Raw genomic sequence first — 230,686 nt, 5'->3', positions numbered from 1 at the left:
AACAGGACATCGTCGAGAAAGCTTTGGTGGTGGTTTTGAACGGATTTGCCAAGCTTTAGCTGAAATTGCATTAGCACACCCTGATGTTGAAGTTGTTTATCCTGTTCACTTAAATCCAAATGTGAGTGAGCCTGTTCAACGTATTCTTCACGGTATTGACAACATTAAACTAATACAGCCACAAGATTATCTCCCATTTGTTTATCTAATGAACCATGCTTACCTTATTCTGACCGACTCTGGTGGAATTCAAGAAGAAGCTCCTTCATTAGGTAAGCCAGTTCTGGTAATGAGAGACACGACAGAGCGCCCAGAAGCTGTTGAAGCAGGCTCTGTTCGTTTAGTGGGAACAGATACTAAACGTATTGTTAGCGAAGTAACCTCTTTATTGACAGACGAAAACGCGTATCACCAAATGAGTAAGGCGACAAACCCTTATGGTGATGGACATGCCTGCCAACGTATTCTTGAAGCATTGAAAAAAAATCAGGTGACATTATGAGTTTTGAAACTATTTCTGTTATCGGCCTCGGCTACATTGGTTTACCTACAGCGGCAGCTTTTGCCTCTCGTAAAAAAAGCGTCATTGGTGTTGATGTTAATCAGCATGCTGTTGATACAATTAATAAAGGTCAAATTCACATTGTTGAGCCTGATCTCGATAAAGTCGTTAAACAAGCGGTTGAAGAAGGCCATTTAAAAGCCTATACCACGCCACAGCCAGCAGATGCTTTCCTTATTGCAGTACCAACACCGTTTAAAGGTGAACATGAGCCTGATTTGGCTTATGTTGAATCGGCGGCTCGTTCTATCGCACCTGTACTGAAAAAAGGTGATCTTATTATTCTAGAATCGACGTCACCTGTTGGTTCTACTGAACAAATGGCACAGTGGTTAGCTGAAGCTCGTCCAGATTTAACGTTTCCTCATCAAGACGGTGAAGAAGCAGATATTGATATTGCTTATTGTCCTGAGCGTGTATTACCAGGCCAAGTTATGATTGAGCTTATTCGCAATGACCGAGTTGTTGGTGGAATGAACCGTAAATCCTCCGAGCGTGCGAGTGAGTTATACAAAATTTTCCTTGAGGGTGAATGTGTTATCACCAATGCGCGTACCGCAGAAATGTGTAAGCTAACGGAAAACAGCTTCCGTGATGTGAATATTGCATTCGCTAACGAATTATCGCTGATCTGCGCTGAGCAAGATATTAATGTGTGGGAACTAATTAGCTTGGCGAACCGCCATCCTCGCGTCAATATTTTACAACCAGGCCCAGGCGTTGGTGGACACTGTATCGCAGTTGACCCTTGGTTTATCGTGTCACAAAATCCAAAACAATCCCGTTTAATTCACACTGCGCGTTTAGTCAATGATGGCAAACCTGTGTGGGTTATCGATCAAGTTAAAGCTGCAGTTGCAGATTGCCTGACTGAAACTGGTAAACGTGCAAACGAAATTAAGATTGCCTGCTTTGGTTTAGCTTTTAAACCTAACATTGATGATTTACGTGAAAGCCCAGCGATGAATATCACTAAACAAATCGCAGATTGGCACAGTGGTACGACATTAGCCGTTGAGCCAAATATTCATGAGCTACCAACAAAACTGAAAGGGATCACAGAGTTAGTATCAACAGAACAAGCATTAAAAGATGCTGATATTGTCTTAATGCTTGTTGATCACCAACAATTTAAAGCGATCCCGGGTAGTAAAGTGACTCAAAAATGGATTGTGGATACTAAAGGAGTATGGCGTTGAAACGCATTCTAGTGACAGGTGGAGCCGGTTTTATCGGCTCTGCTGTTGTTCGACATATTATTGAAAATACCAATGACAGCGTTGTTGTGGTGGATAAGCTGACTTATGCTGGTAATTTAGAGTCATTAGCAACTGTTGCTGACAGTGAACGCTATGCCTTTGAGCAAGTCGATATCTGTGATAGCGCTGAGCTTGATCGCTTATTTGCTCAATATCAGCCAGATGTTGTGATGCACTTAGCGGCCGAAAGCCATGTTGACCGCTCTATCGATGGTCCGGCTGCGTTTATTGAAACCAATATTGTGGGGACTTACACCTTATTGGAAGCGGCTCGCCGCTTTTGGCAAGCACTGCCTGAAGGGAAGAAAACAGCGTTCCGATTCCACCATATCTCAACAGATGAAGTGTATGGCGATTTAGAAGGTACAGATGACTTCTTTACTGAAACTACACCTTATGCACCAAGTAGCCCATATTCAGCGTCGAAAGCTTCAAGTGACCATTTAGTTCGAGCTTGGCTACGCACCTACGGTTTACCCACCGTGATCACGAACTGCTCAAATAACTATGGCCCTTATCATTTCCCTGAAAAATTAATCCCATTAATTATTCTAAATGCGATTTCAGGAAAACCATTACCTGTTTATGGTAAAGGTGAGCAGATCCGTGATTGGCTCTATGTTGAAGATCATGCTCGCGCCCTCTATTTAGTCGCAACAACAGCAACACCGGGTAAAACCTACAATATTGGTGGTCATAATGAGCGCCGTAATATTGATGTTGTTAAAACGATTTGTGCACTATTAGAAGAGTTATATCCAGCAAAACCAGAAGGTGTTGCTCAATATGTCGATCTCATCACTTATGTGAAAGACAGACCCGGTCATGACCTGCGCTATGCGATTGATGCGGCAAAAATTGAAGCTGAATTAGGCTGGAAACCCGCAGAGACATTTGAATCAGGCATTCGTAAAACAGTTTTGTGGTACTTAAATAACGAAACATGGTGGAAACGTGTGTTAGATGGCTCTTATGCAGGCGAACGTCTAGGGCTTGGAAACTGATTAAGTAAAAGGATAAATGATGAAAGGTATTATTCTAGCGGGTGGCTCTGGTACACGACTGCATCCGATAACCAAAGGGGTATCGAAGCAGTTATTGCCTATCTATGATAAGCCCATGATCTATTATCCGCTTTCAGTTCTAATGCTTGCCGGTATTCGGGATATTTTGATCATCACAACACCCGATGATATGACTTCATTTCAGCGCTTATTGGGGGATGGCTCTGCATTTGGTGTTCATCTTCAATATAAAATACAGCCATCGCCAGATGGCTTAGCTCAAGCGTTTATTTTAGGTGAAGAATTTATTGGCGATGATCATTGCTGTTTAGTGTTAGGCGATAATATCTATTTTGGTCAAGGGTTTAGTCCAAAACTAAAACAAGTTGCTCAACGTGAACGGGGAGCAACAGTTTTTGGTTATCAAGTCATGGATCCTGAACGATTTGGTGTTGTTGAATTTGATGATGATTTCAAAGTACTGTCGATTGAAGAAAAACCAGAACAACCTAAATCTAATTGGGCTGTAACAGGGCTTTATTTCTACGATAACCGTGTGGTGGATTTTGCTAAAAAAGTAAAACCCTCTATTCGTGGCGAACTAGAAATTACGTCGATTAATCAGATGTATCTTGAGTGTGGTGAGCTTAATGTTGAACTGTTAGGGCGTGGTTTTGCATGGTTAGATACCGGCACTCACGACAGTTTAATTGAGGCCAGTACTTTCGTTCAAACCGTTGAAAAGCGCCAAGGATTTAAAGTGGCGTGTCTTGAAGAGATTGCTTGGCGCAATGGATGGCTCAATGATGACCAAGTAAGAGAAAGTGCAAAATCGCTGTCTAAAACGGGTTATGGTCGTTATCTATTGGATTTATTACATGTCCGTCCTCGCCAATATTAATTATCTTGAGTGGGAAAGTGAATTTTTCTCCCTCAAAACAGGGCGCCTTGAGTTTGATATACAAGCGCCCGTGTTAACAGGCGAACAGCTTGATGCTTTTGCTGTGGTTCAAGCTAAAATCGCATCTCATGAGCTTTCTCTCATCGATAAACTCAGCCAATTAGGTTTTCAATTTGCGGAAGGTGAAATTGATTTTAAACTTTCAATTGGCATAGAAAATGCTTGTAAGAATGCGCCTGAATGCTGTTTTAGAAAAGCCAATGAAGATGATATCGATTTATTGATGGCAACAGCCTCAGAAGCTTTTGTACAAAGCCGTTTTAGAACACCTTGGTATCAAGAAGGTGATAGCAGTCGTTTTTATGCATTATGGGTTAAAAAAGCCGTACTAGGCACGTTCGATGATATCTGCTTACTGACTTATGATATTGACAATAACATGAGTGGTTTTGTCACTTTACGTCGTCTATCTGAAAGTGAAGCAAGAGTGGGATTACTTGCGGTAATGCCCAATAGAACAGGACAAGGCATTGGTAAACAACTGATGTCGGCCGCGAAGTTTTGGTGTCAACAGCAAGGTATTTCAACCCTATATGTTGCAACACAAATCAGCAATATTGCAGCTTCGCGTTTATACACACACAGTGGGGGCTTAATAGAGAGCACCACTTATTGGTTATACAGGGGATAATATGATTCCGTTTAATAAACCACCCGTTGTCGGCACCGAATTAGAATATATGAAACAGGCCATGGAAAGTGGCAAGCTCTGTGGCGATGGCAATTTCACAAAAAAATGTGAAAAGTGGTTAGAAGAACAATTTCATTGTCATAAAACGCTGTTAACGCCATCTTGTACTGCATCGCTTGAAATGGCTGCTATCTTATTAGATATCAAGCCAGGCGATGAAGTCATTATGCCGAGTTTTACCTTTGTTTCGACCTCTAATGCGTTTGTATTACGTGGAGCAACGATTGTTTTTGTTGATATCCGTCCAGATACCATGAATATCGATGAAACAAAAATTGAAGCGGCGATTACAGAAAAAACTCGTGCTATCGTGCCTGTTCATTATGCAGGTGTTGCCTGTGAAATGGATACCATTATGGCGATTGCGAAAAGACATAACCTGTTCGTGATTGAAGATGCGGCACAAGGTGTTATGTCAACTTACAAGGGTAAGGCTCTTGGTACGATTGGTCATATTGGTTGTTATAGTTTCCATGAAACTAAAAATTACTCATCAGGCGGTGAGGGTGGGGCAACGTTAATTAACGATCCTGATTTAATCAATCGCGCAGAAGTTATTCGTGAAAAAGGCACTAACCGTAGTCAATTTTTCCGTGGCCAGGTAGATAAATATACTTGGCGTGATATTGGTTCTAGCTACTTAATGTCAGATTTACAAGCAGCCTACCTGTGGGCTCAACTTGAAGAAGCCGAAAAAATTAATGAGCGTCGTTTAGCATTTTGGCAGATTTACTATGATGCATTAACGCCATTAGCGGAAAAAGGCTTATTGGCGCTTCCAATCGTTCCTGAAGGGTTAGAACACAATGCGCATATGTTCTATATCAAACTGAAAGATATTGAGCAACGTAGTGCGTTTAATGACTATATGAAAGCGCATGGTGTTTTAACGGTATTCCACTATGTGTCACTACATACCAGTCCAGCAGGTATGAAATTTGGTCGTTTTGATGGTGAAGATATTTTCACTACACAAGAAAGTGAGCGTTTAGTGCGTTTACCTATGTTCTACAATATGACAGAAGAAGAGCAGCAGACTGTTATTGGCCATATTCGCGATTTCTTTGCTTAATTATGTCATTAGCCAAAGCATCAATTTGGACAGCGGGATCAACCCTGATAAAAATCGGGGCTGGTCTGCTTGTCGTTAAGTTACTTGCAGTCTCTTTTGGTCCAACAGGAGTCGGGTTAGCGGGTAACTTTCGTCAATTAATTACCGTACTCGGCGTCTTGTCTGGTGCGGGCATTTTTAATGGTGTGACGAAATTAATCGCACAATATCAAGATGATGATATTCAACGTAAAAAAGTGTTGGGTACTTCATCATCCATGATTTTGCTATTTTCCACACTATTGGCTATTTTATTTCTTCTTTTTTCTGCCCCCATTAGCCAAGTGTTATTTGGTGATAATTATCATCAATATCAGGATATTGTAAGAGCCGTTGCTTTTATTCAAATGGGGATAGCATATAGCAACTATTTTCTTGCCATATTAAAAGGTTATCGTGACGCAGCAGGTAATGCCTTATCTGTGATTGCAGGTAGCATTATTGGTGTTGTTGCTTATTATTTGTGCTATTTGTTTGCGGGTTATCACGGTGCATTGATTGGATTAGCATTAGTTCCAGCACTTATTTTATTTCCTGCTACATTTTTAGTAGTCAAGCGTAAACGCTTCGCTTTCAGTGAACTTAAACCTCATTGGGATAAAGCGATAGCAAGTCATCTTGGTAAGTTTACCATTATGGCAATACTGACCTCGATTACATTACCCGTCGCTTATATCATGATGCGTAATTTACTTGCTGAGCACTATAGTTGGGAAGACGTAGGGATTTGGCAAGGGGTGACCAGTATTTCAGATGCTTATTTGCAGTTTATTACCGCATCGTTCTCAGTTTATTTACTGCCAACACTCTCCCGATTAACGCAAAAGAGTGATATTACCAAAGAGATTGTTAAGTCACTGAAGTTTGTATTACCCGTGGTAGCGGTTGCGAGTTTTATGGTGTGGTTATTACGTGATTTCGCGATTTGGTTACTGTTTTCAGATAAATTTGTCGCTATGCGTGATTTATTCGCATGGCAACTTGTCGGTGATGTTTTAAAGGTAGGCGCTTATGTCTTTGGTTATCTCATCATTGCAAAAGCGGCACTGCGTTTTTATATCCTTACAGAAGTCAGTCAATTTGCCTTATTAACGCTATTTTCGCGTTGGCTTATTCCTGAACATGGCGCACTAGGTGCCGCTCAAGCCTATATGGCAACGTACATTATTTACTTCCTTCTCTGTAGTTCCGTTTTCGTGATTTATTGCAGGCGCAAATGACAACTTTGATTTACGTACTAGGTTCAGACATTGTGCATCATAACAACACAATGTTACGTTTTTTTAACGACCACCTCGTGACTGAGGCGGGGTTAATGTATAAACCTCGTTTTATCGTTGCCAGTAAAAATACTTCACTGCAAGAAAGCTACCCAGCTTTAGATATTGAGTGTTTAGTCGATAAAAAGCAGGTTGCACAGAGAGTGGTCACATTGGCAAAAGCCGATACTCACCAACGATTCCTTTTTTTAGGCCAGTTTAATGCACCTATTTGGTTGGCATTATTAACAGGTAAAATTAAACGTCATCAATTTTGGTGGCATATTTGGGGTGCTGATTTGTATCAGGATTCTAAACAGCTAAAATTTAGACTTTTCTATCTTCTTCGTAAACTTGCTCAAAAACGCGTGGGGCGAGTATTTGGTACACGAGGTGATCTTAACTACTTCGCGCAATTTAACGTTAATATTCCTGCCAATTTACTCTATTTCCCAACAAGAATGGATCCTGCGCTTACGGTGACAGAAAAAGCGCCTATTGATGAAAAACAACTTACCATTATTGTGGGTAATTCAGGGGATAGCTCGAATCGCCACATTGAAGCGTTACAGGCAATTGCAGAGCAATATGGAACACGTGCAAAAGTGATTATTCCAATGGGATATCCTGAAAATAATCACGTTTATATTGATGAAGTCGCTCAAGCCGCTAGCCAGTTGCTTCCCTATAATCAGGTTGAAATATTACGTGATAAATTGGTATTTGATGATTATCTAGCGTTATTGAAAACATGTGATTTAGGTTATTTTATTTTTCATCGACAACAAGGTATTGGCACCCTTTGTCTGCTTATTCAATTTGCGATCCCTTTTGTTATTAGCCGTCAAAACCCGTTTTGGCAAGATTTAACAGAACAGAATGTTCCCGTCTTTTTCTCAGGTGATAAATTAGATGTTGCGCTAATTGAAGAGGCTAAACGTCAATTGTTGATACTTGATCGCCAAAATATTGCCTTCTTTGCGCCTAATTTTACGGACGGTTGGAAAGCGTTAATTGAGATGAGTACAGGAGAGCCGCAATGACATTGGCGGAACTGGGTGGCTTAACACTTGTTTATTTTATCTCTTTAAGTTTTATTTTATTACTGACTTATCAAGAGTTTCGTCGAGTTCGTTTTAATTTTAATGTTTTTTTCTCAATGCTCTATCTGCTGACTTTCTATTTTGGCTTTCCACTAACTTGTATGTTGGTATTCCAATTTGATGTCGCAGTTGTACCCGTTGACTCATTATTATACGCGCTATTAGCCTCTACCAGCTTCTATGCCATTTATTATGTAACTTATAAGGTAAGACTGAGAAAATCGGTTGACGGCCCTTCTAGGCCGTTATTTACGATGAATAGAGTAGAAACCAACCTCACTTGGATTTTATTAGCATTAATTGCCTTTGTAACTGTGGGTATTTTCTTCCTACAAAATGGTTTTTTACTTTTTAAGCTCAAAACATATAGCCAAATTTTTTCAAGCCAAGTATCGGGTGTGGCGCTTAAGCGCTTTTTCTATTTCTTTATTCCCGCCATGCTGGTGGTCTATTTCTTAAAACCGACTCAACAGCGCTGGATTTTCTTCCTTTGTGCAACGGTGGGTTTTGGGATCTTAACTTACATTATCGTGGGAGGAACCCGCGCTAATATCATCATCGCTTTCGCGCTGTTTTTGTTTATCGGTATTGTTCGCGGCTGGATAACCTTGTGGATGCTGGTTGCAGCAGGAGTGATGAGTATTGTTGGCATGTTTTGGCTGGCATTAAAACGTTATGGGCTTGATGTCAGTGGTGCCGAGGCATTCTATACGTTCTTGTATCTCACTCGCGATACGTTCTCTCCTTGGGAAAATCTAGCTTTGTTACTGAATAATTATGACAAGATTGAGTTTCAAGGGCTTGCACCAATCATTCGTGATTTCTATGTCTTTATTCCTTCTTGGGTATGGCCAGAACGCCCTGACGTTGTGCTGAACTCGGCAAATTACTTTACATGGGAAGTACTTAATTACCATGCAGGGCTCGCCATTTCACCGACCTTAATTGGCTCATTAGTTGTAATGGGAGGCATTGCCTTTATCCCATTAGGTGCAATTGTTGTAGGACTGATTATTAAGTGGTTTGATTGGCTATATCAGCAAGGGCTCAATGAAAGCAATCGTTATAAATCGGCTATTTTGCAAGCGTTCTGCTTTGGGGCTATTTTTAATATGATTGTTTTGGCGCGGGAAGGTGTTGATTCTTTCGTTTCTCGCGTTGTGTTTTTCTGTTTAATTTTTGGTTTATGTTTGGTGGCCGCCAAACTGCTTTATTGGCTATTTGAAAGTGCGGGATTAGTGCGTAATTACGTAACCCGCCAAATACAAAGTGAACTTCGTTGTTTAGAGAAAAAGGAAAAGTAATGGGATCCAATTCAATTCCGAAGTATTCAATCCGCGGACATAATATCTGGGGATTTCGCGATATGGCTCATTTTCTGGATTATCTCTATGAAGGAGCACAAATAAAAAGCGGCTCTTTGATTGCCATTAATGCAGAAAAAATTCTCACAGCAGAAACAGACTTTGCACTCAATGAGCTACTCAATGAAGCGGATTATCTTTATGCCGACGGTATCAGTGTCGTGCGAGGTATTCGTCGCAAGTATCCTGATGCAAATGTTTCTCGTATTGCAGGTGCAGATTTATGGGAAGCATTAATGGAAAGGGCGGGTAAAGAGGGAACGCCAGTCTTTCTTGTTGGTGGTAAACCTGAAATTCTTTCTCAAACCGAAAATAAGCTTAAAGCACAGTGGAACGTAAATATTGTGGGGAGTCAGAACGGTTACTTCACACCACAAGATAGAGAGGCGTTATTTGAGCGTATAAAGGCCTCTGGTGCGAAGATAGTGACTATTGCCATGGGATCACCGAAGCAAGAGCTATTTATTCGTGCGTGTCGTGAAATTTATCCTGATGCTTTATATATGGGCGTTGGCGGAACTTATGACGTCTTTACAGGCCATGTTAAAAGAGCACCGAAAGCATGGCAGAACCTTGGCTTAGAATGGTTATATCGTTTGTTATCACAACCAAGCCGAATTAAGCGCCAATTTAAGCTGCTAAAATTCGTCGGGTATTATTATTCCAATAAATTGTAGTCGTAATAGCGTCTTTTTTTGTTAGACGGAGCTGATTAAATAATTTATTCATGCTTTTATCTAGCATCTTGGTTGTTTAATTATTATACTGACGGAGCGTTTAGTGTGTAAAAGCGCTCCATTTATCGACGAAATGCACAAACTATCGTCAAACAAACTTTTTTTTTCAAAAAGCACTAGACAGACAGAGCGTAAATCCGTACTATCCTCTCCCGCAACGGCGTGAAGCGCCCGTAGCTCAGCTGGATAGAGCGCTGCCCTCCGGAGGCAGAGGTCTCAGGTTCGAATCCTGTCGGGCGCGCCATTAAAGCGTGCTAAGAGTTACGGTGAAGAACGTTGTTGTAAGAAGTAATAAGATAGCTGTTATGGTGGCTATAGCTCAGTTGGTAGAGCCCTGGATTGTGATTCCAGTTGTCGTGGGTTCGAGTCCCATTAGCCACCCCATCTTATCTTAGTTATTGTTTATGCGAGGGTGGCGGAATTGGTAGACGCGCTAGCTTCAGGTGTTAGTGTCCTAACGGACGTGGGGGTTCAAGTCCCCCCCCTTCGCACCAATAAACAAGATAAGAGCAGTGATGCAGACGGCGAGTAGCGCAGCCTGGTAGCGCAACTGGTTTGGGACCAGTGGGTCGGAGGTTCGAATCCTCTCTCGCCGACCAATAAGAAAAAGCCTCGATTATATCGAGGCTTTTTCGTATCTACGATTTAGCTTTTTAAAACCCGCCATACTTTTTCTACATCTACATCTACAATTTATGTTTTTTATTTCGTGTTATGTGTTTCAGATAAGAAAACTAAAATGATGCTTTTAACAGAAATATCGTTCTTATCACTTAAGAGTTATTAATAATTTAATTTATTGCTGAATTTTAATCTTCAAAAAAAGATGAATTAAATACATAAAATAATAGATAGTAATTATATGAAATATAAGTCTTTTATTTTATTTGTCGGCAAATGCCAACACTCGCTACTTTGGGTGTCTCCAATAGGAGACATGTAATACATTTATTTTATAGGGTTAAATATTGGTTGTGTTTTTCTTGTCGTGAAAAAGAGACGTATATCAGACACTATATTTTCTTTTTCTATTTAGCAATAGCGTGTTGGAAGTACAGGTCGTTGTTTATTTATCATTGAAAATGAGTAGAGTCAGAAAGGAAAACTAGAATTCAATAAGTTACCTTACTTTTTTAGGGATAGGGGATATTTTTAATAAAAAATGAAAAATTGGCACGCTAAATGCTTTATGTATATTGTAGATGCTCATTCCACTCCTTATGACAGCATATGACTTCATAAACCTAGGAATGATGCAGAGCCGATTATTCGGTGCCTACGTCCACGTTAACGATGAACATCATTCATCATCAACAGGACGAAACGTTGAGTGAGGCACCATCCGTCTGTAGACCTGATTGTATATTTATGCGCCTGTATAGTTTTATACAGGCGTTTTTTTATATACCAACCACACATCCATTTTGTATTCACTGCATTAACACGCTATTATCCAGTGCAAGGGGAGATTGGGGATAGCATCAATATGATAAATAAGCAAAAAGCATATCTTGCACAAGAAAAACTCTTTCTTATAGAGAAGTTTGGCCCATTATTGTTTTTTTTGATCCCTCTTATCATGCTCATTATAGGTGGCAAATCATGGGCTAAATATGTGGTTTTTCTTTGTCAGGGGATCGCACTGATTTATATCGTCGTGTTTTATCAAGCGAAAAAACATTATTTGGCATTTAAGCAAGAAAATGAGAAGGGAATACCCACTCGCTTTTATCGTATCGCTTGGGTGTATGTGTTTTTGACTCTATGTGTAGAAGTGGTGTTGTTATTTCAACGAGGCTTTTAAATCACATAAAAAAACCCTCAATAAAGAGGGTTTTTAGATCAGTTAATTAAACGATTTATGATCACGTTCTCATCGAATGTGTTTATTTACTTTTTTTAGGCTCTTCAAAAATGACAGAGTCTTTTTTCAGTGTCATTAATAAAGCATCTTTACGCACTTTCGCCGACTCTTCAGATTTTTTCTGTTTATCTAATGCATCAGCAAGCCACGCAAAATCATGAACATCAGGGCGTTGTTTTAATGCATTACGAAAAGCCTCTTCAGCTTGACCCCATTGCCCTTGTTGCATTGCTATCTGACCTAATGTGCTATTGAGTAATGGTGTTGGCCCATGCTGTTTAATTAATGAATTGAGTACTTTCAAAATCACACTGGCATCTGTATTTTTTAAACGAGGTAATAGTAGGATCAAACGCTCGTCATATTGGCGTTTAATGCCGTCTAAGATGATCGTTTGAGCGCTATCAGGATCGTTGCATTCAATAAGGTGTTCAGCTAAAACAACACGTAATGCATTATCGTGATGCACTTTACGAGGCTGCGCTTTCCACCAATTTTTCAGTCCATCACAGCCATTTTCGGACATCTTCTGCCCCATAATGCCAATGTAGGCTTTTTGGCGTAATTGAGCGAGTTCATCATCCGTGTGTAATGCAATTTTTTGCATGGAAGGAATGATATCAAGCAATGCTTGCCAAGCAGCGGTTCGGGTATAAGCCGTTTCAGCTAAACGTAAAACCTCAGGATGGCGAGGTGCTTGATTTAATAATTCATCAACGCCAGTACGCGCTGCATGATTTTCATTTTGCGCCAATAAAATACGCACCCGTGTAATATCAACTGGAAGTTGATTGGTATCGGCAAGCTCAGCTGCGCGTTCAAGGTGTTGCTGAACTCGGAATTCATCACCGCGCTGTTGTGCTGCTTCTGCTGCTAATAGGTAGTTTACAACTGGCTGTTCAGCATAGTCTGCGTTGCGACTCATCAGTTTTTCAACTTCTTTAAAATCACCTTCCGCTAATTTCATTAATGCCATACTGGTTTGTTTGCGCGCACGATTACGTTTACGGAAAGAAAACCAACTATAGGCTTTTGAGCCTGTACCAATAAAGCGACGATAACTCCAACCAATTAGTAGTAGTGCTAATTGTAGCAAAACAAACATAATGACCAAGCTGGTTACACTGGTTTCAATATCCCAATCATCAGTTTGTATAAGCACATAACCTTGATGGCCTGCCAATAGTGGGCCAAAAATGATACCCGCAATAAGCACCACAAAAAGGAGCAGTATTTTTAACATAAGCCTATTCTCCTCGAGGTGTTACTGGTGCATCAACTGCTGTGCTATCAGCTGCGGCATCTTGTGCGCTTTCTGATGCGTTATGTTCAGCTTCTACAGCTTGGGCATCTTGGGCTTCAACAGCTTGTGTTTCAGCAATTTGTGGCTCTGCATACTCATTTTGTGCCAGTAAATTGCGGATTTGCTTTTCTACTCGTTTTTCTAGCAAGGTCGGGCTCTTCAATTCTGATGGTATTGCAAGCGTAATAGGTTGTTTCTCTAAATCAGATACCGTATCTAAAAATGCGGTTGTACTTGGATCAGAGGTATCAAAATAAGCACGAACCCATGTGGATACTGCCTCAAGCGATTGCTGGTAGATCTCAGTTTGATGGCGAGGAACAGCTTGGGAAGCAATTAATAAACGTGAACGAATATTCTCACGTAAATAGATATCTTGGTTTGGCGCTAATAAAGGAACGGCTGCGGTATCACGGCGACGAATAGTAATAAAATCATCCATAAAGCTTTTCCAGCTTTTGCTGAGATTCTGTTTCCAATCAGAAAGTGAACCTGAAATGGTTTCGTCGTTTTTATCCATTGGTGAGCCATTACGCTCCAAACCCGCTAAGCGGAGATTATCAATCTGATTCGCTAACTGGTTTAATTGTAAGATGGTGCCATCATTATCGATTTTAGTGAGAGCAGCTAAACTGCTGATGTCTTCATTAATAGCACGGCGGATCTCAAGTAAGCTCGGATCATTCATTTCCGCTAAGCTACTATCAGCACCTTTTAGTAGACTTACTGCGGTCACGACATCTTGATCATTCCACAACTTCCGACCTGCCATTTTCACCATAAAATCAGCTTGTGCTAATAGCCAACTTTTGACATCTGCATTAGAAATAGCGGCAAAGCGTGTTTGTAGATCTTGGATTTGGCGCTCTGTTGTTTGGCGCTCATTTTGTAACTTATCAATAGTCTGTTTTTGTGAGTTAAACATGCTATCAATATTGTCAAAGCGTTGTTGATAAGTGTTTTGGAGCTGTTGTAATTGGGTAAGCTCAGATTTGAGTGATTGATTTTCTACACTCAGCTTTGATGCTTGTTGATTGGTGTAATAGTAAAGGCCACCACCGATTGCCAAAATAACAAGAATAGCAACAGCACTTCCAATTAGGCCTGAGCGCTTGTTATTAACAGGTTTGACTTCCTGATAGCGGACATTCTCATCAGCTTTAACTGCATCTTTTGGCAAGTCATTATCATTTGTATTTTTCTGTTCCGTCATATCGGCGTCTCATTTAGGTTCTATATTAATGCATGAAATAAAGCATCATTATTGGCACTTTCAGCAACGGTGATAGTTTCCCACCCTAATGTTTTTGCTATTGTTGCTAATCGTTCACTGACCACAATTAAATGGCAGTTTAACAGCCATGCTTTTTTAGATTCAGCGACTAGATCAAACAGTTGTTGTAACATTTCACCGCTAGTGACAACAAGCGTATCAACCTGTGCTTTTTCCCATTGAAGCGCAAATTCTTCAGGGGAATAATTAATAAATAGGCGTTGGTAACATTCGCATTCATCAACAATTGCGCCTCGTTGACTCAATGTTTTTGCGAGTAAGTCACGACCACCGTTACCTCTAAGCAGTAATATTCGCCTGTTTTTCACCTGATTAAGCGCAGAAAGGTTAAGAAGATCCTCACTGGTTTCTCCTTGCTCAGGGTAGCAAATTGGAAGACTACTTAAATGTTGGAAATCTTTCGCTGTGCTTTTACCTATTCCATAATAGGATAGCGTATCTGGCCATGATTGTTGTAATTGATTTAGCTGCCAGTTTGCGTATGACACCGCATTTTTGGAAAGTAAAAATACACAATCACCCGCCTTTAATCCTTTTAGTTTAGCATCTAATAAAGGGAGTTCACGACCTGCGGTGATCTCGATTAAAGGTGCTTGAAAAGCTGTTTTACCCGCATCAATTAAACGCTGGGTTAATGCTTTTCCTGCTGGGTTGGGGCGAGTAACTAAAATACTCATGCAGGTGTGCTACCTTGATACACTGCCGTTAAAATAGCTCTTGCACCTTTATCTAAAAGCTCTTCAGCTAATGAGATGCCCGCGGTTTCAGCGTTTTCAGGCGTCACTAAACGTTCACCTCGTAAAATAGTTTCACCATCAGGTGAACCGACTAAAGCCCGCAACCAAATTTTGTCATCTTGCCAAATAGCGTAGCTTCCAATTGGAACCTGGCAACCGCCTTCAAGGCGCGTATTCATTGCACGCTCTGCTTTAACACAAATTGCTGTTCGGGAATGATTGAGCGCATCTAATAGCTGGCGAGTTTCATTGTCATCTAAGCGACATTCAATTCCCACAGCGCCTTGTCCAACCGCGGGTAAAGATTGCTCAGCTGATAATGGCGTACGAATACGTTCATTAAGGCCTAGGCGTTTTAAGCCTGCAACAGCAAGAATAATAGCATCGTAATCGCCGTTATCTAATTTACTTAAGCGAGTGCCTACATTACCTCGTAAATCACGAATAATCAGATCAGGGCGTTGTGCTTTTAATTGACATTGGCGACGTAAACTTGATGTGCCTACAATACTACCCGCAGGAAGTTCTTCTAACGCATTATAATGATTAGAAACAAAGGCATCACGAGGATCTTCACGTTCACAAATAGTAACTAACCCTAAGCCTTCAGGGAAATCAATAGGAACATCTTTCATGGAGTGCACAGCAATATCTGCACGTGATTCAAGTAGAGCAAGTTCTAATTCTTTTACGAATAACCCTTTGCCACCCACTTTAGCTAAAGGTGTATCTAGGATGATGTCACCTTTAGTGACCATCGGTACTAATTCGACGACTAAACCTGGATGAGTAAGTTGCAGTTGTTCTTTCACATAAAGCGCCTGCCACATAGCGAGAGGACTTTGGCGGGTAGCAATACGGATGGTACTTTTTGACATAATAGTATTATCTCTTCCGAGCGATTAGCGATATTTTTGTTTAGAAATAAGCCATTGTTTTAACACTTTAAGGCCCAATTTTCCAGTTAAGGCGCTTTGTATCGTAATAACAATGAAAGAAATGAGGTCATCATCGAAAAAGAAAAAAAGAAAAAGGAAATAAAAAATAAGTAATTTATTAATGGATACTATTGGGTTTAGTTATTTTTAGAATTTTATTCTTTTTATATCTATATTAAAAGTGTGGTTATTAACAAAATTAAAACATTAGATTATGTTTGTTAACAAGCTATAAGCAAGAAGAGATATAAATATTATGTTTTATCTGAACATATTGATAAAACGGCTATTATTGTAAATATGCTTATCTTTCTTATTATTTTTTTAATATATAAAAACACGATAAATTTTAACAAAATTATTATTAAATAAAAGAAAGAGAAATAATAAAAATAGAGAAAATAATTTAGTCTTAATTTAAATAAATAATTAATAAAAATTAAATATTATTTTAAATATTATTATCGCAATATTAAAAATAGAATTATTATTTTAAGTATAAAAATGAAAAACAATCAAAAAATATAAATAATTCATTATTATCAATCAGTTGTTTCTATTTCCGATTTTTTATCACTTTTTGATGTTTTGTCAAAATTTATTTTCAGTTTCATCATTAAGTAAACAGGGATTTTTATAGGCTAAAGAGAGGATTGAGCGATTTTTTTTATCATTTTTTATGTAAGTAAAGTGATTTATCTTCATGATTTTAAGGGCGTTTATTCGATAGCTTTACACGATTAAGCGTTTAAATATCACTTTTAGATCTTGGTGCTATATTTTGAGATCCTCTTTACGCCTTGCGTTCAAGGTGTTAAATTGATCACGTTTCCGAGATTTTGTTAGTAAAGTTTTATCTATTAATATTACTTAACTCAACCTTGGTGACTTATAAACTCAGATTCTACTATCTTCTTAGTATTGTTCAGGCGAAACTCTTGTATCTTTATATTGAAACACTGAAGCAACGGCTGGATGCGATTAATCAACTCAGACTGGAACGAGCATTTGCATCGATGTGTGATGTTTTTAAACAGGTCTATGGTTTAATTCCTGTTTTATTGCATTACCACCATCCTGAGTTGCCCGGCTACATACAAGGAAATGTTCCTCACGGCACATGTTTCTTTGAACCTGATGACATGCAACGTCAATGGGCCAATAAGCTGATTAACGCATTATGTGATGAGCCAATGGAAGGGTACGCCAGCGGAGAGTTGCCAATTACAGGCATCTACTCGATGGGTAGCACTTCTTCTATTGGGCAAAGTCACTGCTCTGATATTGATATTTGGGTCTGCCATCAATCATGGCTGGATCAGGATGAGCGTGCGCTTTTACAACGTAAGTGCCAACTGATTGAACAGTGGGCTGGTGAGCTAGGCATTGACGTTACATTTTTCTTAATCGATGAAAATAGATTTCGCCATCATGCAAGCGGTAGCTTAGGTGGGGAAGATTGTGGTTCTACTCAACATATTCTTTTACTTGACGAATTTTACCGTACAGCGGTACGTCTTGCAGGTAAACGCTTGCTATGGACGATGGTGCCAGTAGAAGAAGAACACCATTATGATGAATATGTTAACTCCCTTTATGCTCAGGGCGTATTAACACCTAATGAGTGGTTAGATTTGGGGGGGTTAGGTGAACTTTCAGCCGAAGAGTATTTCGGCGCAAGTTTATGGCAGCTTTATAAAAGCGTTGATTCACCATATAAAGCGGTATTAAAAAGTATTTTATTAGAAGCTTATTCAGCGGATTATCCTAATGGAAAACTGCTGGCATTAGAGATGAAGCAACATCTACACCGTGGCGAAATCGTTAATTATGGTTTAGATGCTTATTGTATGATGCTTGAGCGTGTTACTCGCTATTTGGTTTCTATCAATGATTTAACCCGCCTTGATCTTATCCGTCGCTGTTTCTACCTTAAAGTGTGTGAAAAATTATCTAACGAAAAAACACAAAATGAATCCGAAGGTTGGAGACGACAAGTTTTATCGCAATTGGTCACTCAGTGGCAATGGGATAACGAACGGTTAACGATACTCGATACCCGTGATAGCTGGAAAATCGAGCGAGTACGTGATGCGCACAACGAACTATTAGATACGATGATGCAAAGCTATCGTAATCTTATCCGTTTCGCGCGTCGCAATAATTTAAGTGTCAGTGCAAGCCCACAAGATATTGGTGTATTAACACGTAAACTTTATGCGGCATTTGAAGCATTGCCTGGTAAAGTGACACTGGTTAATCCGCAAATATCTCCTGATTTATCAGAGTCGCATTTAACCTTTATTTATGTACCACAAGGCCGAGCAAATCGTAGCGGTTGGTATTTATATAATCGTGCCCCTGATTTTGAAAATATCGTTGGACATCAACCATTAGAATATAACCGCTATTTAAATAAATTAGTGGCATGGTCTTACTTTAATGGGCTGTTAACGAAAGAGTCTCGAGTTTATATTCATCAAGGAGAATCTTCTTGTGATGAAATTAAACTACATGAATTAGTTAGGGATATGTCGAGCCATTTCCCGATTCGTTTACCTGCACCGACACCGAAAGCACTGTATAGCCCTTGTGAAATTAGACACCTTGCGATTATTGTCAATTTAGAAACTGACCCAACCGAAAGTTTTTCTGATCAAGTGGTTCATTTTGATTTTAGAAAATTAGATGTCTTTAGTTTTGGGGAAAAAGAGCAGTGTCTTATTGGTAGCATTGATTTGTTGTATCGTAACTCTTGGAATGAAGTAAGAACCCTTCATTTCAGTGGTACACAATCTATGTTGGAATCGTTAAAGACGATTTTAGGTAAAATGCACCAAGATGCGGCTCCACCTGCTTCTGTTGAAGTATTCTGTTATAGCCAACATTTGCGTGGTTTAATCCGTACTCGTGTTCAGCAGTTAGTTTCAGAATGTATTGAATTGCGGTTATCAACGAATCGTTTAGAGCCGGGGCGTTTTAAAGCTTTGCGTATTGCTGGGCAAACGTGGGGATTGTTCTTTGAACGCCTCAATGTGTCAGTACAAAAATTAGAAAATGCTATCGAGTTTTATGGTGCAATTTCATATAACAAGCTTCATGGGTTGCCGGTTAAATTAGATAAAGATGCTCGCTATTTACCTGCGGTGATTGATGGTTTTGCGTGTGAAGGGATTATCCAATTCTTCTTTGAAACCACAGAAGATAATAATGTCTTTAATATCTATATCTTAGATGAAGCAAATCGCGTCGAAATTTATTCCCATTGTGAAGGAAGTAAAGAAGAGTTAGTGAAAGATGTTAGCCGTTTCTACTCTTCCTCTCATGACCGATTTACATATGGCTCAAGCTTTATTAATTTTAACTTGCCACAATTTTATCAAATTGTGAAAGTGGAAGGCTTAACACAAGTGCTACCTTTTGCTGGCGGATCATTTGGTAAATTATCCGATCTAAGTAGTAAAGAAGCGCAACCTGAGATGAATGTTGTTGCCCACGGATTTACAGATTATAAAGCTGTGCAACACACTTAATTGAGTACGAGCCAATAAAAACAATAATGGGAGCTTTGATAGCTCCCATTATTGTAATTAACCGCGCTTCTTAGAAAGAAAACGCTTCCCCACTTTGTTCTGTTATTGCTTGTGCTAGCATGGTTAAAAATTCACCGCCACTTCTATCACAAATCCATTGCTTATCTTTCCAATCAAAGTGATAACCACCAGAACGTGTTGCTAACCAAATTTGATGAAACGCTTCCTGACGATTAATAATAATTTTGCTATTATTTTCAAAGGTTAATGTCATTACACCGCCATTGATTTCACAATCAATATCTGCGTCACCTTCATAATTATCAATAGTTTGTTCTATTTCTGACAAGAGTTCGTCAGCTAATTGGTGAAATTCACTGTCGTTCATCTTCATTTCCTATTTGCTTTTCGAGATCTAACTGCGATTATAGAGGATATTAACCAAATAAATGACAGGCAGATTTCGAATGAAAACGTATTTACGTTGCACTCTTGCTATAATAACACTGATTTCTCTTTCTGGTTGTGGCTTGAAAGGCCCTCTTTATTTCCCACCTGAAGATACTCAGGCAAAAATGACACAGTCACCCCAGCCAACCCAGCAAGTTGAGAGCGCCTCAACTCAGACCAATTAGTCAATTTTAGAAACGGTAATTTCGTTTCAGGCAGGGGCAAGATGCAATTTTCAAAAATGCATGGTCTTGGTAACGACTTTATGGTGGTCGATGCTGTGACTCAAAATGTTTATTTTTCACCAGAATTAATATGTCGATTAGCGAATCGCCATACTGGTGTTGGGTTTGATCAATTATTGGTGGTTGAAGCACCTTATGATCCTGAACTCGATTTCCATTATCGCATTTTTAATGCGGATGGAAGTGAGGTTGCGCAGTGTGGTAATGGCGCTCGTTGCTTTGCTCGATTTGTGAGATTAAAAGGTCTTACAAACAAAAGAGAGATAAAAGTCAGTACACAGTCTGGCAGAATGACCTTGCAAGTTATGGATAATGACGATGTGTGCGTCAATATGGGGGAGCCCGAATTTGAACCTCAAAAAATCCCTTTCCGTGCACAAAAGGCAGAAAAGACCTATATTATCAGGGCAATGGAACGCACTGTATTATGTGGTGTAGTTTCAATGGGAAATCCCCATTGCGTCATTCAGGTCGAAGACATTAAAACAGCCGAAGTTGAGTTGTTAGGACCTGTGTTAGAGCAACATGAACGTTTTCCTGAACGTGCTAATATTGGTTTTATGCAGATTGTAGACAGAAACAACCTTCATTTACGGGTATTTGAACGAGGTGCGGGCGAAACGAATGCCTGTGGTAGCGGGGCTTGTGCTGCTGTTGCCATCGGTATTTCACAAGGTTTATTAGATAAACGAGTGAAAGTGACTTTACCCGGTGGTGTACTGCTAATTGAATGGAAAGGAGAGGGTAACTCTCTTTATATGACTGGGCCAGCGACACATATTTATGATGGGATCATCCAGCTATAATATTATTTTTTGAGAGGCTATCTGTATGACGGATAAAAATGAGCAGTTTTGTTGCCCTGAAACAAATGAACTTAATGATCAACAAGTGATCCGTTACCTTAGGGAGCATCCTGGTTTTTTTATCCGTAATGCAAGCTATATCGAGCAAATGAAAGTTCCTCATCCCGTCAGAGGAACTGTTTCTTTAGTTGAATGGATAATGTCGCGTCAACGAAACCGTATCCATTATCTTGAAGAAGATATGCGTTTGTTGATAGAACAAGCCTCGGAAAATGAAGCACTGTTTAGCCAACTCTTATTATTAATTTCTGAACTATCCAACAGTGCTTCTCTTCACGAAATGCTAGAGCGCTTAAACCTTTGGGCAAAAGGATTAGGGCTTTATTCAGTTCAATTACGCCTATTTACTGATCGCTGGCAATTGCAGCCACCTTTAGATGCACAAGATCTCCCATTATCTCGTCAAGCATTTGAACATTTTCGCATTCAACGTATGGGTGATGATAATCACTATTTAGGCCCATTAAATGGGCAAGAGATAATGTTATTGATGCCGAATGTACGACGTTCTGGTTCCGTTGCGCTTTCATTGTTAGGGCATTATGGTGATTTGGGGGTGATTATTTTTAATAGCCGAGATAACCAACATTTTCAGGAAGGGATGGGAACAGTAATGCTGGATAAGCTAGCCCATATTTTACCCGAATTATTACTTCGTTGGATTGCAAGGCAATGAATCAACCAATAGATATTCCAGAAACACTCTCCACCGCTATCGAGCAATTCCTGCGTTATATTCAAGTTGAACGTCGATTAAGCCCTGTCACAGTAGAAAATTATCATCGCCAACTGATGGCATTAGCACAAATGATGGTGGCGATGAAAATCACACAATGGATATCACTCGAAAGCCAACATGTACGCATGTTATTAGCAAAAAGCAATCGTAGCGGGTTACAACCGACTAGTCTTGCTTTGCGCTTTTCGGCGTTACGTAGTTTTCTTGATTGGCAAGTGGCACAAGGAATGTTAGAGGTTAATCCAGCAAAAGGTATTCGAACGCCTAAATCGGGTCGTCACCTTCCTAAAAATATGGATGTTGATGAAGTTAGCCAATTGATGAATATCGACCTAAAAGATCCGCTTTCTGTTAGAGATAGAACCATGTTGGAAGTGATGTATGGTGCAGGATTACGTCTATCAGAGTTGACTAACTTAAATATTAGCGATATCGACATGAATGAAGGCGAAGTTCGTGTTTTAGGTAAAGGGAGTAAAGAACGAAAAGTGCCGTTGGGAAGAAAAGCGCTAGAGTGGTTACAAAATTGGTTTCCGATACGAGAGCTCTATGCACCTGAAGATAAAGCTGTCTTTATCTCAACCCAAAGTGGTAAGCGTTTATCTGTGCGCAGTGTACAAAAACGGTTTGAACTTTGGGGGATTAAGCAAGGACTAAGTAGCCATGTGAACCCTCATAAATTGCGCCACTCATTTGCCACACATTTATTGGAATCCAGTGGTGATTTGCGTGCTGTACAAGAGTTATTAGGGCACGCTAATTTATCGACTACACAAGTTTATACCCACTTAGATTTTCAGCATTTAGCGAAAGTCTATGATGCTGCTCATCCGAGAGCTAAGAGAGAAAAATCATAATGCGCTTTTACAGAACTCTGACGCCAATCGCAGCGATGACTTTTGATTTAGATGATACGCTGTATGACAATGTGCCAGTGATGGATAAAACAGAAAAAGAGACGCTGGATTTTATTCGTCAATATGATTTGCGTTTTAATCATTTTACAGAACACGATGTGGATGCCTACAAAAAGCCACTTTTAGAAAATGATCCTGATATTTTTCATGATATTACGCAATGGCGTTGGCTTGCGGCTAGAAATATGTTGTTAGATTACGGTTACAGTGAAGCCAAAGCACAACAAGGTGCGGATGAAATTATGGCGCACTTTGCTTATTGGCGTAGCCGCATTAATGTACCTAATAATACTCATCATGTTCTCACCGAATTGGCACAGAAAATCCCATTAATTGCGATTACAAATGGTAATGCAAACCCATTAAGTTGTGGTTTAGGACAGTATTTTTCACATATTTTAAAAGCTGGCCCTGATGGTCGCTCTAAACCTTATCCTGATATGTTTGATAAAGCTGCCGCACTGTTAGATCTTCCACATGAGAAAATCCTACATGTGGGAGACCACCTTGTAACCGATGTCGAGGGAGCCGTTAGTAGTGGATTACAAGCGTGTTGGATTAACCTTGATAGCCGTAGTTTGTTTGAAGAAGGTGAAACCAGAGTAATGCCGCATATTGAAATTACAGATTTAAGCAAACTAATAGAATTAGTTTAATGTGATATGCGGTAAGAATGGCACAGATAAACGCGGTTAAGAAAGGCTTTATTTTGCATAGCACGTGAATTCCTGTTAGTTTGTTGCTTACTCTCTATTTCTGTATATATCCACAGTATTTTCTTCACTAAATGATTGGTAATTATGGACGTCTCATATCTGCTAGAAGGCCTTAACGATAAACAGCGCGAAGCGGTAGCCGCACCTCGCATTAATATGCTGGTGTTAGCTGGCGCAGGCAGTGGTAAAACACGGGTACTGGTACATCGTATCGCATGGTTATTATCTGTTGAACAAGCTTCTCCCTTTTCGATTATGGCTGTGACGTTTACCAATAAAGCTGCCGCAGAGATGCGACATCGTATTGAAGACTTAATTGGTACAAGTCAAGGCGGTATGTGGATCGGCACGTTCCATAGCCTTGCTCATCGTTTATTACGCGCACACTATCTTGATGCAAATTTGCCACAAGACTTTCAAATTATTGACAGTGACGATCAATATCGTCTTATTCGTCGCATTGTTAAATCGATGAACCTTGATGATAAACAATGGCCTGCACGACAAGGAATGTGGTACATCAACGGTAAAAAAGATGAAGGATTACGCCCTCAGCATATTCAAACCTATGGTAATCCTGTTGAAACAACATGGTTGAAAGTGTATCAAGCATATCAAGAAGCTTGCGATCGTGCGGGGCTGGTGGACTTTGCAGAGCTTTTATTACGTGCTCATGAGCTTTGGTTGAATAAGCCGCAAATTTTAGAACATTACCAAAATCGCTTTACTAATATCTTGGTTGATGAGTTTCAAGATACTAACCGTATTCAATATGCATGGATTAGAATGCTGGCGGGTCAAACGGGTAAAGTGATGATTGTCGGCGACGACGACCAATCCATTTATGGTTGGCGTGGTGCACAAGTTGAGAATATTCAAAACTTCTTAAATGAATTCCCCGGCGCAGAGACTATCCGATTAGAGCAAAATTATCGTTCTACCAGCAATATTCTAAAAGCCGCGAATGCACTCATTGCTAATAACAGTGACAGATTAGGTAAAAATCTGTGGACTGAAGGTGCAGAAGGTGAGCCTATTTCGCTGTATTGTGCTTTTAATGATTTAGATGAAGCGCGTTATGTAGTTGGTCGAATTAAACGCTGGCAAGAAGAAGGCGGTGCATTGACAGATTGTGCCATTCTTTATCGCAGTAATGCCCAATCTCGTATAATGGAAGAAGCATTATTACAAGCAGCGATGCCATATCGTATCTATGGCGGTCAGCGTTTCTTCGAGCGCCAAGAAATCAAAGATGCACTCTCTTATATGCGATTAACGGCGAATCGCCATGATGATGCTTCTTTCGAGCGTGTTGTGAATACACCAACACGGGGGATTGGTGATAGAACATTAGATATTGTTCGCCAAGTTGCAAGAGATAACCAAATTACCTTATGGGAAAGCGCATTACAGGTTATCGAACATAAAATGCTAGCAGGGCGAGCAACCGCTGCAATCCAACGATTTTTAGAACTGATCGAAACACTCGCTTCTGAAACGGCAGATATGCCATTACATGTGCAAACAGACCGAATTATTCGTGATTCAGGTTTAAAAGCGATGTATGAGCAAGAAAAAGGTGAAAAAGCACAAGCTCGTATTGAAAACTTAGAAGAGCTGGTTACTGCGACTCGCCAATTTAGTTATCAAGATGAAGACGAAGATTTGATGCCACTGCAAGCGTTTCTTTCTCATGCTGCATTAGAATCAGGCGAAAGCCAAGCTGATGCATATCAAGATGCTGTGCAGTTAATGACACTTCATTCGGCTAAAGGGCTCGAATTTTCACAAGTCTTTATTGTGGGTGTAGAAGAAGGTATGTTCCCAAGTCAGATGTCGCTAGATGAAGGTGGGCGTTTAGAAGAAGAGCGTCGTTTGGCTTATGTGGGTGTCACGCGAGCAATGAAAAAGTTAACGCTTACTTACGCTGAAAACCGCCGTCTATATGGAAAAGAAGTCAGTCATCGGCCATCTCGCTTTATTGGTGAGTTACCTAAAGAGTGTGTTGAAGAAGTTCGTTTACGTGCGACGGTTTCACGTCCTGTCAATCATAGCCGTTTAGGCACTCCGATTAGCAATGATACCGGTTATTCGCTTGGGCAACGTGTGAAGCACCCTAAATTTGGTGATGGCACCATTATCAATATTGAAGGTAGCGGTGAACATTGCCGATTACAAATCGCCTTTAATGGTGAAGGTATTAAATGGCTGGTAGCTGCATTTGCTCGACTAGAGTAAGTTGTCATTTAAAGTGAGCAGTTACTATCTTAATATAAAAAACACCCTTACTTATCTATCAAATAAGTAAGGGTGTTTTTTTAAGGGATGTTCGATTTGATTACTTAATAATCTCGTTATCTATTCTTACTCAACGGGATTAATTGATGAAATTCTCTAGCGTATTCTTTTATACCTACTCTTTTGTTTCACCTTGCACGCGAACTTCTTCCGCCTCTTTTTCTAGTAATGAATTATTGATTGAAAATACTGAGGAAGTCCTGTGTGATACTTATCATCCCAGTGAACCTATCAATGAATTTGAAGAAGATTTGTATTGTAAGTTATTGAGACATCAACGTGATTTTGTTCCTCGTATCAATCTCTATTACAGCGTTGTGATTAACCATATTCAATGGGTTAATAATGCAATATCAACGTTATTTAGGTACTCAAATCGCTATGTAGAAGCGAAATCAAAGAGTGCGCATTCATTAAAGAAGAGTAAGCAGAAAAAACTCTCTTCCGCTTTTACACAAATTAGTAATTTAGCGGAAGAGTGAGTTTTAGGAGGTTAGCTACGTCTTAAACGGCGTTGTGTATAAAGTGCATCAAGTGTAAAGAGGATCAGGGCAACCCAAATAAAACCAAAGGTCACTAATCTTTCTGCATCAATTTGCTCGCCATATACCATTGTGGCAAGAATAAACATCAAGGTGGGGCCAATATATTGGAAAAAGCCCAAAGTTGATAAACGCAGATGATGTGCAGCTTCTGTAAAGAGTAGTAGCGGTACAGTTGTAATAATACCGGCTGCAATTAACAAGGTATTTAATGACCAACTATTTTCAAGCATATTGCTAGTCGGCGAATGTGTGAAAAATAAGATATAAACTAATGCAACAGGGAATAGCCATAATGTTTCTACCAGCATACCTGTTTGTGCATCGACACCCAATTTTTTACGCAGTAAGCCATAAAGGCCAAAAGTCACGGCAAGGCTTAATCCAATCACGGGCACTGAACCAAAGTGCCAGAGTTGAATAAATACACCAGTAAATGCCAAACCTACTGCTATCCATTGCATACGGCGGAACCGCTCGCTCAAGAAAAGCATGCCAAATAGTACGTTAACGAGTGGGTTAATAAAGTAGCCAAGGCTGGCTTCTAGCATATAACCGTGGTTAACCGCCCATATATAGGTAAGCCAGTTCGTTGCGATAATAATGGCAGTCAGTGCTAAAAGAAGAATTTTTTTAGGTTGACGTATTAATTGGCGCAAATAAGGCCAATGACGACTGATAGTCATTAAAATCAACATGAAAAAGAACGACCATAAAATGCGGTGCGTTAAGATCTCTTCTGCGGGCACTTCTTGAATGCTTTTAAAATAGACAGGGGCAATACCCCAGATCAAATAGGCGCCTAAGGCACATAAAACGCCTTTCATCGTGTTTTTCTGGCTCATGCTATCTCTGGAATTGATGGAAAGGAAAAGTGTGACGGGGTTATCATACCCAATGACATTATTTAATGTGTCATTAGGCATGTATTTTTACAAGTAATTAATACTAATCTAAGCATTATCGCGCACAATGAATTTTAACAAAGGCTTAACCTACAATATAAGTTGCTGTCCCACTCGCAATATGAATTTGTTTTTCATTATGTAATTCAACACGAGCAACAGACACTTTATTACCACTGCGTAAAATATGGCTACTTGCAGTAAAACATTCTCCACGTCCCGGTCTTAAATAATCAACACGTAAATCAATCGTGCCCATATTAGCGAGTTTTTGTTCGAGTTGCTCTTGGGATATTGGTGCTAAACGTGTTAATGCGTTACCGACACAAACTAATCCCGCGCTGACATCAAGTACAGAAGCAATAAGCCCACCATGTAAGATACGTTGAGCAATATTACCAACAAGTTTATCTTGATACCGAAATTGAATTTCAGCGTAGTCTTGCTCAAAACGAACTAGCTCTAAGCCAATTAATTGATTAAAGGGCATCTTATAAACAAAAACATGACCAATTAGTGTTTGAGCCTCTTCTAATGTTAACTGTTTTTCCATTTTTAGAACCTCTGATATCACATCATCAAGTTAATATTATGTTAATAATACATGACAAATTCGTAATTGCACATTCGTGCTATAAATATAATGATGTGAAAATATACGAGATTTAATGGCAATTACGTGTAAAATATGGACGCTAAAGTGCAATAAAGCACATATATAAGAACTAATTCTAAAGTAAGTACTAACTTCTATATTATTCAATAATGAAACAGGATAATTAACTATGCGTTACATCCGTTCTTTACTTGCGGTGGTTTTATTCTATCCAGCATGGGGATTTGCATCGGAAATTCAAGCATCATCATCTCCTGCACCGCTTGTTCAGGGCAGTATCATTTCTGGTTTATTACAAGAATACGATTCACCTTTTGTTCTTTATCCTTATGAATCCAATTATATTATTTACACTGACACCTCTGATATGAATAAAGAGGCTATTCAAAGTTATGATTGGGGTAATAAGGCTAAAAAAGATGAGGTGAAATTTCAGCTCAGTTTGGCCTTCCCTTTGTGGCGCGGTATTGCGGGTGAAAACTCTGTTTTAGCGGCATCTTATACTCAACGCTCTTGGTGGCAATTAAGTAATAAGAAAGAATCAGCCCCTTTCCGTGAAACAAACTATGAACCGCAACTTTTTCTAGGTTGGGCAACAGACTATAAATTTGCAGGTTGGACACTTCGTGAAATAGAAACAGGTTTTAATCACGAATCGAATGGTCGTTCTGATCCCACCTCTCGTAGCTGGAACCGCGCTTATGCGCGTTTTATGGCCCAAAAAGGCAATTTACAGCTTGATCTAAAACCGTGGTATCGCTTTAGTGAAAGTGCTCAACGTGATGATAATCCAGATATTAATCGCTATATGGGGTATTACCGTTTAAAAGTGGGCTATCGACTAGGCGAAAGTGTGATCACTGCGACTGGACGTTATAACTGGAACAGTGGTTATGGGGCAGCTGAATTAGGCTGGAGTTACCCAATCACTAAACATGTACGTTTTTATACCCAAGTATTTAGTGGTTATGGTGAATCGATGATTGACTATAATTTTCGCCAGACACGGGTCGGTGTGGGTGTGATGCTGAATGATATGCTGTAATTTTCCCCGTTCTGGGTTAGCATAGCGCTATAAATGATGATGGCACCTTCACATTGGTGCCTTTTCTTTTACTCCTCATCATAGTTTTTATCAGCAGCTTTTCAGAGGAACGGTGTGTCCACAGCAGAAGTTCTTAACTCAATGCCATCAGCACAGGCTATTTTGCGAGAAACCTTTGGGTATCAGCAATTTCGTCCTGGTCAGCAAGAAGTCATCCATACCATTACAACTGGGAGAGATTGTCTAGTTGTGATGCCGACAGGGGGTGGTAAATCTCTTTGTTATCAAATTCCCGCCTTATTGCTTGATGGGCTGACAGTGGTTGTTTCGCCACTCATCTCACTGATGAAAGATCAGGTTGATCAACTTTGCCTTCATGGTATTGAAGCGGCTTATTTAAATTCAACCCAAACGCGTGAAGAGCAGCTTGATGTTCAAATACGTTGTCAAAAGGGTGAAATAAAACTGCTGTATATTGCCCCTGAACGTTTAATGATGGAGAGTTTTCTTCATCAATTAGTGCAGTGGAAACCGGTATTACTGGCCGTTGATGAAGCGCACTGCATTTCACAATGGGGACATGATTTTCGTCCTGAATATCGCGGTATAGGATTATTAAGACAATATATTGCTGACGTTCCTATTATTGCACTGACGGCAACGGCCGATAATACAACACGTTACGATATTATTAATCAGCTAGTGTTGCGTGATCCCTTAATTCATATCAGCAGTTTCGATAGACCGAATATCCGCTACACTTTAGTAGAGAAATACAAACCACTTGATCAACTTTGGCTATTTATTCGTGGTCAAAAAGGAAAATCAGGCATTATTTATTGTAATAGTCGCAGTAAAGTCGAAGAAACCGCAGAACGCCTGAGTAAACGAGGATTAAGTATTGCGGGTTATCATGCTGGAATGGAAATTGCACAACGTGCTAAAGTGCAAGAAGCTTTCCAACGTGATGATTTGCAAATTGTGGTTGCCACTGTTGCATTTGGTATGGGCATTAATAAACCCAATGTCCGATTTGTCGTTCACTTTGATATTCCGCGAAATATTGAATCTTATTACCAAGAAACAGGACGAGCAGGGCGAGATGGGTTGCCCGCGGAAGCGGTATTATTTTATGATCCTGCCGATATGGCGTGGTTGCGTCGTTGTTTAGATGAAAAGCCAGAAAGCGACCAAAAAGCGATTGAAATGCATAAGCTCAACGCAATGGGAGCATTTGCTGAAGCGCAAACATGCCGACGTTTAGTGTTACTAAATTACTTCGATGAGCATCGACAAAATGCTTGTGGTAACTGCGATATTTGTCTTGATCCCCCTAAGCAATATGATGGTTTAGTGGATGCACAAAAGGCATTGTCCTGTATTTATCGTACTGGTCAGCACTTTGGTATTGGTTATATTGTTGAAATTTTAAGAGGCGCGAATAATCAGCGTATTCGGGATTTGGGACACGATACATTACCTGTTTATGGTATTGGTAAAGCGCAAAGCCATGAACATTGGGTGAGTGTGATCCGCCAGCTTATTCATTTAGGTATGGTGACACAAAATATTGTCCATCGCTCTGCATTACAACTGACAGAAATGGCAAGACCCATCTTACGTGGTGAAGTGCCATTACAATTAGCCGTGCCTAGATTATTAAGCCCGACAAAAAGCCGTAATCAACAAACAAAAAATACCCATAGACAGTACGATAGAAAATTATTTGCGAAACTACGTAAATTGCGTAAGTCTATTGCTGATGAAGAAAACATTCCACCATTTGTCGTTTTTAATGATGTCACATTGATTGAAATGGCAGAACAATGCCCTGTTTATCCTGATGAGTTATTATTAATAAACGGTGTCGGACAACGAAAATTAGAACGATTTGGACCTGCTTTTATGACACTCATTCGTGACCATATTGAGGGCTTTGAATAACGCTAATAAGGAGAGTCAATGACAACCACTTTGTTTAAATATTCGTGGTTATCGCGTGAAAAGCAGTTTTCTGCATTTACGAACGGCGTCTTATTGGATTTTTGGGGGCAACGCGAAGAAGGTGAGTTTGTTGGTGTTGATGGCGCCAAAATTCGCTATGTTTATTGGCGTTCACCATCGCACAATAAAGCTCTAGTTATTGCTTCGGGCCGTAGTGAAAGCTATGTAAAGTACCCTGAAGTTGCATTCGATTTTTTTCACTCAGGCTATGATGTTTTTCTTCTCGATCATCGAGGACAAGGGCTTTCTGACAGACTGTTAGAAGATACGCAAAAAGGACATGTAGAGAAATTTAGTGATTATATCGATGATTTCTCGACGTTCGTCGATACGATAGTGCTGCCTTTTCAATACCCGCATTATTTTGCATTAGCTCACTCAATGGGAGGGGCAATCTTAGCGGGATATCTTCTAAAGCAAACTCATGTTTTTAAAGCTGCGGCATTAAGTGCGCCGATGTTTGGTATTAAATTACCCATACCTCGCTGGGTGGCTAATTTTTTAGTTAACCGAGCAGAACAGAATCAATCTGAAAGAAATAATTACGCGGTATCAACAGGTAAATGGTTTCCACTGCCATTTATCCTTAATGTGTTAACACATAGCCATGAGCGATATCGCCGATATTTACGTTATTATGCTGATTTTCCAGAACTGCGATTAGGTGGACCTACTTATCATTGGATGGGAGAGAGTCTAAAAATGGGAGATTGGTTAATTGAACATGCGGGAGAGATTAATACCCCTCTATTAGTGCTCGAAGCAGAGCTTGATAAGGTGGTAGATAATCAAGAGCTAAGGGCTTTCTGTGAACGTTATAGTCAGTCCAGAACAAGAGAAGAAAAACAAAAATTGCCACTGGTGATTGAGGGTGCGCATCATGAAATCTTGTTCGAAATAGATAAGCTACGCTCACAAGCATTAAATGAAATCTGTGAGTTTTATGATAAGCATTTATTTTAATCAGGAATGTGTATGTATTCGATAGTCGCTTCAGATCTTGATGGCACGTTGTTATCACCTAATCATGTCTTAACTCCCTATACGCAAGAAACCCTGCACCTACTTATTAATAAAGGGGTGCATTTTGTATTCGCAACAGGTCGTCATCATGTTGATGTTGCTCAAATTCGTGATGGATTAGGCATTAACGCTTATATGATAACCTCTAATGGTGCACGAGTGCATAACACGCATGGTGACCTTATTTTTAGCCAAGATCTTGAGCCTGAAATTGCTTATGACTTGGCTCTTATGGTTTTTGATCACCCTGAAATTGAAACTAATATTTATGCTAGTGACTATTGGTATGTTAATAAAGAGATGCCGGGGGCTTGTGAGTTTTTTCGAGAATCAGACTTTAGCTATGAGTTATATTGTAAAACAGGATTCCCGACCACCAATGTCTGTAAGGTCTTTTTCACCTCTGAGGATCATGAGCTATTACTGAAGCTAGAGAATGAAATTAATCAGCGCTGGGGTGATAAGGTCAATGTGAGTTTCTCACTGCGTAATTGTTTAGAAGTGATGGCTGGTGGTGTATCTAAAGGTGAGGCGCTAGAGAAAGTAGCTGAACTGATGCAACACTCTGCGAAAGATGCTATCGCGTTTGGCGACGGTATGAATGACAAAGAGATGCTCAAGATAGCGGGTAAAGGCTGCATTATGGAAAATGCCCATCAGGCATTAAAAGATCTGCTACCCAATATGGAAGTGATCGGTACTAACGCGGATGAAGCCGTTCCTCATTATTTACGTAAGTTATACCAAGTGTGATCCCTTCTAAAGAAAAAGGCGAAGAAGATGTGTTGTTCGCCTTTTTCTTTTTAAATCTGTCTACATTTCGTCAGTGATATTGCATCGTAAACTGTAATGTCCCATTGGCTTTGCCTGCGCTCGTTGTATCAGAGGTTTGGATATAGCCTGCCTCCAAAGGGATAGAATAACTCCCTGCACCGCTATTTTCTTCACTCACAGTAATGAGTTGTCCTAGCTTAATAGGCTGATTTTTATATTTAACTTGGATACCGTAACCCTTGGCAGTATTGCTGTCTGTTGGATTACTTAAACCAATGGTTCCAGCAGTTTGTTGATCATCAGCGACGCCCTCAAACCGAATTTTGATTGGTGAAACAGGATCACAACTCAAGTCGATATTAAAATTTTTAATACTTTCGGGGCTTACAGAGCCAACACCGTTAAAACTTGATTTAGGAACTGCACCGAGTGGGACATTAATGTTGTTATTCACCACATCACAACCACTTGAGATAATATTTAATGATGAGAGGTTAATTTTGGGTTCTACTTTCCCCACATAGTCACTAGTGATAAAGCCATTGTTGTAGATAATTAACATTGCCACCCATGAAGCAGGGATGGTTTGTGATTTTACATTATCTCGTAATTTATAAAGCTTCATTTCTAATGAAACAGAATAATTACCACTGGTAGCATAGGTTGAGCAAATAAGGCGATTACTGTAGTTACCATCAATATTTTGCTGACCATCGACATAAGCAGAGCCACTACAACTCCCGTTAATGGTGCCATGTAAGGTATAACCTACACCACTGCTGTTAAGTTCTTTGACATAAGCGCCATTCACTTTTGGGCTTGATGCATTTAAAGAGCCCGGTAAATAAATCCCAGGTCTTACTGCACTACCGGAGAGGTTCCACCATGTCCATGCGTTCATCGTTCCTAACGGAATAGTAGCGATTTCGGTTAAAATCGGCGCTGAACGTGAGACATAAATAGGAGCAGAATAGGTGACCGTTTTAGTGGTAAATTCAGCCCTAAATTCTGCAAATGTGGTTGATGTATACAAAATAGCAAACAGACAACCAAGAGTTATAGATTTATTCATTGTGATCACCTATCTGCATTCAAGTTGTAAAAATTGGATTTTTTCTAAGGCAAGATCCACATTTAACGTCGTTTGGCACTGTTCAACAGCACTGTTGCCCCATTTAGCTCGTAGCTGGCTGTGTTCGGGTACGCCATTTAAGAAAACCTCACCATCATTGGCCACAATTCCACTTGAAAGTACCTGATCGTCTTTATAAATTTCAACTTGAGTACCAAATGGCAGTGGTGTTCCGTTGTAGTGCAAGTTTGCAAGTACACGAGCGCCTTTTCTTGCTTTGAAATCGGCTAAGACAATTGCTCCTTTAGTTGGAATAACGGTTGTCGATGTTAATTCAACGTCGTTATTCCCCGTTAAAGAAGCCGGATCAACCGTCACTTTATTCCGTTCATAACGTGAAACATTAGGAATAACAGCATAACCTTGAGCATTGGTATAAAGGCTTTGTGCGCTACTGACTTTTAAGTTATCAACGTCTTCTGCTTTAATTAAAATGGCAGAATCGTAAATGGTTCGCGAGGGCGTGATCCCACCTTGATGAACCAAAAGTGCACCTGTTGCCCCCCAATTCATTGATTGATAACGTTTGTCGTAACTGTAACCCGCACTGATTTCACCCCCTGAAGCACTGTAGTTGCCATTAACAGAGCCACTGTATTCTTGACGAGAATGATTGTAGTTTTGTGAAATATCATATTGCAGGTTGTTATCTTCCAACTGAGTGCCACTTAAACTCACTGAGCTAATAGAATCACCTTGTTTACTGGTGTTATAGCGATAACTTAACCAGTTGTTATTCTGACCAACATTAAACGGAAGACTAAAATTAATAGATAAAATCTGATCGGTTAACCCACTTTCTTGACGCTTGTTATAAGCATAAGAGACGCTATAACTTAAAGCTCGATAATTTGAGTTAAAACTCACATTCATATTGCGATCGACTCTGTCTTGATACCAATAATATTGTTGATAACCATTTAATGAGAGATAACCCATATCTCCTAAAGATTGTGATACGGATAACTGGAACTGTTTTTTCTTACGATAAAGATGAGAAAAACGTTCATTAGCTGCCGAGAAATCGTAATAATCTTTTGTTGAATAGCGATAAGAAGCCAGTGAAAAACCCGTTTTAGTATCAGGTAAATATTTAGAATATTGAACACGATAAGATTGCCCTTGGGCTTCATCGTTATTTATTAAGGTTGTTCTCGCGTGAGTTATATCCGCAGAAACGGCACCTAAATAGCCAAGATTAACTCCTGTACCTAACGCATAAGCTTGATAATCAGCAGAGATTAATGTGCCACCATAAATGGAAAGATTGTAAGGAAGTCCATAAATAGCTGAGGTTTGAAAGAAATTAGGTTTCCTCGCAGCCGTATCTGCATAATATTTACCAATATCTACACTGTATTTTAAGCTACCCGCGCGTTGCATCATGGGAACAGCAGAAAAAGGTTGTGAAAAAGTACGGGTTGTTCCGTCGGCTTCTTCAATCGTAACTTGTAAATCACCGCTGTAAGAAGTGGGATATAAATCTGAAATAGCAAACTCACCCGGTGGAACGGAGGTCTGATAAATGATGCTGTTATTTTGTCGAATGGTGACAACAGCATTACTTTGCGCGATACCTCTGACGATAGGAGCAAATCCACGTTGGCTTTGTGGCAACATGCTTTCATCTGAAGCTAATTTAATACCACGATAAGGAATGCTCTCCAATACATCGTTATCAGAAGCCGTTTCACCGAGAGTTAAACGACTTTTTAAACGACGAATATCTCGCTCAACATAAGTCTGCAAGCTATTCCATTGAGATGAGTTATCACTATTTTTATTGTAGTTACTGTGGTTACGTAAACGCCAAGCGCCAACATTAACACCACTTCGTAATCCTAAGAAAATAGAGTTACTGTTGTTTTGGTCACGATACCAATATTGATTTTGACGATAAGTGTAATTTACAAAGGCGGCATTTATGCCATCGTTCCACTGTGCTGGTGGAATATAGCCTTGCCCATAATTGTATAAAGCAATTTGTGGTATAGAAAACGACAAACGTGCTCGTGAAAAATCATACTCATATTTTGCATTCGGAATAACGCTAGCAATATCGGTAACTGTTGATGTACTCGCTTGCTGGTTAAATTGCGAAGTCACAGACTCTTTTACTCCCCAATTTAATAAATCTTGTTTGGTGAGTTCAGGTGTCAGTACCTTTTTTTCTTCATCGAAAATAAAACGGACTTGGCGATTATCGATTAATTTATTATTGAGATAAATATCAACAGAGTAGACACCAGGAAGCTGTCCTCCCGCATAAGAAAAATAATCAAGGCTATTAATATCTGCGACTTGATTTTCTATTCCTAAGTTGAGTGCATCAGGGTTAAATTGCTCTTCAGCAATCACCTGATAAGGAAATAAAATAGAGGCTATTGCCATAGCTAGTACACAGTGGCGATAGAGATTATCAGTAGGAAATACCGATAATCGTTTTGTAGATAACGCGATGATGGATAAAGTCATAACTCTGTACTCTTAATTTAATACTTTATCTACAGTTGCACCGTAGTCATTAATAAACTGCACAGTGACTTTCTGGGAAATAGGACTCTCTTTAAGTAACACTACTTCTTGATGAGGGTTGATTAAAGGGTCGTAAGGGTAGCGTTTATCATCAATAAAAATATGTTTAATCGTGAGGTGATAAGGTGTTTTGTTATTAAGCACCAACCCTTGGCTTTGTTTGGATAACTCAACGTTATTAAAATTAAGTGGCTCAATATCATGAGAGCGTAAAAAGAGTTTAAATTGAGAGTTAATCACTAGTTGTAATTGATTTTCAGGACTTTTTTCAACAGGTGGAATTGATTTTATATTCAGCCAATAGACGACTTCAGTATTTGAATTTAACGGTTCACCAGTATAGGAAATACGTGCAGTTCCTGTACCATCAGGTTCGATACGAAAAAGCGGGGGTGTTGCAATAAAAGGCGTTTTTTCTGTGCCTTGAAAAGCAGAGACCCAACTCTGGATAAGATAAGGTTTTTCTTTATCGGTATTTAGAATAGGAATGCTTATTTCACGAGCATTATCGTTATAAACAAACCGAGTTCCCCCCCACACTTATTCCAGCAGCATGGCTTACCGTTATGAGAGAAAATAATAAAAATAGAGTTAGAAAAATATTCTTTTTCATAAATGGCGCCACAAGATTAAGGGAAATAAGAGGGTAATAAGTATTACCCTCGTTTTTATTATTTATATTGGATGCTATAAACGGCTGATCCGTTAGCTGGCCCTGGTGTTGCTTGTGCTGTTGCTTTGTAGCGTGCAACATAATCTAAGTTAATTTCAGTTCCATTGATTTCGACTTCTTTCGAATCGTCATATAGGTTTATTTGAGATACGGCATCTTTTTCAAAGAGAGCGATACCCACATTTGTCGCACCACCTGAAACTTGATCAATGGCTAAAATATCGCTATCAATGGCATCACGAGTCCCGCCAAAACGGACAGAGACAGTGGTATTGACAGGGCAATCAATCAGTTTGATTGTGAAATCTTTAAGGCCAGCAACTTCCCCTTTTGTTGCTAAACTTTTTGATGATACTTTTCCTAAATCTACAGTTAGATTTTTAGAAGAACTATCCACAGTACAGGCTTGATCTGTTATTTCTCCGATAAAGTTAATTGTGCCCGATGCAAAAGCAGCAGGTGCAGAAAGTAGAGAGAGACTCATCCCTAATAAATAGAGAGATTTATTTAATTTGCTCATGATCGGTCCTATATAAAAAGTAGTTATTGTTACTTTTTAATTTATTTATAAGTATAGATTTAAGTATTAGTTTATTCGCATAGGGAATATGCCAATAAAATATAACATCACAAAAAATTTAAGTTAATAAAGATTTACATGAGTTTTTTTGTCTTTATATCAAATTGTTTAATGTTCGTTTTTAAAATTAAAAATAACGTTTAATTAATCAATAATTAAATTTTGATGTGGATTGTTTATTAAGGATAATAAGTTTTTTATATCTTCTGTTGAAAATGAATTTTTATTCAAATAAAGGTAGAATTTATATTCTTTATCTTCACTATGTATATTTAATTGTTTTATCGTATTTTTATTCAACTCTTCCTGGACAACGGTCAGGGGAAGCCGAGAATAACCCAGACCTTGCTTGACAAAGTTTATTGCTGTTTCCACAGAGCCCACTTGAATAACTTGGTTATTATGATCGGCATTTGAGCCATCAGCGAGTAGAGAAATATAGGTATGTCTTTGTAACTCCTTAGATAACTCATCATGTTGAAGATGTTGTAAAACACTCTTCGGATGTGTGACTAATACTGTTTTAATACTTTCTAAATCAATGGGTTGTAGTGATTTCACATTATAATGTGTTATTACCAAATCTTGATCTTTTTGCGCTAAAATATCTGATTTACTGAGTGCTGTTTTATGAATATTAATATCATAGTGTTTATTTTCTTTAATAAATTGGGAAATTTTATTCCAGAAAAGAGCTGAAATATATAAAGGATCGATGACTATGTTTATCTTTAACTTGTTGTTAAACATTAAATTTTTGGCTTTTTTTCTAATGAGATTGCTTTTTCAGTTATTTCTCTAGAGAGTTCAAGTAACAATTTACCTTCGTGAGTGAGTACTGCACGTCTTTTTTCTAAAGAGAGGATTTCAACTCCTAAAGTTTGCTCTAATTTATTGATAGTATAGCTAATTGATGATTGTGTTCTATGTAATGCATCTGCGGCCTGAGCAAAGCCACCGTAGTCAACGACGGCTTGTAAGGTAATCCACTGATCGAGAGTCGTTCGGGATTTTTCCATAATGGAACCTTCTTATTATTGTTTATTTAATACTCATTAAAAATGAAGCTAGCAATATATCTTAGCATTGTCAATAGGTAAGAATACTCATTTTTAAATCAAGTTAAAAAAATATTAACATTATAAGCTGTAATGTTATTTTTCAATCAATAGAAAAAATTTTAGAAGAGATATTTATTATTTTTTATTTTTTATTTTTTATTAATATGATTTTATAAATAAGATGTAGAACATTTTTATTCTTTTTTTAATATAATTAAAAGTATTATTTATAATAGTTAATGAGATTTTATATCTATATTTTTATTTGTTCTGTTTTTTATTTGTTTATAATTTCAATTATATTAATTCACGATTTTAAATTAATTGGTATTTTTTGTTTCTTTGTTTTTTAATTTTCTTAAATTTATTATTTTTAATTGTTTTACTTTTTGTTTTTAATTTATTCTTATTCTTTTTTAGTATTAAAACTTAAAAGATTAAATATTTCTATATTTAGCTTAAAATGATTAAAGAAAGAAAAAGAAGATCACTTCTGATAACAAATACTATGTGATAATCCAAATTAGACTGTGCTCAGTGTTAAATATGGGGATGCAGAGATATTTTAATATGTAAAGCTGCTGGTGTTTTAAATGCAGACGCTAAGTTTTGTTAGCTATAAATGGCTTAATTTATTTAACTTAGGTAGGCAAACTGATCAGCTAAAGATAATAATTTAAAAGTTAAAAGCTAACAAAAAGCAATTTCTACTCATTGAGGGAGTTAAATTAAGTGTAAAAACGTAAAAATATGATTTAGGTCAATAGCTGGAGGTTGGTTTTAGTTAAGCGCTCAGTGTCGTCAATGAGGCAGTAAAATAATAAAGGTGAGATAAAATACATTTCACCTTGAGATAAATTAAATGCCGTATCCAAAATGGCGCTTTATCACCTGGCTGAATTGGTGTTTGGTTAGAAAAATATACTGTATTAATAATATTCACCAGAGAAAGTAACACTCTCTTTATGATACTCACTTTATTATCTTCATATTACCATCGAGTGATAGATAGTTTCTTTGAGTTATTACTTATCAATTTTATTAAACAAAAAATCAAAAAATAATTTTCCTTTTTTTTAGAAAGAAGAGACTAAAAAGAAAATGCGGATTAATTTTATACAATCAATGAGCTATAAGAGAAATAGATACACAGTATAGGGTGAAGAAAGCGTCATAAAAGAGGTTGAAAAAATGAGAAAGAAAGGAGTAAAGCCATTATCTTTCGTAATTTTTCTATAAGATAATGGCTTTTTATCAAATTAATTGAAGCCGAACTTATAATCCACCGACTTCTCTTGGTGTTGCGCGCATTGAGCTGCGAATTGTATTACCCATCATATCCACTCTTGCTTGGAATGGTGGGAACGGTAATGGAATACCGTGTTCTGCAAAGGCTAAGAGAATATTTTGATGGATCTCGTGTCTTGCTGGCATTCTGTGTCCCATCTCTGCTGCATAAACACGTAGTTCGAAAATTTGAATACCTTGCTGTAAATCGACCAGATAAACCTCAGGCGCAGGGTTTTCTAAAATCATCGTAGAACGTTTTGAGGCTTCTAATAACACATTGGTCACTTGCTCACTGTTGCAGTCTGCAGGTGCTGGGATTGTCATTACGATACGCGTAATTGAATCTGATAGTGACCAGTTAATAAATTGCTCTGTAATAAAGGCCTTGTTCGGTACGATAATTTCTTTTCTATCCCAGTCGGTTAACGTAGTTGCTCGCGTGTTGATCTTAGAGATATTTCCGGTCAAATTACGAATGGTAACGGTATCGCCAATACGAATTGGTTTTTCAAATAAGATCATCAAACCTGAAATGATGTTGGCAAAAATTTCTTGTAAACCAAAACCTAATCCGACCCCCATTGCTGCCACTAGCCACTGTAATTTTGACCATTCAATCCCTAATAAAGAGAAACCCACGATACTACCAATTAAGGTGATGGTGTATTTGGTCATGGTGGTAATGGCGTAACCTGTACCGGGCGTTAAATCAAGATGCTGTAAAATAGCCAACTCAAGTAAAGCAGGGAGATTTCGAACTAATTGGGTTGTAATAATAATGACAAGGATCGCCACTAAAATAGAGCCCATGGTGATAGGTTGCACTGTGTTAACACCATTCACCGATGAGGTGACATCCCAAAGTCGGATATTGTCGACGAAAGAGAACGCTGTGTTTAATTCAGACCACAATAAGATCATTGAGACTAATGCAATCATAGTCAGAATAGAACGAACTAAACCAATAGATTGCGCACTGATCGCATCAAGATCTATTTCTTGAGCTTCAATTTCAAGTCCTACTGTGCTTTCACCACTGCTTCCGACAATCGTATTTTCATCTTCACCTTTTGCGCGCTGTGCCAGAATTTCTGCACGCTTTTGTTTAGCACGTTCAAAGGCTAATTTTCTGCGCTGAATAAGCATCCATCGCTGAATAATATGGTAGATAATCAGTAGAGCAAACCAAATGGCGACAGACATTTCTAAACGACCGAGCAAGACAATCGAGGTAGAAAGGTAACCTAAGACGGCGGCTAAACCTGCAATAACAGGCGCAACCAGTAAGAACCACCATAAAATGGTGTTGATCAGGTTATCGCCAGATCCATGTTTATCAAGATAAAGCGGAACGTGAGCTTTTTTAAGGCTAGACGTAATAAAGCTTAGGGCGATACAGAGTAGTAAGAAACAGAAGCGACCGACCGTCGGTGCAAATTCTCTATCGCTATAATATTCAAAGGTAATTAATGACATCATCAGCGGAACGATGACAAAAATAGAGAGTTGGTAAAAGCGCATTGCTTTTTTAACACGGCTCTCTTTCCATTTAAATTGAGCAATAAACAGGCCGTTATGCCGTGCGAAGGTTGCACTGATCATAAATAGCCACAACACGGGAGCGGCTGCTGTTACACCATAGCCAATCGCGCCGGCCATTGGATAACGCCATTCAACACTTTGTAAGCCATAACCGACCGCAGACCATAACAGCGGTAGCGGAAGTGCAATTAAAATAGACCAAAAAACGGTGCGTATCGTCAGTGAAAAATGATCTTGAGTGACTTTACCTATACGGTTGCTGACTCTTTCAAGGAATGCGTTGTAATGTTTTCGAGTGCGCAGGCTAAAGCCCACAATGGATAAAGTGACAAATAAGAATAGGAACGTATCCTGATTTTTAAGCATGCTGATAGCAGCATGACCTAATTGTGAAAAGGTATCTAATGAAAGCAGTCGAGTGATATCTTTAACTAATAGAACTGGATAATTAAATTTGATTGGGCTCATATCAGCAACCCAGAACATATAACGGTTTGTCGCGTCTTTTGTTTCTTTTAAAGCATCGGCTAATTGTGTTGTCGCAACTTTTAGTTTTGTTAATTCAAGAATTTGAGAGTCATAACCAGATAGCAACGAATTCAATAATTCATGACGTGCCTGGATAAGAGAATCAAAAATATATTGCTGAGCTTCAGGTAATTTAGAACCATCAGCCGTTTCTGGCGGCTGGATTTTACTTAAGTTTTCCAGCATATCCTCATAACGTAAACGTTCAACACGTAATTGAATGATATCTCTATCAAGCTCTTGTGAACGAGGCATTTCGGGTAAGCGGGAAAGCTGTGTTCTTAATGCTTCACCTAATGCTGTCGAGCCACTTAACCACTGTGCTTGTTCTCGGATCGTGGTGAGTGTTTGACGAACTTGTTGTGTCTGTTGTGTAGTAATGCGCTGTTTTTCTGACAGTTCGCTCATTTCCTGTGTTTGTTTATTCAAGATTTGAGAGAGTTCACGGTTAGTTTGGATCTGTTTTGTCAGAAACTCAGGAAGCTCACCACCTTTCTCCGCTAACATCTCTGTTTTCTCTAATGCGAGATCAGCGACTTCTTGGCGCTTTATATTTAATAAGCTGCGTAATTGTTGTAGTTGTACATCAAGGCGCTGATAGCGTTTCTTAAACAATTCTAAGCGAAGGCGAGCGATTTCTTGGCGGTTATTAGCTGAAAGTTGTGCCATTTCAAGCTCATTAACCATGGCTTTACGTGCGGTAACTTCCGCTTGTGTGAGCTTATTTTGTGCTTCTGTTAACGGTGTTGTTGACGCACTAACAGCCGCGAGTCTTGCTGTCGCGTCACTGAGTAAACGGCGTGCTTCAGAAAGCTGTTGGGGTAATAAGTTTAACGATTCACTAATTTCTCGGCTTTTGTCTTGCTCTTGTTGTTGAAGCCTTGCTTGCTCCATTAATTGGCTACTGACTTGAATAATTTTCTGTTCTAAATCAGGAATGCTAATTTTTTCTGGGATAGTTGGAACTGAGTGGCTTTCTTCAAGAAGCTTGGTTCTGAGTTCTTTCGTGATCTCTGGATAATCATCAATAGCTTTTTGATAATTATCTGCATTTGCTTGCGCTTTTTCACCATCATTAATCCAATTGATAGTGCCTTGTAGCGCCTGAACTGTCTCAATATCTTGAGGATTGGTACTTCCTTCAAGTTGTTTTATATCTTGACGCAATTTTTCTACATCTGCTGATATTGCGGATGTACTGAATGAAAATGTCAAAAAAAGCGAGAAGAAAAGACTGATTATCAGGCGCACAAAGGTTACTCCGAATTACGTGTTATTCACTGATGGCATTGTTGTCATTACCAGCGACATTAATGATGGAACCCAATTGTTCTCCCATTAATGTAACGGAGCCATTCATAAGATCTTTATTCAATTGAACGGTATTTTCTGGGAAAAGATTGATGACTGTTGAGCCTAACTTGAATCGACCCATCTCTTCACCTTTTTTCAAGAATATCGCTCCTGCTTTATCTGCTTGAGGATATGTCCAACGTTTAATAATACCTTCGCGAGGTGGCGTGACCATGCCACACCAAACCGTTTCAATACTACCGACAATTGTTGCACCAACCAAAATTTGTATCATTGGGCCAAATTGTGTTTCAAAGAGACAAATAATACGTTCATTACGTGCAAATAAGTTAGGGACATTAGTCGCCGTTAATGGATTAACAGAGAAGAGATCACCTGGAACATAAATCATCTCTTTTAATAAACCATCGCAAGGCATATGAACTCGGTGGTAATCACGAGGTGAAAGATATGTCGTAATAAACTGACCATTACGGAACTTATCTGCCAACATAAAATTACCAGCAAGTAATGCTTCAAGGGTGTAGTGATGTCCTTTGGCTTGCAAGATTTGATCATCTTGAATTGGACCAAGTTGGCTTACTGCACCATCAGCCGGTAATGCAAGTTTGTCATTACCTTCAATAATAGGGCGAGCACCGTCTTTTAAGGCGCGAATAAAAAAGTCATTGAAAGTGGAATAAGCTTGAAACTGGCTATCTTTCGCTTCATTCATATCAACTTTATAAGCTTTTGCAAAAGCCTTGATAACAAACTGGGTGATAGCACCCGCTTTTTTATTTGCGAACCAGCCAGCTAACTGTGTTAGCCATAATTTAGGCAATAAATACTGTAGTTTAATTTTTAGCTTGTCCAAAATGGCAACCTCTGGGATTAAACGATAAAAATAGACAAAAGGGGTCTATTGTACTCACCCTTAATAGGGTTGTCAGTGAATCAATTGTTAAGAGTCTAAATTAATGTTCTTACGAACTTTCACCTGACTCATACTTTCTAAAATTCGATGGTAATTTTCAAATCGCGTTTCTGCAATTTCGTTGTTTCTCACCGCTTCACTTATTAAGCAACCCGGATCGTCTAAGTGCTTACAATCGCGGAATTTACAACCACCAAGATACGGTCTGAATTCAACAAACCCTTTTGTTACTTGTTCTGGCGTTAAGTGCCATAAACCAAATTCACGCACACCCGGAGAGTCAATTACATCGCCACCTTGTGGGAAATGGTAAAGGCGTGATGCTGTTGTGGTATGTTGACCTAAACCAGAGTTATCAGAAACTTGATTAACAACAATACTTTCTTCCATTGGTGGTAACAGCGTGTTAAGTAAACTCGATTTACCAACACCAGATTGCCCTGCAAAAATAGAGATGCGTCCAATAAGCTCTTGAGTCAGTGCTTCTAATCCTTCTTTGGTATAGCTAGAGACTTCAAGGACACGATAACCAATATTTTTATAAGTTTGCATCCATTCACTAACGGTCTTACGGCTTTCTTCATCTAGCATATCGATTTTATTGAGAACAATTAGAGGCTCAACATTTAACGTTTCACATGCTACAAGGTAACGGTCGATAATATTTAACGAAAGTTCAGGCAAAATAGCCGAAACGATAATAATTTGATCAATATTAGCGGCAATAGGCTTAATACCATCATAATAGTCAGGACGAGTAAGCACTGAAGTTCGTTCGTGTACGGCTTCTACAATGCCATTTACGCGGACATTTTCTTGTGTTTGTAGCGCAGGGCGCCAAACAACTTTATCACCCGTTACCAGTGATGAAATTGTGCGTCGAATATTGCATCGTGTAATTGTGCCGTCAGCTGCTTCGATATCTGCATGTTGACCAAAACGGCTGATCACTAGCCCTTCGGTTGCTTCGCCTAATTGCGTATCGTCTAATTCAACGTGGTTTTTTTTCTCTTTGCTCTGCAAACGCTTTTTATGATTTTCTTGTACTCGGCGTTGCTGGCCTTTAGATAATTTACGTTTTGTCACCGATCCTCACTTGTATTATTCGGTTAGATGTTCTTCTATCGTGCTTATTGAGTAAACGCGCTATGATAAACGCTAAAATATCATGTCTCACACTTAGAAACAGCTAGGATATATTATGTCAAAAAGCGAGAACAATCTGATCTGGATAGATCTGGAAATGACAGGTCTTGATCCTGAATGTGACCGTATCATAGAAATTGCCACTATCGTGACAGATCCTCAACTTAATATTTTAGCCGAAGGCCCAGTAATTGCAGTACATCAATCTGATGAACAATTAAGCTTAATGGATGAATGGAATACACGTACCCACACAGGTAGCGGCTTAGTTGAGCGCGTAAAAGCCAGTTCATATGATGATAATTCAGCACAAAAAGCGACTATTGAATTCCTAGAAAAATGGGTACCGAAAGGCGTATCACCTATCTGCGGTAATAGTGTGGGGCAAGATAGACGTTTTCTATATCGTTATATGCCAGAACTAGAGCAATATTTTCACTACCGTTATCTTGATGTGAGCACATTAAAAGAATTAGCACGTCGTTGGAAACCTGAAATTTTAGAAGGTTTTGAGAAAAAGAATACTCATCAGGCATTGGATGATATTCGTGAATCCATTGCAGAGCTTGCTTATTATCGTAAAACCTTTATTAAAGAGTAAAAAGCGTGCATTCATGATTGATATTACATCACTATGATGATTTTATCGGCATGTAATCAAAAAAACGTATTTTTTTGTTGATAAGGGCTTGCGGTTAAGCATTTTTCTCGTATAATGCGCTTCCCGTACCGATGAAGAATTTTATTTGTACGGGTGTAAGAAAGACGCGGGAATAGCTCAGTTGGTAGAGCACAACCTTGCCAAGGTTGGGGTCGCGAGTTCGAGTCTCGTTTCCCGCTCCAAATATTTTACTAGTGATTGTCAAAACTTACCAAATGCGGGAATAGCTCAGTTGGTAGAGCACAACCTTGCCAAGGTTGGGGTCGCGAGTTCGAGTCTCGTTTCCCGCTCCAAGTTTTTCTCTTCTGTCTTACCAAATCTCATTTTTAATCCCCGTAAAGAAATTTTAAGTTTTTTCTCTCACATTTTTTAATATCGACTACACTGTTTTAGGGTGCAGATTGAGGGATGTAACTTAATACGCGTAAAAAGAGCGTGCGGAATAGTTGTTCAAAAAAGAAAATGTCATTACTACATGTAAGATCAAGCTATTTTTTTGTGATCTATCTTTGATCTTTGCTTGCATTTCTAATTTGACAGCACTAGAATGTGCGCCTTTCCTCATTTAGAGGGGAAATCAGAGGCAAGATCATTTTTTAGGTTTTAGGCCTTTATTCTGTTAAACATGCATTGAATAGTATTTTAGAAAAAGAAAAGGGTTTCTCAGGCTTTTCTTTAAAAAAATGTGATATATATTCTACTATTCTTAAAATCTTTCCAAATCGATTTATCCACAGTGAGATGCTAATAATAACCGCATCTAAGCACTATTTATTTTTTTACTGCACAGAGTTATCCACAAGTACGTATCCTTAAGTGATAAGGATATTATTCTCTTCAATAAATTGATTGGATTTTATATCTAATTGATAACTAAGTTTATTTTATTTTTTTAAATTTTGGGTCTTAGTTCGCTTGAATTTTTTGTTCATGTTGATAGACAAGGGATTTTTATTTTATTCACAGAGGAAATTAATGGTTACTCGTAATGTGTTTAATCTGTTAAAAATTAAGCATCACGAGGTAAGCCTTTAGTTATCGCCCTTACTAAGCGTTTTTGTTGTGAAGTCTGTATTTTTACTTCTTTTTCATTTCTCTTCGCTGTCTGTTGTGCAATCGCCCAGTTTAAATGTTCATCTAACACATCACTCAATCCAAAGCGTTCTTGCAGGGCAAGTATAATTTTATCTTGATAAGGTGCATTTCCTAACGCCACGCTAATATTTCTAAGCCAACGTAAATAGCCAATACGACGGATCGGGGAACCTTCGGTGATACGCAGAAATTTATCCTCACTCCATTGAAACAGATCGAGTAATTCTGGGGTATGAAGCGCTCTTCTTGGGGAGAAATCGTCTTCGTCAGTCAGTGATGAAAAACGATTCCAAGGACAGATAAGCTGGCAATCGTCACAACCATAAATACGATTACCCATTAGAGGGCGAAATTCTTCAGGAATAGCACCATCGAGCTCGATGGTGAGATAAGAAATACAACGGCGAGCATCAATGGTATAAGGTTCAACAATGGCACCTGTCGGACAGGTTGTCATACAGGCGACACATTTACCACATTGTTCTTCAACAGGACTATCAGTAGGTAATGGCAAATCAATCAGTAGTTCACCAAGGAAAAACCAAGAGCCTGCTTGATTGTTAATCACAAGTGAGTGTTTACCAACCCAACCAAGCCCAGCCTTAACGGCTAATGGGCGCTCCATAATCGGTGCTGAATCAACGAAAGGACGAAAGTTGACTATCCCTTGATATTCAAATTGCTGACAATATTGTGAAATTCTTTCGCCGAGTTTTTTAAGACGCTGTCTTAATACTTTGTGATAATCCCTACCAAGCGCATAACGGCTGATATAGCCTTGTTCTGGATTATTTAAGGTGCGTGCAAAAGCCGCATCCGTGGGGAGGTAATTCATTCTGACACTGATAACACGTAATGTACCCGGAACCAATTCGTGAGGTCTGGCTCGTGTCATTCCATATTTTTCCATCCATGCCATTTCACCATGATATTGCTTATCTAACCACGCTTGCAGGCGAGGTTCTTCAAGTGATAAGTCAGTATCACATATTCCTGTTTGTTGAAAACCTAGCTCAGAGCCCCATAATTTTATGTTTTGAGCGAGAAGATTAAGATCAAGTGATGACATGAATAAACCAAATCAATAAATAGGTAAGAGGTGAGTCCTAAGAGCGCGCAGTGTATCATAGTGAGGCAGTAGGAAAAATCCTCGCAATAAATAGATTTATGGTATGGTTATTTGATAGTGATTTCGATAACTATTTGCCTTAAGAAAACATATAAAGCTTAGTATTTGATATTCTCCAACGATCTCACTTTATTAAGCTGTTATAACTTAACAATAGATTATATAAATATGAAAGAATGGGTTGTTACATTAGAAGATGAAGCGGCAACAGTTGAACTCGGGCGTACTGTTGCAATGGCAACGGAGCATCACGGATTGATCATTTATTTATATGGCGATCTTGGTGCTGGAAAAACAACCTTTAGCCGCGGCTTTTTACAAGCGCTGGGTCATCAAGGACATGTAAAAAGCCCAACGTATACATTAGTTGAGCCTTATATGCTGTCGCCAAATCCGGCTTATCATTTTGATCTTTATCGTTTAGCTTCTGCTGAAGAGTTGGAGTTTATGGGGATACGTGACTATTTTGAGCAAGACGCGTTATGCCTTATTGAATGGCCATCGCAAGGCGAAGGCTTTTTACCTAACGCGGATTTAGAACTTCATCTAAGTTATGAAGATGAAGGTCGAAAAGCGCGTTTTGTTGCCCTTTCACAAAGAGGGAATACTGTTTTATCCCGTATTCAGTCTGCATAAAGGAATATTGATTATGTCGAGTCTCATTACTATTGTGAGTCAAAGTCAGCGCTATGTTGTTGCCTTTCTGTTGGTTGTTTTGTCTTTATTTTTTGTGCAAACAGCACAAGCCGCTACTGTGACAGAAGTGAAAGCAGAAAACAGCATTTCAGCAACAATCCTCACATTTACGTTTAGTGATGGGAAGCCGAGTTATCGATATTATTCATTAAAAAGTCCTGACCGTTTGGTGATGGATTTTAAACAGAGCACAAAAATCACGGGATTACCGGCAATACTAGGTAATGGGCAGTTAGCTCATAAAATCCGCTCAACGCAATCAAAAGATAGCCAATACCAAAGTATGGTTGTAGAACTTGCTCAGCCCGTTGTGGTGACGGAGAGTTTAGTGAATGTAGGTGGTGGATATAAGTTAGTGCTTACTATCAAGGCTATGAATAGTCGACAAAATAGCAATGCACAATCAACAGTCACTGTTGTTGCGTTATCACCGACAACAATGACGGCATCAGCCTCAAATACAAATAGAGAAATGGCGCCTTTAACCATGACACCTAAAGCAGAGGTTGCTCCAGTTGCTCCTATTGTGAAACCTCGCACCACTCCATCAAAACCACAAGCGGGCTCTCGCCAAATTATTATTGCGATAGATGCAGGACATGGTGGGCAAGATCCGGGGGCGATTGGTCAGAAAGGTAATCGTGAAAAAGACGTGACATTAAGTGTAGCAAGAAAGTTGGAAGCTCGATTACGTAATGATCCTATGTTTAAACCTGTTCTAACACGCAGTGGTGATTATTTTATCTCAGTTGCGGGGCGCTCTGAAGTTGCCCGTAAACAAAGTGCGAATATGTTAGTGTCTATTCATGCTGACTCAGCACCAAATCGTAGTGCAAGAGGCGCTTCTGTGTGGGTGCTTTCTAATCGTCGAGCAAACAGCGAATTAGGTAAGTGGCTTGAACAAAGTGAAAAACAATCAGAATTGTTAGGCGGTGCTGGTGATGCTTTATCAGAAGGTGCTGATCCTTATTTAAGTCAAACGGTGCTCGATTTGCAGTTTGGTAATTCACAGCGAGTGGGTTATGACGTCGCCGTTGCTGTATTGTCTGAGCTAAGAAAAGTGGGTTCATTACATAAGAAAACACCAGAACATGCCAGCTTAGGGGTTTTACGCTCACCAGATATCCCTTCAATTTTAGTTGAAACAGGTTTTATCAGCCACGCGTCAGAAGAGCAGTTACTGATTTCTAATGCTTATCAAGAAAAACTCGCGGCATCTATTCACGCAGGTTTAAGAAATTATTTTCTGGCTCACCCTTTACAAAACGCGCCTAATTGATTGAGTAGAATGGAATAAAGGTAATGGCGATAAATTTATTACCTCCTCAGCTTGCAAACCAAATTGCCGCAGGGGAAGTTGTTGAAAGACCAGCCTCTGTTGTTAAAGAGCTGCTGGAAAATAGTTTAGACGCAGGCGCGACCTCGATTGATATTGATATCGATAAAGGTGGCGCTAAGCTAATTCGTATTCGTGATAATGGATGCGGTATCAATCGTGATGATTTGAAGTTAGCACTTGCTCGCCATGCAACTAGCAAAATATCAACTCTTGACGATCTTGAAGCCATAATGAGTATGGGGTTTCGTGGAGAAGCATTAGCGAGCATTAGTTCTGTTTCCCGTTTGATCCTGACATCGCGTACTCAAGATCAAGAAGAAGCATGGCAAGCTTACGCAGAAGGCAGAGATATGGCAGTCACCATTAAACCTGCCGCTCATCCTGTGGGAAGTACGGTTGAAGTTCTTGATCTGTTTTATAACACGCCAGCAAGACGTAAATTTTTACGGACTGAAAAAACAGAATTTGCACATATTGATGAAGTGATTCGTAGAATTGCGTTATCGCGTTTTGATGTCACTATCAATCTTACTCATAACGGCAAACGTGTTCGGCAATACCGTGCAGTAAAAGATGAAAGTCAGCAAAATCGCCGTTTGAGTGCGATTTGTGGTAATAATTTTGTCAATCAATCAATGCAGTTATCGTGGGAACATGGTGATTTAGCAATAAAAGGTTGGGTAGAACATCCTTTATCACCAGTGCAAAGTAGTGAAATTCAGTATTGCTATGTGAATGGACGAATGATGCGTGATAGATTAATTAATCATGCTATTCGCCAAGCTTACGAAGGTTATTTGCAAGGAGAACAGCAACCTTCTTACATTTTGTATTTAAGTGTTGATCCTCACCAAGTCGATGTTAATGTCCATCCCGCTAAACATGAAGTTCGCTTTCATGAATCTCGCTTGGTTCATGATTTTATCTATCAAGGTGTGTTGAGTGTTTTACGACAAGCAACCCAAGAACCTTTATCATTAGCTTCAGATGATGAAGAAGAACACGAAACAGCGTTAAACTTCCCTGAAAATCGTCAAGTTGCAGGTGAAAACGTATTTTCTCAGCCTTATCAAGCACCAATAGCTCAAACTCCGTCAAATCGATCATCATCACACCAATACAGTGAACGAGAGCACAACAGTAACTCACATCAAAAGCAAGCCTCTCAATTTGGAGGTCGCCATCAGTTTGGTGAAAGTTATCAGCGGACACAAGGTGCGCTTTATCAAAAAATGATGCAAGAAAGTGTATCAACATCAAAAGATAAAGAAAAAATACCCCTATTTCCTGAGCGTGCCCCATTGAATTTAGGTGAAATCGTTCATACAACTAATAATATCGAAGAAGATACTATTTCGGTGATGCCTCGTTCCGTCAATGCGAAAGATGGACAAACTGATTATACTTTTGGGCGAGTATTGGCAATTTATCAGCACAAATATGCGTTAATAGAATCTTCACAAGGTCTTGGGCTATTATCATTGGAAGAAGCGGATTTTCTGTTAAAATGTGCGCAATTACTGCCTAAAGATGAAACATTGAAGCCACAACCTTTGCTAGTGCCTTTAAAGTTGGCGTTGAGTAAAGAGGAGATTAGTGTATTCAATCAGTTTCAGTCGCTAATCAGTCATTTCGGGATCGTTATCGAAATTTCTCACGGTAAAGCAACAATACATGCAGTGTCGTTACCTTTGCGTCAGCAAAATTTACCCGTGTTACTGACAGCATTATTCGCTTATTTGTCAGCAGAGCAATCTTGTACCGAGCAACAACTTGGACAGTGGTTTGCAAAACAATTAGGGGCAGAGCAGACGCAATGGTCGCAAGCTCAAGCAGTAGGACTATTGGCTGATATTGAAAGACTCTGTCCTCAATATGTCAGACAGCCAGCCAAAAACTTATTACAATTAATTGATTTACAACCGGTGGTAGTGGCATTAAATAATGAGCGAAGTGAACACGCAAATAAAACCTAAAGCAATTTTTCTAATGGGACCTACAGCGTCAGGTAAAACAGCATTAGCAATTGCACTGAGACAGAAACTGCCTGTAGATATTATTAGCGTGGATTCAGCTCTTATCTATCGTGGTATGGATATTGGTACAGCAAAGCCAGATGCGAATGAGCAATCGCTTGCTCCACATCGATTAATTGATATTCTAGACCCCGCATTTCCCTATTCTGCTGCAGATTTTCGACGAGATGCATTAAATGCAATGGAAGAAATTACTGCAGTTGGACGAATTCCACTATTAGTGGGTGGGACTATGCTATATTTTAAAGCGTTACTTGAAGGTCTATCGCCTTTACCTAGTGCCAATTCGGATGTTCGTGCTGAAATAGAAAAAAAAGCAGCAGAGCAAGGGTGGGAGGCAATACATAAAGAGTTAGCGTTAGTTGATCCTGTTGCAGCGCAACGGATCCATCCTAATGATCCTCAACGGCTTTCTCGTGCGTTAGAAGTTTACCTGATTTCAGGTAAGACAATGACGGAATTGACAAAAATATCAGGCGAGTCTTTGCCCTATGATGTTTATCAATTTGCGATTGCTCCGAAAGACAGAAATGTTCTTCACCAACGCATTGAAGCTCGTTTTAAACAGATGTTAACGTGTGGATTTGAAGATGAAGTAAAATCATTGTATGAACGGGGCGATTTGCATGAAGATCTACCTTCTGTACGTTGTGTCGGTTATCGCCAGATGTGGTCATATTTATCAGGCGAAATAGATTATGATGAGATGGTTTATCGAGGGATCTGCGCGACCCGGCAATTAGCGAAGCGACAAATCACCTGGTTAAGGGGTTGGAATAACATTCACTGGCTTGACAGTGAAGATCCAAAACAATCTCTTGACACTGTTTTGCAGGTAGTTAGTGCATAGATGGTAGGTTTGTGTAAAATTGATAGTTGCCAAAGCGCAATTTTTGAGTAGTTCATTTTTCGAACCAATTGGGTTCTAATATAAAACAACAAAATAAGGAAAACATAGAATGGCTAAGGGGCAATCTTTGCAAGATCCTTTCTTGAACGCATTACGTCGTGAAAGGGTTCCCGTTTCTATCTATTTGGTAAACGGCATTAAATTGCAGGGTCAGATCGAATCTTTTGACCAATTTGTTATTTTGCTGAAAAACACAGTCAGTCAGATGGTATATAAACATGCTATCTCTACCGTGGTACCTTCGCGTCCTGTTTCTCATCATAGCAATACAGGCACGAACCAAACTGGTACAGGCTACAATAGTGGTGCTGCTCAGCAGGATGATGTTGCAGAATAATAATCCAATATTATTCTTGATATAAGAAAAACATAGGTAGGGAGACTTTACCTATGTTTTTTCCTGTTTTTATAAAGTCCAAGAGGTTTCGCCTTTGTTTGATCGTTATGAAGGTGGCGAATTAGCCGTTTTAGTGCACGTCTTCTTTTCTCAAGAAAAGAACGTTGATGATTTGCAAGAATTTGAATCTTTGGTGACATCTGCGGGTGTTAAGCCAGTTCAGATTATTACAGGAAATCGTAAAGCACCTCATCCCAAATATTATGTGGGTGAAGGTAAGGCAGAAGAAATTGCCGAGGCTGTAAAAGCAAGTGGTGCAGATGTTGTTTTATTTAATCATGCACTGACACCTGCACAAGAGCGAAATCTGGAAAGACTTTGTGAATGCCGAGTGGTTGATCGCACGGGAGTTATCCTTGATATTTTTGCTCAAAGAGCAAGAACCCATGAAGGAAAACTACAGGTAGAACTCGCCCAGTTACGTCACTTGTCAACCCGTTTAGTCAGAGGGTGGACTCACCTTGAAAGACAAAAAGGGGGGATTGGGTTACGAGGACCAGGCGAAACTCAGCTAGAAACAGACCGCCGCTTACTCCGAGGTAAAATTAGTCAAATTCTAATGCGATTGGGTAGAGTTGAGCGTCAGCGTGAACAAGGACGACAAGCGCGGAGTAAAGCTGATATTCCAACATTATCCCTTGTTGGTTACACGAATGCGGGGAAATCGAGTTTATTTAATCATATCACCTGCTCTGATGTATATGCAGCAGATCAGTTGTTTGCAACATTAGATCCTACATTAAGACGTATTCAAGTTGAGGATGTGGGAACGGTTGTATTAGCCGATACTGTTGGATTTATTCGACACTTACCTCATGATCTTGTTGCTGCTTTTAAAGCCACTTTACAAGAAACACGAGAAGCAACCTTACTTCTTCATGTTATTGATGCAGCAGATAGTCGTTTTGAGGAAAATATTCATGCCGTTGAAAGTGTATTAGAAGAGATTGATGCTCAAGAGATACCAACACTGCATGTTATGAACAAAATTGATCTTCTTGAAGACTTCACTCCAAGAATTGATCGAAATGAAGAAAACTTACCCGTTAGGGTTTGGGTTTCGGCACAAACAGGCGAAGGTATTCCTCTGTTGTATCAGGCGTTGACAGAACGTCTTTCAGGTGAGATCGCACACTTTGAATTACGTTTACCGCCAGAAGATACAGGGCGCTTGCGTAGCCGCTTTTATCAATTACAGTCAATAGAACGTGAATGGATTGAAAAAGACGGTAAAGTTGGACTAATCATACGTATGCCTATGATAGACTGGCGCCGCCTTTGCAAGCAGGAACCCAATTTATTGGATTACGTGGTCTGATATTCGGCCATAAAAATGAACATTAACTGAGAGCTGGCGACGAAATCGGCTCTTAAGCCTGATAAATCTAATCATAATAATGGAGCTAGAACATGGCGTGGAATCAGCCCGGTAACAACGGACAAGACCGCGACCCGTGGGGTAACCGAAACAGCGGCAATAATAATGGCGATGGTAACGGTAACTCCAACGGCAATCAAGGAGGTCGGAATCGTGGAGCATCAGATCTCGATGATATGTTCCGTAAACTGAGTGAAAAACTTGGTGGTTTCGGTGGTAAAAAAGGTGGGAACTCCTCTTCTGGGCAAAATGGCGGGCCTCGTGGTAATGCTGGAAATCTTTTGATTTCTCTTGCATTAGGTGCGGTTGTCGTAGTTTGGGCTGCAAGTGGTTTTTATACCATCAAAGAGGCAGAGCAAGGCGTAGTGACTCGTTTTGGTAAATTTTACCAAATCGTTGAACCCGGTCTGAACTGGAAACCGACTTTTATTGATGAAGTTCAGCCTGTTAACGTAAAAACTATCCGTGATTTAACTACGGGTGGCATGATGTTAACGTCAGATGAAAACATGGTTCAAGTTGAGATAAACGTGCAGTATGTTGTCTCTGATCCAGAAACATTCCTGTTTAACCTGACAACACCAATTAACAGCTTAGGTCAGGCAACTGACAGTGCTGTACGTGGTGTTATTGGTCGTTCAGAAATGGAAAAAATTCTGACTTCAAACCGTTCAGAAATTCGTGACCAAACACGTCAAGAATTAGAAGAGACTATCCGCCCTTATAACATGGGTATCTCGATTGTGGACGTCAACTTCCAAGTTGCGCGCCCACCAGAAGCGGTAAAAGCAGCATTTGATGACGTAATTGCGGCTCGTGAAGAAGAACAAAAAACAATTCGTCAAGCTGAAGCTTATAAAAACGAAGTGTTACCGTTAGCAAAAGGTAACGCACAACGTATGATTGAAGAAGCGACGGCTTATAAAACCAGTGTGGTGATGAAAGCAGAAGGTGAGGTAGCAAGTTTTGCTAAAATCTTACCTGAATATCGTGCTGCTCCTGAAATTACTCGCGAGCGTCTTTACATTGAAACGATGGAAAAAGTGCTATCCAAAACACGTAAAGTCATCGCTAATGATAAAGGCAACAGCATGTTAGTGCTACCTTTAGAGCAAATGCTACGTCAGCCATCTCATACGGGTGTATCAAAAACCCCTGAGGCGCCGGCTCGTATCAACACACCCGCTCCAACTGTAAATCCAACACCGACACAAAAACCAGCAACAACGACTTATGGTAATGGTGGATATGGTAGTAGTAATAATGGCGGTTATGGTCAGCCTTACGGCAATAATCAAGGAGGACAATAATCATGCGTAAAGTTATCGCTGTTGTTGCAGTTATTATTTTAGCGTTGTTGTACTCTTCTGTATTTGTCGTTCAACAGTATGAGCGTGGCATTATTTTACGCTTTGCGAAAGTGGTACGTGATGCTGAAAATAAACCGGTTGTTTATGAGCCAGGTCTTCATTTTAAAATTCCATTTATTGAGAATGTGAAAAAACTGGATGCGCGTATTCAAACTATGAATATCCAGCAAGACCGCTTCTTATCCGGTGAGAATAAAGACTTATTAGTTGACTCTTATCTGAAATGGCGTATCAGTGACTTCAGTACTTACTATCTGGCAACAGGTGGTGGTAATACAACGCAAGCTGAAACTTTGCTGCGTCGCAAATTTAGTGACCGTTTACGTTCAGAAATTGGTCGTATGAGCGTAAACCAAATTATTACAGATTCTCGTGGTCGTTTAACCATTGATGTTCGTAATGCACTGAATGAAGGTACACCTTCTCGTGATACAAGTGCTGCTGATGATGCTATTGCTATTGCAGCGAAGAAGGTAGCTGAAGAAACTAAAGGTCAAGCTCCCGCTATCAATATGAACAGTATGGCGGCATTAGGTATTGAAGTGATTGACGTTCGTATCAAGCAAATCAACTTACCTATGGAAGTTTCTGAGGCGATTTATCAGCGTATGCGTGCAGAACGTGAAGCTGTTGCTCGTCGTCACCGTTCACAAGGTCAAGAGCAAGCTGTGAAAATTCGTGCTGCTGCGGATAAAACCGTAACAGAGACACTTGCTGAGTCTGAGCGTGAATCTTTACGTCTTCGCGGTGAAGGTGATGCCCAAGCAACTAAACTGTTTGCTGATGCATTCAGCCAAGATCCAGACTTCTATGCCTTTATTCGTAGCTTACGTGCTTATGAGAAAAGCTTTAACCAAGATGGCAATGACGTCATGGTATTAAGCCCAGATAGCGATTTCTTACGCTATATGAAAGCACCAACAAAAGCGCGAGCGATTGAAGAGTAATTTCCAAACGTATTAAACCGTTTGAGTAAATTATAAAATCCTCCATCTTTAAAAAGTGGGGGATTTTTTTTGGATATTAATAAGTTAATGCTAATAATCAAGCTAAGAAATAAATAATTGTGCATAAAAAGATGAAAATTTATGCTTAATGGTTTCCAAAATGGTTTTAGCTGGGATAGTATAAAGTGAAAATTGCATTTCAAGATAAACCTTCGGCAATTCCGAAGCGTCTTCTTCGCCATTTTCACTTTTATGTCACTCTGCTTCCTATTTTTGCGATCAAAACTGTTGATGAAAGTCACAATATGTTTGTGGTGCGGATTTTTCGGGCAAAAATATTGACAATGGCAAGATAATCTATTGCTTAAAAGCGGGGATGACATAATTAGATAAAATCTACTGTAACTCTTGATTTGAGATGGTAGAATCCTTTTTTAAGCAACCGAGTGTATTTTGAAATGAGTAATAACGTTGTCGTATTGGGCACCCAGTGGGGTGACGAAGGCAAAGGCAAGATAGTCGATTTGCTGACAGAACGCGCTAAGTATGTTGTTCGCTACCAAGGTGGCCATAACGCAGGCCACACTCTAGTCATCGACGGTGAAAAAACCGTTCTTCATTTGATCCCATCAGGCATTCTCCGTGAAAATGTTGTTAGCATCATAGCAAACGGTGTCGTGTTATCACCGGAAGCGCTGATGAAGGAAATGACCCAACTTGAAGATCGTGGCATTCCTGTTCGCTCTCGTTTACTTCTGTCTGAAGCTTGCCCATTAATCCTTCCTTATCATATCGCATTAGATAATGCGCGTGAGAAAGCGCGTGGCGAGAAAGCTATCGGTACAACAGGCCGTGGTATCGGTCCAGCTTACGAAGATAAAGTTGCTCGTCGCGGTTTACGTGTTGGCGATCTGTTTGATAAAAAAGCGTTTGCACAAAAACTCAAAGAAATCATCGAATACCATAACTTCCAACTGGTTAACTACTACAAAGTTGAACCTGTTGATTACCAAAAAACCTTAGACGATATCATGGCAATCGCTGATATTCTGACAGGTATGGTTGTTGATGTTTCTGACTTACTGTACAAAGCAACACAAAACGGTGAGTTAGTGATGTTTGAAGGTGCACAAGGTACTTTATTAGACATCGACCACGGTACTTATCCGTATGTAACCTCTTCAAACACAACCGCAGGTGGTGTAGCAACAGGTTCAGGTTTAGGCCCTCGTTATGTTGGTTACGTATTAGGGATCATCAAAGCTTACTCTACTCGTGTAGGTGCAGGTCCATTCCCAACTGAATTGTTTGATGAAGTGGGTGACTTCTTACGTGAGAAAGGCCAAGAGTTTGGTGCAACCACGGGTCGTAGCCGTCGTACTGGTTGGTTAGATATCGTCGCTATTCGTCGCGCTGTTCAAATCAACTCACTGTCTGGTTTTTGCATGACGAAACTGGATGTGTTAGATGGTTTGAAAGAAGTGAAACTGTGTGTGGGTTATCGCTTACCAAACGGTGAAGTCATTGATACAACACCTTTAGCTGCTGATGAATGGGAAGGTATCGAGCCTATCTATGAATCAATGCCAGGTTGGAATGAAAGTACTTTTGGTGTGAAAGATCACGCTCAACTGCCACAAGCGGCGCTGAACTACATCAAACGTGTAGAAGAGTTAACAGGTGTTCCTGTTGATATCGTTTCTACTGGTCCAGACCGTTCAGAAACCATCATTCTCCGTCATCCATTTGATGCATAATCTGCATTAAATTCGTTTGATGTGAAAATCGTCCCTGAAAATGACAGGGGCGATTTTTTCGTATCTGTTTGTTGGTTAAATTGAGATAAAAATACGCGTTACACATATAAGATAAGACAGCTTTACACTCGGTTTTGCTTCTGTTTTATCCGTAATGCGTAAAAACAATAAGACAATGTTATTGTTGTAATGCCAGAAATAGAAAAGCGATCTGTTGAAAATCGACAGTATCGCTTTTTCTTTGCCTATGATGTCGCTATTATTTTGTTAGTAGTCAAGTGAGAGATGGAAATAACTCACTTTTGAGCATATCTTTGCTAAATGTCCAAAAATTAAACATAATATTGCTTAATAAAATGATATTCTCATTACTAATTACTTATCCCTTAACGACTTTAATAGGGAAAACCACTTTTCAGAGGTCATTGTGCAATTAACCAGTTTTACAGATTATGGATTGCGGGCATTGATATATATGGCTTCATTGCCAGAAGGCAAAATGACGAGTATCACGGAAGTGACACAAGTCTATGGTGTCTCGCGTAACCATATGGTGAAAATTATTAATCAACTTAGCCACTTAGGTTTTGTTGAGGCTATTCGTGGTAAAAATGGTGGGATCCGTTTAGGTAAGCCTGCAACAGACATCATTGTGGGTGAGGTTGTTCGTGCTTTAGAGCCACTTTCATTAGTAAACTGTAGTGCTGAGTTTTGCCACATTACCCCTGCGTGTCGACTAAAACTGGTCTTGAATCAGGCAATTGAGCAGTTTTTGAAAGAGTTAGACCGTCACACACTCGCTGAGCTAGTTGAAAATAATAGCTCCTTATATAAATTGTTATTAGAAGATGTTTGAGTCTACTATTTCATCAAATCTGATAGCTTGGAGGTCATAATGTCAAAAGATCCTTTTCAGGATAGAGAAGCAGAAAAATACGCCTCTCCAATTGCTAGTCGCGAATATATTTTAGAAGAAATGAAAAAACGCACGGCACCCATGAGCCGTGAAGATTTAGCACAGGCGTTAAAAATTTCAGGTGAAGAAGACTTAGAAGCATTACGTCGTCGTTTAAGAGCGATGGAGCGTGATGGTCAATTAGTTTTTACCCGTCGCCAGTGCTACGCGTTACCTGAACGCCTTGATTTATGGAAAGGAAAGGTAATTGGTCACCGTGATGGTTATGGTTTTTTACGTGCAGAAGGTCAAAAAGATGATCTTTACCTTTCACAAGATGAAATGAAAAAAACCATGCATGGCGATGTTATCCTTGCTCAACCTTTAGGTATGGATAGAAAAGGGCGCCGTGAAGGTCGTGTTGTTCGAGTGATTGAACCACGAAATAATCAAATTGTAGGTCGCTATTTTATTGAGTCAGGTATGGGATTTGTTGTACCTGATGATAGCCGTTTAAGCTTTGATATTCTTATTCCTAAAGAAGATATCATGGGTGCACGTATGGGTAATGTGGTGGTGGTTGAAGTCACTACAAGACCAACGCGACGAACTCAAGCCATAGGTCGTATTGTCGAAATTTTAGGTGAGACGATGGGAACGGGTATTGCCGTCGAGATCGCATTACGTACCCATGAAATTCCTTACACTTGGCCTGCAAAAGTCACAAAAGAAGTCGCTGATTTAAAAGAGGAAGTGCCTGAATCTGCCAAAGAAGGCCGTGTTGATTTACGTGGTTTGCCTTTAATCACAATTGATGGTGAAGATGCACGAGATTTCGATGACGCTGTTTATTGTCAACGTAAAAAGGGTGGCGGCTGGCGTTTATGGGTTGCAATTGCTGATGTTAGCTACTATGTGCGTCCACAGACGGCATTAGATGCAGAAGCGCGTAGTCGAGGAAACTCTGTTTATTTCCCTTCTCAAGTCGTACCGATGTTGCCAGAAGTTCTGTCTAATGGATTATGTTCATTAAACCCACAAGTTGACCGTTTGTGTATGGTCTGCGAGATGACGGTTTCTGAGCAAGGGCGCCTTTCTTCTTATAGATTTTATGAAGCAGTGATGAGTTCTCATGCTCGAATGACCTACACCAAAGTGTGGAAAATTATTCAAGGTGATGAAGAACTACGTGCGCACTATAAGCCTATCGTTAAAGATATTGAACATCTATATGAGTTATACCAAGCGCTTGATAAAGCGCGTGAGCAACGTGGTGCGATAGGGTTTGAATCTGAAGAAGCGAAATTTATCTTCAATGCAGAGCGTCGTATTGAACGTATCGAGCCTGTTGTTCGTAACGATGCACACAAATTAATTGAAGAGTGCATGATCTTAGCGAATATCGCTGCAGCTCGCTTTGTTGAGAAAAATGAAGAACCTGCACTTTATCGTATTCATGATAAACCGAAAGAAGAAAGCGTACTGAATTTACGTTCAGTCTTTAATGAATTAGGTTTAACGTTGCCAGGGGGCTTAACGCCAGAGCCAGCAGATTATGCGCGAGTCATGAAAGAGGTTGAAGACAGACCTGATCGTGAAATGCTACAAACCATGATTTTGCGCTCAATGAAGCAGGCGATTTACGATCCTGAAAACCGTGGGCACTTTGGTTTAGCATTAAAATCTTATGCGCACTTTACCTCACCAATTCGTCGTTATCCTGACCTAGCTTTGCACCGTGCAATTAAATATCAAATTGCCAAACAAGAAGGCCATGGCTCACAGCGTTGGACCCCAACAGGTGGCTACCATAGTGATATGGACACCATGTTGCAATTAGGCGAGCACTGTTCTTTAACTGAACGCCGTGCTGATGAAGCAACAAGAGATGTGGCTGATTGGCTGAAATGTGACTTTATGCTGGATCAAATTGGTCAACAATTTACCGGTATAATCACCAGCGTAACGGGCTTTGGTTTCTTTGTTCGTTTAAATGATCTGTTTATTGATGGTTTGGTACATGTTTCTACATTAAATAATGATTACTATCAATATGATAATGTGGGGCAGCGTTTAATTGGTGAGTCCTCAGGACAAGTCTATCGCCTTGGTGATGAAGTTGAAGTTAAAGTTGAAGCAGTCAGTATGGATGAACGTACTATCGATTTCTCCTTAATTTCAACAACACGTACCGCGCGTAACCCGGGTAAAACAGCACGCGTTCGCGGGTTAAAGGGTGAAAAAGACAAGAGAAACGCAAGTTCTAGTAAGTCTCGACGTCGTGATGCAAGTAAAGATAAAAACTTTGAGCCAGATAGCGCCTTTAAAAAAGGAAAATCAGCTAAAAGTAATGCAAACAAAGACAGCGCTGTAAAAGACCAAGTTGCTAAAGATAAAGCAAGCAGTAAACGCAAGAAAGCATCATCACAAACCAAAAAGATAGAAGCAAAGCTTAAAGCTAAGCGCGCTGCCAAACGCGATAAAGCATAAGATTTGTTCTTCTAGTTCTTTTTTAAAAGGCGGAGACTCCGCCTTTTATCTGTTTTGTGCCTTTTATTTTTTAATGAGTAAGTACCGCTATGAGCGAAGAAATTATTTATGGTATTCACGCAGTAAAAGCATTGCTTGAGCGTGATCCTGCACGTTTTAAAGAAGTTTATGTATTAAAAGGGCGTGAAGACCGCCGTTTAACTCCCGTTATTCATGAATTAGAAGCCCAGGGGATTTTAGTTCAAGTGGCTAATCGTCAGTGGTTAGATAGCCAAACAGAGGGTGCTGTTCACCAAGGTATTATTGCAAAAGTGAAACCAGGTCGTCAGTATCAAGAACAAGATTTACCTGACTTATTAGCTAAAGTCGGTACACCTTTCTTATTAGTGCTAGACGGTGTTACTGATCCCCATAATTTAGGGGCTTGTTTGCGTAGCGCAGATGCTGCGGGTGTACACGCTGTTATCGTACCTAAAGATCGTTCTGCACAATTAAATGCAACAGCGAAAAAAGTGGCTTGTGGTGCAGCAGAAAGCGTTCCTTTAATTAAAGTGACTAACCTTGCTCGTACATTACGTTTCCTGCAAGAAGAGAATGTTTGGATTGTCGGCACAGCAGGCGAAGCAGATCATACTTTATATCAAAGCAAACTTACTGGCCCAATGGCATTAGTGATGGGTGCTGAAGGTGAAGGTATGCGTCGTTTAACACGTGAGCATTGTGATGAACTGATCAGTATTCCAATGGCGGGTACGGTGTCTTCGCTCAACGTTTCTGTCGCAACTGGTGTTTGTTTATTTGAAGCGATGCGCCAGCGTATTATTGTGAAATAATCGTTTAGTTTATTTTATTCTCTATACTCCCTTGAGTTTTATTGACCGCGGGGGTATAGTTACGCGTCAATTTTTTCAGTCACAACTAAACAAGTTCCTTGCCTCCATGGGTGGTGACTGACCCTGACAGGAGGCTGATAAATCCGTAAGGAGCAATATCAAATGCGTCATTACGAAATCGTTTTTATGGTTCATCCTGACCAGAGCGAACAAGTTCCGGGCATGATCGAGCGTTATAAAACCGCTATCACTAATGCAAATGGTCAGATCCACCGTCTAGAAGACTGGGGTCGTCGTCAATTAGCTTATCCAATCAACAAACTGCACAAAGCACACTACGTTCTGATGAACGTTGAAGCTCCGCAGGAAGTGATTGATGAACTGGAAACTACTTTCCGTTTCAACGATGCCGTTCTCCGCAACATGATTATGCGTACTAAACACGCAGTAACTGAAGCTTCTCCAATGGTTAAAGCAAAAGACGAACGCCGTCGTGATATCGCTGATGACCTAGATGGTGAAGAAGAAGTTGATGATGTAGCAGAGGATTCTGAAGAGTAATTAGTGCTGTGACGGCTAATAATCATTTGGTGCTAACTGGCACAGTGTGCAAAGCATTAATACGAAAAGTTAGCCCCGCTGGGATCCCGCACTGTCAATTTGTTATTGAACATCGTTCAATACAAGAAGAGGCGGGATTAAAAAGACAATCATGGTGCCGAATGCCCATTATTGCTAGCGGGAAAGCGTTACAAGCAGTTACTCACAGTATAACGGTCGGCAGCCAAATCACCGTTTCAGGATTCATTAGTAGCCATCAGGCGCGAAATGGATTATTTAAATTGGTGCTTCATGCCGAGCAGATTGAATTGATAGATTCTGGAGACTAGCCATATGGCACGTTATTTCCGTCGTCGTAAGTTCTGCCGTTTCACAGCAGAAGGCGTACAAGAGATCGATTATAAAGATATCGCTACGCTGAAAAACTATATCACTGAAAGTGGTAAAATTGTACCAAGTCGTATCACCGGTACTCGTGCAAAATACCAGCGTCAGCTGGCTCGTGCTATCAAGCGCGCACGCTACCTGTCTTTATTACCTTATACTGATCGTCATCAGTAATAGGTATATAGTCCATTAATGACTTGTAGAGGATAAGGTAATGCAAATTATTCTGCTTGATAAAGTAGCGAATCTAGGTAGCCTGGGTGATCAGGTTAACGTAAAATCGGGCTATGCTCGTAACTATTTAATCCCACAGGGTAAAGCTGTTTCTGCGACTAAGAAAAACATCGAGTTTTTCGAAGCGCGTCGTGCTGAGTTAGAAGCTAAATTAGCTGAAACTTTAGCAGCAGCTGAAGCTCGTGCAGCGAAGATCAATGCACTGGGTTCTGTCACTATCAGCTCTAAAGCGGGTGACGAAGGTAAACTGTTTGGTTCAATCGGTACTCGTGACATCGCTGATGCAGTAACTGCAGCTGGCGTTGAAATGTGTAAGAGCGAAGTTCGCCTGCCAAATGGCGTTCTGCGTACTACTGGTGACCACGAAGTTCACTTCCAAGTTCACAGTGACGTATTCGCTGAACTGAATGTTATCATCGTTGCTGAATAATCTCTGATTAAACAGTTAATGTTGATAAAGAAAAACGCCAGCTTAGCTGGCGTTTTTTTTGGGGAGAATAAATGCTCTTCTACTATGGTGTACGGTAATAACTTCCATCACTTAAACGAGTGTAAGTGATAACAGTACCGGCGCTATTTGTCACTTCTAGCATGCTAACATCACCTTGCGGATTGCGCTGTAAACGAATAGTTTGCCCTGAGCGCAATTGGCTTAATGATTTTTGTTGGTCTTCTGATTTCGCCATAGAAAATGCATCATTGACAGGAAGTTGATTGTCTCTAAAAAGTTGCGCTAAGGTTTGTCCTTCTTTGATAGTGTAGGTTTGCCATGTTTTTTGCGCTGGTGTTGATTGAGTGTCTTGTGGTGGCGTCGTTTGAGCAACCGTTCCCTCGGGATCATTTTCCGTTGGGTTATCTATTGATGGAGAAACCTCTGGATCGGCATTTAAGCTATCTTGTGCTTGAGGGATCGGTGCTTGATACACCGGATCATTGGTAGGCGCTATTGGTACAGGAAGATCATGCGTCGATGATGACGGTTGAGGCGGCTCACCATTATTCTCACTTGTTGGCCAAAAAAACACGACCAATAAAGCAATAGCAATAACGAGTATTGCTCGACGATGTAAGCCAGGGAATTTGCCCATATTCACCTCATTATTGATCTGTGAATCAGTATTATGAATTGCTGTAACATCTTTTTTATTCCTTGTAGCCATACTAGCACGAACCATGATCCTAACCTGCTCCCTGAATTCTTTTCAGAATTATCTATTCGCTCTAACCATTAATATTCTTCATTTCCTTGATGGTTAACTAAAAATAGCTTCATACGTTGATAAGCATTTTTATCGGTTTCTATGGTTAAGGCTTGTGTTAATTCACCATAAAGATCATGAGGTAATAATGTGTCAGACCATGTTGAAAGAACATTCAGTGCCATATTTCTATCACGCAATATTGGGCTATGTAACTGCCGTTTGATGAGTGACCAGCCGATACCGGGAAAACCACCAAGATCTTGCATAATATATTCAACGGCATGATGAGACTGATATTCAGAGTAGATAGTTATTAATGGATCATCTGTGCTATCTAATGCTGTTAATGCAATTTGTTGTTCTGCAAGTTTGACTACTCTTTCTATTTTATGAGAAGCATCTGTTTGCATTAACTGATGCCACCAATCAGCATTGGGATTATCTTTTTGCAGTGAAAAAAGCAATTCCCAAATATCAAGACGAAGAGATTTTGCTACCAAACTTGCTTGGTAATTTTTTGAGCGGGAGGGATGTTGTAATGCTTCAATAATGAGTGTTGACCACTCTGGTTTTTGAATAATATTTTGTGAAACAGACATAATTTGCTGTTGGACGTGGTCATCCCATCCTAATGTTTCGAGTAATAACCAATCTTCACCACTATTCTGTACAAAATCAGCGATTTCACAAACACAATGAAGCAATTTTAGCTCTTTCGGTGGCAGTGCATCGACTTGTGAAATAAACGCTTTGCAAACGTGGACACCCTCAATGTAATCATAAATATCTTTTGCTGGGCCACCATTAATTAATGCACGCAATAAATCACTACAACCTAGTAGCAGTGTGTTATCCAAAGGATGCGTATGAAGCATCTCTAATAGTTTGCCTTTCGTTACACAGTCATAGGCGACATATTCTGTCATTACATTATTTTTATAGCCTTCAGTGAGTAACCAATAACGGTTATTTACCGAAAGTGCTGTTGGCAGATATTCAATAAATTGAATACGTCCCCAGCCTTTGGTTCGCTGACCAAGGGAATATAAAAAAGGCTCAAACTCTTCGCAAGAAAGACGCTGTTTTAGTGAGCGGATAGCATAAAGTGTAAATTCAGGATGAAGAGCAAACAATAAAAGCAAATGTTGAGAAGTATTATCATGAAATGATCTTAACAATCCTAAAGCGATTTTAACGGGATTTTTATCAGGGCTCAGTTTTAAGATCCATAAGATCAACTGAAAATAGATCTCATTTTTAACCAGTACTTCATCTTGTTCTATTTGGTCGATCAATTGGGATAGATAAGTTATCGGGGCGAGTTTATCCTGACAGGCTATTGCATAAAAAGAAGTGATATGATCTTTATCGGGTAAAAGCACAACATGTTTGATTGCGTTATAGAGTGAGAGGACAAATTCCTCACATGATTGTTGTGAAGGTTGCTGTTCGATCGCGCGACCTATCCGTTGATGCAGAATAATGCCTTCGCGAGCACCTGCTGACCAACTGAAAGGAATAGATTCATTATTTGATTTTTCTTTTAAGTGACTTTCTGACAATAGATTTAATTCATCAGGTAAAGGCACATCGCCTATTTCATAAGGAGTTAATAGTGAAAAAAGCGAAGGGGTAGAAGTAGGAAAAACATTAGGAAAGTCTATATGACGATCAATAGACAGAAGTGACTTACTGAAAAGCTTATCGCGCCAATGAGTCATAATAAATCCTATTTGTTTTTCCATCTTAGTATAACTTTAGCGGAAAATAGGAAAACTGGATAAAAAAAGCCAAAAAATCCATTTATATCACTTAAAAAATCCCTCTCAAAAGCATACTTTCTTTCTTGAAATAGAAAAACAAATCAAAAAAAACTGGTCAATAAAATAAAAAAGCGCTACATTAGCACAATTCTAATTTGTTACAGTATAACATAACAAACAAATGGGGTTTATTATGAAACTAGGTATTCACCCTCAATATCGAACAGTGATTTTTCATGACACTAGTGCAGATGCTTATTTTAAAGTGGGTTCAACCATCCAAACGGAAAAAACAATAGAGTATGAAGGGCAAATATACCCTTATGTGACATTAGATGTTTCCTCTCAATCACACCCATTTTATACCGGTAAACAAAAGACACATTCTCAAGAAGGTAATGTGGCACGTTTTAATAAACGTTTTGGTCAATTTATTAAGTAAGGAAGAGATAATGCAGGTATTAAGCTCATTAAAAAGTGCTAAACAACGTCATCCAGATTGTAAGGTTGTGCGTCGCCGTGGTCGTCTTTATGTGATTTGTAAGTCAAATCCACGTTTTAAAGCAGTTCAGGGGTAACATCATGCAAAGACCGATACTTTCTTGTGTTTTGATTATGGGACTATTGAGTAGTGCGATGTCTGTTTTGGCTCATGGGCATCATCATGAAAAAGTACAAACACAATCACAACGAGATGCTGCTAATGGTATTTTTGAGGATAAGGATGTGCTTGATCGCCAACTCAGTGATTGGGAAGGTGTATGGCAATCTGTAGAGCCTTATCTTCTCAGTGGCGAATTAGATGAGGTTTTACAGAAAAAAGCAGAAACCAAAAAGGATAAAACGGTTGAGGAGTACCGCGCTTACTATACACAAGGCTATAAAACGGATGTGGATATGATTGGTATTGAAAACAATATTATTGAGTTCCATCGTGGTGAGAACGTAGATAGCTGTGAATATCACTATGATGGTTATCGTATTCTACATTATGAGTCTGGTAAAAAAGGAGTACGTTATCTTTTTCGCTGTGATGATGCCAAAAGCCAAGCGCCCAAATTTATTCAATTTAGCGACCACATTATTGCACCAGAGAAAGCGGGGCACTTCCATTTATATATGGGCAATACATCGCAAGATGAATTACTTAAAGAGCTAAGTAACTGGCCAACATATTACCCTTATTCAATGAAAGCAGATGATATTGTTCACGAAATGCTTTATCACTGATAACTTATTGATAAGAATATTGGGCTGACATCTTATACCCTTGGTTATTATCGAGGGTATTTTTCTTTAAAAATAATGATAAAAAAGGAAAAAGCAGTAGCATCCATGCTGACTTACTTTTATAAATAGCGTTAAAGATTATAACCCTTGGCAGAGGTACTTCATTTCCATATAGTCTTCAATCCCGTGCTCAGAGCCTTCACGACCTAAACCTGATTGTTTGATACCACCAAATGGTGCAACTTCATTAGAAATTAACCCCGTGTTAATCCCCACCATGCCATATTCTAAATTTTCAGCAACGCGCCAAATACGCTGTGGATTTTCACTATAAAAATAAGCAGCTAAGCCATAAATGGTGTTATTGGCTAAATGTACCACTTCATCTTCATGTTCAAAAATCACTAAAGGTGCGACAGGGCCAAATATTTCTTCTTCAAGAATATGGCTATCAGTAGGTACATTACCAACAACAGTAGGCTGGAAAAAGTTTTCACCTGCGTTATCACTTTCTCCACCACAAAGCAGTGTTGCACCGCGTTTTAGTGTGTCAGCAAGTAATGATTGTGATTTCTCAACGGCTTTGCGGTTAATCAGAGGTCCAATAGAGACACCTTCTTCAAAACCATTTCCCACTTTAAGTTTTTTAACCGCATCAACAAAGCGCTCGCTAAATTTTTGATAAACATCTTTATGAATATAAAAACGGTTAGCGCAAACACAAGTTTGTCCTGCATTACGGAATTTTGCCCCCATAGCACCTTCAACCGCTTTATCAATATCAGCATCGTTAAACACGATAAAGGGTGCATTACCACCTAACTCTAAAGAGACTTTTTTTACGCTATCCGAGCACTGGCGCATTAATAAACGTCCAACCCCCGTAGAGCCTGTAAAACTTAATTTGCGAACACGGTTATCAGAGGTAAAGACTTCGCCAATTTTAATCGCATCACCTGTGACAATATTAATAACACCGGCGGGGATACCCGCTTGAGCCGCTAATTCAGCTAAAGCTAGTGCAGTATAAGGTGTTTCATTGGCAGGTTTAATCACCATTGTACAACCCGCAGCTAATGCAGGCGCGGCTTTACGGGTGATCATCGCCGCCGGAAAATTCCAAGGCGTGATGGCGGCACAAACGCCGATACCTTGTTTGATCACCATCAAACGTTTATCCGCAGAAGGTGAAGGAATGATTTCACCGTTGGTTCTTTTACCTTGTTCAGCAAACCACTCAATAAAAGAAGCCGCATAAGTAATTTCACCTTCAGCTTCAGCAACGGGTTTGCCTTGCTCGAATGTCATTAATTCAGCAAGTTTTCTTTTGTTTTCAATAATTAATTTAAACCAATTTTGCAACAATGCTCCGCGCTGATGTGCTGTCAGTGCACGCCATTTTGGTAAGGCTTTTTGTGCGGCATCAACAGCCATTATTGCTTCTTGTGTTGCCATATTGGGTACGGTACCCAGTAAAGTACCCGTGGCAGGATCGATAACATCAACAGTTTCGTTGTTTTTAGCATTACACCACAGACCATCAATATAGCCTTGTTCGCGGAAATAGGGATTTGCAGTTATTTTCACTTAATACCTCTCTGAACATCTCTGTATATTGATATTTAGCTCTGGATTAACAGAGCTAGGCAGTTTTATGCCTACGTATAAGTATATGCCTGTGTTGCGATGTTGTGAAAATAAGTATGACAAATCACACTAAAAAAGTACTAAAGACAGGATAAATAGAGTCAATTATTTAGGTTTTTAACGAATAATCCCCATTACTTAAGGCTGAAGGTTTACGCTGTACCTTACCACTGTTATTCTTGGATCTAACTTTCATAAAAAACAGGTATTTTTCATGTCAAAACCATCATTTGATTCTATCGAATCACAGGCAAGTTACGGTATTGGTCTGCAAGTCGGTCAACAACTGACTGAATCAGGTCTTCAAGGATTAGAGCCCGCAGCACTGTTAGCTGGCTTGACCGATGCATTAGAAGGTAATGCACCTTCTGTACCTGTTGAAACATTACACAATGCCTTACGTACTATGCACGAGCGTGCGGAAGCTGTACGTCAAGAACGCCAAGCAGAGCTGGCTGATGCTGGTAAAGTTTTCTTAGAAGAAAATGTGAAAAATGAAGGTGTTCAAGTTACAGAATCGGGCTTACAGTACAAAGTGCTGACAGTCGGTGAAGGTGCAATCCCTGCGCGTACTGATCATGTTCGTGTTCATTACACGGGGCGTTTAATTGATGGTACTGTGTTTGATAGCTCAGTTCAACGTGGGCAACCAGCTGAATTCCCAGTAAATGGTGTTATCGCTGGCTGGATTGAAGCATTAACATTAATGCCAGTTGGTTCAAAATGGGAATTATATATTCCTTACCAATTAGCTTATGGCGAACGTGGAGCTGGGGCGGCTATTCCTCCATTCGCAACATTAGTATTTGAAGTAGAATTATTAGAAATTTTATAATTTCTTATTCTGCTGTAAATCAGAGTAAAAAAATAGCCGGTTTTGCCGGCTATTTTTGTCTCTGGACTAAAATGAATAGACAGTAGGATAATTGATTTTTATAAGAGATGTTATCTACTTATAGAAATAAGCGAGGTGCATTATGTTAGAACAAGTCAGCAAATTAGCCCGCCAAGCAGGTATGGCGATAATGCAAATTTACCAGCAATCAGAGCCTATCCAAGTACAGGAAAAAAGTGATAATTCACCTGTTACAGAAGCAGATTTAGCCGCTCACCAAATTATCAAACAAGGACTTGCTTCTATTGCTCCTGATATACCTCAATTATCTGAAGAAGATCCACCTGAATGGGAAGTTCGCCGTCATTGGGATCGCTATTGGCTAATTGATCCATTAGATGGCACTAAAGAATTTATCAGTAAAAATGGTGAATTTACGGTAAATATCGCTTTAATCGAAAAGGGTATTCCGGTTTTAGGGGTCGTCTATGCACCAGTGCAAAATGTGTTATATGCGGCTGCCAATAAAAAAGCGTGGAAAGAGGAGTGTGGTCAGCGATTACCCATTCATGCAAGTCGTGCTGAGCCACCCGTGATCGTGATTAGTCGTTCTCATCAAGATGATGAATTAAAAGAATATTTATCACAGCTAGGTGAACATCAAACGGTCGCCGTTGGTTCATCTTTGAAGTTTTGTTTAGTCGCTGAAGGTAAAGCACAGCTTTATCCTCGCTTTGGACCTACGCATACATGGGATACTGCAGCAGGCCATGCTATTGCGATTGCAGCTGGCGCCCATGTTACGGATTGGAAAGGGGTAACGTTAGATTACTCGCCAAAAGAGTCGCTAATAAATCCGGGATTTCGAGTCTCTATCTTTTAGTACCGCTTTATGAAATTGGAGCCCTTTGTTTTAGAAGGGCTCTGATTCAGAAATTATTCTTTAATTAAGTCGTTGATGAGGTTGATAGCAGACGTAATTTCCGCGCCGCTTAATACGCCTTCTTTGACGAAACGGACTTTGCCTTGTTTATCTAAAACAATAATCGCTGAACTCTCTTTTTCTAATCCCCAGCCTTTTAATGCTGCGCCATCGGCATCAACAATAAATTGTGACCAAGGAAATTCTTTTTTACTGTCTTCAACGCTGCCACGAACGAATGGGCCTGTGCCAAATACAGCATCGTCAGTATTAATAATCGTTGTAGTTTGATAACTGGCATGTGGGAATTTAGCTAGTTTTACCGCTTCAATAAACGGCGCATTCACCTCTTTCGCTTTGCTACGTCCTGCTATATGTTGAACAGTACGCACTTTTCCATTGAGCAGACCACTATTCCAATTTTGGTAGCTAAACTTATCTTTGGTTGTGTCATAAAGTAGCTCACCTTTATCATTGATTGTAACAGCGGGAAGGATTGTATTTTCGGTGATGTTATGTGCGAATGCCCATGTGGATGTACTAAGTAAAAGAGCAGCTAAGGTTATTTTGTGCATAGCCATTGTCCTATTATTGAAATCGACGTTAGATTCTATCTAAGCATAGAAGCTAGTGAAGAATAATACCTCATCACTGATACATTTATTTAACATTGAGTGGGTAAAATAATGCGCATGCTATCTTTATTTATATTCTTTACTGTCAATAAATGTAAAAATAGATAAGAAAACTAAATAAGTGGAACCTAGTACTTATAATTAGGTCTTTAAATTTGATATATAAAGATAAGTCTTTATGACTTATTAAACTCAACAACGAGCATGGGAGACAACTGAAAGATGAAAATCTTCAATCGCTATAACCCTGAAAAAATTGCTCTCTACGTTAAGACGTTATTTCGTGGACGGTTTTATATCAAAGGAATGGGTGCATTTGAATTCGATTACGGTAAAATTTTATTACCAAAAATAAGAGATAAGCTACATTTTAATGTCATGAGTGAAGTGAACCAGCAGGTCGTTTTACTGAAAGCAGAAATGGGCTAACTTTTATCTGATAGATAACTGAGTCTTTTGTTCTAATAATTTAGATAAGACTCAGTTATTAATTACAAAGAGTTACTAATCAATTAGCTACTTTATCATTCTCATTTTTTTGAGTATCTACTTCTGTTGTAGTCGTCTGTGTAACAGGAACATGTTCTTGTAAAACAGGTTTAACAGGAGGGATATCATCAATTTTTGTTACAAGCAATTGATCTATTTTGTAATTATCAATATCGACAACCTCAAACTTATATCCTGAAAACTTCACATAATCAGTACGTTTAGGAATTTTACGTAAACGATACATCATAAAACCAGCGATTGTTTCGTAGTTACTTGAATCAGGGAAATCGTCGATATCAAGTACACGCATCACATCATCAATTGGCGTACCGCCTTCAACTAACCATGAATGCTCATCACGGCTCACAATTTGTTCTTCTTGTCCGGGTCCAATCAAATCACCCATTAAGGTTGTCATCACGTCATTTAGTGTAATAACGCCCATTACCATGGCGTATTCATTAAGGATAATGGCAAAGTCTTCACCGGATGTTTTAAAGCTTTCCAACATATCTGAAAGCGTTAATGTGTCAGGAATAATCAGCGCTTTACGAATATGAACACCTTCATTGAGATTTAGGCTTTGTCCGTTAATAACGCGATTAAGAAGCTCTTTAGAATCTACATAACCAATAATATGGTCAATATCCCCTTCACAAACTAAAAATTTAGAGTGGGGCTGAGTAGCAATTTTTTCTTTGATATCATTTTCAGTCTCTTCACGATCAAAATAGACTACATCTTCTCGTGGTGTCATTGCGGATGGTACAGTACGAGATTCTAATTCAAAGACATTTTCAATCAACTCATGCTCTTGTTTACGTAAAACCCCAGCAACAGCACCGGCTTCTACAATGGCAAAAATATCATCAGAAGTGATGTCTTCATTTCTGACCATTGGGATTTTAAATAACTTGAAGATGAGATCTGCCATACCATTAAATAACCACACCAAAGGGCGGAAGAAAGCAAGGCAGAAACGCATTGGATTCACAATTCTTAATGCGATAGCTTCAGGCTTAATCATACCAATACGTTTTGGGGTTAAGTCAGCCAGCAAAATAAACATTGATGTGACAATAATAAAAGAACAGATAGATCCAAGCTGTTGGGCGAGAGGCTCTTCAAAAAATTGTAGGTAGAAACTTTTTAGTGAAGGGGAGAATGCAGACTCACCAACGATACCCGCTAAAATGGCAACAGCATTTAATCCTATTTGAACGACAGTAAAAAACATGCCTGGCATTTCTTGCATTTTTAAGACGCGGGCAGCGTTAATATTGCCTTCATCAACAAGTTGTTTGAGTTTAATTCGACGAGAAGCAGCAAGAGAGATTTCAGACAGCGAAAAAAAGGCGCTGATAGCACAAAGCAAAAGCACAATGAGTAAACTATTAAGCATATAAGGCTCACATCACCCCGAGTATTTAATCCAAAGGGTAATACTAGAGTGTTAAAAATAGAAGATAAATCAATATATTGTGATGAAATTATTCACAAAGACAGATAAGAGGGCGAAATTATATCATCGCCCTGCTATTTTCTGCTAGTGTTACTTTTCGGGTGGAAAACAGATACCTATCCCGCCTAATCCACAGTAACCTTGTGGGTTTTTGTATAAATATTGCTGGTGGTAATCTTCAGCAAAATAAAAAGGGCCCGCTGGTTGTATTTCTGTCGTAATTTCCGTTGTTGCGCCTTGGGCATTCATCGCTTGTTGATAACGTTTTTTGGACTCAATAGCTTGCGCATATTGCTCTGCATTAACTGTGTAAATTGCCGAGCGATATTGGCTACCAATATCATTACCTTGGCGCATACCTTGTGATGGATTATGATTTTCCCAAAAAAGAGCCAGAAGTTGTTGGTAGCTAATTATTGCGGGGTCAAAAACAACTCTCACCACTTCACTATGACCCGTTAAACCTTGGCAAACTTGTTGGTAGGTAGGATTTTCTGTTACACCACCGCTATAACCCGCACTTGTTGAGTAAACGCCCTGTTGTTGCCAAAATAGACGTTCAACCCCCCAAAAACAGCCCATCGCAAAATAAGCAATATCCATATTAGCTGGAATATCATTAATAGAATGCCCATTTACTGCATGATTAGCAGATATTTCTAATGGTGTCGAAGTACCCCTTAAGGCATTCTCTGGTTGGTAAGGTTTATGTTGCAAGGTAGACTCCAATTTGTATATTTGTAAACGCTTTACTATGGTAAAGATTTAATATTGTTATAAACTAAATCTACAATAAAGCTTAAGATAGTTTGTCGTCAATTCATCACATGGATTAAATAATATTGAGGAGAAAACGTGCCGAGATACTCCGTTATCTACGTTCTCTGTTTGTCTTTTATCGCGCCTGTTGCCTATGGGGCAAATTTGCGTTTAAAAGTAGAAGGTTTAGAAGGGCAGCTCGAAAAAAATGCACGAGTCCAATTATCGAACATTACAACAGAAGAAGTTGCACCTGACGGGCGTTTTCGCGCGCGTGTTGAGAAGGCAATTAAAGAAGGACTTCGCCCTTTAGGCTATTATCAGCCAACAATAACATTCTCCTATCAAGAAAATACACCGCCTGCACGATCAGTATTAACCGCTAAAGTTGAACCGGGTATTCCTATTTTATTAAAAGGGGTTGATATTGTTCTAGAAGGTGGCGCTAAAACCGATGAGCAATATGCAAAAGTTATTAAAGAAAATACGCCTCCTCTTGATAGTGTGTTAAATCATGCAGCTTATGAAAAGCTCAAAGGTTCATTAACAGGACTTGCTATCCGTCGAGGTTATTTTGATGCTGAAATGGATAAAAGCCAGTTAGGCGTTTCTTTAGATAATCATGCCTCATATTGGGATTTTGTTTTCGATAGTGGGGAACGCTATCGTTTTGGAAAAGTGAATTATACAGGATCTCAAATTCGTGAAGACTACCTACAAAATATCGTTCCTTTTAAAGAGGGACAATATTATGCATCAGAAGATCTGGCTGAATTTAATCGCCGTTTAGCCGCAACGGGGTGGTTTAACTCTGCAGTTGTGACGCCCGATATTGCTAAAGCGCGTGCAGAAGGCTCTTATTTGTTACCGATGAGTGCAGTTGTAACACCTCGCTCTCGTAACTATGTTGAGCTTGGTGGTGGTTATGCTACAGATGTTGGCCCTCGCCTTAATATGCAGTGGGATAAGCCTTGGATGAACTCACGAGGCCATAGTTTAACCTCTAATATCAGTGTTTCTCAGCCTGAACAATCTATTGGTGCCAACTATAAAATTCCACTGAAGGTCAATCCATTAGAGCAGTACTATGGTGTTCAAGGTGGTTTTAAACGTACCGATTTAAATGATACTCGTTCTGATACCACAACACTAAATGTGTCTCGTAACTGGGATATGTCGACAGGCTGGCAATACAGTGTGAATACACGTTGGAGTCTCAGCCACTTTACCCAAGGTGAAGTCACAAATACCACCATGTTGCTTTATCCCGGTGTTACAGCCAGCCGTGTACGTCAACGCGGTGGAATGATGCCTTATTGGGGAGACAGCCAACGTTACTCATTAGACTACTCCAATAAAATATGGGGTTCTGATGTTGAGTTTGCTGCATTCCAAGCTCAACAGGTTTGGATCCGTACACCATGGGAAGGACATCGTTTTGTGGTAAGAGGTAATTTTGGTTGGATTGAAACCAATGCGTTTGAGCAAGTACCACCTGAGTTACGTTTCTTTGCTGGTGGTGATAGAAGTGTTCGAGGCTTTAAATACCAAAGTATTTCACCAGAAGATAGTAAAGGTAATTTAACAGGGGCATCAAGGATGCTCGTTGGATCGGTTGAATATCAATATAACGTCACGGGTAATTGGTGGAGTGCTGTCTTTATTGATAGTGGCGAAGCCGTTAATGATTTTACTCGTAGTGATTTTAAAACAGGTGCGGGTGCAGGTGTTCGTTGGGCATCCCCAGTGGGTCCAATTAAATTTGATTTAGCATTACCTGTGAGTGACGTGGATAAACGTAGACTCCAGTTTTATATCGGGTTAGGAGCAGAGTTATGATAAAAAAGTGGTTGAAATGGATTGCGTTAACACTCCTTATCATTATTTTGCTTACATTGGGTGCTGTAGCTTGGATCTTAGGAACACAATCGGGTTTGCATTTTGCCATTAATAGTGCAACTCGCTGGGTTCCAGGTTTAGTTATCAAAGATGTTAATGGTGGCTGGAAAGATCTGCATTTAACGGGTGTTGAATATCAAATGCCCGGAGTTGATGTGAATGTAGGTGAGTTATCATTAGGATTACGTTTAGCGTGCCTGACGGATAAACAAGTTTGCATTGATACATTGGCGACACGCGATGTGGTTGTTAATGTTGATACTAGTGCTTTCCCACCCTCTGAAGAAACCCCACCATCAGAACCTTTAACTGAGCTCAATGCTCCGTTACCTATCTATTTAAACTCGCTCTCATTAGAAAATACGCATGTGAAGATTGACGATATGGCAATCTCGTTGGATGAGTTTAAAACCGGTGCGCAGTGGGAAGGTCGCCAAGTTACATTAAATCCAACCGTCATTAATGATTTGCTGGTGGCGTTACCCAAAACGCCAGAAGAAGGTAGTGTTGAAGCGGTTGCCCAAGATGTAAAAGAAGTCGCCACTGCAAAACCTAAAGCTGAACCTAAAACACCAGAAGAAAAAGAACAAGCATTAGCAGACACAATTAAAACGATTTTTGCTAAGCCATTATTAGCTGAATTACCGGAAATTATTATCCCTGTAGATATCAATATTGAAGGTATTGAAGGTAAGCAATTACAAGTAAGTGGGGATACCCCAGTTACCATCAATCAATTATCTTTTGAGGCAAATACCCAAGGCAAGCAAGTTAATCTCACTAAATTACGTGTTGATGCGTCAGAAGGTGAGGTTAGTTTAAATGGGGGGATCACGCTTGATAAACAATGGTCTGTTAATTTAGATATCAACGCAACCATTCGTGATGTTGTGGGGCTTGAAGATTTTAAAGATCAAAAAGCCACACTTTCTTTGCAAGGTGCGTTACTCGAAGAACTTAAACTCGCCCTTTCTTTAACAGGAACGGTTACAGCAACCCTTGATGCTCAAGCCGAATTGGCTAAGCCTCATCTTCCTTTAAAACTGACGCTAGAGAGTCAAAAAGTACGTTGGCCATTAACTGGTGATGTACAGTATCAACTTAATGACACTCGATTACGCTTGAATGGTCAGACCGATAACTATGATCTTTCATTACGCTCTGATATTGAAGGTCAGGAGATCCCGCCAGCAAAATTAATGCTGGATGCGAAAGGGAATGAAGAGAAAATAGAGCTAACGCGTTTACGTTTAGCCGCTTTGCAAGGTCATGCCGATATTACCGGTGTCGCTGATTGGAGTAAGGCAATTAGCTGGAATGCATTGCTCACTATCTCGGGAATTAATACCGCAAAACAGTATCCTGATATACCCGCTAAATTAGATGGGCGTATCGCTACAACGGGAAGTCTGTATGGTGGAAGTTGGCAATTACGTGTTCCTGAAATCACCTTAGATGGTAATTTCAAAAATAATTTAATTAAGGCAAGGGGGAATGCGTATGGTAACGATTCTGGGCAATGGAATATCCCTCAACTAAAACTCATTCTTGGTAAAAATAACCTCGATATTGAAGGGCATTTAGGTGATAAGTGGGCATTAGATGCCAATATTAATGCTCCTGGTTTAAATGGTTTTGTTCCTGGGTTTGCGGGCGTTATTAAAGGGAAAGTGAATATCCGCGGTGATATGAACAAACCTAAGATTATCGCTGATATCAATGCTCATGGTATTAAATGGCAAGATCAAGTCAGTGTTGAATCCATCACTATCAAAGGTGATGTTCAATCGGACAAAGAAATTGGTGGTAAGTTAGCTATTACTGCTCGTCAGTTAAAACAAGCCGATTTAGTTATTCGTAATTTAACGTTGAATGCTGCTGGTACAGAAAAACAGCATAAACTCACGTTGAAAATGGATGGCGAGCCTGTTTCTGGTGGGCTGACATTAGCTGGATCATTTGATAAAGAGAAACAACAGTGGAAAGGAACGCTAAATAATACAGCTTTTGATACGCCTGTGGGTGAATGGCGTTTAAATAAAGCCATGGCGCTGAATTTGTTGGCAGAAAAGCAAGAGATCACTATTGGCTCTCATTGCTGGGTGAACCCAAATGCGCAAGTTTGTGTTCCTAAAGCGATAACCGTGGGTGAAAGTGGAACTGCTGCAATTACGCTAACACGTTTTGACTTAGCAATGATAAAGCCATTCTTACCACCTGAAACTTCTGTTCAAGGCCTATTTACAGGGGACGCCACTGCAACATGGAACTCAAAAGGCGGATTACCGAAAGCATCTGTCAATCTAAAAGGGCAAGGTGTTGCGGTAAAACAAAATATTGAAGGAACAATTTTACCTATTGATTTTGATGCTATTACCTTAAATGCGGGTATGAATAATGGTAAAGCAACATTGCAATGGCTGATTAGTATTGCGGGTAATGGTGACTTTAAAGGTAATGTACATGTTGCCGATCTTGAGAAAAATCGCCAACTATCAGGTACGGTTGATATTGATAATCTGACATTAGATTTAATCAAACCGTTCTTAGGTAAAGGTGAAATTGCTCAAGGGAATATTGGCGCTCAATTACGTTTAGGAGGAAGTGCTCAATCGCCACTGTTATTTGGTCAATTTGGAATTAATCAATTAAAAGTGGTTGGACATTGGATCCCATTTGATATTACGAAAGGTAATGTTGATGTTCGATTCAATGGAGCAACATCGGATTTAGGTGGCAGAATTGAAACGCCAGAAGGTTATTTAAATCTTACTGGGAATGCAGATTGGCGTAAGTTAGATGAATGGCGCGCAGTGGTCGCTGCTAATGGTAATAAGCTACGAGTGTCATTGCCTCCAATGGTGCGTATTGATGTTAATCCTGATTTAGTGTTTGAGGCTAACCCTCATTTACTGAAACTAGATGGTCGTATTGATATCCCTTGGGCTCGTATTGTGGTTCAAGAATTACCGGAATCAGCGGTATCGGCATCTTCTGATGAAGTCATGCTAGATAAAAACCTGCAACCTATAGCACCAAAAGAGACATCGATTCCAATTCAAAGCAATTTAGCGATTAATATTGGTGATGATGTGACACTGGACGCATTTGGACTTAGAGCCCGATTGACGGGAACACTTAAAGTCAATCAGAATAAACAAGGGCTAGGTTTAAATGGGCAAGTTGATATTCCAAGAGGGGAATTCAAAGCCTATGGACAAGACTTACAAGTACGTAAGGGACAAATCTTGTTCTCTGGACCTGTTGATCAACCTTACTTAAATATCGAGGCTATTCGTAACCCAGATAATACCGCAGATAATGTCATTGCGGGGGTTCGAGTAACAGGGCTTGCTGACCAGCCTAAAGTGGAAATTTTCTCTGAGCCGGCTAAAACACAACAAGAAGCATTATCTTACTTGTTAAGAGGCGAAGGTCTAAGTAGTGGTGATGCTGATTCATCACAAATGACAGCAATGCTGATAGGATTAGGCGTTGGTCAGAGTGGTCAGCTTGTAGGGCGCATAGGTGAAACCTTTGGTGTTTCGGATTTAGCGCTTGATACACAAGGTGTGGGGGATAGCTCACAAGTTGTGGTCAGTGGTAAGATAACGAACGATCTACAAGTGAAGTATGGAGTGGGTATATTTGATTCGCTAGCGACGTTAACCTTACGTTATCGCTTGATGCCCAGGTTGTATTTACAAGCAGTGTCTGGTATGAATCAGGCAATAGATCTGCTTTATCAATTTGAGTTTTAAATTATATGCGAATTATTGTTTATGGTAGTTTACGGCGAAACCAAGGCAATCATCACTGGATGACCTATGCACAGCTTTTGGGTGAGCATAAATTAGTGGGATATAAACTCTATGATTTAGGGTTTTACCCTGCGGTTATTGAAGGTGAAGGAGAGATAGAGTGTGAAGTTTATCGGATAACGCCCTCTATCTTGACAGAGCTTGATGAATTGAAAAAGAATGATCAGGATTACAAGCGACAACTGATATCAACGCCTTATGGCAGTGCTTGGATCTACCTTTATCAAAAGCCTGTGGATGGTTTACGTGAAATAAAAAGTGGTGACTGGTTAAAGCGCCACGAAGAAGAGTAATAAGCAAATTTTAGCTATTACGATAGATGACTTAGTAATGATAAAAAAGCGCGATATTTATATCGCGCTTTTTTATTTTTAGTGAAACTATTATTTTCTATAAAATTAATCATAAACTTTAATTTTTATTATTACTTTACTATTTATAGTAGAGGTAGTCATATATTCTAATATGTATATTTATTTATATTGTTTTAAATTTAAGTCGGTAATTATTTATTTAAAATTTATCTATAATGATATGAAAAATATTAATAGTAGACCTGATTGACAACAAAATAAATTTAATGTTAAAACAGTCTTGTTTGAGAGGGAAAGAGATAATTATCCTATTATTAATATAGTAAAATAAGGTAATTTTATGGATAAATTAAATGATATTACTCAACTTTATAATAATCCACCAAAAGATTTAAAATACAATATAGTAAATCATCGTTTTACTGATTTGATATTACAAACAAAAACTGTAACAACAGATGCATTAGATAAACTAGCCTATCTTGCCGGTATTAAAAATGCACCTGCAGATGATAAGTATTTAAAATTAAATACAACTAATTTAGATGAATTGAAAAAAAGTGCAAAGCTACTTGGTTATGATATCGAAATTGTCAGTATTTAATAAAAAAGCAGCCATAAGGCTGCTTTTTTAACTGCATAGGAGATAGTCGTGAATAAGGATATTAATGAACTCAATAAAAATATTAATATTGTAGGATTATACTGGATTGCTCGCTGGCGAATAAATAATGGAAAACAGCATTCTTATGTTATTCCTTTCGCAACAACCTATCCTATTAATATTGTTTACCATGGTAAAAGTGAATTTAAATATGGGCAGTACGGCATTCATCTTGGTCAACAAGATACATTAACTTTTTTAGGTGATGAGAAACAAAAGATATTGGCTAAATTTATTGATTGTCGTAAAAACTCACCAACATTTAAATCAGAATTAAGTTTTGAGATAACACCATCATCAGCAAGAACACTAATTATTCCCCCAGGGGTCGCTCATACTTTTTCTTATCTAGAGAATGTTTTTACCTTAAATAGCTACTCTCTTTTTTTACCCACTATCGAGCAATTCGCAAGTGAAACACTAAATTGGTCACCTAATAATGATGTGATAAACCTTCCTGAAAATATCGATATTAATGAGATTGAAGGCTATGAACCAATGACAGAAGAAGCTTCTGCACTGGTCTATCATCGGATTGCCGAGATACAACAACAGTGGTTAAGTCAACATCGATTCCTACACTCTGAAACTCGCAAAATCCGCTTAGATAATGGTGATGAGATTAATTTACGGTTTCGAGAGAAAATGGTAGATACTCAAAAACAACAATTACCTACATCGACTATTTTAGGTGTGGAATTTCGCGAAATGGCTACCCTACATACTGGCAAAGAGAGTGGTATTGTCCCATTAACGCGACAATCCCCTATGTATCTGGTTGAGCATGGTCATGAGGATTATGATTTTGACTCTTATGGATTACATTTAGGGCAAGAAGATCATTTAACTTTTTTAGGAGATATATCTCATGAAATTACCGTTAAGTTAGTGGATATGCGTGAAAATTCACCCACGCTTTTTTATGAAGATGAAATTGTTTTCAATCCTGCCCCAAATATTGAATTAGTGATCCCCTGTGGTGTTGCCCATGCTTTATTTAATATGGCGAATATTATTACTGTTAATCGGCCGATTATTTATTTAGACAAAGAAAAAGAATATATTCCGGGACATGATGTTATCGACTGGGAGATCACTAATAAAAATTATCAATCTTATCGTGTTAATAAAATACCAGCAGATTTAAGCTATTATCAATTCCTTGTTTCTAAACAACAAGAATTAATGAAACATAAGCCCACTCATCATACCCCAAAATCGATTATTGTTTATGATGAAAATAACCAGCCTATTAAAGTATTAATTAAAGAAAAGGTGTAACTTCTATTATGCGTGTTGTCTTTTTTTATATGCTTTTTCTGGTGTTAAGTGCTGATGGTTTAATGGTTTTTTTAACACCTGTTATTGTTTATCAATTAACAACAAGTATTGAGTATACAGGATTGACATACGCCTTATGGTGGTTACCACGCATTTTTTTAATACCACTTATTGGTCAATATATTGATGCCTTAGGTGTTCGCCCTATTTCTATTATTTCCGATAGTAGTAAAATTATTGGTTGTTTATTTTTATTAACTTCAGGTTTTTCCTCTGATTTAGTTATTGCAATTAGTTTTGGATTAGTAGGAAGCTTAATTTCTATTGGTAATTCACAGACACTGATTTCATATGAAAAAATTATTGCATTAATGAGTCGCCATAAAGAACATCATATTAATATAATGTCTAGAATGGATTTTTTTGGCATGATCATCGGTCCATTAATTGGTATGTTATTTATTGATTATGGTTACCATTATTTACTTATTATTCCTTGTCTATTCTATTCCATTAATGCACTATTTTTTTATTCTTTTATCTAGAGCCAAAAGAGAACCAATCCACCACTCAACTAAATAGCCTAACAAAGGCATTACGAGTGACTAAAAGAATGGTGATTATTTTCACGTCTCCTATTTTGATTTTTTCTATTTTTATTGCTATCGGCAATAATATGTTTGACGGATTAATTGAGTCGAGTGGTACTGCATTAATTGATCAATCGATGAGCTTACCCATTAAATACTATGGCTTTATTGATATATCTGCGGGGATCTGTGGTGTAATAGGAACCTACTTATATGGTTATTTAACCCACTATTTAAATCGAAAGTTATTAATGTCTCTATCGATTTTCATCATCACAATAAGTTCTTCTTTACTAATTATTTTTCAAAAAGATATCACTATTTTTGTTATCTTTTATGCCTTATCCATTATCGGTAAGGTTTTTTCAGGGAATATCTTACGGATGTTAAGAATAGAAATTATTCCTGTAACGCAATTAGCCAGTATTTCCTCACTAATTATTTTATTTAATCAATTGATATTGCCTATTATTGGGGGGGTACTCTTTTTCTCCACAGGGAATGTTTCGACAGTCTATACATTGATGATAATCGCCATGGCGATCACCTTGATGAGTGGCATAATGCTTATTATGCGGTTAAATAATCAAAATTGATAATCATAAAATAAGCCCACATTTATTGATGTGGGCTTATTTTTGTTAAGCAATCAACAGATTGTTTATCAAGCTAATTCTCATTGCACAGAATTATTTTTTAGCGCGTTCGAAAGAAGACAGAATTTCAGCTTTAGCTGCTTCTACGCCTTCCCAACCGTCAACCTTAACCCATTTGCCAGTTTCTAAATCTTTATAGTGCTCAAAGAAATGTTTGATCTGTGCTTTTAACAGTTCAGGCAAATCGTTCACATCTTTAATGTGATCGTATTCTTTGCTCAGTTTTGTGTGTGGAACTGCAACCAGTTTCGCGTCTTCACCTGATTCGTCAGTCATTTTCAGTACGCCAACAGGACGGCAACGAATAACTGAACCTGGTTGTAATGGATATGGAGTTGGAACCAGAACGTCTACTGGATCACCATCTAAAGATAACGTGTTGTTAATGTAACCGTAGTTGCATGGGTAGAACATTGCAGTTGACATAAAACGGTCAACAAACAGTGCGCCACTTTCTTTATCCACTTCGTATTTGATAGGATCAGCGTTTGCTGGAATTTCAATAACAACATAGATATCTTCTGGTAGTTCTTTACCAGCAGGAACATGATTCAGGCTCATAAAAAATTTCCTATAAAAAATAATTTTACGTGGCCTGTAGTATAGCGAAAAGTTTTTAACAATACCCGTTTTTTGCCAAACCTGTTGCGTTATGATGCAAAAATGAGCAGTAAATAAAAAGAGACTCTATTTCTAAAGATGAAAAAACCGGACGAAAGAGAAGCCCGGTTTATCTATATGGCGATGGCGACTAAGCCAATGAATTATTCTTCGTCAGGATATTGCGCCATAAAGCTTTCAGCTTGTTCAACCATCGATTTAGTCCCTACAAAGAAAGGCATACGTTGGTGAAGTTCTTTGGGTTCGATATCAAGAATACGTTCTTTACCGTTACTTGCTTTACCGCCAGCCTGTTCAGCTAAGAACGCCATTGGATTGCATTCATACAGCAAACGTAATTTACCAGTAGGGTGGCTTGCCGTACTTGGGTAAATATAAATCCCCCCTTTCAGTAAGTTGCGATGAAAATCAGCAACTAAAGAACCAATATAACGTGTGGTATAAGGGCGATTTGTTGCAGCATCTTGTTCTTGGCAATATTTAATGTATTTTTTTACACCTAATGGGAATTTGATGTAATTACCTTCGTTGATTGAGTACATATTTCCTGTTGGTGGAAATTGTACACTTTCATGAGATAAACAGAATACACCTAAAGAAGGATCATAAGTAAAGGCATGAACACCACAACCTGTTGTATAAACTAACATGGTTGATGAGCCATAAACGACATAGCCAGCAGCTACTTGACGATGACCTGGTTGTAAGAAGTCATCTAAGGTCACTGATTGGCCAATAGGTGTAATACGGTGGTAAATAGAGAAAATAGTACCGACGGAAACGTTTACATCAATATTCGAAGAACCATCTAATGGATCCATTAACACGACATACTTAGCATTTTCAGCACGATCACCTTCAAAGATAACAATATCATCTTCTTCTTCTGATCCGATACCCGCAACTTCACCACGTGCTTTTAATGCAGCCTTGAGCTTCTCATTCGCGTAAAGATCCAGTTTCATCTGGGCTTCACCTTGAACATTAGAAACACCGTTAGTACCAAGAATATCGACTAACCCTGCTTTGTTGATATCACGGTGAATAATTTTAGCCCCAAGCTTAATTGCTGAAAGTAATGCCGTAAGTTCACCAGTTGCATGGGGAAAATCTTGTTGTTTCTCGACGATAAATTCGCCTAATGTTTTCATGACGCAGGTCCTGAATGTGAGTGGGTAAAGTAAAAAAGGAGGAAAAACTCCTTGGTGGTGGCAAGTTTAGCCAAAGAATTGGATGATTCAAAGGTTAATCCGTTTCTTATCTGCTTTTTGATCGTTAGAATAGTGACCAACTTCATGCTATTGGACAGAAATTCATGCACATTCATATTCTTGGTATTTGTGGCACCTTTATGGGAAGTCTTGCCATTTTAGCTCGAGCGAAGGGACATAAAGTTACAGGCTCTGATGCTAATGTCTATCCACCCATGAGTACTTTATTAGAAAATCAGGGAATTGAATTGATTGAGGGGTATGACCCTAAACAATTAGAACCTGCTCCTGACATGGTGATTATTGGTAATGCGATGACACGAGGAAATCCTTGTGTTGAAGCTGTACTTGAAAAAGGTCTGCCTTATACTTCAGGCCCTCAATGGCTACATGATTATATTTTACCTGAACGTTGGGTATTAGCGGTTGCAGGAACTCATGGTAAAACTACAACAGCAGGTATGTTGGCTTGGGTTTTAGAAGATTGTGGTTATAAACCCGGTTTTTTAATTGGTGGCGTACCGGGTAATTTCCAAGTGTCAGCACAGTTAGGCGAAAGCCCTTTCTTTGTGATTGAAGCAGATGAGTATGACAGTGCTTTCTTTGATAAACGCTCTAAATTTGTTCATTATTCTCCACGCACGCTGATTTTAAATAACCTTGAGTTCGATCACGCCGATATTTTTGATGATTTAGCTGCAATTCAAAAACAATTCCATCATTTAGTTCGTATCGTCCCTGGCTCAGGGAAAATCATCATGCCTGACAATGATATGAATTTAAAACAGACTATTGGCATGGGATGTTGGAGTGAGCAAGAGTTCACAGGAGAAACTGGGGATTGGCAGGCGAAAAAGATCAGTAATGACAGTAGCCACTTTGCTGTGTTCCATAAAGGTGAGCAAGTCGGTGAGGTGTGTTGGGGGCTTTCGGGTGAACACAACATGCAAAATGGCTTAATGGCGATTGTTGCAGCGCACCACGTTGGTGTTTTACCTGCTGATGCTTGTGAAGCATTGAATAAGTTTATTAATGCGCGTCGTCGCTTAGAGCTACGTGGTGAGGTTAACCAAGTCAGTGTTTATGATGATTTTGCACATCATCCCACAGCGATTTTGGCAACACTTGAAGCGTTACGCAGTAAAGTCGGCGGAACGGCTCGTATTATTGCGGTGTTAGAGCCTCGTTCAAATACCATGAAAATGGGCATTAGCAAGGATGATATCGCTCCAGCATTAGGTCGTGCTGACGAAGTCTTTTTATTCCAGCCACCGAATATTCAATGGTTAGTGAGTGATATTGCAGAGCATTGCGTACAGCCCGCTCGTTGGAGTACCGATCTTGATACATTAGTGGATATGATTGCGAAAGAAGCACAAGCGGGCGATCATATTTTGATTATGAGTAATGGCGGCTTTGGTGGTATTCATGAAAAACTACTTGCAAAATTAGCACAGCCTAAAGATCTTGATAATCCGTATTAAAAATAAGAAGCCACTGAAAATTCAGTGGCTTACTTTTTGAAGCGGTAGAGAGACGAATTATAATTCCTGATCAAACAGATTCAGAATAGCGTCTCGTAATTCTTCTGTGGAAAATCCTGGTGCTGGTGTTGAAAAAATAGTGTCATCACCCGCAATACTGCCAAGGATCCCTTCTGCTTTACCTAATGAATCTAGTAAACGTGCAATAAGTTGTGCCGCACCCGGACTCGTTCTTATTACTACAACAGAATGGTTATGATCGATATCGAGTACCAAATTTTTTAATGGGCTACTTGCTGTTGGTACACCAAGCTCAGTAGGAAGGCAATACACCATTTCCATTTTGGCATTACGGGTTCTTACTGCACCAAATTTTGTTAGCATGCGAGAGATTTTGGACTGATTAATATTATCAAATCCAGCCTCTTGTAATGCTGTCACAATCTCGCCTTGTGAACTGAATTTTTCTTCTTTCAGCAGGGCTTTAAACGCTTTAACCAAGTCTTCTTGCTTAGAAGGAACGCGCATAGTTCACCTTTAGTGAGTTATCAATAACCTGTGTATTATGCAGAGAAGTGAATTTTTATGCAACATAAGACGAAAGAAGGTGAGTGATGGCCTCCTCAAAATTGTAAATTAGAATGTATTGCAAAAAAATTTTATTTACAGCGTGTGAATGTGATAATTTAAGTGAAGTAAAATATTTGTTAATTAAATGATAAGCTTAAATGATTGTCATAAGGATGATGGTGTACTTAACACTTTATCATATTTATTGAAATTATTTATCAAAAGAGTGTCCGCTATCTCATTAACAGATAAGCAATTTGTTTAGAATAACCAAAGTATTATTTTTCACTGAAAATGCCTTATTATGCAATATTGCTGTTAAATAATTGTTTTTTAAAGGTGAATTGCGTAATAGTGAGTATCTCGAAGGCGTTCCACTATCTCGTAAACTAAGGAGTATCAGAATGAAAGTAGCAGTTCTCGGTGCAGCAGGCGGTATTGGTCAGGCACTGGCGCTTCTTCTTAAAAATCAGCTTCCAGCTGGTAGTGAACTCTCTTTATATGATATCGCTCCCGTCACACCGGGTGTTGCAGCTGACTTAAGCCATATCCCGACTCAAGTTACTGTAAAAGGTTTTGCGGGTGAAGATCCTTCCCCTGCGCTAAAAGGCGCTGATGTTGTTCTGATTTCTGCGGGCGTTGCTCGTAAACCAGGCATGGATCGTTCAGATCTTTTCAATGTTAACGCTGGTATTGTGCGTAACCTAATTGAAAAGGTTGCAGAAAATTGCCCGAAAGCACTTATTGGTATCATTACTAACCCTGTGAATACAACCGTTGCTATCGCAGCAGAAGTGCTTAAGAAAGCAGGCGTTTACGATAAGAAACGTCTTTTCGGTATCACTACACTCGACATTATTCGCGCCAATACCTTTGTTGCAGAACTAAAAGGTAAAGATCCACAAAAAACCAACGTTCCTGTGATTGGTGGACACTCTGGTGTGACTATTCTTCCTCTACTTTCTCAAGTTGACGGCGTTTCATTTAGCGATGATGAAGTTGCAGCGTTGACTAAACGTATTCAAAACGCAGGTACTGAGGTTGTTGAAGCAAAAGCGGGTGGCGGATCTGCAACATTATCTATGGGGCAAGCAGCCGCACGTTTTGGTCTTTCATTAATTCGCGCTTTAAATGGCGAGAAAAATATTATTGAATGTACCTATACAGAAGGCGACGGAGAATATGCCCGTTTCTTTGCACAACCTATTCTTTTAGGTAAAAACGGTGTAGAGGAATATTTATCTATTGGCAAATTGAGTGATTTTGAAAAGCAATCTCTAAATGGTATGTTAGATGTATTGAAAAAAGATATAATTCTTGGTGAAGAATTTATTAATAAATAAAGAAATACTTATTTTTGCTATAAAAATAATGCAAATTTAAATAAAAACCGCTGATACTATATCAGCGGTTTTTTTTATTAATTATAATGCCTGTAATTATTAGTTAATTATTAGTTTTGATACGAATCTTTCGTTCAAGTAATTCTCCTGTTTCAGGATGGAAATAACGGCTAGGCCAAATTTCACTAGGAGCTACACCAAGATAATCTGCAATGATTTTCTCTCCTTTAGGCCAAGGTCGTGACAGTGCATTAGCAAGAGTTGAAGAGCTTAACCCAGCTTTGCGAGAGATGGCAGCAAGTGTTGTTCCTCGTTTTCTAAGTGCGGCAATAATATCGGCAGGATGCCAATCAGATTTCCTTGAAATCATTTTTAATCCTTTTTCTATAAAATTGATTGCTGTGTTAGTGGTATAAATAACAGTTTATTAGAAATGTCCTAAAGCATTTAAACTGATTATTTAGAAAATAAAATAACATTATTTTTCTAAAAAGATTTCTGATTTTTTTCTTAATAATTTCTTTTTTGAAGTTGATAACAATTTTAGAGAAACATAATGAAAAAAGAGTGGTATACGGCAAAGGAATTGACGGGTATAGGTGGATTACCTAAATCACCACAAGGTGTAAATTCAAAAGCGAGACGCGAGTCTTGGCAAAAACAGAATGTAAAAAATAAGCAAGGTAATGGTGTTGAATATCATTATTCTTGTTTACCAGAAGAAACATTAATTGCTCTAGAACTTTATGAGCCATTAGCACATTACAAACTAAATAAAAAAGAGGAGCCACTCGTTATCTGGGTGAAAGCATTCCAACAACTAAATGATGGTGAACAAAAAACATTAACAGAGCTGATATTGCGGGATGGTATTAGAAGTTTTTTAGAAAAATTCGTTAATGATTAGGTGATTTTAAAGAATCTATTATTGCGTTATCCGCAACAGATATCTATCTGACTAACCTCTTAGTTGAATGTGAGATGAGATCATGAAAAAAGAATGGTATACAGCGAAAGAATTAGTGGGGCTTGCGGGGTTACCTAACTCCCCGCAGGGAGTTAACTTGATGGCGCGTCGTGAAGGATGGGAAAACCGTCGTAAACGTGGCGTGCAGGGTAAAGCTGTCGAGTATTCCGTAAAAAGTCTGCCTGATGAGGTGATTAGTGTGCTCGCTGCACATGAACCTCCAGCAGAGTATTTATCTAAACGTCAGGATGCCTTTTTGATTTGGGTTGAAGCCTATTATCAATTGACTAAATCAGAACGAGAAAAGATTGTGAAATTCGTACTGCGCGAAGGGCTAGCAAAGCTTATTAGCTATATTGATGCGGATAATCAAGATGCTATCGAACGAGAAAACGAAGAAGTTCTCAATAAATTAAAAAGCCCACCAGAATCGATGTAGTCGCTCTAGCGGGCTTCTTTACATTATTACATTAATGTTATGATTGACGTTGCACAGCGACGTGAGCAAGCCCAATAAGTGCATCTTTATACGGTGAGTTAGGTATAATTGATAAAGCTTCAATCGCTTTGTCTGCTTCTTCTTCTGCTTTTTGACGGGTATATTCCAAAGAGCCACACTGTTTCATAGTATTTAAAACAGTATCCAATAAATGACGGCCATTACCTTGCTCAATGGCTTGGCGAATTAATTTGGATTCTTCTTCATTGCCATTATGCATAGCATGAAGCAATGGCAACGTTGGTTTACCTTCATCGAGATCATCACCAGTGTTTTTACCCAACTGGTTGTTATCTGCATCATAATCAAGCAAATCGTCAATGAGCTGAAAAGCAGTCCCAAGATAACGACCATAATCTTGGAATGCTTTTTCTTGCTCAGGCGTTGCACCCGAAAGGATTGCTGATGCATGAGAAGCGGCTTCAAAAAGACGAGCTGTTTTGCTGTAGATAACTTGCATATAGTCATCTTCAGAAATGTCAGGATCGTTACAATTCATTAGCTGTAAAACTTCACCTTCAGCGATCACATTGGTGGCGCTAGACATTAATTTTAGTACACGCATCGAATCAAGATCCGTCATCATTTGAAAAGATCGTGTATAAATAAAGTCGCCAACAAGTACACTAGCAGCATTGCCAAAGACAGCATTTGCCGTTTGTTTTCCTCTGCGCATATCAGATTCATCAACAACATCATCATGTAACAATGTTGCAGTATGAATAAATTCGATCAGCGCGGCGACCGAGATATGTTTGTCACCTTGATAGTCCAATGCTCGTCCAGTGAGCACAGCGATCATTGGTCGGATCCTTTTACCACCACCACTAATGATGTAGTAACCAAGTTGGTTTATCAAAGAAACATCTGAATTAAGCTGGTAAAGGATTGCCTCATTTACCGCAGTCATATCAGCGGATGTTAGTTTTATAATAGATTCTAAATTCATGTTTTTTCGACTTTGGCTCGCCAATGAGCGCGTTATTATTAATAAAAAATGATCATGCCATAGATTTTACTCTCTTATAATTTAGATTGTACTTTAAAAATGGCTGAAATAAATATCGTGTAAAAAACTCTTTTTTTTAACGCTAGTTTGCGATCTGTACTTGTCATCGGCACTAAATTTGCGTAGAATTCGCGCCCTATGTGAATATTTTAATTGTGCACTCAAATTATACATATTGGGAGTGTGCGGAAAGCGGAGTTTATATGTACGCGGTTTTCCAAAGTGGTGGTAAACAACACCGAGTCAGCGAAGGTCAAACTATTCGTTTAGAGAAGCTGGAAGTAGCTACTGGCGAAACAATCGAGTTTGATACTGTAATGATGGTCGCTAATGGCGATGACATTCAAATTGGCGCTCCAATCCTTGCGGGCGTTAAAGTTAAAGCGGAAGTGGTTGCTCACGGTCGCGGCGATAAAGTTAAGATTGTTAAGTTCCGTCGTCGTAAACACAGCCGTAAACAACAGGGCCACCGTCAGTGGTTTACTGATGTTAAAATCACTGGTATCGCTTAAGGTTTAGGAGAGTAGTTCAATGGCACATAAAAAGGCTGGCGGCTCGACTCGTAACGGTCGTGATTCCGAAGCAAAACGTCTGGGTGTTAAACGTTTCGGTGGTGAAGCTGTATTAGCAGGTAGCATCATCGTTCGTCAACGTGGTACTAAGTTCCATGCAGGTACTAACGTTGGTTGTGGTCGTGACCACACCCTGTTTGCATTAGCTGACGGAAAAATTAAGTTCGAAGTTAAAGGTCCAAACAACCGTAAATTTATCAGCATCGAAGCTGAATAATTACTGGTCCTTTAAGCACCGAGTCAAAAGCCCTGCAAATCTGTTGCGGGGCTTTTTATATTTAAAAAAGGCCATCTCTGGGTAATTTCGGCCATCCAGCACGTTAATGGCTACTATACGGAGTAAAATCATGAAATTTGTTGATGAGGCCAAGATCCTAATCGTCGCGGGCGATGGTGGTAACGGCTGTGTGAGCTTTCGTCGCGAAAAATATATCCCTAATGGGGGACCAGACGGTGGTGATGGTGGTGATGGTGGTGATGTCTACATGATTGCAGACGAAAACCTCAACACCTTAATTGATTACCGTTTTACAAAATCTTATCGCGCAGAACGTGGTGAAAATGGTCACAGTCGTGATTGCGCCGGTAAGCGTGGTCAAGACATTACAATTAGTGTTCCTGTTGGAACACGCGTCCGTGATTTAGCTACCAATGAAATTATTGCTGACTTGACTGTCCATGGTCAAAAGCAAATGGTTGCTAAAGGTGGCTTTCATGGTTTAGGTAATACTCGCTTTAAATCTTCGGTTAACCGTGCTCCACGCCAACGTACTATGGGTACTCCGGGTGAATCTCGAGAAGTTCTCTTAGAGCTAATGTTATTAGCCGATGTAGGTATGTTAGGTATGCCGAATGCGGGTAAATCCACATTTATTCGTGCAGTATCAGCAGCAAAGCCTAAAGTTGCTGATTATCCATTTACAACGTTAGTACCAAGCCTAGGTGTGGTGCGTATGGATAATCACCAAAGCTTTGTGGTTGCAGATATTCCCGGATTAATCGAAGGCGCTGCTGATGGCGCAGGTCTTGGGATCCAATTCTTAAAGCACTTAGAACGCTGCCGTGTGTTATTACACTTGATCGATATTGATCCTATTGATGGATCAGATCCTGTAGAGAATGCAAAAATTATTGTCTCTGAACTAGAGAAATACAGCGAAAAATTAGCACAGAAGCCACGTTGGTTAGTGTTCAATAAAGTTGATCTTCTTGATGCTGAAGAAGCAAAAGAGAAGGCAAAAGCAATTGTTGAAGCACTGGGTTGGGATGAAAACTATTATATGATAGCAGCCATCAACCAAGAAGGTGTAAAAAAACTTTGCTGGAATATCATGGAATTCCTGAATGTTACTCCGCGTGAGCAAGATGTTGTTGCAACAAATGCAGAGTCAGGAAAAGTTGACTTTATGTGGGATGATTATCACAAAGAACAGCTTGAAAATCCTGATTTCGAAGAAGATGATGACGATGATTGGGATGAAGAAGACGATGATGGTATTGAATTTATCTACCAACGTTAAGGATCATTCTGGTTGTGATTAAAATAAAAAACGCCTGATTAATTAGGCGTTTTTTGTATCTGTTGCTTATCTCGTGTAAATCTAACGGTTATTGTACATATCTTTATACAGATTCGTTTCAAAACGCACTAAATAAGCGCGTCCAGCATTGCGATTCTTTGTGGGAGGTGAATACGCTGAAACGTACTGTACAAACGCAACTTTCTGCCCATTTGCCGTGGTCATAAAGCCCGCAAGATTGTAAACCCCTTTTAATGAACCGGTTTTGGCGGAAACTTTGCCATCAACACCCGCTTCATGAAAACCGCCTCGATATTGTAATGTACCGTCATGCCCTGAAAGGGGAAGCATCGTGATAAAGTTTAAATCACTCTCATGCTGTCCAATATATTGAAGGACTTGCATCATGGTTGCAGGTGAAATGAGGTTATGGCGAGAAAGACCAGAGCCATCAACCATAACGGTATTTCCTAAATCAATTCCGGCTTTTTGTTTTAAAATAGCACGGGTTGCCTCTGCACCAGATCGCCAAGTCCCTGCAACACCATAATACTCACGACCAATGGTTCTAAAAACGGTGTCTGCAATCATATTATCAGACTCTTTTAGCATGGTAGTCAGTAAGTTATGTAACGGTTTTGATTGCGTCTGTGCGAGTACAGTAACAGGTGCTTTTAGTTGAGATCGACGTTTGATATAGCCATCAAGTTCAATATTGGCGCGCTGTAACTCTTCTTTTAAAATTGTACCGGCCCAATGAGCTCCATCTTGAATAGAAAACATTAAAGGTACAGCATCGTCACGTTTAGGAATACAACCTGTGATGACATAAGTATTTAAGTCTCGAACAGTGACGTCTAATTCACAAAAACGGGTATGAGTTGATCCTTTTTCATAAGTTTCAACTTCACTTAAAACGGTTACAGGATAGAACGAAGCTTTACGTATTGTGGCAATATCACCTTCTTTGTTACCACTTTGCAATAAAACGGAAAAGCAGTTTTTATCTACAATCGCGGCACTAGGAGGGGCACTAAAGCATTGAGTTAGATCATTCCAAACCCAACCTGGTGCTTTATCGTGGCTTGAAAAAGCAGAGGTATCAATAAGCAAATCACCCTGTACTTTTGTAACGCCGGATTGCTTTAATACAGCAACCATTGCTCTTAATTGCTGGCGACTTAATGTAGGATCGCCTGTAAAACGAAAGATCAAATCACCATTAAGCTGATTGTCCTTTATTTTACCTTCTGTTTCCATTGTTGTGGTGAATTGATAATCTCCCCCTAATTGAAGTAATGCAGCAAGTGCGGTCACTACTTTCTGAGTACTTGCAGGAAGTGCTAATTGATCGGCATGATAGTTAAGATTAGGAGAAGCAGCGCCAACGGGTTGAGTTATTAAACCCACTTGTGTTCCTTCAGGAAGAAGGGATATATAGTTTTCAACAGGTATCGCTTGGGTTGAAAAACTGATGATACTTAATGTGTAAAGTATCCGTCGAAATGTTGATAGTAAGCGCATAATTTCTCTATCTGTGACTATAACGTGTAACGTTACAGTATTGATTGCCAGAGGCTAATACTAATGGGCAATGAGGGCAAAAGTAAACGGTAACAAGCAGGATTAGCCCATTATCGGAAAAAGTCTGTTTATCTCTTCATAAAGAGAGATAAGGCGTGAAGCAATGCTTCTGTTGTGTTAGATTTAGTTTTAAGTATGGGTGGTTTAGTTTACGTCCCAATAGCATGAGTTGGGAATATATTAGCGCCCCTCATTCACCGAATATACGTAGAGACAGGCCCAATTTAAGGTTGCCTGTGTCTTTTTTTGTCTTGAGAAGAGTAAATAGAGCCTTTTCTCTGTGTTGTTAGTATAAAAAATCAGGATGATACCTATTTTTTATTAGGAATAGTATTGAGGTATTAACACATGAATCAGATCCCTATGACAGTTCTAGGTGCAGAAAAATTACGCGAAGAGCTGGAATATTTAAAAAATGTTCGTCGTCCCGAGATTATTGCAGCTATTGCAGAAGCTCGTGAACATGGAGACTTAAAAGAAAACGCGGAATATCATGCTGCAAGAGAGCAACAAGGTTTCTGTGAAGGTCGTATACAAGAAATTGAAGCAAAATTATCAAATGCTCAAGTTATTGATATTACTAAGATGAATAACAATGGCCGTATTATTTTTGGTTCAACAGTTACACTGTTAAATGTTGAAAATGAAGAAGAGCAAACTTACCGCATTGTTGGTGATGATGAAGCTAACATTAAAGAAAACTTAATTTCTGTTAATTCACCGATTGCGCGTGGGTTGATTGGAAAAGAGTTAGATGATGTCGTTGTTATTACTACACCTGGTGGACAAGTCGAGTATGAAGTTTTAAACGTAGAATATATTTAATTTATAATTTTACGTTTCTATAGAAAACTAGAGTGCCATCCTGTGGTAATATAAAAAAGGCCTTAAAAGGCCTTTTTTGCCATAGAGTTAGTTATGGCATTTTTATATAAAGATACAAGTTTTATTTCGGTAAAATAATTTTGCGTGCTTCTGAAGGACGATAAAGAACAAGAATTTTTCCGATAACTTGTACATTCTGTGCACCGCTTTCGCGTACAATCGCAGTCACGATCAAGTTTTTAACATCTCGATCTTCGCCTGCGATTTTGACTTTGATAAGCTCATGGTGCGCCAGAGCGAGTTCAATTTCTGCAAGAACGCCTTCAGTCAACCCGTTGTTACCAATCATAACGACTGGATTCAGGTGATGAGCGAGCCCTTTCAGGTGTTGAATTTGTTTTTTGTTAAGAGTCATCATTAATTTTTGCTTTGTTGGGATTGAAAACGATCTATTCTAACGCCATCTCTCATTTATCACCATAAAATGTCGTTAATACGGGGTTAAATGAGTGAAAGAGTAAAAATATTGATAGCTAAGTGTATGATAGTTGGAAAACGCAATGGCCAATAAAAAACGTTCGGCAAGCTCTAGCCGCTGGTTACAAGAACATTTTAGTGATAAATATGTTCAGCAAGCACAGAAAAAAGGGTTTCGCTCTCGTGCTTGGTTTAAACTTGAAGAAATTCAGCAAAGTGACAATATCTTTAAACCAGGTATGACCGTTGTCGATTTAGGAGCAGCCCCAGGAGGGTGGTCTCAATATGTTGTACAGAAGTTAGGAAGCAAAGGTCGAATCATCGCATGTGACCTTTTACCTATGGATCCTATAGTCGGAGTCGATTTCCTTCAAGGCGATTTTCGTGATGAACTTGTGTTGAAGGCATTGCTTGATAGAGTAGGTGAAAACAAAGTCCAGGTTGTCATGTCTGACATGGCTCCAAACATGAGCGGTACACCCGCGGTCGATATCCCTCGATCCATGTATTTAGTAGAGTTAGCGCTTGATATGTGTCGTGATGTACTGGCTCCCGGGGGAAGTTTTATTGTCAAGGTGTTTCAGGGAGAAGGCTTTGATGAGTACCTGGGGCAAATACGCTCCCTGTTTACGAAAGTGAAAGTTCGTAAACCAGACGCTTCGCGGTCTCGTTCTCGTGAAGTATATATTGTAGCCACAGGGCGTAAACTTTAGTACCCTAAAGCTATTTGTTAACACAGTTGTAATATGAGGTTAATCCCTTGAGTGACATGGCGAAAAACCTGATCCTCTGGCTAGTTATTGCAGTCGTTTTGATGTCATTATTCCAGAGCTTCGGACCCAGCGATTCGAATAGTCGTAAGGTGGATTACTCTACCTTTATCAATGAGTTAACTAATAACCAATTACGCGAGGTCAGCATAAGTGGTTATGATATTAATGTAACTAAAACAGATAACTCAAAGTACAGCACGTATATGCCTATGCGTGATGACAACCTGCTGACCACTTTAATGAACCGTAATGTAAAAGTAACGGGCGAACCACTTGAAGGCCAAAGTCTTCTGACTCAAATTTTTGTGTCTTGGTTCCCAATGCTATTACTTATTGGTCTTTGGATTTTCTTTATGCGCCAAATGCAAGGTGGTGGCGGTAAAGGTGCGATGTCTTTCGGGAAAAGCAAGGCGCGCATGTTGACAGAAGACCAAATCAAAACAACTTTTGCTGATGTTGCAGGTTGTGATGAAGCGAAAGAAGAAGTAAGCGAATTAGTTGAATATTTACGTGATCCGGGTCGCTTCCAGAAGTTAGGGGGTAAAATCCCTAAAGGTATTCTGATGGTGGGGCCTCCTGGTACAGGTAAAACGTTATTAGCAAAAGCCATCGCGGGTGAAGCGAAAGTTCCATTCTTTACCATTTCAGGTTCTGATTTTGTTGAAATGTTTGTGGGTGTGGGTGCTTCTCGTGTTCGTGATATGTTTGAACAAGCTAAAAAAGCAGCACCTTGTATCATCTTTATCGATGAAATCGATGCGGTTGGTCGCCAACGTGGTGCTGGTTTAGGTGGTGGTCATGATGAACGTGAACAAACACTGAACCAAATGCTCGTTGAAATGGATGGCTTCGAAGGTAATGAAGGTATTATTGTTATTGCGGCAACTAACCGTCCTGATGTGTTAGACCCAGCATTACTTCGTCCTGGTCGTTTTGACCGCCAAGTGGTTGTTGGTTTACCTGATGTGCGTGGACGTGAGCAAATCCTTAAAGTCCATATGCGCCGCGTGCCTTTATCACCAGATGTTGATCCAGCAATTTTAGCACGTGGTACGCCAGGTTTCTCTGGTGCTGACTTAGCTAACTTAGTTAATGAAGCCGCTTTATTCGCTGCACGTGGTAATAAACGTGTTGTCTCAATGGTCGAGTTTGAGAAAGCGAAAGATAAGATAATGATGGGTGCAGAGCGTCGTTCAATGGTGATGACGGAAGAACAAAAAGCATCAACTGCTTATCATGAAGCTGGCCACGCAATTATTGGACGTTTAGTACCTGAACATGATCCTGTGCATAAAGTGACGATTATTCCTCGTGGACGTGCATTAGGTGTGACTTTCTTCTTACCAGAAGGCGATCAAATTAGTGCGAGTCGCCAGAAGTTAGAGAGCCAAATTTCAACACTTTACGGTGGCCGTTTAGCTGAAGAAATTATCTATGGAGCAGAGCATGTTTCTACGGGTGCTTCTAATGACATCAAAGTGGCAACTAATATTGCACGTAATATGGTGACACAGTGGGGCTTCTCTGAAAAATTAGGACCATTGCTGTACGCAGAAGAAGAAGGTGAAGTGTTCTTAGGTCGTTCTGTTGCTAAAGCGCAGCATATGTCTGATGAAACAGCGCGTACAATTGACGAAGAAATTAAAGCTATCGTTGATCGTAACTATGTTCGTGCTCGTCAGATCTTAATGGACAACCTTGATATTCTGCACTCAATGAAAGATGCACTGATGACTTATGAAACTATCGATGCGCCTCAAATTGATGATTTAATGAATCGTCGTGATGTTCGTCCACCTGCGGGTTGGGAAGGCAATAATGGCAATAGTAGTACAACTACTGCCCAGCCAGCACAAGCGCATGTAGCGAGTGAGCCAAAAGATAAGCCAGAGTCAGAAAGTGATACACCTTCTGATAAAAATACTCACTAATCCTTATCGGGTTATGCACATTGAGTAAGCTATAAATACAAACCCCAGGCTTCTGGGGTTTTTTTATGAAGGTATCAATGAAATGAAATTAATGGCGAGAGGAACAGAACTTAACTTATCAGCACCTCAAGTTATGGGGATTTTGAATGTTACTCCAGACTCTTTTTCTGATGGTGGCACTCATAATTCACTTAATGATGCAGTTGATCATGCGGCAAAATTAATCGCTGAAGGGGCTACTATCATCGATATTGGTGGTGAGTCTACTAGACCTGGCGCAAGTGATGTCTCTATTGATGAAGAGTTGCAGCGTGTTGTTCCTGTTGTTGAGGCTATTCGTCAGCGTTTTGATATTTGGATCTCTGTTGATACATCCAAAGCTCAGGTCATTACTGAATCTGCAAACGTAGGTGCTTCAATTATCAATGATATTCGCTCTTTACGAGAGCCGGGAGCACTTGAAGCAGCCGCTAAAACAGGTTTGCCAGTGTGTATTATGCATATGCAGGGCAATCCTAAAACTATGCAACAATCACCACATTATGAGAATGTGATGATGGATGTCGATCGTTTTTTACAAGAAAATATTCAGCGTTGTGTTGATGCTGGGATCGAAAAAAATCAAATTATTCTTGATCCAGGATTCGGCTTTGGTAAAAATTTAGCGCATAATTACCAATTATTAGCACACTTAAGTGAACTTCATCACTTTGGCCTACCTATACTTGCCGGAATGTCACGCAAATCAATGGTTGGACAATTATTGAATGTGCCACCACAAGAGCGTGTTGCTGGTAGTGTGGCCTGTGCAGTTATTGCAGCGATGCAAGGCGCACAAATTATTCGTGTACACGATGTTAAAGAGACTGTTGATGCGATGAAAGTCGTACAAGCGACTCTTTCTGCAAAGGAAAATAATGAATGAGCGAACGTAAATACTTTGGAACAGATGGTATCCGTGGAAAAGTAGGTGATAGTCCGATTACACCTGATTTTGTCTTAAAACTAGGTTGGGCTGCGGGTAAAGTATTAGCACGTCATGGCTCTCGCAAAATCATTATTGGTAAAGATACTCGTATTTCAGGCTATATGCTGGAGTCAGCATTAGAAGCGGGTTTAGCGGCTGCAGGTTTATCAGCCTCATTTACTGGGCCAATGCCAACACCTGCTGTTGCTTATTTAACGCGTACATTCCGCGCTGAAGCTGGGATTGTCATTTCGGCCTCTCATAACCCTTATTACGATAACGGGATCAAATTCTTCTCTATTGATGGCACAAAATTACCGGATGAAGTAGAAGAAGCCATTGAAGCTGAAATGGAAAAGCCAATTACTTGTGTTGAATCAGCCGAGCTTGGTCGTGCAAATCGTATCGTGGATGCGGCAGGTCGTTATATTGAATTCTGTAAGGGGACTTTTCCGAATGAAAACAACCTTAATGGTTTAAAAGTGGTTGTCGATTGTGCTCATGGTGCAACATACCATATTGCGCCAAACGTATTTCGTGAATTAGGCGCTGAAGTGATCACTATTGGTTGTGAGCCAACGGGTATCAATATTAACGAAGAGTGTGGCGCAACAGATGTTCGTATGTTGCAAAAACGCGTATTAGAAGAAGGCGCTGATGTTGGTTTAGCTTTTGATGGTGATGGTGACCGTATCATTATGGTTGATCATCAAGGTCTAAAAGTTGATGGTGACCAAATTCTCTACATTATTGCAAGAGAAGCGTTACGCCAAGGCCAATTACGTGGTGGTGCAGTTGGTACTCTAATGAGTAATATGGGATTAGAGATTGCACTTAAACAACTGGGTATTCCTTTTGTCAGAGCAAAAGTGGGTGACCGCTATGTGCTTGAAAAATTACAAGAGAAAGGTTGGCGTTTAGGTGCTGAAAATTCAGGCCACATTATTTTATTAGATAAAACGACTACAGGTGACGGTATTGTTGCAGGTTTACAAGTTTTAAGTGCAATGGTGCGTAACCATATGAGTCTGCATGATCTATGTAGTGGTATGAAACTATTACCACAAGTTTTAGTGAATGTTCGCTTTACGGGTAGCCATGATCCGCTACAAACAGCAGAAGTTCAGAAAGTCGCTAAAGCAGTTGAAGACGAACTGGCTGGTAAAGGTCGTGTATTATTGCGTAAATCAGGTACAGAACCTTTAATTCGTGTCATGGTTGAAGGTGAAAATGAAGAGCAAGTGACTGCGATGGCAAATCGTATTGCTGACGCAGTGAAGCACGTTGGTTAATTGATGATTTTTTCTTCAATCAATCACTTTGTAGTAAAATAACCTTGCTTGTCAGTTCAGCTTTGGTTAGTATTCACACCCGCTTAGTAAGGTCTTGAACTAAAGCGGGTGAAGCAATCGAAGGTTATCGTTAAGTCGATAAGTTCCATAGAAAAGGTAACGCAAATGTATACGGCACTCATTGTTATTCTTATCATTGTAGCAACAGGGCTAGTTGGTCTGATCCTGTTACAGCAGGGTAAAGGTGCTGATATGGGCGCTTCTTTTGGTGCAGGTGCTTCCGGTACAGTATTTGGTTCAAGCGGTTCAGCTAATTTTATGACCCGTATGACCGCTGTTTTAGCGACAGCTTTTATTGTACTTGCCCTTATTTTAGGTAATCTAAGTGCCAATAAAACTGTGCGTGAAGACAGCAAATGGATGTCTATCGAGCAGACTACAGAAGAAGCTAAAAAAGCTGAGCAGTTAGCAGCGCCTGTAGCGCCAGCAAATACAGATATTCCGCAGTAAACTAAGTAAAGATTTAAATGAGATTGTTAATATTTACGCAGTGACAGTCTCATTAAGTGCCGAGGTGGTGAAATTGGTATACACGCTACCTTGAGGTGGTAGTGCCTATAAAACGGGCGTACGGGTTCAAGTCCCGTTCTCGGCACCATTATTCCAGATAGCTTGCGTTTTGCTTGTTATCAGCGTAAAATTTGCCACGTTTTTCGAACGCGGGGTGGAGCAGCTTGGTAGCTCGTCGGGCTCATAACCCGAAGGTCGTCGGTTCAAATCCGGCCCCCGCAACCACTTCTAACAATACAGCACTTTTCTCATTAATCATCTTGTTGAACCGATTATGATCCTGAGTGGAATGTGCCGTAAGAAGAGGTTATTCTCGAATGGCAAGTTACAGGGTCCAGTTGCATAAAGCCCCGAATTTCGGGGTTTTTTGTTATCAGAGAATAGAATACTGGGCTATAGGCCCTTTTTTTATGCCTTGGGGGTGGGTTTGTCCACATTAGAGCAAAAATTAACAGCGATGGTTTCAGCACCAGTAGAAGCATTAGGCTTTGAATTTGTCGGTCTTGAGTTTATTCGTGGCCGAGAATCAACATTGCGCATCTATATTGATAGTGAAGACGGTATCACTGTTGATGATTGTGCTGATGTTAGCCACCAGGTCAGTGCTGTGCTGGATGTTGAAGATCCAATTCAAACAGTTTATAACCTTGAGATTTCCTCTCCTGGTTTAGAACGACCTTTATTCACTGCAACGCATTATGAACAATTTATCGGTGAAGAAGCCGCTATTGTATTACGAATTGCAATGCAAAACCGCCGTAAATGGCAGGGCATTATTAAGTCTGTCGCTGGCGAAATGATCACGGTTACTGTGGATGGTAAAGACGAAGTGTTCGCACTGAGCAACATCCAGAAAGCTAACCTGGTACCCCACTTTTAAGTTTTGAAGAGGCAACTAGGATGAACAAAGAGATTCTGGCTGTTGTGGAAGCGGTCTCTAACGAAAAATCTCTTCCTCGTGAAAAGATTTTTGAAGCACTGGAAACCGCACTAGCGACAGCAACTAAGAAAAAATACGAGCAAGAAATTGACGTTCGCGTTTGTATCGACCGTAAAACCGGTGACTTTGATACATTCCGTCGTTGGGTTGCTGTTGATGAAGTGACTCAACCAACTCGTGAAATCACACTTGAAGCTGCTCAATATGAAGATCCTAGTATTGAACTAGGTGGTTATATTGAAGATCAGATTGAATCTGTTACTTTCGACCGTATTACAACACAAACTGCTAAACAAGTTATCGTACAAAAAGTACGTGAAGCTGAAAGAGCAATGGTTGTTGATCAATTCCGCGAACAATTAGGCGAAATTATCACGGGTGTTGTGAAGAAAGTGAACCGTGAAAATATCACTTTAGATTTAGGTAATAACGCCGAAGCGGTTATTTTACGCGAAGATATGTTACCGCGTGAAAACTTCCGTCCAGGTGACCGTTTACGTGGTGTTTTATACGACGTACGTACAGAAACTCGTGGTGCACAACTTTTCGTGACACGCTCTCGCCCTGAAATGCTGGTTGAACTTTTCCGTATTGAAGTACCAGAGATTGGCGAAGAAATCATTGAAATTAAAGCTGCAGCGCGTGATCCAGGTTCTCGTGCCAAAATCGCAGTAAAAACTAACGACAAGCGTATTGACCCCGTGGGTGCTTGTGTTGGTATGCGTGGTGCACGTGTACAAGCCGTTTCCAGTGAATTGGGCGGCGAGCGAATTGATATTGTTTTGTGGGATGATAATCCTGCACAATTCGTCATTAATGCAATGGCTCCGGCAGATGTTGCTTCTATTGTTGTCGATGAAGACAAATGCACAATGGATGTTGCAGTCGAAAGCAGTAACCTTGCACAGGCAATCGGCCGTAATGGTCAAAACGTTCGTCTGGCAGCACAGTTACTGAAAAAACATCGTGGTGATGACAAGTGGGAATTAAACGTCATGACTGCTGATGAACTGAATGCAAAACATCAGGCAGAAGCAAACGCAGCCATTGAAATATTTACTAAGCATCTCGACATTGATGAAGACTTCGCAACTGTTTTAGTTGAAGAAGGTTTCTCTACCCTTGAAGAGTTAGTTTATGTGCCAATCAGTGAACTGCTGGCTATTGACGGATTAGATGAAGACACCGTTGAAGCTCTACGTGAAAGAGCAAAAGCTGCACTAACAACGATTGAGTTGGCTCAAAAAGAAAGCCTAGGCGATAACCAGCCAGCTGAGGACTTATTAGCTCTCGAAGGCTTGGAGCGCTCTTTAGCATTTGATCTAGCTGCCCGTGGTATCTGCACACTGGAAGATCTTGCCGAACAGGGTATCGATGACCTAACTGATATTGAAGGTTTAAATAGTGAGCGCGCAGGCGAACTCATTATGGCCGCACGTAATATCTGCTGGTTTGGGAATGATGCGTAACAACTGAGCAGGAAGGAACAGAATGACAGATGAAACAGTAAAATCACTGGCAGAAGAGATTCAGACACCGGTTGAACGTTTGGTACAGCAGTTTGCTGATGCCGGTATTAAGAAGACCGTCTCTGATTCCGTCTCCCAAAAAGAGAAAGAAACCTTACTGGCTTGGTTGAATCGTGATAAAGACGTATCAACCAACCAACCAGAAAAGTTAACGTTACAACGCAAAGTGCGTAGTACGTTAAGTGTTCCTGGTACAGGTGGCAAAAGTAAATCAGTAGCCATCGAAGTCCGCAAAAAACGCACTTATGTGAACCGTGACGCCATTGAAAAAGCGCAAGCGGATGAGCAAGCTCAGCGTGAAGCGGAAGAAAAGGCGCATCGCGAAGCCGAAGAAAAAGCCCAGCGCGAAGCACAAGAGAAAGCACAGCGCGAAGCTGAAGAAAAAGCAAAACGTGAAGCTGAAAAGGCAAAGAAAGACGCCGAAGAAAAAGCGAAACGTAAAGCTGAAGAAGCAAAACGTGAAGCAGCGGAATTAGCTAAGCGCGAAGCAGCGGAAAAAGATAAAGTGAAACAAAACGATAAACCAAAAGCTGATAAAGCAGCAGATCAGGAAAAAGCACGTCGCAATGCTGAACAGGCTGAACTGAAGCGTAAAACGGAAGAAGCACAGCGCCGTAAAGCGGAAGAAGAAGCACGTATAGCAGCAGAAAAAGCACGTCGTTTAGCTGAAGAAAATGCTGAAAAATGGACTGCTGAACCTAAAGCACCAGAAACTGAAGGCTCAGACTATCATGTAACAACATCACGTTATGCTCGTGATGCAGAAGATGAAAGTGATGCTGAAGTTGAAGGTGGCCGCGGTCGTGGTCGCAATGCTAAGGCTCCTCGTCCTAAGAAGAACAACCGCCATTCTGAAAAAGCAGATCGTGAAGAAGCACGTGCTGCTGGTCGTACTAACAAGAAAGGTAAACGTAAAGGTAGTTCATTACAGCAAAGCTTCAATAAGCCAGCAGCTGTTGTAAACCGTGATGTTATTATCGGTGAGACTATTTCTGTTGCTGAACTAGCTAACAAAATGGCAGTGAAAGGGTCTGAAGTTATCAAAACTATGATGAAAATGGGTGCGATGGCGACCATTAATCAGGTTTTAGACCAAGAAACTGCACAGCTTGTTGCTGAAGAAATGGGTCATAAAGTTATCTTACGTCGTGAAAACGAGTTAGAAGAACAAGTTATGAGCGATCGTGATACTGGCGAAGAAAGTGCAGTATCTCGCGCTCCAGTTGTGACTATTATGGGTCACGTTGACCATGGTAAAACATCATTACTGGACTACATTCGTTCAACGAAAGTAGCATCAGGCGAAGCGGGTGGTATCACCCAGCATATCGGTGCTTATCACGTTAAAACTGACAAAGGTGAAATCACCTTCCTAGATACTCCAGGTCACGCCGCGTTTACTTCAATGCGTGCTCGTGGTGCTCAGGTTACGGATATCGTTGTTCTGGTTGTTGCGGCAGATGATGGTGTCATGCCACAAACTATCGAAGCAATTCAACACGCAAAAGCAGCAAATGTACCTGTTGTTGTTGCAGCGAACAAAATTGATAAACACGAAGCTGATCCAGATCGCGTTAAAACTGAACTGTCTCAATATGGCATTCTGCCAGAAGATTGGGGTGGCGAAACTCAGTTTATCCATGTATCTGCAAAACAAGGTTTAGGGATTGACGAACTGCTGGATGCTATTCTTTTACAAGCTGAAGTTCTCGAACTGAAAGCAGTTAAAGAAGGTATGGCAAGCGGTGTTGTTATCGAATCTTACCTTGATAAAGGTCGTGGCCCAGTTGCAACAATTCTTGTCCGTGAAGGTACACTGAATAAAGGTGACATCGTTCTGTGTGGTTTCGAATACGGTCGTATTCGTGCAATGCGTAACGAATTAGGTAAAGACGTTCAATCTGCTGGCCCATCAATGCCTGTTGAGATTTTAGGTCTGTCTAATGTTCCTTCTGCGGGTGATGAAGCAACGGTTGTTCGTGACGAGAAGAAAGCGCGTGAAGTTGCATTATACCGTCAAGGTAAATTCCGCGATGTTAAACTGGCTCGTCAGCAGAAATCTAAACTGGAAAACATGTTTGCTAACATGGAAGAAGGTAAAACTTCTGAACTGAACATCGTTCTGAAAACAGACGTTCAAGGTACTTGTGAAGCGATTACTGATGCATTAGTTAAACTGTCTACTAATGAAGTTAAACTGAAAATCATCGGTTCGGGCGTAGGTGGTATCACCGAAACTGACGCAACATTAGCGGCCGCTTCTAACGCAATCATTCTTGGTTTCAACGTTCGTGCTGATGCATCTGCTCGCCGTATCATTGAACAAGAAAGCGTTGATTTACGTTACTACTCCGTCATCTATAGCCTGATTGATGAAATCAAACTGGCAATGAGCGGTATGTTGGCACCTGAATATAAACAAGAAATCATGGGTCTTGCAGAAGTCCGTGATGTGTTTAAATCACCTAAATTCGGCGCGATTGCGGGCTGTATGGTGGTTGAAGGTAACATCAAACGTAATAACCCAATTCGTGTTCTACGTGATAACGTGGTTATCTATGAAGGCGAACTCGAGTCATTACGTCGCTTTAAAGATGACGTCAACGAAGTGCGTAATGGCATGGAATGTGGTATCGGTGTGAAAAACTACAACGATGTCCGTGTCGGCGACATGATTGAAGTCTTCCAAGTTATCGAAATCAAACGTTCTATTGATTAATTTAGTACGTCTTGTTTTAAAAGGGAGCTTAAGGGCTCCCTTCTTATTCCTTTCTTTGTTGTATTCTTCGCTTATTTCCTCTCCAATTTTCAATATAACCGAAATAGACAGCCTTTCAGTAATTTATGAAAGTGAAATAACAGGGTAAAATAGCACCAAAGAAACATTTTATTTCTAAAGAAAGAAATCAGAGAAAGCGGTTGTTAAATACCACTTCATGTATACTCTTTAGATATCATTAATTTTAGATTTGAATTAATAATGACAATCAGGGCGATACCCTATTGTCAGGGAGAGATAAAATGGCAAGAGATTTTAGCCGTAGTCAGCGTGTTTCTCAGGAAATGCAAAAAGAAATCGCCATCATTCTACAACGTGAAGTCAAAGATCCACGCATTGGAATGGCCACTGTGTCTGGCGTTGAAATTTCTCGTGATTTGGCTTATGCCAAAGTATTCGTCACCTTTTTAAACTTATCTGGTGGTGAAAAAAGCGAAGAAGAAATGGTTGCAGAGGGTTTAACCGCACTTAATGAAGCCGCTGGTTTTATTCGTTCTTTATTAGGCAAAGCAATGCGTTTACGAATTGTGCCTGAACTGACATTTGCTTATGACAACTCATTAGTTGAAGGTATGCGTATGTCTAACTTAGTTTCTAACGTCGTTAAAAGCGATGAAGAGCGCCGTCATAAAGAGGACAAATAATGGGGCGTCGTCGTAAGGGGCGCGAGATTAACGGCGTATTGCTACTCGATAAACCCCAAGATATTTCTTCTAACGATGCACTTCAAAAAGTCCGCCGTATGTTTAATGCCAGTAAGGCAGGGCATACGGGGGCATTGGATCCTTTAGCAACAGGTATGCTTCCTATTTGTTTAGGTGAAGCAACGAAATTTTCACAGTTTCTATTGGATTCGGATAAACGTTATCGTGTTATTGCCCGTTTAGGGCAACGAACCGACACCTCTGATGCACATGGCGAGATTATTCAAGAGCGCCCTGTGCAATTTACACAGCAAGTTTTAGATGATGCCTTGGATAGTTTTCGTGGTGAAACATTGCAAGTTCCTTCAATGTACTCTGCCTTAAAACATCAAGGTAAACCGCTTTATGAATATGCTCGACAAGGCATAGAAGTTGAGCGAGAAGCAAGACCGATTACCGTTTATGAACTTCAGTTTATTCGCTGGGAAGGTGATGAATTAGAGCTGGAAATTCATTGTTCCAAAGGTACTTATATTCGAACAATTATTGATGATCTTGGTGAGAAATTACAATGTGGTGCTCACGTTATTTTCTTACGTCGACTAGAAGTTGCCGATTATCCTAAAGAACGAATGGTAACGTTAGAGCAATTAAGCGCGATGAAAGAAAATGCACAAACTGCACAAGAAGATCCTTTCGCGGCACTTGATGCTCTGTTATTGCCTATGGATACCGCTGTTGCACATTTTCCTGCTGTGAATCTGACCACGATTATTGCGGGTTATCTCAAGTTAGGACAGCCTGTTCGCGTTAATCATGATATCAATGAAGGCGAATGGGTGAGAGTAACTGAAGGTGATGAAAAAAAATTCATTGGCCTTGCTATCATTAAAGATGGCTTAGTTGCACCAAAAAGAGTCGTTGTAGACTATAGCGCACAAGATAACACTTAATAGCAATCTTGCGCTAAAAGTGTTTGGAGCGTAGAATAATGCGGCTATCTGTTTAGGTGGCTGAGTTGGATAGCTGAATTAGAGATTGGCTATCTGAAAATTTTACTTAATTTGGAGTTTATTATGTCTCTAAGTACTGAAGCGAAAGCAAAAATCGTTGCTGAATTTGGTCGTGATGCTAACGATACTGGCTCAAGCGAAGTTCAGATTGCACTGCTGACTGCAGAAATCAACCACCTGCAAGGTCACTTTTCAGAGCACAAAAAAGATCACCACAGCCGTCGTGGTCTGTTGCGTAAAGTTTCCAGCCGTCGTAATCTGCTGGACTACCTGAAACGTAAAGATGTTGCTCGTTACTCTGCACTGATTGAACGTTTAGGTCTGCGTCGCTAATCAAGAGAGTTTCAGTGGAAAGGGGCCTGTTGGCCCCTTTTCTACTAGAAAGTGCTATTTTTAATATTAGTCGTTATGTTTTAATGTGGTGATTGTTATTTAGTCTCTCTAGTTACGACAATTCGCGCGGCTAATGAAAGTGTTTATCATTAAGTGGTTAATATTTTCATTAGTCGCGAGGGGACGTAGCGGAGAAAAGATCATTCATCGTCGCTAAACATCTGGCGACAATAAGATAAAGGATATTATTTTGCTGAATCCTACAGTTCGTAAATTTCAATACGGTCAACATACTGTTTCATTAGAAACAGGTATGATGGCTCGTCAAGCAACAGCTGCTGTTATGGTTGACATGGACGGCACTGCTGTTTTTGTTACTGTTGTTGCAAAGAAAAAAGTTAAAGCTGGACAAGATTTCTTCCCATTAACGGTTAACTACCAAGAGCGTTCATACGCTGCTGGTCGTATTCCTGGTAGCTTCTTCCGTCGTGAAGGTCGTCCTGGTGAAGGCGAAACGTTAATTGCACGTTTAATTGACCGCCCTTTACGCCCATTATTCCCAGAAGGTTTCTTAAACGAAATTCAAATCGTTGCTACCGTTGTTTCAGTTAATCCACAAGTTAACCCAGATATCGTTGCAATGATTGGTGCTTCTGCGGTATTAGCGCTGTCAGGTGTTCCATTCAATGGTCCTATTGGTGGTGCTCGTGTTGGTTTTATCGATGGGCAATATGTTCTAAACCCAACTGTTGATGAGCTAAAAGTTAGTAAATTAGACTTAGTGGTTGCCGGTACAGCAGGCGCGGTACTGATGGTAGAATCAGAAGCTGATTTATTATCAGAAGAAGAAATGTTAGGTGCAGTCGTATTTGGTCATGATCAACAACAAGTTGTGATCGAAAACATCAATGCATTAGTTGCAGAAGTGGGTAAAGAGAAATGGGATTGGGCGCCAGAAGCTATCAACCAAACTTTACATGACCGTATTGCACAATTAGCACAAGCTCGTATTGGTGATGCTTACCGTATCACTGAAAAACAAGAACGTTATGAGCAAATCGAAGCTATCCGTGATGAAGTTATCGCGACATTACTCGCTGAAGATGAAACTTTAGATGAAGCTGAAATTAGCGAAATCTTCTCAGGTCTTGAGAAAAACATCGTTCGTGCTCGCGTATTAGCTGGCGAACCACGTATTGATGGTCGTGAAAAAGACATGGTACGTGCATTAGATATTCGCACGGGTTTATTACCACGTACCCACGGTTCAGCACTGTTTACTCGTGGTGAAACTCAGGCTCTGGTAACGGCAACATTAGGTACTGCACGTGATGCTCAAACTATTGATGACATCATGGGTGAGCACACTGATACATTCTTACTGCATTATAACTTCCCTCCATACTCTGTTGGTGAAACAGGCATGATGGGTTCACCAAAACGTCGTGAAATCGGCCATGGCCGTTTAGCAAAACGTGGTGTGTTAGCTGTAATGCCAACAATTGAAGAATTCCCATATACTGTTCGTGTGGTTTCTGAAATTACTGAATCAAATGGTTCCTCTTCAATGGCATCTGTATGTGGTGCTTCTTTAGCACTGATGGATGCAGGTGTACCAATTAAAGAATCTGTTGCAGGTATTGCAATGGGTCTAGTTAAAGAAGGCGACAACTTTGTTGTTCTTTCCGATATTCTGGGTGATGAAGACCATTTAGGTGATATGGACTTTAAAGTTGCGGGTAGCCGTAACGGTGTCAGCGCATTACAGATGGATATCAAAATTGAAGGTATCACTCGCGAAATCATGCAGGTCGCATTAAACCAAGCGAAAAGCGCACGTCTACATATTTTAGGCGTAATGGAAGATGCAATTAGCAAACCTCGTGCTGATATTTCTGAATTCGCACCACGCATTCATACTATCAAAATTAATCCAGACAAGATCAAAGACGTTATCGGTAAAGGCGGTTCAGTTATCCGTGCATTAACGGAAGAAACGGGCACAACGATCGAAATCGAAGATGATGGTACTGTGAAGATTGCTGCAACAAGTGGCGATCAAGCAAAACAAGCTATCGCACGTATCGAAGAGATCACTGCAGAAGTTGAAGTGGGTCGTATCTACAACGGTAAAGTAACTCGTATTGTAGATTTCGGTGCATTCGTTGCTATCGGTGGCGGCAAAGAAGGTCTGGTTCATATTTCTCAAATTGCAGACAAACGCGTTGAGAAGGTGAGTGACTACTTGGAAATGGGTCAAGAAGTTCCAGTAAAAGTACTGGAAATTGACCGTCAAGGCCGTATTCGCTTAAGCATGAAAGAAGCTCAAGCTAATCAGCAGGAAGCAACAGAAACTTCTTCTGAAGATTCTGCTAATTAATGATACTCTACTACCGATATCTAGACATGGGTATCGGTAGAGACTTATTATGATTGACAAGTAGGACGTCTAGAACGCTTTTTGTTGAAAGGTCTGACTTTGGGAGTGAGAAATGAAAACATTTCTGCGCAGTTGTTCTATTGCTGTTTTCATCTTTATTTCCGGATGCAGCACTAGTCCAGAATGGCGTCAGAATGCGGTTTTTGCCACACCATTGCAGCCTTCTTTACAACAAGAAGTGATATTAGCTCGTATAGAACAAATCCTAGCGAGCCGCTCATTAACCGAAGATGAATACGCACAGCTTTTATATGAGCGTGGTGTGCTGTATGATAGTCTCGGTTTACGAGCTTTAGCGCGTAATGATTTTTCAATGGCGCTATCAATACGACCAGATATGCTAGAAATTTTTAATTTTCTAGGTATCTATTTTACGCAAGCAGCGAATTACGATGCTGCTTATGAAGCGTTTGATTCTGTTTTAGAGCTTGATCCAACTTACAATAATGCGCGTTTTAATCGTGGTATCGCTTCGTACTACGGTGGCCGATTGAAATTGGCGCAGGATGATCTGCAGGCGTTTTATCAGGTCGATCCAAATGATCCCATTCGTTCGCTTTGGTTATATCTTGTAGAAAAAGAGATAAACACTGATTTGGCTAAACAACAGCTAAAACAGCGATACCAGCAGGCGGATAAAACGGGACAATGGGGATGGAATATAGTTGAGTTTTATTTAGGCGACATTAATGAGAAAACATTAATGTTGAAACTAAATGAGGCTTCAACCGATAACACTTCGCTCGCTGAGCATCTTAGTGAAACTAACTTCTATTTAGGTAAGTATTACCTAAGTCTGGGGGATACGGATAGCGCAGAAGCGTTATTCAAGCTGACGGTTGCCAACAACGCACATAACTTTGTTGAGCACCGCTACGCATTGTTGGAATTAGCACTGTTAGGCCAACAAGAAGACCTAGCGGAATCGGACCAGCAATAGCTGACGAACATTTCTCTGATCAGTTTGAAAGCCATCATCTGCATAGGATGAGGGCTTGTTTGTTCGTTTAATAATATAATTTGAGCCAGTTCACATTTTAGATGATAAAGACCGACAAACCATGCGGTATGTTATGTCAACTGGCTGCCATAATGAATGAGGCACAGTGACATGACTACTGAAACCGATATGACTTTTGCTGATCTAGGTTTATCAGCACCTATTTTGACTGCACTGAATGACTTAGGCTACGAGAAGCCTTCTCCAATTCAGCAACAATGTATTCCTTTCCTTTTAAACGGTAATGATGTTTTAGGTATGGCACAGACCGGTAGTGGTAAAACTGCCGCATTTAGCCTGCCATTATTACATAATCTTGATGAATCATTAAAAGCACCACAAATTTTAGTTTTAGCGCCTACTCGTGAACTTGCGGTTCAGGTTGCTGAAGCAATTGAAGATTTTTCTAAGCATTTACCAAAAGTAAATGTTGTTGCTTTATATGGTGGTCAGCGTTACGACGTTCAATTACGTGCGTTACGTCAAGGACCACAAGTGGTTGTAGGTACACCAGGTCGTTTATTAGACCATTTAAACCGTGGCACATTAGATTTATCTAAACTGAAAGGTTTAGTTTTAGATGAAGCTGATGAAATGTTGCGTATGGGCTTTATTGAAGATGTTGAAAATATCTTAAGTAAGATCCCAGCAGAACACCAAACTGCGCTGTTCTCTGCAACCATGCCAGAAGCTATTCGTCGTATTACACGTCGCTTCATGAATGATCCTAAAGAAGTTCGCATTCAAAGCAGTGTAACAACTCGTCCAGATATCAGCCAAAGTTACTGGATGACATTTGGTGCGCGTAAAAATGAAGCATTAATTCGTTTCTTAGAAGCGGAAGACTTTGATGCAGCAATTATTTTCGTTCGTACTAAAAACGCAACATTAGAAGTTGCTGAAGCATTAGAACGTAATGGCTATAACAGTGCCGCATTAAATGGTGACATGAACCAATCATTGCGTGAGCAAACGTTAGAGCGTTTGAAAAATGGTCGTTTAGACATTTTAATCGCGACTGATGTTGCAGCTCGTGGTCTTGATGTTGACCGTATCAGCCTTGTTGTGAACTATGATATCCCAATGGATTCAGAATCTTATGTTCACCGTATTGGTCGTACTGGTCGTGCCGGCCGTGCTGGTCGCGCAATTTTATTTGTTGATAACCGTGAGCGTCGTTTACTGCGCAATATCGAACGTACAATGAAGATGACAATTCCTGAAGTAGAACTGCCAAATGCAGAACTCATCAGCCAACGTCGTCAGGAAAAATTTGCACAGCAAATCGCGCAACAATTAGAAACTAGCAACCTTGACCAGTACCGTGCTCTGTTACCTAAATTAGCTCCACAAGGTGAAGAAGCGCTGGATATGGAAACACTGGCTGCGGTATTACTGAAAATGGCTCAAGGTGAGCGCGCACTTATTCTGCCACCTGATCCCGTTCGTCGTCCTCGTCGTGAATTTAACGATCGTGACGATCGTCGCCGTGATAACGACCGCGAGCGTTCTCCTCGTCGTGAACGTCGTGATGCTGGCGAAATGGATTTATATCGTATCGAAGTGGGTCGTGATGATGGTGTTGAAGTTCGTCATATCGTTGGTGCGATTGCTAACGAAGGTGATATCAGCAGCCGTTACATTGGTAATATCAAACTGTATGGTTCTCACTCAACCATTGAATTACCAAAAGGTATGCCAACTGATTTATTAAGCCATTTCACACGCACGCGTATTATGAACAAACCACTGAATATGCAATTAGTGGGTGATGCTCAATCTCAGCCTTTCCGTGAGCGTCGTAATAACAGCCGTCGTGATGGTCAGCCACAAGGTGGTCGTCGTTTTAGTAACGGTGACCAACCACAACGTCGTGGTAATAACGATCGTGGTGGCGAACGCGGTAACTTCCGTAGTCGTAATAACGAAGGTACTCCACGTCGTCGTAGCAGCTCTCATAACCAATAAGAGCCTACAATCGACTCAATATTAAATTGAGTTGATGATAAAAAATAAAAACCAGTCAACGAAAGTTGGCTGGTTTTTTTATGCATATTTATTTTTATTGCTAGGCTTTATTAATTAGCTCAATCACTTTTGTTTCTATCTGTGGTGTGAGTTTTGCATTAATCATGGTTTTTATATTTGTTACTAAACCCAGCCGCAAGGATCTCATTACATAAGCGAATTTCTACTTTTAACAATCCGTATGCTATTTATTGTCCCTTAAATTGATGAAAAATTAACTTAAACCAATCGCTTCTTTTAATGGTTTTAAATATCGGCGACTAACAGGAATTTGGCTATTATTGTGTAATATCAATTCAGCCTGCCCATTGTCACCAAAAATAATTTCATTAACATAATCCATATTCACTAAATATTGGCGATGGCAACGAACTAATTGTGTGCGTGTTTCTAATGTACGTAGTGTTAATTCAGTAAAGCCTTCTTGGCCTTGATTATTGGTAACATAAACACCACTGAGTCTTGATGTGGCAAATACAGCTTCATCAATGGGCATTAACCAAATACGGCTATGACCTGTGCAGGGAATACACTTTAAACGCTCTTCAGGAGGTGTTAAGAGATCAATATTCTGTTTCTTACCTTGGCGTAAACGATTTAATGTTTTTGTTAAACGCTCTTGTTCCAATGGCTTGAGTAAATAATCAAAAGCGTGCTCTTCAAAAGCTTGAATTGCATACTCTTCAAATGCAGTTAAAAAGACAATATAAGGGCGATGTTCAGGATCTAACATTGTGACCATTTCAAGACCAGTAATACGAGGCATTTGAATATCTAGAAAAACAACATCAGGCTTTTTTCGATGTATTTCTCCTATGGCTTCAATCGCATTACTGCATTCACCAACAATATGAATATCCTTTTCAACTTCAAGTAAACAACGTAAGTTTTCACGAGCCAACGGCTCATCATCAACGATTAATATATTCATTTTTATGTAGTTTTATCCATGCTTTTTTCGAGAGGTAAGCAGATTTTCACCTTTGTATATTTATCGGCTTGGCATTCAACTAAAACACCATAAAGCTCGCCATAGCGTAATTTTAATCGTTTATCCACTAGTCTCATGCCTAAACCTAATTGATGCGATGGGCATTGATGACGGTAAAGTCCGGCATTATCACAAATTTCGATAATGATTAAATGGTGCTCTTGATATGCTCTAATTGTAATCTTTCCTGTGCCCAATAACTGTGATGTTCCATGTTTAATTGCATTCTCGACCATGGGTTGAAGAGAAAATGCCGGTAAGCGTGCATTAGCTAAATTTTCAGGAATTTGAATATTAATCTGTAACCGTTCCTGAAAACGCGCTTTTTCGATTTGTAAATACGCATTCACATGTTCAATTTCGTCACTTAATGTCACCACGGCTTCAGGTCTTTTTAAATTCTTACGAAAGAACGCAGAAAGAAATTGCACTAATTGTTTTGCTTGTTCACTATCACGGCGAATAACGGCTTGTAGTGTATTTAACGCATTAAAAAGAAAATGTGGATTTACTTGTGCATGCAGAAGTTTAATCTCTGATTCTAAAAGTGATTGCTTATTTCGCTCATATTGCCCCGCCAGAATTTGCGCAGATAATAAACTAGCAATACCTTCTCCTAAAGTACGGTTAATTGAACTAAACAGGCGATTTTTAGCTTCATAAAGTTTTATTGTTCCAATGACTTGATTATTTTCACCTCTTAGCGGAATAACTAAGGTTGATCCTAGTTTGCAATGAGGGGAAAGAGTGCAACGATAGGGTGTTTCATTACCGTCAGCATAAACAACTTCATTATTATTAATGGCTTGTTTCGATTGTTCTGATGAAATAGGCGTACCGGGTAAATGGTGATCAGCGCCAATACCAATAAAAGCCAGCAGCTTTTCTCTATCTGTAATAGCAACCGCACTGACTCTTAATTCTTGATAAATAACTTTTGCAACTCGGGTACTATTGTCTTGATTAAATCCTTTACGCAAAATACCTTCGGTGCAAACGGCGATTTTTAATGCTTGTGTTGAGAATGCACTGGTATATTTTTCAAATATAGCGCGTCTATCTTGTAATATTCGAATAAACATCGCCGCACCAATAGTATTGGCTACGATCATAGGGGCGGCAATATCTTTAACTAAGGCAAGTGCTTCATTAAACGGGCGTGCCAATAATAAGATGATGCTCATCTGTATTATTTCAGCAAAGAAGGTAACTGCCGCTGCCGTCCACGGATTAAATATTCGGTGCATCTGCCCGTGTTTTACGTAATAACGGTGAACTAGCCCACCAATTAATCCCTCTGCAATAGTCGATACCATACAGCTAAATGCAGTCATACCACCGAGCGAATAGCGATGTAAGCCTCCCGTAAAACCAACGAGAAAGCCGACATAAGGGCCGCCTAGCAACCCACCTAAGACGGAGCCAATAGCACGCGTATTAGCAATAGAATCATTAATATGTAGCCCAAAATAAGTACCCATAATGCAGAAAATAGAGAATATGACGTAGCACATCAATTTATGTGGTAGCTTTATAGTGACCTGTAAAAGTGGCGTAAATAGAGGTGTTTTGCTTAAAAACCAAGCAATAATTAAATAAACGCACATTTGCTGTAATAACAGCAAAATAAGATCAAATTCATACATAAGTATTGAGTACCGTTCTCTTTTCTATCTGATAAATATAAAAAGTTCAGATAAAGCGGGATATTAATTAGGCAATAAAGTTCGATATAAGAATAACTTAATCGCACTATCAAAGAAAATATTCCTTTGCATCAGTGATCTGGCGCACAAAATTCTTAAAGAAATTCTGAGTTATTGTGTAATATAACTCAGTCAGTGAGTGTTCTACTTCACTATTAAGGTCTAATCGTTATATGAAAAAAAGAGCCATTTATCTTATTTTATTAATGCTAATACTAATTGCATTAGCCGTACTTTTCCGCGCGCATAATCAATATTTATTATTGCAAGGAGAAGTTGATGCTCCAGAAGTGATTGTTGCCTCGAAAGCCAAAGGTCGTGTTATTGAACGTCATATAGAGCGAGGTGATGATGTTAAAAAAGGGCAATTGATGATCACATTAGAAAGCCCTGAACTCAATGCGCAAGTTGCTGCACTTGAGGCCGCTAAAGCACAAGCTCAAGCTCAATTAGATTTGTCATTACATGGCACAAGAGAAGAGAGCATTCGCAACCTAGAAGCGGTGCTGGCTCAAGCCAAAGTAGAAGCAGCAAATGCGACAAGAGATTATCAGCGTATTAGCACAGTGGCTAGCCAAGGCTATGTATCAGCGACAGAATTGGATAATGCACGCCGTAGCCGAGATGTTGCATCACAACGCGTAAGAGCAGCGCAAGCAGAATTGGATGAAGCCAAAAATGGCGATCGTATTGAATTACGCCATAAATATACAGCAGCAGTACAACAGGCAGAACAACAACTTATTGAATTGAAGATCCAACAAAACGATCTCCAAGTTAAAGCGCCAGTGGACGGAGAAGTTGGTCCTATTCCTGCGGAAATAGGTGAACTTTTTAATGCCAATAGCCCGCTTGTTACCCTTATTCGTCTTCCTGAAGCTTATTTTGTTTATAACCTTCGTGAAGATATTTTAGCGAATATTCGCAAAGGTGATCGTATTACGATTACGGTTCCTGCATTAGGTAATAAAGAGGTAGAAGCTGAAATTCGTTATATTGCACCAATGGGTGACTATGCAACCAAAAGAGCGACAAGAGCAACGGGTGATTTCGATTTAAAAACGTTTGAAATTCGACTGTATCCTGTGACGCCGATTGAGGGACTACGTCCTGGAATGAGTGCGTTATGGCGCTGGGATAAATAAGGGCGAATAATGAGAGTAAAAGCAGCTTGGCGTGGCTTTAGTAGCGCATTTTCACGAGAAACTCATATGGCAGTTCGTAGCCCGGTTTTTCACTGGCTAAGCTGGTTATTTCCATTAATGTTGTTCACGTTAATTAGCGCTAACTTTTCTGAAGGTACATTGCTGAATTTGCCAGTTTCTGTGATCAATAATGATAATAGCCCATTATCGCGAACACTGATCAGAGACTTAAATGCAGGCTCTCATGCGCAATTAAATACGCTAGATGGTAATCCTCGTACTGCAATGGAACGGCTTGGTAGCGCAAAGGATTACGCGATACTTACGATCCCCCGCCATTTTGAAAGCAACGTATTAGCTGGAAAGCAACCCACCACACGTATGTATTACAACGGGTTATATTATGCTGCTGGGAGTTATGCAATACAGGATTTTAGTGGACTAATTGCAGAACTTAATGCGCAATATCGCACGGTCTTAGCGCAAGAAATGAATAAACCTGTTCCACCATTGGCAAAAGTGACTTTCTCTTATGACAGTTTGTTTAATGCCAGTGGTAGTTATATTTATTATCAGCAATTTGCGGCTACGATCCATATGCTTCAACTATTTGTCGTGACCTGTACGATTTATTCGTTGTCGCGCGGTAATATGCTCTTGAATATTAAGCCCTTCACATTTGCACTTATAGGTAAGCTCACTCCTTACACTCTATTTTTCTTAACCTTATTAATTATTGAATTAGCAGCATTAGTGCATTTTTCGGGGGCGAAGGTGAATGGTAATCCGCTATATATGGTGTTGGTCGGATTCTTTTATATTATTGCGGCTCAAAGTGTGGGGTTACTGCTTTTTGCGTTTACCAATAGTGCGATCACGGCATACAGTATGATAGGGATGTTGGTGAGTATTGCATTAGCATTTTCAGGCATGGCTGTACCTGAACTCTCAATGATATTACCTGCACAAATTATTTCGAATCTAGAACCTTTAACTCACGCCTTAAATGCGATGTTTGATATCTTCTTAAGAGAAGTATCATTACAAGGTATTTTGTATGTTTGCTCACTCTTGCTGATTTATCCTTTTGCTATCGCCTTCTTAGTTCGCAAACGTATTTTTAAACGATTGGAATTACAGGTAGGTGTTGCATGATGCAGATGTACTTCCAAACCTTTAAGCGCGTTCTATTAGGTATGCTAGAAAAACCTATGTGGATGTTGTTAATTGTTTCTCTGTGTGTGATGAGTTTGGTTTATGCCAAACCTGTTTTATGGGATCTACCTGTCGCTGTTATCAATCAAGATCACAGTCCTGCCAGTTATTCACTTATTCGCGCATTAAACTCGACACCTAAATTAAGCATCAAGAACTATGATAATTTAGATGAAGCACGCCACGATATGATTATGCGAGAGCTTTTTGCCATCATTATTGTACCAACTGATTTTGAGAAGAAATTACTCAATGGTAAAGATGTCACTGTTCCTGTCTTTGGTGATGCCACAAACCGTCTTGCTAGCGGGCAAATTCAGCAGGAATTAATGTTGGCTTATCAACAGTTATTAGATTCTTACAATGGGCGCATTTTACAAAATGCAGGCTTTAGTGTTAAGCAATCAAAAATCCTATTAAAGCCTATTCAGGGTGAAACTATTGCGATGTATAACCCTGGGGTAAGTTTTGCTGCGATTATTTTTCCAGGATTATTAGTGATGTTATTGCAACATTCCCTTTTAATTGCCTGCGTGCGTGTCAGTATTGCAGTGAGAAGTACGCCAAAAGGAAAGCCACCATTAGCGGTCTATTTAGGAGCGCTATCGGCACTTATTCCGATTTGGTTATTTTTATCCGCGGTATTCTTTGCATTATGGCCTTGGGTATTAGGTTATCGCCAAGAGGCTCCACTTTATCAAATCTGGATGCTGACATTTCCATTCTTATTGGCAGTCTTAGGATTAGGTAAATTAATTACAGAATGCTTACGTAGTGTTGAGATGATTTATCTAACACTGGCATTTGTTACAACCCCTGTGTTCTATATTTCCGGTACGATTTGGCCATTACAAGCGATGCCTAACTGGGTATTTGCCATTTCATCTGCATTACCTTCTACATGGGCAGTAAACGCCATGGCTGGAATTAACCAGATGGGATTGTCATTCCAAAGTATATTAGGTGATATCGTGATGATGCTGGTTTTAGGTGTGATTTACACCGTATTAGGTGTACTGGTGGGAATGTTACGTAATGGTGAATTAAGACATATTACGCACCAATTTAAGCATTGGTTACATCATCGCGGTGAGTCAAAATAAAAAGCCCTTATGGGCTTTTTATTCCAACATATTATATTTTTACTCTACTAATTCCAATCCTGCCAACTTACGCCAATAGCCATTACAGTCATGATGATGAATTGTTGTCAGTGGTTGTTGACCTTGTTCATTTCGTCGAAATTGCTGCAAGGTATCAAAAATCGTGTCAGATTCAGGAGATAAGCGGATAATATCCACTAGACCTGCCATTGACGCTAAATCATTTCCTAAATTGTAACAGTAGCCACTTTGCGTTTGAATACCATTTAAAACAAAGACTTGTTGGTTCTCTTGCGATAATACTTCACGGCCTTGAGGGTATTTTTGGCAACAAGTTTCACAATCATCTTTAGAGCGATTTTCAGAACGGGCAGTAAAACAACGCGCAGAATAGGCTAAAGGAAGATGCCCGTAAGCCAATACTTCAACTTCAAATTTATCTCTAATCGCTAATTCTTCGCATTGAATTAACAGATTATTTAACCACTCACGAGAAAGCTCAACAGGCATACACCAACGTATCATGCCTTGCTTATACAATAAACGTAGTGCATAAGCGTTGTAGCAATTTAACCCATGGCCTGCGACAAAAGGAAGATTACGCTCATAAAGCATGTTGATCACACCAAAATCATGCGCTTCAACTAAAAATTCACCGTTATCAACTAACTTAGCAATTTCTTTTAATTCAGAAGGTGCTTGTAATAACGCTAAGGTAGAAAGAACCACTTGTTTACCACTTTTAGCGACTTCTTTGGCGAGATTTATCCAATCTTGAGGCTTGATTTCCCTGCGCTTACTGCAAACTGTTTCACCTAAATAGATAATATCTGCATCACACTGTTTTGCTTTTTCATAGAAGGTTTCAAGCGTCTCTTTTTGCCAATAATAAAGTACAGAACCTAATGCATATTTCATTTTTATATCCTTATTATTGCCATTTACGGTGATAAGCACCTAAGGTTGTTTGCGTTCCTTCTGATATTTTTCCTAATGCATTCATCCAATGCGGGTGAGTACTAAAACCTTGAGGATCTTTCTTGCATTGATCAATTGCAGCGCGCCAAACTCTTGCGACTTCAGTGACATAAGCAGGGCTACGCTGGCGACCTTCAATTTTGACGGATGCTATATTCATCGCCATGAGTTCAGGTAAGAGAGACAGTGTATTGAGACTCGTTGGCTCTTCTAATGCGTGATAACAGTGATCATCAACAAAATAGCGTCCTTTGCATAATGTCGGGTAACCTGCATTTTCATTGGGTGAATAGCGGTCGATAAGCACATCATTAAGACGAGATTCCATGCCTTGTGGAGTCTGTTGCCAACGTACAAAACGAGCAGGAGAGCAAGCACCAACGGTATTAGGAGATTCACCTGTTAAATAAGAAGAAAGATAGCATCGACCTTCAGCCATAATACATAAGCTACCAAAGGCAAAAACTTCTAAAGGTACTGGACTCGTTTGTGCTAATTGTTTCACTTGATGAAGAGATAGAACACGAGGAAGAACAATACGCGCCACATCGAAGTTACGTTGATAAAATTCAATAGCTTGTGTATTAGTTGCTGAGGCTTGTACAGAAACATGGCGTTCAATATGAGGATAACGCTCTGCAGCGTACTCTAACATGGCGATATCCGCCAAGATAAAAGCATCCGCACCTAAAGATGCTGCCATATCAACGGCTTTTTGCCAGCGGTCAAATCCATCAGGATGAGCAAAGGTATTTATTGCAATATGCAATTTTCGCTGGTGGCGATGAACATAATTAACCGCTTCTTGTAACTTCTTTTCTGTGAAATTTAAACCAGCAAAATGTCTTGCGTTAGTATCATCTTTTAAGCCGATATAAACGGCATCCGCACCATTATCTATGGCCGCTTTTAAGGCAGGTAAATTACCCGCTGGGCACAGCAATTCCATCTTCACTTCCCTTTAGAAATTAAGAATGATCAGAAATTGTAATGAGCAAGATAAAAAAAGGTTTTGATTTAGGGCAGAGAACTCTGTTTTTTGCTTAAGTAAAATCAAAGAACTCAAAATGTGAACAACGGATTAACCGAATATTGATATAGGATCGCAGAATATCTGTCTATATCTGGCACAATAGCCCGTAATTTTATTTATAGGAGTCCGAACGTGTTTAACAAAATTCGTACCCATTTGGTTAAAGAGGGACCTCGTTTTTTACGTTACCCTTTACAAGTTACGCCATTTGCTTTGCAACGTGACATTTTAGAACAGTTCTTAAGTTGGCAATTTCGTGAATCGTTAGCTGAAGGTGATTTACACTTTTTAGAAGATAAATGGCTAAAAGTTGAGATAAGAGACTTACATTTACAGTGGTTTATCAGTGTTCGTGATGATAAATTAGTGGTCAGTCGCTTAGAGAAAGAAGATGTCAGCTTTAGTGGAAATGCTAATGATCTTATTTTAATAGCTGCCCGCAAAGAAGATCCTGACACCTTATTTTTCCAACGTCGTCTACAAATTGAGGGTGATACAGAACTCGGGTTATATGTTAAGAACCTGATGGATGCAATTGAATTAGACTCAATGCCATCTGTGTTGCGTTTTGGTTTATTACAACTGGCTGAGTTTGTAAAAAGTGGGCTTCAAGAAGAAAAAGAAGACACGCTACACAGCCATGAACTGAGCTCAACTTCATGCTAATACGTGTTGAAATTCCCGTTGATATTCCTGCAATTGATAACCTTTTACGCCAAGCGTTTCCGACAAGTGCTGAAGCTGATTTAGTCGGACACTTACGTGAAGAAGGGTTATTAACATTAGGCATGGTGGCAATTAGCGATGAGGACCAATTGATTGGCTATATCGGTTTTACACCTGTTGATATTGATGGAAAAGATTGTCAGTGGGTAGGGCTTGCACCACTTGCTGTTGCGCCTGATTTCCAAAACCAAGGTATTGGACGTCAACTGATTAATGAAGGGCTAGATAGTCTAAATGAATTTGGTTACGGTGCAGTTGTGGTGTTGGGTGAGCCTGAGTACTATCAAAAATCAGGATTTATCCCAGCTAAGTCACAAGGCTTACATTGCAAATGGCCTGATACAGAAGATGCTTTTCAGCTTTATGCGTTAGAAAATGGCAATGTTGATGATATCCATGGTTTAGTCAACTATTCACCATTGTTTGACCAATTTAGCTAAATTTATTTATCTTGTATTAAATACAGTGCAATGTCTGAAGGCTGGTCAATGATCAGCTTTTCTTTTTGCGTTTTTTTCAGCTGCTTTAATTGGTATTCAAGTTGAGAAGCTCGTTGTCTATCTCCTACCTGACAATAAAACTCTAGTAATAAAGGGCCTTTACCTTTCAGTGCTTTAGCGCCAGTTCCATTCTGATGTTGTTGAAAACGCCTCTCAACATTTGTTGTGATCCCTGTATAAAGAGAACCGAGACGATTTCTAACGATATAGAGTGACCATATTGTCTCCGTCATCATTTTTTCCTTTTCGTGCTATTTTTTCTTTTGATAAATAATACTTCTTAATTTTTTAAGTGAGTAATTTATCGTTTTATCAAAATAAAATCTATTAGATATATCAGTATGTTGTGAAATATTTGTGACAATAGGTTCTATCATTTAAAAAATAACATTCAATTTTTTTGAAAATGAACAGCAATTATTGCTAATTTTAAAGTTAAACGAAAGTGCATAATATGATCCACATCACAGAGAGACACTCCGCGATACTTAGCAAAATTAGAATATATTTGGAGTTTATTATGAAAAAATCTACATTAATCGCTGCTACATTAGCTTTAAGCGCTATTTCATTTGGTTCAATCGCATCTGATAGTGTATCAAAAAGTTCTTCGATGAATGGTGAGTATATCACAATCACAGGTAGTGATACTTTAGATGGTTTAACTGCTAAGATTGCCCAAATCGCAAAAGATGAAGGCGCAAAAAGCTTTAAAGTTGTAGGCGCAACAGGTGATAATTACCTCACTGTAGATGCTGAAATTTATCGTTAATATTAACTATTCCAGATAAATAACCTGCAATAAGAGACATTCGGAAAGACGCTAGTTTTGGTGATATAATTATCAACTAAACAGCGTCTCTTTGTGTGTCTATACAGGTATATTATGTCTTCTTCAGATTCGATCAAAATAATTAAACAATATATACGTGATAAGCATGTATTTACCTTATGCACAACACGTTCATTGAGTGATGTTTGGTGTGCTAATTGTTTTTATTGGTTTGATGAAAATCAGATGAGACTTGTTTTTCTTTCTGAAAAGAAAACACGGCATGCTCAAATGATGCAGGAAAATTTATTAGTTGCAGGAAGTATTAGCACCCAAGAAATTGCAGTATCCGATCTGCAAGGTATTCAATTTACAGGTTCGGTTGCTTTATTGGCTGGTAAGGACGACATCAATGCAAGAAAACATTATTGTTTACGTTTTCCTGTTGCATTAGCCGCCATCCATGTGCCTTTATGGGAATTGCAATTACAAGAAATTAAGATGGTCAATAATCAGTTAGGCTTTGGAACTAAGCTCTATTGGCAGCGTGACTAAACTTATTTTTTCTTAACTTTCTACTATTCCCAAAAATAATGATTTTTTTGTTCCCATCCTTTTAAAGACATACAAGAAGTGTAGAAGGTTTTTCTGTCTTCTTGATTAATGTCTTCAACATAGCTTTCTGTCATGGGTACACGTTCAGTGTAGGTTTTTTTATCACCACAATGGTCTTTATCATCCTTACGACATGTCTTTTGTACATCACGATAGACAGTCCGTTGTAGCACTTCTTTGCGGATAGGGTAGCGAGTATTGGCATCGAAATCGCAAATGAGTTTTGCTTCTTGTAACGTGTAATCTGATGCACCTTGAGGTTCCCAAGTAGTGCTACAACCCGAAAGTAAGATCATTGAAAATACAGAGAAGAGGGCCAATTTCATATCAAATATCATCATAAAAAGAATAGTGAATGGCGTTAATAATAAAACAAAACTAATCACTTTTACCATCTTTTTTGAAAATGATTCGCATTTGATAACAGGAGTGATTAAGTAAGTATTTGGATAACCTACTACTGGATAAAATATATAAAGACCAATATCGTAAGATTTAGTGAGTTATATAATACTAATTAATGCTCCTTTTTTTTCTAAATCAGCTACAACTTGTACATCGGTTGACAAAGCCAAATATTCTTCATTAAACAAAACAATTCTTCCATAAGATGTCACTAAATCAGTCGTTTTTTGTAAATAATCATTAGGTTTGTATTTACAGATGGTAAAACCATAGCTTTTTAAGGTACTACACTGTTTCTCAATATTTATTTCTTTTATATGCCCTTGATTGGGGGCGCAGAGAAAATACTCGACTGCATAACGTTGTAAAACAGGTGAAGTGCAAATTGCGTCTGTGAATTGGTGGGGGGCTATACGGACTAGTAGACTCATATCTATTAGAGAGTGTGAATTACATCGTTCAACAAGGCTTGGTCCAAGACCTCCATGCATTCTTGCTCCAGATTCAATCAGTACTGGGCCATTTGAAGACATAATTATCTCATTATGTGAAGTACCATTTTTGATACCGAGTGAAGTAAGTACAGATTTTGTATAGTCAACCAGTTCTGGAAATAGATTAACAGGCTCCGTAACCATCTGATGATAAATTGGAATGCCATTTACTTTTTGTTTTAGATACTTAAATATATTTACAATGAAATGTACACCATTGCTACTCACTGCATCTACTACATATTCTATACCATTGATTTTTTGTTCAATAAGTAATTCTTTGTTTTTATTTCCAGAGTAATCAAATGTATTTATTAACAAGTTAAATGTATTTTTTATTTCAGCCGTATTTTTACAGAAAAATACACCTTCGGTTCCAAAGGAACAAACGGGTTTTATTACATATTCCTTGAAGGGGTTTTCTTCACACCATGTTAATATTTTGGATAATTGACCCGAGCGATAGTGAGGAATGTAACGAATCCCATCAAGCATCAATTGTTTCTGCATCAGATATTTATCACGCCTAGCTTGGCTGAGTTTTAATAGATTAGGGAGTAGATTCCATCTATGACAAAGTAGATCAAAAATAAGAACTCCAGGCTCTGAACCACATATGATGAAATCAGGTGCACGCCCCAGTGCTAATTCTATTTGCTGTGCAGCTTCTTCATGTGAAGCATAATTAAACACAGCAGAATAATCCTCTTCCTTGAACGTAGACACAATCGTAGGAGGAAGATTATTATTTGTAATCAGAGCAATAACGTTATATCCATAAAGTTCTTTAACTCTATTTGCAAAAATAGCGCCACTGGAAAATGGATCTACGATCAATACATATTTATCGTTCATTTAACCTCCTTATATAATTTCAATCTCGAAATCTTCATCAGGAAAGGAACAACAAGCAAGGTAGATATTTTCAGCTATTTCCTTTTCTGATAAACAAAAATCGGGATTATTTCTGACTTTTCCATTTTTTAATTTATATTTACAACTACCACATATTCCCAAATGGCATTTGTGTCTAATAGGAATGTTGTGATGTAACAGATTATCAAGAACACTTTTATTGTTATCGACTAATAATTCACAATTAAGATCCTGGACTTGAATAATGCAGATAGATTCCATTTTTAGCTCATTATTGGCGCTATAAGCCAATTCTAGAAATAATAGCTTCCACAGATTCAAGATAAATATTTATCTCATTACAATTATCTGTTTCTTCAATGATTTCTCTCGCATAGGGCATGCGAGAAAGTCTGAAAGCTTCTTTCCAAGCTCCCAGTTCATTATTGGCAAATAAATCAGCAGTTCTTAACATAATATTTTTCATGTGCTTGCGTTCACTAAAGGTTAAATCTCGCACAATATCATAAGCAACATAGCTGAATACGCTTGAATGGCTCCATTCATCTTGAGCATGAACTTTTGTGACTTCATGGCAAAGTCTTTGAATACTATTATCTTCAGCCATGACTTTCAGATAATCAGTTATGAGGGTTTCGCTCGCACATGCTACTGCAAAACAAGTAAGCCTTCTTTGCCATTCTGCATTACAATCAGCAAGCATCATCTGGCGACATTTAATTAAATTAAAATCTGTATAATGTAGAGGCTCTAATCTTCGACGGTCGTATATATAGTTACAGGCTATTATTGACATTCTAGTATGTAATGCTTCATCCAGAAGGGCTTCGGACATTACATCCTGTAATTCCACTCTATTTATCGAATTTATTGGAGGACGTTTTATAATATCTTCACAGGCAGGCGTCACGACATCGCATTCTATATAGATTGTTTTTAGGTTATAAATACCCCATGCATAAGGTAAGCAACGGCTTTTAATATCTTGAGATGCTTCTCTCCATGCATCATGGTTTCGAAATGGCAATAACGATTCGCTAAAATCACTCTTTGATGGTTCAAAAGCTAATTCAGAATAATCAGTGTGTTTGTTGTTTACCGCTGCTCGGTTTTTCCAGAGTGCAGAAAGTTTTTTCAGCATAAATGCAACATTTTCACTATCTGGTATTACAATATCCTTTGTCATAATTAATTCCTTTTAAATATTAATTTCCTACTTATTTTCCCTGCGAATAAAACTCATAAAAATGGCACCTATAAGTGCGAAAATAGAAGAAATTATTAATGTATATTCCCATTGGGCCTCATCTAATAGTTTTCCATAAAAGACAGCAGATAGCGCACTACCCAGATAAAAGGCAAGCTGTCGTATACTTGTAGATAAAAGCATTCTCTTCTTGGCAAAACCTGTAATTGCAAGAGTATCCAATAATGGCATTAGGCAATAGTTGAGAAATAGCCTAATAAAATAGAGTGAGGTGAAAATGATTAACGGTATATTATATGAGGCTAGATAGAGGCATAACGCAGTTAGTATACCCACAATAATAATAGTTGGCTTTAGGGGGAAGTTTTTAACTAAAAGTGGGGCACATAATGCACCAATGATGCTAACAATTTTATCTCCTCCCATTATTAAGGCCATTTCACTGACATTTATGGAGTAAGCTAGGCTAATCACAATATTTATAAATCGAAAAATGAGAGTAATAGAGGCTCCTAGAAGTAGTGATGCAATGAATAGAGCGACGAAATTCTTCCACTCCATATTGTTATCCCAAGTAAATTTTCTAATATCTCGTTCAGGTTCTGAGATACCTTGGATAGATTTCGCACGAAAATAAATCATTAAAAGAGAAACTATAAAAGATGCAATGAGAAGCCCTTGGTAATTGGTTAAGGCTGTTGCGGGAGAATAATAGGTTACTAAACTGGTTACTACTGAACCTATCATTGCTGCCCATAAGTAAGAAACAAAGAAATAACTGAATAATGTTGTTCTATATTCAACCTTAATGTTGGAACCAATCAAAGAATTTCCCAAAGATAAGAGAGCTATCATGCCAGAAAGGATAAATCCTAATGCGATAGCACTACTCCATACGGATGTCAGTATTGGAAGTAAAATAAATGGGATTGCATAAACAAATGAAAAAAGAAGGAGTAACTTTTTTTGAGACATTCGTCTACTCAAATAGATCAGAGGAATTACGGCACAAGCCATCATTACCATTGCTATTGCATATATGTAACCTGTCGTAGTCTTGTCTACACCACGAGTTTCAAGATAAAAATTATATATAGCATCGAATATCCCATTACTTAATCCCATCAAAAATGTTGCGATAAGAAAGTGAAGCACAATAGGATTGAAATGTTTAATCTTTCTAAACATTGTTATACCTTTTTTCTTGTATGTAATAATGGGATCCTCGTGAATTCTTCAAATAATTTTTCACCTTCTATCCATTCGCCATATCCAGATGCGCTATGAATATGTCCAGCCCCTTGAACGCAATATGTTTTACTTCCCCACAATTCAGCGAGTGCACGTGCACGAGTTTTACTGAGGTATTTATCATTATCGCTATATATCAGTAATGATCGTACACCTAATGGTGTTGATGGTAGTGGTCGTTGCTGATGAATTGGAGAGATTGCTGATTTAGCATCTACATCGGCTGGTGCTACAAGGATAATGGCTTTTATTTTGTTACATCTGTTAGAAGATGCCCACTGCGCAATAGTGACTGCACCACAACTATGACCAAGAAGTATAATATCTCCATCGGTTTTATTAATAATTTCGTTAAGTTTTTCAATCCACTCAGAACGGGAGGGATTATTCCAATCATTTTGTTGTACACGAGTGACATTGGTATATTTTTTTTCCATATAGGATTGCCAATGATCTGCACCAGAATTTGTATATCCAGGAACGATGAGATAAGTCGCTCTCATTTAATTTATTCCTCTCGTATTTGTTGAAAGGGAATTTCAATGCCAAAATTTTCTAATAACAAATCCGATAGTTCTCGTTTATTCGCAATTTGAAAAGATGAAGATAGATATCCTCTAACTTCAGTAAAAACATTATTTCGGATACTTATTCTTCCATTTTCTTTTGGTAAACTAGCAACTATATTGGTATTAAGAAGACTTTCTGAGGAATTAATTGTGTAAAAATGAGCCATACTTATATCGGGTTCTAGTGCCTCTATATCGTGAAAGGCATATATATTTTCCCAAATTGCATCATGTTGACTATTTTCCTTTATTGAAACAATCCACCCAAATTCAGAATGCCAATTAACTTTTGAAGAAAGAAAAGAATGCTCATGTACATAACCATCTATCAACATCAGTGGTGAGCGAGGTCCTTTTGCACCATATCCAATATCAAATATCCATTTGGTTTCATCAATTGTTACAATAAAGAGTAGATGTGTTGTAGGTGTTATTAATGGAGTTAAAAGCCTTGCTAACCTAACACTATACGAGTAGCCAATGTGCTCAAAGAATGATTTAATTAAAATAGAAAAATCAAAACAAATGCCACCTCTTTTATTAAATATTATTCTATTTGCAATATTTTGATAAGAAAGAAGTTTAAAAGTGCTTTTTTTCATTTCAATATTTTCAAACGGAATAGAATAAAAATGTGCATGATGAAATTTAGATAGAAATTTATAATTTGCAACTAATGGAAGATCTATATTTAATCGCTTTAGATAATGATGTATGTATTTCATATTTATTGATCTCTAATTTAATTTCTATCTGGAATTATAGAAAAGATAAATAATGCAATCATAATTTTAAATCTTTAATTAAAATATGGGTTGTTAAAAACATATTACATAAAAAAATCCTGATCAATATTTTTTTTACTAAATTGAATCTTTTATTAATAGATGCGGTTATTTTAATTTCTTTGTATTTTAATTATATTTAAATATATTGATTTAATAATAATTATTTTATTTTTTATTTTGATATTTTTAATGATTTTTATTTTAAATATATTTAATTAAATTTATAGTTGAAATGAAAAATGAGAATATTTAAATAATTATTAATTATATTAAAAGGCCTGATCCCAGTTGAATATCGAAATCAGGCCTTACAAGTTACTTAATAAAAGTGTCCAATTTCAAGGATCCACTTCAAAAAATGGGCTTTTAGGTGTTATTCAAATGATGAAAGATTTTTTTCTATCTCTGCATCTATTTCAGTGTGTTGAAGATGTTTAACACCGAGTTTCTTTTTCAATTCAGTGCCTAGCTTCACGAGTTGTTCTCGATTCGCTTTAGACTGCTTCTTACCCCATTTTTTTAAATGGTAGTTCAGTTCATGATCTTCAGAAAAGCTTACATATTTATTATCACTTAAAGGCATACATCCTCCAGTTAATTCAATGTGTATTATTTCAACTTATGGATCACCTGATTACTACTACCACGCCACAGTAATGCGGGATCATAAAGTTCTTGTATGAATTTTCCATCAATCAGTACGTTAATATAGTTAACGACTTCTTGCTGCTCTGGGGTTAAGTCTGCTAGCAAATAGCCAGTCCAAACCCAAATATCTTTTTCAGGGCATTGCGTTTTAACACGTTTTACCAATTTTAATATAGCAGAAAGATTTTGAGGGTGTAGGGGATCGCCACCTGAAAGTGATAATCCTTGTCGTTTGATTCGACTGTCTTGAAGATCGGCAATAATCTGATCTTCCATCTCTTGTGTAAATGGCTTGCCTGACGTTAATGACCACGTTGATTTGTTATAACAGCCTCGGCATTGGTGTATGCACCCTGAAACAAACAGGGTGCAACGAGTACCTGGACCATTGACAACATCAACAGGGTAATATTGATGGTAATTCACACTCTTAACCTAACTGACCATTTGCCAGATGTTTCACACGACGTTTAACTTCTTCTTGCTTACCCGCATTAAATGGACGTGAATCTGGGCTACCTAAATATCCACATACACGGCGAATAACAGACACTCTCGCTGGATTGTGATTACCACAACGTGGGCAAGTAAACCCTTTGCTAGTGCAAGAGAATTCGCCGGTATAACCACAGTCATAACATTCATCAATCGGAGTGTTTGTCCCGTAATAAGGAACTCGGGTATAGCTGTAATCCCACACATCTTCTAATGCTTTAAGGTTATGTTGTAAGTTGGGATATTCGCCATAGCAAATGAAACCGCCATTGGCTAATGGTGGATAAGGTGCTTCAAAATCTAGTTTGTCGTATGGATTTACTTTCTTTTCAACATCTAAGTGGAAGCTATTGGTGTAATAACCTTTATCTGTAACACCAGGAATAATGCCAAACTCAGCTGCATCTAAACGACAGAAGCGATCACATAAGTTTTCACTTGGTGTGCTGTAAAGGCTAAAGCCATAACCTGTCTCAGCTTTCCACTGATCTGTGGCTTCGCGTAGACGATTGATAATCGCCACCGCTTTTTCTCTTAAGATCTCGTCATCAAAAACGTGAGTTTGAGTACCAAACAGTGCATTAATGGTTTCATGGACACCGATATAACCTAATGAGATTGATGCTCTGCCATGTTTAAAGATTTCAGCTACATTATCATCTGCTTTTAAGCGAACACCACAAGCACCTTCCATATAAAGGATTGGGGCAACACGGGCTTTGACGTTTTCTAAACGAGCAATACGTGTCATCAGTGCTTTTTTCGCTAATTCGAGGCGAGAGTCAAGTAGTGACCAAAACGTGGCTTCATCACCTTGAGCTTCAATAGCGATACGCGGTAAGTTCAGGCTGATAACGCCTAGGTTATTACGACCTTCATGGATCATCTCACCATTTTCTTCGTAAACACCTAAGAAGCTACGGCATCCCATCGGCGTTTTAAATGAACCCGTTACTTTAACCACTTGATCGTAATTTAAGATATCGGGATACATGCGTTTACTTGCACATTCAAGAGCAAGTTGTTTGATATCGTAATTAGGATCACCAAATTTATGGTTTAATCCATCTTTAATGGCAAAAACGAGTTTAGGGAAAACCGCCGTTTTACGGTTTTTGCCTAAACCCGCCATACGATTTTCAAGAATAGAACGTTGAATTAAACGTGCTTCTTTTGACGTACCAAGGCCAAAACCAAAAGTGACAAATGGTGTTTGTCCATTAGCGGTATGTAGTGTATTAACTTCATACTCTAAAGATTGGAATGCGTCGTAACACTCTTTTTCAGTGCGCGCATTGGCATAGGCTTCTTTATCAGCAATTTGCCATTCTTGCGCGACTTTATAGTGTTTGTCATAACTTGATTTTACAAACGGCGCTAATACTTCATCGATACGATTTATCGTTGTACCACCATAAATATGGCTTGCTACTTGTGCGATAATTTGTGCAGTTACTGCTGTTGCTGTTGAAATAGATTTAGGGGGTTCTATTTCTGCATTTCCCATTTTAAAACCATTGTTTAACATGCCGTTAAGGTCAATTAGCATACAGTTAAACATAGGGAAAAACGGTGAATAATCGAGATCATGATAATGAATTTCACCGCGCTCATGAGCGAGTACCACATCTCTTGGCAGGATATGTAATTTTGCGTAATGTTTAGCCACAATACCCGCAAGTAAATCACGTTGGGTAGGGATAACCTTACTGTCTTTATTCGCATTTTCATGAAGAATAGAGACATCACTTTGTTCGATAAGACCTCGGATTTCCTGAGTTAATCTTCCTCGTTGCTCACGGGCAACATCTCGGTCATGACGGTATTCAATATAGGCTCTGGCAACATCTTTATGCTTGCCAGCCATCAGCTGATTTTCTACGGCGTCTTGGATCTCACGGATATCGACATTCGAACGTCCTGCGAGAGATTGTGAAACAGATTGAGCGACAGATACGCAATAATCATCATCAGTGATCTCACAAGCTACGGCGGCTCTTTTGATAGCATCGCTGATGCGGGTTTGGTCAAAAGAGACTTTACATCCGTCTCGTTTTATCACTATGGTTTTCACAATCTTACTCCTTAACTATTTATCCACAGGCTCAAATCCCATAAAAGCAGGTGATGGCACAGCATTCAGGCTCATTGTGGATAAGATGTGTATAATTACTATATGTTGTAGGTCTGTATGTATTAAAGCACAATATATAGTTATTGGCAGGAAAATAATCTTCATTAAAACTGATCTACATCAAGGTATTTTTGCTACATCAGGCATCAAGAGGGATTGGCAGAATTGTAAATATGCGCCAAAAACAGAAGTGATAAATTATTCATCAAAAAGTGAGAACATAAAAAAAGCAAAGTGCTCATAAAGAGACCTTTGCTTTTTTATGGCTTGCTATTGAGACGAAATTAACGGATAGCGATAACTTCGATTTCTACTTTTGCATCTTTTGGTAAACGTGCAACTTCAACACAAGAGCGAGCAGGGAATGCAGCGTTATGCTCTTTGAAGAATGCTTCATAAGCAGCGTTGATTGTACCAAAATCATTTAAATCTTTTACGAAAACAGTTGTTTTGATGATATTAGCAACAGTTAAACCTGCTTTTTCGATGATTGCTTTTACGTTTTCTAAAGATTGACGAGCTTGTTCTGCTGCATTATCAGAAACAAACTCACCGGTCGCAGGATCAACAGGTAATTGACCTGAAGTGATCACTAAATTACCTAAATCAACGCCTTGTACATAAGGGCCAATTGCTGCAGGGGCTTTATCGGTATTAATTTCGTAAGACATGTAGAACTCCTGTTTTTTATAAGATTAAGACTAACGCTTGATTAGCACGGCGCTATTATAGCCAGTGCTGTAAGTTAGCAATATGACAGATATCAGGCTTTATCATAAAGTCTGTAAGTATAAAAAGAAAATGAACATAGAGCTGAATTACGGTTTAGCGCTAGTTTTAGCCCATAAAAATACTAAAGCTATAGTAATATTTTTTATAAAAAAGAGGAAATAGACTATTTCCATTTTTACTAAAAATAGTCTTGAGGCTTTTAAGAGATAATTATTCTTTTTTTTATAAAAAACTATCTGCCCTTGCGAGCAGATAGTTAAAAGAATTAACGAATAACCGCGTGGCGTTCGAATTCTTTTTCACAGTACTTGCAGGTTAATACAACATCTGAGGCCAGTTTTTTGACTCGGAAACTACTTTGTACTGGCTCGTTATGGCTAATACAGTTGCTATTAGGACAAGGCACCACATCTTCAAGTAATTCTGGCAAGCTTAATGCCATCTTATTAACGACTTGATAATCATCGATAATATTGACCGTTGCTTGAGGTGCATACATGGCTAAACGGTTTGCTTGCTCAGAGGTTAAAAAGACATTTTCGATTTTAATTAAGTCTTTCTTACCTAAATTTTCTGAAGGTAAATTAAAACCTACTGTTATTCTTTCGTCCGTTTCTGTTAAGCGAAACAGCGAAAGAATTTTAAAGCCCACCTGCGCTGGAATATGATCAATAACAGTCCCACGTTTGATAGCTTCAACTTTTAGTTTGTGATCATGTGTCATGGTGTGCTCCTTATTAAAGAACTAAGTTTTTATTTAGAACTAAGGCAAGTAATGCCTGACGTGCGTAGATACCGTTGCCTGCTTGTTGGAAATAATAAGCGTAAGGTGTTTTATCGACATCTGTCGTAATTTCATCAATACGTGGCAGTGGATGTAGGATCTTGAGGTTGTCTTTAACATTCACTAAATCTGCGCTAGTTAAAACAAATTGTGCTTTTACATTCGCGTATTCAGAGGGATCTAAACGCTCTTTCTGTACGCGTGTCATGTAGAGAATATCCAGCTCTGGCATCACTTCATCTAAGGTTTCATGCTGGCTATATTCAACGCCATTTTCTTCCAGTAAATGAAGAATATGCTCTGGCATCGCAAGTACTTTAGGGGCGATAAAATAGAGATGATTACCTTTAAATTTCGCTAATGCTTGTGCCAGAGAATGCACAGTTCGACCATATTTTAAGTCACCGACCATCGCGATATTGAGATTATCTAAACGGCCTTGTGTTTCTTGAATGGTAAACAAATCCAGCAAAGTCTGTGTTGGATGTTGGTTTGCGCCATCACCTGCATTGAGTACCGGAATATCGCCAGCAAACTCAGAAGCTAATCGCGCTGCGCCTTCTTGAGGATGGCGAATCACAATGGCGTCAGCATAAGTACGAAGAACTGAGATGGTATCTGCCAATGTTTCACCTTTTTTACCCAGTGACGTGTTGCTTCCATCTGAAAAACCAACAACTGATGCGCCGAGGCGCTGGATAGCTGTCTCAAATGATAAGCGAGTGCGTGTTGATGCTTCAAAAAAGCAGCTCGCAATCACTTTGTCTTTCAACAATTCGTTATTAGGTTGCTGTTTTAGTTTGTTAGCAACGTGAAGAACAGACTCCAAATCTTCCCTGTCCAGATCATTGATGGAGATAATATGCTTTTGGTAGAGCGGATTAGTCATTAGAGTTCTCCTTTAGCGATGAATTGTGCGATGAGTGGTTTTTTATAGGCCAAAAAAAACCCCTCAATAAGAGGGGTTTTAAAAAATTGAATTATTGGAAAAAAGAGAATGCGCTTGCGACCAGTTAAGGTGCTTGTTTTTGTTACGAATTGGAATAGGCGCTGTTTCATCTTTCCTCCTGACAAATTGTGGCGCATTATACGCATCTTAGTGTTGTGCGCAAGCGTTTGCTTTTGCTTTTTACAAAAAAAATTTTTTTAATTTAAAAATCAATAAGCTTGAGGTAAAACGAAGAAAACACCTATTTTTTCATCAATAAAAAATAGGTGTTTTGCATGATTATGTATTTTAGAACGGATTGGCAAGGGTCGCTACCATCACGGCTTTTATGGTGTGAAGGTGATTTTCTGCTTCATCAAACACAATACTGTGTTTTGATTCAAAAACCTCATCAGTGACTTCAAAACCACCATATAAATTAAACTCTTTAGCTAATGTTTTACCCATTGTGGTTTCTTCATCATGAAAAGCGGGTAAACAGTGAAGGAATTTAACGTCTGGATTGCCTGTTAATTTAATTACATCCATATTAACCTGATAAGGCTTCAGTAACGCAATACGCTCTTTCCAAACTTCTTTTGGTTCACCCATAGAGACCCATACATCGGTGTAAAGAAAATCAGCATTTTCGACACCTTCAGCCACATTTTCAGTGAGTGTGATTTTTCCACCATTTTTCTTGGCAATGTCTTGGCATTGAGCCACTAAACTTGCTTCAGGCCAACATGCTTTAGGTGCAACTAAACGTAAATCCATACCAGTTAATGCTGCCGCTTCTAGCATGGTATTTCCCATATTATTACGAGCGTCACCAAGGTAAGCAAAGACTGTTTCTGATAATGGTTTAGTTTGGTGTTCAGTGATAGTTAATAAATCTGCTAATAACTGTGTTGGGTGAAATTCATTGGTTAAACCATTCCAAACAGGTACACTTGCATAGTGTGCAAGTGCATCTACCGTTTTTTGTCCGTAACCCCTGTACTGAATACCATCATACATACGCCCTAATACTCGAGCGGTATCTTTTATCGATTCTTTATGCCCAATTTGGCTTCCACCCCCTAAATAAGTCACTCTTGCACCTTGATCAAATGCAGCAACTTCAAATGCACAACGGGTACGTGTTGAGTCTTTTTCAAAAATCAGTGCGATATTTTTTCCAGTAAGATATTGAGTTTCTTTGCCTGATTTTTTGGCTTTTTTCAATTGTGCTGACAATGCCAGCAATTGCTGAATTTCTGCAGGTGAAAAATCAAGTAAACGTAAGAATGATTTTTGATAAAAAGGGTTCATAGAGTGATATCCTGTCGTTGAATTTATATTCAATTTATATCAATAAATATTCACCATCAACCCCTAAAGGAAAACTTTTAATTTAAACAGTATGCGATAAGGGCATCATATTAAGTATGGAGTGTTGATCCTGCCTGTGGGAGAATGAACAAGATACCTTTTCAGACTATTGCGGAGCATGATTATGGCGGACAGCAAAGAGTTAGCAGAACAACGTGAAGAAACACGTCTTATTATTGAAGAATTACTGGAAGATGGCAGTGATCCTGATGCACTGTATGCCATTGAGCACCATATTTCTTGTGAAAATTTTGAAACACTAGAAAAAGCAGCTGTTGAAGTTTTTAAATTAGGTTACGAAGTGACAGAGCCTGAGGAAATCGAAGTCGAATCAGGTGAGATCTTATTTTGCTTTGATGCTGTGAGTGAAAGTGGTTTGAATGCTGAACTTATTGATGCTCAAGTTGAGCAATTAATGAATTTAGCTGAAAAAATGGGTGTCTATTACGATGGTTGGGGGACTTATTTTGAAGATCCTGACGCAGAGTATGATGATGAAGACAGTGACGACGAAGACGGCGAAGAAGAAGAGTCTGATAAGTCATCACGCTTACATTAATTTTTGCTAAATGTTGTCCCTTTGTACCTGATTTATCAGTGCAAAATAATAGTACCAGCCACAAAATCGTTACTTTGTGACTGGTACTATTGGTTTTAAGGGGAGAGCTATTAATCCATCACACCAAATTTGCCATTGTCATAATCATCAAAAGCCTGTTGTAACTCTTCTGGCGTGTTCATTACAAAAGGCCCTTGTCCTGCAATAGGCTCATTAATGGGCTCACCAGTTAGAATTAAAACAATGGTGTCACCCATTGATTCTAATGTCAGTGTATCGCCATGATTATCTAACATCACCATATCGTGTTGACGTGCAATTTCACTGTCATTGATATGTACAGCACCTCTCACCACAAACAGCATTGCATTATGGCCTTCAGGAATACTGTGATGTGAAACACCCGCGCGATTTAAACGCAGATCCCACACATTTAGCGGTGAGTAGGTCATTGCCACACCTTGTGTATTGGCATAATCACCCGCAATCACTCTGACATAGCCTTGGCTATTAGGTAATTCAACATGAGGGATATCCTCTGCTTTCAGCGCCTGATAACGAGGCTCTGTCATTTTGTATGCTGTCGGCAGGTTTACCCAAAGTTGCACCATTTCTAATACGCCACCCTCTTTGGTCATTTTTTCAGAGTGATATTCTTTATGCAAAATACCAGAAGCAGCGGTCATCCATTGCACATCACCTGCGGTAATAGTTCCTGCATGGCCTTTAGAGTCATGATGAGAAACCTCACCTTGATAAGCGATTGTCACAGTTTCAAACCCACGATGAGGATGCGCGCCTACACCACGGGCATTGGTAACAGGTTTAAACAGTGTTGGTTCAGCATAATCCATCAGCAGAAACGGGCTATGTTTCTCACCATTTTCCTGATAGGAAAATAAGGTGCTGACTGGAAAGCCATTGCCTACCCAGTGTGAATTTGGCGCCGAATAAATATGATTAATCTGTCTGATAGTCATGATTGTTCTCCAAGTTTAGGAAAGAAACCGCAATAACCAAGACACAGAAGGAGGTAATACAGATTATTGCGATTTCTTAATGAAGCTGATCATAAAGTGTTCGCGATATGAACAAAATAGGGGGATTTTGTTGATGGTGTTCAAAAAAAATGAATAACTTGAGTGGATAAAAATAAAAGATCTGTAATAAAGAAAATAGAAACAATAAATAGGTTATATTTGAATAATTGAGTAAGGATATTTTAATTGAATAAATTTAATTATTGTTTTTTCTATTAAATAGAAAAAACTACATTCTTTCTTAGCAACAATAAGCCAGAATGTAGTTTATTAATACGATTGTTTCTTAAACTTTATTTATTTGTGTCGCCACAACCACCAATAATTTTAGAAACAGAAACGGCTGGGTGCAGTAAGTAGTCATAGTTACAGTCTTTTTCTTTATTGTATACGCTACCAGTACAACCAGTCATTACAGTAATGACAGAAGCAATAAGTGCAATTTTAACAAAGTTTTTCATCAAAAATTCCTTTTAAATTTTAGAGTGATAAAAGCCAATACATGACTTTATCTGTATAAAGATATTAAATTAGCTATAAATAGCAATATAAAAAAATCTTTTTTTTAAAATATAAAACAAGATAAATAATATTTTATTTAAGAGGGGGGATCTAATTATCTAGAGTAAAATGGAAAATAATTTAAACTTGTGAGTTTTAATAATATTTAAGATAAAAAATTCATTAATAATTTTTTAATGATATTTAATTAAGAAACTAATTATGAAAACAAACATAGAAATATACTGTGTTTATACCATTTTGATGAATAGAATTTGTGCTAATAGATGCTATTAGGGCTAATAAAAACCCGCATAAGAAATACGGGTAAAGTAGAGCTTATTTTATTTATGGTATGGCGTAGGGAACAGCAAGAACGCTTAAAGTGGCTTCACCATACGGATCTCACAATCACTATGTCCAGTGTTACCTAATGCTTCATCAATAAATTCGAATCCTAGTTTTTCGTATAAACCAACAGCCGCTTTTAAGATATCTGTGGTTTCTAAATAGCAGCGGCTAAAGCCTTGCTCTTTACCAAATTCAAGAGATTGCAGAACGATTTTTTTCGCAATACCTTTGCCGCGCAGCTTGGATGAAAGATACATTTTTTGTAATTCACAAGTATTGCCATCACCACCAGCAAGTGGTGCGACACCGCCACCGCCAACAACTTCTCCATCCATTTCTACCACCCAGTAAGCACTGCGCGGTTGATGATAAACTTCATAGAGAGTATCTAAAATCGGATCGGCAACCGCAAAGCCTTTATCAGCAGTTAAACCATGCTCCGCAGAGACTTCACGAATAACGCGTGCAATACCTGCGTTGTCTTTTTCTTCAATAGCTCGGATAACAATATTTGGGGTTATAGTTTGGATTGCAGTCATAGTTGCACTCATCGTTTCACTTATTAGTAGAATATTTTTTGATTATTTATTGAGAGAGCACCGGAAAGGAACTTCTTCATTGAAAGTAGCGCGGATGGCTACAAAAACTATCTTAATTGATTAAGCGTGTTTGTAAACCGTAAACCTTTTTTCTTTGCTTACTTACCCTCTTTATTGCTAGCGTTATATTTTAGTGGGTGATTAAATTTAAGAGAAAATAAGTAATAGAAAGACATATTAACGAGAATAGAACCGAGAATAATAAGAAATAAAGTGAAAAATGGTTTTATTTTTTGACTGAAAGAAACTAAGTAAAAACCCGCGATAAACGCGGGTTTTCATTATCAATCTCTGTGACTTTAAAGCGATAGTGCTTATAAAGAGGCGATAGAGACTTTCTGTGCAATGAGCTTTTCTTTTGCGCTTAGACATGTCGCTAAGCGTTCACGCTCTTTAGCAACAACTGCTTCTGGCGCACGGCTAACAAAGCCATCGTTAGATAATTTGCTGTCTAAAGTTGTGATATCTTTCTCTACTTTTTCAATCTCTTTATCTAAACGTGCAAGCTCTGCATCTTTATCGATAAAGCCAGCCATTGGGATCAGCAATTCTGCACCGCTAACCAGTTTAGTCACTGATAATGGTGCTTCTTCACCTTCTGCTAATGGACGAATATCAGCTAAACGACCCATAGCTTTTAAGAAACCAATATTGTCACTAACACGGCGTTTAGCATTGTCATCAGCGCCACGTAAGATAACGTCAAGTGGTTTACCTGGTGCAATATTCATTTCAGCACGGATATTACGAACGGCAACAATCACTTCTTTGATCCACTCAAGATCGTTAAGTGCTTGTTCATCCACCAGCGAAGCATCGAATTCAGGGAAAGCTTGTAGCATGATGGTTTCACCTTCAATGCCTTTCACTTCCTTCACTCGTTGCCAGATGGTTTCTGTGATAAATGGAATGATTGGATGAGCAAGACGCAGTAAGCCTTCTAACACTTCAATCAGAGTATGACGAGCTGCGCGTTTTTGTGCATCATTACCTTTGTGTACTGCAGGTTTTGATAGCTCCAGATACCAGTCACAGAATTGGTTCCAAGTGAACTCATATAAAATACCTGCAGCGATATCGAAACGATAGTTGTCTAATGCTTCACGATAGGCTTTAACGGTATTGTTAAATTCAGCTAAGATCCAACGGTCTGCGAGTGAGAATGTCATTTCGCCACCTTGGTAACCACAATCTTGCTCTTCAGTATTCATCAGAACAAAGCGGCTTGCATTCCACAGTTTGTTACAGAAGTTACGGTAACCAGATAGACGTTTCATATCCCAGTTAATATCGCGACCTGTTGACGCTAATGCGGCTAAGGTAAAGCGCAGTGCATCTGTACCGTGTGCTTCAATCCCTTCAGGGAACTCTTTGCGAGTACGTTTAGCAATTTTTTCAGCCATTTGTGGCTGCATCATATTACCAGTACGTTTTTCTAACAGGTTCTCTAATGAAATACCATCGATCATATCCAGAGGATCTAGTACGTTACCTTTGGATTTTGACATCTTCTGGCCTTCTTCATCACGAATAAGACCTGTCATATAAACCGTATTAAATGGAACTTGCGGTTTACCGTCTTCGTCTTTGATAAAGTGCATGGTCATCATGATCATGCGAGCGATCCAGAAGAATATAATATCGAATCCACTGACTAAGACATTCGTTGGATGGAATGTTTTCAGTGCTTCAGTATTTTCAGGCCAGCCTAATGTTGAAAATGTCCATAGTGCAGATGAGAACCATGTATCCAATACGTCATCATCTTGGCGTAATGCCACATCAGCGGCGATATTGTTTTCACGACGAACTTCTTCTTCGTCACGACCGACATAGACATTACCTTCATTGTCGTACCAAGCAGGGATACGGTGACCCCACCACAGTTGACGAGAAATACACCAATCTTGGATATCATTCATCCATGAGAAGTACATATTTTCGTACTGTTTTGGTACAAATTGGATATCGCCATTTTTAACGGCTTCAACTGCGGGTTTCGCTAAAGGTGCTGTGCGAACATACCATTGGTCTGTTAATAAAGGCTCGATAACCACGCCACCACGGTCGCCGTAAGGTACGGTTAAATCGTGAGGCTTGATCTCTTCTAGTAAACCTAGACGTTCAAATTCAGCGACAATTGCTTTGCGGGCAGCAAAGCGTTCCATACCTTGGTAGGCTGCTGGAATTTCAGTGCTGTAAATATCAGACTCAACACCATTAGTATCTAATACTTCTGCACTCACACGGATATTGCCGTCAAAATCCATGATATTAATCATTGGTAATTGATGACGACGTCCAACTTCATAGTCATTAAAGTCGTGAGCAGGGGTGATTTTTACGCAACCGGTACCTTTTTCCATATCCGCGTGTTCGTCCGCTAAAATAGGAATACGACGGTTAACGATTGGTAGAATAATTTCTTTACCAATTAAATCTTTATAGCGAGGATCTTCTGGGTTAACCGCAACACCAGTATCACCTAACATGGTTTCAGGACGTGTTGTTGCAACAATCAGGTAATCTTTACCTTCTGCTGTTTTTGCCCCATCCGCTAAAGGATAACGCAGATGCCACATAGATCCTTTAACTTCACGGTTTTCGACTTCAAGATCAGAAATCGCAGTGTGTAATTTGGGGTCCCAGTTAACAAGGCGTTTACCACGGTAGATAAGATCTTCTTTGTGTAAACGCACAAAAGCTTCTTTAACCGCTTTAGATAAACCCTCGTCCATGGTGAAACGTTCACGTTCCCAATCAACCGAGTTACCTAAACGACGCATTTGGTTAGAGATGTTACCGCCTGATTCGGCTTTCCATTCCCAAATTTTGTCGATAAACGCATCACGACCATAGTCATGACGAGTTTTACCTTCTTCAGCGGCAATTTTACGCTCAACGACCATTTGAGTCGCGATACCCGCATGGTCAGTCCCTGACTGCCATAAGGTGTTTTTACCTTGCATGCGCTGATAACGGATCATGGTATCCATAATGGTCTGCTGGAAAGCATGACCCATATGTAGGCTACCTGTGACGTTTGGCGGTGGGATCACGATACAGAAGCTTTCTTTTGTTGTATCGCCATTGGCTTTGAAATAGCCGTTTTTTTCCCAATGCTGATACAGAGGTTGTTCAATCTCTGCGGGGTTATAAGTTGTGTCGAGCGATGGCTCTTTCGGTGCGGATTTATTTTCCATATTCTTTACGTATTCAATAGGTTGGCGGCGTAGCCATTGTCAAAGTAAAGCCGACGCTACGATAAATTTTATATCGTTCACGCGCCAACTGTTTTAATTGTTCATCGATAGGTACAAAGTCTATCACTTCATGGAAAGCTGTGGCAAAGTCTACGAATTGAGATTGCAAATTAATCAAGAGATCACGAGGTGCATTACCACGTTTTCCAGGCCAACATAATTCAACAGGAGCGCCATAACGAGGCCCTTCACCTGCAAGATTATGAGGAACAAACTGATGAGGTTCTCTTGCCCATAATGCCTCATCAAGCAATTCAGCTTGAGCCTGAGACTCACAAACCAACAAAATACGTTTGCCTAATCGCCAATGTTCAGCGGTAAGTTGACAGGCAAGCCACTCATGAGCCTGTAAATCATCGTGTATTGATGGGTGTTCCATTAAATAAAACGTGGCGTTTTTCATGATATCCCGATAACAGAAGGGTATTGCGTTGCAATACCCTTCTTGGAGTCTGCTCTATTTACCCTAATAATAGGGTAATACCTTAACCCTGATAATTATGCGGTATTACTCGTCGCTATTCAAACCCGCGCGATTAAGTAAGAACTGAGACAGTAAAGAAACAGGACGACCTGTTGCGCCTTTGGCTTTACCAGAACGCCATGCTGTACCCGCAATATCCAAGTGAGCCCAGTTATATTTCGTCGCAAAACGCGCTAAGAAACAACCGGCAGTAATTGCGCCACCTAAACGGCCACCTGTATTTGCTAAGTCAGCAAAATTAGATTCGATTTGTTCATAGAACTCATCGCCTAATGGTAGACGCCAAGCGCGGTCACCCGCTTGCTCTGATGCATTCATTAACTCATGTGCTAATGGATTATGGTTAGACATTAATCCGCTATAGTGATGCCCTAAAGCCACCATACATGCACCTGTTAATGTTGCGATATCAACAACTAACTCAGGCTCAAAGCGCTCAACATAAGTTAACGTATCACATAATACTAAGCGACCTTCAGCATCGGTGTTTAATACTTCAACGGTTTGGCCGGACATTGTTGTTAAGATATCACCAGGACGATAGGCTTTTCCACCCGGCATATTTTCACAGCCCGCAAGTACACCAATGACGTTAATCGGTAACTGGAGTTCAGCAACAACACGCATCACACCATAAACCGTTGCAGCACCACACATGTCATATTTCATCTCATCCATGCCATCAGCAGGTTTGATAGAAATACCACCCGAGTCAAATGTCAGCCCTTTACCGACTAACACAATTGGGCGAGCTTCAGGATCTTTATTGCCTTTATATTCGATAATCGACATTAAAGATTCATTTTGAGAGCCTTGTCCTACTGCAAGGTAAGCATTCATATTGAGCTCTTTCATTTGCTCTTCGCCAATAACACGCGTAGAAACATTTGAAGAGGAGTCTGCTAATTGACGCGCTTGAGAAGCTAAATAAGCAGCATTACAGATATTTGGTGGCATGTTTGCTAAATCTTTACATGCTTTAATGCCTGATGCGATAGCTAAGCCATGAGCAATGGCTCGCTCACCACTAGGTAGTTCACGGCGAGTAGGAACATTAAAGACCATCTTACGTAATGGGCGACGTAATTCTGTCTTATTGCTCTTTAGTTGATCAAAGGTATAGAGGCAGTCTTTTGCAGTCTCAACCGCTTGACGTACTTTCCAGTAATTATTACGACCTTTAACATGTAACTCAGTCAGAAAGCATACGGCTTCCATGGAGCCAGTCTCATTGAGCGTGTTAATGGTTTTTTGAATGATCTGTTTATACTGACGTTCATCCAATTCACGCTCTTTACCACAACCAATCAGTAAAACGCGCTCAGAGAGAACATTAGGTACATGATGTAACAGCAGTGATTGTCCAACTTTGCCTTCCAGCTCACCTCGGCGTAATAAGGCGCTGATATAGCCATCACTGATTTTATCAAGTTGCTCCGCGATCGGAGATAAACGACGAGGCTCAAACACCCCCACGATAATACAAGCGCTGCGTTGTTTCTCTGGGCTGCCGCTTTTTACATTAAACTCCATGCGTTCTCCTGAATATTAAAGACAAAAACGGAAAGTATCGTTTAGAATAGTGATCCGCATTAATCTACCCCATAGAAAGTTTACTTTTTATGTTAAGCTAAATGCATTAATTGAACACAACTAATTTAGCTAACTTATAAGCTTGTTCTTATTGGGAACCTGTTTATAGCATGTTTTGATATCATTTGGGCTGCAAGAATGTCTAACTGAGATGCACAAATGATAGATATACAACGAAGTTAGCGATTTTCCTGCAAAAAGACAAGTTTTCACAGGCATAACTAGCGTGATTATAATTCGATATTTAGCTCGGGAAACCCTTAAAAGCCAGATAGCCATCTTATTTATTTTGATGCTTATCTTTTTTAGCCAGAAACTGGTTGAAATTTTAGGGGCTGCTGTTGAAGGTAACATTCCTACAAACCTCGTGGTTTCTCTGCTGTGGCTGGGAATTCCTGAGATGGCACAGCTTATTCTTCCATTAAGCCTTTTTCTTGGGCTTCTGATGACTTACAGCAAACTTTATGTTGAAAGTGAGATAACCGTCATGAATGCGTGCGGAATAGGTAAGAAAGCATTAGTGCAAGCGGCACTGTTGCTCTCATTACTGACCAGCGCATTAGCTGCAGGAAATGTCATTTGGCTTATTCCTTGGTCTTCGGTGCATCAAGAGCAAGTCCTTGAGGATGCTAAAGCAAACCCAAGTTTAGCCGCGTTGATGGAAGGGCAATTTAAAATGTCCAGTGACCGCAATATGGTACTCTATCTTGGTAGTGTAAAAGGAAACCAATTCCAAGATGTGTTCCTTGCACAATTGCGTCCAACGCAAGATCAGCGTCCTTCTGTTGTAGTGGCAGATAAAGGCTATACCAAAGAATTACCTAACGGGAATCAGATAGTCGTATTGAGTGAGGGGACTCGCTATGAAGGTACGGCAGTACTACGTGATTTTCGTATTACCGATTTTAATGACTACCAAGCGGTAATTGGCCATCGAGAATCTACGACTAATCGCAATCGCGTAGAACAAAAGACAATGTCTGAGCTTTGGCATTCTAATGAAACAGAATCTATTGCTGAATTCCATTGGCGCTTAACTTTGATTTTCTCTGTTGTCATTATGGCGGTGATGGTCGTGCCTTTAAGTGAAGTTAACCCACGCCAAGGTCGCGTATTAAGTATGTTACCCGCAATGTTGCTTTATCTGGTCTTTTTCTTATTACAAAGTTCGCTACATTCTAATGGCGAAAAAGGAAAAGTTGACCCTCTCATTGCGATGTGGAGTGTTAATGGCGTTTATCTTGCCTTGGCAATCTTATTGAATGTTTGGGATACCTTGCCTATGCGTAAATTCCGAGCTCGCTTTAAGAAAGGAGTTGCCTGATGTTTGGTGTATTAGATAGATATATCGGGCGTACTATTTTACAGTCGATTTTGATGACACTATTTTTGCTGGTTTCTCTATCTGGCATTATCAAATTTGTCGATCAACTCCGTAAAGTAGGGCAAGGGGATTTCACCACACTTGATGCGGGTATTTATGCGATCTTAAATATCCTTAAAGATGTGCAGATCTTCTTCCCCATGGCTGCGTTACTCGGTGCATTATTAGGGTTAGGCGCATTGGCAACACGTAGTGAGCTGGTGGTGATGCAGGCATCTGGTTTTACACGTTTGCAAATCGCAGGTTCTGTGATGAAAACCGCTATTCCATTAGTACTGTTGACAGTCCTGATTGGCGAATGGGGAGCACCACAAGGTGAACAATATGCACGTAACTATCGTGCTGAAAAAATCATGGGTAACTCTTTAGTTTCTACTAACCGTGGTATGTGGGCTAAAGATGGCAACCAATTTATTCATATCAACCGAATAAAGAGCCAAAATGAGATGCAAGGCATCACGCTCTATGATTTTAATAATGATAGAAAACTAGAAACGGTGCGTTATGCATCAAGTGCAACCTATGATGTCGATAAAAAAACGTGGATGCTAAAACAAGTCGAACAATCAGACTTAACCAATCCACAAAAAATCACCGGTAAAAAACAGGTATCACTTGAATGGCCAACCCGATTAACGCCAGAAAAACTGAGCGTTGTGGCCTTAGATCCAGATGCATTATCGATTAGTGGACTCTATCAATATGTTAAATATCTAAAACAGAGTGGGCAAGAATCAGCAAACTATGAGCTGAATTTCTGGAAAAAAATCTTTGCGCCAGTTTCTGTTGCGGTAATGATGCTGATGGCATTGTCATTTATCTTTGGCCCATTACGCACTGTACCAATGGGATTAAGAGTTCTAACGGGTATCTCTTTTGGCTTCCTGTTTTATATCGTCAATGAAGTTTCAGGACGATTAAGTTTGGTTTATGGTATACCTGCCGTGATTGCAGCATTAGTACCAGCAATATTATTCCTAACATTGAGTCTATGGTTATTGATGAGGCGTAATCGCTAGGTAATATCCACTTCAGCCAGAAAAACAAAAAGCGCCTTAGGTAAGGCGCTTTTTTTATCGCTATCGTGTTTGCGATCACTGATAAAAATCTTTTGCTAGTGCTCGAACAAGCGCATTAGTCCCCTGAGTCACTTCACTAAATTTAGTGCCATTAGGTTTACGGGTGATCACCACAAATACACCGATATTTAATTCAGGAATGGTTGCCATATAAGTATTAAACCCGCCACCGCCGCCGGTTTTTTGGTAAATCGCCGGAATTCCATTGGCGGGAGCCATATAAACCCAACCTAAACCTACACCATCAGCACGACCCGCAACATCCATTCCTTCTATTGAAGAGAGTCGATTACGAGGGAAATAGACAGATTGCTCTTTGCTTGCCGTTGCTTTTCGCATGGCATTATGAGAAGTCAAAAAGCCTTGCATCCAACGTTGCATGTCGGCAGGCGTCGAGTACACACCACCACTTCCGGCTGCAGCAATAGTGTCAGAACATGGGCTTGGTTTATATCCTATTAATAATCTTTGGCACTGTGCAGGGGTTGGCGTCAATGTTGTGTTAGTCATACCGGCAGGTTGAGTGACATATTGTTGTAAAAGTTGAGGATAACTTTTACCTGATGCTTTCACTAAGGCATCTGCTAATAAGTCATACGCTAAATTTGAATATGCAGCTTGATTACCCGCAGGCGATGTTAATGTTGCTTTTTTTAACCAGTTCCAACGGTCGCCATGAGTTGGCCAAATAAAAACAGGTCTTCCCCATTTTCCGCCAGGTTGTTCTCGTGGAAAACCACTGGTATGGCTTGCTAAATGATAAAGACGGATAGGGGATTGAGCGCTAACTAATGGGATGTCTACACCATAGTAGCTATATTTTTGCAGTGGATCGGTGACTAATAATTTTCCATCATCTTGTAACTTTAACATCACTTCACTCGTCATCAGTTTTGTGATAGACGCGATGCGGATCAGTGAGTTCATGGATGGTGCATTACGGCTTTCAGGTGTTGTTGTCCCAAAAGAACGATTCAAGGTTTGAGAGTTATTGATCATGACAATAACCATGCCTTGAGGATGACTTTTTTGATAAATTTGTGAGGCATATTTATCAAACAGTGTTCTTGCATTGCTTACATTAGGGCTTAATGCCGTAGGCCATTGTGTTAATTCAGGCACACTGTTCTGTTGATTTAACATAGAAGGTTGTGTCGCTGGTGGTAATGACGAACGTTGGCTACACGCATTCAATGTCAGTAAAGCGACGGGGATCATAAGATATTTTAGAAAATGTTTTTTCATTTTTACTTTCAACAGAAGTCAGTGAAGTGAAAGGAATGCGATAAACATAAAATGATTTATGTTTTAAATTGGTGCCTTTCTTATCGCGCTATTTTTTCTTTATCATTTTTAATACGGCACCTAAGATAATACCAACAAATATGCCTGTAATAATCCAGCCAACAATGCCCATAACACCGCCTTCTAATCAGATTTAAACCAAATTTTGATTATATTATCAGAAATAAGAATGTCTATCAGTGCAAGAGCCAGTTATCAAAAAGTTGGCATTAAATGTGTCAAATTGTCTCTAAGAAAAAGATAGTGAAGAAAAATTGCATCATAAAAAGACATTTTCCTTATATTTATCCTCTAAAAATGAGGTAAGTATTACCGTTAAGTTACATTTTTCCTCAATTTACCCTTGTTTTTAATCATCTCATTAGCTTTCCTTTATTATTAAGTTAGGAAGTGTATATCAAGAAAATGTTAATGAATGGTATTATAATCTTGGTTGTCGATATTTTATAGTTTATTATTCTTTATTATATCTTGGTTTGATTTGTTTTTTGGGTGTTTATAAAAGTAATATAAGAGTGTGTCATATTTTGTAATAATTTACTGATTGTGGGATTGTACAATTAAACTTATTATAGCTTCATCAAGTTGAGAGACTGAGAATATAAGCGTTACAGAGCAAAGATAACACAGCGATAATAGAGTGAAGCAATAAGAAGGCATATATAAAATGAGCCTCTTCAATAATAAGTAAGTTATATATTAATAGTAATCTTTCAACACCATTATATTAAAGAATAGTACCTTCGTTATAGCAGTAAAATAGCAGTAAATAAGTACATTATATTAATAAAACATAACTACTTTCTTCCTCACACCAGGGAAGAAAAGGGCAGTGACGCTATAAAAATAACTTATAGTCATTAAAATAAAACTAAGCCCTCTATTAGCAGTACTGTCGGATCAAAACACTAACCCAAGTTTTGATCCTTTTTTTATTTATCGCTATATATTTTAAAATATATCGATTGAATAAGTTAGTTTTAATAAATTTATATTATGATGATGTAATCTTTAAAAGAAAAAAGATAAGAAAAAAAGATAAGAAAAAAGTAAAAATAAGATAACGAATAAATTCAGACACAAAACAAGTGATCTATCAATACAACATGATTAAAGCATTAACGATAGATACTCTGATGTAAACTATAAGTTGTGTTTTATGATAGTAACAAACCTTAAATGCACTTTTTTTCGCCAATCAAACTGAAAACAAACAATAATTGTTGCGAGTGTTCTTCACGCAAGTATAATGGGCGGGTTTTCCAGACACACTTCAGTGCCGGAGTGGCGAAATTGGTAGACGCAGTTGATTCAAAATCAACCGCCTTCGGGTGTGCCGGTTCGAGTCCGGCCTTCGGCACCATAAGAACATCAATGGACGTCAACGGACGTCTTTTTTTGTACCTGAAATCCCAGTTTTACAAGGCTTTTCCCCACTTTTCAGTCTTCCCAAGTATACTAAGGTCAACCCACATCAAGTGCCTACTGTTGGTATATGTGTTGGTATCTCTCGATTCGATAATAGTTTGTACCAACAGAAGGAGATAAATCATGGCTCTTACTGATGCTAAAGTCAGGGCTGCCAAGCCTTTGGATAAATCGTATAAATTGACTGATGGTGATGGTATGGACTTGATGGTACATACCAACGGCTCAAAATATTGGCGTTTACAGTATCGCTTTGGCGGTAAGCAAAAAATGTTAGCTCTGGGTATCTATCCTGAAATCTCACTCGCAGAAGCCAGAGAGAAAAGAGATGCAGCCAGAAAGTTAATTGCTAATGGTTTTGATCCTAGCGAAAAACGCAAAGAAGTGGAAGAAGAGCAGCAAAAGGAATTTAACACCTTTGAGAAGGTTGCTCGTGATTGGCATGAAACCAATAAGAAGTGGTCTGAAGGGCATAGCCATCGAGTCCTTAAAAGTCTAGAGGACAATATCTTTGTTGCTATTGGTAAACGCAATATTGCCGAATTGAAAACACGCGATCTCCTCGAACCGATTAAAGCCGTAGAGATGTCTGGACGTCTTTAGGTTGTGGCACGTTTACAACAGCGTGTAACAGCCATCATGCGCTATGCAGTACAAAGTGGTTTAATCGACTATAACCCAGCCCAAGATATGGCTGGCGCAGTTGCTACTGGTAAACGAGTCCATAGAGCAGCCTTAGAGCTTAAACGTCTACCTGAGTTCTTACAACGCATCGGTGATTATAAGGGAAGGCCTTTAACTAAACTTGCAGTCAAACTCACCTTGTTAGTCTTCATTCGTTCCAGTGAACTACGCTTCGCCCGTTGGGATGAAATTGATTTTGAAAATGCCATGTGGACGATCCCTGCTGAACGCGAAGCGATAGAAGGGGTTAAGCACTCTCATCGCGGATCAAAAATGCGTACTACTCACTTAGTGCCTTTAAGCCGACAAGCGATTGAGATCTTAAAACAGATTTATCAATTCAGCGGTAACCACGAGCTGATCTTTATCGGCGATCATAATCCTAGAAAACCAATGAGTGAGAACACGGTTAACAACGCATTACGAGTGATGGGTTATGATACAAAGACGGAAGTCTGTGGTCATGGGTTTAGAACGATGGCATGTAGTTCGTTGATTGAGTCAGGGCTATGGTCGAAGGATGCAATAAAACGGCAGATGAGCCACTGTCCACTTCCCCTAAAATAAGACAGCTATAATTAGATTTTCTGCCCTTTAATTTGTAGAGGTCATCATGAAAAAAGCCCGTTTTACTGAAACTCAAATCGTTAATATTTTGAAACTCGCTGATTCTGGGATGAAAGTGGAAGATATTTGTCGCCAAAATGGGATCAGTAATGCCACTTATTATAATTGGAAATCAAAGTATGGTGGGATGGAACCCAATGATGTTAAACGATTAAAAGAGCTTGAAGATGAAAATGCGAAACTGAAAAAGCTATTTGCAGAAGTCAGCCTTGAAAATCATGCCATGAAGGAGCTTTTTGCAAAAAAGGGTTGGTGATGACTGAGAAAAAGTCCTGTGCTCAGGCTTTAAACGAGGCAGGGTTATCAGTCATTAAGGCTTGTCTGCTCTCGTCATTGCCTCGATCTACGTTTTATCGGAAGACTCAAAATTGGCGCGAGAAGGATAAAATCGTTATTGATGCTATCCAAACTGTGTTAACTAAATCACCTCAAACAGGTTTCTGGAAATGCTATTTCCGGCTGAGATTTCAAGGCTATCCGTTTAATCATAAACGAGTTTATCGCGTTTACTGTCGACTAGGGCTGAACTTGAAGCGACGGGTTAAAAAAATGCTTCCGAAGCGCGAAAAAAGACCATTAAAAATTGAAAATGTCCCGAATATTCAATGGGCATTAGAGTTCATGCACGACAGTTTATATTGTGGTAAGCGTTTCAGAACACTCAATATTATTGATGAAGGAACGCGTGAATGTTTGGCAATTGAAGTTGATACATCATTGCCCGCCGAGCGCGTCATTAGGGTACTCGAACGCTTAAGAACAGAAAGGGGGTCGCCAAAACAGATACGCCTGGATAATGGGCCTGAGCTAATCTCGATTGATTTATTGAATTACTGTGAAACTCACCACGTTGAGCTTTGCCATATTCAACCCGGCAAGCCACAGCAAAATAGCTTTATTGAACGATTTAATGGCTCATTTCGCCGTGAATTTTTAAATGCCTATTTATTTGAATCATTAAGTCAGGTGCGAGAAATGGTGTGGTTTTGGCAACAAGATCATAATCAGAACCGCACTCATGAAAGTTTAAATCATCTCCCGCCGGATGCATACAGAAAACAGTTAGAAAACTCTAATTTAACGTGTCTCAATTAATGAGAAGTGGACAATATCATATTTATCAATTTATTACACAATAGAAATGAAGCAAAAGTTTTTAAGCCAGCTCATCATAAATCATTTCAATCTTTTGTATTCTCTGTTCAATAGAATGATGCAGTATAACCTTTTCTCTTGATTTTATACCTAACTTTATTCTTAATTCTTTATTATAGATTAATTTTTTTATTTTATCTCTAAACTCTTCACTATTAGGTTCTAAATTAAATATAAATCCATCAATATTGTTAGATACTAAATTATTATTTCCTGTGATATTTGAAACAATACACGGCAACCCTGAACTCTGTGCTTCTAAAATAGCTAAAGGCATACCTTCCCACTTAGATGGAAGCGTAAATATGTCAATAGATTGAAGAATACGGTCTATATCATTTCTCCAACCCAATAGATATACTTGTTTATTTAAATCATAAATATTTATGAACTTTTCCAATTCTTTTTTTAACTCACCGTCACCGACAAATAAAATTTTAATATTTTTATTCTCTATAAGCAAAGGTAGCATATTTTCCAAAAGAAATATGGGGTTTTTTTGTAGCCAAAGACGTCCGGTCATACCTATAACAATATCATCTTTTGATAAGTTTAGTGATTGACGATATAGCTGCTTATTTTCAATTGATGGTGGAGTATATTTTTTCACATCAACACCATTCGGAATTATATAAATATCATTAGACTTTACTTTTAATTTTTGGATTGCAATCTCTTTATCTGTTTCATGAAGACAAATTAATTTATTACCACACATCGAACCGATTCTTTCCATAATATAATAGATTATATATTGAATTTTATTTTTAGCTGCGGGAAAAGAATACCCGTGAACCGTATGGATAATCAGTGGGGTTTTTGATATAAATCCAGCTAAACGCCCTATTACCCCCGTTTTAGATGAATGGGTGTGAATAATATCAAATCGATAATTTTTAATGATTTTTATTAAATGAATTAAGGATTTTAGATCTTTAATTGGTGATATCTCTCTGGTTAAAGAATCAATTATTATACATTTGATTCCTAGTTTTTCCGCCTCTATAGTTAAAGGTCCTGTTTGACAACAGATTAGATACTTATCAAATTTATCATTAGGGAGTCTTTGTAATTCATCTAAGCTAACTCTTTGAGCACCACTTAAAAGAGGTAGTAATTGAACATGAGCAATTTTTTTCATAGTTTAGTTTGGATACGTGTCAAATATAATTAAATAAAATATACGAAATGCCGGTATTAGGCTTACAAATAAGGCTGAATAAATTATAATTTTTTTTTGCTTACCAGGCATAGTACTCAATGCTAGAATTGGAGTTAGTATTAATGCTGGAGCTGAAATTCTACACATTATTTGCCAGTTAAAATTTAAAAATAGTGAAATAACAAGCAAAAATATACTAAAATTTACGAGATTATAATGAGTGTTATTTTTTGAAACAATCAACAACAATATTAACACGCAGTATATATTAATAAATATTCGGATTAATGTATCTTGTCCTGAGCTGAAAAAAACAGAAACATCACCAGAAATGAAATATGATAAAAACATAAATTCATTTATTATAAAGTATAAGGATAAACCTATTACACCAGAATAAGCTAGTATATTTTTTTTGCTTTTATTAGGAATTTTACATAGAACAAAATAAATAAAACAGAACAAAATAATAGATTTATGGGATAAAACTGAGAGTACAAAAAAAAATATTTTATACTTTAACTTATCGTTTGTAATACATAGAACCAGAAAGCAAATAGCATATATACTCCTCCAAATATATAGAGTATTAGATATAATTAGATAACTAATTAAAATTAATAAAACAAAATGTACCTTAAAAGTCAAATTGTTTAATTTTAAAATTTTAATTGCGCTTATTATAATCAATATATTACAAATTAGAATATTTGAAAATATAAACAGACCTGAATCAGTTAATCCCAATAATCCCTCAAGATAAAAAGTAATCAGTATTAAAGGTTCTACTTTGTTAGTTTGTTTATAAATTTCCTCTATGGTTGTAATAATACCATCACTCCAAATTAATTTGGCTTGTTCCCAATAAATTAGAGAATCTTGAAATGGTTTTAGGTAATAAAATGGGACTGTAGCAATAATTATTGCCAAGAGAAATATCAATTTTTGGTGAAAGGAATGCTTAGGCATTTACTTCAACCTTGTTTTTATTAATCGTACTAAAAATTTACATATTGATAATGTGCTAAAAAAAACAAGATCGGATAAATTGATTTTATTTTTTTTGTAAAACATTAAATAATTTTTAAGCTCACTTTTTTCCATACTCAATAAATTAGCACTTAAACCTGAAGAACCATAAAAAGGTTTATGGCAGAATGCTAAAGGTTCAGATAAATATATTGATTTATGATTATCTAAAATAATATCTATCCATAAGTAGTAATCTTCGCTAAATCTCTGATATTCAGGAAATCGATTTTGGATATTATTTCGGATAATTACACTAGGTGTTTGAAAATAATTTTTAGATAAAATCAAATTTTTGCTAATTGTTTTATAATTGAAATCTTCAATATTTAGATGATGACAACTATCCGCAGTAATAACTTTCATTTTATGACCACACATTATCAATGAGGGATCATCTAAAAAATATTTTAATTGGATTTCTAATTTCTTATGATGCCACGAATCATCAGAATCTAAAAAAGCAATAAAACTAGTTTTTGCAAGATTCCAACCTATATTTCTTGCTTTTGCAGGTCCATTATTTTTTTCTTGTACAATGACATCAATGGGTATCATAGTTAAGTCGTATTTGCGTTTAATTAATTGATATAGGTACTCTAATGAAGAATGCCTGCTATTATCATCTACAATAATAATAGCAGCCGCAGAGACAGTTTGACAATAAACCGAGTCTAACGCTCGCTCTATTGTATCAGTTGAATTATAGTATGGTATAATTACGGTAATATCACTCATTATTTTTATCACAGAAGAAAATAACCTTTTTATATCTTACTATCTATTGCTTCATCGATTAAAGAAACACTGGAACTACGTAATGATATAAGATTTTTATTTAGAATATCATAATCAATATCGTTAATATTTTCTATATCCGTCTTTTCATTTAAAATATTATTTTCAGTTATATTAAGTGCATCAAACAAGCTAGATATCCTGTTTATTTTCCCCTTTCCTGGATGAATTACTAAAAATTGCTTTTCGTATGTTATGGATATACAACAACCATGAAATGAATCAGTTACAACATAATTCGATTTTTGAATAAGTTCAATAAGGCTTAAAGGGCCAACATCTTTAATATATATATCAGCATTATGATTAGGAGAAATTTCTTGGGTTAAGGATACTATCTTAAGATTATATTTAGAGCTGATTTCTTTGATTATAGAGTCAGTATTTACATTATGATTTATTATGTATACAAAAATATACTTTTGAGGTAAATTTTTTATTTTTTCTCTAGGCAAATTATCCCAATCTTCTTTACTGATTAATAATGTTGGATCCAAAACTACTTGGCTATTAACATTTATTTTTTTATTTAGTGTGTTAGATAAATCTATCTCTCGTACACCTATCTTGGAGAATTTATTCAAGTAGCTTTTTATTTTAGCTAGTTGGCTATCATCATATTGGTATGACCCTGCACTGCTAGCATAAGAAAACAGAATAGTTTCTTCACCAGCAAAATCTAAAAAATAATATCCATTAATATCATCATTTCCATTAGTACATTGAGGGTTCCAAATTTGATCGCTACCACACACAATAACATTTAGCTTCTTTATTTCACTTATATTATTTTTAACATCCAATTCATTATAATATTTTTCAAAATGTTTTTTGAATTTATTAAGCGAATAATATCGATTCTTAACCCTCAAAATATCTTTTAATGTTCTTAATATTCCTTTAATAGAAAAAGAAAACCGTATTAAATTTAATTGTTCTTGCAAATATTTACTATCATTATTGTTTATATAAAACACACTACCATATTTTTTTAAATAAATTCCTGTTGCTGTTGCTTGTAAGACTGCACCATAGTTATTGGCTTTATGTATTGTGACAATTCCAATTCTCATATTATACTAAATCTCAGTTTTTATGTTTTTAATATTTTTCCGTGGCGATACACAAACTAAGTTATTTTCGCAAGGATACCCAAATGCAATCATCATAATAATAGAATGATGTTCGTTAATATTTAATACTTTTCTAATAGCGATATCTTTTTGGGGGTTTTCACTCCAATTTAAACTACAAGTAGCAATTCCAAGTGAGTGAAATGCATAAATTAATGACATTGCATATAATCCACCATCAATCCAGTGTTGATATCTTTCAGATGATGATATAAAAGACAATTGATCTGATGTAATAATCATTAAATTATGAATATTATTTGTAAATCCTTTATTTCCAGTTTGGTAGCTCAGAGCGATATCAATATTTTCCCTATTGTTCAAAATATAAACATGCCATGGTTGCATATTGCAAGATGAAGGAGTTTTTTGAGCTAAATTTAAAGCTCTATCAATTATTTCAGATGAAATAATAATGCTACTAAAATCTCGTAGTGTATATCGAGAGTTAAAAAAATCTTCAGGATTCTCTAGTTGACCACGGCTAATCTCTTCTTTGCTTAAAGAGTAAATACCATAATCAGTAAACGCGTCATCCCAGTTAGGTAATTCTTGGTAAATATTACTAAATTTTTTATCAGCATCCTTTGATTCTAGACAAAATTTTTTCAAGGTTTGGAGAGCTAGAAAATCATTAAAATTTTTTTCGTAGTTGTTGTTATCGACTTCTATCAATATCTCCTGTATTTTTTTTGCATTTGTATACCCAGCTCCAGCCCTCTTATCCTTAAAACTCATACTTTTCTCTAGTGTATGAGTTAGTTTCGCTAGGTGATATTGTCTCATTTTTGCATTTGAGCATTTAAAATTCCATGCATTAAATCTTAAAAACCGATTGAAATCATACATGAAACCTCTTAATCCCATGAGAACTCTACCATATCGTTTTATTAAATTAATCATTTTATTGAAAGCCAATTTTTAAAGGTGTTATTACCAAATGAGTATTTCCATAACATATAAAAATACAATATAAACATAAGAACTTCATTTAATAAAATAGATAAAATTATTCCTTTTAAATTAAAGGTTTTTAATAAGTAGTAAGATGTTATTACAGCTATAACGCTTAATAGTACAGTACTGAACATTTTTTTATATACTAGATTTTTTGTAGATAAAATAGCTCCAGCATTTGAACTTAGAAATCTTAGAGGAATACAAAATGAAATATATTTAACAATATATGCAGCTTCTTTGTACTCAATGCCAAATATTAAAATAATAAGCTTTTCGGAGAAGAAAAAAATGAATGTAAATATAATAATTCCAATTAACAACATATATTTACAACCCTCTTGATAATTATGTAATAATTTATTTTCATCATGAAAGGCCTGCCTATGAAACATGGGTAATAATATTTTTTGATATACAACAACAGGCAATATATATATAGCTAACATAATGTTTAAAGCTACAGATAAATAACCTGCAACCTCTTTACTTAGTAAACTATTGGTGATTATTATTATTGATTGAGAGTATATTGCAAAAGTGCTAGTAATAATACCAAATGGCAAGATCATTAAAATAAAAGAGATTAGATTTTTTTGTGGGATTTTTTTACTCTTATTGATTAAACGCATTAAATCAGGGATGCAAAAGACTATTAGAAGAATAGAAGAATAAAAAAATATATTATAAATCCCACTAGTTAAGTCTTTTTCCAATAAAAAATAAATAATTACAAATAATAACCTACTTCCATTTAATAATATTTGACAAAAAGATAAATATTCAAACCTTTTTTCTATCTGTAATATGGAAAACTTTACATTCAGTAAAGATATTGCTATGAATGTTGGTATTAGTTTGTATGCATTAAGAGAGTAATCGTTAGGAAACAAAATATAAATATAGACAAAAGAAATACAGGTAAGTGCTATGGCTGAAAAGATTAGATATACAATTAAAGGTCTTGTATATGAAAGCCCATACTTATATGATTTCCCAAATACTTTTAAGAGTGCAGCATCAGTTCCAAATCCATAGATAGTCGAAATAATTACCATAAGAATTACTCCTGAATTAAACATGCCAAACTCAGGAATATTCATGTATCTTGCTAATATCACTTGAGTAATGAATGCAAAAAATGCAGATGCTATTCCTCCTAGCCATAAATACGATAAAAATTTGATGAAGATTTTATAATTCATTATATATCAATATGTTTTAAAAAAAGTTATGGGAAAACCAATGAAACCTAGACTACTAGAGACAAACATTTTTATTTTGGTAGGACCTAGCATATCTTGATTACAAAGTTAGAACGTTAAAAATAGACTTGTTATTGTTTTTTGGCACGCTACCGCCTCAGGCTTGCAGCTACCAGTTCACTGATGATACTTATATTTACTCAAAATAATTTTAGGCAATATATCAAAAAAACGTTGAATAATATAGCGTTTTTTAAAAACAAATGATAAATGTCAATGATAATTATTAGCTTTTTTCTACGGGATTCTGTTAAGACCATATTAAGAGATTTTATTTATGTAGATAAGTAAAAAACACAAAAAAAGTCATCAGGGATAATGACGTTAATTTCATGTTTTATTTTTTTGGTTATGATTTTTTTAATGAATATCAAAGAATTGGAGTTTGCTCGATGGTGTTTATTAGGATTCGTAATAGCAGTGTTAATTAATTCTGCATTATTATTTTATGATCTTGAGGCTAGTGGATATGGAATTATTAATAAGGCTATGATTTCATTTGGATTTATTACTTCTATTATTTATTTTATTTCTAGCTCATTTGCTGCCAGTCTTTTTTTGGGCATGAGCGATATGGATATGGCTAATTCACCGATGGTTGATTTTAGCCTTAAAGTTACATTTTTTACTATTTTTTCATTCTTTTTCCTTCAGCCTTTAACATATTTTTTCTTTTTATATTTATCAAGTAAATTTAATAAAGTACAAATAATAGCAAGTGTACTTTTTCTTTGCATTATTTCAATTGCGCTAGCTCTAGTGCCAATATGGTTAAGTAATGTCATGGTACTATCACTTGATTTTGCTACAAATTTTGAGTGGAAAACCTCAGCATATTGTGGACAGAGGAAAATAAGTAATCCTAAAGAAAGATATTTTGGTTTTCATGCTGATAAGTATACTGTCTATTATTCCGATAGAAATGGAAAATGGGGATTTGAAGAAATAAGATGTATAAAAAATCAAAATGGCGATGATTCTTTTATAAAGTTATCTATAGATGAAAACCCTATGCCTAAGTGGTTTAATGATTCCGAGAAAGAGTAAAGTAAAATACTTTACTTAAATAAGGTCTCTTACAGGGTACAATGCAATAATACCATGTTAAAGTTAGTGATGTTGGTCAGCTTACTAGAATCACAATTACGTGTATTAGATAACTATCAGAAAAAGTAAGAATTTCACCTGTTGGTACATGTGTTGGTATAAATAAATTTATACTTTTATATTTTAATTTAGATCATGAGGTTAAGTATTATGTGCGAGTCCGGCCTTCGCACCATAAGAACATCAAGGGATGTCAATAGACGTTTTTTTTGTATCTAAAATCCCAGTTCTACAAGGCTTTTCCCCGTATTTTCAGTCAATGCATGTCAATCTAACTCAACCCACATCAACCTCCGTGTGAGTATATAACTGAGTATATACGTCACTTCGATAATTTTTGTACAGGTGATGGATAAGATCAAAGCAAAGGCGAAGCTCCCGATATTTCCAGCCAGAAACACCGGGAACCTGTTATTACCTAGCGATGAGCGCAAACACGCCCCAGCCAAAGTATTCCCGCGCGTACGTTACGTGGCGTTTCGGCGAGAGTGTTAGCTCGGCCCTGACTTCCTCAGCGAAGTCGTCATCAGGATTAGCCTCGAGCCAGCGGCGCATCGTCAGCCATTTCGCAGCCTCATACCGATCCCAGCCTTCTTGATCTGCCAGTACCATTTCCACCACGTCATAGCCGAGGTCGTCGAACGCGCTGACAAGCTTTGGCAATGTCAGGAAATCAGTCGTCGAGCTAACACCACAGGCCTGAGCTATTTCTTCCGTTGCTGGTAGCTGACGCCAGTAGGGTTCTCCAATAAGCATGATCCCACCCGGTTTGAGGCTTTTAGCCAGGAGTTCGATCGTCCCGGCGACGCCGCCTGCAATCCATGTTGCACCTACGCAGGCCGCAACGTCGCATTTTTCATCCGCCACGAAACCCGCCGCGTCGTTATGAATAAAATGGACGCGTTCACTGACGCCAAGTTCTTCTGCGCGTAGCTTTGCCTGAGTAGTGAAAAGCGGGCTCATGTCGATACCAATACCGGTAATGTTGTAGTCGCGTGCCCAAGTACACAACATCTCTCCCGAGCCGCTGCCGAGGTCAAGGATGCGGGCATCCGGCTTCATGCGTAACACGCGTCCCAGTGTGGCGTACTTTTCAGGCGTAAAAGGGTTATGAATGCGGTGCTCGCTTTCACTGATAGTAAAAATGCGTGGGATATCCATGATCCTCTCCTTAACGGTTATCGGGCTGGGCGCGGACGTTATTCAGTCCGGTGGTGTTAATACGATAAGGCTGACCGTTAACGGATTTGATCAGCTTTTTGGTTTTGAGTTTTTTGAAAACGGCGAGCGTGCAATCGGTAAGCAACAGCCCTTCGCGACTGTAGCATTCAACGGAAGTGACGCGGCCAGATGCATCGCGGACGTACGCAATACGTCCACCTTTAGCGAGAACGTGTAAGGTACGTTGTTCCTGACGGGATAAATTCATACTGGAAAACCTGTTTAATCATCATGTGCAAAATGTGCAAACACACAGCGGTGTCCGCATTCGATTTCGGCGCATTGATAATCAGTCCGGCCTGTAAAGGTCGAAGGAACTGATTATCAGATGATGACATTCTCCAGCATCAAAGCCTCGGGTTGAGTTGAAAAGGTATTTACAGAGTGAATGATAACACCTGTTTATTATAAGTGAAAAGGCTGAAGTGAAAAGTGTGATCTCAAACAGGCAACCCTGCCGGCAGTGTGTCGAACTACCGGTAGGATTGTCGCCATGAAATGAAGGTGTCAGACTGTTTTGAACTGACCCCAGTTTATTGGACAGAGGTTTTTTAATCTAAATGTCTATTATGATGGAAAACCGCATTCGCTGTCTGTTGTGTCAACAACATCACTTAAGAGATCATCTGTTTTTGCAAAAATAAACTGCTTTAAAAACTGATCAATACGAATATTTAATTTAAATGGCGGTAAAGTGACACCATCTTGTTTTTCAAAGTAAGCTTTCGCTTTCGCTTTATTTACAGTTGCTTTTAATGCATCGAAGCGACCAAAATTGTTAAGGTTTTTCTCATTAACACTATCCGCCATTAACGCCATCAGTGATGCTTTATTTAAACCAAGTGCATTAACAACGGCACCTATCTGTGCATTCTCGGCGTTATCTTTATAGGTATTGATATAGTCTCTAAAAGTATGGCCTTCAATTAATTGCGCATCGCCGCGCTGTAAGTCATGTAAGAAAAGCTTAGCGTATTTCTGCTCGCTTTGTGTCAGTGATGCAAATGACTTATGCAGCTCGTTTAATGTGGTTTCAATACTTGCAACGTCTTGAGGATTATTAAGTTCTTTTAAATATTTATCAAAGCGACTGTTCATGTAGTCAGCATCAATTTTTCCAGTATCTATTTCAGTTAAATAACCGCTGATATCAAAAGGAACATCCCCACCATCAGAACCACTACTATCCGCTTTACTGACTAACTCTTTGTAACGAAGGACGAGGCTTAAATAGGTTTGTTCATCAATGGACAGTGTGACTTCATGTTCTTCATCGTTTTCAGTAAATGAATAGACTAATTGATCCCAATGTAAACCTTGTACTTTAGCCGCCTCTAAATGTTGGTTAAAGGTATTGAATAATTTAGCGAATTTGGCACAAGCTTCGATATCATCAGGTAATTTTTCAAAATCATTAACACCTGCGTTAACAAACAACTCTGAAATATCCACCATTAACGTATTCATGGCCTCAAGATTGCTTTCTAATCTATCAACAAATAGGCCAATCGGTCTGTCACCCGAATAGAGTTTTACAGCATCGTTAATGTGCTGTTCCATCGTATGTGGATAGCGGTAATAACGAATAATACCGTGGGGTTTATCAGGGCCAAATAAGCGATTAGTACGTGAGAATGCTTGAATAATATTTTGATATTTAATGACTTTATCTAAATATAACGTATTTAGCCATTTAGAATCAAAACCTGTGAGCATTTGATCTACAACAATCAGTAAATCTAATTGTTTTGTTGGCTCTGTATGAATGCGCTCATAAGGTTTTTTATGAGCAAGACGAGCAGCTAGATCTTTCTTAAAAGCAGCGTGGCGAGCAAAATCAAAATCTTGACCATAACGATCATTATAATCAGCCATAATTTCTTCTAAGCCATCGCCTTTAAAAGTGGGGCCACGGTTACCGCTGCCGTCATTATCAATATGGGGATCAAATAGGGCGGATACTTTTAGTTCAGGATTGGCTTTTTTTAAACGACGGTAATAATCAATGGCTTCGGCGATACTATTAGTGGCTAAAATGGCATGAAATTTATTACCTTGGCTAAGGACATCCCACTTATCTAATATGTCACTTACCACTTTTTCTTGGTGGGCATCCGTTAAATATTGGCTTTTAGGAATATAATCTTCAATTCCTTTATGATATTTACCTTTGGCATCTTTGTAGCCAGCCATAGGAACATCATTCATAAAATAATTAAATTTTTTCTTTTTGGCCGGATCACCCATGACCTCTTGCACGGAGTTAGCCTTAGCTTGCTCTAATGCAACAGCCTTTCTTATGTCACTGTCTTTAAATGTAGGGACTTTGTAAGGGTCAAAACCCAGTACGTTGCCATCGCGTATTCCATCAGCAATGCTATAACGATGTAATTCATTGCCAAAAACGGTGCTAGTCGTATTCCCATTTTTTTCGTTTTCTTCTTGGATCGGCGTACCTGTAAAGCCAAAAAAGAGGGCGCGTGGAAAGGTTCGTTTAATAATAACCAGCATATCGCCGAAAGTAGAGCGGTGTGCTTCATCAATAATAAACACTAAGCGCTTGGCACGTATTGTTTCAATATCCACAGAGTTCGTCGCCGTTCCTTCATCATCAACTTCCTCAAAAATATTGCTCATTTTCTGAATGGAACTCACAATTAAGGTATCGGCTGGATTATTGCTTTTTAATTTAGTAATAAGAACATAGGTATTTTCAGTGGCTTGTACGTCTTCGCCATCTCCTGCAAAATTACGATATTCGGCAAGCGACTGAGTTCCTAATTCAATTCTGTCCATTAAAAAAATAACTTTATCGGCATCTTTGGATTGTGCAATCAACTGTGCTGATTTAAAGCTGGTCATGGTTTTACCTGAACCGGTGGTATGCCACACATATCCGCCAAGGCGGTCAGGATTATTTGTTGCACTACCCAGTTGGTGCCAATGCGTTTTAGCGACTTTATCCGATATCGCATTGGCAGCGTAATATTGATAACTACGCATCACTTTAAGAATGCCGTCAGTATCATCTGCAACGGTATAAAAGCCAATTAACTGGTGTGCCATGGGAATGGAAAGCAAGGTTGATGCAATATCTTTCCAATGATTCATCGGCTCGTTATTAAAATCGGCCCAGTTAAATTGATAGTTGGGGTTAAATTTACCGTCCATTCCTGGGTTAGCAAAGTATTTGGTTTCGTTTGGCTCCATTGCCACAAATACTTGGATCAGTGAAAACAGTCCGCTAAATATCCCTTCTGCACTGTATTTTTCGATTTGGTTGACGGCTTGGCTAACAGGAATACCACTGCGTTTTAGCTCAACATGGATCACAGGCATGCCGTTGATAAGTAATAATACATCACCACGCCTATCGTTACGCAAAGGGCTACCACGTTCAAATTCGGGTTGCTGTGCAATTTGGTAACGACTTTGGCCGGCGGCAATTTCTTGGCGATCGTAAATTTTTAAGCTGATTTCTTTACCAAGATGCAAGGTATCGTCAGGGTTATCGCGCTTAATGGCGATAGTTTTGCCATTAATTAAACCGTTTAATTTGATTGGCGTTTTTAGCGCTTTGATTTGCTCAATAATCTGTTGCATTTCGCCATCGGTTAATGGCACATCGTTTAGGCGATCACGCTGGCGATTATTCTCAAATAAAATATTTGCCCAGTTTTGCAGTAAATCCGCTTCGGTTTTGTTTTTCAGTATTTCAGGCTCCCACCCTTTTTGGGTGAGAACGTTAATAAAAGCCTGTTCGAATTCTGCTTCAGTTTTAAACGTTGTCATAATGGCACTCCCTGCTAGATAAACATTTTGCTTAAGCAAGCTTGCTTGATATGGTTAAGTTTAGTGATCTGTTGTTGGTGCTGGTTAATTAGTTCGTCGAGCTTTTGGAAATAATTGCCGATGGCGGTTTGTTCTTCTTGTTTTGGGATATACAAACGTACTTCTTCTAAAGCCCTACCCTTAATATTTCCTATAGCCCCATTACCACCAGATACATTAATTGAAAGGAATCGCTGATACCAATAAGTAGACATTGAGGCGTTTAAGAAGTAAGGGATTTTTGTTGTGGCCACAAGCATAAAGCCGCCATGTACTGCATTTACTATTAATCCTTTGACTACGGTGTGTTTTCCCACTAAGTTACTAGAACCATTTGCAGAAGTTATTAAGATATCACCGTTTTTTATTAAGCCAATTTTTACAGCTTCTTGGTTAACTTTAACGTCATCTTTTCTTAGTTCAAATTTATCTACATTAATGTTTGAAGACCTTAATACAACAATCCCATCTTCAGAAATATCACTTGGTTTGTAGGTAAGTCCTCTTCTTACCCCAGCGATCTGCTCTAGTTGAATTTCTTCCCACTCTCCACTAAATCCTTTAAAGCGAATCTCAGGTACGGTTTCGCCTTGTTTAGGAAACATTTTTTCTAACATGGCTTTTTTAATATTGCTGAGTTTGTCATGCTTTTGTTGGTGCTGGTTGATTAGGCTGTCGAGTTTTTGAAAGTGGTCTATTATCGCATTTTGTTCTGCCACATCAGGGATTGTGATAGTTCTATTTTTCCAATCAGAAACATCAAATACTAATTTTTCAATATCAACTCCATAAGGGCTAATGAAAAACAGTTTATGCATTTCAGGTCTTTTTGAAATGACTGACCAGAATTTAGCTGTAATTTCATCGCTATCTGTAACGATAAGATACTCATTAGATACAACAGCATTATCTAGACTCTCTGGTACTATTCCATTAGCACCATGAACGACTTGTCGCTTTGATATCAGATAATCACCGGCTTTAATCCCATAGTAGTTTTTTACTAGTATGTTTTTTCCTTTTAGGATAGATCTAGGTACAATACCTTCGTTACGACGTTTTACTGTAATTAATTGATATGATTCGTCATCAAGTAATTCAACAGGGCGTCTTATGTCAGTCAAGATACTTCCTATCTCTTTATTGTGCCAAGTATGACTAAACCCCTTAAAGCGAATATCAGGTACTTTCTTATCTGCACACATCTTATTCACCCTTTAATAAGCTAGCGAGTTCAGTTAAACCCTGCATATCAAACTTATTACCCGTCAGTTCGCCCATCATGTCAGCCAATTCTTTTTCAGTGGTTTTTATTTCATTGGCGACTTGTGAATAAGTCACTGCATATTTATCGGCTAATGCTTGTACTTGACGGGTTAGTTGGGTAATTACCGTGTTTGGCAAGGTTAGAAGTTCATTGCACAGTGGGGCAATCCATTTAAGGTGTAGCAACGTATGGACTTGCTCATCACTTAACGCTTCGAGAGTCGTCTTTGTTTTTAAATGAAGCGCGATGCTTGCATCTTTTACCGCTTTTTTCAGCGCTTTTTCTTTATCGATAAGCTTACTTGCTTCAATGATTTTTGCTTCATAGCTCTCTGGTGCGAATTTGGTTTTTGTGTCTTTTTGCTCTTTTAAGAAGACTTTAGCCGCTTTACCCACTTCCGTATTTGCAAAGCCATCTTTGCTCTCTTTTACGGTTTCTTGCTCTTTTTCTTCTTCAGTCAGTGATTCAAAAATCTCTTCTAGGGAGCTGGTGATTTCTGCTAACTGTGTTTTATGATAGTAAATGAATCCTAAATGAACTTTTTTTCGCCAATCAAACTGAAAACTAACAATAATTGTTGAGAGGTTTTTTCACGCAAGTATAATGGTCAGGCTTTCCAGATACACTTCAGTGCCAGAGTGGCGAAATTGGTAGACGCAGTTGATTCAAAATCAACCGCTTTTAGGTGTGCTGGTTCGAGTCCAGCCTTAGACACCAAAAATTAGACGCTAAAAGCGTCTTTTTTATGTCTGAAATTATTGTTTTGTAACTCATTATAATTATTGTGATTTTTCCTCATTCTTATTCTAGTATACCCCAATTAATGGAAAGTTGATAACCTTCATTTTCTCTCATGCAATATCGTATAGTATGGTATTCTACCCCCCAAAAATTTTATTGTGATAAATAAGTTCTTGCTTCGTTATACAAATAAATTATATTAGCATAATTGATAGTAAAAGGTTATAAAATGAAATTTATAGATTTATTTGCTGGCATAGGTGGTTTCCATTTAGCCTTGACAAGGTTAAATATGGAATGTGTTTTTGCTTCTGAAATAGATAAATTCGCTAGAGAAGTATACATAAAAAATTATAATATACCGCTCGACTTATTTAATAGTGATATAAGGACAATAACTCCAGAATTACTTCCTGAACATGATATTCTATGCGCTGGATTTCCTTGTCAACCATTCTCTCAAGCGGGACATAAAAGAGGATTTGATGATGTACACAAATCAGAAAGAGGTAATCTATTTTATTATATAGCTGATATATTAAAAGCTAAAAAACCAAATGCATTTATTTTAGAAAATGTAAGACACCTGCTTAATCATGATAATGGAAAAACATTTCAAATAATAAGTGATATTCTTCATAAAGAATTAAATTACACTATATATTATAAAATAATTAAAGCTAGTGATTTTGGTTCGCCTCAACATAGACCTAGGTTATTTATAGTAGGTTTTAATAATGACACAGTAAACACATTACCTGAGTTTGAGTTTCCAGCTCCAATTCCTTTAAATAAGAATATGTCAGATATATTTGAAGGAAGTTGTTCGAGAGAAATAGGTTTCACTTTAAGAGTTGGGGGAAGAGGTTCTCCTATAGAGGACAGACGAAATTGGGATGGATATTTAGTTAATGGCGAGGAGGTTAGACTGACTCCAAAATATGGCAAAAGAATGATGGGGTTTCCTGATGAATTTATATTGTCAAATTCTACAACTCAGGCCATGAAACAGTTAGGAAATAGTGTTTGTGTCGATGTAGTATATCATGTTGCTAAATCTGTAAAAGATTATCTTGAAAAAAATATTTCAAAACAAGAAAAAGAAGGAAAAGAAGAAGTGAATTTGAATATAGGTGAATGGAGTGAGTTTTATGCTTTTCTAAAAATGATTGAAACACAAAAAATACATTTAGGTGATACTAATTCATTAAAATCTAATAATTATATTACAGTATTCTCCTTGCAACACAATGATATGAATCATGATTATTGGATTTATAATGATCAAGTTGTTATTGTTAAAAATGAAGAAGAAATTGAACGGCTAAATATACATGAGGTATTACCTAAAAATAGATTAGACAAAATACTATCAAATATAGTAAATAGTAAAAATACTACTTTTTCATTAGATGACATAGATATATTAAATAAATTTGAAGTATCTAAATTTAAAGGTAGTAGCAATGATAAGCAGGACTTATTTATAGGCTTTAAAAGTAGTGAAAACCAATATAATCGCCAGCCTTTTGGAATAAAATCCTTTTTAGGAGGAAATCCTACGTTACTAAATGCATCATCTAATACAAATTTTATATATAAAATTACTGGCTTTGATAAAAATATCGATATGGTTAACTCTATTTCTACTAGAAGTAAAATAAGAGATAGGATTAATTATATTCTAGATAATGATGGAAAATTTGAATTTTTTAGATGCGAAAAACCTATTTTCCAAGAAAATTTATCTATAATTGATGGCGATATGACAGAAATAATTAGTGTAATTTTATTGGAATACTTTTCAACTGGTATATCTGATCTAAGTAGTTTAGTAAAAGGAAAGTCTAATATTATAAAAATGAAAAGATTCCTTGAGGTTATTTTATTAGGAATGTTTCCAGGAAAACCATGGGATGGAAAATATACAGCTAATGGACTAATAGTAGTGAAAAAAGAAGGTGACTTGTTAGCATATCATATAATTGAACGTAATACATTAATGGATTATCTCTTTAATAATACGAAGCTAGATACTCCATCATCAAGTAGACATGGTTTTGGTAAATTGTATTATGAAAATGGAGAGCTATTCTTTAAATTAAATCTTCAAATTCGAAATAAGTAAAACTATTTAAACAATAAATTATAAATATCTATATGTTTTTCTAAAATAGAATCAAATTACTGACAAAGCCTAGTCAATGAGCTAGGCTTTTATGTCAATTTCTCATCAGAGACTTATTATACACCGTTAAAAAACTGTAACTCAAATATAAAACTTAAAAAGATGTATATGTAGGTGAATTTTGACAATTCAATAATGAAGGAACATGTTAATGTCTGGGTATGAAATGGACAATTTCAGCTCCGCCTCTCTTCCTATTTTTGTTTTGATTCGCCTGGTAACTTCAATTCGATATTCTTGATGTCCATACATTGCTCTTGGATGGGCGATACGAAAGCAAGTTGCGTTTGCAGCCCTAAATTCCCATAGTTTTTGGTGTATTACGGGGGCTGATGTTTCATAACCACTTAAATATTGATTACATAATTCTTTTATAATCGTATCAATACGAGAAAAGCCAGTAGCAAAGATAATAAAATCTGGTTTTAGATAATTAATTTGGGTGGCTAATAGCTTTATGGAAATGTTTTTTATTTTTTGAAATTCATTATCAGGTCTATTTAAAGGTGTTTTTTGTTGTAATCCCAAGCAAAAAGATTGGTATAGAAAACTGATTCAGGAGCAATGTTAATTTCTCGAGCTAGCCTTAAAATAAAACTGTTTAAAACGGCTTTTAGATTTAGTGGTATCTGATTGTAAATGTTGTTTATATCGATTTATTGCTTCATCGATAATGGCAGGAATATTTTTATTTTCGACAAAGAGAGAAATGCGGTTGAGTATATTTTTATTATTATTAGTATTCCAACCAGCGATTTCTCGCCCAACTAGCATAATTTTAGGTTTAGATTGCCAGCATTCATCGAAGGGAATTGGTAAGAAAATACCTGAATATTTATCTTCTGCATAAGAGAATTTTGTGAAATCAATTTCATTAATTGTTTTAGAATACTGATCTATCAAATTTAGCATTTTATTTTTCTATATAAGGTAGCAATACTGATCCCTAAGATTTCAGCTGCTTTCTTCTTTCCTTCCAGTGTTGTTCCTGTTTTTTCTAATATGCTCATAATGGTTTGATATTCTGATGTCAGGCTTTGAGTTTTGAGAAGCTCTTGTGTGTTTAATGGCTGAGTTTTATCTTTATTATCTGTTTTCTGTATGGATACTACGGTTTTGTCTTTTTCTAAAGGAGCAGAATGTGGTGTTTCTAATAAATAAGGCGGAAGGTGACTAAGGTTTAAATCAACAGTATCGCCTTGCATAACATACATATACTCAATGACATTGCGTAACTCTCTGATATTGCCAGGCCAATCATAGGAATATAAGCAGTTAATAATGGAATTTGGGATCTTCGTCGTAGGCCGTTGATAGGTTAATGCTAAATCGTCGGCAAAAAATTGTGCTAGTTCTGCAATATCTTCTCGATGATCACGTAATGCAGGCGTATGGATCGGCACAACATTGAGGCGATAAAACAGATCTTCACGGAATTGCCCTTTATTTACCATTTCACGCAGATCTTTGTTTGTGGCGGCAATAATACGCACATCAATATTAATTAGATTATTAGAGCCAACACGGGTAATGCTTTTTTCTTGGAGCACACGTAAAAGTTTGGCTTGTAAATGCAAAGGCATATCCCCAATTTCATCAAGAAATAGGCTACCACCATGTGCCAATTCAAATTTACCAATACGTCCTTTAGGATCAGCACCACTAAAGGCGCCCCGCACATAACCAAAAAGCTCACTTTCTAAGAGTTGTTCAGGAATAGCCGCACAGTTAATAGTAATAAAGGGCTGCTTTGTGCGTAGGCTTTGTTGGTGAATAGTGTAAGCCACCACTTCTTTACCTGAACCGCTTTCTCCGGTGATAAGCACACTGGCATGACTTACGGCAACTTTACTTAGCATGCTTTTTAATTGGAGCATATTTTGTGAATTACCAATTAAAGGAGAGTGGGGATTTTCATCAACGGAAAGGGTATTTATTTGTGTCATATAATCACGAGCATCATGAAAGATAACCATGGTAAGTTGGTCATTATCAACCGATGAAAAGGTGATTTTTTTACACAGAACATGATAGTGTTGTTGGTTTAATATCAGCCACGCTTCTTCATCACCATAAAGGATGTCGCCTGTCATATTGATATCAAGAGACTGACCAATAAGCTCACAATCAAAAAAACGCAAAGCAGAAAGATTGGCGTGCCAAATCTTACCTTGGCTATCAATAGCAATTACGCCTCTATCCATCACATCAATTAAATTGCGAAAAGTACCAAATCGCTCTTGTTCACGAAGCCTTTCAAGGCATTCAAAAACACGACTTGAAATCATCTCTGAAAATTGTTCAATAAAGGTGATAAAGGCTTGTTTTTGCTTCATTAAAAACATTTTCTGTTCTCGGTTAGAACAGATAATGCCAATGACACCAATAACTTGGTTATTCAGAAAAATAGGGGCATTTAGATCAAGCTCTTCAGTGCATGTTAAGCGATTTTGACACAGTTGGCAGAGGCTATTTTCTTTCGGATCTTCAATCAAAATAGTCTTTTGTACTTGCAGCACATGGCGATAAATATGCCCATTATTGGAGACATCTTGATTGAGCATATAACGGTAACGTCCTGTACCAGCAATACGAATTAAATTGTTATCAATAATTTCAACATCAGTGCCAGTGATCCCTGCAATGGCATCGGTATATTTGCTGATTTCATCTTGTAGGGTACTTAGCAATGAGTGCATCACATTCTCACCTTAAAATTATCAATATTGATAATAAATTATCATCACTTATTTGGATTGGTTAATTTAATTGTTATTTATTAAATAGTTATATATTTTTTGTATAAAGCTCACACAGTTTCTTATTATTGATAATTTATCACTTAAATAAAACCGCCTAGATCACAGCTTTTCTGCATGATTAATTTCATCTTTTAATCAGTTAAATAATAAATCTATTTAAAATCAAAATATTGCATCTCTATTAAATGCTTTTTGAGTGAGTTGGCATACATATTGCGATATAGGGGATAACCCTATGTATTTCGATTAATCGCGATATTGGGTTATCGCGAATTTTAAAGTGTGATTAAGAGGTAATTCCATGCAGGAGCAATTGCAGTACCTGATTAACCAAAGTTCATTTACGCGAAAACCAACCGCTGAGCTAGCCCCTTTTCGTTATGAAGAGTTAGCTAAAGCGTTAGATTTTCACAGAACTATTCCAGGATACGCACCTACACCGTTATTTCATTTACCCCAGTTAGCTAAAACTTTAGGGGTGGGTGAATTATATCTCAAAGATGAGTCTTTCCGTTTTGGCTTGAAGGCGTTTAAAGCGTTAGGTGGTGCTTACGCGATGGCGCGTCATATTGCTGATTTCCTCGAAATGGACATAAGTGAATTACCTTATGAGGTAATGATCAGTGATGAGATCAGGAAAAAGTTAAATGGCGTCACTTTTGCGACAACCACTGACGGGAATCATGGACGTGGTGTTGCTTGGATGGCAAGACAGTTAAAGCAAAAAGCGGTGGTCTATATGCCAAAAGGATCATCACAAGAACGCTTAGATGCCATTTTACGTGAAGGTGCCGTCGCTGAAATCGTTGATATGAACTATGACGATGCGGTGAGAATGACGGCGGAAATGGCTGAAAAGTATGGCTGGATCGTGGTTCAAGACACTGCATGGGATGGCTATGAAGAGATCCCACTTTGGATCATGCAAGGCTATGGCACTTTAATGCTGGAATCTCTCGCGCAATTACATGAAGTACCTCCGACGCATATTTTTGTGCAAGCCGGCGTAGGCTCTTTTGCGGGTATGGTGCAAGGTATGGTCACCGCTGCTTATGGTAAACAAGCGCCAAAAGTGATTGTGGCAGAAGCACGTATTGCCGACTGTTTATATCGATCTGCCGTATCAGGAAAAGCGGATGCCATTCCTGTTGGCGGAGATTTACAAACCGTTATGGCGGGGCTTGCTTGTGGTGAAGCGAATAGTATTGGTTGGAATTTATTACGCGATTATTCAGCGGCATTTTTCTCTTGCCCTGATGCCGTCGCGACTAGGGGAATGCGGATTTTAGGGAACCCTTTACCCGGTGATCCGCACATCATTTCTGGTGAATCTGGCGCTGTGACAACAGGGTTGCTCTCTATTTTAATGCAATCACCGGTTTATCAAAGCGTGAAAGAAGAGCTGGGATTAGATGAAAATGCAAGAGTGCTTGTGATCAGCACTGAAGGTGACACCGATCCTGAGCGTTATCGCGATATCGTGTGGGATGGCGAGTTGCCTAGCTTCAAACAATTTTAAAAAACAAATAAGTCTTTTGGAGTGAAAAAGTATGTTATCAGCAAACCGATTTGATGAAGTTATTAAGAATTGCCAATTATTAATCCAACAAAAAAGCTATTCAGGTGAAGAAGGTAACGTTGTTAAAGTCATAGAAGAGATGATGAAAAGCTATGATTTTGATGATATTCATATTGATAAATACGGCAATATCATTGGCGGAATTATAGGTCAACACCCAGGGAAAACCCTTGTTTTTGATGGTCATATCGACACTGTGCCGGTAAGTGAACGTGATTGGAAAGAAAAGCCTTATGGTGCAGAAATCAAAGATGGCAAGATTTATGGTCGTGGCACCAGTGATATGAAAGGTGCCGTCGCTGCAATGATTTCAGCGATTGGTTTTTATGGCCAAGATAATCAGCGCAATTTTGCCGGTCGTATTTATGTCTCTTGTATTGTGCATGAAGAGTGTTTTGAAGGTGTTGCCGCTAGATTAGTTTCTGAGCGCTATAAGCCAGACTATGTGGTGATTGGTGAAGCCTCAGAATTAAACCTCAAAATTGGGCAACGAGGTCGTGCCGAGATTGTTGTTGAAACCTTTGGTAAACCCGCTCACTCCGCCAATCCAGATGCAGGGATCAACTCTGTTTATAAAATGGCAAAACTGATCGAGAAGATCAGAACCCTAACACCACCCGTTCATCCTGTTTTAGGAAAAGGGATCTTAGAACTTACGGATATTAAATCATCACCTTATCCAGGCGCTTCGGTTGTACCTGAATATTGCCGTGCCACTTACGATCGTCGTTTATTAGTCGGTGAAACTAAAGAGGAAGTGCTTGCACCATTACAAAAAGCCATTGATGAACTAACTTCTCAAGACGCTGATTTTAAAGCTAAAGTCTCTTATGCCTACGGTACTGAAAAATGTTACACCGGCGCCACTATTGAAGGTGAACGTTTCTTCCCAGGTTGGGTATTAGAAGAGAGTGATCCTTACGTGCAAAGCGTTTTAAAAGGGCTGCATGAGTCCGGCTTTAACCCTACCGTCACACAATACTCTTTCTGTACCAACGGTAGCCACTATGCGGGTGAAGCGGGTATTAAAACCATTGGTTTTGGCCCATCTCGCGAAAACTTAGCACACACCATTGATGAATATATCGAAATTGAACAGTTAAAAGGTGCGGCGAAGGGGTATTACAGCATTATGAACAGCCTTTATCACCTTTAATTCTTACTCAAAAAAATCCTTACTAGAAGAGTATCTGGCGAAATAGTCAGATGCTCTTTGGAGAAATAACAGAATGAAAACAATATTTAAAAACGCCACTGTTATTGATGGAACAGGGGCAAGTGCATTTCAAGCTGATGTTGTGGTTAACGAAGGAAAAATAATAAAAATCGGTCAGTTTGATGCTAAAACGAATGATCAAATTATTGATGCTACAGGGAAGATAGTCTGCCCCGGCTTTATTGATACTCACACCCACTCAGATCTTTCTGCTCTGCTTAATCCTGCGTTATCTGCCAAAATCCGCCAAGGGATCACCACTGAATTGTTAGGGCAAGATGGTGTCGCGTTAGCACCCTTACCAGAACAGTATATTTCTGCATGGCGCAAGAATATTGCGGGGTTAGATGGAGATTCTGACAGCATTGATTGGCATTTTAAAAATACCGAAGGTTACTTGGGAATGTTGGAAGCCCGAGGCTCAGCAACCAATCTTGCTTACCTTGTTCCTCATGGCAACATCCGAATGGAAGCGATGGGATTAGAAGGTAATCCTTCTACTCGTGAAGATGTCGCCAAGATGTGTGAGATCTTAGAGCGTGAGTTAAAAGCAGGGGCGTTTGGTTTATCAACAGGATTGATTTATATGCCTTGTGCCTTTGGTGATACCGCTGAAATGATCGAACTTTGTAAGGTTACAGCAAAACATAATGGTATTTTTGTTGTACACCAGCGTAGCGAAGCTGACGATATTATTCAATCAACTCAAGAGCTTATTGATATCGCCAAAGCATCAGGTGTTTGGTTGCATATTTCCCATATGAAAGTTTGCGGTAAGAAAAACTGGGGATTAATCGACGAAATGCTTGGTATGTTAGAGCAAGCACAAGAAGAGGGCATTCGTATCTCTTTTGACCAATATCCGTATGTGGCAGGCAGTACCATGCTTGGGGTGATTTTACCGCCTTGGGTTCACGCAGGAGGTACAGAGAAATTATTAGAACGCTTAGCTTCTCCTGAACTGCGTAAAAAGATGATTGAAGATATCGAAAAAGGTATTCCGGGTTGGGATAACTTTATTGATTTTGCAGGCTTAGAAAATATTTATGTCACTAGCTCTAAAACAGAAAAAAACCAAGATGCCGTTGGACTTAGCCTTGTCGAGCTAGGCAAATTGAGAGGTAAAGATCCGTATAACGCAACCTTTGATCTGCTATACGAAGAAGAAAATGCGGTAGGAATGGTGGATTTTTACGGCACAGAAGAACACGTTATCAAATTCTTATGTCGTCCTGAACAAAACGTCTGTACTGATGGGTTAATGGGAGCTGGTAAACCTCATCCTCGCGTATTTGGTGCATTCCCTCGTGTTTTAGGGAAATACGTCAGAGAAGAAAAATGTCTCACTTGGGAACAAGCTATCCGCAAAATGACAGGTAAACCAGCTGAAGTCCTTCGATTAACCGATAGAGGCTTAATTAAAGAAGGCTATGCGGCAGACATTGTGATGCTTGATCCTGAAACCATTATTGATAAAGGCACGTTTGTTGAACCAAACCAATACCCAGAAGGGATTGATCTGGTGATGGTCAATGGGCGTATCGCTTTAATTAATGGAGTCGAAAGTTACGCCTGTAGCGGTCATGTTTTAAGAGCATAACAACACAATAGCGCTCTTAAACGTTAAATCTTATCTCTGTTTATCACGGTTGTTCTTCAACCGTGATGGTTTCCCCTTACTTGAGGAACAGGAAAATGAGTTCAAATATTATTCCAGACCTTCAACCGAAGAAAACATGGAAAGCTCGTTACACCGTTTTATCCTTAATTTGGTTAGCATGGTTACTTTCATTTTTAGATAGAATGGTGATGAGTGTTTCGTTACCTTTTATTGGGCGTGATCTTAATCTTGATACCACACAACAAGGCTTAATCATCAGTGCGTTCTTTGTCGGTTATGCGGCATTCCAAATACCGGGTGGTTTCTTAGCTGACCGCTTTGGTGCTCGTAAAATTATGGCAATTGGCATTGCATGGTGGTCAGTCTTCACCAGTTTAACGGGTATGGTGTTTACATTACCGTTAATGTTAGCAGTGCGATTCTTATTTGGTATTGGTGAAGGCTGTTTTCCATCCGCTTCTTGGAAAATGATCTCGACTTATTTCCCATCTAAAGAGCGTGGTCGTGCAACGGCAATTCAATCAACAGTCAATACGTTAGGACCAGCATTAGCCGTCATTGTTGCAGCCAGTATTATCGGCGCTTTTGGCTGGCATATGGTGTTTATTGTTTTAGGTATTCCGGGCTTATTAATTGCAGCGGGTATTTATTTCTTTACTCGTGATAACCCAAAAGATCACCCAAGTATTACTCAACAAGATCTCGATGAATTAGCAGCGGATGGCACATTAACGGATAAACCTGTTGAAGCCGTACCTTTTAAAGATGTGTTAAAAATGCCAGTGTTATGGCAAATGGCGGCGATTTGGTTTCTGTTTGATATTACCTTTTGGGGATTTTCAACGTGGTTACCAAGCTATTTAATTACTGTTCGTGAATTCTCTTTGGCTAAAACAGGGGTAATGGCGGCTATTCCATTCTTATTTGGTGCGGGTGGGACATTATTAGGCGGTTATGTTTCTGATAAATGCAAAGCACAGCGTAAATGGTTATATATGATCACCGCAGTGATTGCCGCGGGCTTCTTATATATGACTTATACTGTTGAAAGTGCGGATATGGCTGTTGTATATCAGTGTATTTCAGCACTGTTTATGTTCTTTGCCATGGCAATGTTCTGGGGTATTTTAATGGATACTATCCCCAATAAAATCATGGGTCGTGCTTCAGGAATTGTTAACTTCGGTGGCCAAATGGCGGGGGTTGTTTCCGCACCGGTTATGGGCTTCTTAATTAAAGCGAGTGGCGGCAGTTATGACAGTGCATTTATGTTTATGATAATTGCATTAGTCGCTTCTGCTGTTGTGACGTTCACTGTTAAAATGCGCAATACACCAGCACCCGTTTAATTAATCAGTATCAATAACGTTTATATTTAAATAAATGTGATGTTATTAAAATAAATAAGATTAATTAAATAAAATAAATGTATTAACAGTAAGATTTATTTATTAAAACGCTCTATACGCTTTATTGATTTTTTAATTTAAAAAATCTTATTGCAGGGTATTGTTGTCTTAAAAAAGCCACGATTAAAAATCGTGGCTTTGTTTTTGTTAGAGTAATAACATTATTTGCTTATAAGCACAAAGTCATTACCACTAAAACAGAGTGTGGCATCACCTCTGATCACTCGATGATGAGCAATATGGCGCTGACTATTTAATGAGGCGTGTTGCTTCATCATATAAGCGTCTAAATGCCATGCAATAAGTTGCTTAGCGAGCTTTTTATTAGCGTGCTGACTACGTTCTGATTGCACTTTTACACTAATGCCTGTGGCAATATGTGTTGCTCTGACCGCCGACTCTGTTTTGTTAACATGTTGACCACCGGGGCCATTTGAACGCATAGTTTCAAAGACAATTTCTGTATCATTAATTTCATCAGGTTGTTCAAAACAGGCAACTCCAATAAACCAGTTTTTACGCTTATGCTGCGGTCGTAACGTGCTTGCACATTGCCATTGTATTGAACCCGCCCACTGTTGAGCGATAGTTTGTGCATTAGTACCTTCAAGAGACACCAATGCAGATTTTAAGCCATAACGTGAAGGCTCTTTTTCAAGAACTGTTACATTAACTTGTTGTTTTGACGTTGATTTCAAAAAGTAATTTAAGGCTTTTTCAACCGCTAAGCAGCACTCTTCAGGGCCTTGTGCGGAGGTGAATTGTAATAACATTACGCCATCTCCCCACTCGTTTTATAGGTGATCACGGGTTTTAAACGTGCAATGACTTCGATTAATCCAATGCTGACCATACTTTCAATCACGGTTTCAATGGATTTATAAGATTGTGGAGCCTCTTCATAAATCAGTTGTTTATTGGCACAAATAATACGGCTACCTAATGCCGTTCGTGAAAGTTGTAAAGGTGTAAATCGGTGTGATAAACGTCCTTTACACTCTGTACGCATCCATTTTCTACCAGCACCATGAGGTAATGAATGAAGGCTTAATTCAGACACAATTGGCTTAACGATATAGCTATAATCACCGCGGGATCCCGGAATAACCACCATATTGTGATGTGCAGGTGTTGCACCTTTTCGATGTAACCAGCCTTGTTGACCATATAACTCACAAGGCTCTACAAGATTATGATTCACATCAGAAATAACTGCACCTTGAGCACGAATTTGGCGCATTATTCTTTCACCAATAAGGCGACGATTTAGCTTTGCATAATCAAGAGCTTTATTGTGAGCTTGCAAATATTCATTTGCCTCTTCGGTGTTAGCAACGAGTCCTTTATGACCAAATTGTTCTGTGTGGGCACGTAAGATAGATTGTCCTAAACCTCGTGATCCGCTGTGAACTAATAGCAACAACTGTTTTTTATTGATACCACTTTCAGCGAAAAGCACTTCATTAATCACTTGGTCAATTTGCTGGAATTCAGCAAAATGATTTCCCCCACCAATAGAGCCTAAAGAGCCAGCGAAAGGGTGATTTTGCATCTCTTCGGGTAAGTGCTCTTCTAACCATTCTGAAGGTGCGATATCACTCATTTCACTCAACTGTTTTTCTGCTTTATCTAAGTTGAGCTTGCTGTTTTTAAATTCAGTTTGAAAGAGTGTCATACCACAGCCAATATCATTTCCGACTAAAGCGGGGTAAAAACGACGAACAGAAAAAAAGCGGCACCAATAGGATAACCGCGACCTGGATGCAGGTCTGGCATACCTGCGACATAAGTCATATCAGGAAGTTGAGCCGTTGTTTCTAATTGTTGGATTGCTTTGCTTTCAATCCAAGTATTATCCGATGCGATATAACAAACGCGATCAGATAAATAATGAACACAGTTGTCCATATACCAATCCATATAATGTAAAGGATTAAAAAATAAATTGGTTGGCGGACAGCAAAAAGAAAGAAAAAAGGATTACTTCTGAGATTGTCCGCAAAGAGTATTCATATTTGTTGTTGTCATGGGATACCTCCTTGCAGTTAAGTGAAATGGATAAAATAATAAATCGCAGGCATAGTAACCACTTTTTTTTGCTTTAGCAATTAAAAGTTGGTGTTGTTTTTCTTTATTTTTATCAAAGAGAATAAATATAATTTATTTAATTTAAGGTTAATTTTTCTTTATTATCTATTTTAGTTAGTTATCTACTTTTAATTAATAAATCACTTTTACTGAGCTTTTTCGGCAATAATCTTCGTAATCATCCGTTAATTTTCTATCAGTAATAACAACATCAAATTGCGCTAAATCACCCATATTGGCTGTCGCTGTTTCATCAAAATAGTGATATTTGGTGAGTAAGATCTTACGAATAGATTTATCCATCGCTTTTTTCTTCATATAAAGATCGTCGATGTTATAACAAGTAACGCCAAAATCAAGATGGACACCTTCAGCTGAAATAAAGGCTTTTTTAGGATTAATGCTATCAAGATAAGAAGGTTGGGTTGGATTGAAGAATGAATCACTTTTAGGGCGGTATTCACCTCCACAGAGTAATACCGTGGCATTTTTTTTCTGGCTTAAGGCCAAAAAGACTCGATGAGAATAACAGATCCCAGTGAAATGCAGGTTATCGGGAATAAGCTCAATCAGTGTGGGAATAAATTGTCCGTTATCGAAAAAAAGAACATCGCCTTCAGAGACCATACCGGCGGCAAGATTAGGAATATGAAGTTCTTCAGTTTGATCTGGCGTAATAATATCGGATGATGTTGATAGTGAGCCTGCATGAGGTTGGGCTAATGCAACAATATAGCCACCTAATAATGACATTGGGAACGGGTTTTCAGCATCAGCGCTGAGATCGCGTCTAATCGTCATTTCAGAAACTTCAAGGATCCTTGCGGCGTCTTTAAGATGTATGCGACCTGAGCGTTTTATACATTCACTGAGGCGGCGCAAACGTTCGTGCTGTTTGGTCTCTATCACCGAAGGATCCTTGTATTATCGAATAGCGTACTCCAAAAAAAGATACGCTAAATAATTAGTAATTTGATTCAGGTGCATCTGAATCTGTTGCGATAGCGACACTTGCGCTAGCGCCGATACGTGTTGCTCCTGCTTTGATCATGTTTAATGCTGTTTGGCGATCGCGAACACCACCAGATGCTTTCACGCCAACTTCATCACCAACGGTTTTACGCATCAAAGCAACATGATGTTCTGTTGCGCCCATTGTACTGTATCCTGTCGATGTTTTCACAAAATCAACACGGATCTCACGGCACATTTCACACACTAAACGTACTTCGTCGTCAGTTAATAAGCAAGTTTCTAAAATCACTTTCAGAGTTGTATTACCACAAGCTGCTTTTACTGCTTCAATATCTTGTTTTACGAAGTCTAAACGACCGCTTTTTAACATACCGATATTGATAACCATATCGACTTCTTGCGCGCCTTGACGAATAGCTTCAGCCGCTTCAAATGCTTTTGTTGCTGTTAAACCAGCACCAAATGGGAAGTCGATAACACAACATACTTTTACATCACTGCCTTCAAGGCAAGTTCTTGCTAAAGGGATGTAAGAAGTGTTAATACACACAGAGAAGAAACCGTGTTCAATTGCTTCAGCACACAATTTCTTGATTTGTGATTCAGTTGTATCTGCAGCAAGAAGGGTATGATCGATATAATTAGCTAATGGACGCATAGTCTATTCCTTAGTAAAAAGATTGTTATTCTTCACTCATGTTAGTTTGGCAACATATTAGAGCCGTTTTAATGAGATAACAATCACAGATGATACAAAAATAACATTATACTGTTATATATCTATCAAAATGTCACTATTTTCACATTTAGAAATTTCACATAAGAGTAAGAGGCGCTATGGATATTGCAGTGATTGGTTCAAATATGGTGGATTTGATCACCTATATAGATAGGATGCCAAAAGAGGGTGAAACCCTTGAGGCGCCGGCATTTAAAATGGGTTGTGGTGGTAAAGGCGCTAATCAAGCAGTTGCTGCTGCTAAATTAAATTCAAAAGTGATGATGTTGACAAAAGTCGGCGATGATATTTTCGCGGATAACACCATCATGAATTTAGAGTCTTATGGCATTAATACACGCTATGTTGAAAAAGTGCCTGGTACAACAAGTGGTGTTGCACCTATTTTTGTGACTTCCCAATCATCAAATAGCATTTTAATTGTTAAAGGGGCTAATCAACATTTGTCGCCAGAAGATATTGATAGAGCGACAGATAGCCTGAAAAAATGCAAAATAATTGTACTGCAATTAGAAATCCCGCTTGAAACGGTCTACCACGCTATTGAGTTCGGCAATAAACACCATATTCCAGTGTTATTTAACCCAGCTCCCGCTTCAAAAGCATTAGATCTTGATATTGCTGCTCGTTGTGATTTTTTTGTTCCAAATGAAACTGAACTTGAAATATTGACCGGTATGCCAATCACTACAATGGATGAAATTCGCGAAGCCGCTTGTTCTTTACTACAAAAAGGCTTTAAGAATGTCATCGTTACGTTAGGGGAAAAAGGGGCATTATGGATGAACGGCGAAATTGAAAAGTACATTCCTGCTATTAAAGTTGATGCAATAGATACCAGTGGAGCCGGCGATGCCTTTATTGGTTGTTTTTCCCATTATTATGTTCACACTAATAATATTGAAGAAGCATTAAATAAAGCGGTGATGTTTTCAGGCTTAAGTGTTGCCGGAAAAGGCACACAATCTTCTTATCCAAGCATTGAAGAGTTTGGGCAGTTTTTAGCGCAAGCGAAGTAGTACACCTCCGCACTATCATATCTTTATATTCCACTTGTTATCTTATTTAGATGGTAAGTGGAATTGATTTAAAATCAATTGATTACTTTATTTTTATAGCCACTGTTGAATTTCTTACAAAGCAAAAAACAGGGCTTAATGTGATTCATTTCACAGCATCGTGACAAATAGTCTTGAAATACAATTTCATTGGATGTAATTTTAATTGAAATATGATTTCATAAGGTTGTGGTGATGAAAGAAGATGCATTAAGCGAATGTCTTAAAAATGAAAGCAATCAAGAAACAACACAGTTTTCTGAATTAAGTGCTTTAGAGTTGGTTACGCTAATCAATAGTGCAGATATGACGGTTGCAAATGCAGTTAAAAAAGAATTACCTGCTATTGCTAAAGCAGTAGAAAAAATAACTGAACGTTTGCAAAAAGGTGGGCGTATTTTTTATGTTGGCGCGGGAACCAGTGGCCGATTAGCTGTACTAGATAGTGCCGAATGTCCACCAACTTTTGGTGTACCTTCTACATTAGTACAGGCAATTATTGCAGGTGGTCATGATGCAATGCTAAAAGCGGTTGAAAATATTGAAGATAGCCGAGAGGCGGCAATTGAAGAGCTTCAACGTCGTCATGTCAGTGATAAAGATGTTGTTATTGGTATTGCCGCAAGTGGTCGTACTCCCTTCACTGTCGCGGCTTTGCAATATGGTAAGAAACTAAAAGCGTTAACAATATCTATTACCACGCGTGGCAAAAGTAAGATGAGTGAGATTGCTGATCTATCTATTGCACCAGACGTGGGCGCAGAGGTGTTAACCGGCTCCACAAGAATGAAAAGTGGTACAGCTCAAAAAATGATCCTAGGGATGTTAAGCACCAGTGTAATGACTAAGCTCGGGAAAGTGCATAAAAACCTGATGGTGGATGTGATTGCGAGTAATGAAAAATTGCAACGTCGTGCTGAAGGTATTGTCAGCGAAGTGTGTGGAATTTCACATGAAAGAGCCAGAGCCTTGTTACAAATGGTTAATTATCATCCTAGAAAAGCCATTTTGATGTATGAGCTTCATCTGAGTGTGGAGAAAGTTGAGCAAATCACACAGCAATATCCTTATCGTTCGCTACAACAGCAACTTGCCCTATTTAACTAATAACAATATGAGTAAACACTCTAAACTTTAGCAGGCACGCATATGGCTAATAAAATAGAACATCTCGACACGTTAGCAATAGAAATAGAAAAACACGCTGGTGGGTTTCAAAATGTGGCAACCCTAACACATTGCATGACTCGCATTCGACTGATTTTAAAGGACAGTTCACTTTTTGATGCAGACGCTTTAAAACAAGTCGAAGGCGTTAAAGGTGTTGTATTTAATGGCGAACAGCATCAAGTGATTGTCGGAATGGGGACTGCGGCAAAAGTTTATTCCATCATGAATAAACGTATGCAAAAAAGTTCAGCAAGTAGTGAAGATAAGCCAGCGTCAACCTCAGTGAAAAAAGGCTTCTCAATCCGCCGTATGCTAAATACATTAGCGGCTATTTTTGTTCCTACCATTCCTGCTTTAATTGGCTGCGGTTTGATTATGGGGTTAATTAATATTATCCGTTTAGTCGCACCGGGCTTAGTTGAGCAGTTCCCTGAACTATTTAAATTATTCAAATTAATTGGTAGTACGGTATTTGCGTATCTCTCTATTATGATTGGGATAAATACCGCTAAAGAATTGGGCGCATCAACATCGATTGGTGCGGTCATGGCGGGATTATTAGCGATGCCAGGGCTTGCCGATATCACCTTATTTGGTGAGAAATTACAGCCAAACAGTGGCGGGATTTTTGCGGTATTAATGGTGGTTGTATTCTCTTCAAAATTAGAATTATGGTTTCGTAGCATCGTTAAAGAGAGTCTTGATCTTATCTTAACGCCGTTTGTGACGATTTTAGTCTCTTCTCTTGTGGCGATTATGATATTCCAACCTATCGGCCATTATCTTAATCAGTTATTAGCACAAGGCGTATCATTATCACTATTGAATCAAGGTGGTGGTGCGGTGGTAACTGGTGCGGCGTTAGGAGGAAGTTTCTTATTTTTACTCTTAACGGGATTACATCAAGGGTTAATTCCTATTCATACCGAAATCTTAAATACCTTTGGTTTAAATTATCTATTTCCAATTTTGGCTATGGGCGGAATGGGGCAAGTAGGCTCTTGTTTTTGGGTTTATCTACGCACTAAAAATCAACGTTTAAAGAAAACATTAATGGGCGCATTACCTGTGGGTATTTTCGGTGTCGGTGAGCCTTTATTGTTTGGTGTTTCGCTTCCACTTGGAAAACCATTTATTGCAGGATGTATTGGTGGTGCGGCTGGTGGTGCATTAATGGCATATTTCCAAGTTGGGATCATTATTCCATTTGGTACTGCTGGGTTATCATTAATTCCGTTAGTTGGTGATGGGCAAATTATTAAGTTCCTGATCGCGGTATTAGGCGCATGGATTGTCGGTTTTATTGCCAGTATGCTAATGGGATTTACAGATCCAGAGAAATAAGTCAGAAATAAAAAGGATAACAGAATGTCGACACTGACCAAAAAGCTTGAGAGTTTGCTCATTCAGGGCAAAGGCACAGAACAGCGTATCGCTCATTATCTATTAGATAATAGTGAGAATATTGCCAGTATGAATGCAGCTGAACTGGCACTTAAAGCCGGTGTAAGTAGTGCTTCTGTTATCCGTTTCTCTCGTCAAATGGGATATCGTGGTTATCCTGAATTTAAAATTGATTACCTTTCAGAAGAAAAGCAACAAAAAAGCAGTGGCGATATTCTCTATGGCAATCTTGCGAAAACAGACTCAACAGAATTAATTATTTCCAAAACAGGGCATCTGTTTACTAGCGCTATTCAGGACTCATTGGCTTTGTTAGATCCCAATTGTATTGATCTGCTGGCTGAAAAAATGGTCTCAGCTAAACGCATTGTCCTGTTTGGGATTGGCGCCTCTGCCGTTGTGGCGAGTGATATTTTTCATAAGCTTATTCGCGTGAATAAAAACGCCTTATTTAGTCCAGATCTTCATGCTCAATTGGCTTATTCCGCCAATTTATCAGTTGATGATTTAGCTATTGCCGTGACTGCACGAGGCAATACGGCCGATATTAATCGAATGCTGAAATCGGCAAAAAATGAAGGTTGTTTAACAGTAGCATTAACGCGTTTTGGACAAGATGAAGCAACTCGATTATCAGATTATACATTGCCTTATTTTTATGACGAACAACACTCTCAATTAGGAGTGATCACGCCACAAGTTTTACAAATGGTGGCTTTTAATGTGCTGTTTTTTAAATATATGACATTAGCGAATGAGTCGGCAGAAAAAGCCTTATTAAAAGGGCGAGAAGCTGTTATACAAGGAAATCAATAATGTTACTTATCACCACATTAGCGGTAGGTGCAGCTATTGGTTTAATTATTAGCACAACGGGCGTGGGTGGCGGTGTTATTGTTTTACCTGTATTGACCTATTTTTTTGGTATGAATGCATTAATGGCAGTTGCAACAGCCAATTTATTGTCTATGTTGATGAAAGTCACCTCGTCTTATATGCATTTTCGCCTTGGCAATATTCCTTTTAAAAGAGCAATGATTGTATTAGGAATAATGCTACCAAGTACTTTTTTGGCTAGTGTTTTGGTTAATTATTTAGGTTCATTAGAGCAGTATCAGCAACAAGTCGAGTGGGGAATTAATGCGCTTGTTGTTGGTGCGATTATTTTTTCTTTATTTCTTTTTGTACAGAGAATGTTTTTCTCATTACCTCCCGTAGTGGTTGAAAATATAAAACTAGCGCCTTTAAATATTAAAGCACTATTACTTCCAGCGATTGCCGCAGGTGTTGTTTTAGGGGCAACGGGGGTAGGTGGTGGTGTCGTTGTGTTACCGTTATTGCTACGTTATGCGAACCTTTCTATTAAACAAGCTATCGGTACTTCTATCTTTACGACAACATTGTTATCAGGATCTTCAGCACTAGCTTACATGCAAGATGGGCATACGGATATTCATTTGGCACTTTTGTTATTCTTAGGTTCGCTAATCTCTATTCCACTGTCTAAGTGGTTGTTGATCAGAATGCCTGACAGGATATTTCAGTATGCGACTTTAATTTTAATTATTTGTAGTGCTGTGATGATGCTGGCTAAATTATTTTAATGTTAAAATAAATCAATAATATTAACATTTAGAAAATATAATAAATAATAACCAAATAAAGTCTAATTGTTTTTCTTGGTTTATTTTATATTATCTTACTAATTTAATTGAGATAGTCTCCTTATATAAATTTAATTCTCTTTGTAAAATATGTGTGTTAACGGAATGTTTGATTTATTATTTATTTTTAATGAGATATGATTTTAGTCATAAATAGATAATTGAGATGATAATCACATTAATATTAATTCCTATATGTTTCACTGTAATCCTCATTTAATACCTATAAGTGAAGGTACTAGTATTATGGAAAATAATAATAGGAAAACACCTCATATTAGACGTATTGCCCACATTATGATGTATAAACAACGTCAATGCTTCCATTTCTCCGTTTTTAACGGATAAACCCTCTCTATTTTCTAGAAATATAAAGCATACTTCTTAATAACCTAGGTTATTGAGATAGGTTTTCTATTTTTTTAAATAACAAACTATTTTTTAACTCTATTATTATCAAAATAATTAGGAGATAAGATTATTATGTCTATTAATATTAAAGGTAGAAGTTTTTTAAAATTACTCGATTTTTCATCTTCTGAAATTCAATATTTATTAAAGCTTTCTAAACATTTTAAATCATTAAAAATGGCTGGTATTCCTCACCGTTCTTTGGAAGGTAAAAATATCGTTTTATTATTTGAAAAAACCTCAACACGGACACGCTGCGCTTTTGAAGTAGCGGGTTATGATTTAGGAATGGGGGTGACTTACCTTGATCCTGGCTCATCACAAATGGGGAAAAAAGAGTCTATTGAAGATACAGCGCGTGTGTTAGGGCGTTTCTATGATGGTATTGAATATCGTGGTTTTGATCAGTCATTAGTTGAAGAGCTGGCGGCGAAATCAGGAGTACCAGTATGGAATGGTCTTACCGATAAATTCCATCCAACTCAGATGTTAGCAGACATGCTGACCGTTGAAGAAAACTTTGGTCATTTAAAAGGGCTTAAGTTGACTTTCTTTGGTGATGCTCGCAATAACGTTGCTAACTCTTTAATGGTAGTTTGTGCGAAATTAGGCTTACATTTTACAGCGTGTGGCCCAGCATCTTTAATGCCAGAAGAGCAACTTGTGAAAGAGTGTCGTGCAATCGCGGCAGAAAATGAAGGTTCTATCACGTTAACCGAAGATATTGAAAAAGGGGCAAAAGACGCTGATGTTCTCTATACCGATATTTGGGTTTCAATGGGTGAGCCAGATAGTGTTTGGGATGAACGCATTCGCTTACTGAAAGCTTATCAAGTAAATAGCTCTATGATGAAAATGGCTAATCCTCATGCGATTTTCTTACACTGTTTACCTTCATTCCACGATCGTTTAACCATTATTGGCGAAGATATTTATCAAAAATTTGGCTTGAGTGAAATGGAAGTGGCTGATGATGTTTTTGAGTCTCGCCAATCAAAAGTTTTCGATCAAGCTGAAAACCGTATGCATACCATTAAAGCCGTTATGTTCGCTACTTTGAGCTAAAGCAAGGAGTTAACAATGCCTAAAAAGGTATTTATTGCTTTAGGGGGAAATGCATTAGGAAATACGCCACTAGAGCAAAAGCAGATAGTACGAAAAACCGCAAAGCCCATTGTGGATTTGGTTGAGAAAGGCTATCAAGTCATTATTGGTCATGGAAATGGCCCACAAGTTGGGATGATCAATTTAGCTATGGATTATGCATCACAACAGAACATTGGCACACCGTATATGCCATTTGCTGAATGTGGTGCTATGAGTCAAGGCTATATTGGCTATCATCTACAACAGGCTATTAATGACGAATTATGTACGAGAAATCTCAATAAAAATCATGGTTGTGCCACCATTGTGACTCAAGTGGTTGTTGATAAAAACGATCCCGCTTTTTTATCGCCAACAAAACCCATAGGGGCGTTTTATACTCAACAACAAGCTGAGGCGATTCAAAAAGAACATGGTTTTCACTTTATGGAAGATGCGGGGCGTGGATATCGTCGTGTTATTCCATCACCCAAGCCGTTAGAAATTGTAGAATCACCAATTATTAAACAGTTAGTTGAACATAATATTGTCGTGATTACTGTTGGTGGCGGTGGTATTCCTGTTATTCGAAAAGGGGATTTATTAGAAGGTATTGATGCTGTTATTGATAAAGATAACTCTAGCTCAAAATTAGCTGTAGAATTAAAAGCGGATATTTTATTAATATTAACGGCTGTTGATAAAGTTGCTATTAATTTTAATAAACCAGAACAAATAAATTTAGATAAATTAACACTTTCTAAAGCTCAGGAATATATTTCTCAAGGACAATTTGCTAAAGGAAGTATGTTACCTAAAGTGGAGGCCTGCCTTAATTTTTTAAAAGAAAGTGAAAAAGGTGTACAAGCGATTATTACTTCTTTAGAGAATGCATTATCTGCTTTAGAAGGAAAAACAGGCACAACAATTATTTCTGATTAATATCATACTTATTATTATTTTAAATTTAATTCTAATAATAGACTCTGCCAAATAGATATTATTTCTATTGGCAGAGTAGCCTCTCATTTAAGTCGAGGACGCTTATGAAACTTAAAAAGTTTGCGTTTCCGACCGCATTTACTATTTTATTTGTCATTACAGTAATTGTGGTTGGCTTAACGTGGATAATTCCAGCTGGCGAATATCAACGATTAAGTTATAACTCAGCAGAGCCATCATTAGTGGTTGCAAAAATAGATGGTTCTCATGAAGTGTTACCAGCAACTCAGGCGACATTGAATGATTTAAATGTCTCTATTGAGATTAATAAATTTACCGATGGGACAATTAAAAAACCAATAGCAATACCTGGAACCTATGAACGTGTAGCACAGCAACCCAAAGGAATAATGGATATTACCGAAAGTATGGTGAAAGGGACGATAGAGGGGGCAGATGTTATTGTTTTCATTCTTGTCTTGGGGGGACTGATTGGGGTTGTTAATCAAACCGGTGCATTCAATGCGGGCTTAACAGCACTCGCGAATCGAACCAAAGGTAAAGAGTTTTTAGTCGTGTTTGGGGTCACGATTATATTATCCATAGGCGGGACAAGTTGTGGGATTGAAGAAGAAGCGGTTGCTTTCTATCCCATATTAGTACCGATATTCTTAATCTTGGGTTATGACGCTATTGTGTGTGTTGGGGCTATTTTCCTTGCTTCTTCAATGGGGGCAGGGTTCTCGACGGTAAATCCTTTCTCAGTTGTTATTGCATCAAATGCTTCGGGGATCAGTTTTATTGAAGGGATCGGATTTCGTACTATTGGGTTGGTGATTGGTACGTTGGGGGTTTTGGTTTATTTATATTGGTATTGCAAGAAGATCAAAAAAGATCCAACTTTCTCTTACAACTATGAAAATGCCGAAAGTTTTAAACAGCGCTTTTTGAGTAATTACGATCCTAATGAGATATTAGAATTTTCGTGGCGTCGTAAAGTGATCCTCTGTTTATTTGTTGCTGCTTTTCCTATTATGGTTTGGGGTGTTATGGACATGGGCTGGTGGTTTCCACAAATGGCGGCTCTTTTCCTTGCTATCGCAATCATCATAATTTTCCTATCGGGATTAAAAGAAAAAACAGCCATTGATGGATTTATTCACGGGGCATCTGAATTAGTTGGTGTTTCATTAATTATTGGTTTAGCGCGCGGCGTTAACCTTGTGATGGAACAAGGTAAGATTGCTGATACTATTCTTGAATTTATGTCTCATATGGTTGCAGGAATGCCACCGAGCCTATTCTTATTAGCACAACTCGTTGTCTTTATTTGTTTAGGTTTTATTGTTCCTTCCTCTTCAGGCCTTGCGGTTTTGGCGATGCCAATTATGGCACCATTAGCCGATGCAGTCGGTGTTCCTCGTTATATGGTGGTATCAGCATATAACTGGGGACAATATATTATGTTGTTCTTAGCGCCTACTGGATTGGTGTTAGCGACTTTGCAAATGTTAGATATCTCCTATAACAAATGGCTTAAATTTATTATGCCGATGGTGATATTTATGTTTGTCCTTTCGGCAACATTACTCTTGGTTCAAGTTGCGTTTTTATAAAATTGAGTTGGTGTGTTTACGTTGAGAAAGGAATTTTTTGGTTATTCTGTAATATGAAATTAATCTGGTTTTTTGTGCTGCAATCAAGATTATTTTTTGATTTTCACTAGAAGTGATCTAGCTCTCGTTTTTAGCGGTGATAAAAAATAAACCGAAAAAAAAGGTTGTTAATTTGTAGAAGTTATGTTTTTTTAAATACAGATAACACGTAAACACATCATTAAATTAATTGATAGGTAACCCATGATCATCACTACTCTACTACAAAGCCTACGACTAACAGCGCACATCGCGGCTGTGGTTGTCGTGCGTGTGGTGGTGGTCGTCGGCAAAGCGCCGTAACGGGTCCGAATCAACACAGTTTCGAAACCCCGCCGGCGAACTAACCGGGCGGGGTTTTTCTTTTCTACCTGCCCATTAAGTCCGGCTTAGAACAAAGGACAGATAAAAATGGGTGATCAACAAGAAAACGCCACAACAAGTAGAACGTTTACGGGGGCGCAATTAATCGTTTATTTACTGGAACGGCAAGGTATTACGACAGTTGCAGGGATCCCTGGTGGTGCAGCACTTCCGTTATATGATGCTTTAAGCCAAAGTAAATCTATTCGGCATATCTTAACTCGTCATGAACAAGGTGCTGGTTTTATTGCACAAGGTATTGCCCGAGCAAATGGTAAACCTGCTGTTTGTATTGCATCAAGCGGGCCGGGTGCAACAAATTTAGTGACAGCAATTGCCGATGCTAAACTGGATTCTATTCCTTTAGTTTGTATTACCGGTCAGGTGTCTTCAGCGATGATTGGAACCGATGCTTTCCAAGAAGTTGATACCTATGGCATGTCTATTCCAATCACGAAACATAACTATTTAGTACGCGATATTGCGGACTTACCTGACATTATTTGTGATGCGTTTCGTTTAGCGATGTCAGGAAGACCGGGGCCTGTTTGGGTTGACGTGCCAAAAGATATTCAGCAAGCCACAATTACATTAGAAGCGTTACCACCTATTCCACAAAAAGATCCTGTTCCCGCATTTAATACTGATTTAGTAATACAAGCGGCGCAAATGATTAATCAAGCTAAAAATCCTGTTTTATATTTAGGTGGGGGGATCATTAGCGCTGAAGCATGTAAAGAAGCGATTGAATTAGCAGAGAAAAATAACCTGCCGACAACCATGACCTTAATGGGTTTAGGATTAATGCCACCTTCTCATCCACTGTATTTGGGGATGTTAGGTATGCATGCGACGCGTAGCACCAATTTTATTTTAGAAGAAGCGGATCTGCTAATTGTATTAGGGGCGCGATTTGACGATCGTGCTATTGGTAAAGCAGAGAAGTTTTGCCCTAACGCCAAAATAATTCATGTTGATATCGATCGCGCTGAAATTAGCAAAATCAAACGCCCAGATATTGCAATCCACGCTGATGCGAAATCAGTGTTATCACTGTTATTACCATTGATTAATACAAACAAGCGTAATGAATGGATCGAGCGTGTTACGACACTGAAACAAGAATATCCATTGGAAATGAAAAACTCTGAGAATATTCTAAGTGGTTATGGCATTGTCTTAGCGGCTGCAAACTGTGTTGATGATGATGCCATTATTACAACAGACGTTGGACAACATCAGATGTGGGTAGCACAGGCGTATCCGCTAAATCGACCTCGACAATGGTTAACATCGGGTGGCTTAGGTACGATGGGATTTGGTTTACCGGCTGCGATTGGTGCCGCGTTAGCCGAACCAGATAAGAAAATCCTCTGCTTCTCGGGGGATGGTAGCATTATGATGAATATTCAAGAATTTGCTACGGCGGCTGAGCACCAATTAGATATCAAAATTATTTTGATAAATAATCAGGCATTGGGGTTAGTTCACCAACAACAAACGCTGTTTTTTGAAGAACGTATTTATGCTGCGGCTTACCCTTATCAAACAGATTTTATTCGTATTGCACAAGGTTTTGGTTTAGATACCTGTGACTTAAATCAGGAAGCAGATCCTGCGAGTGCATTAAAAGCAGCAATTGAAAAACCCGGTCCGTGTTTAATTCACGTTATGATTGATATCCATGAAAAAGTATTTCCAATGGTTCCACCTGGGGCTGCAAATATTGAGATGATAGGAGCTTAATTTATGTCAAACCAATCACAACCTATCGCGCTGGAATTGATTGTTCGCAACCATCCCGGTGTTATGACCCATATTTGTGGGCTATTTGCTCGCCGTGCATTTAACGTTGATGGCATTTTGTGTTTACCGATGAAAAACAGCGATAAAAGCCGTATCTGGCTATTAGTGCAAAAAGATGATCGTCTTATGCAAATGGTCAGTCAGGTGGAAAAGCTTGAAGACGTAAAAGAAGTGAGATTCAGCGATGATCTACGTGTTTTTGAGCAAATGGAAAGTTATTTAAATTAATCGCCTTATATTATTGGCTCACTCACTAATTGAAAGAGCCAATAATATCGCTTAAGGGCGGTGATGATAATGCTGCTGATTTGGGCTAGACATAATCACAGAGGCACGCAAATGTCCTTCAACACAGATATACGAGTGAGGGACATTACCGTGGAAAGCATAAAAATCGCCAGTTTCTAGTAAGACGGTTTCGTCGTTATCAAAACGCATCATTAATTTACCAGAATAGACCATGATGTGCTCTTGGGTGCCGTCAGCGTGAGCAGGGCTATTGATGATCGCGCCATGCTTCATTTCGATATGCCAAATTTCAGTAATATTGCCGATGCCAATACGAAATTTAAACTCTTGGGCATAATCACCCACGATAGGCTTATGTCGCTCTAAGCGAGGGTATTCTTCACGTGTAAAACTAAATAAATCTCCCAAAGGAAAGCCAAGGGCTATTGCGATAGCCTCTAAGGTATCGATTCTAGGATTAGAATCACCCGATTCTAATTTTGACAATGCAGCCTTGGATATTCCCGATTTTCTTGATAACTCATTAAGTGATAAATTTCGAGATTGTCTTAATTGTTTGACTTTATTACCAAGGTATTCATTCGTTTTTTTAGGAGGTTGTGAGTTCATTGCCAATTCAAAATATCGTTAGTTTAAAAGTGTTATTCTAATTAGATAATAACACTAATTAACCGTATTCGGAAAAATGAGATCCTGTTTCTGCTGTATTTTGTGAATAGTCTTACGATCACTGTTCTAGTTTTAATAATTACGCTAATATCCTTCAGTAAATGATAATTATTCAAGGTTTATTATGATGGACTTGCTTAGTTGGTCTGATCTTTTTATTTGCTTACTTACCTTATTTTTTGCTTATGTTATTTTTGGTATGGCTGGGTTTGGTTCTGCGTTAATTGCGGGCCCTGTATTGGCACTTTATTTGCCTCTTTCAATGATAGTGCCTTTATTGGCATTAATCGATTTAAGTGCTGCCATAGTGAATATTTTCAGAGATGGCAAACAGGCTGATTTTAAAGAGATACGCTATCTTATTCCGCTTATTATTATTGGTAGCCTTGTCGGTGCAACAATTTTATTAACCACACGACCTGATTTACTTTCTCTTCTTTTAGGTATCTTTGCCACTTGTTATGCAATTTATGCACTGTTTTGGAAAAAACAAGAAAGCCAATTTTCTCAACGCTTAGTTTATCCTTTTGGATTAATCGGCGGTGTATTTAGCGCGTTGTTTGGTAGTGGGGGATTTTTATATGCGATTTACTTGTCAGGCAGAATTACAGACAAAAATAAGTTTCGCATTACACAAACCACATTGATTGGCTTTAGCACACTAACGCGAGTGGTGATTTTCTTATGTGCAGGCATTTATTGGCAATTAGATATTCTTAAATTAGCCGTTATTTTCTTACCAGCCATGTTTGCAGGTGTTTGGTTAGGGCGAAATTTAACATTACGTATGTCGAAAGCACGATTTATGAGTGTGATTTATACTATTGTATTGGCATCAGGTACTGTGCTTATCTATCGTTATTTTTTTTAAGCGTTGTAGGATAAATAACGATGAAGTGAGAATATTGTGAAAGGTAAAGATCATCGAGAGTCAAATAGAGATCTTTCTCTAATTAATGTTGCTTTTTAAGCATGTTTATCTATTTCTTATCCCCTATAATATACGACAATATTTTATTTAATCACCTTCCTTTTATTACAGAGGTTTCTGTTATTCGCAGAAACAAAATAACATGTCACATCAAAATTATCGCCAATCTGAAGTTTTTGCGATAACCACTATCACGGTAAGTATTGGCGTTATCGGGATAGTTATCGGATTAACTATTCCTATGGTGGCACTGCGCCTTAATTTAGTGGGTATTAATGAATCTATTATTGGACTTATTTCCGCAGCACCCGCTATTGGAATGTTAATTATTTCCCCCTTTGCTCGGCGTATTGTGCAATGGATCGGTAAACGCTTTGCTATGCTATTAGCGACCATTATTTCTGCAATAAGTTTATTACCCTTAATGGGAAGTTTGCCTTTAGAGTTGCTATTTCCTTTACGATTAATCACAGGTATTGCCAGTGGTGTGATGATTTGTTTAGGAGAAACGTGGATTAATGAGCTTTCACCAGATAATAAACGTGGGCGGATTTTAGCGGTATATACCACGGTATTTACGATTAGCCAGTTATTAGGGCCTTCAATTATTGCGCTTTATGGCGTTGCAGATAAGACACCGATTTTAATTAGTGTCTTTATTCATATTATCTCTATTGTCCTGTTTTTAATGATGGATCAAAAAACAGGTGATAAATTACCAAAAGATACACAAGAGCCTAATTTTTCTATTATCCGCTTTGTTAAAGTTGCACCAGCAATCTGTGGTGGCATTGTTTTCTTTGCTTTTTTTGATGGCACAGTGCTTTCTATGTTTCCTATTTATGGCTTAAGTGTAGGGCATACTGAAGCTATTGCGGCAATGATGATAAGCGCGATTTTAGCGGGTGATGCAATTATGCAAATGCCATTTGGCTGGCTTGCCGATCATATGAATAGAACGCGGTTATATCGAGTTTGTGGTGTCGTGACTTTACTTGCAAGCTTATTATTACCTATCACGATGTCTCATACATTTTTGATTTGGCCTTTATTACTGGTATTGGGTGCAACAGCGGGTGCGATATACACCATTGCGTTGGTACAAATTGGACAATATTTCTCAGGCAATGATCTGATGGTCGCAAATGCATCCGCTGCGATGTTATGGGGGATTGGTAATTTATCAGGGCCTTTGCTGGCTGGCGCGATGTCAGAAATTTCTTCATCTTCACTACCATTCTTATTGGTTGCTATGACAGGTTTATTCTTAGTATCAACTATGGAACGTTGGAATCTCGGTGTTAAAACACTCAATAATAGCCCATCTTAATATGATTTTTTCTCTATCGTATTCTATTTAGCGATAGAATGACGATAGAGGAAGCCTTTCTTTTCTCGATTTCTAAATATTAAGATCTTATCTTCTTGTTTTCTATAAATGGTTATAATTATCTTTCGTAATTGAACTTATTTTAAAATTTATTAAGAATAATCTAGAAATGCTTATACAAAACAGAAAACTGTTTGCTAAAACGGCATCTATTCATCTAACGTTAGAAGTAGAAGATAAACTTATCTTCAGATAAAAATAATGAATACTGCATATCATTAATTGCCACACATTGGGAACGGAAGGTATTATTTATCTAAGTGACTTATTAAAGTTACTAATAATAGATAGATATACCTAATTATTGTGATAGATAATATAAATTAAATAAAAACAATTAACTAAGATGTTTTCCACTGTGAGATAAGTATGACATTGGATAATTGTACAAAAGTAGAATAATGAGGAAAGTAGGCAGCTGCTTTCCTCTTTTTCTGTTTTTCTAACTTTAAACTATCTTTTTATGACATTTTTATTAAAAATGTATTTTTTCACTTGATTCTTACCCTAATATCACCAGATAATCGTTTGCGTCAAATTCTCTCACTCAGTCCACACAAAAAACCAAACGTTTGCTTTTTGACTCCCTCTTAAGATTTTTATCGGTAAGAGGTTATTTTAATTGATACGTAATCGTTTCCGTTTTTTTGGAGAGTGAACCGTTTTTATGTCAGAGGAATGTAATGTCTGCTAATCAATCAGCAAGCACAGGTAAACTGGATAGCTATTTTAAACTTACAGCTCGTGGTACTACTGTTCGCAAAGAAATGATCGCCGGTTTGACGACATTTCTGGCTATGGTGTATTCCGTGATTGTTGTTCCTAGTATGTTAGGACAAGCTGGTTTTCCACATACAGCGGTTTTTATTGCAACCTGTTTAGTCGCGGGATTGGGCTCTCTTCTCATGGGATTGTGGGCAAATCTTCCTATGGCGATTGGTTGTGCTATTTCATTAACAGCATTTACCGCTTTTAGCTTGGTTTTGGGACAAAACATCTCTGTGCCTGTTGCATTAGGCGCCGTATTCTTAATGGGGTGTTTATTCACTGTATTCTCATTAACTGGCATTCGTACTTGGATCTTAAAAAATATTCCGACAGGTATTGCTCATGGCGCAGGAATAGGGATAGGTTTATTTTTACTTTTAATTGCCGCCAATAGTGTTGGGCTTGTCGTTAAAAACCCCTTTGATGGTTTGCCTGTGGCAATGGGTAAATTCACTTCATTTTCTGTTCTGATGTCACTTGCAGGATTAGCCGCTATTTTCGGATTAGAAAAACGCAAAGTTCCAGGTGGCGTATTATTAGTGATTGTTGCCATTTCGATTATTGGGCTGATTTTCGATCCTAATGTGAAATACCAAGGTGTTTTTAAAATGCCTCAATTGGGTGAAGATGGACTTTCTTTATTATTCGCAATGGATATTAAAGGAGCATTACAACCTTTAGTTTTACCTAGCGTATTAGCATTAGTAATGACCGCTATTTTTGATGCAACCGGGACTATTCGTGCTGTTGCAGGTCAAGCAAACTTATTAGATAAACGCGGGCAAATTATTAATGGCGGAAAAGCGCTGACTTCTGACTCTGTTAGTAGCATTTTTGCGGGCGTTATTGGCGCCGCACCAGCTGCGGTTTATGTTGAATCTGCTGCAGGAACAGCCGCTGGTGGTAAAACTGGATTAACCGCAACAGTGGTGGGCATTTTATTTTTATTGATCCTTTTCTTATCGCCTCTCTCTTATTTAGTTCCCGCTTATGCAACGGCACCAGCATTAATGTATGTGGGTTTATTGATGCTAGGTAACGTCACTAAGTTAGATTTTAGTGATTTTGTTGATGCAATGTCAGGCATGGTGTGCGCTGTATTTATTGTTTTAACGTGTAATATTGTCACCGGTATTATGTTAGGTTTCGGCTGTTTGGTTATTGGTCGTGTCTTTGCAGGTGAATGGCGTAAACTCAATATTGGTACTGTATTAATTACTATTGCTTTAGTGGCATTTTATGCGGGTGAGTGGGCAATTTAATTTAAATAATCGGTTTTAAAGACAAAAGGCGGAATATATTTTTATTCCGCCTTTTTGCTATTTATTTATCTACTTTTATTCGCTATTGTCGAAATAAAGTCTAGTTGTTAAATTTTTGGTAGAATATATGCAAGAAATAAAAATACGCCATGGTGAGCCAGACGACGCAGCCGCAATTCAACAGTTATATACTCATCCTGATTTATATATTTGTACTTGCCAATTTCCTTACCCTTCGGTCACGATGTGGAAAAAAAGATTACTTGAATTTTCAGAACAAAATATTCCTCATTTTGTTGCAACTATTGATGATCAAGTCGCGGGGCATTTAGCACTGATAATCGATAATCATCCTCGTCGTCGCCACATTGTCAGTTTTGGTATCGGTGTTGGCGCTGAATACTCAGGAAAAGGTGTTGGTAAATTACTTATTAAGACAGCAATTGATTATGCTTTCAACTGGTTAGCAGCCACACGATTAGAATTAGAAGTGTATTCAGACAACGAAAGAGGTTTGCATCTGTATAAGAAACTAGGTTTTGAAGTTGAAGGTGTACGCCGTAAAGCTGCTTTTAAAGAAGGTAAATATTGTGATGTTGTCATGATGTCGATGTTAAGAACAATTGAATAATCATTAGCATTACGCGTTAGCTCTCAAATTTAATCGTAATTGTTATTTATCTATGATTTTTTATTTAATAACTTAACGTTTTACGTTTTTATACGGTCTATTACATTGCTTAGACTGAAAAAGAGAAATAAAAACGTATGCTTTCTAGAATTAATGCCGTTAATAAATAGAGAACAATAAATTGTGTACAATGTGCGGTGTTAGCTACGATTAATCTTAATTTTTAAATATTCTCACAGAGTCTATGTGGGATCTGTTTAAAATAAGCATAGATACATTGATAAAGAAAAGTACGATGCGCGAATTTTACATAATATGTTTCTTTATCGTTCGGTAGGTTTCCCTTTTATAAGGGGAAATGGCTGGTTTCAGGATAAAAATAGGCATGTAAGGGTAACATGGAAATTTTCTTTACTATTTTGATTTTAATACTGGTGGTTTCAGTTTCGGGAGTTATCACAAAATTAATTCCCTTTCGTGTTCCGTTACCATTAATACAGATTGTGATAGGGGCTTTATTGGCATGGCCTCAGTTTGGTTTACATGTCACTTTTGATCCTGAATTATTCCTCGTTCTATTGATCCCACCTTTACTTTTTGTTGATGGTTGGAAAACACCGACACGAGAGTTTATTCAAAATGGGCGTGAGATTTTTATTCTAGTGCTTGTTTTAGTTATGGTGACCGTTGTGGGTATCGGTTATCTGATTTATTGGATGATGCCAAGTATCCCTCTTATTTCGGCATTTGCGTTGGCGGCAGTACTTTCGCCAACGGATGCGGTCGCACTCTCTTCCATCGTTGGTAAAGGGCGAATACCTAAGCGAATAATGGGCATATTAGAAGGCGAAGCACTAATGAATGATGCTTCGGGTCTGGTCGCCTTGAAATTTGCGGTTGCTGTGGCAATGGGCACGATGGTATTTACTGTGGGTGGTGCAACCCTTGAATTTTTCAAAGTCGCCATAGGCGGATTATTAGCAGGTATTGGTGTCACCTTAATTTACAGTAAATCTTTACGATTGATGAGCCGTTGGAGCGGAGACGACCCCGCTACACAAATCGTTTTTATGTTGTTGCTACCTTTTGCCTCTTACCTTATTGCAGAACATATTGGTTTTTCTGGTATTTTAGCGGCTGTTGCCGCCGGTATGACTATCAGTAAATCTGGCGTTATCAGGAATGCGCCTCTTGCGATGCGCTTACGTGCTGATAGCGTATGGTCAATGCTTGAATTTGTCTTTAACGGCCTTGTCTTTATCATGCTGGGCTTACAGCTTCCTATTATTTGGACTAGCTCTGTTATTCAAGCAGATCTTGACCCAGAAGTTGAAGTCTGGATGCTGTTTGCGGCAGTTTTCGTTATCTACTTTGCACTGCTGCTCCTGCGATTTACGTGGTTATGGTTAATGAAGAAAACTAGCCGGATCTTTATGAAAAAGCATCCGCTTGATTTCGCTAATTATACAACGCGTGAGTTGTGGTTATCGTCATTTGCGGGTGTTCGTGGTGCCATTACGCTTGCAGGTGCGCTTTCTATTCCACTCTTTTTAACTGATGGCAGCACTTTCCCGGGACGTTATCAAATTATCTTTATTGCTGCTGGTGTTATTTTACTGTCGATTTTAGTGGGTATCATTTCACTTCCTTTCTTATTAAAAGGCGTGAAGACAACTGATAAAGAAGCAGATAAAAATGAAGTTCGCTATGCACGGAAAGTGATGGCAGAAGTGGCAATTGTTAGTCTGAATAAAATGGAAGAGCGCTTAGCTGCAAGTACTGAAGAGCAGTTGGATGCGGAAGAAATCAATGAAGTTGCTTCTCGTGTTACAGGATATTTACGACGTCGTACTGCGGATCAAGATGAGATGCTCCATAACGCGTTAGAGGAAGATCTCGAAAGACGTTTTCGTTTAACGGCATTACGTGCTGAGCGTGGTGAACTTTACCATTTAAGAGCAACGCGAAAAATTAGTAATGAAACGCTCCAATTATTGCTACATGAGTTGGATTTAATGGAAGCGTTGTTAGTAGAGAAAGATAGTTAATTATGTGGTTGCTCATTATTACAACACTGTTATGGGCAGCCTCTTTTAGCCTGATCGGCGAGTATCTCGCGGGTCAGGTTGATAGTTGGCTCTCTGTTCTTATCCGCGTTTCTTTGGCTGCTTTGGTCTTCTTGCCTTTCTTACGTTGGAAGGGAATTCGTTTTAAGGTGATTTTGCTTTATATGAGTGTGGGAGCCTGCCAACTCGGCATTATGTATCTGTTTGTCTTCCATGCTTATAACTATTTGACCGTCGCAGAATTTTTACTGTTTACTGTATTAACACCGCTTTATGTTACGTTAATTTATGATTTATTAGAGCGTCAGAAATTACGTTGGGGTTATGCATTTAGCTCATTATTAGCAGTATTAGGTGCGGCAATAATTCGCTATGATCATTTAAGTGATGATTTTTGGTATGGATTGTTATTAGTGCAACTTGCTAATATTTTCTTTGCTATTGGTCAAGTGGGTTATAAACGATTAATGGAAGTACATCCAATTCCACAACATCATGCGTTTTCTTGGTTTTATCTTGGTGCTGTTGTTGTTTCATTGGTTGGTGCATTGTGTTTTGCCGATTGGCAGAAAATGCCAACAACATCACTACAATGGGGTGTTTTACTCTGGTTAGGAATTGGCGCTTCTGGAATAGGGTATTTCATGTGGAACTATGGTGCCACACAAGTTGATGCTGGAACCTTAGCTATTATGAATAACATGATGGTTCCAGCAGGATTATTAGTGAATTTTTCTATTTGGCAGCAACATCCAAATTGGCCAAGTTTCATCATAGGCGCGAGCCTGATTGTTGCATCACTTTGGATCCATCGACGCTGGATACGCCGACCTGTTTTACAAAAGGAAGATTGTTAACAGCATGCTGGCCTGATAAGCGAATAAACTCTCTAATTGCCGGTTGATGTTGCTCTCCAAGACGGTTAGCAGCATATAATCGGCTCCATAATCCCTCGCCTAATGTTTTTGTCACTACTAATCCTTGTTTTTCAAAATTCTCAACAGCCCAATGAGGTAATGCAGCAATTCCCATACCGGCTGCAACCATTTGAATTAACAACAGCGTATTATCGACATGTTTAAAATGTGGTGTGATCCCCGCAGGTTGTAAAAAATGGCGCCATACATCAAAACGTTCTCTTTGCACAGGATAAATAAATAAGGTTTCTGCAATTAAATCTTGTGGTTGAATATGTAAGCGGTTAGCAAGAGGGTGATCGGGCGATAAAACTAATTTCACTTCATAGTCAAATAGCGGCGTGTAGTGTAAACGTGCATCATCTAAAATATCAGAAGTTAGCACGACATCTAATTCACGTTGTAGTAATGCAGGTTGTGGATCAAACGTAACCCCCGAATGGAAATCGACATTGACTTCAGGCCATGTCTGGCGATATTGCTGTAATGCGGGTGTTAACCATTGAATACAACTGTGGCATTCAATCGCAATATTCAAACTCACACTCCCAGGTTCATTACATGTATCGAGTGCTCTACGAACGATAGGCAATACTTCTTCGGCTAACTTAACCAACACATCTCCTTGTGGTGTGAAACGCAGTGGTTGGCTTTTACGCACAAAAATTCGATAACCAAGACGATGCTCTAATTCACTGAATTGATGCGAAAGGGCAGATTGTGTTTGATGCAATTGATTTGCTGCATTGGCAAGAGAGCCTGTGTGCTTTAGTGCCAATATCGTTTTTAAGTGTTTTATTTCTATCATGAGAAACCTTCAAGTTGTTGATGAAAAATTTGCGCTTGTGATTTATACACTACCTGTAGATTATGGATGTGTAAACATCTAGACGGCTAAAAATAGGATTTTAATTATGACAATTCGCAATCACACACTGGGTTTCCCTCGTATTGGCTTAGATAGAGAGCTAAAAAAAGCACAAGAAAATTATTGGGCAGGCAAGATTTCACAAGAAGAACTTATCGCTGTTGGTAAAGAACTTCGTGCTCGTCACTGGCAACAACAAGCAGATGCGGGTGTTGAATTATTACCTGTTGGTGATTTTGCTTGGTATGACCAAGTATTAGGAACAAGTCTATTGTTAGGCAACGTGCCACCTCGTCATCGTAATGAAGATGGCTCACTTGATCTTGATACCCTATTTAGAGTCGCTCGTGGTAGAGCGCCAACAGGTAAACCTGTTGCGGCATCTGAAATGACGAAATGGTTTAATACTAACTATCACTATATCGTGCCTGAATTTCAGCAAGGCCAGTCATTTACCTTTGCATGGAAAGAGCTACTAGAAGAAGTCGATGAAGCATTAGCTCTTGGTCATAAAATAAAACCCGTTTTACTCGGCCCAGTGACTTACTTGTGGCTAGGTAAAGTAAAAGGCCCTGAATTTGATAGATTAACGCTATTGAAAGATATTTTACCTATCTATCAACAAGTTATTTCTGCATTAAAAGAGAAAGGTATTGAGTGGGTGCAAATTGATGAGCCGGCTTTAGTACTGGATTTACCTGTTGAATGGCAAAATGCGTATCAAACAGCTTATCAAACATTAACGGGGCAAGTTAAATTACTGCTGACGACCTATTTTGATGGTATTTCTCATCATCTTGATATTATTAAAAACTTACCCGTTAATGGGCTTCATGTTGATATTTCAGCAGGGCAAGATGATTTGCAGCACTTACATCAAGTATTACCTAAAGATTGGGTGCTGTCATTAGGTGCCATTAATGGTCGAAATGTTTGGAAAGCCGATTTAAGTGCACGTTATCAGCAAGTGATTGTGCTCAAAGGTAAACGTCCTTTGTGGATCGGAACATCTTGTTCATTACTGCATAGCCCAATTGATTTAAATGCAGAAACGAAACTTGATGATGAAGTAAAAAGCTGGTTTGCTTTTGCTGTTCAGAAATGTGAAGAAGTCGCTTTGTTGACTAAGGCACTAAATGCGCCCGAAGGCGAGTATGATGATCAATTGGCACAGTACAGTGCACCAATTCGTCAACGTCAGCACTCAACCCGTGTACATAATGCAAAAGTTGAAGCTCGTTTACAGGCAATTGAAGCGCAAGACAGTGAAAGAAATTCACCTTATACCCAACGCGCAGAAATACAACGTGCACGGTTTAATTTGCCATTATGGCCAACCACCACAATTGGCTCATTCCCACAAACAACAGAAATTCGTACTGTGCGCCTTGATTTTAAGAAAGGGCGTATCGATACGGCTGCTTATCGCACAAATATCAGTGAGCATATTAAGCAAGCGATAACGGAGCAAGAAAACCTAGGCCTCGACGTATTAGTTCATGGTGAAGCTGAACGTAACGACATGGTAGAGTATTTTGGTGAGCATTTTGATGGTTATGTGTTTACGCAAAATGGCTGGGTACAAAGCTATGGTTCACGTTGTGTAAAACCACCAGTGATTATCGGTGATATTAGTCGCCCAGCCCCTATTACCGTGGATTGGGCAACTTACGCACAATCATTAACTGAAAAGCCAGTCAAAGGCATGTTAACAGGCCCTGTGACAATTTTATGTTGGTCGTTCCCTCGTGAGGATGTGACGCGTGAAACCATTGCAAAACAGATCGCGTTAGCACTGCGTGATGAAGTGGATGATTTACAAAAAGCGGGTATTGGTATTATTCAAATTGATGAGCCAGCGTTACGTGAAGGATTACCGTTACGTCGTAATGAGTGGCAGGCTTATCTTGACTGGGCAGTCGATGCTTTTAAATTAAGTGCCGCTGTTGCTGATGATGAAACACAAATCCACACGCATATGTGTTATTGCGAGTTTAACGACATCATGGGATCTATCGCGGCCTTGGATGCAGATGTGATTACTATTGAGACATCACGTTCAGATATGGAGCTTTTAGAAGCCTTTGAACACTTTGATTACCCAAATGAAATTGGGCCAGGTGTTTATGATATTCACTCGCCTAACGTGCCAAATGTAGAGTGGATTGTGGGATTATTAAGAAAAGCGCAATCACGTATTCCTGCAGAGCGTTTATGGGTAAATCCAGATTGTGGATTAAAAACACGAGGCTGGCCTGAAACACGTGCAGCATTAGCAAATATGGTTGAAGCTGCTAAATATTTACGTCAGAACGCATAATAAAATAATTACTTGTTAGCCTGCTATTTTTGAATGGTTACTTTGATAAAAAGTCACTCTATCCAAATAGCAGGCTAATTTTATATAAATAAAAAAGAGTATTAATTAAAACTAGGAGCAAATCTTATTATTGATATTCTAGAGAGTTGTTATACTGCAAAAATTCTCTAATTTTATGGATATAATTATTGTGCAAACGAGCATTCAACTTTCGGATAAAATATTAGATGCTTTTCCAACTCGACCTTTGAAATTAGTTCCACTAAGAGGCGATGGTGGACTATTCCGTACCTTATTTTTAGTGATTGTGATGTTAGCATTGACTGTATTTAGTGCTTATCAAATTCCTAATATTGTTTATGATTACCAAATTAGTAAAAATCCCGTATTTATTAATGCTGATGTTGATGGCTCTTGTCGTTCAAAACTATTTATTTTAACTAATTGTAGTGTTGATTTACGGTATGAAGGTAACGAGGTTTCACGTAATTTTACTTTTCTTGATTTTGGCAATAAAGATATATTGGTTGAACCCGTTGCGGATGAAAACGATCTGACTAAAATGACCGTTGATGTGGCGATAGATAATATTTGGCTTCGTTTAATTAGCACGATTATTTTTGTCGGATTATTTGGTTTTTGCGTGATATTTTTTATTTATCGTCAAATACTGACAAGTAAAGTGAGAAAAGCATTATTATCAGTGGGCACTCAGCCTTTAAAATTAATCGCTGTTCCTGCGAAAGTGGTTGTAAGTAATAAGCAATTTATTGCCACTTATCATCTTAATTTAGAGGGTAAAGATATTCGTATTACTTATTCAGGGAATAAGAAAACACCGCCTATTGTGATTGAGCAAAATGGAAACACCTACGTATTAGCCGTTTATTCACCACAACAGAATATCCCTTATGCTTTGGATGTGCCTTTAGAACGTATTCAAGCAACGCCAGAAGAGAAGCAACGTTTTCATGAAGCGTTGATTGAAGAGGGTTTGCTGTAATCAATTTTGATGATTAAAAATATGATGCGTTCTCTCTTATGGGGGCTTGTAAGGGAAAACGCATTAAAATAGCGTATTTATTTAGCCACCGAAAATTTTCGCTTTCAAAATATCCATCCCCGCACTGACTAAATCTAAGTCTTTAGGCACAACGCCATCTGGCGTGACTTTATCAATTAATTTAGGTAGGTATTGTGCCGTCATTTCAGAGGCTTCAGTTGCACTTAAATTAATTTTTGACGCAAGTTCATTAATAACAGGTGATGAAAAAACCGCTACGATTTGTTCAGCACTGATAGGTAAATTTGTATTTGTACTTATCCAAGATTGAATAAGCTCACTTAAACCCGCTGTATCAAATTGCTTTATTAAGCCTTCAATGCCACCTTGAGACTCAACCCAGTCGAGGACAGTTTTATATTGATTGATTTTTTCGCCACCCAATAGGCTTGCAATTTGGTTAAATAAGCTCATGTTTACTCCAGTGACAGGTGTGTGTCACATTAAGATGTTTGTTTTAAGGGCGGGTAGTGTACGCGCTATACTCGTTATACTTCAAGTTGTAGCGTTGTTGACTACATTCATTCGCAGTAGTCACATACTTATGTATGCTCCTAGCTACTCGTCATACTTCAAGTTGTAGCGTTGTTGACTGTACTCATTCGCAGTAGTCACATACTTATGTATGCTCCTAGCTACTCGTCATACTTCAAGTTGTAGCGTTGTTGACTGCACTCATTCGCACTAGTCACATACTATTGTATGTTCCTAGCGACTCATTCATTTGTCGCCTAGCTACACCTTGAATTATTTAGAGTAGATGTTCGCGAGGATATTTATTTGTATTGAGTATATGTGCCTTAAGGTATTTACCTCGTCTATACTGATGAGATGAATGTTTGTTTTAGTTAATGATTGAAGTCAGCGAATATTGATAATGTATTTACTGAGAATGTATTTTTAATGTCATTTTTCGTGATTGTATTCACATTTTTATGAAATTGTTACTTTGTTCGGTGCTTTATAGGTGATTTCGGTCACTAAAAAGGTCTGTAAAACTGATACAGTAGCTTTTAATTTAATGAAGATTGGTTTTGTCCCATTGAGGAGTCCGATATGTCTGATGTATTTCACTTAGGTTTAACCAAAAATGACCTACAGGGTGCCACTTTAGCAATTGTTCCCGGTGATCCGAAGCGTGTTGAAAAAATTGCAAAATTAATGGATAACCCAGTTCATCTGGCTTCTTTACGTGAATACACGTCGTGGCGTGGCGAAATTGATGGCAAAGCTGTTATTGTCTGCTCAACAGGTATCGGTGGTCCATCTACCTCTATCGCCGTTGAAGAATTAGCACAGCTAGGTATCCGCACTTTCTTGCGTATTGGTACAACTGGTGCAATTCAAGAACATATCAATGTCGGTGATATTCTTGTGACGACTGCTGCAGTTCGTTTAGATGGTGCAAGCTTGCATTTCGCACCAATGGAATTCCCTGCTGTTTCTGATTTTGAATGTATGAACGCACTGTATAAAGCGGCTAAAGACAATGGCTCAACTGTTCACGTAGGTGTTACTGCATCTTCAGATACATTCTATCCAGGACAAGAACGTTACGACACCTATACAGGTCGCGTTGTTCGCCGTTTCAAAGGCTCTATGAAAGAGTGGCAAGAAATGGGCGTAATGAACTATGAAATGGAATCTGCAACATTACTAACAATGTGTGCAAGCCAAGGTTTACGTGCAGGTATGGTTGCGGGTGTTATCGTAAACCGTACTCAACAAGAAATTCCAGATGCGGAATTACTGAAGAAAACTGAAAATAATGCGCTAGGTATCGTTATCGAAGCCGCTCGTGCTTTAATGAAATAAGTTTTTTTAATCAAATATAAAAGCCCTTAATACTCTGGTGTTAAGGGCTTTTTTTGTATGGTAATTCATCACGTTAATGTATTAACAGACACTGATTTCTGTTAAGGTCTTTGGGGTCTTAACAATACAACAATGAGAAGAGGCATTATGACTGATATCTTACAAACACATCCTTCGGTGTTGCCTTTAGTCGGCGGAATTAACTTTCGTGATTTAGGCGGTAAAAAATTGAGTAACGGTGGTGTTATTAAACCCGGAATGCTCTTTCGCTCTGGCTCACTGGATAGATTAACCAATACTGACCAATCTCTGCTCATTGACAAAAATCTTTTTCAAATCATTGATTATCGTGATAGTGGGGAAATCGTTGATAAACCAGACCGTGTCTGGGAAGGCGCGCAATATTATCATGCTCCTGCAAACCCATTATCCAAAGAAGTTTCTGCAAACCTTGAAAAGTTGACACCTGAAATACTTGAGCAATTTGATGCTAAAGCCTTTATGTTTCAGCTATATAAATTATTACCTATTAATAATCCTGCCTACAAACAATTAGCTATGTTATTAAAGCAGCCTGAAAAAAGGGGGGGGTTGTGCAACACTGTGCGGTAGGCAAAGACAGAACAGGTGTTGGCTCTGCTTTAGTGTTATTTGCTCTTGGTGCATCTTTAGATGTGGTGATGGAAGATTACTTGCTTACTAATGAAACATTAGCGCCTTATCGTGCTTATCTTTTAGAAGAACATGCCAAAACAATGAGTGATAACATTGTTGATAAATTTGCCTATGTTTACTCAGTACAAGAAGAGTTTCTGCAAACAGCATTGGCCAGTATTAATCAGCATTATGGTAATGTTGATACTTGGCTAGAAAAAGATATCGGTTTAGATGCTGCTAGCCGAGATGCCCTACAAAATTATTTTCTCGAATAATAAAGTGATTTATATTCGGTTAATATTATTTAGGTTAACCGAATATAAGGTCGTCTATTTTGACAGTACAAGACATTATTCATACCATCACTCTTTTTGTAAAAGAGCACGAAGTTTGGGCTATTCCAATCGTGTTTTTCCTTGCTTTTGGTGAGTCACTCGCGTTTATCTCTTTGCTTATTCCTGCCACAGTGATTTTATTGGGATTAGGCGCCTTAATTGGTGAGAGTGGTCTGTTTTTCTGGCCGATTTGGCTAGCTGCTGCGTTAGGGGCTTTCTTTGGTGATTGGGTATCGTACTGGGTAGGGTTTCACTATAAAGAGGGGGTAAGAAATTTGTGGCCAATTTCACGTTCACCACAAACATTGGTTAGAGGTCATCAATTCTTTAATCGATGGGGGATTTGGGGGGTGTTTATTGGACGATTTTTTGGACCTTTTCGTGCAATTGTCCCGTTAGTTGCCGGTATTTGTGCGATGCCACAACGTTATTTTCAAATAGCTAATTTAACATCAGCCATGATTTGGGCTTTTGGTATTTTGGCACCCGGTGCTTTTGGTTTGCAATGGCTTGCGAAATGGATCGGATAACTGCGTCCTTTATCGCAAATCAAGTCATGATATAAATTGTTGCTAGACAATATTATCTATGCGTTTTAACGTAGCCCGCTGGAAAGTAAAAAGGTCACTTTAGTGGATATTCAGTTGTTATATGGGATCATTGGTTTATTAGGTGGGGTACTTGTTGGGGGGGCGCTGGTTTGGTGGTCTATCCAACAACGTTTATCCGATAAAGAAACCATGCTACGTGAAAATCATACACAGCTTGCTATCGCCCAAGAAAAGGCGATGATTATCCCCTCTTTACAACAACATATAGAACAGCTAGAGCAAGAATTACGCGCTCAGAGAGAAATTATTACTTCTCAAGAAGCTGAATTAAGAGAAGTGACAACTCGTTGGGAAGAAAGCCGAATATCCGCAGAGGAAAAACAGCGATTATTAATTAATAGTGAACAACGGCTTGCTACACAGTTTGAGAACTTAGCTAATCGTATTTTCGAACAGAGTGGGCGTAAAGCTGAAGAGTTAAATCGCCAAGGATTAACACATTTACTTTCACCATTTCGTGAACAACTCGAAAGCTTTCGACGACAAGTTCAAGATGGTTTTGGGCAAGAAGCGAGAGAGCGACATACTTTGGTTCATGAAATTCGCCAGCTTCAACAATTAAATGTCAAAATGGCACAAGAAGCGGTGAACCTAACAAATGCCTTAAAAGGGGACAATAAAGTCCAAGGTAATTGGGGTGAAACGGTATTAGCGCGTATATTAGAGTCTTCGGGATTACGTGAAGGTCATGAGTTTGAAACGCAGGTGAGTATTCGCCATGAAAATGGCGGTCGCTATCAACCTGACGTTATTGTGCACTTACCTCATGGCAGAGATGTCATTATCGACGCTAAAATGTCGCTGGTGGCATATGAAAAGTATTTTAGTAGTGATAACGATAGTGAACGTAAACAAGCGCTTTATGCGCATGTGAACTCAATTAAAGCGCATATTAAAGGATTGAGTGTAAAAGATTATCATAAACTACCGGGTGTAACGTCTTTAGACTATGTTTTAATGTTTATACCCATAGAGCCAGCTTATCTTGTTGCAATTGGTCATTCTCCTGACTTGTTAGAAGAAGCATTGAAAAACAATATTATGTTAGTTGGGCCATCTACTTTACTTGTTGCTTTGCGTACAATAGCTGCATTGTGGCGATATGAATATCAAAGTCAAAATGCGCAAGAAATTGCAGACAGAGCGGCTAAAATGTATGACAAATTAAGACTTTTCGTTGATGATATGCAAGGGCTAGGAAACAGTATTCAAAAAGCGCAGTCTGGCTATCTATTAGCGATGAAAAAACTCTCTGAAGGTCGTGGAAATCTTATCAGTCAAGCGGAAGGCTTTAAATCCTTAGGGGTTGAGATAAAAAAAACGATTGATAATGATCTCATTGAAAAATCAGCATCTGATTGATTTGATAAAATAAAGAGATAAAGACTTCTGAAAACGACCAGTACTAAATTTACTAAATTTTGATTAATTAGCGGGCAAATAATATGACTCAACAAACGAAGGAAACAACAGATTTTGGTTTCCAAACCGTTGACAAAGATGATAAACAAACCATGGTTGCAAGGGTTTTTCACTCTGTCGCGTCTAAATATGATTTAATGAATGACTTGATGTCATTTGGTGCTCACCGGATTTGGAAACGTTATACCATTGAAGCTAGTGGTGTAAGACGTAACCAACGCGTTCTTGATCTTGCGGGCGGTACTGGTGATTTAACTGCTAAATTCTCTCGTCTTGTGGGTGAAAATGGGGAAGTGGTTTTAGCTGATATTAATGACTCAATGTTGAAAATGGGACGTGAGAAGCTACGCGATCACGGTATTGTGGGTAATGTTAACTACGTACAAGCGAATGCTGAAGAATTACCTTTCCCTGACAACCATTTTGATTGTATCACTATCTCCTTTGGCTTACGTAATGTGACCGATAAAGCAAAAGCTTTACGTTCAATGTTTCGTGTATTAAAGCCAGGTGGACGCCTGCTGGTGCTGGAGTTTTCTAAACCTGTACTTGAACCTTTAAGCAAGATTTATGACGCTTACTCTTTCCATATCCTACCCAAAATTGGTCAAGTGATTGTAAATGATGCTGAAAGTTACCGTTATTTAACTGAATCAATTCGCATGCATCCAGACCAAGAAACATTAAAAGGTATGATGGAAGAAGCGGGATTTGATCAAGTTACCTATACCAATATGACTGGAGGTATAGTTGCATTACACAAAGGATTTAAATTCTGAGATGGAAAAAGCCACTTTTTCTCATGATATTGCCTCTCAAGTACTGTATCCGCTGTTAACGGCATCCATGGAGACAGCACTTAATCATGTTTTATATCAGGAAAATGTGCTTAAACCTGCCCGCAATCGCCTTGCGGGCAAAGTGTTGGCGCTTTCTATCAATGAGTTTCCTCGTTCCATTTACTTAGTCTTTAGCGAACAACAAGTTGATGTGTTAAGTCAGTGGGATGATGAAATTGATTGTTTGATAAAAACAAAACTATTAACTTTGATTAAGCTTCGTGACCGTCAAAAAATGTCAGAACTAATCAATCGTGGCGATATCACTATTGATGGTGATATGCAGGTTGTTCAAAATTGGTCTGCATTATTAGATATGGCACAGTGGGACCCTGCGCAATATTTAGCACCTTATATTGGTGACATTGCGGCGCAAAGCCTGACTGTTGTTGCAGGAAAGGGCGTTCAGTTATTTTCTGCACTCTTAAATCATCAAAAAGATTATTTGCGCGACGCGTTAATTGAAGAGTGGAAAACCGCACCTAGTGCATTAGAAACCGTCCATTTTTATGATGAAATAGAAGAAGTTGCACAGCAAACTGCCGAGCTGGAAAAACGGTTAGGCTTATTGGAGAAAAAATAATGCTCCTTAGTGAGTTAAAGCGCCTCTATCATATTATTCAGGTATTTTTATCTTATGGGCTTGATGAGTTAATTCCTAAGCATCGAATTACTTTACCTGCAAGATTAGGATGCCGAGCACTATTTTGGATCAAAAATCAACATCCAGAAAAACCATTAGGTGAACGCTTACGACTCGCATTGCAAACATTAGGGCCTGTTTGGATTAAATTAGGTCAAATGTTATCAACTCGACGTGATCTCTTTCCTCCTCAAATTGCTGACCAACTCGCTTTATTGCAAGACAAAGTTGCTCCTTTTGATGGTAAGAAAGCACGACAATATATTGAAAAATCATTTGGTGGCCCTATTGACCAATGGTTTGATGATTTTGATGAAACCCCATTGGCTTCTGCTTCTATAGCGCAGGTTCACACTGCAAAATTAAAAGAAAACGGCAAAGAAGTGGTACTCAAGGTTATTCGTCCCGATATTCAACCAGTGATTAAAGCGGATATCCGTTTGATGTATCGCTTGGCAAACTTATTACCGTTTTTACCTGATGGTCGTCGTTTACGACCAAAAGAGGTGATCCGCGAATATGAAAAAACATTACTTGATGAGCTAAATTTACTGCGTGAAGCTGCAAATGCTATTCAGCTACGTCGTAATTTTGAAAATAGCTCGATGTTGTATATTCCTGAAGTGTATTCAGATTATTGTCATGAAAACGTGATGGTCATGGAGCGTATTTATGGTATTCCCGTTTCTGACATTGAAGCGTTGAATGCACAAAAGACGAATATGAAACTTCTTGCGGAGCGAGGTGTAAAAGTCTTTTTTACTCAGGTGTTTAGAGACAGTTTTTTCCATGCTGATATGCATCCAGGTAATGTGTTTATTAGTTATGATCACCCTGAGAATCCATATTATATCGGCATTGATTGCGGTATCGTTGGCTCATTAAATAAAGAAGATAAACGCTATTTAGCTGAAAACTTTTTAGCTTTCTTTAACCGTGATTATCGAAAAGTTGCAGAATTACATGTTGATTCAGGCTGGGTACCAGCAGATACCAATGTAGAAGATTTTGAATTTGCGATCCGCACGGTATGTGAACCGATTTTTGAAAAACCTCTGTCTGAGATCTCATTTGGACATGTGTTACTTAATCTGTTTAATACTGCACGTCGTTTCAATATGGAAGTACAACCGCAGTTAGTTTTACTTCAAAAAACATTGCTTTATGTTGAAGGGCTTGGGCGTCAGTTATATCCACAATTGGATTTATGGAAAACGGCAAAACCGTTTTTAGAAGATTGGTTGCATAGTCAAATTGGTATCACGGCTTTAGTGAATGGTATAAAGAGTAAAGCGCCTTACTGGATTGAAAAAATGCCAGAGATACCTGAGCTGGTTTATGATAGTCTGAAGCAACATAAAAATATGAAGTTAACGCTAGATAAATTGACGGAACAAATAAGTTCGCAAAGAGTCAAACATAGACAGTCTCTATTTTTATTGGGTATAGGTACAACACTGTTTTTATGCGGTAGCCTGTTTTTTGTTTCTGGTTTTAAAACATTATTCAGTGTTTTTATCAGTTTAGGCCTTCTTGCATGGATTTTGGGTTGGTTTAGATCTGGTAATCCACAATAAAAACACATCAAAGTTTGTCTTTGAGCAAGTTAAAAGATGAATTCGAGATTCCCGAAAATTGAATTCGTTGTATATAATGGGCACTGTTATTAAGTATAACCCCGAAAATAGTTGAGGAACATAAAATGGGCGGTATTAGCATTTGGCAATTACTTATCATTGCTGTCATCGTTGTTTTATTATTTGGTACAAATAAACTGCGCACATTGGGCTCAGATTTAGGTGCATCAGTAAAAGGCTTTAAAAAAGCGATTGGTGATGAAGCTGCAGATAAAGACACCAACAACGCTGAAAAAACAAATAACGACGCAGATTTTGATACTAAAAATTTAGCGCAGAAGACTTCAACAGAAGAGAAGTCTACAACTGAGAGCAAAAACAAAGAGCAGGTATAAACCGTGTTTGACATTGGTTTTAGTCAGCTGCTATTGGTCATGGTGATTGGTCTTGTTTTTCTGGGGCCAGAACGTTTGCCCGTAGCAGTAAAAACAATTGCTGGCTGGGTAAGAGCGCTACGCTCTTTGGCTGCGAATGTGCAAAATGAACTGACTCAAGAACTAAAACTTCAAGAACTCCAAGAGAGCTTGAAAAAAGTTGAAGAGAAAGCGAATTTACAAACATTATCACCAGAGCTGAAGGCGTCTATGGATGAGTTAAAAGAGGCTGCACAGTCTTTAAAACAAACTTATCAAGCACCTACAACGCCAGATCCCACTAAAGAGCAGTCTGTAAAAACCGACTCTACGGAACCTTCACCTTCTGATTTAGCCGCACTTGCTGAAGCTAATGAAGTTAATGATGATGCTAATCGCCATAAACCTGTGGCAGAAAGTGTTACAAAGACAGAAGTTCCTGTTACTCAGCCAGTAACAATAGAGAAAAAAACAACTGATCAGGTCAATGGTGAGCATTAAAACATGGCAGTAAATGATACCCAACCGCTGATCAGCCATTTAATAGAATTACGCAAGCGTTTGATGTATAGCTTGGTGTCAGTTCTTGTGGTTTTTTTAGCGCTGGTTTATTTTTCTAACGATATCTATCAATTAGTCTCGGCTCCATTACTTGATAAGTTGCCACAAGGGTCAAATATGAGTGCGACAGATGTTGCCTCTACATTTTTGACTCCGATTAAATTGACAATCATGGTATCCGTTTTTGCTTCTGTACCTGTTATTCTTTATCAGGTATGGGCTTTCATCGCACCAGCATTGTATAAACACGAACGTCGCTTAATGCTGCCATTACTTGTTTCAAGTACAGTATTATTCTATCTCGGTATGGCGTTTGCTTATTTTGTTGTGTTCCCTCTTGCGTTTGGTTTCTTTGTTAATACAACCCCAGAAGGGGTTAACTTTATTCCAGATATCAGTAAGTATCTCAGCTTCGTGATGACGCTCTTTATGGCGTTTGGTGCGGCGTTTGAAGTACCTATTGCGATTATTTTACTGTGCTGGAGTGGTGTAACGACACCCGATGCGTTAAAGAAAAAACGTCCTTATATTCTTGTGGGTGCCTTTGTTGTTGGTATGGTATTGACACCTCCAGATGTTTTCTCTCAAACCTTATTAGCAATACCTATGTACTTACTGTTTGAAATTGGTGTCATGGTATCGCGTTTTTATGTGGGTAATGGCCGAAGAAAAACACCTGAAGAAGAAGCTGAAGAAGCAGAGGCGGAAGCTGAAACAGAGCAACAAAAATAATTTTAGAAACAATTTTCTAAAATCATATGATATTAGCCCAGCAATAGCTGGGTTAATTTTTTTAGGGGAACTCTTTTTTAAATTCTTTATTACTCACTGATTTTTTCACTTCGCTATTTAATATATTTAAAAGCAAAATTGAGCGAGCCTCACCATCAGGCTCTTGATATATAGCTTGGAGCCCTTGAAAAATACCCTCTGTAATTAACACACTATCACCACTATGAGGTACATTTTCTTCACTGTAAGAGAGAGTAGAAAGCTGAGGTATCTGCAGTGTATCAATCACATCTTGAGGCACTGTGACAGGATATTTCCCAAAGCGAACAAACGAGCTCACTCCACGTGTTGAGTTAATGGTCGTGGTATGGATCACTTCAGGATCAAACTCGATAAAAAGGTAATTAGGAAAAAGAGGCTCGGTTACCGCAGTGCGCTTTCCTCTTACTATTTTTTCTATGGTTACGAACGGTGTGAAACAGCCCACTTGCTGACGTTCTAAGTGTTCGATAGCACGAGGGATTTGTCCTCGTTTACAATACAGCAAGTACCAATTTTTCATAGTAGAGACAATAAGTTAGTTGATTTTAATTTACGAAATAATAGCAAATTTATCGTTGAGGTAACAGCTATCTATTGAGGTTAAATAAAAAATAGCTTAACGCGACCTTATACTAGAAAAAATAGAAAAGCTGTGTTCATACGCAATAAAAGAGGTCATTTTTGTTAGTTTCAATTGGATCTCAGATAGAGGTAACAAGTTGACAAAAAAGTGATGGTAAAAACAAGAAAAAGCTTTCAAGATAATTATCTTAGAATTCTATTCATAATTATAAAGAGGTTCTGTAATGGAAGTTTTTTTATTAAGTAACGGAAAAATTGCCGGGGATCCACGTTGGTTAAGTTATGCAAAAGATAATATCGATAGCATGATCAAAAAACGTGGTATTCGTTCTGCTGTATTAATTGCCTATGCTGTTATTCGTTCTGATCATGACCAACGTGCTCGTGATTTATCAGAAGTGTTAGGTATTGAAGTGACTTGTATTGAGCATTTCGATTCAGAAGTTGATGCAATCAATAATGCGGAATGTATTTTAGTTAGCGGTGGTAATACTTGGTTATTAAACCAAATGTTGCATGAAAAAGGATTAGTTGTTCCTATTCAACGAGCTGTCCGTGAACGTAATATTCCTTATATTGGTTGGAGTGCAGGTTGTAACGTTGCAACCCCGACAATTCGTACCACTAATGATATGCCAGTACGTTCCTCTGTTATTATGCCATCGCTTGGTTTATTCCCTGTTCAAATTAACCCACATTATATTGATGCTTCTATTAGTGGCCATATGGGTGAAACACGCGATGAGCGTATTGCCGAGTTTTGTGCTATTAACCCTGAAGAGATTGTTGTGGCTATCCGTGAAGGTAGTTACTTACATATTCAAGGTGAAGAATTACATTATTACAGCGCTAAAAATGAAGGTTTTAAAATCTTCCAACATGGAAAAACATTCCCTGAACAGTTTGATACAAAATTACTTTCAGAGTGGGTTCCATTCCGCTGTTTATAAGTATCGTGAACGCTACTAAATAAAAAGCATTGCATTTTAGTGAGTTATGCGTTTAGCTTATAGCGTCTCAAAGAGGGCATTGTCCCTCTTTTCTTTCACTCACTGGCTCGTAAGATTATGATGAAATACCGCGATTTAAGAGATTTCCTTTCATTACTAGAAGAAAAAGGTGAATTAAAACGTATCACCTATGAAATAGATCCCTACCTTGAAATGACCGAAATAGCGGACAGAACTTTACGTGCCGGTGGGCCAGCACTGTTGTTTGAAAATCCTAAAGGGTATGATATGCCAGTGCTTTGTAACTTATTTGGCACACCTGAGCGTGTGGCAATGGGAATGGGGCAAGATGATGTTAAAGCCTTACACGAAGTTGGAAAGTTATTAGCTTTTCTAAAAGAGCCTGATCCTCCGAAAGGTTTTCGTGATCTCTTCGATAAGTTACCTAAATTTAAGCAAGTTTTAAATATGCCAACAAAACGCTTAAGTAAAGCACCTTGTCAGGAAGTCGTTTTAACGGGTGATGATGTTGATTTAACAAAGATCCCCGTTATGCATTGTTGGCCTGAAGATGCAGCACCTTTGATTACTTGGGGATTAACGGTGACTCGTGGCCCATTAAAAGAGCGCCAAAATCTGGGTATTTATCGCCAGCAAGTGCTGGGTAAAAATAAAGTGATTATGCGCTGGTTATCGCATCGTGGTGGTGCGTTAGATTTTCAAGAATGGTGTCAAAAACATCCCGGTGAGCGATTTCCTGTATCTGTGGCATTAGGAGCTGATCCTGCTACTATTTTAGGTGCCGTAACACCAGTACCCGATACATTATCTGAATATGCATTTGCTGGATTATTGCGGGGTAATAAATCAGAAGTTGTAAAATGCCTATCCAATGATCTTGAAGTGCCAGCAAGTGCTGAGATTATCCTTGAAGGTTACATTGAACCAGGCGAATTAGCCCCAGAAGGGCCATATGGCGATCACACAGGATATTATAATGAGATTGACTCTTTTCCTGTGTTTACCATTACGCATTTAACGCGCCGTAAAGATGCAATTTATCACTCCACCTATACAGGGCGCCCACCTGATGAGCCCGCAGTATTAGGTGTTGCATTGAATGAAGTGCTTGTTCCGATATTACAAAAACAGTTTCCTGAGATTGTAGATTTTTATTTACCCCCTGAAGGATGTTCTTACCGTTTAGCCGTTGTGACAATGAAGAAACAGTATGCGGGTCATGCTAAACGCGTAATGATGGGTGTTTGGTCTTACTTACGGCAATTTATGTACACAAAATTTGTGATTGTTTGCGATGATGATGTCAATGCAAGAGATTGGAAAGACGTGATTTGGGCAATCACGACCAGAATGGACCCTGCGAGAGATACCATTATGATGGAAAATACGCCTATTGATTATCTCGACTTCGCTTCACCTGTTTCAGGATTAGGATCAAAAATGGGTCTTGATGCGACCAACAAATGGCCTGGTGAGACAGATAGAGAATGGGGTAGACCTATTGTGATGTCTGATGAAGTTAAGCAACGAGTCGATACTATTTGGGAACAGCTCGATATTCTTAAATAATAACAGAGGAACAACATGGCAATACTGAATTGTAAAGTCTCACTTGTTGAGCCGATGACAGATACGGTTTATCGGGTAAGGCTATTACCCGATGGCGAATTTGATTTTCAGGCTGGGCAATATCTTTTAGCCGTTATGGATGAACGTGATAAACGCCCTTTTTCTATTGCATCTATACCTGAAAATAAAGACTTTATTGAACTTCATATTGGTGCGTCTGAACTCAATCTTTATGCGATGGCAGTGCTTGATGTGATATTAGAAAAACAGCAGCTTACCATTGATATTCCTCATGGAAATGCGTGGTTTAAAAAAGAGAGTCAACGTCCTTTACTATTAATTGCTGGCGGTACGGGATTTTCTTATACCCACTCAATTTTATTGGCTGCATTAGCTGAAAACCCACAACGCTCTATTACGATTTATTGGGGGGGGAAGAGAAAGCGTTCACCTCTATGACCTTAATGAATTACAAGAATTATCAGAATTGCATCCATCTTTAACGGTTGTGCCTGTCGTCGAGCAACCGGATGAAAATTGGCGAGGCCGAAAAGGTACGGTATTAACGGCGATAAGCGAAGATTTTGGCGATTTATCAGAATATGATATTTATATCGCAGGGCGTTTTGAGATGGCTAAAATTGCCAGAGATCGTTTTTGTAATGAGCGCAATGCAGATAAAACACGCTTATTTAGCGATGCTTTTGAATTTATCTGATAAAACGATAATATCCCATCATTTGTTATTATTTTCGTTTTTAAAACCATAAAAAAACCCGCCCCTGACGGCGGGAAAATGGTTTCTAACCATGCAATCGAAGTGAATACTTTCCCAACGATAAGAACGTGGATAGGCAGAATGCCGTATTAAACACGTTCTATAATCGTTGCAATACCTTGTCCTAATCCAATACACATTGTGGCTAAGCCAAACTGCGCATCTTTACGCTCCATAATATTTAATAATGACGTGGTTATTCGAGATCCAGAGCAACCTAAAGGATGTCCTAAGGCAATCGCTCCACCATTTAAATTAATTTTGTCATCAATACTATCGAGTAAATTCATTTTCTTCATGCAAGCTAATGACTGTGCGGCAAAAGCTTCATTTAGCTCAAAAATATCAATATCACCTAATGTTAATCCTGCTTTTTTCAATGCGATTTCTGTTGCAGGAACTGGGCCATAACCCATAATTGCGGGATCACACCCTGTAACAGCCATAGCACGAATAACAGCTCGAGGCTTTAAATTGTGCTCTTTCGCATAACGTTCACTGGTAATAAACATCGCTGATGCGCCATCCGAAACTGCGGATGAATTTCCGGCTGTTACAGAGCCTGTTGCGGGATCAAATACAGGTTTCAGTTGTGCTAAATCATCAAGACTTGGGTTATAACGAATAACTTCGTCATTTTTGACATTGATGAAATTACCTGCTGCATCATGACCATTGATAGCCACTATCTCATTATTAAAATAGCCTTGCTGTGTTGCAATCGCTGCTAAATGGTGTGAGCGATAAGCAAATTTATCTTGCTCTTCGCGTGAAATTTGGAATGACTTTGCTAGCATTTCTGCTGTTAAGCCCATAGAAAATGAGGCTTTAGCAACAGAAAGATTAAGAGATGGATTAAAATCTGCATTATAAGTCATTGGCACATGACCCATATGTTCAACACCACCAATTAATGCTACTTGGCTATCACCAAGCATAATTTGGCGGGCGCCATCATGTAATGCTTGCATTGATGAACCACATAAGCGATTAACCGTGACAGCTGGCACTTTATGAGGAAGTTCGGCTAATAATGCAGCGTTACGTGCAATATTGAAACCTTGTTCTAAGGTTTGCTGTACGCAACCCCAAATTACATCACCAATATCATTAGGATTAATATTAGGATTACGTTTTAGTAGTGCTTGCATCAGGTGAGCAGAGAGGTTTTCTGCTCTAACATGGCGAAAAGCACCACCTTTAGAGCGTCCCATAGGAGTACGAATACCATCAATTATGACAACCTTTTCCATTTCATCTCTCCTTAAGCGAGTTCTCTGATGTTAACATCTACTTTTACGGGTTTTGGATAATAGGTTTCGTTGTGTTGCGCTTTTTGTTTTAAGCTTTCAGGGATTTGATAGAGTGGCCCTAATGACGCATATTGTTGTGCATCTGCAACAAATTTCGCTGTTCCAATAGTATCGAGGTAACGGAATACACCACCACGGAAAGGAGGGAAGCCTAAGCCATATACTAGTGCGATATCAGCTTCGGCTGGTGAAGCAATAATGCCTTCATCTAGACAACGAATAACTTCATTGATCATTGGGATCATCATGCGAGCGATAATTGCGTCTTGGCTAAACTCTTGTGTTTTGCCTGCATTTTGCTGAATAAGCGTTTGAATTTGACCATCAACAGATTTCTGTTTTTTACCCCGTTTATCAACAGAGTAATTATAGAAACCATGATTATTTTTCTGACCATATCGCTGTTGCTCATATAAAAGAGCAATAGCATCTCGCTCAATCGTCCCCATTCTGTCAGGGAAACCTTGAGCCATAACAGCTTGAGCATGATTAGCTGTATCAATACCCACAACATCAAGTAAATAAGCTGGACCCATTGGCCAACCAAATACTTTTTCCATCACCTTATCAACAGCAATAAAATCAGCACCGTCTCTTAGTAATAGAGAAAAACCCGCAAAATAAGGAAAAAGGACTCTGTTTACAAAAAAGCCGGGACAATCATTAACGATGATCGGTGTTTTTCCCATTTTGCTTGCATAACTCACAATACGGTTAATGGTCTCTTCACTGGTTTTTTCACCTTTAATAATTTCCACTAAAGGCATGCGATGGACAGGATTAAAGAAATGCATACCACAGAAATTTTCTGGGCGCTTTAAGGATCTTGCGAGCAATGAGATAGGTATCGTTGAGGTATTGGAAGCAAGGATCGCGTTATCGGCTAATAATGCTTCTGTTTCAGCAAGTACAGTTGCTTTTACTTTTGGATTTTCAACAACGGCTTCAACCACAATATCGACATCGCTGATAGCGGCATAATTTAGTGTTGGTTGAATAGAGGCGAGCGTTTTTGCCATATCTACGGCACTCATTCGACCTTTTTCTTGACGTTTTTGTAGCAGGCTTAACGCTTCATTCATTCCCAGCTCAAGGGATTTTAGGTTAATATCCTTCATGACAACAGGGATACCTTTTAAGGCAGATTGGTAGGAAATCCCACCCCCCATGATCCCCGCACCTAATACAGCAGCCTGTTTAGGCAATTCGGCATGCCGTTTTTTGGTGATATTTTTGACGTACTGATCATTAAGGAAAATACCAACTAAGGCTTTTGCAACATCAGTGCGTGTGAGCTTAACAAAGTTTTCAGTTTCGAGAGCCAGCGCTTCATCTCTATTTAGGAAGGCTGCTTTTTCAATCGTTTTTACTGCGGTGATAGGCGCAGGATAGTGAGGGCCTGCTACTTTCATCACCATACCTTTAGCCACACTGAAAGACATTTTGTGTTCAAGCTCTGTCAGTCTTAATGGCGCTGTTTTGGGATGACGTGCCGCTTTCCAATCAATTTGACCGTCAATCATTTGTTCGATTAATGAAATAGCACTCTCTTTTAAATTTTCTAAAGGAATAATTGCTTGAATTAATCCATTTTGAAGTGCTGTTTGAGCATCAATATCCTTACCGGCAGTAATAATTTCTAATGCATTATCGACACCGATCAAACGAGGAAGACGTACTGAACCGCCAAAGCCCGGCATGATCCCAAGTTTTGTTTCTGGCAAACCGATACGTAAATCAGGAGAAGCAATACGAAAATCAGTAGCAAGTACGCACTCACAGCCGCCACCAAGTGCATAGCCATTGATAGCGGAAATAGTAGGAACAGGTAAGTCTTCAAGTCGACTAAAAATCTGATTAGAGAAATGTAGCCACTGAGTCAATTCTTCTTCAGGGGCATCAAATAGGGACAGAAACTCAGTGATGTCAGCACCGACAATAAAGGTAGGTTTTTCAGAACGTAAAATAACACCTTTTAGATCTTGTGTTGCCTCTAATACGGTTAAAGCTTCGCTTAGCATCGCAACTGTTTTGGTATCTAATTTATTAATAGAGCCTTTGGCGTTAAAAACGAGTTCAACAATACCTTGTTTCACCCAATCGACTTGAATATTTTCGCTTTGATAGAGCATTTGTATTCTCCCTAAAAGTATAGACTGGTATGACCAGATAGTGAGAGTGTGAATACAATGTTAAATAAATGCAAATTATTGATTAAAAAACTGCAAGAGGGATCACAGTAAAATTATTTAACTTATTGAATTTTATATTGTTGCTCTATTTGATAAAAATAAGTGAAATAAATCGCTAATAATCTATTTTTGTTATGGTGTTAGCCACTAAAAGAGTTGGCGTGTTAAGCTGAATCATTAACAATGAATAAGATAAGGTAATTAATAATGGAAAAATTGCTCTCTCTGTACCAAGAACATATCAAAACTCTACAAAATCGTACTCGTGATGCTTTATCCAGACACCATCTTGATTCTGTATTAATTCATTCTGGTGAACCTATCCGTGTTTTCCTTGATGACAGTGATTATCCTTTTAAAGTGAATGCTCACTTTAAAGCATGGGTGCCTGTAACAGATGTACCACATTGTTGGTTATTAGCGGATGGCGTTAATAAACCTAAATTATGGTTCTATTCTCCTGTTGACTATTGGCACAGTGTTGAAGCTTTACCAAGTAGCTATTGGACGCATGAAATTGAGCTAATTCATCTCAAAAATGTTGATGATATTCAAAAAGAGTTAGCACCTTATATTAATAAAAATACCGCTTATATTGGCCCAAATACACAGCGAGCAGAATCATTAGGTGTGAGTATTGATAATATCAACAAGCAATCTCTTCTTGATTATTATCATTACTATCGTGCCTATAAAACAGGTTATGAATTAGCTTGTATGCGTGAAGCACAAAAAATGGCTGTCAACGGGCATATTGCCGCTCGAGAAGCTTTTCAAGCGGGATTAAGTGAATTTGATATTAATATGGCGTATTTAATGGCTACGGGTCATCGTGATACCGATGTTCCTTACGGTAATATTGTCGCCTTAAATGAACATGCCGCTGTTTTACATTACACAAAACTAGATCATGAATCACCGGATGAATATCGTAGTTTCCTTATTGATGCAGGGGCTGAATATAATGGTTATGCTGCTGATATAACTCGTACTTATAGCGCAAAAGAAAATCATGAATTTACTTCGTTAGTTAAAGATATGAATGATGCACAACAATCGTTGATTGCAACAATGAAAGCGGGTGTGCGTTATACTGAATACCATGTTCAAATGCATCAACGTATTGCAGGGCTACTTAATAAGTACGGTATTGTTAAAGGCGTGAGTGAAGAAGAGATGGTAAGTGCTGGGTTAACTACACCATTTTTACCTCATGGTTTAGGGCATGCTTTAGGTCTGCAAGTTCATGATGCGGCAGGATTTATGCAAGATGATAAAGGAACTCATTTAGCGGCTCCTGCAATGTATCCATTCTTACGTTGCACTCGTATTGTTGAACCAGGCATGGTATTAACCATTGAACCTGGATTTTACTTCATCGATTCTTTATTAGAGCCTTGGAAAGAAGGAAAATACAGTACTCATTTCAATTGGAAGCTTATTGAGCATTTCAAACCATTTGGTGGCATTCGTATTGAAGATAATATTATTATCCACGATAACAAAATTGAAAATATGACCAGAGACTTACACTTAGCCTGATGAAAGCGTATTTGATCCCCGCTGAAACTGTAGAATTCAGTGAAGAAATAAAGAAGAGTCGTTTTATTACATTTATTGCTCACACTGAAGGTATTGATTCAGCAAAAGCTTATATCCAGTCTATCAAAGAGCAATTTCCTGATGCCCGACACCACTGTTGGGCTTTTGTTGCAGGAAGGCCCGATGATTCACAACAGTTAGGTTTTTCTGATGATGGCGAGCCAACAGGTACGGCGGGAAAACCTATTCTTGCACCTCTTTTAGGGAGTGGAATGGGAGAAGTTACCGCCGTGGTTGTTCGGTATTTCGGTGGGATCAAATTAGGAACCGGTGGGTTAGTTAGAGCTTATGGTAGTGGCGTTCAACAAGCATTAAAGCTTTTGCCAACAAAAACGAAAGTGCCACAGTTACGTTTTAGTGTAGCGTGTGAATATTCACTTGTTTCATTATTTGAACAAGTCGTTGAACAATATCATGGGCAAGTACTTTCAAGTGAATATACTGATAAAGTTACTTTTATACTTTCATTGCCTGCAGTGCATAGCGGTGAAGTTGAAGTTAAACTACGTGATATAAGTCGTGGCAGTATGCAATTAATCCCGTTAGATAAAAATGAATAATCTTTGCTATCAAGGAAATCGCTAAATGCATTTTCGTTCAATAACCCGTATTGTCGGACTGCTTGTTATCTTATTTTCTGTCACGATGATCATTCCTGGTATTGTCGCACTAATATATCGAGATGGTGCAGGGCGTGCATTTAGCCAAACATTTATTGTAGCGTTGATCATTGGGTTAATGCTGTGGATCCCCAACCGACATAAAAAAAGTGAGCTTAAACCTAAAGAAGGTTTTTTGATTGTTGTCTTATTTTGGACAGTACTGGGTAGTGTTGGGGCATTGCCGTTTATCTTTTCTGAACAACCTCATCTTTCTATTACCGATGCCTTTTTTGAATCATTCTCAGGACTAACTACAACAGGTGCCACAACGCTTGTAGGGCTAGATTCATTGCCTAAAGCTATTTTATTTTATCGACAAATGCTTCAATGGTTAGGGGGAATGGGGATCATTGTCTTAGCTGTCGCTATTCTTCCTCTTTTAGGTGTTGGGGGAATGCAGCTCTATCGTGCAGAAATGCCGGGGCCATTGAAAGATAATAAAATGCGACCTCGAATTGCAGAAACAGCAAAAGCACTTTGGCTTATCTATGTTTTATTAACGATCATTTGTGCTTTAGCATTATGGATTGCAGGCATGGATGTGTTTGATGCAATTTCTCATAGTTTTTCAACTATTGCGATTGGTGGATTTTCTACTCATGATGCCAGTATTGGTTATTTTAATAGTCCAACCATTAACATCATTATTGGTGTATTCCTTCTGATCTCTGGTTGTAACTTTGGTTTGCACTTTGCCGTACTAACAGGAAGAAGCTTAAATATCTATTGGCGTGATCCTGAATTTCGTATGTTTATCTCAATTCAATTGGGATTAGTCATTATCTGCAGCGGTATTCTTTGGCTTTATTCTGTATATGATTCTGGATGGATAACCATAAATCAGGCCTTTTTCCAAGTTGTTTCTATGGCGACAACAGCGGGCTTTGCCACGGATAGTTTTGCACAATGGCCTGCATTTTTACCTCTTCTATTATTATGTTCGGCATTTATTGGTGGTTGTGCGGGATCAACAGGCGGGGGATTGAAAGTCATTCGTATTTTGCTTTTATTTCTACAAGGCAATCGTGAATTAAAACGTCTTGTTCACCCGAATGCAGTTTATACCATCAAACTTGGTCACCGAGCATTACCCGAACGTATTATTGAAGCCGTGTGGGGATTTTTCTCTGCTTATGCATTGGTATTTATTATTAGCTTAATGTTGTTGATAGCGACAGGCGTTGATGAATTTTCTGCATTTTCTGCTATTGCTACCACATTAAATAATCTTGGTCCTGGATTAGGTATTGTTGCTGACAACTTCACGACAATGAATCCAGCGGCAAAATGGATATTGGTCGTAACAATGTTATTTGGACGACTAGAAGTTTTCACACTATTGGTTTTATTTACCCCAACGTTTTGGCGTGATTAACCTAATACAAGGAGTAATGTATGAGCGCGCTATTATTGTATTGTAGTACTGATGGTCAAACTAAAAAGATAATGACACAAATCGCAAATGAATTAAGACAACACGGTCATGAATGCGATGTGAGAGATTTAACCTCTGTTCAGCAGAGTTTAAATTTATCTGCTTATAATAAAGTTTTAGTGGGTGCTTCTATTCGTTATGGTTACTTTAATAAAGCTCTCGATAAATTTATCACTCGTCATCTTGTTCAATTGAATAGTATGCCGTCCGCATTCTTTGGCGTTAATCTTACGGCAAGAAAAGCAGAAAAGAATACACCTGAGACGAATGCTTATATGCGTAAGTTTCTAGATAAGACTCCATGGAAACCAACGTTAACGGGTGTATTTGCTGGTGCACTTTTTTATCCTCGCTATAAATGGATTGATAGAGTCATGATCCAGTTAATTATGAAGATGACTAAAGGTGAAACGGATCCTACAAAAGAAATTGAATATACAGATTGGAATAAAGTAAGCGAATTTGCGACGCATTTTGCCAAAATTGAGTGATATTTAATCTTTTTTGTGGGGTTTTTATACGTCTTGTTGGAGTTTTGACCGAACAGAAAATTATTTTAAAAAAACACTTGCGCTAATCCGAGATCTCCCTATAATGCGCATCCACTGACCGGCGATGAGCAAACAACAAGCCACGCAGGACAGTGAAGAGAAAAGAAAAAGTTTGAAAAAACTCTTGACTCTTCATAGGAATAGCGTAATATACGCCTCCTCGCAACAACGCAGAAGGCCGGAAACGGCAGCGAAGGTTGCACTGCTCTTTAACAAATTATCAGACAATCTGTGTGGGCACTCGCAGAGACGATATCTTCTAAAATATTAGATGTATCAAGTCTTGAAGAGTGAACA

The 230,686-nt window shown here is 38.6% G+C and carries 207 protein-coding genes, 9 tRNA genes and 4 pseudogenes (1 of these 220 cut by a window edge); 139 read left to right on the top strand and 81 right to left on the bottom strand.

The window, feature by feature from the left end:
* From wecB to CUB63_RS10000, 15 genes are all read left to right on the top strand, one after another.
* Nucleotides 1-502, top strand: partial view of a non-hydrolyzing UDP-N-acetylglucosamine 2-epimerase gene (wecB, locus tag CUB63_RS10070; protein WP_006535832.1) — the 3' portion only. It extends 629 nt beyond the left edge of the window; only the last 502 of its 1,131 coding nucleotides appear in the window; the start codon falls outside the window, past its left edge; it ends in the stop codon at nt 500-502.
* Entirely contained in the window at nt 499-1,761 is a 1,263-nt protein-coding gene (wecC, locus tag CUB63_RS10065) for a UDP-N-acetyl-D-mannosamine dehydrogenase (RefSeq protein ID WP_109399701.1), read from the top strand. The genes wecB and wecC overlap by 4 nt, the downstream gene beginning before the upstream one ends.
* Nucleotides 1,758-2,825 (top strand): dTDP-glucose 4,6-dehydratase, encoded by a 1,068-nt coding sequence (gene rffG, locus CUB63_RS10060; RefSeq protein WP_109399716.1) that lies wholly within the window; start codon nt 1,758-1,760, stop codon nt 2,823-2,825. The genes wecC and rffG overlap by 4 nt, the downstream gene beginning before the upstream one ends.
* A 19-nt stretch (nt 2,826-2,844) precedes the next feature.
* Nucleotides 2,845-3,726 (top strand): glucose-1-phosphate thymidylyltransferase RfbA, encoded by an 882-nt coding sequence (gene rfbA / locus CUB63_RS10055; protein WP_072064612.1) that lies wholly within the window; start codon nt 2,845-2,847, stop codon nt 3,724-3,726.
* The gene (gene rffC, locus CUB63_RS10050) at nt 3,704-4,417 is read left to right on the top strand and encodes a dTDP-4-amino-4,6-dideoxy-D-galactose acyltransferase (RefSeq protein ID WP_006535826.1); all 714 of its coding nucleotides are present in this window, start codon (nt 3,704-3,706) and stop codon (nt 4,415-4,417) included. The genes rfbA and rffC overlap by 23 nt, the downstream gene beginning before the upstream one ends.
* Nucleotide 4,418: 1 nt before the next feature.
* Nucleotides 4,419-5,549, top strand: coding sequence for a dTDP-4-amino-4,6-dideoxygalactose transaminase (rffA, locus tag CUB63_RS10045; protein ID WP_072064610.1), 1,131 nt, complete (start codon nt 4,419-4,421; stop codon nt 5,547-5,549).
* 2 nt (nt 5,550-5,551) lie between these two features.
* A complete protein-coding gene (wzxE, locus tag CUB63_RS10040) occupies nt 5,552-6,808 on the top strand; it encodes a lipid III flippase WzxE (RefSeq protein ID WP_109847972.1) in 1,257 nt (418 codons plus the stop codon).
* The gene (locus CUB63_RS10035; protein ID WP_072064608.1) at nt 6,805-7,890 is read left to right on the top strand and encodes a TDP-N-acetylfucosamine:lipid II N-acetylfucosaminyltransferase; all 1,086 of its coding nucleotides are present in this window, start codon (nt 6,805-6,807) and stop codon (nt 7,888-7,890) included. Before wzxE ends, CUB63_RS10035 begins: the two co-directional genes overlap by 4 nt.
* Nucleotides 7,887-9,254, top strand: coding sequence for an ECA oligosaccharide polymerase (wzyE, locus tag CUB63_RS10030; protein WP_006535820.1), 1,368 nt, complete (start codon nt 7,887-7,889; stop codon nt 9,252-9,254). Before CUB63_RS10035 ends, wzyE begins: the two co-directional genes overlap by 4 nt.
* Nucleotides 9,254-9,991: a lipopolysaccharide N-acetylmannosaminouronosyltransferase gene (gene wecG / locus CUB63_RS10025; protein ID WP_072064606.1), complete on the top strand. Its 738-nt coding sequence runs from the start codon at nt 9,254-9,256 to the stop codon at nt 9,989-9,991. Before wzyE ends, wecG begins: the two co-directional genes overlap by 1 nt.
* Nucleotides 9,992-10,218: 227 nt before the next feature.
* Nucleotides 10,219-10,295 (top strand) — tRNA-Arg (locus tag CUB63_RS10020).
* Between the two features lie 64 nt (nt 10,296-10,359).
* Nucleotides 10,360-10,435: transfer RNA gene (locus CUB63_RS10015), tRNA-His, on the top strand.
* A 22-nt stretch (nt 10,436-10,457) separates the two neighbouring features.
* A tRNA-Leu gene (locus CUB63_RS10010) sits at nt 10,458-10,545 on the top strand.
* A gap of 28 nt (nt 10,546-10,573) precedes the next feature.
* A tRNA-Pro gene (locus CUB63_RS10005) sits at nt 10,574-10,650 on the top strand.
* Between the two features lie 887 nt (nt 10,651-11,537).
* Nucleotides 11,538-11,855 carry a hypothetical protein gene (locus tag CUB63_RS10000; protein WP_109399694.1) on the top strand — a complete coding sequence of 106 codons (318 nt, stop codon included), beginning with the start codon at nt 11,538-11,540 and terminating at the stop codon, nt 11,853-11,855.
* Nucleotides 11,856-11,937: 82 nt separating this feature from the next.
* Here CUB63_RS10000 and hemY read toward each other — a convergent pair whose 3' ends face one another.
* Genes hemY through hemC form a run of 4 tightly spaced genes read right to left on the bottom strand, consistent with a single transcriptional unit; the run spans nt 11,938 to nt 16,127 of the window.
* Nucleotides 11,938-13,158 (bottom strand): protoheme IX biogenesis protein HemY, encoded by a 1,221-nt coding sequence (gene hemY, locus CUB63_RS09995; protein WP_072064604.1) that lies wholly within the window; start codon nt 13,156-13,158, stop codon nt 11,938-11,940.
* Between the two features lie 4 nt (nt 13,159-13,162).
* Nucleotides 13,163-14,431 carry a uroporphyrinogen-III C-methyltransferase gene (hemX, locus tag CUB63_RS09990; RefSeq protein WP_006535815.1) on the bottom strand — a complete coding sequence of 423 codons (1,269 nt, stop codon included), beginning with the start codon at nt 14,429-14,431 and terminating at the stop codon, nt 13,163-13,165.
* Between the two features lie 20 nt (nt 14,432-14,451).
* The gene (gene hemD / locus CUB63_RS09985) at nt 14,452-15,189 is read right to left on the bottom strand and encodes a uroporphyrinogen-III synthase (protein WP_072064602.1); all 738 of its coding nucleotides are present in this window, start codon (nt 15,187-15,189) and stop codon (nt 14,452-14,454) included.
* Entirely contained in the window at nt 15,186-16,127 is a 942-nt protein-coding gene (gene hemC, locus CUB63_RS09980; RefSeq protein ID WP_072064601.1) for a hydroxymethylbilane synthase, read from the bottom strand. Before hemC ends, hemD begins: the two co-directional genes overlap by 4 nt.
* Before the next feature lie 998 nt (nt 16,128-17,125).
* Here hemC and CUB63_RS09975 point away from each other — a divergent pair.
* On the top strand, nt 17,126-19,720 hold the full coding sequence (locus CUB63_RS09975) for a class I adenylate cyclase (RefSeq protein ID WP_229096567.1): 2,595 nt from the start codon (nt 17,126-17,128) through the stop codon (nt 19,718-19,720).
* Nucleotides 19,721-19,790: 70 nt separating this feature from the next.
* Here the strand turns inward: CUB63_RS09975 and cyaY are convergent, their stop codons facing one another.
* Complete coding sequence (gene cyaY, locus CUB63_RS09970) at nt 19,791-20,108, bottom strand: iron donor protein CyaY (protein WP_109847971.1); 318 nt, start codon at nt 20,106-20,108, stop codon at nt 19,791-19,793.
* Nucleotides 20,109-20,187: 79 nt separating this feature from the next.
* On the opposite strand from cyaY, the gene lptM reads away from it, so the two are divergent.
* The 7 genes from lptM to CUB63_RS09935 all read left to right on the top strand — a co-directional run bounded on the left by lptM (nt 20,188) and on the right by CUB63_RS09935 (nt 26,433).
* Nucleotides 20,188-20,355 (top strand): LPS translocon maturation chaperone LptM, encoded by a 168-nt coding sequence (gene lptM, locus CUB63_RS09965; protein WP_006535806.1) that lies wholly within the window; start codon nt 20,188-20,190, stop codon nt 20,353-20,355.
* A gap of 41 nt (nt 20,356-20,396) precedes the next feature.
* Nucleotides 20,397-21,221 carry a diaminopimelate epimerase gene (gene dapF, locus CUB63_RS09960; protein WP_072064597.1) on the top strand — a complete coding sequence of 275 codons (825 nt, stop codon included), beginning with the start codon at nt 20,397-20,399 and terminating at the stop codon, nt 21,219-21,221.
* Between the two features lie 25 nt (nt 21,222-21,246).
* Nucleotides 21,247-21,957 (top strand): DUF484 domain-containing protein, encoded by a 711-nt coding sequence (locus tag CUB63_RS09955; protein ID WP_072064596.1) that lies wholly within the window; start codon nt 21,247-21,249, stop codon nt 21,955-21,957.
* Nucleotides 21,954-22,877, top strand: coding sequence for a tyrosine recombinase XerC (gene xerC / locus CUB63_RS09950; RefSeq protein ID WP_109847970.1), 924 nt, complete (start codon nt 21,954-21,956; stop codon nt 22,875-22,877). The genes CUB63_RS09955 and xerC overlap by 4 nt, the downstream gene beginning before the upstream one ends.
* Nucleotides 22,877-23,593 (top strand): 5-amino-6-(5-phospho-D-ribitylamino)uracil phosphatase YigB, encoded by a 717-nt coding sequence (yigB, locus tag CUB63_RS09945; protein ID WP_109847969.1) that lies wholly within the window; start codon nt 22,877-22,879, stop codon nt 23,591-23,593. Before xerC ends, yigB begins: the two co-directional genes overlap by 1 nt.
* 144 nt (nt 23,594-23,737) lie before the next feature.
* The gene (gene uvrD / locus CUB63_RS09940; RefSeq protein WP_072064593.1) at nt 23,738-25,891 is read left to right on the top strand and encodes a DNA helicase II; all 2,154 of its coding nucleotides are present in this window, start codon (nt 23,738-23,740) and stop codon (nt 25,889-25,891) included.
* A 146-nt stretch (nt 25,892-26,037) separates the two neighbouring features.
* Entirely contained in the window at nt 26,038-26,433 is a 396-nt protein-coding gene (locus CUB63_RS09935) for a hypothetical protein (protein WP_109847968.1), read from the top strand.
* Between the two features lie 11 nt (nt 26,434-26,444).
* Here the strand turns inward: CUB63_RS09935 and rarD are convergent, their stop codons facing one another.
* Nucleotides 26,445-27,338 (bottom strand): EamA family transporter RarD, encoded by an 894-nt coding sequence (gene rarD, locus CUB63_RS09930; RefSeq protein WP_109399686.1) that lies wholly within the window; start codon nt 27,336-27,338, stop codon nt 26,445-26,447.
* Nucleotides 27,339-27,483: 145 nt separating this feature from the next.
* Entirely contained in the window at nt 27,484-27,951 is a 468-nt protein-coding gene (locus tag CUB63_RS09925) for a thioesterase family protein (RefSeq protein ID WP_006535792.1), read from the bottom strand.
* A gap of 232 nt (nt 27,952-28,183) precedes the next feature.
* Here CUB63_RS09925 and pldA point away from each other — a divergent pair, with 232 nt between their 5' ends.
* From pldA to yigL, 4 genes are all read left to right on the top strand, one after another.
* A complete protein-coding gene (pldA, locus tag CUB63_RS09920) occupies nt 28,184-29,059 on the top strand; it encodes a phospholipase A (RefSeq protein WP_006535791.1) in 876 nt (291 codons plus the stop codon).
* Nucleotides 29,060-29,173: 114 nt separating this feature from the next.
* The gene (gene recQ / locus CUB63_RS09915) at nt 29,174-31,003 is read left to right on the top strand and encodes an ATP-dependent DNA helicase RecQ (protein ID WP_109399684.1); all 1,830 of its coding nucleotides are present in this window, start codon (nt 29,174-29,176) and stop codon (nt 31,001-31,003) included.
* An 18-nt stretch (nt 31,004-31,021) separates the two neighbouring features.
* Nucleotides 31,022-32,026: a lysophospholipase L2 gene (pldB, locus tag CUB63_RS09910; RefSeq protein WP_109847967.1), complete on the top strand. Its 1,005-nt coding sequence runs from the start codon at nt 31,022-31,024 to the stop codon at nt 32,024-32,026.
* A gap of 12 nt (nt 32,027-32,038) precedes the next feature.
* Nucleotides 32,039-32,839 carry a sugar/pyridoxal phosphate phosphatase YigL gene (yigL, locus tag CUB63_RS09905; protein ID WP_006535787.1) on the top strand — a complete coding sequence of 267 codons (801 nt, stop codon included), beginning with the start codon at nt 32,039-32,041 and terminating at the stop codon, nt 32,837-32,839.
* A gap of 70 nt (nt 32,840-32,909) precedes the next feature.
* On the opposite strand, the gene CUB63_RS09900 is transcribed toward yigL, so the two are convergent.
* From CUB63_RS09900 to rsgA, 9 genes are all read right to left on the bottom strand, one after another.
* Nucleotides 32,910-33,932: a fimbrial protein gene (locus CUB63_RS09900; protein ID WP_006535786.1), complete on the bottom strand. Its 1,023-nt coding sequence runs from the start codon at nt 33,930-33,932 to the stop codon at nt 32,910-32,912.
* 9 nt (nt 33,933-33,941) lie between these two features.
* On the bottom strand, nt 33,942-36,467 hold the full coding sequence (locus tag CUB63_RS09895) for a fimbria/pilus outer membrane usher protein (protein ID WP_109847965.1): 2,526 nt from the start codon (nt 36,465-36,467) through the stop codon (nt 33,942-33,944).
* Between the two features lie 12 nt (nt 36,468-36,479).
* Nucleotides 36,480-37,067 carry a fimbrial biogenesis chaperone gene (locus CUB63_RS09890; protein WP_232240068.1) on the bottom strand — a complete coding sequence of 196 codons (588 nt, stop codon included), beginning with the start codon at nt 37,065-37,067 and terminating at the stop codon, nt 36,480-36,482.
* Nucleotides 37,068-37,198: 131 nt separating this feature from the next.
* Nucleotides 37,199-37,720, bottom strand: coding sequence for a fimbrial protein (locus CUB63_RS09885; RefSeq protein WP_109847964.1), 522 nt, complete (start codon nt 37,718-37,720; stop codon nt 37,199-37,201).
* Nucleotides 37,721-37,924: 204 nt separating this feature from the next.
* Nucleotides 37,925-38,530 (bottom strand): LysR substrate-binding domain-containing protein, encoded by a 606-nt coding sequence (locus CUB63_RS09880; protein WP_006535781.1) that lies wholly within the window; start codon nt 38,528-38,530, stop codon nt 37,925-37,927.
* Nucleotides 38,530-38,799, bottom strand: coding sequence for a LysR family transcriptional regulator (locus tag CUB63_RS17735; RefSeq protein WP_232240067.1), 270 nt, complete (start codon nt 38,797-38,799; stop codon nt 38,530-38,532). The genes CUB63_RS09880 and CUB63_RS17735 overlap by 1 nt, the downstream gene beginning before the upstream one ends.
* Before the next feature lie 1,317 nt (nt 38,800-40,116).
* On the bottom strand, nt 40,117-43,452 hold the full coding sequence (gene mscM / locus CUB63_RS09875) for a miniconductance mechanosensitive channel MscM (protein ID WP_072064587.1): 3,336 nt from the start codon (nt 43,450-43,452) through the stop codon (nt 40,117-40,119).
* Between the two features lie 22 nt (nt 43,453-43,474).
* The gene (gene asd / locus CUB63_RS09870) at nt 43,475-44,371 is read right to left on the bottom strand and encodes an archaetidylserine decarboxylase (RefSeq protein WP_109847963.1); all 897 of its coding nucleotides are present in this window, start codon (nt 44,369-44,371) and stop codon (nt 43,475-43,477) included.
* Nucleotides 44,372-44,458: 87 nt separating this feature from the next.
* Nucleotides 44,459-45,517 (bottom strand): small ribosomal subunit biogenesis GTPase RsgA, encoded by a 1,059-nt coding sequence (rsgA, locus tag CUB63_RS09865; RefSeq protein ID WP_072064585.1) that lies wholly within the window; start codon nt 45,515-45,517, stop codon nt 44,459-44,461.
* A 115-nt stretch (nt 45,518-45,632) separates the two neighbouring features.
* Between rsgA and orn the strand changes: the two genes are divergently transcribed.
* From orn to CUB63_RS09850, 3 genes are all read left to right on the top strand, one after another.
* Nucleotides 45,633-46,178: an oligoribonuclease gene (gene orn / locus CUB63_RS09860; protein ID WP_006535770.1), complete on the top strand. Its 546-nt coding sequence runs from the start codon at nt 45,633-45,635 to the stop codon at nt 46,176-46,178.
* A gap of 166 nt (nt 46,179-46,344) precedes the next feature.
* A tRNA-Gly gene (locus CUB63_RS09855) sits at nt 46,345-46,420 on the top strand.
* 35 nt (nt 46,421-46,455) lie between these two features.
* Nucleotides 46,456-46,531: transfer RNA gene (locus tag CUB63_RS09850), tRNA-Gly, on the top strand.
* 716 nt (nt 46,532-47,247) lie between these two features.
* Here the strand turns inward: CUB63_RS09850 and queG are convergent.
* A complete protein-coding gene (queG, locus tag CUB63_RS09845) occupies nt 47,248-48,402 on the bottom strand; it encodes a tRNA epoxyqueuosine(34) reductase QueG (protein WP_109847962.1) in 1,155 nt (384 codons plus the stop codon).
* Between the two features lie 228 nt (nt 48,403-48,630).
* Here queG and tsaE point away from each other — a divergent pair, with 228 nt between their 5' ends.
* From tsaE to rplI, 17 genes are all read left to right on the top strand, one after another.
* Nucleotides 48,631-49,098: a tRNA (adenosine(37)-N6)-threonylcarbamoyltransferase complex ATPase subunit type 1 TsaE gene (tsaE, locus tag CUB63_RS09840; RefSeq protein ID WP_109847961.1), complete on the top strand. Its 468-nt coding sequence runs from the start codon at nt 48,631-48,633 to the stop codon at nt 49,096-49,098.
* A 13-nt stretch (nt 49,099-49,111) separates the two neighbouring features.
* Nucleotides 49,112-50,437: an N-acetylmuramoyl-L-alanine amidase gene (locus CUB63_RS09835; protein WP_072064582.1), complete on the top strand. Its 1,326-nt coding sequence runs from the start codon at nt 49,112-49,114 to the stop codon at nt 50,435-50,437.
* 23 nt (nt 50,438-50,460) lie between these two features.
* Nucleotides 50,461-52,473: a DNA mismatch repair endonuclease MutL gene (gene mutL / locus CUB63_RS09830; protein ID WP_006535763.1), complete on the top strand. Its 2,013-nt coding sequence runs from the start codon at nt 50,461-50,463 to the stop codon at nt 52,471-52,473.
* Nucleotides 52,442-53,383, top strand: coding sequence for a tRNA (adenosine(37)-N6)-dimethylallyltransferase MiaA (gene miaA, locus CUB63_RS09825; protein WP_072064581.1), 942 nt, complete (start codon nt 52,442-52,444; stop codon nt 53,381-53,383). The genes mutL and miaA overlap by 32 nt, the downstream gene beginning before the upstream one ends.
* A 109-nt stretch (nt 53,384-53,492) precedes the next feature.
* The gene (gene hfq / locus CUB63_RS09820) at nt 53,493-53,780 is read left to right on the top strand and encodes an RNA chaperone Hfq (protein ID WP_006535760.1); all 288 of its coding nucleotides are present in this window, start codon (nt 53,493-53,495) and stop codon (nt 53,778-53,780) included.
* 94 nt (nt 53,781-53,874) lie between these two features.
* Nucleotides 53,875-55,158 carry a ribosome rescue GTPase HflX gene (hflX, locus tag CUB63_RS09815; RefSeq protein WP_072064580.1) on the top strand — a complete coding sequence of 428 codons (1,284 nt, stop codon included), beginning with the start codon at nt 53,875-53,877 and terminating at the stop codon, nt 55,156-55,158.
* A gap of 92 nt (nt 55,159-55,250) precedes the next feature.
* The gene (gene hflK, locus CUB63_RS09810) at nt 55,251-56,528 is read left to right on the top strand and encodes an FtsH protease activity modulator HflK (protein ID WP_072064579.1); all 1,278 of its coding nucleotides are present in this window, start codon (nt 55,251-55,253) and stop codon (nt 56,526-56,528) included.
* A gap of 2 nt (nt 56,529-56,530) precedes the next feature.
* Nucleotides 56,531-57,535, top strand: a complete 1,005-nt coding sequence (gene hflC / locus CUB63_RS09805) for a protease modulator HflC (protein ID WP_006535753.1) — start codon at nt 56,531-56,533, stop codon at nt 57,533-57,535.
* Nucleotides 57,536-57,720: 185 nt separating this feature from the next.
* Nucleotides 57,721-57,891: a hypothetical protein gene (locus tag CUB63_RS17575; protein WP_164525857.1), complete on the top strand. Its 171-nt coding sequence runs from the start codon at nt 57,721-57,723 to the stop codon at nt 57,889-57,891.
* 102 nt (nt 57,892-57,993) lie between these two features.
* Entirely contained in the window at nt 57,994-59,292 is a 1,299-nt protein-coding gene (locus CUB63_RS09800; RefSeq protein ID WP_006535751.1) for an adenylosuccinate synthase, read from the top strand.
* Nucleotides 59,293-59,719: 427 nt separating this feature from the next.
* A complete protein-coding gene (nsrR, locus tag CUB63_RS09795; RefSeq protein ID WP_036914714.1) occupies nt 59,720-60,148 on the top strand; it encodes a nitric oxide-sensing transcriptional repressor NsrR in 429 nt (142 codons plus the stop codon).
* Between the two features lie 39 nt (nt 60,149-60,187).
* Nucleotides 60,188-62,677: a ribonuclease R gene (gene rnr, locus CUB63_RS09790; RefSeq protein WP_109847960.1), complete on the top strand. Its 2,490-nt coding sequence runs from the start codon at nt 60,188-60,190 to the stop codon at nt 62,675-62,677.
* Nucleotides 62,678-62,766: 89 nt separating this feature from the next.
* Nucleotides 62,767-63,510: a 23S rRNA (guanosine(2251)-2'-O)-methyltransferase RlmB gene (rlmB, locus tag CUB63_RS09785; RefSeq protein ID WP_006535748.1), complete on the top strand. Its 744-nt coding sequence runs from the start codon at nt 62,767-62,769 to the stop codon at nt 63,508-63,510.
* A gap of 162 nt (nt 63,511-63,672) precedes the next feature.
* A complete protein-coding gene (gene rpsF, locus CUB63_RS09780) occupies nt 63,673-64,071 on the top strand; it encodes a 30S ribosomal protein S6 (protein WP_006535747.1) in 399 nt (132 codons plus the stop codon).
* 8 nt (nt 64,072-64,079) lie between these two features.
* A complete protein-coding gene (gene priB / locus CUB63_RS09775) occupies nt 64,080-64,400 on the top strand; it encodes a primosomal replication protein N (RefSeq protein WP_006535746.1) in 321 nt (106 codons plus the stop codon).
* Between the two features lie 4 nt (nt 64,401-64,404).
* Nucleotides 64,405-64,632 (top strand): 30S ribosomal protein S18, encoded by a 228-nt coding sequence (gene rpsR, locus CUB63_RS09770; RefSeq protein ID WP_000135199.1) that lies wholly within the window; start codon nt 64,405-64,407, stop codon nt 64,630-64,632.
* Between the two features lie 40 nt (nt 64,633-64,672).
* Nucleotides 64,673-65,122: a 50S ribosomal protein L9 gene (gene rplI / locus CUB63_RS09765; protein WP_023583606.1), complete on the top strand. Its 450-nt coding sequence runs from the start codon at nt 64,673-64,675 to the stop codon at nt 65,120-65,122.
* A gap of 82 nt (nt 65,123-65,204) precedes the next feature.
* Here the strand turns inward: rplI and CUB63_RS09760 are convergent, their stop codons facing one another.
* Nucleotides 65,205-65,867, bottom strand: coding sequence for a LysM-like peptidoglycan-binding domain-containing protein (locus tag CUB63_RS09760; protein ID WP_006535743.1), 663 nt, complete (start codon nt 65,865-65,867; stop codon nt 65,205-65,207).
* A 53-nt stretch (nt 65,868-65,920) separates the two neighbouring features.
* Nucleotides 65,921-67,615, bottom strand: a complete 1,695-nt coding sequence (locus CUB63_RS09755; RefSeq protein WP_109847959.1) for a hypothetical protein — start codon at nt 67,613-67,615, stop codon at nt 65,921-65,923.
* A gap of 235 nt (nt 67,616-67,850) precedes the next feature.
* On the opposite strand from CUB63_RS09755, the gene CUB63_RS09750 reads away from it, so the two are divergent.
* From CUB63_RS09750 to zinT, 3 genes are read left to right on the top strand one after another with little or no spacing between them, the layout of a single operon-like run.
* Nucleotides 67,851-68,099, top strand: coding sequence for a type B 50S ribosomal protein L31 (locus tag CUB63_RS09750; RefSeq protein ID WP_072064574.1), 249 nt, complete (start codon nt 67,851-67,853; stop codon nt 68,097-68,099).
* 10 nt (nt 68,100-68,109) lie between these two features.
* Nucleotides 68,110-68,235 carry a type B 50S ribosomal protein L36 gene (gene ykgO / locus CUB63_RS09745; RefSeq protein WP_006535739.1) on the top strand — a complete coding sequence of 42 codons (126 nt, stop codon included), beginning with the start codon at nt 68,110-68,112 and terminating at the stop codon, nt 68,233-68,235.
* A gap of 4 nt (nt 68,236-68,239) precedes the next feature.
* Nucleotides 68,240-68,887, top strand: a complete 648-nt coding sequence (zinT, locus tag CUB63_RS09740) for a metal-binding protein ZinT (protein ID WP_072064573.1) — start codon at nt 68,240-68,242, stop codon at nt 68,885-68,887.
* A gap of 138 nt (nt 68,888-69,025) precedes the next feature.
* Here zinT and CUB63_RS09735 read toward each other — a convergent pair whose 3' ends face one another.
* Nucleotides 69,026-70,474 (bottom strand): NAD-dependent succinate-semialdehyde dehydrogenase, encoded by a 1,449-nt coding sequence (locus tag CUB63_RS09735; protein ID WP_109847958.1) that lies wholly within the window; start codon nt 70,472-70,474, stop codon nt 69,026-69,028.
* A 274-nt stretch (nt 70,475-70,748) separates the two neighbouring features.
* Here CUB63_RS09735 and CUB63_RS09730 point away from each other — a divergent pair, with 274 nt between their 5' ends.
* On the top strand, nt 70,749-71,369 hold the full coding sequence (locus CUB63_RS09730) for a BamJ family beta-barrel-assembly machinery protein (protein WP_109847957.1): 621 nt from the start codon (nt 70,749-70,751) through the stop codon (nt 71,367-71,369).
* A gap of 142 nt (nt 71,370-71,511) precedes the next feature.
* Nucleotides 71,512-72,252 (top strand): 3'(2'),5'-bisphosphate nucleotidase CysQ, encoded by a 741-nt coding sequence (cysQ, locus tag CUB63_RS09725; RefSeq protein WP_006535732.1) that lies wholly within the window; start codon nt 71,512-71,514, stop codon nt 72,250-72,252.
* 53 nt (nt 72,253-72,305) lie between these two features.
* Here cysQ and CUB63_RS09720 read toward each other — a convergent pair whose 3' ends face one another.
* Nucleotides 72,306-72,866 carry a YtfJ family protein gene (locus tag CUB63_RS09720; RefSeq protein WP_109847956.1) on the bottom strand — a complete coding sequence of 187 codons (561 nt, stop codon included), beginning with the start codon at nt 72,864-72,866 and terminating at the stop codon, nt 72,306-72,308.
* Between the two features lie 282 nt (nt 72,867-73,148).
* On the opposite strand from CUB63_RS09720, the gene CUB63_RS09715 reads away from it, so the two are divergent.
* Nucleotides 73,149-73,355, top strand: coding sequence for a DUF1107 domain-containing protein (locus CUB63_RS09715; protein WP_006535730.1), 207 nt, complete (start codon nt 73,149-73,151; stop codon nt 73,353-73,355).
* Between the two features lie 79 nt (nt 73,356-73,434).
* Here the strand turns inward: CUB63_RS09715 and paeA are convergent, their stop codons facing one another.
* Together paeA and msrA are read right to left on the bottom strand one after the other, a co-directional pair.
* Nucleotides 73,435-74,820 (bottom strand): polyamine export protein PaeA, encoded by a 1,386-nt coding sequence (gene paeA, locus CUB63_RS09710; RefSeq protein ID WP_072064569.1) that lies wholly within the window; start codon nt 74,818-74,820, stop codon nt 73,435-73,437.
* Nucleotides 74,821-74,970: 150 nt separating this feature from the next.
* Nucleotides 74,971-75,597, bottom strand: coding sequence for a peptide-methionine (S)-S-oxide reductase MsrA (gene msrA, locus CUB63_RS09705; protein ID WP_006535727.1), 627 nt, complete (start codon nt 75,595-75,597; stop codon nt 74,971-74,973).
* A gap of 138 nt (nt 75,598-75,735) precedes the next feature.
* On the opposite strand from msrA, the gene tamA reads away from it, so the two are divergent.
* The 7 genes from tamA to CUB63_RS17725 all read left to right on the top strand — a co-directional run bounded on the left by tamA (nt 75,736) and on the right by CUB63_RS17725 (nt 84,804).
* Complete coding sequence (tamA, locus tag CUB63_RS09700) at nt 75,736-77,478, top strand: autotransporter assembly complex protein TamA (RefSeq protein ID WP_109399666.1); 1,743 nt, start codon at nt 75,736-75,738, stop codon at nt 77,476-77,478.
* Nucleotides 77,475-81,299 (top strand): autotransporter assembly complex protein TamB, encoded by a 3,825-nt coding sequence (gene tamB, locus CUB63_RS09695; RefSeq protein WP_202612817.1) that lies wholly within the window; start codon nt 77,475-77,477, stop codon nt 81,297-81,299. Before tamA ends, tamB begins: the two co-directional genes overlap by 4 nt.
* A 5-nt stretch (nt 81,300-81,304) precedes the next feature.
* Nucleotides 81,305-81,652 (top strand): gamma-glutamylcyclotransferase family protein, encoded by a 348-nt coding sequence (locus CUB63_RS09690; protein ID WP_072064565.1) that lies wholly within the window; start codon nt 81,305-81,307, stop codon nt 81,650-81,652.
* A gap of 361 nt (nt 81,653-82,013) precedes the next feature.
* Nucleotides 82,014-82,277, top strand: coding sequence for an XRE family transcriptional regulator (locus tag CUB63_RS09685; protein ID WP_109399665.1), 264 nt, complete (start codon nt 82,014-82,016; stop codon nt 82,275-82,277).
* Between the two features lie 48 nt (nt 82,278-82,325).
* Nucleotides 82,326-83,618, top strand: a complete 1,293-nt coding sequence (locus tag CUB63_RS09680; protein WP_109847955.1) for a dTDP-4-dehydrorhamnose 3,5-epimerase family protein — start codon at nt 82,326-82,328, stop codon at nt 83,616-83,618.
* An 8-nt stretch (nt 83,619-83,626) separates the two neighbouring features.
* Nucleotides 83,627-84,163, top strand: coding sequence for an MFS transporter (locus tag CUB63_RS17730; RefSeq protein ID WP_232240066.1), 537 nt, complete (start codon nt 83,627-83,629; stop codon nt 84,161-84,163).
* A gap of 56 nt (nt 84,164-84,219) precedes the next feature.
* On the top strand, nt 84,220-84,804 hold the full coding sequence (locus tag CUB63_RS17725; protein WP_232240065.1) for a hypothetical protein: 585 nt from the start codon (nt 84,220-84,222) through the stop codon (nt 84,802-84,804).
* Between the two features lie 93 nt (nt 84,805-84,897).
* On the opposite strand, the gene ppa is transcribed toward CUB63_RS17725, so the two are convergent.
* Nucleotides 84,898-85,425: an inorganic diphosphatase gene (ppa, locus tag CUB63_RS09670; protein ID WP_006535717.1), complete on the bottom strand. Its 528-nt coding sequence runs from the start codon at nt 85,423-85,425 to the stop codon at nt 84,898-84,900.
* A 203-nt stretch (nt 85,426-85,628) separates the two neighbouring features.
* Nucleotides 85,629-86,636 carry a class 1 fructose-bisphosphatase gene (gene fbp / locus CUB63_RS09665; RefSeq protein WP_006535716.1) on the bottom strand — a complete coding sequence of 336 codons (1,008 nt, stop codon included), beginning with the start codon at nt 86,634-86,636 and terminating at the stop codon, nt 85,629-85,631.
* A 164-nt stretch (nt 86,637-86,800) separates the two neighbouring features.
* Here fbp and mpl point away from each other — a divergent pair, with 164 nt between their 5' ends.
* Nucleotides 86,801-88,180: a UDP-N-acetylmuramate:L-alanyl-gamma-D-glutamyl-meso-diaminopimelate ligase gene (mpl, locus tag CUB63_RS09660; protein ID WP_006535715.1), complete on the top strand. Its 1,380-nt coding sequence runs from the start codon at nt 86,801-86,803 to the stop codon at nt 88,178-88,180.
* A 57-nt stretch (nt 88,181-88,237) separates the two neighbouring features.
* Here the strand turns inward: mpl and argR are convergent, their stop codons facing one another.
* Nucleotides 88,238-88,708, bottom strand: coding sequence for a transcriptional regulator ArgR (argR, locus tag CUB63_RS09655; RefSeq protein ID WP_006535714.1), 471 nt, complete (start codon nt 88,706-88,708; stop codon nt 88,238-88,240).
* A gap of 446 nt (nt 88,709-89,154) precedes the next feature.
* On the opposite strand from argR, the gene mdh reads away from it, so the two are divergent.
* Nucleotides 89,155-90,093 carry a malate dehydrogenase gene (gene mdh / locus CUB63_RS09650; protein WP_072064560.1) on the top strand — a complete coding sequence of 313 codons (939 nt, stop codon included), beginning with the start codon at nt 89,155-89,157 and terminating at the stop codon, nt 90,091-90,093.
* Nucleotides 90,094-90,196: 103 nt separating this feature from the next.
* On the opposite strand, the gene CUB63_RS09645 is transcribed toward mdh, so the two are convergent.
* On the bottom strand, nt 90,197-90,463 hold the full coding sequence (locus CUB63_RS09645; RefSeq protein ID WP_006535711.1) for a helix-turn-helix domain-containing protein: 267 nt from the start codon (nt 90,461-90,463) through the stop codon (nt 90,197-90,199).
* A gap of 186 nt (nt 90,464-90,649) precedes the next feature.
* Between CUB63_RS09645 and CUB63_RS09640 the strand changes: the two genes are divergently transcribed.
* Nucleotides 90,650-91,000 (top strand): DNA-binding protein, encoded by a 351-nt coding sequence (locus CUB63_RS09640; RefSeq protein ID WP_109399661.1) that lies wholly within the window; start codon nt 90,650-90,652, stop codon nt 90,998-91,000.
* Between the two features lie 82 nt (nt 91,001-91,082).
* Nucleotides 91,083-91,499 carry a DNA-binding protein gene (locus tag CUB63_RS09635; protein ID WP_006535709.1) on the top strand — a complete coding sequence of 139 codons (417 nt, stop codon included), beginning with the start codon at nt 91,083-91,085 and terminating at the stop codon, nt 91,497-91,499.
* A 37-nt stretch (nt 91,500-91,536) separates the two neighbouring features.
* Here the strand turns inward: CUB63_RS09635 and ispB are convergent, their stop codons facing one another.
* Nucleotides 91,537-92,508, bottom strand: a complete 972-nt coding sequence (ispB, locus tag CUB63_RS09630; RefSeq protein ID WP_006535708.1) for an octaprenyl diphosphate synthase — start codon at nt 92,506-92,508, stop codon at nt 91,537-91,539.
* 263 nt (nt 92,509-92,771) lie between these two features.
* Between ispB and rplU the strand changes: the two genes are divergently transcribed.
* The 3 genes from rplU (at nt 92,772) to cgtA (ending at nt 94,660) form a co-directional block, all read left to right on the top strand.
* Nucleotides 92,772-93,080, top strand: a complete 309-nt coding sequence (rplU, locus tag CUB63_RS09625; protein ID WP_006535707.1) for a 50S ribosomal protein L21 — start codon at nt 92,772-92,774, stop codon at nt 93,078-93,080.
* Nucleotides 93,081-93,099: 19 nt separating this feature from the next.
* A complete protein-coding gene (gene rpmA, locus CUB63_RS09620; protein WP_006535706.1) occupies nt 93,100-93,357 on the top strand; it encodes a 50S ribosomal protein L27 in 258 nt (85 codons plus the stop codon).
* 130 nt (nt 93,358-93,487) lie between these two features.
* Nucleotides 93,488-94,660, top strand: a complete 1,173-nt coding sequence (cgtA, locus tag CUB63_RS09615; protein ID WP_109847954.1) for an Obg family GTPase CgtA — start codon at nt 93,488-93,490, stop codon at nt 94,658-94,660.
* A gap of 81 nt (nt 94,661-94,741) precedes the next feature.
* Here the strand turns inward: cgtA and dacB are convergent, their stop codons facing one another.
* Complete coding sequence (gene dacB / locus CUB63_RS09610; RefSeq protein WP_109847953.1) at nt 94,742-96,184, bottom strand: serine-type D-Ala-D-Ala carboxypeptidase; 1,443 nt, start codon at nt 96,182-96,184, stop codon at nt 94,742-94,744.
* A gap of 408 nt (nt 96,185-96,592) precedes the next feature.
* On the opposite strand from dacB, the gene greA reads away from it, so the two are divergent.
* Complete coding sequence (gene greA, locus CUB63_RS09605; RefSeq protein WP_006535701.1) at nt 96,593-97,069, top strand: transcription elongation factor GreA; 477 nt, start codon at nt 96,593-96,595, stop codon at nt 97,067-97,069.
* 121 nt (nt 97,070-97,190) lie between these two features.
* Here greA and yhbY read toward each other — a convergent pair whose 3' ends face one another.
* On the bottom strand, nt 97,191-97,484 hold the full coding sequence (gene yhbY / locus CUB63_RS09600) for a ribosome assembly RNA-binding protein YhbY (RefSeq protein ID WP_109847979.1): 294 nt from the start codon (nt 97,482-97,484) through the stop codon (nt 97,191-97,193).
* A gap of 145 nt (nt 97,485-97,629) precedes the next feature.
* Here yhbY and rlmE point away from each other — a divergent pair, with 145 nt between their 5' ends.
* From rlmE to CUB63_RS09520, 16 genes are all read left to right on the top strand, one after another.
* Nucleotides 97,630-98,259: a 23S rRNA (uridine(2552)-2'-O)-methyltransferase RlmE gene (gene rlmE, locus CUB63_RS09595; RefSeq protein WP_006535698.1), complete on the top strand. Its 630-nt coding sequence runs from the start codon at nt 97,630-97,632 to the stop codon at nt 98,257-98,259.
* A gap of 47 nt (nt 98,260-98,306) precedes the next feature.
* On the top strand, nt 98,307-100,250 hold the full coding sequence (ftsH, locus tag CUB63_RS09590) for an ATP-dependent zinc metalloprotease FtsH (protein WP_072064556.1): 1,944 nt from the start codon (nt 98,307-98,309) through the stop codon (nt 100,248-100,250).
* 82 nt (nt 100,251-100,332) lie between these two features.
* Nucleotides 100,333-101,175, top strand: coding sequence for a dihydropteroate synthase (folP, locus tag CUB63_RS09585; RefSeq protein ID WP_006535695.1), 843 nt, complete (start codon nt 100,333-100,335; stop codon nt 101,173-101,175).
* Nucleotides 101,172-102,509 (top strand): phosphoglucosamine mutase, encoded by a 1,338-nt coding sequence (gene glmM / locus CUB63_RS09580; protein ID WP_006535694.1) that lies wholly within the window; start codon nt 101,172-101,174, stop codon nt 102,507-102,509. The genes folP and glmM overlap by 4 nt, the downstream gene beginning before the upstream one ends.
* Before the next feature lie 165 nt (nt 102,510-102,674).
* Nucleotides 102,675-103,019, top strand: coding sequence for a preprotein translocase subunit SecG (gene secG, locus CUB63_RS09575; protein ID WP_036914692.1), 345 nt, complete (start codon nt 102,675-102,677; stop codon nt 103,017-103,019).
* Between the two features lie 58 nt (nt 103,020-103,077).
* A tRNA-Leu gene (locus CUB63_RS09570) sits at nt 103,078-103,167 on the top strand.
* 60 nt (nt 103,168-103,227) lie between these two features.
* A tRNA-Met gene (locus tag CUB63_RS09565) sits at nt 103,228-103,304 on the top strand.
* Nucleotides 103,305-103,506: 202 nt separating this feature from the next.
* Complete coding sequence (rimP, locus tag CUB63_RS09560) at nt 103,507-103,959, top strand: ribosome maturation factor RimP (protein WP_036914691.1); 453 nt, start codon at nt 103,507-103,509, stop codon at nt 103,957-103,959.
* Nucleotides 103,960-103,979: 20 nt separating this feature from the next.
* On the top strand, nt 103,980-105,488 hold the full coding sequence (gene nusA, locus CUB63_RS09555) for a transcription termination factor NusA (protein ID WP_006535691.1): 1,509 nt from the start codon (nt 103,980-103,982) through the stop codon (nt 105,486-105,488).
* Between the two features lie 22 nt (nt 105,489-105,510).
* Complete coding sequence (gene infB / locus CUB63_RS09550) at nt 105,511-108,267, top strand: translation initiation factor IF-2 (RefSeq protein WP_109847952.1); 2,757 nt, start codon at nt 105,511-105,513, stop codon at nt 108,265-108,267.
* A gap of 302 nt (nt 108,268-108,569) precedes the next feature.
* Nucleotides 108,570-108,971: a 30S ribosome-binding factor RbfA gene (gene rbfA, locus CUB63_RS09545; RefSeq protein WP_006535687.1), complete on the top strand. Its 402-nt coding sequence runs from the start codon at nt 108,570-108,572 to the stop codon at nt 108,969-108,971.
* Nucleotides 108,971-109,924, top strand: a complete 954-nt coding sequence (truB, locus tag CUB63_RS09540) for a tRNA pseudouridine(55) synthase TruB (protein WP_006535686.1) — start codon at nt 108,971-108,973, stop codon at nt 109,922-109,924. Before rbfA ends, truB begins: the two co-directional genes overlap by 1 nt.
* 123 nt (nt 109,925-110,047) lie before the next feature.
* A complete protein-coding gene (rpsO, locus tag CUB63_RS09535; protein WP_072064551.1) occupies nt 110,048-110,317 on the top strand; it encodes a 30S ribosomal protein S15 in 270 nt (89 codons plus the stop codon).
* Between the two features lie 250 nt (nt 110,318-110,567).
* Nucleotides 110,568-112,697 carry a polyribonucleotide nucleotidyltransferase gene (gene pnp, locus CUB63_RS09530; protein WP_109847951.1) on the top strand — a complete coding sequence of 710 codons (2,130 nt, stop codon included), beginning with the start codon at nt 110,568-110,570 and terminating at the stop codon, nt 112,695-112,697.
* Between the two features lie 112 nt (nt 112,698-112,809).
* Entirely contained in the window at nt 112,810-113,697 is an 888-nt protein-coding gene (nlpI, locus tag CUB63_RS09525) for a lipoprotein NlpI (protein WP_072064550.1), read from the top strand.
* Between the two features lie 171 nt (nt 113,698-113,868).
* A complete protein-coding gene (locus CUB63_RS09520; RefSeq protein ID WP_072064549.1) occupies nt 113,869-115,725 on the top strand; it encodes a DEAD/DEAH family ATP-dependent RNA helicase in 1,857 nt (618 codons plus the stop codon).
* 274 nt (nt 115,726-115,999) lie between these two features.
* On the opposite strand, the gene btsR is transcribed toward CUB63_RS09520, so the two are convergent.
* Together btsR and CUB63_RS09510 are read right to left on the bottom strand one after the other, a co-directional pair.
* Nucleotides 116,000-116,716, bottom strand: coding sequence for a two-component system response regulator BtsR (gene btsR / locus CUB63_RS09515; RefSeq protein ID WP_006535679.1), 717 nt, complete (start codon nt 116,714-116,716; stop codon nt 116,000-116,002).
* 2 nt (nt 116,717-116,718) lie between these two features.
* Entirely contained in the window at nt 116,719-118,422 is a 1,704-nt protein-coding gene (locus tag CUB63_RS09510) for a sensor histidine kinase (RefSeq protein WP_109847950.1), read from the bottom strand.
* Between the two features lie 233 nt (nt 118,423-118,655).
* On the opposite strand from CUB63_RS09510, the gene CUB63_RS09505 reads away from it, so the two are divergent.
* The 3 genes from CUB63_RS09505 to CUB63_RS09495 are packed head-to-tail and all read left to right on the top strand — an operon-like array spanning nt 118,656 to nt 121,945.
* Nucleotides 118,656-119,627, top strand: a complete 972-nt coding sequence (locus tag CUB63_RS09505) for an HlyD family secretion protein (RefSeq protein ID WP_006535675.1) — start codon at nt 118,656-118,658, stop codon at nt 119,625-119,627.
* A 9-nt stretch (nt 119,628-119,636) separates the two neighbouring features.
* A complete protein-coding gene (locus CUB63_RS09500) occupies nt 119,637-120,782 on the top strand; it encodes an ABC transporter permease (RefSeq protein WP_109399651.1) in 1,146 nt (381 codons plus the stop codon).
* Nucleotides 120,782-121,945, top strand: a complete 1,164-nt coding sequence (locus tag CUB63_RS09495) for an ABC transporter permease (protein WP_072064545.1) — start codon at nt 120,782-120,784, stop codon at nt 121,943-121,945. Before CUB63_RS09500 ends, CUB63_RS09495 begins: the two co-directional genes overlap by 1 nt.
* Nucleotides 121,946-121,984: 39 nt before the next feature.
* On the opposite strand, the gene CUB63_RS09490 is transcribed toward CUB63_RS09495, so the two are convergent.
* Together CUB63_RS09490 and ubiU are read right to left on the bottom strand one after the other, a co-directional pair.
* Nucleotides 121,985-122,863, bottom strand: a complete 879-nt coding sequence (locus CUB63_RS09490; RefSeq protein WP_072064544.1) for a U32 family peptidase — start codon at nt 122,861-122,863, stop codon at nt 121,985-121,987.
* 13 nt (nt 122,864-122,876) lie between these two features.
* A complete protein-coding gene (ubiU, locus tag CUB63_RS09485) occupies nt 122,877-123,872 on the bottom strand; it encodes a ubiquinone anaerobic biosynthesis protein UbiU (protein WP_109847949.1) in 996 nt (331 codons plus the stop codon).
* A gap of 216 nt (nt 123,873-124,088) precedes the next feature.
* Between ubiU and ubiT the strand changes: the two genes are divergently transcribed.
* Both ubiT and CUB63_RS09475 read left to right on the top strand, forming a co-directional pair.
* Complete coding sequence (gene ubiT / locus CUB63_RS09480) at nt 124,089-124,622, top strand: ubiquinone anaerobic biosynthesis accessory factor UbiT (protein ID WP_006535669.1); 534 nt, start codon at nt 124,089-124,091, stop codon at nt 124,620-124,622.
* The gene (locus CUB63_RS09475) at nt 124,616-125,122 is read left to right on the top strand and encodes a GNAT family N-acetyltransferase (protein WP_109847948.1); all 507 of its coding nucleotides are present in this window, start codon (nt 124,616-124,618) and stop codon (nt 125,120-125,122) included. Before ubiT ends, CUB63_RS09475 begins: the two co-directional genes overlap by 7 nt.
* Before the next feature lie 2 nt (nt 125,123-125,124).
* Here CUB63_RS09475 and CUB63_RS09470 read toward each other — a convergent pair whose 3' ends face one another.
* Nucleotides 125,125-125,415: a GIY-YIG nuclease family protein gene (locus CUB63_RS09470; RefSeq protein ID WP_072064543.1), complete on the bottom strand. Its 291-nt coding sequence runs from the start codon at nt 125,413-125,415 to the stop codon at nt 125,125-125,127.
* Nucleotides 125,416-125,702: 287 nt separating this feature from the next.
* Here CUB63_RS09470 and CUB63_RS09465 point away from each other — a divergent pair, with 287 nt between their 5' ends.
* Together CUB63_RS09465 and CUB63_RS09460 are read left to right on the top strand one after the other, a co-directional pair.
* A complete protein-coding gene (locus CUB63_RS09465; protein WP_072064542.1) occupies nt 125,703-125,954 on the top strand; it encodes a YdgH/BhsA/McbA-like domain containing protein in 252 nt (83 codons plus the stop codon).
* Between the two features lie 114 nt (nt 125,955-126,068).
* A complete protein-coding gene (locus CUB63_RS09460) occupies nt 126,069-126,509 on the top strand; it encodes a YhbP family protein (RefSeq protein ID WP_072064541.1) in 441 nt (146 codons plus the stop codon).
* A gap of 23 nt (nt 126,510-126,532) precedes the next feature.
* Here the strand turns inward: CUB63_RS09460 and CUB63_RS09455 are convergent, their stop codons facing one another.
* The 15 genes from CUB63_RS09455 to argF (CUB63_RS09385) all read right to left on the bottom strand — a co-directional run bounded on the left by CUB63_RS09455 (nt 126,533) and on the right by argF (CUB63_RS09385) (nt 139,194).
* The gene (locus CUB63_RS09455; protein ID WP_082147380.1) at nt 126,533-126,895 is read right to left on the bottom strand and encodes a hypothetical protein; all 363 of its coding nucleotides are present in this window, start codon (nt 126,893-126,895) and stop codon (nt 126,533-126,535) included.
* Nucleotides 126,896-127,072: 177 nt separating this feature from the next.
* A complete protein-coding gene (locus CUB63_RS09450; RefSeq protein ID WP_109847947.1) occupies nt 127,073-128,323 on the bottom strand; it encodes an ATP-grasp domain-containing protein in 1,251 nt (416 codons plus the stop codon).
* A gap of 9 nt (nt 128,324-128,332) precedes the next feature.
* Nucleotides 128,333-128,605 carry a 2Fe-2S iron-sulfur cluster-binding protein gene (locus tag CUB63_RS17985; RefSeq protein WP_006535661.1) on the bottom strand — a complete coding sequence of 91 codons (273 nt, stop codon included), beginning with the start codon at nt 128,603-128,605 and terminating at the stop codon, nt 128,333-128,335.
* Nucleotides 128,606-128,624: 19 nt separating this feature from the next.
* Entirely contained in the window at nt 128,625-129,530 is a 906-nt protein-coding gene (locus tag CUB63_RS09440) for a diiron oxygenase (protein ID WP_109847946.1), read from the bottom strand.
* Nucleotides 129,531-129,557: 27 nt separating this feature from the next.
* Nucleotides 129,558-130,739 (bottom strand): MFS transporter, encoded by a 1,182-nt coding sequence (locus CUB63_RS09435; protein ID WP_109847945.1) that lies wholly within the window; start codon nt 130,737-130,739, stop codon nt 129,558-129,560.
* A gap of 2 nt (nt 130,740-130,741) precedes the next feature.
* On the bottom strand, nt 130,742-131,305 hold the full coding sequence (locus CUB63_RS09430) for an RBBP9/YdeN family alpha/beta hydrolase (protein WP_006535658.1): 564 nt from the start codon (nt 131,303-131,305) through the stop codon (nt 130,742-130,744).
* A 5-nt stretch (nt 131,306-131,310) separates the two neighbouring features.
* A complete protein-coding gene (locus CUB63_RS09425) occupies nt 131,311-132,096 on the bottom strand; it encodes an arylamine N-acetyltransferase family protein (protein WP_109399645.1) in 786 nt (261 codons plus the stop codon).
* 436 nt (nt 132,097-132,532) lie between these two features.
* Nucleotides 132,533-132,742 carry a hypothetical protein gene (locus tag CUB63_RS09420; RefSeq protein WP_072064540.1) on the bottom strand — a complete coding sequence of 70 codons (210 nt, stop codon included), beginning with the start codon at nt 132,740-132,742 and terminating at the stop codon, nt 132,533-132,535.
* 26 nt (nt 132,743-132,768) lie between these two features.
* Nucleotides 132,769-133,233, bottom strand: coding sequence for an anaerobic ribonucleoside-triphosphate reductase-activating protein (gene nrdG, locus CUB63_RS09415; RefSeq protein WP_072064539.1), 465 nt, complete (start codon nt 133,231-133,233; stop codon nt 132,769-132,771).
* Nucleotides 133,234-133,237: 4 nt separating this feature from the next.
* Nucleotides 133,238-135,376: an anaerobic ribonucleoside-triphosphate reductase gene (nrdD, locus tag CUB63_RS09410; RefSeq protein WP_072064538.1), complete on the bottom strand. Its 2,139-nt coding sequence runs from the start codon at nt 135,374-135,376 to the stop codon at nt 133,238-133,240.
* Nucleotides 135,377-135,720: 344 nt separating this feature from the next.
* Nucleotides 135,721-136,107, bottom strand: coding sequence for a RidA family protein (locus CUB63_RS09400; RefSeq protein WP_006535650.1), 387 nt, complete (start codon nt 136,105-136,107; stop codon nt 135,721-135,723).
* Nucleotides 136,108-136,433: 326 nt separating this feature from the next.
* Entirely contained in the window at nt 136,434-136,892 is a 459-nt protein-coding gene (gene pyrI, locus CUB63_RS09395; RefSeq protein WP_006535648.1) for an aspartate carbamoyltransferase regulatory subunit, read from the bottom strand.
* Nucleotides 136,893-136,905: 13 nt separating this feature from the next.
* A complete protein-coding gene (gene pyrB / locus CUB63_RS09390) occupies nt 136,906-137,841 on the bottom strand; it encodes an aspartate carbamoyltransferase (protein ID WP_006535647.1) in 936 nt (311 codons plus the stop codon).
* Nucleotides 137,841-138,011: a hypothetical protein gene (locus CUB63_RS17570; RefSeq protein ID WP_162556766.1), complete on the bottom strand. Its 171-nt coding sequence runs from the start codon at nt 138,009-138,011 to the stop codon at nt 137,841-137,843. Before CUB63_RS17570 ends, pyrB begins: the two co-directional genes overlap by 1 nt.
* 178 nt (nt 138,012-138,189) lie before the next feature.
* A complete protein-coding gene (argF, locus tag CUB63_RS09385; RefSeq protein WP_109847944.1) occupies nt 138,190-139,194 on the bottom strand; it encodes an ornithine carbamoyltransferase in 1,005 nt (334 codons plus the stop codon).
* 184 nt (nt 139,195-139,378) lie between these two features.
* On the opposite strand from argF (CUB63_RS09385), the gene rraB reads away from it, so the two are divergent.
* Nucleotides 139,379-139,813 carry a ribonuclease E inhibitor RraB gene (gene rraB / locus CUB63_RS09380; protein ID WP_109399640.1) on the top strand — a complete coding sequence of 145 codons (435 nt, stop codon included), beginning with the start codon at nt 139,379-139,381 and terminating at the stop codon, nt 139,811-139,813.
* Between the two features lie 110 nt (nt 139,814-139,923).
* Here rraB and CUB63_RS09375 read toward each other — a convergent pair whose 3' ends face one another.
* The 6 genes from CUB63_RS09375 to pepA form a co-directional block, all read right to left on the bottom strand.
* Nucleotides 139,924-140,793 (bottom strand): pirin family protein, encoded by an 870-nt coding sequence (locus CUB63_RS09375; protein WP_109399639.1) that lies wholly within the window; start codon nt 140,791-140,793, stop codon nt 139,924-139,926.
* A 353-nt stretch (nt 140,794-141,146) separates the two neighbouring features.
* Nucleotides 141,147-141,314, bottom strand: a complete 168-nt coding sequence (locus CUB63_RS09370; protein ID WP_006535641.1) for a YhfL family protein — start codon at nt 141,312-141,314, stop codon at nt 141,147-141,149.
* 420 nt (nt 141,315-141,734) lie between these two features.
* Nucleotides 141,735-142,244 carry a GNAT family N-acetyltransferase gene (locus CUB63_RS09365; protein WP_109399713.1) on the bottom strand — a complete coding sequence of 170 codons (510 nt, stop codon included), beginning with the start codon at nt 142,242-142,244 and terminating at the stop codon, nt 141,735-141,737.
* A 374-nt stretch (nt 142,245-142,618) separates the two neighbouring features.
* Nucleotides 142,619-145,507, bottom strand: a complete 2,889-nt coding sequence (locus CUB63_RS09360) for a valine--tRNA ligase (RefSeq protein ID WP_006535639.1) — start codon at nt 145,505-145,507, stop codon at nt 142,619-142,621.
* Between the two features lie 13 nt (nt 145,508-145,520).
* Complete coding sequence (locus tag CUB63_RS09355; protein WP_006535638.1) at nt 145,521-145,970, bottom strand: DNA polymerase III subunit chi; 450 nt, start codon at nt 145,968-145,970, stop codon at nt 145,521-145,523.
* 105 nt (nt 145,971-146,075) lie between these two features.
* Nucleotides 146,076-147,584 (bottom strand): leucyl aminopeptidase, encoded by a 1,509-nt coding sequence (gene pepA / locus CUB63_RS09350; protein ID WP_006535637.1) that lies wholly within the window; start codon nt 147,582-147,584, stop codon nt 146,076-146,078.
* Between the two features lie 286 nt (nt 147,585-147,870).
* On the opposite strand from pepA, the gene lptF reads away from it, so the two are divergent.
* Complete coding sequence (lptF, locus tag CUB63_RS09345; RefSeq protein ID WP_109847943.1) at nt 147,871-148,968, top strand: LPS export ABC transporter permease LptF; 1,098 nt, start codon at nt 147,871-147,873, stop codon at nt 148,966-148,968.
* Nucleotides 148,968-150,047 (top strand): LPS export ABC transporter permease LptG, encoded by a 1,080-nt coding sequence (gene lptG / locus CUB63_RS09340; protein ID WP_072064532.1) that lies wholly within the window; start codon nt 148,968-148,970, stop codon nt 150,045-150,047. The genes lptF and lptG overlap by 1 nt, the downstream gene beginning before the upstream one ends.
* Nucleotides 150,048-150,122: 75 nt before the next feature.
* On the opposite strand, the gene ampH is transcribed toward lptG, so the two are convergent.
* Nucleotides 150,123-151,352 (bottom strand): D-alanyl-D-alanine-carboxypeptidase/endopeptidase AmpH, encoded by a 1,230-nt coding sequence (ampH, locus tag CUB63_RS09335; protein WP_072064531.1) that lies wholly within the window; start codon nt 151,350-151,352, stop codon nt 150,123-150,125.
* A 1,338-nt stretch (nt 151,353-152,690) separates the two neighbouring features.
* Here ampH and CUB63_RS09330 point away from each other — a divergent pair.
* From CUB63_RS09330 to CUB63_RS09320, 3 genes and pseudogenes are all read left to right on the top strand, one after another.
* Nucleotides 152,691-152,775 (top strand) — tRNA-Leu (locus CUB63_RS09330).
* Nucleotides 152,776-152,963: 188 nt separating this feature from the next.
* Nucleotides 152,964-154,070: pseudogene (locus tag CUB63_RS09325) on the top strand (tyrosine-type recombinase/integrase); the annotation flags it as partial.
* Between the two features lie 67 nt (nt 154,071-154,137).
* A protein-coding gene (locus CUB63_RS09320; protein ID WP_109847942.1) for an IS3 family transposase occupies nt 154,138-155,246 on the top strand; the annotation gives its coding sequence in 2 pieces (ribosomal slippage) (nt 154,138-154,390 and nt 154,390-155,246; 1,110 coding nt in all).
* 61 nt (nt 155,247-155,307) lie between these two features.
* Here the strand turns inward: CUB63_RS09320 and CUB63_RS09315 are convergent.
* The 5 genes from CUB63_RS09315 to CUB63_RS09290 all read right to left on the bottom strand — a co-directional run bounded on the left by CUB63_RS09315 (nt 155,308) and on the right by CUB63_RS09290 (nt 161,590).
* The gene (locus CUB63_RS09315; RefSeq protein WP_109847941.1) at nt 155,308-156,447 is read right to left on the bottom strand and encodes a glycosyltransferase family 4 protein; all 1,140 of its coding nucleotides are present in this window, start codon (nt 156,445-156,447) and stop codon (nt 155,308-155,310) included.
* A gap of 990 nt (nt 156,448-157,437) precedes the next feature.
* Complete coding sequence (locus CUB63_RS09305; protein WP_109847939.1) at nt 157,438-158,235, bottom strand: glycosyltransferase family 2 protein; 798 nt, start codon at nt 158,233-158,235, stop codon at nt 157,438-157,440.
* A gap of 29 nt (nt 158,236-158,264) precedes the next feature.
* Nucleotides 158,265-159,368, bottom strand: a complete 1,104-nt coding sequence (locus CUB63_RS09300) for a polysaccharide pyruvyl transferase family protein (RefSeq protein ID WP_109847938.1) — start codon at nt 159,366-159,368, stop codon at nt 158,265-158,267.
* A 6-nt stretch (nt 159,369-159,374) separates the two neighbouring features.
* Nucleotides 159,375-160,277 carry a nitroreductase family protein gene (locus tag CUB63_RS09295; RefSeq protein ID WP_161706673.1) on the bottom strand — a complete coding sequence of 301 codons (903 nt, stop codon included), beginning with the start codon at nt 160,275-160,277 and terminating at the stop codon, nt 159,375-159,377.
* Nucleotides 160,278-160,327: 50 nt separating this feature from the next.
* Nucleotides 160,328-161,590 carry an oligosaccharide flippase family protein gene (locus CUB63_RS09290; RefSeq protein ID WP_109847936.1) on the bottom strand — a complete coding sequence of 421 codons (1,263 nt, stop codon included), beginning with the start codon at nt 161,588-161,590 and terminating at the stop codon, nt 160,328-160,330.
* 423 nt (nt 161,591-162,013) lie between these two features.
* Between CUB63_RS09290 and CUB63_RS09285 the strand changes: the two genes are divergently transcribed.
* Entirely contained in the window at nt 162,014-162,697 is a 684-nt protein-coding gene (locus CUB63_RS09285; protein WP_109847935.1) for a hypothetical protein, read from the top strand.
* 474 nt (nt 162,698-163,171) lie between these two features.
* Here the strand turns inward: CUB63_RS09285 and CUB63_RS09280 are convergent, their stop codons facing one another.
* The 5 genes from CUB63_RS09280 to CUB63_RS09255 all read right to left on the bottom strand — a co-directional run bounded on the left by CUB63_RS09280 (nt 163,172) and on the right by CUB63_RS09255 (nt 169,471).
* Nucleotides 163,172-163,918: an SAM-dependent methyltransferase gene (locus CUB63_RS09280; RefSeq protein WP_006535613.1), complete on the bottom strand. Its 747-nt coding sequence runs from the start codon at nt 163,916-163,918 to the stop codon at nt 163,172-163,174.
* Nucleotides 163,919-163,928: 10 nt separating this feature from the next.
* Nucleotides 163,929-164,186, bottom strand: a complete 258-nt coding sequence (locus tag CUB63_RS09275; protein WP_072064529.1) for a YjhX family toxin — start codon at nt 164,184-164,186, stop codon at nt 163,929-163,931.
* Nucleotides 164,187-164,545: 359 nt separating this feature from the next.
* Nucleotides 164,546-167,770 (bottom strand): type I restriction endonuclease subunit R, encoded by a 3,225-nt coding sequence (locus CUB63_RS09265; RefSeq protein WP_109847934.1) that lies wholly within the window; start codon nt 167,768-167,770, stop codon nt 164,546-164,548.
* Nucleotides 167,771-167,784: 14 nt separating this feature from the next.
* Complete coding sequence (locus CUB63_RS09260) at nt 167,785-169,014, bottom strand: restriction endonuclease subunit S (protein WP_109847933.1); 1,230 nt, start codon at nt 169,012-169,014, stop codon at nt 167,785-167,787.
* A 1-nt stretch (nt 169,015) separates the two neighbouring features.
* Entirely contained in the window at nt 169,016-169,471 is a 456-nt protein-coding gene (locus CUB63_RS09255) for a hypothetical protein (protein WP_232240064.1), read from the bottom strand.
* Nucleotides 169,472-170,046: 575 nt separating this feature from the next.
* Here CUB63_RS09255 and CUB63_RS09245 point away from each other — a divergent pair.
* Nucleotides 170,047-171,945 (top strand): DNA cytosine methyltransferase, encoded by a 1,899-nt coding sequence (locus tag CUB63_RS09245; RefSeq protein WP_109847932.1) that lies wholly within the window; start codon nt 170,047-170,049, stop codon nt 171,943-171,945.
* A 189-nt stretch (nt 171,946-172,134) separates the two neighbouring features.
* Here CUB63_RS09245 and CUB63_RS17895 read toward each other — a convergent pair whose 3' ends face one another.
* Genes CUB63_RS17895 through CUB63_RS09235 form a run of 3 tightly spaced genes read right to left on the bottom strand, consistent with a single transcriptional unit; the run spans nt 172,135 to nt 174,704 of the window.
* Entirely contained in the window at nt 172,135-172,533 is a 399-nt protein-coding gene (locus CUB63_RS17895; protein WP_332299537.1) for a hypothetical protein, read from the bottom strand.
* Between the two features lie 39 nt (nt 172,534-172,572).
* Nucleotides 172,573-172,917: a hypothetical protein gene (locus tag CUB63_RS17890; RefSeq protein WP_332299536.1), complete on the bottom strand. Its 345-nt coding sequence runs from the start codon at nt 172,915-172,917 to the stop codon at nt 172,573-172,575.
* Nucleotides 172,911-174,704, bottom strand: coding sequence for a sigma-54 interaction domain-containing protein (locus CUB63_RS09235; protein ID WP_109847931.1), 1,794 nt, complete (start codon nt 174,702-174,704; stop codon nt 172,911-172,913). Before CUB63_RS09235 ends, CUB63_RS17890 begins: the two co-directional genes overlap by 7 nt.
* A 364-nt stretch (nt 174,705-175,068) precedes the next feature.
* Here CUB63_RS09235 and dpaL point away from each other — a divergent pair, with 364 nt between their 5' ends.
* The 4 genes from dpaL to CUB63_RS09215 all read left to right on the top strand — a co-directional run bounded on the left by dpaL (nt 175,069) and on the right by CUB63_RS09215 (nt 180,532).
* Nucleotides 175,069-176,286 (top strand): diaminopropionate ammonia-lyase, encoded by a 1,218-nt coding sequence (gene dpaL, locus CUB63_RS09230; RefSeq protein ID WP_109847930.1) that lies wholly within the window; start codon nt 175,069-175,071, stop codon nt 176,284-176,286.
* A gap of 31 nt (nt 176,287-176,317) precedes the next feature.
* Nucleotides 176,318-177,502 carry a YgeY family selenium metabolism-linked hydrolase gene (locus CUB63_RS09225; protein ID WP_072064523.1) on the top strand — a complete coding sequence of 395 codons (1,185 nt, stop codon included), beginning with the start codon at nt 176,318-176,320 and terminating at the stop codon, nt 177,500-177,502.
* Between the two features lie 73 nt (nt 177,503-177,575).
* Nucleotides 177,576-179,162 (top strand): N-acyl-D-amino-acid deacylase family protein, encoded by a 1,587-nt coding sequence (locus CUB63_RS09220; protein ID WP_072064522.1) that lies wholly within the window; start codon nt 177,576-177,578, stop codon nt 179,160-179,162.
* A 95-nt stretch (nt 179,163-179,257) separates the two neighbouring features.
* Nucleotides 179,258-180,532 (top strand): MFS transporter, encoded by a 1,275-nt coding sequence (locus tag CUB63_RS09215; protein ID WP_072064521.1) that lies wholly within the window; start codon nt 179,258-179,260, stop codon nt 180,530-180,532.
* A gap of 221 nt (nt 180,533-180,753) precedes the next feature.
* Here the strand turns inward: CUB63_RS09215 and prfH are convergent, their stop codons facing one another.
* From prfH to deoC, 4 genes and pseudogenes are all read right to left on the bottom strand, one after another.
* Nucleotides 180,754-181,365, bottom strand: a complete 612-nt coding sequence (gene prfH, locus CUB63_RS09210) for a peptide chain release factor H (RefSeq protein WP_109847929.1) — start codon at nt 181,363-181,365, stop codon at nt 180,754-180,756.
* A pseudogene (locus CUB63_RS09205) lies at nt 181,365-182,500 on the bottom strand (RNA ligase RtcB family protein). Before CUB63_RS09205 ends, prfH begins: the two are co-directional and overlap by 1 nt.
* Nucleotides 182,501-182,812: 312 nt before the next feature.
* Nucleotides 182,813-183,589 carry a DNA-binding transcriptional repressor DeoR gene (gene deoR, locus CUB63_RS09200; RefSeq protein WP_109847928.1) on the bottom strand — a complete coding sequence of 259 codons (777 nt, stop codon included), beginning with the start codon at nt 183,587-183,589 and terminating at the stop codon, nt 182,813-182,815.
* A 55-nt stretch (nt 183,590-183,644) separates the two neighbouring features.
* The gene (gene deoC / locus CUB63_RS09195; RefSeq protein WP_072064519.1) at nt 183,645-184,313 is read right to left on the bottom strand and encodes a deoxyribose-phosphate aldolase; all 669 of its coding nucleotides are present in this window, start codon (nt 184,311-184,313) and stop codon (nt 183,645-183,647) included.
* 179 nt (nt 184,314-184,492) lie between these two features.
* Here deoC and rbsK point away from each other — a divergent pair, with 179 nt between their 5' ends.
* The 9 genes from rbsK to CUB63_RS09150 all read left to right on the top strand — a co-directional run bounded on the left by rbsK (nt 184,493) and on the right by CUB63_RS09150 (nt 193,745).
* A complete protein-coding gene (rbsK, locus tag CUB63_RS09190; RefSeq protein ID WP_109847927.1) occupies nt 184,493-185,413 on the top strand; it encodes a ribokinase in 921 nt (306 codons plus the stop codon).
* 234 nt (nt 185,414-185,647) lie between these two features.
* Nucleotides 185,648-186,559, top strand: a complete 912-nt coding sequence (gene murQ, locus CUB63_RS09185; protein WP_072064517.1) for an N-acetylmuramic acid 6-phosphate etherase — start codon at nt 185,648-185,650, stop codon at nt 186,557-186,559.
* Between the two features lie 42 nt (nt 186,560-186,601).
* The gene (locus CUB63_RS09180; RefSeq protein ID WP_109847926.1) at nt 186,602-187,966 is read left to right on the top strand and encodes a PTS transporter subunit EIIC; all 1,365 of its coding nucleotides are present in this window, start codon (nt 186,602-186,604) and stop codon (nt 187,964-187,966) included.
* Nucleotides 187,967-187,990: 24 nt separating this feature from the next.
* Entirely contained in the window at nt 187,991-188,842 is an 852-nt protein-coding gene (locus CUB63_RS09175) for a MurR/RpiR family transcriptional regulator (protein WP_109847925.1), read from the top strand.
* The gene (locus CUB63_RS09170) at nt 188,842-189,630 is read left to right on the top strand and encodes a sulfite exporter TauE/SafE family protein (RefSeq protein WP_109847924.1); all 789 of its coding nucleotides are present in this window, start codon (nt 188,842-188,844) and stop codon (nt 189,628-189,630) included. The genes CUB63_RS09175 and CUB63_RS09170 overlap by 1 nt, the downstream gene beginning before the upstream one ends.
* A 306-nt stretch (nt 189,631-189,936) precedes the next feature.
* On the top strand, nt 189,937-190,038 hold the full coding sequence (speFL, locus tag CUB63_RS17980; RefSeq protein ID WP_109372621.1) for a leader peptide SpeFL: 102 nt from the start codon (nt 189,937-189,939) through the stop codon (nt 190,036-190,038).
* Nucleotides 190,039-190,173: 135 nt separating this feature from the next.
* Nucleotides 190,174-191,166: an ornithine carbamoyltransferase gene (gene argF / locus CUB63_RS09160; protein WP_109847923.1), complete on the top strand. Its 993-nt coding sequence runs from the start codon at nt 190,174-190,176 to the stop codon at nt 191,164-191,166.
* Between the two features lie 15 nt (nt 191,167-191,181).
* Nucleotides 191,182-192,129, top strand: coding sequence for a carbamate kinase (gene arcC, locus CUB63_RS09155; protein ID WP_006535582.1), 948 nt, complete (start codon nt 191,182-191,184; stop codon nt 192,127-192,129).
* Between the two features lie 104 nt (nt 192,130-192,233).
* Nucleotides 192,234-193,745: a YfcC family protein gene (locus CUB63_RS09150; RefSeq protein ID WP_109847922.1), complete on the top strand. Its 1,512-nt coding sequence runs from the start codon at nt 192,234-192,236 to the stop codon at nt 193,743-193,745.
* A gap of 191 nt (nt 193,746-193,936) precedes the next feature.
* Here CUB63_RS09150 and CUB63_RS17975 read toward each other — a convergent pair whose 3' ends face one another.
* Nucleotides 193,937-194,104: a hypothetical protein gene (locus CUB63_RS17975; protein ID WP_420902346.1), complete on the bottom strand. Its 168-nt coding sequence runs from the start codon at nt 194,102-194,104 to the stop codon at nt 193,937-193,939.
* A 91-nt stretch (nt 194,105-194,195) separates the two neighbouring features.
* Here CUB63_RS17975 and ilvB point away from each other — a divergent pair, with 91 nt between their 5' ends.
* Nucleotides 194,196-195,893 (top strand): acetolactate synthase large subunit, encoded by a 1,698-nt coding sequence (gene ilvB / locus CUB63_RS09140; protein ID WP_072064511.1) that lies wholly within the window; start codon nt 194,196-194,198, stop codon nt 195,891-195,893.
* 3 nt (nt 195,894-195,896) lie between these two features.
* Nucleotides 195,897-196,181, top strand: coding sequence for an acetolactate synthase small subunit (gene ilvN / locus CUB63_RS09135; protein WP_006535577.1), 285 nt, complete (start codon nt 195,897-195,899; stop codon nt 196,179-196,181).
* A gap of 51 nt (nt 196,182-196,232) precedes the next feature.
* On the opposite strand, the gene CUB63_RS09130 is transcribed toward ilvN, so the two are convergent.
* Nucleotides 196,233-196,811 carry a helix-turn-helix domain-containing protein gene (locus CUB63_RS09130; protein WP_072064510.1) on the bottom strand — a complete coding sequence of 193 codons (579 nt, stop codon included), beginning with the start codon at nt 196,809-196,811 and terminating at the stop codon, nt 196,233-196,235.
* A 184-nt stretch (nt 196,812-196,995) separates the two neighbouring features.
* Here CUB63_RS09130 and CUB63_RS09125 point away from each other — a divergent pair, with 184 nt between their 5' ends.
* From CUB63_RS09125 to CUB63_RS09100, 6 genes are all read left to right on the top strand, one after another.
* On the top strand, nt 196,996-197,742 hold the full coding sequence (locus tag CUB63_RS09125) for a sulfite exporter TauE/SafE family protein (RefSeq protein ID WP_109847921.1): 747 nt from the start codon (nt 196,996-196,998) through the stop codon (nt 197,740-197,742).
* 202 nt (nt 197,743-197,944) lie between these two features.
* Nucleotides 197,945-199,132 (top strand): MFS transporter, encoded by a 1,188-nt coding sequence (locus CUB63_RS09120; RefSeq protein WP_109847920.1) that lies wholly within the window; start codon nt 197,945-197,947, stop codon nt 199,130-199,132.
* Between the two features lie 743 nt (nt 199,133-199,875).
* Nucleotides 199,876-201,222, top strand: a complete 1,347-nt coding sequence (locus tag CUB63_RS09115; RefSeq protein ID WP_072064508.1) for an NCS2 family permease — start codon at nt 199,876-199,878, stop codon at nt 201,220-201,222.
* Between the two features lie 127 nt (nt 201,223-201,349).
* Nucleotides 201,350-201,853: a GNAT family N-acetyltransferase gene (locus CUB63_RS09110; protein ID WP_006535569.1), complete on the top strand. Its 504-nt coding sequence runs from the start codon at nt 201,350-201,352 to the stop codon at nt 201,851-201,853.
* 398 nt (nt 201,854-202,251) lie between these two features.
* Entirely contained in the window at nt 202,252-203,901 is a 1,650-nt protein-coding gene (locus CUB63_RS09105; protein ID WP_072064506.1) for a Na+/H+ antiporter, read from the top strand.
* Between the two features lie 2 nt (nt 203,902-203,903).
* Nucleotides 203,904-204,776: a carboxylate/amino acid/amine transporter gene (locus tag CUB63_RS09100; protein ID WP_109847919.1), complete on the top strand. Its 873-nt coding sequence runs from the start codon at nt 203,904-203,906 to the stop codon at nt 204,774-204,776.
* On the opposite strand, the gene metR is transcribed toward CUB63_RS09100, so the two are convergent.
* Nucleotides 204,691-205,644 carry an HTH-type transcriptional regulator MetR gene (gene metR, locus CUB63_RS09095; RefSeq protein WP_109847918.1) on the bottom strand — a complete coding sequence of 318 codons (954 nt, stop codon included), beginning with the start codon at nt 205,642-205,644 and terminating at the stop codon, nt 204,691-204,693. The genes CUB63_RS09100 and metR overlap by 86 nt on opposite strands.
* Before the next feature lie 106 nt (nt 205,645-205,750).
* Between metR and metE the strand changes: the two genes are divergently transcribed.
* Both metE and CUB63_RS09085 read left to right on the top strand, forming a co-directional pair.
* Complete coding sequence (gene metE, locus CUB63_RS09090) at nt 205,751-208,024, top strand: 5-methyltetrahydropteroyltriglutamate--homocysteine S-methyltransferase (RefSeq protein WP_109847917.1); 2,274 nt, start codon at nt 205,751-205,753, stop codon at nt 208,022-208,024.
* A 175-nt stretch (nt 208,025-208,199) separates the two neighbouring features.
* Nucleotides 208,200-209,027, top strand: coding sequence for a hypothetical protein (locus CUB63_RS09085; RefSeq protein WP_006535561.1), 828 nt, complete (start codon nt 208,200-208,202; stop codon nt 209,025-209,027).
* Nucleotides 209,028-209,108: 81 nt separating this feature from the next.
* Here the strand turns inward: CUB63_RS09085 and CUB63_RS09080 are convergent, their stop codons facing one another.
* Nucleotides 209,109-209,501, bottom strand: a complete 393-nt coding sequence (locus CUB63_RS09080; protein ID WP_109847916.1) for a YidB family protein — start codon at nt 209,499-209,501, stop codon at nt 209,109-209,111.
* Nucleotides 209,502-210,143: 642 nt separating this feature from the next.
* On the opposite strand from CUB63_RS09080, the gene udp reads away from it, so the two are divergent.
* From udp to tatC, 10 genes and pseudogenes are all read left to right on the top strand, one after another.
* Nucleotides 210,144-210,902, top strand: a complete 759-nt coding sequence (udp, locus tag CUB63_RS09075; RefSeq protein ID WP_006535559.1) for a uridine phosphorylase — start codon at nt 210,144-210,146, stop codon at nt 210,900-210,902.
* A gap of 147 nt (nt 210,903-211,049) precedes the next feature.
* Nucleotides 211,050-211,834 (top strand): annotated as a pseudogene (locus CUB63_RS09070) (tyrosine-protein phosphatase).
* 59 nt (nt 211,835-211,893) lie between these two features.
* On the top strand, nt 211,894-212,424 hold the full coding sequence (locus CUB63_RS09065; RefSeq protein ID WP_072064501.1) for a DedA family protein: 531 nt from the start codon (nt 211,894-211,896) through the stop codon (nt 212,422-212,424).
* A 102-nt stretch (nt 212,425-212,526) separates the two neighbouring features.
* Entirely contained in the window at nt 212,527-213,867 is a 1,341-nt protein-coding gene (gene rmuC / locus CUB63_RS09060) for a DNA recombination protein RmuC (protein WP_109847915.1), read from the top strand.
* 83 nt (nt 213,868-213,950) lie between these two features.
* Nucleotides 213,951-214,706 (top strand): bifunctional demethylmenaquinone methyltransferase/2-methoxy-6-polyprenyl-1,4-benzoquinol methylase UbiE, encoded by a 756-nt coding sequence (gene ubiE, locus CUB63_RS09055; protein ID WP_109847914.1) that lies wholly within the window; start codon nt 213,951-213,953, stop codon nt 214,704-214,706.
* Between the two features lies 1 nt (nt 214,707).
* The gene (locus tag CUB63_RS09050; RefSeq protein WP_006535553.1) at nt 214,708-215,349 is read left to right on the top strand and encodes a ubiquinone biosynthesis accessory factor UbiJ; all 642 of its coding nucleotides are present in this window, start codon (nt 214,708-214,710) and stop codon (nt 215,347-215,349) included.
* Nucleotides 215,349-216,986, top strand: a complete 1,638-nt coding sequence (ubiB, locus tag CUB63_RS09045; protein WP_109399589.1) for a ubiquinone biosynthesis regulatory protein kinase UbiB — start codon at nt 215,349-215,351, stop codon at nt 216,984-216,986. Before CUB63_RS09050 ends, ubiB begins: the two co-directional genes overlap by 1 nt.
* Nucleotides 216,987-217,111: 125 nt before the next feature.
* Entirely contained in the window at nt 217,112-217,381 is a 270-nt protein-coding gene (gene tatA / locus CUB63_RS09040; protein WP_006535549.1) for a twin-arginine translocase TatA/TatE family subunit, read from the top strand.
* 3 nt (nt 217,382-217,384) lie between these two features.
* Nucleotides 217,385-217,900: a Sec-independent protein translocase protein TatB gene (gene tatB / locus CUB63_RS09035; RefSeq protein WP_006535548.1), complete on the top strand. Its 516-nt coding sequence runs from the start codon at nt 217,385-217,387 to the stop codon at nt 217,898-217,900.
* A gap of 3 nt (nt 217,901-217,903) precedes the next feature.
* A complete protein-coding gene (tatC, locus tag CUB63_RS09030; RefSeq protein ID WP_072064497.1) occupies nt 217,904-218,692 on the top strand; it encodes a Sec-independent protein translocase subunit TatC in 789 nt (262 codons plus the stop codon).
* A gap of 61 nt (nt 218,693-218,753) precedes the next feature.
* Here the strand turns inward: tatC and rfaH are convergent, their stop codons facing one another.
* A complete protein-coding gene (gene rfaH, locus CUB63_RS09025; protein ID WP_109847913.1) occupies nt 218,754-219,254 on the bottom strand; it encodes a transcription/translation regulatory transformer protein RfaH in 501 nt (166 codons plus the stop codon).
* 286 nt (nt 219,255-219,540) lie between these two features.
* On the opposite strand from rfaH, the gene pepE reads away from it, so the two are divergent.
* From pepE to fre, 3 genes and pseudogenes are all read left to right on the top strand, one after another.
* Nucleotides 219,541-220,266, top strand: a complete 726-nt coding sequence (gene pepE / locus CUB63_RS09020) for a dipeptidase PepE (protein WP_006535545.1) — start codon at nt 219,541-219,543, stop codon at nt 220,264-220,266.
* A gap of 120 nt (nt 220,267-220,386) precedes the next feature.
* Nucleotides 220,387-221,856 (top strand): 4-hydroxy-3-polyprenylbenzoate decarboxylase, encoded by a 1,470-nt coding sequence (gene ubiD, locus CUB63_RS09015; protein WP_036914642.1) that lies wholly within the window; start codon nt 220,387-220,389, stop codon nt 221,854-221,856.
* Between the two features lie 15 nt (nt 221,857-221,871).
* A pseudogene (fre, locus tag CUB63_RS09010) lies at nt 221,872-222,574 on the top strand (NAD(P)H-flavin reductase).
* Between the two features lie 149 nt (nt 222,575-222,723).
* Here the strand turns inward: fre and fadA are convergent.
* A complete protein-coding gene (gene fadA / locus CUB63_RS09005; RefSeq protein WP_006535539.1) occupies nt 222,724-223,887 on the bottom strand; it encodes an acetyl-CoA C-acyltransferase FadA in 1,164 nt (387 codons plus the stop codon).
* 11 nt (nt 223,888-223,898) lie between these two features.
* Complete coding sequence (gene fadB, locus CUB63_RS09000) at nt 223,899-226,079, bottom strand: fatty acid oxidation complex subunit alpha FadB (protein WP_109847912.1); 2,181 nt, start codon at nt 226,077-226,079, stop codon at nt 223,899-223,901.
* A 267-nt stretch (nt 226,080-226,346) separates the two neighbouring features.
* Between fadB and pepQ the strand changes: the two genes are divergently transcribed.
* Genes pepQ through hemG form a run of 4 tightly spaced genes read left to right on the top strand, consistent with a single transcriptional unit; the run spans nt 226,347 to nt 230,329 of the window.
* Nucleotides 226,347-227,681 carry a Xaa-Pro dipeptidase gene (pepQ, locus tag CUB63_RS08995; protein WP_072064492.1) on the top strand — a complete coding sequence of 445 codons (1,335 nt, stop codon included), beginning with the start codon at nt 226,347-226,349 and terminating at the stop codon, nt 227,679-227,681.
* A complete protein-coding gene (locus tag CUB63_RS08990) occupies nt 227,681-228,301 on the top strand; it encodes an IMPACT family protein (RefSeq protein ID WP_006535534.1) in 621 nt (206 codons plus the stop codon). Before pepQ ends, CUB63_RS08990 begins: the two co-directional genes overlap by 1 nt.
* Before the next feature lie 25 nt (nt 228,302-228,326).
* Nucleotides 228,327-229,778 (top strand): Trk system potassium transporter TrkH, encoded by a 1,452-nt coding sequence (gene trkH / locus CUB63_RS08985; protein ID WP_072064491.1) that lies wholly within the window; start codon nt 228,327-228,329, stop codon nt 229,776-229,778.
* A 20-nt stretch (nt 229,779-229,798) separates the two neighbouring features.
* Nucleotides 229,799-230,329: a menaquinone-dependent protoporphyrinogen IX dehydrogenase gene (gene hemG, locus CUB63_RS08980; RefSeq protein ID WP_072064490.1), complete on the top strand. Its 531-nt coding sequence runs from the start codon at nt 229,799-229,801 to the stop codon at nt 230,327-230,329.
* Nucleotides 230,330-230,686: the final 357 nt, after the last annotated feature.

The sequence above is a fragment of the Proteus penneri genome, from assembly GCF_003144535.1.
GTDB classification, from domain to species: domain Bacteria; phylum Pseudomonadota; class Gammaproteobacteria; order Enterobacterales; family Enterobacteriaceae; genus Proteus; species Proteus penneri.
The sequence above is the reverse complement of the archived record's forward strand: the minus strand, read 5'-3'. Positions and strand labels throughout refer to the sequence as shown.

Coding starts and splice junctions, on each gene's coding strand:
- CUB63_RS17735 (WP_232240067.1), bottom strand. CDS start 38,799: ATGGAAAAATCCCGAACGACTCTCGATCAGTGGATTACCTTACAAGCC.
- pyrB (WP_006535647.1), bottom strand. CDS start 137,841: ATGACTAATCCGCTCTACCAAAAGCATATTATCTCCATCAATGATCTG.
- rfaH (WP_109847913.1), bottom strand. CDS start 219,254: ATGAAAAATTGGTACTTGCTGTATTGTAAACGAGGACAAATCCCTCGT.
- CUB63_RS09470 (WP_072064543.1), bottom strand. CDS start 125,415: ATGACGGAGACAATATGGTCACTCTATATCGTTAGAAATCGTCTCGGT.
- CUB63_RS09220 (WP_072064522.1), top strand. CDS start 177,576: ATGAAAACAATATTTAAAAACGCCACTGTTATTGATGGAACAGGGGCA.
- CUB63_RS09510 (WP_109847950.1), bottom strand. CDS start 118,422: ATGTATGAATTTGATCTTATTTTGCTGTTATTACAGCAAATGTGCGTT.
- rlmE (WP_006535698.1), top strand. CDS start 97,630: ATGGCCAATAAAAAACGTTCGGCAAGCTCTAGCCGCTGGTTACAAGAA.
- CUB63_RS09295 (WP_161706673.1), bottom strand. CDS start 160,277: ATGTATGATTTCAATCGGTTTTTAAGATTTAATGCATGGAATTTTAAA.
- hfq (WP_006535760.1), top strand. CDS start 53,493: ATGGCTAAGGGGCAATCTTTGCAAGATCCTTTCTTGAACGCATTACGT.
- CUB63_RS09880 (WP_006535781.1), bottom strand. CDS start 38,530: ATGTTTAACAACAAGTTAAAGATAAACATAGTCATCGATCCTTTATAT.
- CUB63_RS09430 (WP_006535658.1), bottom strand. CDS start 131,305: ATGAGAGCGACTTATCTCATCGTTCCTGGATATACAAATTCTGGTGCA.
- nlpI (WP_072064550.1), top strand. CDS start 112,810: ATGAAAACATTTCTGCGCAGTTGTTCTATTGCTGTTTTCATCTTTATT.
- cgtA (WP_109847954.1), top strand. CDS start 93,488: ATGAAATTTGTTGATGAGGCCAAGATCCTAATCGTCGCGGGCGATGGT.
- yigL (WP_006535787.1), top strand. CDS start 32,039: ATGTATTCGATAGTCGCTTCAGATCTTGATGGCACGTTGTTATCACCT.
- lptG (WP_072064532.1), top strand. CDS start 148,968: ATGTTTGGTGTATTAGATAGATATATCGGGCGTACTATTTTACAGTCG.
- secG (WP_036914692.1), top strand. CDS start 102,675: ATGTATACGGCACTCATTGTTATTCTTATCATTGTAGCAACAGGGCTA.
- CUB63_RS09755 (WP_109847959.1), bottom strand. CDS start 67,615: ATGACTCATTGGCGCGATAAGCTTTTCAGTAAGTCACTTCTGTCTATT.
- ubiU (WP_109847949.1), bottom strand. CDS start 123,872: ATGGAATTGCTGTGCCCAGCGGGTAATTTACCTGCCTTAAAAGCGGCC.
- nusA (WP_006535691.1), top strand. CDS start 103,980: ATGAACAAAGAGATTCTGGCTGTTGTGGAAGCGGTCTCTAACGAAAAA.
- CUB63_RS09280 (WP_006535613.1), bottom strand. CDS start 163,918: ATGGATATCCCACGCATTTTTACTATCAGTGAAAGCGAGCACCGCATT.
- CUB63_RS09495 (WP_072064545.1), top strand. CDS start 120,782: ATGCAGATGTACTTCCAAACCTTTAAGCGCGTTCTATTAGGTATGCTA.
- CUB63_RS09080 (WP_109847916.1), bottom strand. CDS start 209,501: ATGAGCTTATTTAACCAAATTGCAAGCCTATTGGGTGGCGAAAAAATC.
- CUB63_RS09440 (WP_109847946.1), bottom strand. CDS start 129,530: ATGACAAAGGATATTGTAATACCAGATAGTGAAAATGTTGCATTTATG.
- mpl (WP_006535715.1), top strand. CDS start 86,801: ATGCACATTCATATTCTTGGTATTTGTGGCACCTTTATGGGAAGTCTT.
- speFL (WP_109372621.1), top strand. CDS start 189,937: ATGGAAAATAATAATAGGAAAACACCTCATATTAGACGTATTGCCCAC.
- rarD (WP_109399686.1), bottom strand. CDS start 27,338: ATGAGCCAGAAAAACACGATGAAAGGCGTTTTATGTGCCTTAGGCGCC.
- CUB63_RS09355 (WP_006535638.1), bottom strand. CDS start 145,970: ATGAAAAACGCCACGTTTTATTTAATGGAACACCCATCAATACACGAT.
- CUB63_RS10035 (WP_072064608.1), top strand. CDS start 6,805: ATGACAACTTTGATTTACGTACTAGGTTCAGACATTGTGCATCATAAC.
- CUB63_RS09425 (WP_109399645.1), bottom strand. CDS start 132,096: ATGAAATACATACATCATTATCTAAAGCGATTAAATATAGATCTTCCA.
- CUB63_RS09685 (WP_109399665.1), top strand. CDS start 82,014: ATGGATAAATTAAATGATATTACTCAACTTTATAATAATCCACCAAAA.
- rpsO (WP_072064551.1), top strand. CDS start 110,048: ATGTCTCTAAGTACTGAAGCGAAAGCAAAAATCGTTGCTGAATTTGGT.
- CUB63_RS09490 (WP_072064544.1), bottom strand. CDS start 122,863: ATGAAATATGCATTAGGTTCTGTACTTTATTATTGGCAAAAAGAGACG.
- CUB63_RS09370 (WP_006535641.1), bottom strand. CDS start 141,314: ATGAAAAACTTTGTTAAAATTGCACTTATTGCTTCTGTCATTACTGTA.
- queG (WP_109847962.1), bottom strand. CDS start 48,402: ATGTCATCACTTGATCTTAATCTTCTCGCTCAAAACATAAAATTATGG.
- metR (WP_109847918.1), bottom strand. CDS start 205,644: ATGATAGAAATAAAACACTTAAAAACGATATTGGCACTAAAGCACACA.
- CUB63_RS09245 (WP_109847932.1), top strand. CDS start 170,047: ATGAAATTTATAGATTTATTTGCTGGCATAGGTGGTTTCCATTTAGCC.
- ilvN (WP_006535577.1), top strand. CDS start 195,897: ATGTCAAACCAATCACAACCTATCGCGCTGGAATTGATTGTTCGCAAC.
- hemD (WP_072064602.1), bottom strand. CDS start 15,189: ATGAGTATTTTAGTTACTCGCCCCAACCCAGCAGGAAAAGCATTAACC.
- CUB63_RS09300 (WP_109847938.1), bottom strand. CDS start 159,368: ATGAGAATTGGAATTGTCACAATACATAAAGCCAATAACTATGGTGCA.
- CUB63_RS09050 (WP_006535553.1), top strand. CDS start 214,708: ATGGAAAAAGCCACTTTTTCTCATGATATTGCCTCTCAAGTACTGTAT.
- miaA (WP_072064581.1), top strand. CDS start 52,442: ATGAGCGAAGTGAACACGCAAATAAAACCTAAAGCAATTTTTCTAATG.
- CUB63_RS09635 (WP_006535709.1), top strand. CDS start 91,083: ATGAAAAAAGAATGGTATACAGCGAAAGAATTAGTGGGGCTTGCGGGG.
- dapF (WP_072064597.1), top strand. CDS start 20,397: ATGCAATTTTCAAAAATGCATGGTCTTGGTAACGACTTTATGGTGGTC.
- prfH (WP_109847929.1), bottom strand. CDS start 181,365: ATGTTATTACAATTCACCTCCGCACAAGGCCCTGAAGAGTGCTGCTTA.
- rbsK (WP_109847927.1), top strand. CDS start 184,493: ATGGATATTGCAGTGATTGGTTCAAATATGGTGGATTTGATCACCTAT.
- cyaY (WP_109847971.1), bottom strand. CDS start 20,108: ATGAACGACAGTGAATTTCACCAATTAGCTGACGAACTCTTGTCAGAA.
- cysQ (WP_006535732.1), top strand. CDS start 71,512: ATGTTAGAACAAGTCAGCAAATTAGCCCGCCAAGCAGGTATGGCGATA.
- rlmB (WP_006535748.1), top strand. CDS start 62,767: ATGAGCGAAGAAATTATTTATGGTATTCACGCAGTAAAAGCATTGCTT.
- folP (WP_006535695.1), top strand. CDS start 100,333: ATGAAATTAATGGCGAGAGGAACAGAACTTAACTTATCAGCACCTCAA.
- tsaE (WP_109847961.1), top strand. CDS start 48,631: ATGAAAGAATGGGTTGTTACATTAGAAGATGAAGCGGCAACAGTTGAA.
- CUB63_RS09215 (WP_072064521.1), top strand. CDS start 179,258: ATGAGTTCAAATATTATTCCAGACCTTCAACCGAAGAAAACATGGAAA.
- ubiD (WP_036914642.1), top strand. CDS start 220,387: ATGAAATACCGCGATTTAAGAGATTTCCTTTCATTACTAGAAGAAAAA.
- hflK (WP_072064579.1), top strand. CDS start 55,251: ATGGCGTGGAATCAGCCCGGTAACAACGGACAAGACCGCGACCCGTGG.
- arcC (WP_006535582.1), top strand. CDS start 191,182: ATGCCTAAAAAGGTATTTATTGCTTTAGGGGGAAATGCATTAGGAAAT.
- pldB (WP_109847967.1), top strand. CDS start 31,022: ATGACAACCACTTTGTTTAAATATTCGTGGTTATCGCGTGAAAAGCAG.
- CUB63_RS09125 (WP_109847921.1), top strand. CDS start 196,996: ATGATGGACTTGCTTAGTTGGTCTGATCTTTTTATTTGCTTACTTACC.
- ubiB (WP_109399589.1), top strand. CDS start 215,349: ATGCTCCTTAGTGAGTTAAAGCGCCTCTATCATATTATTCAGGTATTT.
- yhbY (WP_109847979.1), bottom strand. CDS start 97,484: ATGACTCTTAACAAAAAACAAATTCAACACCTGAAAGGGCTCGCTCAT.
- pepA (WP_006535637.1), bottom strand. CDS start 147,584: ATGGAGTTTAATGTAAAAAGCGGCAGCCCAGAGAAACAACGCAGCGCT.
- pldA (WP_006535791.1), top strand. CDS start 28,184: ATGCGTTACATCCGTTCTTTACTTGCGGTGGTTTTATTCTATCCAGCA.
- hemY (WP_072064604.1), bottom strand. CDS start 13,158: ATGTTAAAAATACTGCTCCTTTTTGTGGTGCTTATTGCGGGTATCATT.
- CUB63_RS09285 (WP_109847935.1), top strand. CDS start 162,014: ATGAATATCAAAGAATTGGAGTTTGCTCGATGGTGTTTATTAGGATTC.
- CUB63_RS09265 (WP_109847934.1), bottom strand. CDS start 167,770: ATGACAACGTTTAAAACTGAAGCAGAATTCGAACAGGCTTTTATTAAC.
- CUB63_RS09170 (WP_109847924.1), top strand. CDS start 188,842: ATGTTACTTATCACCACATTAGCGGTAGGTGCAGCTATTGGTTTAATT.
- rplI (WP_023583606.1), top strand. CDS start 64,673: ATGCAAATTATTCTGCTTGATAAAGTAGCGAATCTAGGTAGCCTGGGT.
- greA (WP_006535701.1), top strand. CDS start 96,593: ATGAATCAGATCCCTATGACAGTTCTAGGTGCAGAAAAATTACGCGAA.
- CUB63_RS09640 (WP_109399661.1), top strand. CDS start 90,650: ATGAAAAAAGAGTGGTATACGGCAAAGGAATTGACGGGTATAGGTGGA.
- glmM (WP_006535694.1), top strand. CDS start 101,172: ATGAGCGAACGTAAATACTTTGGAACAGATGGTATCCGTGGAAAAGTA.
- fadB (WP_109847912.1), bottom strand. CDS start 226,079: ATGCTCTATCAAAGCGAAAATATTCAAGTCGATTGGGTGAAACAAGGT.
- orn (WP_006535770.1), top strand. CDS start 45,633: ATGTCAAAAAGCGAGAACAATCTGATCTGGATAGATCTGGAAATGACA.
- hemC (WP_072064601.1), bottom strand. CDS start 16,127: ATGTCAAAAAGTACCATCCGTATTGCTACCCGCCAAAGTCCTCTCGCT.
- rbfA (WP_006535687.1), top strand. CDS start 108,570: ATGGCAAGAGATTTTAGCCGTAGTCAGCGTGTTTCTCAGGAAATGCAA.
- CUB63_RS09800 (WP_006535751.1), top strand. CDS start 57,994: ATGAGTAATAACGTTGTCGTATTGGGCACCCAGTGGGGTGACGAAGGC.
- zinT (WP_072064573.1), top strand. CDS start 68,240: ATGCAAAGACCGATACTTTCTTGTGTTTTGATTATGGGACTATTGAGT.
- CUB63_RS09465 (WP_072064542.1), top strand. CDS start 125,703: ATGAAAAAATCTACATTAATCGCTGCTACATTAGCTTTAAGCGCTATT.
- rffC (WP_006535826.1), top strand. CDS start 3,704: ATGTCCGTCCTCGCCAATATTAATTATCTTGAGTGGGAAAGTGAATTT.
- CUB63_RS17570 (WP_162556766.1), bottom strand. CDS start 138,011: ATGAAACAGCGCCTATTCCAATTCGTAACAAAAACAAGCACCTTAACT.
- CUB63_RS17730 (WP_232240066.1), top strand. CDS start 83,627: ATGCGTGTTGTCTTTTTTTATATGCTTTTTCTGGTGTTAAGTGCTGAT.
- dpaL (WP_109847930.1), top strand. CDS start 175,069: ATGCAGGAGCAATTGCAGTACCTGATTAACCAAAGTTCATTTACGCGA.
- murQ (WP_072064517.1), top strand. CDS start 185,648: ATGAAAGAAGATGCATTAAGCGAATGTCTTAAAAATGAAAGCAATCAA.
- CUB63_RS09435 (WP_109847945.1), bottom strand. CDS start 130,739: ATGTTTAGAAAGATTAAACATTTCAATCCTATTGTGCTTCACTTTCTT.
- CUB63_RS09150 (WP_109847922.1), top strand. CDS start 192,234: ATGAAACTTAAAAAGTTTGCGTTTCCGACCGCATTTACTATTTTATTT.
- CUB63_RS09275 (WP_072064529.1), bottom strand. CDS start 164,186: ATGAATTTATCCCGTCAGGAACAACGTACCTTACACGTTCTCGCTAAA.
- CUB63_RS09085 (WP_006535561.1), top strand. CDS start 208,200: ATGGATATAATTATTGTGCAAACGAGCATTCAACTTTCGGATAAAATA.
- CUB63_RS09120 (WP_109847920.1), top strand. CDS start 197,945: ATGTCACATCAAAATTATCGCCAATCTGAAGTTTTTGCGATAACCACT.
- rffA (WP_072064610.1), top strand. CDS start 4,419: ATGATTCCGTTTAATAAACCACCCGTTGTCGGCACCGAATTAGAATAT.
- CUB63_RS09955 (WP_072064596.1), top strand. CDS start 21,247: ATGACGGATAAAAATGAGCAGTTTTGTTGCCCTGAAACAAATGAACTT.
- CUB63_RS09500 (WP_109399651.1), top strand. CDS start 119,637: ATGAGAGTAAAAGCAGCTTGGCGTGGCTTTAGTAGCGCATTTTCACGA.
- CUB63_RS08990 (WP_006535534.1), top strand. CDS start 227,681: ATGAAAGCGTATTTGATCCCCGCTGAAACTGTAGAATTCAGTGAAGAA.
- pyrI (WP_006535648.1), bottom strand. CDS start 136,892: ATGACACATGATCACAAACTAAAAGTTGAAGCTATCAAACGTGGGACT.
- CUB63_RS09505 (WP_006535675.1), top strand. CDS start 118,656: ATGAAAAAAAGAGCCATTTATCTTATTTTATTAATGCTAATACTAATT.
- CUB63_RS09900 (WP_006535786.1), bottom strand. CDS start 33,932: ATGAATAAATCTATAACTCTTGGTTGTCTGTTTGCTATTTTGTATACA.
- hflC (WP_006535753.1), top strand. CDS start 56,531: ATGCGTAAAGTTATCGCTGTTGTTGCAGTTATTATTTTAGCGTTGTTG.
- ispB (WP_006535708.1), bottom strand. CDS start 92,508: ATGAATTTAGAATCTATTATAAAACTAACATCCGCTGATATGACTGCG.
- mutL (WP_006535763.1), top strand. CDS start 50,461: ATGGCGATAAATTTATTACCTCCTCAGCTTGCAAACCAAATTGCCGCA.
- CUB63_RS17890 (WP_332299536.1), bottom strand. CDS start 172,917: ATGCTAAATTTGATAGATCAGTATTCTAAAACAATTAATGAAATTGAT.
- rfbA (WP_072064612.1), top strand. CDS start 2,845: ATGAAAGGTATTATTCTAGCGGGTGGCTCTGGTACACGACTGCATCCG.
- hemX (WP_006535815.1), bottom strand. CDS start 14,431: ATGACGGAACAGAAAAATACAAATGATAATGACTTGCCAAAAGATGCA.
- ubiE (WP_109847914.1), top strand. CDS start 213,951: ATGACTCAACAAACGAAGGAAACAACAGATTTTGGTTTCCAAACCGTT.
- tamB (WP_202612817.1), top strand. CDS start 77,475: ATGATAAAAAAGTGGTTGAAATGGATTGCGTTAACACTCCTTATCATT.
- CUB63_RS09450 (WP_109847947.1), bottom strand. CDS start 128,323: ATGAACGATAAATATGTATTGATCGTAGATCCATTTTCCAGTGGCGCT.
- tatC (WP_072064497.1), top strand. CDS start 217,904: ATGGCAGTAAATGATACCCAACCGCTGATCAGCCATTTAATAGAATTA.
- rpsF (WP_006535747.1), top strand. CDS start 63,673: ATGCGTCATTACGAAATCGTTTTTATGGTTCATCCTGACCAGAGCGAA.
- CUB63_RS09420 (WP_072064540.1), bottom strand. CDS start 132,742: ATGCCTTTAAGTGATAATAAATATGTAAGCTTTTCTGAAGATCATGAA.
- CUB63_RS09360 (WP_006535639.1), bottom strand. CDS start 145,507: ATGGAAAATAAATCCGCACCGAAAGAGCCATCGCTCGACACAACTTAT.
- CUB63_RS09375 (WP_109399639.1), bottom strand. CDS start 140,793: ATGACTATCAGACAGATTAATCATATTTATTCGGCGCCAAATTCACAC.
- lptM (WP_006535806.1), top strand. CDS start 20,188: ATGAAAACGTATTTACGTTGCACTCTTGCTATAATAACACTGATTTCT.
- infB (WP_109847952.1), top strand. CDS start 105,511: ATGACAGATGAAACAGTAAAATCACTGGCAGAAGAGATTCAGACACCG.
- fadA (WP_006535539.1), bottom strand. CDS start 223,887: ATGGAAAAGGTTGTCATAATTGATGGTATTCGTACTCCTATGGGACGC.
- CUB63_RS09315 (WP_109847941.1), bottom strand. CDS start 156,447: ATGAAAAAAATTGCTCATGTTCAATTACTACCTCTTTTAAGTGGTGCT.
- uvrD (WP_072064593.1), top strand. CDS start 23,738: ATGGACGTCTCATATCTGCTAGAAGGCCTTAACGATAAACAGCGCGAA.
- CUB63_RS10000 (WP_109399694.1), top strand. CDS start 11,538: ATGATAAATAAGCAAAAAGCATATCTTGCACAAGAAAAACTCTTTCTT.
- metE (WP_109847917.1), top strand. CDS start 205,751: ATGACAATTCGCAATCACACACTGGGTTTCCCTCGTATTGGCTTAGAT.
- rnr (WP_109847960.1), top strand. CDS start 60,188: ATGTCAAAAGATCCTTTTCAGGATAGAGAAGCAGAAAAATACGCCTCT.
- hemG (WP_072064490.1), top strand. CDS start 229,799: ATGAGCGCGCTATTATTGTATTGTAGTACTGATGGTCAAACTAAAAAG.
- argR (WP_006535714.1), bottom strand. CDS start 88,708: ATGCGCGTTCCTTCTAAGCAAGAAGACTTGGTTAAAGCGTTTAAAGCC.
- tatA (WP_006535549.1), top strand. CDS start 217,112: ATGGGCGGTATTAGCATTTGGCAATTACTTATCATTGCTGTCATCGTT.
- CUB63_RS09475 (WP_109847948.1), top strand. CDS start 124,616: ATGCTAATACGTGTTGAAATTCCCGTTGATATTCCTGCAATTGATAAC.
- CUB63_RS09365 (WP_109399713.1), bottom strand. CDS start 142,244: ATGACTGCAATCCAAACTATAACCCCAAATATTGTTATCCGAGCTATT.
- CUB63_RS09105 (WP_072064506.1), top strand. CDS start 202,252: ATGGAAATTTTCTTTACTATTTTGATTTTAATACTGGTGGTTTCAGTT.
- btsR (WP_006535679.1), bottom strand. CDS start 116,716: ATGAATATATTAATCGTTGATGATGAGCCGTTGGCTCGTGAAAACTTA.
- deoC (WP_072064519.1), bottom strand. CDS start 184,313: ATGCGTCCATTAGCTAATTATATCGATCATACCCTTCTTGCTGCAGAT.
- xerC (WP_109847970.1), top strand. CDS start 21,954: ATGAATCAACCAATAGATATTCCAGAAACACTCTCCACCGCTATCGAG.
- CUB63_RS09690 (WP_072064565.1), top strand. CDS start 81,305: ATGCGAATTATTGTTTATGGTAGTTTACGGCGAAACCAAGGCAATCAT.
- wecC (WP_109399701.1), top strand. CDS start 499: ATGAGTTTTGAAACTATTTCTGTTATCGGCCTCGGCTACATTGGTTTA.
- CUB63_RS09180 (WP_109847926.1), top strand. CDS start 186,602: ATGGCTAATAAAATAGAACATCTCGACACGTTAGCAATAGAAATAGAA.
- CUB63_RS09760 (WP_006535743.1), bottom strand. CDS start 65,867: ATGGTTCGTGCTAGTATGGCTACAAGGAATAAAAAAGATGTTACAGCA.
- udp (WP_006535559.1), top strand. CDS start 210,144: ATGTCTGATGTATTTCACTTAGGTTTAACCAAAAATGACCTACAGGGT.
- CUB63_RS09400 (WP_006535650.1), bottom strand. CDS start 136,107: ATGTCTTACGAAATTAATACCGATAAAGCCCCTGCAGCAATTGGCCCT.
- CUB63_RS09115 (WP_072064508.1), top strand. CDS start 199,876: ATGTCTGCTAATCAATCAGCAAGCACAGGTAAACTGGATAGCTATTTT.
- CUB63_RS09110 (WP_006535569.1), top strand. CDS start 201,350: ATGCAAGAAATAAAAATACGCCATGGTGAGCCAGACGACGCAGCCGCA.
- CUB63_RS09305 (WP_109847939.1), bottom strand. CDS start 158,235: ATGAGTGATATTACCGTAATTATACCATACTATAATTCAACTGATACA.
- rpmA (WP_006535706.1), top strand. CDS start 93,100: ATGGCACATAAAAAGGCTGGCGGCTCGACTCGTAACGGTCGTGATTCC.
- rplU (WP_006535707.1), top strand. CDS start 92,772: ATGTACGCGGTTTTCCAAAGTGGTGGTAAACAACACCGAGTCAGCGAA.
- argF (WP_109847923.1), top strand. CDS start 190,174: ATGTCTATTAATATTAAAGGTAGAAGTTTTTTAAAATTACTCGATTTT.
- wecG (WP_072064606.1), top strand. CDS start 9,254: ATGGGATCCAATTCAATTCCGAAGTATTCAATCCGCGGACATAATATC.
- CUB63_RS09715 (WP_006535730.1), top strand. CDS start 73,149: ATGAAAATCTTCAATCGCTATAACCCTGAAAAAATTGCTCTCTACGTT.
- CUB63_RS09130 (WP_072064510.1), bottom strand. CDS start 196,811: ATGAACTCACAACCTCCTAAAAAAACGAATGAATACCTTGGTAATAAA.
- ykgO (WP_006535739.1), top strand. CDS start 68,110: ATGCAGGTATTAAGCTCATTAAAAAGTGCTAAACAACGTCATCCAGAT.
- CUB63_RS09750 (WP_072064574.1), top strand. CDS start 67,851: ATGAAACTAGGTATTCACCCTCAATATCGAACAGTGATTTTTCATGAC.
- CUB63_RS09175 (WP_109847925.1), top strand. CDS start 187,991: ATGTCGACACTGACCAAAAAGCTTGAGAGTTTGCTCATTCAGGGCAAA.
- fbp (WP_006535716.1), bottom strand. CDS start 86,636: ATGAAAACATTAGGCGAATTTATCGTCGAGAAACAACAAGATTTTCCC.
- CUB63_RS09935 (WP_109847968.1), top strand. CDS start 26,038: ATGAAATTCTCTAGCGTATTCTTTTATACCTACTCTTTTGTTTCACCT.
- pepQ (WP_072064492.1), top strand. CDS start 226,347: ATGGAAAAATTGCTCTCTCTGTACCAAGAACATATCAAAACTCTACAA.
- trkH (WP_072064491.1), top strand. CDS start 228,327: ATGCATTTTCGTTCAATAACCCGTATTGTCGGACTGCTTGTTATCTTA.
- CUB63_RS09225 (WP_072064523.1), top strand. CDS start 176,318: ATGTTATCAGCAAACCGATTTGATGAAGTTATTAAGAATTGCCAATTA.
- yigB (WP_109847969.1), top strand. CDS start 22,877: ATGCGCTTTTACAGAACTCTGACGCCAATCGCAGCGATGACTTTTGAT.
- pepE (WP_006535545.1), top strand. CDS start 219,541: ATGGAAGTTTTTTTATTAAGTAACGGAAAAATTGCCGGGGATCCACGT.
- argF (WP_109847944.1), bottom strand. CDS start 139,194: ATGAACCCTTTTTATCAAAAATCATTCTTACGTTTACTTGATTTTTCA.
- wzxE (WP_109847972.1), top strand. CDS start 5,552: ATGTCATTAGCCAAAGCATCAATTTGGACAGCGGGATCAACCCTGATA.
- truB (WP_006535686.1), top strand. CDS start 108,971: ATGGGGCGTCGTCGTAAGGGGCGCGAGATTAACGGCGTATTGCTACTC.
- CUB63_RS09520 (WP_072064549.1), top strand. CDS start 113,869: ATGACTACTGAAACCGATATGACTTTTGCTGATCTAGGTTTATCAGCA.
- ilvB (WP_072064511.1), top strand. CDS start 194,196: ATGGGTGATCAACAAGAAAACGCCACAACAAGTAGAACGTTTACGGGG.
- CUB63_RS09235 (WP_109847931.1), bottom strand. CDS start 174,704: ATGCACTCATTGCTAAGTACCCTACAAGATGAAATCAGCAAATATACC.
- CUB63_RS09290 (WP_109847936.1), bottom strand. CDS start 161,590: ATGAATTATAAAATCTTCATCAAATTTTTATCGTATTTATGGCTAGGA.
- rraB (WP_109399640.1), top strand. CDS start 139,379: ATGGCGGACAGCAAAGAGTTAGCAGAACAACGTGAAGAAACACGTCTT.
- ampH (WP_072064531.1), bottom strand. CDS start 151,352: ATGAAAAAACATTTTCTAAAATATCTTATGATCCCCGTCGCTTTACTG.
- mdh (WP_072064560.1), top strand. CDS start 89,155: ATGAAAGTAGCAGTTCTCGGTGCAGCAGGCGGTATTGGTCAGGCACTG.
- CUB63_RS09885 (WP_109847964.1), bottom strand. CDS start 37,720: ATGAGCAAATTAAATAAATCTCTCTATTTATTAGGGATGAGTCTCTCT.
- CUB63_RS09645 (WP_006535711.1), bottom strand. CDS start 90,463: ATGATTTCAAGGAAATCTGATTGGCATCCTGCCGATATTATTGCCGCA.
- dacB (WP_109847953.1), bottom strand. CDS start 96,184: ATGCGCTTACTATCAACATTTCGACGGATACTTTACACATTAAGTATC.
- CUB63_RS09895 (WP_109847965.1), bottom strand. CDS start 36,467: ATGACTTTATCCATCATCGCGTTATCTACAAAACGATTATCGGTATTT.
- CUB63_RS09730 (WP_109847957.1), top strand. CDS start 70,749: ATGTCAAAACCATCATTTGATTCTATCGAATCACAGGCAAGTTACGGT.
- rpsR (WP_000135199.1), top strand. CDS start 64,405: ATGGCACGTTATTTCCGTCGTCGTAAGTTCTGCCGTTTCACAGCAGAA.
- CUB63_RS17985 (WP_006535661.1), bottom strand. CDS start 128,605: ATGGAATCTATCTGCATTATTCAAGTCCAGGATCTTAATTGTGAATTA.
- paeA (WP_072064569.1), bottom strand. CDS start 74,820: ATGCTTAATAGTTTACTCATTGTGCTTTTGCTTTGTGCTATCAGCGCC.
- CUB63_RS09455 (WP_082147380.1), bottom strand. CDS start 126,895: ATGAAATTGGCCCTCTTCTCTGTATTTTCAATGATCTTACTTTCGGGT.
- CUB63_RS09100 (WP_109847919.1), top strand. CDS start 203,904: ATGTGGTTGCTCATTATTACAACACTGTTATGGGCAGCCTCTTTTAGC.
- CUB63_RS09925 (WP_006535792.1), bottom strand. CDS start 27,951: ATGGAAAAACAGTTAACATTAGAAGAGGCTCAAACACTAATTGGTCAT.
- CUB63_RS09460 (WP_072064541.1), top strand. CDS start 126,069: ATGTCTTCTTCAGATTCGATCAAAATAATTAAACAATATATACGTGAT.
- CUB63_RS09835 (WP_072064582.1), top strand. CDS start 49,112: ATGTCGAGTCTCATTACTATTGTGAGTCAAAGTCAGCGCTATGTTGTT.
- CUB63_RS09720 (WP_109847956.1), bottom strand. CDS start 72,866: ATGCACAAAATAACCTTAGCTGCTCTTTTACTTAGTACATCCACATGG.
- ppa (WP_006535717.1), bottom strand. CDS start 85,425: ATGAGCCTGAATCATGTTCCTGCTGGTAAAGAACTACCAGAAGATATC.
- CUB63_RS09260 (WP_109847933.1), bottom strand. CDS start 169,014: ATGTGTGCAGATAAGAAAGTACCTGATATTCGCTTTAAGGGGTTTAGT.
- wzyE (WP_006535820.1), top strand. CDS start 7,887: ATGACATTGGCGGAACTGGGTGGCTTAACACTTGTTTATTTTATCTCT.